The organism is Priestia megaterium (assembly GCF_041941685.1).
Taxonomy (GTDB): Bacteria; Bacillota; Bacilli; order Bacillales; family Bacillaceae_H; genus Priestia; species Priestia megaterium_C.
In genome coordinates this window covers 1272402-1503087 of the sequence record NZ_CP130958.1, presented here as the reverse complement: position 1 = coordinate 1503087, position 230686 = coordinate 1272402, and the positions used below count along the sequence as shown (strand labels likewise).

The following is a 230686-nucleotide window of genomic DNA, read 5'->3' as shown; positions in this document are numbered from 1 at the left end:
AATGAAGTAGCAAAACACTATAGCAAACATACCAATCATTTTTGTCTTCCATGCAGGAAACAAAAAACCCGCACTGACAAAAATCATTAAGGCCCATAACGAATCTCCCGCATATATATTTACGATGTGAGGAAGATACGCGGTAAGTTTTCTTGATAAAAGGCCTGCTCCCATGATAACAATAGCTAGAAGCAGATATCCCCATCTATTTCTTTTATTCATTTCAAACTCCTTTTTTCTTCTTAAATGCTCCGTAACAATAAGCCTTCACTGTATAATTTTATCAGAACCGCAGACTGTTAAATACCGCTTTTTTTCATTTTTTACAGCTTCCCCCTACGTATATATGACAACTGTCATAGTTTCTATATGACACGTATGTCTTAAATAGTCAGAAAAATCCCTTTATAATGAGGGTAATATACGGTGATGAAAGGAATTTCATATGACTATACAAAAACAAAAGAATTTACGAAAACAAGTTGCACCTTTTGAAAAAGCAGTAATGAAAGACAGTATAAGACAATTGATCAATACTTTTTTACCTTTTTTCACACTGTGGTTTCTCGCTTATGAGAGTCTTTCAATTTCTTATTTTTTAGCATTTCCGCTAACTGTTATCGCAGCAGGATTTTTAGTAAGAATATTCATTATTTTTCATGACTGTTGTCACTACTCTTTCTTTAAGAGTAGACAACACAATAAAATTCTCGGAACAATTACCGGTGTCTTAACGATGTTCCCTTACAGCCAATGGGGACATAGCCATGCAATTCACCATGCAACAAGCAGCAACTTAGATAAAAGAGGTACGGGTGACATTTGGGTATTAACCGTAACAGAATATAAAGAAGCTTCTATTTGGAAAAAAATCGCTTACCGTATCTATCGCAACCCGTTCATTATGTTCGGCGTGGGACCTATATATGTATTTTTGATTACAAACCGATTCAATCAAAAAAATGCGAAGAAAAAAGAAAGAATGAATACGTACCTTACAAACGTATTGATCGTTGCATTAGCAGCAGCGACCTGCTGGTTAGTAGGTTGGCAGGCGTTCCTATTAATTCAAGGACCGATTTTCTTCATTTCAGGTTCAATTGGAATTTGGCTGTTTTATGTACAGCATCAGTTTGAAGATTCTTATTTTGAAGAAGATGAGCACTGGGATTATGTAAAAGCAGCCGTTGAAGGAAGTTCATTTTACAAGCTTCCAAAACTATTGCAATGGCTAACAGGCAATATTGGGTTTCACCATGTACATCATTTAAGCCCAAGAGTGCCCAACTATAAGCTTGAAGCTGTTCATCAACACACACAGCCTCTTCAGAATGTACCAACCATTACACTCGCAACAAGTCTTCGCTCTCTTCGATTCCGTCTATGGGATGAAGAAAACAAAATGTTTGTGAGCTTTAAAGAAATAAAAACACGCTCAACTGCACCAAAAGCAAGCAGAATTTCATCTCAAACAAAAGCAGAACTTTAATAAAACAAAACAGTCAAGCTTTCAAAAGCTTGACTGTTTTATCTATCCGTCTAAACTTATTTCATTCTACTTTGTGGTAAACTAATAGTATATTTTAACAAGTAAACGAGGTTCTTTATGAAAAAATATACGTTTTTCCAAAAAATCACTGGGCTATCTCCTTACATATGGACGGTATTTGCCATTTTACCATTTTATTTTATCTTACAGTCTTCATCCATGAATCACATTATTGTTGGTTCGTTACTTACCATCTTATTTTTTATTTTCTATCGTTTTGCATTTGTTTCAACAGACAAGTCCGTTTACGTATGGACGGCTTTGTTAATCGTTATTTCCTTAGCCCTAACAACTATTTTTAATTATATTTACTTCGCCTTTTACTTTGCTTTCTTTATCGCTTATTTTATTGGAAATATCCAAAAACGGCTCGCTTTCTTTACTTTGTATGCTGTTCATTTAATTAGCACCGTTATTTCGGTAAACTTTAACGTTGTTATGCAAGAAGAGATCTTTTTAAAACAGCTGCCTTTCATTTTTGTAATTTCCATCAGTGTGATTGTACTGCCATTTAGCATTTATAATCGGAAGAAGCGAGACCGGCTGGAAGAACAGCTTGAAGATGCAAATAAACGTATTTCTGAGCTTGTAAAACAAGAAGAACGCCAGCGGATAGCTCGCGATCTGCACGATACGTTAGGACAAAAGCTGTCTCTTATCGGTCTAAAAAGTGATTTAGCAAGAAAACTTATTACAAAAGATCCTGAAAAAGCAAAATCAGAATTAAAAGATGTCCAGCAAACAGCGCGCACGGCTCTTAATGAAGTGAGAAACATGGTTTCTCAAATGCGTGGAATCCGCCTCAGTGAAGAACTAAAACGCGTTCAAGAGCTTTTAGAAGCTGCCGAAATTAAGTTTGTAGGAGAAGAGGCCATTTCATTAGAGAATGTGTCTTTGCTCATTGAAAATATTCTTAGCATGTGCTTAAAAGAAGCAGTAACCAATGTGGTCAAACATAGTCAAGCCACCGTTTGCACGATTACTTTACATCAGTCTGCAAAAGAAGTAGGCATAACGGTAGAAGACAATGGAGTTGGTATTAATACGAAAAAAACCTGCTGGAAAGGAAACGGTCTTTTAGGAATGAAAGAACGGCTGGAGTTTGTAAACGGTCATCTTGATATCTCCAGTCAAGGGGGGACGATTATTCATATTACAGTTCCAAACATCGTTAAACATATTAAGGAGGAACAATTATGATTCGAATTGTCATTGCCGAAGATCAGCAAATGATGTTAGGGGCTTTAGGCTCTTTGTTAAATTTAGAAGATGACATGGAAGTTGTCGGAAAAGCTTCAAATGGGGAACAAGCGGTATCACTTGCTAAGCAGCACCAGCCAGATATATGCGTAATGGATATCGAGATGCCTCTTAAAACTGGGCTTGAAGCTGCAGAGGAACTGAAAGATTTAAACTGCAAAGTCATCATTTTGACAACGTTCGCTCGCTCCGGCTATTTTCAAAGAGCTTTGAAAGCAGGCGTAAGCGGATATTTGCTAAAAGATAGTCCAAGTGAAGAACTCGCAAATTCCATTCGAAGCGTGATGGCAGGCAGACGCCTCTATGCTCCAGAATTAGTGGATGACTTATATAGTGAATCTACCAGTCCTCTTACAGCTAGAGAGAAAGAAGTATTAGCTCTAGTAGCTGATGGAAAAAACACAAAAGAAATTGCTGACGAACTATCTATTAAGACTGGAACGGTGCGCAATTATATTTCTACCATTCTGGACAAACTCGAAGTAAAGAACCGCATTGAAGCCATTACTCGCTTTAAGGAAAAAGGCTGGTTCAAATGAAAAAAGCATGCATCAAACCGAGATGCATGCTTTTTAATCATTTGGCAATTTATCGTACCCTAATTTGTCGATGATCACAACATGCTCGGGGAATTCATCAAGCAGCTGCTGTTTTGTGAATAATTCAAAGTCACGGAAATCAAAACCTGGTGCGACCATGCATCCAACGAGAGAAAACGTATTCTCATTTGTCACAGAGGAACCAAAAATCGTATCTCTTGGAACTAAAAATTGAGGAACTTCTCCATTTTCTAAGTTTGTACCTAGTTTTACTTCTTGATAGGTTCCGTCGCGGTAAATAATATGAATGGTTAAAGGGCTTCCCCCATGATAGTACCATAGTTCATCTGATTGCAGCCGGTGGAAATGCGATACATCTTGAGACCTTAATAAAAAGTAAATACTCGTGTATAAAAATCGTTTATCATCAAACTGCGATGACACTTCTTTATCAGAAATTTCATCATTGGAGCAATAGGTTTGTTTATAAAACCCTCCTTCTGGATGAGGCTGAAGCTCAAGCTTTGAAATCCAATATTCCCACTTATGTAGATCCATTACGTTCCTTCCCTTCCTTTTTCTTTTAGCATTAACTACATCATAGTAAACCATTCTTTCTAACACAACAAACGGCTTCATTATTCCATCAGGAAAAATGAAGCCGCTTACCACTGGTATCTTATCATTACATCCTACCCTTTCTATTAGCACGGCTATATTTATATCTGCTAGAATGGCAGCGATGAAATAAATATGTCATATACAAATCTAACTGAAATCGATCTCCCTCAATGAAACATTGAAACGGCTGTTCTCTGCCTTGATCATTTTTTGCAGATGAACGCTGCTTAAACGGGACAATATTCATCTCTTTTCCCCCTCAGACAGATGTACTTTTTAGTGTAAATGCTGATGACAAACGTAATATTTTTTGATAAAAGTGAGGGCTGCCTGTGCATCTTGAATGCCAAGCTTTTTACAAACACCAGCTAACATGAGCAGTTTGTACATAACCAGCTTTTGATTATTTGTTGCCAGTACGTAATAAACAATCGTATTAGCAACTGCCCGCGGTAATCTTATTTTTTTCAACTCATATAGCGCAGCAGACGAAGACATGCCTGCTTCAGTTAAAATCTGCTCAGTTGTGTACGTCTCCAAATAGCGAGCAAGCTTTCTTTCTTTATCGTTAAATATACCTTTAGAATCGTTCATTTTCTCTCCCTCTGTTATTTTAATAATCCATTAAATGCTGCATTAATTAGCCATAATGCGATAGCTCCCCCTGATAAATAAGTGCTGAGATAGAATAATAATTCCATATACCTCCCTCCCATTTCTATCTTACCCCTTCATTTCTCTAGCTGCAGTGATATTCATCACAGGTAAAAAGTGTATTGTTGAGCTACTGAATAGCTCCGCAAAAGAGCTCGTGAGAAAGATCTCACGAGCTGCTTAGTTAGCATTTTTATTTTCGGATAAAGCGTTTAAAAATCATAATAATTAATAATACAACTACAATAACAAGCAAAAATTTCAACATGAGTTGTCCATCCCTTCAAATCAGTAAATCATCTTTCATTAGTAAGTAGTTACCCTGTTTCGTTTTTTATAAACTGCTTGCCTACTTATTTCATGCCAAAAATTATATAATAGTAGAAAATCATCTAAAATAGCCCTACAAGTAAAACATAAATGGGAGTATAACCATGACTGACTATCTTCAAACATTTCTGCTTGAACATTTAGAAGCAGCTGGGTTTATCAGCATTCTCTTGAACATCCTTATTAGCATTACGGGCGTATTTCCAAGCGCACCCCTTACGTTCGTAAACGTAAAATTATTTGGTTTTTGGAACGGATTTTCACTTTCTTTTATTGGAGAAGTTTTAGGTGCAGCTCTCTCTTTTTGGCTGTATCGAAAAGGTTTCCATACGCTTGTTCATACAAAAACACCTTCTCACTCCAAGTGGCTAAAGCTGCTGCGCGTACAAGGGAAAGAGAGTTTTATATTGATTCTTTCTTTGCGTTTACTTCCCTTTATTCCATCAGGCCTCATTACATTCTTCAGCGCTGTAGGAAAAGGCTCCTTTGCGGTATTCATTTCTGCTAGCGCACTTGGGAAAATTCCAGCGCTTTTTATTGAAGTTTATTCGGTTTATCATATTTCACAAGGATCTATGCAAGGCAAAATCATTTTAATGATTTTATCCATCATTTTACTTTTTTGTATAAGTAAAAAATGGAAGAAAAAAAGCTTAACAGACTATAAAAAGGGAAGACTATCTAAAAATAAGCAAAAGCATTATCTTATGTAACTGTAATAAGATAACGTATTGGAGATGGTCCATTGATTTTTCTGTTGGTTTCTGGAAGTATTATTGTTCCTATTATCATGCTCTTTTTCTCACTCAAATGGAAAGGAGCAGAGCTAGTTTTTAATACGCTAGCCCTTCTTTCAGCGCTAGTATTTGGAAATATAGCTGCTGCTTCTATCTATCGTATCTTAAAAAACCATACTGTTTTTATGACGAGCATTCATGCAATCTTTTTAAATTCAGCTTTTTTATTAACCGGTGCATACCTTGGAATCTATATATTGTATAGACTGTTAGCTCTGACCTTAAATGTAAAACAGCGTACTATGTAAAAATAGTACACTGTTTTAAAATGCAGTTTATTTTATGATTCCAGTTGGTATGCATAATGGTGAACCATCAACCGGATTTTGAATAATAGTTGAAGATAAATTAAACACATCTCTTATCATTTCTTCTGTAAATACTTGAGCAGAAGAACCTTCTTTGTAAATCTGACCGTTTGAAATACTGATTAAATGGTCTGCATAGCGAGCTGCTTGGTTTAAATCGTGTAAGACCATCACAATTGTACACTTTCTCTTTTGGTTTAAGTAACGAAGAAGTTCAAGCACTTCAATCTGATGAGCTAAATCTAAATATGTAGTAGGCTCATCCAACAGCAGAAGCTCGGTACCCTGTGCCAATGCCATTGCAATCCAGGCTCTCTGACGCTGTCCTCCAGAGAGAGCATCCAGTGTACGATCACTTAAATTAGACAGTTTGGTTGCCTGTAAAGCCTCCTCTACAATTTGATGATCTTCAGCAGAATAGCGAGCAAATAAGCCCTTATGAGGGTGACGACCGTAATAGCACAGCTCTTTTACTGTTAAATCTTCCGGAGCTTCAGGAGCTTGAGGCAAAATAGCCAGTTTTTTTGCTACTTCTTTTGATGAATGACGATGAATATCTTTTCCATTTAAATATATACTTCCTTCTGTAGGCTTTAATAAGCGGGCCAATGAACGAAGGATTGTTGACTTTCCGCAGCCATTTGATCCAATGATTATGCTTACCTTTCCTTCTGGAATGTGAAGGTCAATATTACGAATAACTGAAGTTGAATCATATGATAGTGAAAGTTTTTTAGCAGTTAATTTTGTCATTACTGTTTCTCCTTTCCTCTATTTTTTCTGTTCACGGCGCAGTAAATATAGAAAATAAGGGGCTCCAATAATAGCTGTTACGATTCCAGCTGGAATCTCAACGGGCGGCATAACCCCTCTTCCTAAACTGTCAGCAATTAGCAAGAATAAAGCACCTGCTGCTGCTGAAACTGGTAACAAGAACTTCGAACGACTTCCTACTAACCTCCTACCAATATGAGGAGCAATTAAACCAATAAAACCAATTGACCCAACCACAGCTACAGATAACCCTGTCAATATCACAGCCATACTCAATAGTGTATAACGAACGTATTTCGTTCGCTCTCCTAAGCCAACTGCAATCTCATCTCCTAAGTTTAAAATGTCGAGCTTAGATGCAAATATAATAATAAAAGGCACGAGTACAACACAAGGAATTAACATCCAAAGCTCACTCCAGCCTCTTCCCCATAAACTTCCTGTGAGCCAAAGAAGAGTTGTATTCACGTCATCTGGAAACTTAATCATAAAATACTGAATTCCAGCCTGACAAATAGCTCCTAACGCTACGCCAACTAAAGCCAGCGTATGAGGTTTAGCTCCTTGAGAGTAGGAAAACACCATAAGTATAACGGCTATGGCTGCTGCTCCTAAAAAAGCTGAAAGTGGCAAAAGAAGCATAGAAGCAGTTGGAAATACAATTAAGGTAAAAACTGCGAATAGCCCTGCTCCTTTTGTTACACCGATAACATCGGGAGATGCCAGTGGGTTTTTTAATATTCCTTGCAAAATAGCTCCTGCTACCGCTAAAGCCGCACCTACAACAATAGCAATGAGGGTGCGTGGAATACGATAATTTGTTAAAATAAATGAACTTTCTTGAGAACTCCCGGTTATTTGTTGAAAGATTGCTGCTGGGGAAATATAAACGGCTCCTACCCCTAAGCTAATTACAACCGTGATTATTAAACATAATAATAAGATACTTAAGATTTGGTAAGGACGTTTTCTTTTCATTGCTTAATGTTCCTCCCTTTTCTAGCAAGGTATAAAAAGAAAGGCGCTCCAATAAGAGCTGTTACAATCCCTACTGGCGATTCAAAAGGATAGGCAATGAAACGAGACAGTACATCGGCATAAACAAGCAAGATGGCTCCTAATAGAGCTGAAAATGGCAGAATCCGCTGGTAGTCTCCCCCTACTAATTTTCTAGCTATGTGAGGTACAATGAGACCTACAAATCCAATTGGCCCCGCAACGGCAACAGATGCACCGGCAAGCATAATAACTAGTATACCTGCAAAAAAGCGAATCCATTTTACCTTTTCTCCTAACCCTGTTGCCATATTTTCTCCTAACACTAGGATCGATATAGAACGAGATGATCCAAAAGCTAGGAGAAGACCTAGAAACGACCAAGGTAAAAGAATTTTTACATGAGTCCAGTCTTTCCCGTTAATAGAACCTACAAGCCAATACAAAACGTCCGTAGCTTGTTCATTTAACACAATTACTCCTTGAGTAAGTGACGATAAAAATAAATGTACGGCCATTCCGGCAAGTGCTAGTTTCACATGAGTTGTCTTTCCGCCCGATGCGAACAAATAAACAGTTATTCCTCCTAAAGCTGCTCCTAAAAAAGCAATATACACAGTTAATTGAGAGGTAAGATCAGGAAATAAAATAAAAGCTATTACAATCGCTAATGAAGCTCCAGCATTTACCCCAAACACTTGGGGTGAAGCAAGTGAATTTCGTGTAATGGCTTGCATTAATGCTCCAGCAGCTGCCAAGCTGGCTCCAATAAGAGCTGCGAGCACAGCTCTTGGCAGTCTAAGCGTCTGTACGATTGTTGTCTGCTTAGAGTCATCAGGCGCAAAAATTGCCTTAATTACTTCTGTAAAGCTGACAGCAGAAGATCCCACAGCCACATGCAAAATCATTCCGATGATTAACAAACAAACGCTAGCTACCAACACAATGTATTTATTCATTTTTTGCTTTTGGACAAGATTTGTCATTTCCAACACACTTTCTACAGTTTTCTTTTCTAAACAAATAGAAGCAAGAATAGAATAACTATTCTCGCCTCTTTGTCAGACTCTGTTATGTTACTGCTGCTTATTGTTTAGTAACTTAACCGTATCTTTTCCAATTGCCTCAGCTGAAATCACTCCTCGGAATCTTGTCCATAAATCACGGTCCACTACAAAAACTTTATCATTTTTAACAGCTTTTAAATTTTTCCAAAGAGGATTTGTTCTCCATTCATCCGTTACAAGTTTACCTTCGTTATTTGCTAGGATTAAAATATCTGGATTAATGTCTGACAACTGTTCTAAATTCATCTCAGCATATGCTTCTTTGTTTTGCACAGCGTTCTTCAACCCTAGCTTTTCAAGGAACTCTCCATCATAAGAAGAAGACGTATGCGCTTGGAAAGAAGTATCTCTGACAACTGCTGGTAAGACTGTCTGACCACTTTCTTCTTTTAATTCATTTTTTAATTTTGAAATTGTTTCTTCATGCTCATTTAAGCGCTGTTGTGCTTTTTTTCTTTTCCTACTGCTTTCGCAATTGTTTTAAATGAGTCTATATTTTCTTCATATGTAGATTCACGGCTTTTCAATTCAATTGTAGGTGCAATTTTGTTTAATTCTTTATAGATTGCTTTATGACGCTGCACATCGGCAATAATTAAGTCCGGCTGCAGGGAACTAATTACTTCTAAATTTGGCTGTTGACGTGTTCCTACTGAAGTATAATTGATCTTCCCACCTACGAGTTTTTCAATCATATCTTTTTTGTTGTCGTCTGCAATTCCTACTGGCTTCATTCCTAAGCCTTGCAAAGCATCTACAAAGGATAGTTCAAGAACCACTACTTTTTTTGGATTTTTAGGAACTTTTGTTTTCCCAAGCTCATGCTGAACAGATACCTTTTGACTATTATCTGAATTTTCTTTTGATGAATTTTGAGTTGACCCGCATCCTGCTAGAACAAATAAAACAGAAACAATAGCAGCTATAGTGACAAGTCTAACCTTTTTAATTTGCTTCATTTTAACGCTTCCTCCTATGTATATACTCTTTTTGACGCTGATAATCATTATCACCAATGTTATCTGTTAATTAAAGGTGCGTCAATAGTTTTCTCTTAATATGGGACATTTTTTGAATAAATAACAGAAAAATCCTTTTAATCCCTTTCTTGAAAAAGCTTTATTCCCTTCCTTTTTTACGATACACTATCTTTAATTTGCCCACATTCTACTTTATTGCACTAATGCACCTTTAAATAATCTTAATATTGGAGTGAAGATAGTGAATTCGTCTCTATTACAAATGAATACTACATTTATTAGTATTCTCATCGAAGCCCTTCCTTTTGTATGACTGGGCAACTGTTACGGGTGAAGTCAGTACAATGTATTATCAGCCGTTCAAAAAAACCATTCCTGTTTTGAAAGTAACAAAAGTGAAGCGTGAACAGGCTCCAAATAACCCTTATGTATATCGAAATAACCAATAATAAAAAGCCGTTCTTTTAAATAAGAACGGCTTTTTACACTAATGAACAAATTCCATTTTTTCTTCGATTTTATGAAATTTCTTATAAAATTCCTCCGCTGAAATCGGTTTGGAGAAATAGTATCCCTGCACTTCATCACATTTTTCTTTATGAAGAAGCTCTACTTGTTCAACTTCTTCTACACCTTCTGCTACGACGGATAGCTGCAAACTTTTGGCTAGTGTAATAATGGCTCTGACAATCGATACTTCCGTTGTATTAGGATCTAAATCTTTAATAAAAGACCGGTCAATTTTCAGCGTATGAATAGGCAACTTTTGAATATAGCTGAACGAGGAATATCCTGAGCCAAAATCATCAATTGAAATAAATACTCCTGCATCTTTTAAGATTTGTAGCTTTTCGATTGTTTGCTCAACGTGCTTCATCGTTACACTTTCTGTAATTTCAAGTTCTAAATATCGTGATTCTAACTCTACTTCACACAAGACATCTAACACATAATCAACAAAATCAGTTGTACCAAAATCCACGCTTGAAATGTTCACACTCATTTTTAAGGGAGGAAGTCCTTGAAGCTGCCAATACTTATTTTGATGGCACGCTTTTTTTAATACCCATTTCGTCAATGTAACAATAACGCCTGTTTCTTCAGCAATCGGAATAAATTCTGTGGGAGAAATGACGCCCATCTCGGCATGAGTCCACCGGATTAAAGCCTCCACTCCAACAATATAGCCACTTTGAATATTGACTTTCGGCTGATAGTGAAGCTCCATTTCGCCCAGCTCAAAAGCCTTGCGTAAACCATCTTCAATTCTCATTCGTCGCGTAGTATGAACCTGCATTTCTTTTTGATAAAACAGATAATGATTACGCCCTTGTTTTTTGACTTCGTACATCGCTAAATCAGCATGGCGAACTAGCACTTCAAGCGACTTTCCATCTTTAGGAAATAAACTAACTCCGATGCTTACCCCTAAATAAACATCTCTCGATAGCACTACAAAAGGAGTGGATAAGCAGTCATTTAATGATTGACAGATTTTTTTCACTTCTTCATCCGTCCTATCATGCAGTAAAACTAAAAACTCATCTCCTCCAAAACGCGAAAGCACATCTTGGTTTCTTAGGCAGCTCTTCATTCGATCAACAACCTGAAGCATAAGCTGATCTCCAGCATGATGACCAAGCGTGTCATTTACCTGTTTGAAACGATCTAAGTCTAAAAATAAGAAATGAAGCTTTTTTCCTGAAGCTGCTGCTGAATCAATGGATTTCTCTGCAAAGTTTGAAAACATACTTCGATTGGGTAAATCTGTTAGCATATCGTGAAAAGCCATATATTGAAGCGATTCTTGAGCTTTTTTCTGCTCCGTTACATCTCTAGTTACTGTCTGAAAAAGCGTCTCTCCATTAATTTGAATGAGCGTAGATTTTACTTCTAAAAAGAGTTCCTTACCTAACGCATTAAACATTTTCAACTGAGCTAATGGAGGTCTTGGCTCATCTTTTCTATCCTTTACTGCCTTCAATCCTTTTTTAATATCAGGAACTTGTTCATATGAAAAGAAATCATATAACGATTTACCAACGAGCTGGTCTTCCGTTACTCCTAAAAGCTGAATCATAGCATCATTCACAGACACGACCTCTTCTTCTCGATGGACCATAATTGCCAATGGAGAGGAGTAAAACAAGTTTTCATAGCGATTTTTTGCTTCAATCAACGTTTTTTCCGCTTCGCGCTCTTGCGTCATATTGCGGATATACAGCATATACTCAACCGTCTCTTCAATTCCTACCGCCATCACCGTTATCTCAACCGTCACTTCTCTATTACTTATCAAAAGGGAGTGCTCAGTTCGTCCATCTTGTAGAGAAGAAAATTCATAGAAGGGCAGCAGCTTAACAACATTACTCCCGATTACATCTGATGCTTTAAGAGAGAAAAGCGTTTCCGCTGCATAATTGAGCGATAAAACATGTCTTTTTTCATCGATCACCAAAATAGCATCCAGGGCGGATTCAAAAAAAGCCCATTTTAAAACTTCTTGTTTTTGTACGCGTTGATCCATAAAAATGGTTAAAAACACAGCCGTAAATAGGCAGACAATAAAAAAAACAATAACGACGGATAAATATATTGGATTTAAGGCAAAACCGTTTGAGTGTTCAGACATTGACATTCCTGAAAAAGAAGCTGCCTCCATGCCCGTATAGTGCATACCTGCAATAGCAATGCCCATAATAGTAGAACAAATAACCTTAGTAAAAACGGTAAGCTTCCCTTCATTTAGCTTTGAGTAAAAACCAAGCCACAAAGCTGTATTACAAGCAGCAACAGCAATAAGAATAGAGAGAAAAACGATAAATGGATCATATGAAATCATAATTGGCTCCATAGCCATCATGCCCAAATAGTGCATAAAAACAATTCCAGCTCCCATAAAGCTCCCTGCAATGATAAGTGCTTTTATACTTTTCTTTTGTTTGTGAATGAGGTAGAGGCCTATATAACATCCCGTTATCGCTCCCAAGATTGAGAGAAGAACAAACCATAAATTATATGAAACATCTATGGGCAAGTGAAAAGCAAGCATGGCGATAAAATGCATTGACCAAATGCCTATTCCCAATGTAAATGCCCCGCTGATTAACCAAAACTGAATAAATTTTGCCCGGGAAATTTTCACACGATTAGCTAACCCAAAAGAAGCGTACGCCGCAGTAATAGCGATAAGGAAAGAGAGTGTAACGAGTAACTCATTGTACGTCCCTTCTAGTAAATGTGTATGATGATTCATTCATGACCTTCCTTCAATTCGTTCTTTTCTTTGTTATCGGTTAAGGCCTAAAAGTATTTACTATTTCAAAAGAACTTATGCTTGATTTACTTCTTACCTTTTGAACGTCCTGACAATATCGCGCTCACTTTTTCCTTGTTGACGGTGTATAAACAAGTACAATCATCTGACTCATACGCCTCTTCTAGTTGAAACGAGAATTTTTTTAAAAGAGTAATTGAATCTTTATTATTAGGATCGACTTTTGCTTCAATTTCTTGTATATGAAACTCTTCAAAAGCTTTTTCTAGCAAAAGGCAGAGCGCTTCTATCATGAGGCCTTTTTTCCAAAAAGGTCTGCCTAAATCATACCCTATCTCTGCTTGCTTTTTAACATAATCAATACGGTTTAGACCGCAGGTTCCAATGATCTCATCGGAAGTCTTTAATCGAATAGCATAGCGTGTTGCTTTCCCTTCTTTCGTCAAACTTTGGAGAAGTGCAATCATGCTTTCCGCCTGATAAAGCGTCGTAAAGGGCTCAATATTCATATATCTAGTAACCTCTTCATCCGACCAATATTCAAAAACTTTAGAAGCATCTTTTTTTTGAAGAGGAGATAAATATACCCTCATCCATGTTCTCCCTCCTTTTGATGAATGATGGAGCAAGACATTTTCATCTGCGCCTCTTTCACCTCTTAAAAAATCTCACATGGTGCACGGAACATGTGAGATTTGACATTTAACTATTTTTTGATTGTGCATCGCGCAGCTGCGTATATAAACGATTAATTGCTACAGTCATTGACTGTTCATAGGAATGATGATCATAATAAACCGCTATATTTTTTAACATTTCATACGTTTGATGATCGAGCTGCACCTCAAGCGTAATTTTTTCGTCAATTGTTGCTGTTTGCAAATGATGAGGCAAGTCCTCTTTTGTAGATACTTGCTCTGCAATATGAATTGCTTCTTCTACTGTTTCAATTCGGCCGTACTGATGCACCCATCTTCTGCCCATTTCAATCGTATCTTTTACAAACTGACGATTGGTAATGGTATCTTTAATATTAAATTGATGATCTGCCACATATACGGATTGATACAAGATTACACTGATCACTTCGTCTTTTAAATTTAATTTTCTCAGCTCATCAATTAAATCCGCTATATATTTAGGTAATGGACTAAATGTCCCTCGCACTTCCTTAATTAAATCCATGGCAATGGATTCAGTTGAATTGCGTTTAAATGCTTTTATAATATCTATCATTACATGTTCGTTTGCCATACATACACCACCATTTATGAATCGAATAATTTCATGCTCCTTGCTGCTTTGCATAGACATTCACTATTCGTTTAAAATATATACTATTATTCTATTATATAAAAAATATGAATAAGTTGGTATAGGATGAATGATTTATCATTATTTTTTCATAAAATTTTATGAAAAAGAACATGTTTATCTATTACTAGCACAAATCCAGCACAGCAAACAACGGTCTCGCCAAAATCTGAGAAGACAAGCATTTATTATTGGTAAATGTGAGTTTTTCTTTGATAGAAGACATTAAATAAAAGGGACCAAACCAATCCCGCTTATTGAAGTATATGGTCAAAAGATTTTTAGATGTTAGATGACAGAAGGTATCCAATATCAGCAATTAATCTCCTTCCCTGTTCATTGTCACTTAGTCCATCTATCAAAACAACGGCATAATACGTTTCGTTACCTCGCATGAGAATAGCACTATCATGTTCTGCTCCCTGTAGTTCTCCAGTCTTATTCGCAGCTTGAAACGCTGATCCTATACGTGCTGGAAGCTTATGCTGAAACTGCTGCATTTCTAACATTCTCATTATTTTTTCGCGACTAGATTTTCGCAAAAAGTTTCCTTCATGTATTTCCCTTAGACACTTTACTACGTCAGAGGCACACGTATAATTATCAATCCCTTTTCCAACAGCGATTTCGTCCATCATATAGCGGTTTAAAACGGTTTTCTTTAATCCTAGATCTTTAGCACATTCGTTAATTTTTTCAAATCCTACTAAAGAAATGAGCTCATTTGTAGCTGTGTTGTCAGAAACAATTATCATAAGGGTAAGCAGCTCTTCCACTTTAATATGTGTTAACCGCGGAAGAGCTCTAAGTACGCCTGCTCCGCCAACCGTGTTTTTTTCTGTTCTTTGAATGACAGATGTTAAAGCCAAGATACCCTCATCAATTTGACGAAACGCTTCTATTGCAAGCAGCAGCTTGATTGTACTTGCTGCTCGTTATTGGATAAAAGAATTAATCTGTATGGATTCTTTTCCTTCAATATGAATACGTATAAGTCCATTATTACTCCGCTTCCATGTAGTAACTGCATCTTCTATTTTCATCCTTGCTTTTTCCATTATTTTGTTGCAGCTGTTTCAATATAGTTGTTACTTATTATCTTTTGGTTGTATAAGTGACAGGCCACGAAATGATTTTCTTCAACTTCCTGCCACTCTGGCTTTTGAGTCTTACAGGCTGCTACTGTAAGAGGACAGCGCGCATTAAACACGCAGCCAGAGGGCGGGTTAATTGGACTCGGTAATTCTCCTTTAAGAACAATTCGCTTCCGATTATCCTCAACGTCAGGATCAGGGATAGGAATAGCTGACAGTAGAGCTTGAGTGTATGGGTGAAGCGGTTTTTGATACAGCTCCGAACTTGTTGTTAATTCTACTAGATGCCCTAAATACATAACTCCAATACGATTGCTTATATGCTTTACCATCGACAAGTCATGTGCAATAAATAAATAAGTTAACCCTTTTTCTTTTTGGAGTTTTTTTAATAAATTAACTACTTGAGCCTGTACAGACACATCTAAAGCAGAAATAGGTTCGTCTGCAATAATGCATTCTGGATTTAGTGCTAAAGCTCTCGCAATCCCTATACGCTGGCGCTGCCCGCCGCTGAATTCATGAGGATAGCGATTGGCATGATCACGATTTAGCCCGACATCTTCTAGCAACTCATACACGCGGTTCAGCATCTCTTTTTTATTCGAATAAAGTCCGTGAACCTCCATTGGTTCTGAGATAATCTCCTTCACGGTAGAACGAGGGTTTAGTGAAGCATATGGATCTTGAAAAATCATTTGCATATTACGATGAAAAGCAAATTTTTCTTTCTCTGATAGCTCATGCACGTTTTTCCCTTTATAAAGCACCTCTCCTGATGTACGGTTATACAACCCAATGATTGTTCGCCCGGCAGTTGATTTTCCGCAGCCGGATTCACCAACAAGTCCAAAGGTTTCTCCTTTTGAAATGTGAAAAGACATGCCGTCTACTGCTTTCAAAACCTGCTTATTCGTAATCGGAAAATATTTGCTCAGCTGCTTTACTTCCAACAAATGCTTCGTTGTCATAACTGCCACCTCCTAATAATAGCGCCGGGCTGCGCACAGCTCTTCTTCATAAAGCGTTCCTTTTAATTCAATCAGTTCAACGGTTTTACCTGTTTTAGGTGAATGAAGCATTTTTCCTTTACCATAATAAATACCAACATGGTGGATAGACCCTTCACCTTTTTCATGAGCGAAAAACAGCAAATCTCCAGGTTGAATAGAGGCTAACCCTACTTCTTTTCCTTGCCTTGCTTGATCGGTTGCATCTCTTGGAATAAGATATCCGTTTGCTTTATGAGTAGCATAGGCAAACCCGGAACAATCATATCCCCAGGCACTCATGCCACCCCATAAATATGGAAGATTCAAAAACTGTTCTCCTGCTGCAATAATCATATCCCCAGTTCCTTTTACTTTACGGTTTCTATCCTCTATTACAACAGTATCTTGACGTTTTATTCTCCCACTGCCAACCGGTGTTTGAACTTCTAGCCATTCTCTATCTTCTTTTAAAAGAGGCAGCTGCGTTTGATAACTAATTTGCAAGGCTTCTTCCGCTAGGTGCAGGGTCGCAATCGTTGCTGATACCACTGCCGTTGGTTTATTCAATGGAAAATATTCAGCTTGAGAAATCAGTTGGTGGAAAGGAACCCACCCGGGATATCCTCTTTCATCTTTAGAAGAAAACTGAGAAGGAATAACGATTTTTGCCCATTTACCTTTCATTTCCGTTACATATACTTCTTCTCCTAGTAACAGCTGCGTTTGAACTAAATTTTTCTCACAAAGCTCCAACCGGCGTGTATACGTTAATTGTTCTAGCCATTTATCCAGTTTTACTGGGAAACTTATTGCATTGTCATCTATTTCTCTGCTAGAGTCATAGGAAGTCCAAACAGTCGCCACAGCTACACAAACGTAATACGCTTTTTTATCCATCACTTATCTATCCTCCCCGCAGGTTTAACCTTCAGCGTTCGACTTTATCTTTTGGTAATGTAATACCGGATTCAAATTCCACCATTCGTTCATAAGTCGACATCGTGGCATAGCTTCCAATCGCCACAGCTGTTTGAGGAGAGCAATGCCCGATGCGAAACCCTCTCATAACAGGTTTTTTTAAAGAAGTCAGGTAACTTGTTAATGCCTCTTCTAATGAAAGCGACTCCGTACGTTTTTTAGGATAGCAGTTATGAAAATCTCCGATAATAATTCCCGCTGCATCCTGCAGTTTATTGGCCATATACAGCTGTGTCATCATGCGGTCAATTTCATAAGGCTCTTCATCAATATCTTCAATAAATAAAATTCGATTTTTTGTATCTAGTTCAAATGGTGTGCCAAGCGTGCTTACCAGCAAAGTAAGATTTCCTCCTATCAGCTGACCAGTTGCTTCTCCTTCACAAATAGTATCGAGCGGACTAATTTGATCCGTATAGCACAAAGAACGGTGAGAAAATAATTGATAAAAAGCTTGCTTCGTCTCTATATGAACATCTTCTTTTCCGAGATCCGACGAAAGCATTGGCCCGTGAAAGGTAACCAAACCTGTGCGCTGATGAATAGCCGTATGTAAAAACGTAATATCGCTATACCCCCAAAAAACCTTTGGGTTTCGCTTAATTAAATCGTAGTTTAATTGCGAGGCAAGCCTAGCAGTCCCGTACCCTCCGCATGCACAGATAATTGCCTTTACTTCCTTATTGGCAAACATCGCATGTATATCGGCTGCTCGCTGTTCATCAGTCCCTGCCAAGTACCCGTTTTTTTTATATAAATGCGCGCCTGTTACTACGTTTAATCCTATTTCCTTTAAATATTCTATTGCTTTTTTTAGATTGTGCTGATTAGGCGGACTAGCAGGTGCAATAACAGCTACTGTATCACCTTTTTGTAATGGTTTTGGTTTTATCATTTGTTACACTCCTTTTGTGTAAAGAAATGAAGAAAGTGAAACTTGGGTCAGAAGAGAATTGAAATCCCCTCTGACGAAAAGTTCCACTTTACTGTTTATCTGCCCACTTCAAATCTAAATAGCCAACAGGATGACGAACAATTCCAGATACGTTATCTTTGATTAAAAACACATAGTTGTAGAAATGGATAGGAATGATCGGCATTTCATCAAATAAAATACCTTCTGCTTTATACATAAGCTCAAAACGTTTTTTATTATCCGTTTCGTTCATAGCTTGTTTAATTAACTCATCATATTCTTTATTGCTCCAAGCTGTACGGTTCATTGAATGACCCGTCTGGAAGCTCTCTAAAAAGTTAATTGGATCTGCATAATCAGCTAAAAATGAACTTCGTGACAGCTGAAACTTTAACGCTTTTTGTTCTTCTTGGAAAACATTCCATTCCATATTGGTAAGCTTCACATCTACGCCTAGATTTTCTTTGAACATTTGCTGCAGTGCTTCTGCTATTTTTTTATGCGTATCGTCTGTACTGTATGTTAGCGTAATAGCTGGCAGCTTTTTATATCCTTCTTCTTTCATTCCTTTTTTCAGAAGTGCTTTTGCTTCTTTGCCATCTGTTTTTAATAAGTCGCCGCCCGTTTTACGGAAATCCTTTCCATCTGCAGCTTTAAATCCGTAAGATACGAAACCACGAGCTGGTTTTTCTTTATTCTTTGTAACAAAATTAACAATTTGATCTTGATCTACAGCCATTGCAAATGCTTTACGGATATTTTTGTTTTGAAAGGGCTCTTTATCTAAGTTAAAGCGATAGAAGTAAGTTCCTGCTTGGTCTTCGATATGAACATCTCCATCTTTCAGCAGCTTTTCACTTAAATCCGATGGAATTTCAGAAACATCTAGTTCTCCATTTTGATACATTTGATATTCTGTGTTTGTATTTTCAACAATTGCCCATTTTACCTTGTCGAGCTTTACATTTTCAGCATCCCAATACTGATCGTTTCTTTCCATGACTAGATTACTGTTATGCTTCCATTGAGTTAATTTGAAGGGACCATTAGCAACAAACGAATCTGCTTCTGCAAACCATTTCGGATTTTTTGTTGCTACTTTTTCATTAATTGGGAAGAACGCTGGATTGGAAACTACGCTTAAGAAATAGGCTTGAGGGCTTTTAAGCGTAACTTCAAAGGTTTTGTCATCTAGCGCTTTTACCCCTACTTGATCAGCACTACCTTTACCCGTATTAAATTCTTCTCCACCTTGGATGAAATAACCTAAAAATGCCGCTGGAGAACCCGTCTTAGGATCTAACAGCCTCTTCCAAGCAAATACGAAATCACTTGCTTTCACGTCATCTCCATTTGACCATTTAGCATCTATTCGTAAATGAAACGTATAGACCTTTTTGTCCTCAGAGATATCCCATTTCTCGGCCATCGCTCCTTCAGGCTCATCGCTTTTTCCTAAACGAGTCAGCCCTTCCATTAAGTTATTAAGCATATTCCATGAATATGAATCAAATCCAATAGGTGGATCAAAAGACGTAGGTTCTGCGCCATTATTCATATAAAGGACCTTACCGTCTTCTTTTGCTGTACTGCTTTTCTTTTCTGGCTCCGCGCCTGAATCTTTTGTGGCCGTACAGGCAGCAAGTGCAAATATAAGTACACACATCATTAGTAAAGACCCTATTTTTTTCATCATTTCCCCCTCTTTCATAAGTTCTCTATTCATCTATAAATCTAGCTTATAGTTGTTACAAATTTTTGGGCTCTCTCATCTTGAAGCCAGCAGTGCACTTGGTGACTTTCTTTCAGCTTTGTCGACGCAGGATACATGCGGTCACACACTTCCATTACGTAAGGACAGCGAGGTGCGAACGAACATCCGGATGGAGGTGCAAATAAATCGGGAGGTGATCCTGCAATAGGCACAAGTTCACTTTCGTATAAATCTAACCGAGGAACTGAACGCAGCAATCCTTTTGTATACGGATGCTGCGGCGTATAAAAGATGTCTCTTCTTGTTCCAATTTCTACAATCTTTCCTGCATACATTACGGCAACACGGTCAGCTACCTGAGCAACTACACCTAAATCATGGGTAATTAAAACAATAGAGACATCCGTTTTCTGCTGAATATCCTTAAACAATTCTAAAATCTGCGCTTGTATCGTGACGTCAAGAGCTGTGGTAGGTTCATCAGCAATTAGCACTTCGGGATTGCATACAAGAGCCATTGCAATGACAATACGCTGTCTCATTCCCCCGCTAAATTCATGAGGATATTGCTTTAGGCGTTCTTTAGGATTTGGAATTCCGACTAGCTCCAGCATTTCAAATGCTTTTTCTTTGGCTTTTTCTTTTGAAATGTTTTCATGTTGCATAATATTTTCTGCAATTTGCTCACCTACGCGAAGAGTTGGATTAAGCGCAGTCATAGGATCCTGAAAAATCATCGAAATATCAGCGCCTCGAATGTCTCGCATTTTCTTTTCTGATAGTTTCGTTAAATCCTGGCCTTTAAATAAAATAGATCCGCTTGTGATCCTGCCCGGAGGTGTCGGAATTAACCTCATAATACTTTGAGATGTTACGCTTTTTCCGCACCCTGACTCTCCCACAATCGCTAGTGTTTCTCCTTTATGTAAATCAAAACTAACGCCTCTTACAGCTTGAACTCGCCCTCCGTAAGTTGAAAACTGTACGTGTAAGTTTTTGATTTGGATCATTTTTTTCATTTGCTTACCTCCTTAATTTCGGATCAAGTGCATCTTGCAGTCCGTCTCCAAGGACATTAAAAGCAAACATGGTAAGAGAAATAAAAAAAGCGGGGAAAAACAAACGCCACCAATAGCCTGATAGAATCGTTGATAAACCATCGTTTGCCATTACTCCCCAGCTGGCATAAGGAGCCTGTACACCCAGCCCTAAAAAGCTTAAAAAAGCTTCAGCAAAAATGGCAGTTGGTACGGTTAGTGTCATTTGAACGATAATCGGTCCCATCGTATTTGGAAGGAGGTTTCGCTTAATGATACGACTAGTTTTTGTTCCAAACGTTTTGGATGCAAGCACGTATTCATAGTTTTTTATTTGCAATACTTGCCCCCGTACAATTCTCGCCATCCCGATCCAACCTGTAACGGAAAGTGCCACAATAATCGTAGAAAGCCCGGGGCCCATGACTACCATTAGTAAAATCACCACTAATAAATAAGGAAGACCGTATAAAATTTCAATTACGCGCATCATGACATTATCTGTTTTTCCGCCTTTGTAGCCTGAGAATCCCCCGTAAATGACACCGATGATAAAATCAATAAGCGCTGCCATCAGTCCTACAAATAAAGAGATTCTAGCTCCATACCATGTCCGAGTGTACATATCTCTGCCTAAGTCATCCGTTCCAAACCAATGACTAGCTGAAGGAGGAAGGTTTTGCTCTGTAAAAGAAGCTTTCGTTACACTGTAGGGTGAAAACATAGGACCGAATATAGCCATCACCACGAGAATGACTAAAAAAAGAGACCCAGCATGGCCAACTTGTTTTTTACAAGCCTGCGCCAAGCATCATGCCAATAAGAAAGACTCGGTCTTACAACTGCTTCAGCTTCAGATTTCTTTTTTTCTTTGGCACAAACCACTCATCAGGAATTTGCTTATACTCCTGTTTTTCCAGCACGTTATCCCTCCTTCTTATACAGTTTGATTCGTGGATCAAGTATTCCGTAAGCAATGTCTACTAAAAAAAGCATAATGATGAGAATCGAACTGTAAAAGACCGTCGTGCCCATAATTACCGGGTAGTCTCTCGTATTAATACTGTCCACAAAATATTTTCCCATGCCAGGAATAGCAAAGATTTGTTCAATAACAAATGTGCCGGTTAATACGCTGGCTGCAATCGTTCCAAGAACAGTTATAACGGGCATTAAAGCATTTCTAAGCGCATGCTTAAATACAATTTTTACTGGCGAAAGCCCTTTTGCACGCGCTGTTCGAATATAATCTTGAGTTAATACTTCTATCATGCTTGAGCGAGTCAAACGTGCAATAATAGCCATAGGACCTGTGGCAAGAGCTAGAGTCGGAAGAATCATATGTAAAGGGCTCGTCCACGTAGCGGCAGGTAAAATTTTCAAATTAACAGAAAGCTGTTGAATTAACAACGTGGCCATAACAAAATTTGGAACCGACAATCCGATAACTGCTATGCTCATCGCCATGTAATCAATTATTCCATTCCTTCTAAGAGCAGCGATAATGCCTAGTGTAAGACCGGAAATCACCGCAAGAATTAACGTCACCATTCCAAGTTCAAATGACACTGGAAACCCTCTTCCTAAAAGGTCGTTAACCGTTTGAGACGGCTGTTTAATGGAAGGACCAAAGTCAAAGGTAACAATGGATTTTAAATAAAGAATATATTGCACAGCTAGTGGCTCATCTAAGTGATAAAATGATTCCAGGTTTTTTTGAACTGCATCGCTTGTCGCTCGTTCTTCATTAAATGGAGATCCAGGAATCGAATGCATTAAAAAGAAGGTTAAGGTCACAATTACCCACAGTGTAACAAGTATGGATAAAAATCGTTTCAAAATATAACTTTTCACCTTTATCCCACCTTCTAACAGAATGTTGTGCGCGTAGCTAATTCAGTCATAACAAGCATGGCCTGATAAGCTTCTAAAATATCTTTTGCTTGAAACCGAACGGTCGTCGTTCCAGGCTCAATTTCTGTGCCCGGCATTAAATGCGCCCACTCTGCTTGACCGTAATTTGTAAATTCTATTCGTAAGGTTGGATGTTTAGGTGGAATTAAAGGTTTAACAAGGTGTTTGTGTTGAATAGCTGCGGCTGTTTTTTCTTGAAGTAATTGTTCTGCTTTCTTAGGGGTTAATGTTTTGGCTGCAGAACGTGAAATGGCCTGTTTGACGATAGCAGTCGTCACGTTTGGAATAAGCTGCTGTGCTTCCAGCGCCGTTTGGTCATCACCGGCTACCATTAAAACTGGAACGCCGTAATAGCCTGCGACGTATGCGTTGAATCCTAACTCTCCAATATTCGTATCGTCTATGTACATATTGCGCGCACCAAATATCATCGAATGAGACATGACACCAGGCATGGATGCTTTAGCATGATACCCTAGAAACATAGCACCATCAAAAGTCTGATCTAATCCCTGTACCATTGAATATGGTTTTACGCTTCCGGAAATAAGCTGAGTTTCTGGATGAAGCCGTTCAACAAGGAGATTATTCATACTCGAATGACTGTCATTTACCACAACTTCTGAGCACTGTTCTCTAAATCCTGCATAAATTACTGCATTTGCTTCATCCGTCATTATTTTGCGGCTTCTCTCATAATTTTCTTTCTGTCGCAGAACATTTGTGTGATCGACGAGTCCCGTAATTCCTTCCATATCAACCGACAGATATAGTTTCATTTGTCTTATTTCTCCTCCTTCCTTGACTGTTAGTCAGTTCATTATAAATTATTCTTATGTTTATAATTTATAATTGTAAGAAAATTATAAATTATCTTTCTTCTTTTTACAACAATATATTGAATTTTTTGACACTTTACCCCTCCTCCTTTTAACAAGATATCGCTTACAAATTGGAAATCCCATGGTAAAATAGTAGAGCAGCCTGTTGGTTCATTCAGCCGCTCGTCGGCATTAATTGAGGTGTTAAGAATGTTTCGAGTTTCCATTGCTTCACTACAATGGTTTTTATTTATGATTTCTAATAGTATGATTGTTCCTATTGTAATTGCTTCTCAGTTTCATTTAAACGCAGCGGATTCTATTCAATTTTTACAGCGAACGTTATTTATTTTGGCTTTATCCGGGCTCTTGCAGGTGTTTATAGGGCATAAATACCCCATCATGGAAGGGCCAGCTGGTGTTTGGTGGGGCGTCTTTTCTCTGTATGCTAGTCTTGGAACCGTTCTGTTTGGTTCTCACTCTGAAACGCTCCGCGTGCTGCAGTTCACCCTCCTTATAAGCGGGATAATTGCTATTTTGATGAGCCTGCTTGGTCTCATTGATAAACTAGCAAAATACTTTACCCCGACAGTTACCGGTACATATTTAATTTTATTAGTGACGCAGCTCAGCGGTTCCTTTTTAAAAGGAATGTTTGGCATTACAGAAACGAATTCAGCTATTAAACTTCCAATTGCGCTGGCTTCAGCTGCGATTTTGCTGCTGACTTTTTATTTATTATCGCACCGGACATTAAATAAGCTCAGCATTATTATTAGTATTGGTGTAGGCTGGGGAGTATTTGCAATGCTAGGGTTAGCTAAACCTATCGAATTTCAGGCGCAGTTATTTTACATACCTAAAGTGTTTGTATTTGGAGCTCCTCGCGTTGAATGGAATATGGTTGTTACTGCTTTTTTTGTGACGCTCATTTTAATTACGAACATGCTCGCTTCTATTCGTGTTGTTGAGTCTGTTTATAAACACAAAGGAGAAAAAATTGAAAAAGACAATATTAAGCGTTCGGGGATGGTTTCGGGTATAAGTCAGCTGCTTGGAGGATTGTTTTCAGGTGTCGGTGCCGTGCCTATTTCAGGTTCCGGTGGATTTATTTCAGCTACAAATCTTTATAGTCGAGTTCCTTTTATTGTAGCATCGTGTCTTTTGCTTTTTCTGAGTATCTTTACTCCTTTAACGTCCATTATGTCCGCTCTTCCTCCTGCCGTCGGATACGCGGCAATCTTTCCTGTTTTTACAGGTATGATGGCTCTTGGAATTGGAGAATTCAAGCATGCCAAACAGCCCGAAAAAGCGATGAAAAAAGCCGGTATTGCGTTGCTGTCGGGGATAGGGGTTATGTTTTTGCCTTCTCAAGCTTTTTCAACGCTGCCTCCTTTAGTTACTACGTTTTTAAGCAACGGATTAGTTCTTGGCACCATTATCATTCTTGTACTGGAAATTTCCGAATCCATTTCTTTGAAAAGACAAGGTGCAAAAGAGGGATAAAAAAAGAAGCTGAAACTCAGCTTCTTTTTTTACCTTCTTACCGTTAATCCTTTTAGTTCATCGTCTTCCATAGCCATTTCATAAAATCCTCCCGTTTCATCGTGCGCTAAAACATAATCCAACTCTTCCTGAGCAGAAGCAGTTTTTCCAAGAATAGCTAGATAGCATGCCAAGTTATAGCGAATAAAAAGATCTTCGTCTCCACTTTCTACTCTGGTTATCATAAGCGAAGCTGCTGCTTCCGTTTCACCTTCTAAATGATACGCAATACCTAAATCGGTATACATCCCTTCATACTCTTGACGCTGTTCAATCGCTTTTTGAAGAAGCTGAACAGTTTCATGATAACGTTCCGTTTTATTATACAGTTTTGCTAGTCCTGCATATATGTCAGGCTGATAAATTTCCTGTTGAAGTAATTCTTGAAAAGCTGCCTCCGATTTTTCTACCTCTTCAAGGTTACTCAAAATAAATGCTCGGTATATCTGCAAATCTATATGATATGGCTGCTGTTCAAGAAGTTTTTGAACTAAGTTTAATGCTTCATGTGCAACCTGCTCATTTTCATGGATATTCACAAGTATATTGGCTAAATGATAGGCAATATCAAAATCCCAACTGTGATGCAGCGATTTTTTCAGTACGGTGATGCTATCTTCAATCAATCCTTTCTCTTCGTAAAAAGCGGCAAATGCGTGCACAGCCTCTTTATTATCCCTATCCGTTTTTATAGCAAGTTCATACAGTTCAATCGTTAAGCCAAGCAGCGTAACCGTTTTTGCTTTTGCTTTGAACTTTGCTAAGCTTCGTTTGAAGATAGATCCTTGCTGCTCTTCTACGATCGAATCGGCATACTCATTTAAAGCCTCGGCTGCGTTTTTAAACAGCATGCTTTTGCTGTGTTTTTCCATTTTTATCTTTTTTAAATCTATCGTAAGCCCAGACAGTTTTTTTCCATTTGGAAAGCTGGATATGAACGTTTGAAATAAAGCGTAATCTTCCGGATCCTCACTAAGTAACTCTGTAAGAATTTTTCTAGCTTCTTCATACCTCTGCTCCATGATGAGCCATTTTGCCTGATGATGGCGAATAGCTGGATTCTGTGGATCTAGTTCAAGGGCCTTCTCTAGATACGTTTCAGCCTGTGAAATATCTCCTTTTAGGCGATACACATGAGCCTGGCTGTCAGCGAGCCATTGAGGCAGCACAATTTCCTCTATGCTCTTTAATACCTCTAACAGCTCTTCATACTCTTTCTCTGTTTCACAAAGTGAAGCAGCGTGCTCAACATTTACTTCCATAGGATTCAGCTGTATCCATTGAAGCAGGCAATTCCTTTCAGCCGTTCGATTTTGTTCTTCACAAGCCATTTCGGCAAGCTTCATACAAGCAGCTTCAAATGTTTTATCAAGAGTTAAACATTTTTGGAAGGCCTCTTTTGCTTCAGTGATGCGATTCATTGATTGATATATTTCACCTAACCGATAATATGGCAAAGCATCTTGCTTGATACGAAGCGCTTGATGATAAAGTTTCTCACTTTTTGTTAACTGCTTGGCTTGTTCGTATAATATGCCTAAATAGCACATATACAAAATCTCATTAGGGTGCTCTTGATGTTCTGCAGTTAAAAATTTAATTCCGCGAGTCAGTAAAGCCGTGTCTTCTAAATAACTCGTATATGCTTCTAACACTTCATCTAGCGCTGTTTGAGCAAAATGAATTCCTTCTTCATAAAGAGCAAATCCAAACTCTATCGTTTGGTTGTCTAGCTCTTTTTGTTTTGCTGCATCTAAAAGCATGCTGCCTGCATCCAACATGACGTCGCTGTTCGATGAAAACTTCTGCGCAATAAGCGTGAGCGTATCAACGGCCGTTAAATGTTCACCTGTTTCTAGATACGCATAAGATAAGCCCAAATACATAAGGGCATCTTCTTCTATTTTTAAGCCTTCTTTATACAGAGCAATAGCTTCTTCGTACCTTTGATTCGCGACGTATAAATCGCCGAGTCTTCCTCGAATTGTCATGTCGCTTGGGAGATGCTTCATGCCTGCTTTGAGATAGCTTTCAGCTTCGTCTGTTTTTTCTAGTTGGTATTGTAGCAAATCAGCTATCGAAAGATATGGATAAGGAACAGTCGGTAAAAGCTGGTTAGCTACTTGAAATCCCCGGTAAGCTTTACGAAACTTTTTTAAATGTTCATCACAACGGGCTCTTTCAAACCAGCTGTGCGCATCTTTTGGGTTTTCTTTTAATAGCGCGTCGAAAAGGTTTCTGGCTTCTGCGTATCTTTCTTTCTCCATTAAAATAAGTCCGTGATTGATTTGTGTATAAGATTCATCGCCATACATATTTAAGGAAATAGCCGAGCATTCAAAAGCCTTTTCGAGGTTTCCTTTGTACATATATGCAAGTGCTAAATAGCTCCAGTTCAAATGCTGCTCTACGTCTAATTGCAGCGAGCTGCGCAGTGCTTCAACAGCCTCATCATATTTCTCTTCATCCAGCGCAATTCTCCCTTTAAGATAGTGATAAAAAGAGCTATGTTTTTTGTTATCTATGTGGTGTAACAAGGAAGTTGCTCCCTTACTGTCGTCAAGTTTAAAAAAGGCATATGCGGCGTGAAGCTTAAGATAATCATGATTGCTATATTTCTCTAACACATGATTAATACACGTACGAATATAGGCTTCATGCTCTTTTCTGTACAAATGCTTCATACTGTAAATAGCGGCAAATGGAACATGCTCATTTGCTTTTAGTAAAGAAACGAGATCATTAATGTGTGACTCTTCATCCGCTTCAACTAGTTCGATTAAGTCATACAGCTGACGAATAAACACATCTTGCTCTTTAGAAAGTGAAGCGAGATCCGCTACCGCTTTAGAAGCAACAATTGATAAAAACCCCGAATTAGCGTAATGCTGATCAAAATTTTTATATTCTACATACGTTGGACTTAGAAAATTAGCATCCTGTACATGAAAAAGTTCAAGTTCATCATCATAGCCAAATACAACTTGAACGTGGGAAGCTTGTTCAAATTCCAGACTGACCAAAATAGGCAGCCCTTTGTCTAATAGTTCTTTAAACTGTTCAACTGTGCCTGTAAAAAACATCGCTGCAAAGCCAAGAGATTCAAAGTAGCTCACCGCAGTTGATAATTTGGATCCTAAGCCTCCGTAAATACGCGTTCCAATCTCATCCTGTGTTTTTTCGGTATGTAAAAGCCTTAACATCATACTCATACTGGCTGGCACGCAATAATTATCTTTTTGAACAATTGGTACAATAGGAAGCTTGATTGTACTCAATTTATCGTCTGTATGCTTTCCGATTAATTTTTGATAAGGTGAATCTTTTAAACATCGCTTAGTCGAGAGCAGATGCGTAAGCTGAGATTGCTGCTGCTGTTCAAAATAAATGTCCGCGCGCAGCAGCGTAAAAAAATCTTGATAATCGTGATAGGGTAACTTTGAGTCGATAAATTCAATCGTTTCAAGCAAGAGAGAATACTCTTTTAAATCTTTTAATCGCATCACTTTATCCATATATAAAGACGGAAGCTGTGGATAGCGGACAATAGCCTCGTTAATTGTTTCAAGCGATTGTTTATGCTTCCCTTCATACGCATATAAGTCTGCGAGCATTGCATAGCAAAAATCTCCATTCTCCTTGTATGCCGTTCCTTCTTTTAAGCAGGCTTCAGCTTTCATTCTGTCGTTGAGCTGCAAATAAAAATATCCCCATCTGTCAGCCATACCCTTTTGATTATGTGACGTTACTTGTTTCATCCACTTAGAAGCTTCATCCACTTGTTTCATTTCTAAAAGAATTCTTACCTTTAAAAAATAGATTTTCTCAAGCTGTTCCTCTTTAACTGATTCCGTATCCAGCTGAGAAATTAATAAAGAAAGTCTATCATCAGCGTCGAGTATCTTGCCTTCGCGCAGGAGATCATCGCAATAAAGAGTCACCATTCGAATCGAGCCAAATCGACGATAGCCATATGTCGTTAACATTCGGCTTAAACGATTTAATAAAGCTTCATCACAAAAGCGGATAAGCTCGTACAGCTCTTCTTCCGTTTGTAAGTTTGTTAACCATTCTTTCACAATCCCGGCAAGGCTCTTTGGTTGAAGGCTTTGTACTTCTTCTGTTATATATGCTACAAGATCAAATATTTGATAATGATCCACCATGCTTTTTAATTTCTGATAATTTATACTCAATTCAAAACCACCTTATTCAATAAAATAAGAACTATTGCATCTGCTGTCTATAAATTGAAGTATAAGAAATTTCAAGGATTTTTTCTAGACACAATATAAATTTAAGCATATTGACGGGTCTTTAAATAGCAAAGAGCTGTCTTTTATCATAAGACAGCTCCGTAAAATCATACTTCAGCTTTCTTCAGTTTTACGCCGCCTTCAGGTTTTGGTTTGATAGCTTTTAAAACTAAAATGGCACCTACCGCACTAACCCCTAGAGACGTTTGAAACACAGCCATGTCCGACCACTTCATAAGCAATGTATAAAGAGGAGGTCCAGCTGCTACTCCGACAAAGCGCATCGAACTGTAAAGAGACGTAACAGTTCCTCTCTCTTCCTTTTCAATTCCTTCTGTAATAAGCGCATCAAGACTGGGAAGAGCTGCTCCGATTCCAATTCCACCAAGCACTAAAGTGAGTAAAATACTAAAAAGAGACGTATTAAAAAATAAAATGATGAAAGAACATGTTAACAATAAAAAGCCAAAAAAAGCAGCCCATTTCATAACGATTTTATTGTTTCCTACTTTTTTCCCTGCCACAAAAGAAGAAATAGATAACGCTAGCAAAGGAATAGCCATAACTAAACCTTTTTTCGTATTCACAATATGATAACGCTCCTCTAATATGGTGGATAGGTAAAATAAAACACCGAATAATACAAGCATAATAATGGCGCCTAAAATAAAAATAGCCATGAGCCATCCCATATTTTCTTTGAGCGTCTTCTTCAAATCCTTCAAAAACTGCGTAATATTTTTCTTTTTTTGTTCAGATTCAGAAGAACTATCATTTTTAGGAACTTTTACTAAAAAGATAACCAAAAGAATTGAAATAAGGCAAAGAATAGGAATGAACCAAAAAGGAAGAAACCAAATCATAGCCGCTAAAAAAGCTCCTAGTATTGGGCTTAGTACTTTCCCAAACGTATTAGCTGTTTCAATTAAACCTAGCCCTTTTGTAATTTCTTGCTCGTCTTTGAACATATCTCCTACACAAGGCATCACAACAGGCATAGCTCCTGCTGAACCTATTCCTTGAATCGCGCGGCCAATTAAAATAACCCAGAAAGGATTAGCCATTTGCCATGAAGCCCAGCCTGTTAAAGCCCCTCCTACTGCAGCAAGCAGCAAACTGGGAATAATAATTTTCTTGCGGCCAAATCGATCTGATAAATAACCGGCAATCGGGATTAAAAAAATAGCGAAAATTGAGTAGACCGTGATAATCATGGATACTTGCAGCGAGCTTATCTGTAGACGTTTTTCAATTACCGGCAATACCGGAATTAACATTGAATTTCCGAGGGTCATGATAAGTGGCACAGAAGCAAGAGCAAGTAAATCCAATTTTTTTCTGCTTTCCATAGCGTCCTCCAAACCTTACTTCTAATTAACGTCACAATCACACGTTTTTCAATTTAAGCTTTATAAAACCTCTTGTGTTCATTGATTTTAAAGCTTAACTATTTCATTACATAAGATGATGTGTATCTATATTTTTTAGCTAAAAAGGTGATTGCTATTCATGGTTTCACTGTTCTTCTTTAATTTATTGAACTTTGTTATTTATCCCTGTTAATATTTGTAAAATAACATATTTTTAATTCTCTATATGAAGAAGCGTACGAGTATCTCCGTACGCTTCTTCATATAGAGGTGTCATCTTGTTACACTACTTCACCTCGATGACCATCTCCATCATACATAAACTGTTTATCAATGATATGTTCGATATATATGGTTGTCAAATCACTTTTTTTCACTTGAGCTACGATTAATCCTAACGGATCGCCAATGGTGAAGCTTGTTCCATTTTGAAACATTAGCAGCTGCTCATTTAAATGCAATACTCGCTTATAAATTTGCTCTTTCTCTAGGTTGCTGCGGCTCTTTGCTGCTTCGAGCGTTGAAAATAACAAAATGATTTCTTTTCCATTTACTTGTGTACGATACATACACGACCCACTCCTTATCACCGCTTTAAAATTATGCTGACTATACTTTTATTATAAACTAAATTTTCAGTTATTTTTCATCTCATAAGAAATTTTTTTAGTTATAATTGTACTACGTTCACGTTAAATAAAAATTTAATTTTCAGAAAAGTTAAATTTTAATGTTGAAATTTTATTTCTCCTTATTATATAATATAAACAATCATTTACCTCTATTGGAAATGATAATTCGAGTTTCAGCAGCATGAGGCTGCACAGTACTAGGGGGATTCAAGTTATGCAAAATGGTAAAGTAAAATGGTTCAACAATGAAAAAGGCTATGGCTTTATTGAAGTTGAAGGCGGCAGCGACGTATTTGTACATTTTTCTGCCATCCAAAGCGAAGGTTATAAATCCTTGGAAGAAGGACAAGAGGTATCTTTTGAAATTGTAGAAGGCAATAGAGGCCCGCAAGCCGCTAATGTCACTAAGCTATCATAAATAGATCTTTTTATTTTATAGTAAAAGAGACTCTTTTCCGAGTCTCTTTTTTGTTATACCTAGCGTTTGGCCTCAATAAGCTGCTGTTCACATGTTTGAATAGACTGCATGCACTGCTGAAGAAATTGCTCGTCTACTCCTGTGCCATGAGCTTTGGCAGATTGAAGCTGTGCTTTTGCATCATTAAGCGCATTCGTTGCCTCTTCAAGCTGCTGAGGACTCATACTCATCGTAGCTGTCCCAATCATCTTTTGAGCAGATTGAATAGACACTTCTACTTGCTTTAAATCATTATATCCTGTTGTTACTTCTTCGTTTGAAAACTTATCCATTGAAAGAACACCTCCATATGGATAGAATGAAGCTGCTGCCGGCAAATTATACACGCTTACTTTTTAGTCAGCAAATCTCCATACTGCTTAATTTTTTCTCCTACGGTACACTCTTTAATACAAAACGTCTGGGCGTATGTTTTGCCTTTTTCTTTATTAAACGTTTTTTTTACAAAACAATCACTACAGTAGTAATCCAATAACTCCGTTACTTCTTCTAATAATTGTTTACGTTCCACTCTCGTTCATCTCCATTTCGTTCTGTGTGTTACACTTGCTTCCTGCTAGCAATTGGTATCCCTTGAAGTGCTTGAGTAGCAAGTTGGTCAGCCTCTTCATTTTCCTTCCTTGAAATAGGCTCATATATCGGTCGGATACCAAGTTCCTGCATTTTATCTTCTATTCGATCTAAGTACCGATTAAACTCTTCTTCGAAACAGGGCCACTCCCCAGCCAGCTGATTTAATACAACCTGAGAGTCACCTCTAAACGTTACCGGTATATGATGAACACCAAGTTCCTCAAGCTCTTGTATTAAATAATAAAAAGCAGCATACTCTGCCTCATTATTTGATTCAATCTCCTGCAGCCTTGAATTGCGTCGTATTCGGTAAGAGTTGTTGTTCTGTTTAAAATAAATCACAACCCCAAGCCCCGCTAAGAGCGTATCATGCTCATAGCCTCCGTCAAAATATGCCACAATATCGTGAGGCTCTGTCTGTACTTCCTGTAAGAGCTTTTTCGCTTCTTTTACAGTCCATTTTTGCTGCTGCTCATCAAGTAGAAAAATTTCCTTCGTTCGACCTGTTTTTTCTAAATCACCCACAATCATTAGCGCCTCATTCGCATCTGTGAAATCGGATGTGAAAATTAACTGTTTATGTTTCGAGGATTTATAATGCCATTCAATTTGGAAATTCATAACGAGCATTCCTTTCATCAGCAATTTTGAATTCAACACTTTTTCTGCTTTTTTGTATTTTATCTTCTATTATGTCTTTTCATGACAGTTTTCTTACCTAATAAGCGGATTTTAGCGTTTATACGTGCTAATATAAAATAGCTGAAGTACTTATGATACAATACTATTGATGAAAAAACATGGTTTAAGCTTATATTGTTTTAACAAGGAGGCTGTATGATGATTGAAGTTTATATAGACGGAGCCACTGCTGGCAACCCTGGTCCTTCTGGAGCTGGTATTTTAATTAAAGGAAATGGTGAACATCATCGTTACGCTATTGCTCTTGGGACAATGACGAATCATGAAGCAGAGTACCATGCACTTCTTCATGCATTAAAAATTTGTTTAGAAAAAAAGTATATGAGCGTATCCTTTCGAACAGACTCTCAGCTAGTAGACCGCGCAATGAACCAAGAATACGTTAAAAATAAAGCGTTTGCTCCTTTACTGGAAGAAGCCCTCAAATTGTCCAGTCAATTTGAGTTATTTTTTATAAAGTGGATCCCTAGCTCTCAAAATGCAGGTGCTGATCAGCTGGCCAGACAAGCCATTAATCAAAAAGAAGCAGGAATGTAATCCTGCTTAAATCATACCTGATGACTTTAAATATTGAATGGCTTGTTTTTGATTGCTAATACGATTTGATGTCAAATTCTCGAGGAGCGATACAAAAAAACTGCCGTCAAATTCTTTTTGTACCTTTAGTGTCCATTCAATTGTAAATATGACCATCTCGTCAGCTGCACGCGTATACTGCTGACCAAATGAAATAAATCCACGTGCATCTTCTGCTAAATGAAAGCCTTTTTCTTCAAGATAAAGAAGATACTCTTCAACGGTTTGAGCTGTTTTTGTCACTTTTTCGTCCCATCCTTTTGCAAAGGTTCTTCTTTATCTTAGCTTACTTTTGGCTATTTGACTATGATTTCCCTTCTAAAAAATAGCCAATTGCTCCAAGTGCTACTCCTAAAATGGCTCCGCCAATCACTTCTTCGGGCTGATGCCCAAGCATTTCTTTCAAGCGCTGTTCCGTCAAATCGTGAAAGCCTCCGTCTGGAAGACCCGCAAGCTTTTCAATTTCTTCATCTAACGTATTCACTTTAATAGTAATTTCGCCAGTCTGCCTTCGAATTCCTTGTGCATCGTACATCACAATAATTCCAAAAACAGATGCTAACGCAAAGTCAATCGTAGAAACACCTCTTTTTAACGCTACATAGGTCGCTAAAGAAGATACGCCGGCTGAATGAGAGCTTGGCATTCCACCGGACCCAGCAATCATCCGCATATCCCATTTTCCTGTTTGATACTTTTTAATTGGGATTTTTAAGGCTTGGGCTAAAACGATTGATGAAAGAGCAATGACAATTCCTTTATTCATATTGCTTCACCTCATCTATAGTTTGCGATGGATTGACATCTCGTACCCAAGCAAATATTGCCCAACAAAAAACGCCGGGCTAATCTGCTGACAGAGCAGACTAATCCCGGCGCTTTTGGAAACAGTTCTGTTATTTTTTACGCTTTTTTTGTGCAGCATTATTCATTTTGGCAGATTCAACTTCAGCATAAGAGCCGAATTCTTGGCCATATTGATTATTTGCACTTTTATTAGCTTCTAACTTCTTGTTAACAGAATTGTTTTGGTTTTGTTGCACGTTGAACTCAGAAGCAAACTCCCCAGCATAAGTGTCATTTGCACTTTTTGCACGCTTTGCTTTTTGAGCCTGATTTGCTTTAAACTCAGAAGAGAACTCTTGGTTATAATTATGCTTTGCATTGTTATTCGCTTGCGCATTTTTATTACCTAATTTTTGACGACCCATCGCTATCTCCTCCTATTTGTACCTCGTTGGTACACTATTAGTATGGATCAAGCGGCACGTCATATCCTGTTCAAATTAAGGTAAAAACACCAGAGCTTGGCACGTTTATATTCTTGCTACGTACTCTTTAACCATTTCTTCTGTCACTACTTTACGGCCTGGAATGATGGTATATTTTTGAGACAGCTCATTAATTTCTGCTGTTACAGCGTTAATACCGTCTACAGAAAAGGGCTTCCCTTCTTTACACAAAAGCACAGCTGCTTCAATAGCTTGCTCGCGTCGAGCTTCTAAGCTGGCAAAAGTACGTACTAATTCGTGCTGTTTTTTAGAATGGGCTGAAATTTCTTTATGTACACTCATGTTCGTTCCTCCATTATATTATGCTGAGTTAGTAAAAATAAGTTAATGTCCTCATAACTGATGTGCTTTTCCGGTAATTCTTTTAAGCTTTTTTCTATCGCTGCAGCTTCTTTCTTAATGCTGTCCAAAAAGTTTTTCATCTTTTCATTAAAAGCAACTTTCCCGCTTATCTTGCACTGTACAAACTGCTCAATGGTGGATTGCTGCCTATTTTCAAGGTTTGCCTGCTTACATAAATCGGCAAATAAAATGACAGGGAAACTGCGCTGCTTTACTACTACTTTCAGTGATAAAAATGCACGAATCAGTTGGAGCATCACTTTTATATCCTCTATTGTAACAGAAGATGTCAGATTTCTTTTACTATTTATCGTTAAAATTTTAAAATAATGATACCCCAGTGCTTTTAAGGAATATGTTTGAGCCATCATTTGCCGAAGTGGCTCAGCAAACGATGGCTTCTGATAATAAACAAAAGGCGACCATAGCCACTCATAAAGCGAAGGGTTTGATTTTGTAAACAAATAAATGGTTTTGTACAAATCCCATCCTTGCATATCATAATTGCCTTCTGCTACATCAATGACCTCTGGAGGTCTATTGAGATGAAGATAGCGTGCTGCTTTATATTTGTATATAAAGCGGACGTCAAAATCACTTGCTGACGTGTCGAGTCCGTAAGCACGGCTGCCTGATTCACATGCAAACAAAATTTCCACATTATATTCTTTTTCAATTTCCTGTAAACGTTTATTTATGTGTGTAGACATAAAAATTAATGACCCTTTCTTTCCTCCAATACATGTTCTAGCACCGTCATTGTACTTACCAATTCTTGAATTGGAAATTCTTCAGACACGGCCGCTTGCAGCTGTTTGTAATAATCATACCATTCTTCAGATACAGACTGTTTATGCGCTAAAACGTACTGATTCACTAAATGGGTATAGTGTGAATGAAGAACGGCTTCTTCTTTCGCAATGTAGTGATTAACATCCGGCTTAATACGTTCTAGTAAAGCAGCGTGAAGCTTTGCTTTCTCATTTTTTTCAAAAAAGCTTTTATTGTTTTTATACAGTGAAAGCTCTTTTTGATACGATTCATTCTCATCAAATTGATGACTTGTCACAACTTCACTGCCATTTGGAGGCTCTAACGAGTTCAACGTTGGAGTAAACGTCGGTTCATAGCGCTGTAGCTTTGTAATGATCATTCGATGCCAGTCTTCGATTAATTTTACGATGTATTTTTCGATTCGCAAAGTGGTCGCACGCACTTCTTGCGTTGCGTCGAAGGAAATAGACGTTAACAACTCCTGCAAACACAGGCGCAGCTGCTTTTGCTTTTCACCTCGATCATCCCTTAAGTTTGCCGGACTGAAGGCTTCTTTAAAGAAGTCATCGTACCTCACAAACAGACGTTTTTTTACATAAAATAAAAGCTCTTCTAATTCTCGGTCAAACTGCTGTTGTTCATATTCAAAATGAATTTCATGCAGTTTTGCTGCTACCTGCTCATTTTTTATGTGAAGAGATTGAATGTATCGCTTTTTATCCACTTCTGATTTTGTTTGCACCTGTTTCATTTCATTGGCAACTGCTAAAATTTGTTCGAAATCTGCATAAACACTTTGGATAGCCAGCTCTGGTAATTCATAATTTATGAAGCGGTAAAACGCATTTTTGAATGGCAGAAACATTTTATCCTCGTCGTTTTGCAAAGCCTGTAAGCTTGATACCGGGTATAAGCGCGGAAAGCGTATACCATACTGTTCAAGCTGCTCTTTTACGTACGTCTGAACTAACTGCAGCTCTGTATCCGAACTGGCTAGGTCCGCTGCATTTACTAAGAAAAACATTTTATCAAGCGCAAATACATCTTTTACACGGCCAAGCTGAATAAGAAATTCGCGGTCAGCTTTTGAAAACGCATGATTATAATACGTTACAAATAAAATGGCATCTGCATTTTTGATATACTCAAACGCTACTCCCGTGTGTCTCGCATTGATTGAATCAGCTCCAGGTGTATCAACGAGCGTAATGCCTAAGCGAGTAAATTCACAGTCATAATACAGGTTAATAAATTGAACAAAACACGCTTTTTCTTCTTTGGCTACATAATCATGAAATCCTTCTGTATCCACTACTACTTCTGAACCGATATGCTGCTTGACTTCGCCGTAGCCTTTTTCTACTGCCTGTAAAAACGACAAATGCAGCTGCAGTTCTTCTGTTGCCTGCAGGGTTGGAATAATTGTTAGCGCTTCGTCAATTGATTCTACTTCATGATGAAACAGCTTAAGTGCACCATTTAAATCTTGGATCATCTGCTCGTTTGTTTTCATTTGCACAACAGCCGTTTTATGCGGCCGTTTTTCTGTTGGAGGCATAATTTTATTGATGGTTGCTGTTGTTGGGTTCGGAGATACTGGAAGTAATCTTTCTCCAATCAACGCATTAGCAAAAGATGACTTACCGGCACTGAATGCTCCGAATAAAGCTACGGTAAACGTTTGATTTGATAGCTTTTTACGCTTTTCTTGAAGCCTGTTAATAAAGCGGTCTAGCTTTCCAAATGAACGGAGCTGTTCGAGAACAGCTGATACATCTTGAAGAACCTTTTCTGTTCCTGTTTCATGCACAGCTTCCTCAGGCTGTGAAACTAACTGCTGCTCACTCACAGCTTCTTGCTTTTCTTCAGCTTTCATGATGCCCGTTTCATATTCTTCTTGTAACATATATGACAACTCGTTTGTATCTTCTGCCGTTAGGTCGTCATCAGTTTGCTGTAAAGATTGAAGCAAAGCTTTTGCACGTGCCAATTTTGCTTTCATTTCTTGAAGAGACGTATACGCTTCTTCAAATGCTTCACATTCCTGCAAGTGTTGATAAATTTTTTCACGCTTTACTTCATCTTGCTCGATTTTGCTCTGTTCGATTTGCGCATAAAGCTCGTATAATAATCGCGTCGCTTTTTTCTTAATATGATCGGCTACATCTTTTGCATACGTTAAAACATAATCACCATTAATCGTAGCTCCTGCCTTTACCGTTTCAATTAAATCATGCGGCTCTAACGGGATTTCAAACTGGTGAACCTGGCGTATAAGATCCGGGTCGGTAAGATTTTGATTTTTCACCAGCTCTTGCACATATTGCTGCAAGTGCCACTGCAGCTGAGAAGCTGCTCGTTCTTTCATATCATCAAAAAATAACGTCAGCCGCTCTTTTTTTACTTCCTCGGTCTTTTTCTTAGCAAATAAAAGTCCTACTTTAAAATCAGGCTTTGTCGTTTCTAAAAACAGCCTAGCTTTTTCTCTCATTTCATATGGTGTTAAATTGGCGTTGCTTAGTATCTTACCTGTTTCTTGTTGGTACGTTTCTGCTAGCTGCTTTTCAGCACGCCTTATTTCCGCTTCTTTTTCGAGAAGCTGCTCTTTTTGCTGCTTATTCATTTCATGGTTCTCAAGCGTCAGCTTATGGCGCAGCTCGTCATGAATCGTTAACTTTTCTTCTTCTTGGTCTTCAATAAAGGCAAGGTGATCGTCAATTAACATTTGCATCGCATGTTGAATATGCTGATGTCGGTTTTCTTTTTCCATCATCATAGCAAGTAATAGAGATTTTACGTACGAAAGGTCATTATGACGGTTGGTTGGCTCTTTTAACGACGTATAGAAGATTCCTTCTGGTCTCACATTCCACTTTAAAAATGACGTTTCTACAGATTCTTTAAATGCTTGAAATGTTAGCTGATCTTCTTGATGTTTATCGATTTGATTTACAATTAAATAAAGCGTTTTATTAGCTTCTTGCAGCTGTTTTGCAAATTGAAGATTTAATTCTGCCTGCACATGATTATAATCCATCACGTAGAAAATAACGTCCGCTAAGTGAAGAGCTGACTCGGTCGATACACGATGCGCATCATCTGTTGAATCAATTCCTGGTGTGTCCATCACCACAACATTTTTGGGAATAGCATCTGTATCTATCGATAAATGAATGGACTCTACTTCATCTCCATCCACAGCAAACTGCTTAATTTGCTCATACTCATAAGGTGCTTCATAACGCACCGGCGGCTGTTTACGGTAATAAACGGTTGCATGCTCATCCCCAGCTTTTACTGATACTAAGTTTGCGCTTGTTGGAATAGGACTTGCAGGCAAAATTGCTTGCCCCATTAATTCGTTAATCATGCTCGATTTTCCAGCCGAAAAATGTCCGCAAAATGCTACAACAAATTCGCCGTTCACCCACTTTTTTAACAGCTGTATTGCTTTTGCTGCCTGCTGTTCATCTCCAGCTGCTTGAAATTGCTTATGTAAATGAAAAAGAGATGCTTCCAATCGGAGATTTTCTTGATGTTTCACACTCACTTTACCCATTATTACTCTACCCCTTTTGCCTCATTCAAGACTGTATTTAAATGTTCTCTATCCAGCTTCATTTCTGCTTATTCTTTCTCTATTTTACTTGATTCGCATGCGTTTTCCCATAAAAAACTGAATTTTTAGTTACAAAAACAATAAAAAAAGCTGTCAATAATTTGACAGCTTTGCATCGTACTTTTTATTCATCGCATGTATGTTACGCCTTTTGGGCTTTTTCAATATTTTTCATTACATACGTTGTGACGCCAACATATGTAGCAAGTGCTCCGATCACAAAAAGACTAACCATTACGTCCACCACCGTTTCTACTTGATGAAATTGATAATCTTTATCATTTGTTTTATCTTATCATGAAAGATAATCATTTTCAATTAGTTTTAAGATTTTTTTACAGGAAAGAAACGTCCCCTGTTTTGCATCACTTCGCCGTAATTTGTTTCATTCGTTAACGCTTGCTCTTCTAAGGGAATTCTGACGGCTAATATACACAAATTGAAAACAGAAAAAATAGCTAACGTCCAGTATGCCTGAAACATAAGCGGAACTAACACCAATTCTGCCGCTACTACTGTATAGTTAGGGTGCTTCATAAAACGATAAGGACCTCTTAGCACAACCTTCGCATTAGGCAAAATGATAATTTTTGTATTCCAATACTTTCCTAACGAAGAAATAGCCCATATTCTTGCAAGTTGCACAAGCGCAAAAAAGCTAAACAACAAAAAAGAAAAGTGATACATTCCATCGTTTAATACATATACTTCCGTAAAAAGAGCAGCAAAAAAAGCGGCATGCATGCTTACCATCCATTTGTAGTGACTTTGACCAGCTTCGTGTGCTCCCTGCTTCTTCATCCAAGCTTCATTTCTTTTGGCAATAACCAATTCACACAGACGCTGTAAGATAATAAATACAAAAAAGCTATAAAAAAACAACCGCTTTACCTCCACTCTAATAGAAGCATTTCAGAACTAAATCCAGGGCCAAGAGCTGTTAATAAACCGTATTCTTTACTCGAAATTTCTTTCTTCATAAAGCGGTCTAGCACATACAAAACGGTTGCCGAAGACATGTTTCCATGGTTTTTAAGTACATCTAGGGAATCAGCAATCATATTTTCGTTTAGCGACAGCGTTGATACATATGCTTCAAGCACTTTTTTTCCTCCAGGGTGAGCAACAAAATGCTTCAAATCGCGACTGGTCAAATGCTGTGTTTGTAAAAATGACTCAACTTCCCCGCCTAACCACGAATCGATAATCGTGGGAATATCTTTTGAAAAGACAACAAATAGTCCATCATTTTTAATCTCCCACCCCATTACATCTTCTGAATTGGGCATGAGCGTCGATTGTGTATGTAAAATGTAAGGATAGCTTTTTGCAAGGGCAAAAGTGGTATCAGCTTCGTCACCTGCAACTAAAGCAGCCGCTACTCCATCTGCAAATAAAGATGTACCAATTAAGTTGCTTTTTGAACGATCATTTCGCTGAAAAGTTAAACTGCAAAGCTCAATGGATAAAACAAGGACTTTGGCACGCGGAAAGGCTTTGCAATACTCATAAGCTCTTGAAAGCCCAGACGCTCCTCCAGCACACCCTAATCCCCAAATAGGAATTCTTTTTGTATGGTCTGAGAACGCAAGCTTATTCATAATTCGCGCTTCAATGCTAGGCGTAGCTAAACCGCTTGTTGAAACATAAAAAATAGCCTCAATTTCTCCACACGGCAAAGGGGGACTTACATAGTTCTTATTTGTTAAGCAGTCTTCAATTGCTTTTGTACCTAATTCAACAGCAGATTCTATAAAAGCATCATTTTTTTCTTCAAATGTATGGTCTTCTTGAAACCAAGATAAGTCTTTGGCAAAATTACGTTTCTCAATTTGACCATTTTGAAAAACGGTTAGCAGACGATTAATATCTTTAAACGATTCAGAAAAAAGTTCTTTTGCAAATAGCAGCGTGTCTTGCTGAGTTAATTCATAAGGGGGAACTCCAAATCCAACTGAGATAATCTTTGGCATACACTTCACCTCTTTGATTGCGTTACATTTAACATTTGTAATAGCTGGGGATTTATTCAATTCTTTTTTAGTGGAATGGAGGCAAAACATAAAAAAACTTTCCTGTAACTCAGGAAAGTCTACGTTTTGAAGAAGTGTATGTTTGTTGTGCACTTTTATTATAGCGCAAATAATCTGAATGTACAGATACAATTTATGGATTGACGAAAATAAGTGCTTATTTTTTATGAAAAGAAAATGGACATATAGATTTCATCTACATATTCATTGTTGAAATAAGCTTGTTCTTTCATGACGCCTTCTTGCTCAAATCCTACCTTTTTATACAATTCGTATGCCACTTTATTCGAAGCAAACACAGTTAAAGAAAGTTTGTGAAGATTATTTTCTTTGCACCAGTTTAGCGTATAATTCATAAATTGTTTTCCTATTCCCATTCCCTGTGCTTTTGAAATAAGCCATGTACGGAAGAGCCCCGTGTGGCGCTTCATTTTAATTTCGCCTCTAAGAACACGTGCAATTCCAAGCACTTCACCTTCGACTTCAGCTACAACGTACATGTGATTGTTCTTTTCTACTGATGCAATAAAATCTTGCTCTTCTTGGACTGTGCGCGGCTCATCTTTTTGAATAAATTCCCCCGCCCCAATAATTTCTCTTACCGCTGTTGTAATATGCTCTGCATCGCTTGCCTGTGCAGGACGAATAGTGACTTCACGTCCGTCTTTTGCTTTAAATTTCACTATGTTTTTCTCTGCTGTAATCATCTATATCAACTCCTATATTTTTCACTATTCAGTACTACTATTTTGGTTCTAGCTTGCGTAATTTATCAGTGGTAAAGTTCTGCTTTTCATTTCATCTAACAAGCAATCATGTGCATTTGTTGTATTACCCACGCTTTAAACAAAGCTAAACCATTTTTGAAATATTTATTCTTGCACAGACATCCTAGAAATGCAATTAATTGCGTTAAAGAACTATTATTCCAAATTTTCTTTACAAAAGTGCATAAAAAAAGGCTGGAACACAACGAAACATATGAAAGCTACGTCCACCTTCACAACAAAAAAATACGAACTAGCAACCAATAATTTTGATTATTAGTTGCTAGTTCGTATTTCACTTCGAATAAAATATTGTTGTCCCAGCCTCTACTTTTTATTAAAGTCCCATTGAGATATATTTTACTTCTAAATAATCTTCAATGCCGTAATGACTTCCTTCACGTCCAAGACCACTTTCTTTAAAGCCACCGAATGGAGCTTGAGCTGCAGATGGAGAGCCGTCATTTACTCCCACGATGCCGTATTCTAACTCTTCAGATACAAATGTTGCTTCTTTAATGTTTTCTGTAAATACGTAAGCGGCTAAACCATAAGGGCTATTGTTTGCTCGTTCTACAGCTTCTTCTACTGTTTTGAATGTTGCTACAGGTGCCAATGGTCCAAACGTTTCTTCAAACATGCAATTCATGTCATCAGTTACATTTGTAATAATTGTCGGCTCCATAAAGAAACCGTTTTTAGTTGTTATAGCTTGTCCGCCAACCACAACTTTAGCTCCTTTACTTTTTGCATCCGCAATTTGTGCTTTTACTTTCTCAACCGCTTTGTCGTTAATTAACGGTCCAACTTGTGTACCTTCTTCTAATCCATTTCCTACTGTTAATTCCGCCGCTTTTGCTGCAAATTTTTCAACAAAAGCATCTGCAATGGATTCTTGTACATATACGCGGTTTGTGCAGATGCACGTTTGACCTGCGTTGACAAACTTAGAAGCAATTACGCCGTTTACAGCAGCGTCTAAATCTGCATTTTCTGTTACGATAAACGGTGCATGACCGCCTAATTCCAGCGATAATTTTTTCACAGTATCCGCAGCACCGCGCATTAAATGTTTACCAACCGCTGTTGAACCAGTAAATGTTAGTTTTCGGATGCGTCCGTCTTTTTGCCATGTGTCGCCAATAGCTGCTGCATCTCCAGTAACAACATTGATCACACCTTTTGGAACTCCCGCTTCTTCTGCGAGCTCTACTAAACGAAATGCTGTAAATGGTGTTTCTTCAGATGGTTTTAGAACAATTGTACATCCTGCTGCAAGAGCTGGGGCCACTTTGCGCGTAATCATTGCTGCAGGGAAGTTCCATGGTGTAATAGCTGCTACAACGCCGACAGGCTGTTTTTTAACCGTAATACGTTTATGGGTATGATGAGCTGGAATCGTTTCACCGTATACACGCTTTCCTTCTTCAGCAAACCAAGCAATATAATCATTGCCATACTGCACTTCACCTTTTGCTTCTGCAAATGGTTTGCCTTGTTCCGTTGTCATAATTTCTGCTAGTTCATCTTTATGATTTTCAATTAGTTGATGCCATCTCATTAAAATAGCACTGCGCTCTTGAGCGGTTCTTTTCGACCATGTTTTAAAAGCTGCAGCCGCTGCATCGGCTGCAGAAGCTGCTTCCTTTGCGCCTGCCTTTGGAATTTGTCCTATAACTTCTTTTGTTGCTGGATTAATCACATCAATTTTCTCTTCTGTCGTTGTCCATTCACCGTTAATATATAGTTTGTTTGGATACATCATTCATCCTCCTAGTTGTGTGAATTTCTTTGTGCTGTGTTAACTACACTATATACACTAGCATCTTCATTGATTTATGAGAACTTCCCTTCTATACTATGGGTATAACAAAAGGTTATAGGTGATAAATATGAAAACAGAATGGCTTGAGTCTTTTATTGAAACAGCCAAAACAAAAAGCTTAAGCAAAGCAAGCGAACAGCTGCATATGACGCAGCCCGCGCTCAGTAAGCAAATGAGAAAACTAGAAGAAGATTTAGGAGTAACATTATTTATTCGCTCCGCTACAGGAGTAGAATTAACCTCAGCAGGTGAAATTCTTTTACAAGAAGGTGAATCCATACTATCAAGCGTTCATGCTCTTCAAAAAAAATTAGTGTCTACGCAAGAAGCTTGTGATTTAACTATCGGAACGTGGCAGAGTATGGCTGCTTTTTACTTACCTTATCAACTGGCTTCTGCTAAAGACCACAATCGCCATATTGATATAAAAACCTCGCATCACTATTATGATTTGTTAGAGCAGTTAGAAAGCAATCAAATTGACGGGGCTTTATTTGATGATCGAGAGGTTCAACATACTTACTGGTCAAAACTATTGTTCAAAGAAGACTTTTATTTATTTGTGAATGATCAGCACCCGTTAGCCGAAAAAGAAAGCGTATCATTTGAAGATTTCAAAGAAGAACCCATTGTAGTTCTCCCCCAGGGTGCGATGTTCGGACACTAGTAGAAAAAGCATACAAGCGTCATAACTTAAAAATTTCCATTGCCAATGAAATTGAATTTGCACAAAGTATTCTCGGATTTATTTCAGCTAATTTAGGTATTTCAATTCTCCCTGAAATTTTCATGCGCCATTTACAAAGCTCCAATATTAAAGCGTTACCCATTACAGACTTCAAATTCAAAAGAAAAATTTCATTAGTGGCAAAAAACCCTGACGTGGGAAAAATGCTTTATACACTGTTTTTCAAAACACGGTCTTAATAGGAAAGACGAACAAATTGGATGAATGATCTACTATGGATCGCTTGTTGCACCATGACAATGAAAAGATCCGAACGATTAATCGTCCGGATCTTCTCAACTAAAATACTTTTGTTCTAGCCTCTTTTTATTTCGATACTACTTCATTTGTTAGCTTTGTTTCTGCAACTTGCGTACGTGGTGATTTCATCATATTAAAGACAATATTTAAAAAGATTGCTGTAAAACTCCCCATTACAATACCGCTTCCAGTAAGAACTTGAAGACTCTCTGGTAAGTTTTTGAAGAGTTCAGGTACAACCGTCACCCCTAGACCCATGCCAACCGAACATGCAATCACAAGAAGGTTTTCTTGTTTTGCTAAATCAACTTGACTAAGGATTTTAATACCTGAAGAGATTACCATTCCAAACATAGCTACCATTGCTCCACCAAGTACAGAGCTCGGGATAACTGTCGTCACGGCTGCGATTTTAGGTAGAAAACCCAAAACGATTAAAATTCCACTCGCTGCAAATACAACATTTCTTGTGCGAACACCTGACAACTGTAAAAGCCCTACATTTTGTGAATACGCTGTATAAGGAAATGCGTTAAAAAATCCGCCTAATAAAATCGCCAATCCTTCTGCACGATAGCCTTTAGATAAATCTTTTTCATCCACTTCTTTTTTACAAATATCACTAACGGCAAAATAAACGCCTGTTGACTCGACAATGCCAACAAGTAAAACAAGGAACATTGTCAGAATGGCCATAATATTAAAAGTTGGCATCCCAAAGTACAGCACATGTGGCATATGAACCCACGCTTCTTCTTTTACGCCGGAAAAATCGACTTTTCCCATAAAAGACGCTGCAATTGTTCCAACAACTAATCCTAATAACACAGAGACGGAGCGCATAAATCCTTTTGTAAATCGATACAGAACAATAATTAATAGCAAAACGCCAAAACCTAAACCTAAATTGCTCAAGCTGCCAAAATCTTTACTTCCTTCTCCTCCGGCTAAATCTTTAATCGCTACGGGAATTAACGTAATTCCAATAATCGTTACAACCGAACCTGTAACTAAAGGAGGGAAAAACTTAACCAATTTACCTAAAAAAGCAGAAAGAAGGACGATGAGTAAACCAGCCACGATAATAGAACCATATATGGAGGATACGCCGTAAGAACCTCCAATTGAAATCATAGGTCCTACGGCAGTAAACGTACACCCTAATACAACTGGAAGACCAATTCCAAAAAAACGATTTTTCCATACTTGCAGTAGCGTTGCCACACCGCACATAAATAAGTCAATCGCCACTAAATACGTAAGCTGCTGCTGAGTCAAGCCAATGGCTCCTCCAACAATAAGCGGAACAACAATCGCACCTCCGTACATAGCTAAAACATGCTGTAAACCAAGTGAAAAGACTTTTCCTTTATTCATATTAAACCTCCACTGTTGGTTTATCTTCAACAAATGTCACTTTACCATTTGATAAAGACTGAATGCGTGCTAATGATTCTACTTTAACGCCTGATTGACGAATTTGTTTTCCTCCATCTTGGAACGCTTTTTCAATAACAATACCAATGCCGCCTACTTTAGCACCTGCTTTTTGCACGATATCCATCAAGCCGAATGCAGCTTGGCCGTTTGCTAAAAAGTCATCAATAATTAAAATCACGTCATCTTCTTGAATAAATTTATCAGCAACTGAAATTTCATTTTCTTCTTTTTTTGTAAATGAATATACTTTTGATGTAATGAGTCCGTCTTGAAGTGTTAAAGATTTTCTTTTTCTAGCAAACACCATCTCAACGTTTAGCTTCAATGCGGTCATAATCGCTGGAGCAATTCCTGATGATTCAATCGTTAAAATCTTCGTAATTCCTGCATCTTCAAAACGCGAAGCGAATTCTTCTCCAATTTCTTTCATTAATACAGGATCCATTTGGTGGTTTAAAAATGTGTCTACTTTTAAAACCGTGTCCGATAATACGATACCATCTGTTAAAATTTTGTTTTGCAAAGCTTTCATAGTTCGTTCCTCCAACGTTTGTATTAAAAAAGCTCAAAAACATAGCTGCACTCGTATATGAGTAGAGCAATGTTTTTGAGCTTTTACGCACAAAAGTGAAAAACAAACTTCATCGCTCACCCATAGTCAAACTATTTACGGTAGTTTGGTAGATACTTACGAGCCTTATTCTCGTCATTATATGAGTGCGTTATTGAGTTAATTGTATTATATCAGCAAATCTTTTATTTGAAAATATCTAAAAACTATATTTTCGAACATTTACTTGTGATACAAAACATAATATTCGGTTATAGCGCTTTTTATACGTGATAAATTTCTCCATATTTCTTTTCTAGATACTGAATTAAATAATCTACATTTAAGCCTTCTCCCGTTACATCGTTTAAAATTTCAAGAGGCTTTTTCATTTTTCCGTACTGATGAATATGTTCTGTTAGCCAATTTGTAATTGGCGAAATTTCTCCTTTTTCGAGGAGTTCATCATAATTGGGCAAGTCTTTTAACATGGTATGCTTAAACTGCGCTGCGTACATATAGCCAAGAGCGTAGGAAGGGAAGTACCCAAAGCTTCCTCCGGCCCAGTGTACATCCTGAAGCACGCCTTCTCCATCGTGACTTGGACGAACTCCTAAATATTCTTCGTATTTCTCATTCCAAATTTCCGGTAAATCTGCAACTTTATATTCTCCGTTTATTAATCCTTTTTCAATCTCATAGCGAATCATAATATGAAGAGGATACGTTAACTCATCTGCTTCAATACGAATAAGCGACGGTTTCGCCTCATTTACTCCTCGGTAAAAATCTTCTAAATCTACATCGTCAAATTGTCCCAGCGCATGCTTTTTTAGGACGTCGTAATGATGCTGCCAAAATGCTTTATTTTTCCCGACAAACTGCTCAAAAAACAGCGACTGTGATTCATGAATTCCCATTGAAGTACCTTCACATAGAACCGTACCGACAAGATCCTTTGAAATATTCTGCTCATATAAAGCATGGCCGCATTCGTGAATCGTTCCAAAAATAGCCGTTCGGAAATCGTTTTCAGCATACTTAGTCGTGATGCGCACATCTCCCGGGTTTAAGCCAGTAGCAAAAGGATGGACTGTTTCATCAAGTCGCCCCGCTTCAAAATCATAGCCAAGCGTTTTTAACACGTCTAGACTAAATTGCTTTTGCGCTTCTTTTGGGAAAGTACGGAATAAAAATTCCGTATTTGGCTTTGTATTCGACCCCGCGATCCGCTGAACAAGAGGCACAATATTCTCCCGTAGCTTTCCAAATACCTCGTCTAAGATTTCAACCGTCATCCCCGGTTCAAAAAGGTCTAATAAACGGTTATATTTGTTTCCTTCATACCCCCAATACTCCACAAACTTCTGATTGAACGCTACAATTTTTTCGAGGTACGGTTGAAATAAAGCAAAATCTGCTTTTTCTTTTGCGTCTTCCCAAACCGACTCAGCTTTTGAAGTTAATGTAACGTATTCTTTATATTCATGCGGAGGAATCTTTTTATTTAAGTCATATTCTTTTTTACATTCTTCCACTGCTTTTTTCGTAATATCGTTTATGTAAGGCTGTAACTCAGGGTTTGTTAATTTCTCAATAAAACCTGCCATTTCATCAGAAACAGAAAGATTGAACGCTTCTGATGACATCATGCCAATAACTTCAGAACGCTGATCCGCCCCTTTTTTTGGAGCACCCGTCCTCAAATCCCAGTACATCACTCCGATTGCCTCGTGATAACTTTTGATTTTATTCATGTATTCATAAAACTGTTTCTCAATTTTCTGTATGTCTTCTCTCATTGTTTTTCCTCCTTACTTTCCTTATTTCACCATAAATTATTTTATCATAATAGTAACGGCGTGTATATAACTGAATATTCAATCTATTAAGTATATAAAAAAGCGCGGCTACAACCGCGCTTTTTTATACGTTTTCTATTTTCGTTGGGACATTTTGTTCAATGATTGAACGTACTTTTGAATCTGTGCTTTTTGGCATAAAGATCGTGATTAGACCCTTATCGTTATGAGAGCGAATCAGTCTTCCAACTCCTTGCTTTAAGCGAAGAAGCATATACGGCATATCTGCATCCCAAAATGGATCGACTACTTGATTGCGCTTTGCTTCAAAGACCGGATCATTTGGCGGATACGGCAGAGACCAAATAATTACATTAGATAGCGAAGGTCCAGGAATATCCAATCCTTCCCACAAATGAACAGCGCATAAAACCGTTTCTTCTTCCCTTTGGAACTGAGATACTAATTTACTGATCTCTTGATCGCCTTCAAATAAAAATGTGTACTGATTTAACTCTTTGGAAACTTCTTTGAACATCTCTAGTTCTTCTTTGCTGTTAAACAATAGAAGTGCTCGTCCGTTTGTTTTTTCGAGCTGAGCAACAGCAAAGGCGAATTTTTCAGCAAACGCTTCTTCTTGATCATCCGAAACATTTTTTACCGCAATTTTCATTTGCTCATCATAATCAAATGGCGATTCAACGGAAAAAGAAAGCGGCTTTGCAATCCCTAAGCTATATGCTAAATAATCGAACGATTGGTTATCTGAAAGAGTGGCAGAAGTGAAAATATATGGTATTCTCTTCGCAAATACTCGTTCTTTTAAGACGTCTTTTACTGCTTGCGGCATAATAACCAACGTCAGCTGCCAGTTGTTTTCTTCCACCCAGTAGATGGCATTTTCGTTGTCCATAAATAAACGCAGCGAATAATCAATTTGATCTAGGTACTCATCTACAATTCGCAGCGTATATTCGTCTACTGTATATGTCTCACTCTCAAACACAAGCTCGTTTCCGATATGCTCAAGCAGCGATAAAAGTTCTTTTCCTACACTTTGTAATCCGTTTGTGCGGGCTACTTCTTTACGGCTAGAACCAACGATTTCTGTGCTTGCTTCACTTAAACGGTCAAAGAACATTGCATACACATCGATAGCGTGCTCGATCTTCACAGCAAATTCTTCTCGCACGTCATTTTCTAATAGACGCGTCAACAAGTTTTCTAACGTATCTTCTTGAATGCGATATGTTAAAGCCTTTTGTGCAGCAAATTCCAGCAGGTGACCTTCATCAAATACAACACAGCTGCTTTCAGGAAGAAGCGGAAGCTGTCCTTCACGCTTGCGGGCTTCATATGTCCAAATGTGCTCCATGTAAAAATCGTGAGAGCAAATAATTATGTCATGTGCTTTTCTATAGTGCTCACGTGAAAGCGTTAAGCCGCATCTATGACGCTGCTCACAGGAAGAGCAGTCTTGAAACGTATCCCAGTTAATTTGATTCCATTCCTCATCCGTTAAATGAGGATATTCTTTACGGTCTCCGTAGTGATAGAACGACTGCATACCGCTATGATCATGAACAAAATCAGGAAGCGTATCGTAAATTTCTTCAATGTTTTCATTATCTGTTCGTGCTGTCACAGCATCTAATTTCTTTAAACACAGATACTGATCTTGAGATTTTGCTAGGCGAACATCCATGTTAATATCTAAAATACCAGAGAGCTTTGCAATGTCTCCTTCGGCTTTTACTAACTGTTCAATTAATGTTTCATCCGCACAGGCAATAATAGCTGGCTTGCCAATATACCTTGCATAACAAATAGCGTACAGTAAATACACAATGGTTTTCCCTGTTCCTACACCTGCTTCTGCAAAGATTACATTTTTTTCTTTAAAAGCTCGTTCGATTTGAAAAGCCATAAAAATTTGTTCATCCCGAAGTTCTAACCCAGCGTCTGGAAGATGATCATAAAAAACATCACCTATCCATTCATTTAATTTGTCAAAAAAGTTTTCATCCCGCTCAATTGTAAAAGGCAACCGCTCTCTCATCATCGATACTGACTCCTTTATTTATGTAAATATCTATCAATAAAAATTAGCTTCACTTCTTTTTATCTAGTAAATTTCTCATGTAAGCAAAACTTAATTATTGACTACTTTATCTAAAATGTCAATAAAAAGAGCTGAACATAAAAAAGTTCTGCCTGTAAGGACAGAACCTTTTTGTATAAAAGCTGAGTGTATAGAACGCAAACGGAATAAGTGCTATTAAAAATTAATTACAGCGGAATTTTGAGTCCGTGGACTGAGACAATAAAAAGGCCGCTTCATACTCGGCTTTTGCTTGTTCCAGCTGAGTAAGCGTCTCTCCGCTTACTTCTATTCCCTGCTGCATTAAATGATAGCTGTTTTCCAACGCTTGACGAATCATAGTGAACTGCGTGTTTCTATCCATTTATAAACATCCTCTCTCTGTAGTGCTTACTATAAAAGTGAATACTATCATTCTATACACCAGCTGTTTATTTTATTCTCAAAACCAGCATCTCTGGCTTAATAAATGGCTTCTTTCATTGATCTCTACTATCTGGAGAAGGTATCGATGTATTTGCTAGTTTTCCAGGAAGTCAATTTGAAACGATTCGCAAAGCAAACGGTTTTGCAAAGCTGGACGACCAAAACTTACTCAGCAAATTTGACGAAAAGCTAATCCAAGCGGGTAAAGCGGATAATACGCAATATGCTCTTCCTTATCAGCTAGTCTATAACATCCCTGTCTATAACAAAGGCATTTTTGAAAAACTAAATTTGGATGTTCCTAAAGATTGGAATAGCTTTTTAAAAACATCTGAAACATTAAAGAAAAATGGATACACGCCGATTTTATTTTCAGGAGACGTAAGTCCTTCTCAATTTATTAATCCAATGATTATGAATAACGAACCCACAAACAACGCCCTTCACGAAGTAGAAACGGGCAAGCGCAAGCTAACTGATGAATGGTTTATCAAAACCCTATCTCAAATTAAAGAATTAAATGACAAAGGTTACTTCCAAAAAGATGCTCTTGGTACGAAAAAAGAAAGTGCTGCAGCACTTTTTGCTCAGGAAAAAGGCGCAATGCTTGCTCAAGGTTCTTATATGATGGCTACAGTCAAACAGCAAAATCCGAAGATTGATCAAGGTTTGCTTGCACCGATTACAGTGGATCAAGATAAAGCAAAATACGAAGGTGTTCATACCACGACATTCTTATTAGGTGTTGCTGAAAAATCAAAACACAAAGAAGCTGCAAAGAAATTTTTAACTTTCCTTGCAGATCCAAAAATTTCTTCTGAGTATGCGAATGCTACGGGCCAGTTATTAACGGTCAAAGACGTGAAATATGATTCACCTGAACTCAAAGAAAGCGCAAAATGGAAAGACACAAAAACGGTCTTCCAACCTCGATTTACAATTTTAAATGAGCGCGTATCAAAAGCTGTTGAAACATCTGTACAGGACGTACTATCCGGTATGTCAGCGAAAAAAGCTGCTGAAAAAGCACAAGGAGAGGTAGAACGTGTCGCTAAAAACTAATACGTCTATTCAAGAAGAAGAAAAGAGAACCCCTTCGTTCTCTTTTCCTCTCTTTTCATTTAAAAGTATCTCTAAAAGCAGACATCTATGGTTGTTTTTACTTCCCGGTTTTATCATATATACTGTTTTCTTTGCATTGCCAACGCTTTCTGCTTTATTTTTAAGCACAACTGATTGGAATGGATTGTCTTCTCAGTTCTCATTTGTAGGGTTTCAAAACTTCAAAGAGATTTTAACAAACGATGCTATTTTTACACAGTCTCTTACAAACAACTTAAAGTTCACAATTGGCGTGCTGATCTTTCAAACGTTATTGAGCTTAGGCTTTGCACTTTTACTTTATAAAAATTCTGCATGGAATACATTTTATCGCTCACTCTTTTTTGTACCGACGATTATTTCGTCCGTGTCGATTGCCTTCACGTGGAACTTTATGTATGACCCCAACATTGGAGGAGTTAACCTATTTTTAAGTAAAATAGGCCTTGAGCATTGGACCCAGTCTTGGATTGGAAATGGGCATATCGCAATTTACAGCTTGGCTTTTGTACAATTTTGGGCACATACTGGTCAAATGCTTATTATTTTTGTAGCTGGAATTCAAGCTATTCCCAGTGAGTTATATGAAGCTGCTAGTATTGATGGAGCAACAAGATGGCAAAAATTCAAGCGCATTACGTGGCCTCTTTTAGCTCCAGCTACGACAATGGTTGTGGCTTATACGACCATACAAAGTTTTAAAGCATTTGATTTAATCATTGCAATGACAAATGGAGGTCCCTCCAACTCAACTGAAATTCTTTCGACACTGCTTTATCACGAAGCTTTTATTAATTTTCGTTTCGGCTATGCCTCTGCCATTTCAGTTGTATTTATGATTGTGATTGCTCTTTTAACGTTTCTTCAATTTCGCGTACTTCGCTTGACCAAAATGTAAAAGGAGATTCTTTTATGAAACAAAACCCATTCAGACAACTGATTTTAGGGATATACGGTTTAATCATTCTGTTTCCCTTAAGCTTGGTTTTATTAACAACCTTTAAAACAACGCCTGAACTTTACAGCAACCCAATCGGATTACCAGCAGGCTGGAATATTGAAAATTATAAACAGCTGCTCGTCAATGAACCCATATTTGGCTATATTAAAAACAGCGTGATTGTTACCGTCTTTAGCACGTTTTTTATTCTATGGTTTTCAAGCATGATTGCTTATGCTATTATTCAGCTACCTCAAAAGCTTGGATGGATTGTATACGGCTTTTTTGTTTGCGGAATGATTGTCCCTACTCAAGTCAATATGATTCCTGTCTTTTTGCTGATGAATAAGCTTGGGCTCGTCAATACGCTAACAGGCGTCATTATCGTCTCCATAAGTTTTTTGCTTCCCATCGGTGTGTTTATTATCACGGGGTTTATGAAAACTTTGCCAAGGGAACTATTCGAAGCTGCTCGCATGGACGGAGCGTCAGAGTGGAAAATATATTCAAAAATCGCTCTTCGACTCTCAATACCATCAATGGCTACAGTGGGAATTTTTTCGTTTGTGATTGTGTGGAATGATCTGTTATTCCCTTTGCTATTGTTAAAATCTAAAGAAGTAAAAACGCTGCCTATTGCACTATTGGACTTTCAAGGGGAATTTCTGACTAATTACCCTATGCTATTTTCAGCAGTCGTTCTTTCTTCTATCCCATTATTGATTGCGTACGTGTTTTTGCAAAAGCAGTTCATTTCAGGAATGACATCTGGGGCATTAAAATAGCAGGCAAGAAAATCACGCTTCCATACCTGCCCCTTTATTCTATAGCATTATTTTTTAAAGCACGCTGAGGTTTCGGTTTCTCTACTACTAGATGTTGGTAAACGTATATTAAAGCAGCTTCACCTGTTAGATATGGATGAGGAGGATTAGGGAATATCCACCACTTCTTTTTTTCAGCAATATAGCTTTCAACCATAATTAAAAAGGAAATAAACATAGTAGATGATAAATAGCGCTTAATATGCTGTCGTCCTATAAAAGGGATGGTTAACCATGAAAGAAGCATCATCCCCCCAAAAATCCGTGCTGATCGATTTTTTCTTATTTTATCACCTCTTAGGTTTTAGTATGAGATTTCCCTTTCGTAAATATGTTAGAAATAAGCTAATCATTTCTCGTTTTAAGCCTGCTATTGAAAAGAAATTAATACATATATTGCCCTGCTACTCGCCCATACTATAAAAAAACATAATGGGGTGAGTATATGCATGATTATTATGACGGACTATATAAATACCTGCTTAATGCTACATTTTGGTTTATTTTATTAATTGTCGTGCTCGGGATAGGCATGTTTGGAATGCTAGCTTATCGGGGTTTGAAAAAGAAATAACGTACAAAAGCCAAGCTGGTTTTTACACCGCTTGGCTTTTGTATTTATTGATCGTTGCGTGGAGGACGAGGTCCCCAGTATTGATAGTAGTCTGTTTTAATAAACCCGTTAAACAATTTGCGTTTTTTCGTTGCTTTTTTACCGTAGTATTGTTCAAATTGTTCATGAGATGTAAGCATATAAATGGACCACGTATCAAGCTTAGAAAACGCTTCGCCCATTTCAGCGTACATTTTTTCGACAGAAGGACGATCGCTTAAACGTTCGCCGTACGGAGGGTTACCAATAATGATTCCATATTCTTTCGGCGTCGTAAAGTCGCGCACTTGCATTTGCTTAAATTGAATTAAATCTCCAAGTCCAGCTTCAAATGCATTTTGCTCCGCTACTTTTACCATACGATGGTCAATATCATGACCAGCAATATCTAGCACTTGGTCGTAGTTCGCTAAGTCTTCTGCTTCTTCGCGAGCTTTGTCCCAAATACTTGCTGACATCCATGGCCACTCTTCTGATAAGAAGTCACGGTTAAATCCTGGTGCAATATTTTGACCGATAAGCGCTGCTTCGATAGCAATTGTACCAGAACCACAAAAAACATCGACAAACGGACGATCCGCATTCCACGGCGTTAGCATAATTAGAGCCGCTGCCAGCGTTTCTTTTAAAGGAGCTTCCCCTTGCCCAACGCGGTAACCGCGCTTATGAAGTCCTGCACCGCTTGCGTCAATTGTTAATGTAGCAACATCTTTTAATAGCGCTACTTCAATTTTAAACGTTGACCCTGTTTCTTCGAGCCAGCCTGTTGTTTTGTTATAATGTTTTTTCATGCTGTCAACAATTGCTTTTTTCACAATGCTTTGACAATCTGATACGCTGAACAATTTAGATTTAACTGATTTTCCCGATACAGGAAACTGTGCATCTACGGGCAAATAATCGCCCCAATTTAATGCTTTTGTTTGTTCAAAAAGCTCATCAAACGTACGAGCTTTGAACTGTCCAACCTGCACTTTAATTCGATCTGCTGTACGAAGCCATAAATTGCAGCGAGCAATTGCGAGCTCGTCTCCTTCAAAGATAACCTTGCCATTATCTACTTCACAGTCATATCCTAAAGCACGCACTTCTTTAGCGACCAGTGCTTCAATTCCCATTGCTGCTGTTGCAATAATTTTATATTTCGCCATTTTTCAACCTCATTTTGTTTCTAATTATCTACACTAAGTGTAAAAGTACCATATACATGCGCCGTAGTCAAAGCTTTCTCCGTCTTTTTATTAAAATGCAAAAACTGCTGGCTCTTGATAGAGCCAGCAGTTTCTTCACCTATGTCGCATATAAATGTGTTTTTGAAAGCTTTTCACTTTAAAATTGCGCAAACGGTTGCTCAACTTGTTTATGAAAGTAAGTATACACGTGTTTCATATGGGTACAGCGTACATTTTTCAAGCGTTTCGTTTTTATCCAACGGATAATTATGAATCAGCACTTCTCTGTTTGCAAATGAGCTCTCTGAAGGAAACTCGAAGGTTTGATTATTCGGTGACATATTACAAATAACAACAGCGGTTTTACCTTCTAATGTTCGCGTATACGCATAAATAGCGGAATCTTCTTTTGCCAACAGCTTATAAGTTCCATACACCAGCACATCATACTGTTTTCTAATTTTAATGAGCTGTTTGTAAAAATTCAGTACCGAATTCTTATCACTTTTCTGCTCTTCTACGTTAATATCTACGTAATTTGGATTCACCTTCATCCAAGGGTTCCCAGTAGAAAATCCTGCATTTCTTTCTGTATTCCACTGCATTGGCGTTCTTGAATTATCGCGCCCTGTTTCCCAAATCACTTTCATAATCTCGTCATGTGAATCGCCTTTTTCACGCTGAATACGATAGTAGTTAATCATACCAACATCATCATAATCGGCAATAGAATCGAACTTAACATTGGTCATTCCAAGTTCTTGTCCTTGATAAATAAACGGTGTTCCTTTCATTAAAAAGTATAGTGCAGCTAAGCACTTTGCACTTTCCACTCTGTAAGCTATGCTGCCGAATTTATTTACAGAACGAATTTGGTCATGATTTTCTAAATACAAAGCGTTCCAGCCGTTGATTTTTTCTAAACCATTTTGCCAATTAGTTAAAATCGTTTTTAACTCGATTAAATCAAGCGGTTTTTCTTCTCCTTTATCCCACAGTCCCATATGCTCGAACTGAAAAATCATATTGAAGTTTCCGCCATCTTCAGCTACCCAATCATCTGCGCTGTCCGATGTTACACCATTTGCCTCTCCAACCGTCATAATATCGTATTTGGCAAACGTATTTTCTTTTAGCTCTTTTAAATGTTCTTGAATTCCCGGTCGATTCATATGCCCTTCAAACGACGGCACATAATCTAGCTTTTCAGGGTTCGGTAGATCTGGGAAGCCGGCCACTTTCTTAATATGTGAAATAGCATCTACACGAAAGCCGTCAATTCCTTTATCTAACCACCAGTTAACCATTTCATAAAGCTCATGACGTACTTTTTCGTTTTCCCAGTTTAAATCGGGCTGTTTTTTAGAAAATACGTGCATGTAATATTCTTTTGTCTTTTCATCGAACTCCCAAGCTGATCCGCTAAAAATAGATTCCCAATTGTTGGGCTCTTTTCCATCTTTACCTTCGTGCCAAATATAATAATCACGATATGGATTCTCTTTAGAAGACCTAGATTCTACAAACCAAGGGTGTTCATCTGAAGTATGATTAATAACTAAATCCATAATCAGCTTCATTCCGCGATGGTGAATTTCATCTAGCAGCTCATCAAAGTCTTCCATTGTTCCGAAATCTTTCATAATATCTTTATAATCACTGATATCGTAGCCATTATCGTCGTTAGGAGACTGATAAATCGGACAAATCCAAATGACATCAATTCCAAGATCAGATAAATAGTCTAATTTTGAAATAACCCCTTGAATGTCACCAATTCCGTCGCCGTTTGAATCCATGAAGCTTCGCGGGTAGATTTGATACGCAACAGCTTCTTTCCACCATTTCTTTTCCATGTGCTCAACCCCTCAAAATAGTGCTTTTACGTAAGCGTTCGCATTTACGCATATCGCTATTTTATAATGAATACATGCAAAAAAATAGGTTTTTCATAAAAAAAATCGTTATTCTCTTTTGAATAACGATTTTCACTGCGCCAATTTGTGTTTAAAAGCATAGATGACTGCTTGAGTGCGGTCCTGTACATCCAGCTTACTTAATAAATTGCTCACATGTGTTTTTACCGTCTTTAGCGCAATAAATAATTCGTCTGCAATCTCTTGATTTGTTTTGCCTTGTGTCATTAGCAGTAAAATTTCCATTTCACGAGCTGTCAGTTCTTCATGAGGTAAAGACGGTTTTCTCATTTTAGACATCATTTTACCGGTTACTTCGGGCTCTAATACAGATTGCCCCTCATATGTACGGCGAATAGCAGCTGCAATTTCTCCTGCTTTAGACGTTTTTAATAAGTAGCTTGTTGCCCCTGCCTCTAGAGCGGGATATACTTTTTCATCATCTAGAAAGCTAGTGACAATGATCACTTTCGCTTCTGGCCACTGCTTAATCAGTTGTTTTGTTGCTTCGATCCCGTCCATTTCTTCCATGACTAAATCCATTAAAATAATATCCGGGCGCAGCTGAAGCCCTAATTCAACGGCCTGTTGGCCATTTGCTGCTTCAGCTATCACATGAATGTCTGCTTGAGCCGACAAATACGCTCCTACGCCAATACGAACCATTTCATGATCATCCACTAACAGTACATTAATCATTTTGCTTCTCCTCTCTTTCTACTAACGGTACTTTCACTTCTAGCTTTGTTCCTTTGTCGGGCAAACTAATAATTTTTAATAGGCCTCCAATTTCAACTGCGCGTTCGTACATATTTTGCAGGCCGTACGATCCGACTTTTTCCTTTTCTACATCAAAACCAACTCCGTTATCAACAATACGTAAAATAATGGAAAAGTCACGTTTAATCAGCAGCACATCTAAAGCTGTTGCATTGGCATGACGCAGCGTATTTGATACGGATTCTTGCAAAATTCTAAACAAGTGGTCTTCAATGCCTTTATCAAGTTCAAATCCTTCTATTTTCCAATTTAATTCAAGCGGTACTTTTTGAGCAAGCTCATTCATCAGTTCTTTCATTCCAGCCTGTAGCGATTTTCCTTTTAATGCTGCAGGACGAAGATGAAGAAGCAAAGCCCTCATTTCAAGCTGTGATTGATTAATCATTTTTTCAACCATCTTTAATTGCTTAGCTTCAGAGTCTTGTAGCGTAAGATTAGATTCCGTAATAGCAGACATAAGCATCGAAGCGGCAAATAGCTGCTGACTAACGGAGTCATGCAGTTCTCTAGCAAGCCGATTTCGTTCCTGAGAAACAATTTCTTGCACTTGTTTTTGCTGATTTTCCACTTTTTCCGTTGCCATCTTTTGAGATTGCTGTGCTTGAAGAATCATTTTATGATCTACTTTATTTAAACGGCTTATAATTCGAGACGTTTCTTGGATAAGCGGTTCATTTGCCGACATATGCCGGTGGCCATTTTCTATTTTATATAATCGGTTTTCAACATATGTCCACTGCTGTCTCCACATAAACCCCATGATTCCTCCAATCACGCTTCCAATCGTAAGGCTTAAACTAAAGGAAAACAGCACAAAAGGCATGCCAAATACGCTTGTTTTCCATAAGTCGCTAAGTTGAAAAACAGGATATGCAAAAAACACGGTAAGGAGCACCGATACAAATACAAAAAAACTTAAGAAAATCCCCCATAATAACTGCCGCTGAAGAATACTCATATCCTTTGCACCTCTAAATCTCCAATCACAACAGTTGTAACAATCTTCACTCTATGAGCAGATTGATCAAATTCCTCTGTTTTAATAGACAAATTTTCATTGAACGAAAAGCCGCGCTGATGTCCAAAAACCGTTACGTTTCCTGCTAGTTTAGAATGATTCACAGATACTTCCGTTTCGTAAGGAATGAGCACTTTAATATTTCCAAACACTTGACGAATAAAAATAACCGCATCGCCTTTTGGCAGAACAGTATTGCTTAAATCAACCACAATGTCTCCCCATACGCTTTGAATATTAATATCATCCCATTCGTATACGGAGTCTTCGGTTCTTTGACTACCAAGAAGTTTATTCGTCAAAACCGGCCAGACCTGCACCAAATTTTGATTTGGCTGCTGTGTAAATTCGTCAGTTGGTCTGAATTCAACCGGATGCTTTCTTGATTGAATAAATCTAAGTAAAAAATACAGAAAAAGAGCAATAACTAAAAACTTAAAGGCAACCGTATTAAATATATTCAACACAAGCCCAATAACGCCAATCCAAAATAAAATGCGCCCTAGTTTTCTTCTCATTTTTTTTCGCCCAATATACATGAACGCACCGGCAATTAATACAGAAAAGATCAAGCCGCTGTGAAAAAACATAATTTCAATAAACAGGACAAATAAGCTGCAAATAAAAATGAACATAAGAGATTCTGTTTTGTTTACGCTTTGCACAGCTCTCTCTCCTTTCTCCTCGTAGATGACATAGCGTGCTTTGGATGCTGCAGGTATCTATTCTCTCACCTTAAAAAGACGCAGAAACCTACGCCTTTTTTAGAATACCATGTTTTATGCAGAAACACTGATTTTTTACGATGATTTTACTCTTTTTTCTAATTCAGCAATCTTGCTGTCTACCGTTTGTCTATAGTAATTTGTATTAATTTGATTTTCAAGCTGGTCAATATAGGTTTCCATTTCGTCAAACTGGCTGTAGGACGTATAAGATGCTTCTGTTTTCATTACTGAATTCATACGATGATGCGCACGAGCAATATTTTCGCGCCCCATTAGTTCCATACGGCGGATATGCATATCTTTTACCTTATGCTTCATTTCTTCATACTTTTGTTCAAGCTCCTCTAACTGCTTGGATGCATCTTCATAAGATTCTTTTACGCGCTTTGCTCTCTCTTCATAGTGAGCATGTTCTTTTAAAATAAATTCATGTAATTCCGCTTCTTCAGCTGCTTGTGCTACTTGTGCTTGCTCATGGCGTTTTTTCATCATGTCAAGGGCCAGATGATATTCGCGATTAAACTGTTCTTTTAACGTGTGCTGTCGCTCAACAAGCTGCCTTACCTTTTCGGTCTCCTGCTCGCATTGACGCAAATAGTGGTTTAGTGCAGCAATTGGATTTTTTTGTTCTTTGTGATCAAGCAATTGATGAAGGTCTGCAGAAATCGTTTCTTTCATTCGAGTAAATAAGTTTCTCATTTTGTTCCTCTCCTTAGATAATAAAGTAAACTTTTATTATTTTTGATTTAAGTCAGCCCACTGACGTTCAAAATGCTTAAATGGATCTTCTTTTTCCATTTTTATAGGGCTGCTGCTGTTCCACTTTTTATATACAATGTAAAGTACGACTGCTGCAATGATACCAGCAAGGGCCGGGAGGTTTGAAACAGTTGTTAAGAGTACGACAACACCAATAAACCCCCAGAGCCATTTTTTAAAGGGGGTCTCTGCTTTAACAAACCCTTTAAATGCTACGTATAAAATAACCAAGCCAAGTGCAAGCCCTACCATCGGACCAGCATTTGCAAGAAGAACGATAGCAGCTACCGCTCCAATCAAAAACAAACCAACTTTTTTCATTTTGTCTCCTCCTTTCGCTTATCTATATACTTAGTTTAAGGATTATGACATTTTTTCAAAACGAGCTAGAGCTTTATTTTCTCCTAAGACCTGAGGCTGACAACAAGCTCAGTCTGATTGTACAAAAAAAATGACAGCTTATGATAAGCTGTCATTTTGACATAAAAAAAGCTCTTCCGTTATACGAAGAGCTGTGTTGGATTAAAATATAGTGTATAACAACAAGTGTCGATTGCTTTTCAATAACGTTCTGTAAGCCATGTTTTGTACCATTGTACTGCAAGCGGCTAGCTACCTCGTACTCCGGTGGCAATTATCTATCTACAAAATGTAACCATTTTGTCCTTCCTTCCGTTCAGTTCCTTCCAGAAAGTTCCCCTACCATTATTTGGGTTTCTCGCTCGAGGGGTTTACCTCGTTCCACTCTTACCATTTCTGATAAGACTTCGTCACTGTGGCACTTTCAGAGTAGTCAAGCCATATCTTAAAAAGACTTAGGCTTTTTCCCCGCCGTTAGCTTTTAACAGCTACCCTAGCTTATGACTTCGCTAGGCACGAACACTACAGACATCGCAGTCTGTGCGAGCATGGACTTTCCTCTACATCCTCATATGTGATGCAGCAATTACCCGAACGTTATTGATAACGACTTTCCTTAGTATAATAAAAATAGGAGTTGAATGCAACTCCTATTTTTAGGTTATTCGTATAATTTACTTCCAAACACATGTTTTTCTAAGTTCGACAAACGTTTTAAAATATCAAAGTTTGTCGTACCCGCTTGCTGCTGCTGTTGAGCCGGCGGCGGGGTAAACGAAGGTTGTTGCGGCTTTTTAGATAACTCTTCTACTTGCTTTTTTAAGCGTAAATTTTCAGTTTGTAATGCTTCAATTTCTTCATGAAATGCTTCATAATCTTTAATAACAGAATCTAGATACTTATCTACTTCTTCTTGATTATAGCCTCTCATGCCTGTTTTAAATTCTTTTTCTAAAATTTCTTTGGCCGTTAAACGGATTTTATCAGCTAACATCTCTATCACCTCGAATACGATAAACCTTATCTTTATTATAATTCATTTTTTCAAAAATAGCTTCAAATGTCAATTTATCTTTTAAAATGTTTCGCCAAGTGGCGTTAAAAAGACGAAAATTTTTCTTCATCCACGATATCCTGTAAGTCGTGAGACGTCACCATTATAATAGGGTATTCTTCTCGTTCAGCACGTTTTTTAGCCGTTTCTAACATATATTTAGGACTTCCTTCGTGCTCTTCGTCGTAAACTAAACAAATACCTTCACTTTTTTCTACTAAAAATTGATTTTTTAACCGAAACTGTGCTGGACTTTCATATTTCTTTTTTGTAATGCTATCTACATAATCTGCTTGACTTAAGACGAATTCATACAATTCTTTATTGACGTCATTCCATTTTTCTTCTTGCTCCAAAAACGGTGTTAAAACAGCTAACTGAAGCTCGGGATAATCGAGCTGAAGATCAAATACCACTTCTGCTGCCCAAATTTCTACTCCTAGCTGGCCACTAATCAATACCCATTCTAATCCATCTTCTACTAATTCCTGTAATTTTTTATAGAGCGCTTTTTTTATGTATGTAATGCCTTGATGTTTTTCATTAAAAATCCCAAGTTCGAATGGCTTATAACCAGTAACCGTTAGCACCTTCATTATATAACTCCTTTGTAACAAAATAGAATAGGAACTGATGTAATCAGCTCCTATTAACGTACATTATCTAAAATACCCTGAATTAGGTCCTTGATGCGCGCCTTTTGTATGACAGCTTCCTTGGCCGCAACCTTTGTGTCCCGGATAACTAGCACCTGCTACTTGACCTGGGTAGCCTCCTTGACCTGGATAACCAGCACCTGCTACCTGACCTGGGTAACCTCCTTGACCTGGGTAACCAGCACCTGCTACTTGACCTGGGTAGCCTCCCATTTGACCTGGATAGCCTGCTCCCCCTACTTGAGTTGGATATTGTTGCGCACCGCCAAAAAACTGTTGATTTGAAGTTTCATTTACAACAGATTGCGTTTGCGGGAAGTAATGCACGTGCTTCACATTTGTATGATTCACCAATGTATTATGACTTGGATGAATGTGAGGTACAACTACCTCCTGAGAAGTAAACTGCGTGCAGCATTTTGTTGGATGCACAATTGGTGGCATACATTTTGTTGGTCTTGGATACATATCCTTTTTCCCCTTTCACTGTTTAGTTATTACACTATTACAATATGTGAAGGGTAGTGTACATGTACTAAGACAAACACCTATTTTTGGCCTACATAAAGGAGTTATACGAATTTTTCAAACTGCTTAAGACAATTACTGTTAAACAAATTAATGCGAAAAATGATACTAAAATCACATTTTTCATGAGGCCTCTCTCCATCTCACCAAAGTTCTGTTTTTAAGCTGTAAGAATAAGTCTTACATTGACTAATTTTATCAATGACTGAAAAATAGAACAATATAAAACATCCACAAAAACAAAAGAATAATAATTCTGAATATTTTAAAACAAATCAGCTGAAGTCTATGCTTTAGCTGATTTATTTTTTAGTCTAAGAAGTCTTTTTTCAAGCGCTTCCTTTGACGTTTTTTTAGTCATTTCTCTGAGTTGATTCCACTTTTCCAAGGCCAGCTCAGTATATAGAAGTGCTTGATGAACATCTTTGAGACGATGCTCATAAATTTTAGCTAGCTCAACCAATGCTTCTATAGCGACGTCACCTTCACATGTTTGAACCAAGGGTTCAAACATATCCACTGCCTCTTTCCAACTCTTCTCTTTTTTATAATGATAACCCATCGCTAGCTGAGCTTTTTCATGCTCTTCTTTTTCTTTTTCCGCTACGCCCTGATAAAGAGAGAAAGCGTGCTTATTCTCCCCTAACTGCTCATACCACCTTGCTACTTCATATGTTTCTTTTTCTGTAAACTCCTCACTAGTAAGGAGATGTTTTGATAAATGAATGTATAAGGTGATAAGTGATAAAATATCATGTTCATTATGTTTCATAATGTCGAATAAGCCTCTTGGATTTTTCGTTTCAATAAAATCAAAATAAATCATGGGAGCTAAGAAACCTGGAATATCATCAACTCGTTCAATTCCAAGTATTTCTTTTTCGACATTTGCAAGCTTAACCGAATTCATTTTGTGTTTCCACAGCCTTCTTGATGCATGCAGTAAATCAAAGTGACCGAACTTAGGCAGCTTGGGCAAATGATCTCTTAATAGCGTATGACGAGTCTTCACATGAGGCCAATCGAAAGATTTCCCATTATAAGTCACAAGCGTCGTATAGTCTACTTCTTTTAAAAAACTTTCGTAAAATGCTACTTCTCCACTTGGCTCTGTTAATATATGCTGACGAAAAACGACGGAATCTTTTAGCACCCTTGCATATCCTAGCAAAAAGATAGTCGTTCCCGTACCTGTACTAAGCCCCGTCGTTTCCGTATCAAAGAAAAATAAATCTGAATATGTGCGGCCTTTTGATGAAAGCGGATGAGCAACTGTAGAGCCATTCCATACTTCCACTACTTTTTTCAGCTCATTAAATTCATAATGGCCATGCTTGTAGTGGAGCGGGTAAACCACTTCTCTGATCATACAGTAGCTGTCTTCCGCAAAGTAAGGCACAGCATAATTTCCCTTCCATTCCTGCTCATAGGGAATAGACGCGCTTTTAGGTCGCTGCGGGTTACTTTCAACCGGCGGCTTTGCTTCTGTATCTGTAACATGAAGATGCTTTTTCATACGGTTTAATTTATCTTTAAAAGACACGAGTTCACCTACTTTTCAGTTGTTGTAGCAGCACCAGCGCATCGCTTTTTGCGTGTTCTCCCTGTGCTTCCATACCAATACAAGAAGGACAGCCGCTTTCGCAAGAACAATTTACAATTAATTGATTGGTTTGACTTAGCACATCATTCATTTGTTCGTATACTTTGTCACTTAGCCCAATGCCTCCTGGGTATCGATCATATAAGAAGATAGTCGGCTGTTCGTTGTGCACCGCTTTTATCTGAGGCACTACATGTAAATCAGACGGATCGCACATCACCATAAGCGGCGCAATTGACTGAATAGCATTTGCCACGGAAATGAGCGCTTGTTCCAATCGTTCTTCAGATTCGTGAAACTGTTCTTTTTCAAAGCTTAGCCACACGGCATTTGTATGAAGCTCTTCTTCCGGAAGTGAAATGGGGCCTGACCCTATGTTTTCATGCGTCTCAAACTTTATTTTTTTAAATATTGTAGCCATGGCGCTGACCATTACATCACCATAACCGATTGAATACGTTCTCTCCATCCGTTCTTTATCAGCTTCTAGAACCTTTAAGTTAACCGCTAAGTTTGCATCGGTGAAATAGTCTACATCGACTTCACGAACATACGCTTTTTTCTCATCCCAGTCCAAGTATTCTACTTGATACTGAATGCCTTGATGCAAGTAAATCGCCTCATCATGAAGAAGCGTCATGGCACTAAAGCGATCCATTTCTCCAATTACTTTCACATTTGCAACGTCCGATTGATCAATGATGACAACATTTTCTTGGGATGCAGAGCGCAGACTAATGTTATGAGCTGGGAACGAATCACTCATCCAGTACCATTTGTCTCTGCTAAAATGAATAACTCGCTCTTCTTGCAAAAACTCCAGCACGTCTTCAATTTCTACCCCATCAAATGTTTCTCCCTGCTTAAACGGCAGCTCATAGGACGCACATTTTAAATGATCGACTAAAATAACAAGATTATCGGGATTAATTCGAGCTGTTTCTGGATTTCGGCTAAAAAAGTAATCCGGATGCTGAATCATATACTGATCAAGCGGACTTGAACTTGCGACCATCACAATGACGGCTTCTCCGTGACGTCTCCCTGCTCGTCCTGCTTGCTGCCAAGCGCTTGCAACCGTGCCTGGATAACCTGTCATCACACACACCTGCAGCTGCCCGATATCCACTCCCAGCTCTAAAGCATTCGTACTGACTACCCCGTAAATACTTCCCTCTCGAAGTCCTCTTTCTATTTCGCGGCGCTGCTTCGGCAAATATCCTCCGCGGTACCCTTGAATAGACTTATTTTGAAGCTGGTTTTTTACGAGCTCCTGCAGATACGTTAAAATAATTTCCACTCGTACTCGGCTTCGTGCAAATACAATCGTTTGAATTTTATTTTTCAAAAACTCTCCCGCAATATTTCGCACTTCAAGCGTAGCACTTCTTCTAATGTTTAAAGGTTTATTAACAATAGGCGGGTTATAAAAAATAAAATGCTTGCGGCCGCTAGGTGCTCCGTTGTTATCTACTAACATAACATGAGCTCCCGTTAAATGTTCAGCGAGTTCTTTTGGGTTAGCGATGGTCGCTGATGTACAAATAAAGATAGGATTGCTTCCATAGTAGCGGCAAATCCGTTTTAACCGGCGTATAACGTTGGCTACGTGGCTTCCAAAAACACCGCGGTACGTATGAAGTTCATCAATCACAATGTACTTCAGGTTTTCAAACAGTGATACCCATTTAGTATGATGAGGTAAAATAGCTGAATGAAGCATATCTGGATTCGTAATAACAATATGACCTGCTTTTCTCACCTTTTGACGGATATTTGCCGGAGTATCTCCATCATACGTATAGCTATTGATGGGTACTTCCATTTCTTCAATGATTTCATTTAATTCACTTTTTTGATCTTGGGCAAGCGCTTTTGTTGGAAACAAATAAAGGGCTCTAGCCTGATCATTCTCCATAATACTTTGTAGTACCGGCAAGTTGTAGCACAATGTTTTCCCAGATGCTGTCGGCGTCACAGCCACAACATTCTTCTTAGCTGTCGCCAAATCAAACGCTGTTTTTTGATGCGTATAAAGCGAACCAATTCCTCGGTTTTCAAGTGCTTGCCGCAGTTTCGTATGCAAAGAAGCTGGAAATGGCGCAGTTTTAGCTTCTTTCTCTTCGATTGTATGCCAATGAACAATATTTTGCTGATACGATGGATTCGTTTGCAAGATATCCATTACTTCTTGTAAGTTTTTTCGTATTCTCATTTTCATCACCTGCTTCTATTTTAACGAATGAACGTTCGATAGAAAACCATAAGTTTTTGTATGTTTTTAGTGGATTCGGACATGGTATTAATACAGTAAATTTTTCAAGGAGATGTTAAAAATGGGAAGCCCTTATCTTTGCCCTAGCTGCAAAACAAACCGAACGCGTTTTAATATCATTGAACAAAATGCAAAACCTGTAAAAATGGATCCAAGAAGCGGAGACGTAGTAGAAGAATACACAAACGATACGCTCGATGCCTTTCACGCTGCTTATAACGGACCGCAAAAACGCATTCAGTGCGGAGCTTGCGGATTAGTAGAAGATGAAACCATGTTTGTACGACATGCTGAATCGAATAAACTTCAATAAAAAAGGTGAGGCTCTTTGGCCTCACCTTTAATCATATAAATCTTTATGCTTTTTCTTAATCAAAAAGCAAACATTTTCATCTAAAAAATTCATGTCCTTTCTTATACAAACATGCTAAAATACCTAAAAAAGATATGGAGATGATGGTCATGTCATTTCTTCTTTCGCTTTTACCTTTCTCCTTTTTGAAGAAATTTCGTTTTCCTTCAGGAAGAGAAGTTAATGAAGATAAAATGTTCGATAAAACGAATGTAGAGATGCTTCAACAGAGAGTCAAGCTAGTTTCACTTGCTCTTGTAGTTTCCTATCCTATTTATATTTATATAGGGTTTTCTTTACTTCAACATGCGGGGACATCTCAGTTTAGACATACACTAATTGGTATTCATTTCACTAGTTTTGCTCTCTCCTCTCTTTATTTATTTTTCTATTATGTTAGTAAGAGAAAAGAACGGTTTGCTAACTACTTAAGCACCATGATATATGGCTATATATTTTATTACGTATTTGCTGCAGCACTTTCTACTATTAACAGTCAGCTTTTCACAGGTCGCGTAGACGTATATATGATGCTTTTGATTTCCACAGCTGTTTTATGTCCTATGAAATTAAAACATCTGTGCATCATTTTTATTCCTAACCACCTTTTTTTACTATACGGCTTATCACGATATGTACCGGATTCTTTTTCTCTTATTTCAAAGCAGATCAATACAACTGCAGCAGTTGCTATCGCTTTACTTATTTCATACATTCTTTATACATACCATCACAAAGAATATATGAATCGTTTACAGCTAAAAGAAAGCGAACGTAATTTTTTTACGCTGTTCAAAATTAATCCCTATCCTTTACTATTAACGAGATTATCTGACCACAAAGTGCTGCTCATTAACAATAAAGCTATTCATTTTTACAATCTTGCTTCTCAAGATCTTGATCAAATAGACGGATTTATAATCTATCCTACCGATGAAGATCGAGAGGAGATTTTAAAACGTCTTCAACAAGAGAAATATGTAAAAAACTACGTCCTAGAAGCACGTGAATATGGAGATTCTAAGTGGGTTATGATCAATTATGAATTACTAGAGTATCAAAGCGAAAGCTGCATACTCGCAGGTATTACCGATATAACCGATTTAAAAGCGGTTAAGCATGAATTGAGCTTGCACGCTTCAACTGATATGCTAACCGGAATTTTACATCGAAGAAGCGGAATGGAAAAACTGCAGCTGGAACTGCTGAGAGCTAAAACCAATCATACATCTTTTCTATTATGTTTTATCGATATTAATTCTTTAAAACTAGTAAATGATCAATACGGTCATAGAGAAGGCGACTGGCTTATTAAAATAATAGCAGAATCAATTAACGGTTATATTAGCAAAGATGATACGCTCTTTCGCTACGGAGGCGATGAGTTTTTATTAATTGCTCCTGAACAAACGGAAGAATACGTACAAGAGCTGTGGCAAAATATTAATGAACAGCTAGAAGATAAAAAGAAAGAATTTAATAAGCCATATGCACTGTCTGCGAGTTACGGATTTATTATATGTGCGCCTTCACACGACACCAATCTAGATACATTAATTCAAAAAGCAGATGCTGTCATGTATAAGCAAAAACATACGCGCGTTTCTTCCGCCTTTAAGTAAATCATCGAAGTCCTTGCGCCATCGATTCGCTAAATAGAATGATCAAGGAATAAATCCGTGCATGAATTACGCATGCACTTTCTTTCTTTGCAAAGAAAAACTATAATAGATGATGCAAGTATTTTACTGATATATGGAAAGGACGTACATATGTTTACAATTAAAGAATATACGGCTGAACAGCTGCAGGATCCATTTGGTCTCCTTCTAGGTGAACGCTATGAATTTCATTTATACATTGAGGTAGAAGAAGGTGATGAATTATATACGGGCAACGACCTAGCACTACGCGTAGTATATATTAAAGGCGAAGATAACACTTCTATTGCCCAAACTCATTTCTACGAAGTTTCAACAAATAAAGTATTAGACTTCGATCTTGAAGAAGAGGAAGAAGAAGCTGTAAAAGAGTTTTGCGGGAAGCATTTGCCTTCAGAGGAAGGTACAAATAACGAGGAATAATTAAAAGAGGCTGGGACAAACGTATTTTAGTTGAAGGAAAATTCGAACGATGAATCGAGATTCTTGGTGGAGAATCAAACTCGTTCGGATTTTTTCATTGGTAGAGTGAACATAGGTTTTATATAGGTAGCTTGCTTCTAGCTGTTGATTGGAGGGCAAGGCGAAGACTCCTGCGGGCTCACCGGCCCCCCACGGAAAGCGAAGCCTTGCACGGAAATCAACAGCTGTTGTGTAACAAGCGATCCCTACTAGCTCATTTGTCCGTCTGTAGATTGAATTGATTCAGTTATGTCCCAGCCTCATTTTTGATTTCGTTTTTCCATTAGCTTTTTAACTACTTCTTTTGGTTCCCAGCATGTAAACTGATAAGAAGGACGGGTTTCATAGCCTAGTCTTTTGCATCGATACTTCATTCCCTTATCCAATTTAATGCTTTGAAAATGTTGACATGTAGCACAGCAATGAAATGAACTCATGCCTTCCCTTCCCTTCCCCCTACTTTAATCTATTTTCTTAATCATACAAATAAAACAAATTTCCACAAAAAAAGCTGCCTATCGGCAGCTTTCATATGTAGCGTTGAATTATAATTTTACAACATTCTCCGCTTGAGGTCCACGTTGGCCTTCAACGATTTCAAATTCAACTTTTTGGCCTTCTTCTAATGTTTTGAAGCCTTCAGATTGGATAGCTGAAAAATGGACAAATACGTCATTTTCGCCTGGTACTTCGATAAAACCGAAGCCCTTTTCACTGTTAAACCATTTTACTGTACCTGTAGTAGCCATGTAAAAAACCTCCAAAAAATGTAAAAATTTTAATATGTTACTCTATATTTACATTTATACCGTAAATAAAAAATTCACATATTATAAAAGAGACCTACGCGAAGTAGATCTCCTTTATAACAAGTGAATTTTCACTAAATCTAATTCGAGTGTATGGTCAAACGTAGTATTCATTACATTTATTAAATTTGGTTGCGTTTACATTATACTATACCTATATGTAGAATGCAAATATTGGGCCATTCTTAACATATGGCTCATCCGTTTTGCAAAATATTTATCTTCTTACGTCAACATGTTATCAATATGGGCGTCGATAATTTCTTTTCGTTTATTTTGCAGGGTCTCAAATAATAGTTTAGCTTCTTCTGAAGTTAATGCAAACGTTGTTGTTTCTTCATGGTTTTCTTCTTTTGTATGAAGCACAAATATGCTTTGTTGGATTCCACTCATACATATTCCTCCTTTTTCGATAGTATAGGCTTTTTTGTATTTTTCATGTATGCTTCACACGTTTTTAACAAATTATAAGAAAGGTTAAAATTTATAAGGAGTGATACTATTATGAAGAAATCGTTTTTGTTTGTTATAGGCTGCATGACGACCCTTACTTTATTCGGCTGTAGCACAGCAGATCAAGGTAAAGATGGCGTCATTGATGATGATACAGTCCGCAACGTCACATATGAAAATGGGAACAATAAAACGAAAATGAATGACGTAAACGATACGCAAGACGTACAGCGTAACGAAAAAGAACAGTATAATCAGTCCGGCGGAATGAGAGTAGCCGATGTAGCGGCTGATCGTATCGTAGCGTTAAAAAACGTAAAAGATGCTAATGTAATCGTAACTGATCATACAGCTTATGTAGCAGCTGTATTAGACGATAACAAAGAAGGTAATCTCACAAAAGATATGGAGCGTAAAATCGCGCATGAAGTGAGAAAAGCCGACGGCAGTGTTCATCGAGTATTTGTATCAACAAACCCTGACTTTGTAAACCGTATGAACGGATATGTAGACAAGCTTCAAACGGGTAAACCAGTTTCTGGACTGTTTGACGAGTTTTCAGAAGTTGTTCGACGCGTGTTCCCGAATTCACGCTAATCTAATATACATGAATGTCAAAAGAGCATTTTATAAAATGCTCTTTTCATTTTACTTATTGCATAAAATATTGCATAAAAAATGCGTTTATAAGTTTCTGAATATTTTTATTTTACTTTATTTTGAAATCGTTTTCATTTCTTTAATATAAAGGTTTAGAGGATTTTAGACTTAGGTAATTTACGGTTTTGTGGGTTGATAGTAAGGGGAAAGTTTGTTAATTTTAGAAACCATAAGATGTTTGCATGGCGAGCAGTGCTTGTTTCATGCATAAAAAATGCATAAAGGGGAGATTTGGTGGATATTGGCGTTTATATTTCACTGGGCATTTATTTTGTAGGAATGCTTGGAATAGGATGGTATGCTTACACAAAAACAACTCAAGACGTATCGGGTTACATGCTAGGCGGACGCGGACTAGGTCCGGCTGTTACTGCGCTCTCAGCAGGTGCTTCAGATATGAGTGGATGGATGTTAATGGGTCTTCCAGGATCCATGTATGTGACAGGTCTTTCAAGTTTATGGCTTGCAGTAGGTTTATCTATTGGTGCTTATTTAAATTATTTAATCCTCGCTCCGCGTCTTCGCACTTATACGGAAGTAGCGAATGACTCCATTACAATTCCGGACTTTTTTGAAAATCGCTTTGGCGACCATGCCAAGGTTCTTCGAACAGTATCAGCGATTGTTATCTTTATTTTCTTCACTCTTTACACTTCAGCTGGTATGGTATCAGGCGGACGATTGTTCGAATCGGCATTTGGTGTAAATTATCAAATTGGCTTATTTGTAACAGCATCTGTTGTTATTGCCTACACTCTTTTGGGTGGATTTTTAGCCGTTAGTTTAACAGATTTTGTTCAAGGTGTTATTATGTTTCTTGCCTTAGTTTTAGTACCCATTGTAGCTTTCACCGATGTTGGAGGCGTTAACACAACAATAGATATTGTACAGGACATTAATCCAGCATACCTTGACATTTTTAAAGGTACGACCGTTTTAGGTATTATATCTTTCTTAGCCTGGGGACTTGGCTATTTCGGACAGCCTCATATTATCGTTCGCTTTATGGCTATCTCTTCTGTTAAGGAGTTAAAACCCGCACGTCGTATTGGAATGAGCTGGATGATTATTTCTATTATTGGTGCTATGCTGACAGGACTTGTTGGGATTGCATATGTAGAAAAAACAGGTATGAAACTAGCAGATCCTGAAACTATTTTTATTAAATTTGCGGATATACTCTTCAATCCGTTAATTACTGGATTTTTATATGCAGCTTTACTAGCCGCAATTATGAGTACCATTTCTTCTCAGCTGCTTGTAACGGCAAGCTCTGTTACAGAAGACTTTTATAAAACATTTTTCCGACGCAAGGCCTCTGACAAAGAGCTTGTGACGGTTGGAAGAGCTGCGGTTTTAGGTGTTGCAATTATTGGCATTTTGCTTTCTTTAAAACCTAGTGATACGATTTTAGGGCTGGTTGGATATGCTTGGGCTGGATTTGGTTCAGCTTTTGGTCCTGCTATTTTACTAAGTCTTTACTGGAAGCGTATGACTCGATGGGGAGCACTTGCAGGGATGATTGTAGGTGCTGCTACAGTATTAATTTGGGTAAATACTCCATTGAAGGATGCCCTTTACGAAATGATTCCTGGGTTCTTTTTAAGCTTATTAGCTGTTATTATTGTAAGTTTACTAACAAAGAAACCGTCAAACGATGTTCAAAATCAATTCATTGAAATGAAAGAAATCTTAATAAAAGAATCGAAATAAACAAAAAGAAGCTGAAGAAAAGTATGTTAGTTGAAGGAAGATCCGAACGATGAATCGAGATTCTTGATGAAGAATCAAATTCGTTCGGATTTTTTTATTGGTATGGTGAATGTAGGTTTCATGTATGTAGGTGCTTCTAGCGGTTGATTTAGTTATGTCTCAATCTCTTTTTGTTTTTAATCTCCTTTTCTTATCATATATATACTAAAGATCAATAAAGGAGGTTTTTGGTATGCAACATTCTTATTTCCCTTATGAACCTACACAGCAACTGCGCGTAGATACACAAAATAGAGAAATTAAAGTAATTGGTGAAGGAAGTGTTTCAGCAGTTCCAAATGAAATTTCCATGACGATTGGAACGCGCACGGAAAACCGAGACGTTCAAGAAGCCTTAAAAGAAAATTCAGCTGTTTCAAATACTCTGCTGCAAGAGATAAAAAAACTTGGAATCAATGACCAGCAAATTGAAACAGCTTCGTTCACCATAAATCCTAAATATGATTACAGTGATGGAAAATCGACTCTTACAGGATACGAAGTACAGCACTTATTTAGAGTAAGAGTACAAGATGTAAAACAAGCTGGCGATGTCTATAACGCTACTTTTTCAAGCGGAGCCAACATAGCGCAAGATCTTCAATTCCACGTTACAAATGATGATAAATATGAACAAGAAGCGATAAGTAAAGCTTTGCTTAACGCTAAAGAAAAGGCTTTTACCATTGCCAACACGCTGCAGCTTCCTATTAACCAAATCCCCATTTTAATTGAAGAAGGCCCCGTCTATCAGTCATCTGGCTCCTCGCCTAAGTTATTAGCAGCCTCTCCCCCTATTCAAGCTCAGTCCTTGACTGTATCTGCTTCTGTAAAAGTTACGTACACGTATTAATACTTATGGTAAACTATAGATTATTATAATGAAGAAACTAATCTAAAGGAGCTCTTTGCACAATGACTTCTGAACATTTACTAGCAGCTTATCAAACCCTATGGTTGAACCGTTCGTTCGCTTCTAAACAAGCCATGACAAGTGAAGATCAGCTTCACGAAGCCATTCTGAAAGATTTAAAAGATGAAATGACTCATCCACGCGTCCGGCAAACACCGTATGTAAAATATCATCTTGGCATAAAAAGAATTCTAAACAGCAGTCTTTCCTCTGATGAAAAAGTTGCGCTTACGTCCCTATACACAAACCTTTTAGATAGCTGTATATAACGGATATCAATCCAGTGTAAAGACGAACAAATGGGATAAAGGAGCTGAACCGCTTGTGACACCGCGGTTGATTTCCGTGCAAGGCTTCGCCTTGCCCTCCAATCAACCGCTAGAAGCAACGAAATAGATGAAACCTACGTTCACCGTGACAACAAAAAACAAGAACTATTAATCAGTAATTTTGATTAATAGTTCTTGTTTAACTTTAACTAGAATACTTTTGTCCCAGTCTCTTTTCTTTATTTAATTAACGCTTTTTCTTCTAAGCTTTGAAAAACAGCGTTAAAGTCTTGCTTCAAATCATCGAATTCCTCTAACCCTACTGAAAGGCGAAGAAGTGAATCAGTAATTCCTTTTTCTTCACGCACTTCTTTTGGGATACTTGCATGAGACATTGTTGCAGGATGCGTTAGAATGGATTCAACTGCACCTAGACTAACGCCAATTGAAGCCAATTTGACTCCTTGTAAAATATGTCGTGCTACTTTTTCATCCTGTACTTGGAAAGAAATCATAGCTCCATATCCATTTGCTTGTTCTGAAATCAGTTTGTGGTCTGGGTGACTTTTTAAGCCTGGGTAGTATACACGGCTCACTAGAGATTGTTCTTCAAGCCACTTTGCAAACTGCAGCGCTGTTTTTAACTGCTGATCTAAACGAACTTTTAATGTCTTAATTCCTCGAAGCAGTAAAAAACAATCCTGCGGTCCTAAGATAGCACCAAAAGCATTTTGTACAAACTTTACTTCTTCTGCTAGCTTTTCATCGCTTACCACAACTAGACCGCCAATGACGTCACTGTGACCGCTGATATATTTTGTAGCACTATGAATCACAATATTTACACCAAGGTCAATCGGCTGCTGTAGATAAGGTGTTAAAAACGTGTTATCCACAATTGTAAGGAGATTGCGCTCCTTCGCCAAACTTGCTACTGCTTTAATATCCGTTACCTGTAAAAATGGATTTGAAGGGCTTTCGATATAAATAGCCTTCGTATCTTTTGTGATAGCTACTTCTACTTTCTCAACCTTCGTTGTATCAACAAAAGTTGTTTTGATACCAAACTTTGAAAATAATCGTGTTAATACGCGATATGTCCCGCCGTACGTATCATGTGAAACTAAAATTTCATCCCCTGATTCAAAAATAGATAACACCGATGAGATAGCAGCCATGCCTGATGAAAAAGCAAAACCAGCGTATCCATTTTCTAGCTGAGCAATGGTGTTTTCTAAAGCCTCACGAGTTGGATTTCCTGAACGAGAATAGTCATAGCGGCCGTTGTTCGTCTCATCTTCTTGGTTAAATGTAGATACCTGATAAATAGGTACGTTAACTGCTCCAAAATGACCGTCAATTCCTGTATTTGCATGAATTAAGTTCGTACCAAATCTATGTTTATTATTGTTGGTATGCATCAAATGCCTCCTTCAAATCTTTAATTAAATCATCTGCGTGCTCAATTCCAACTGATAATCGCAGTAAACAGTTTGTTACTCCGACACGATTTCGAATTTCCTCCGGAATATCAGCGTGTGTTTGACGAGCTGGGAATGTCATTAAACTTTCCACGCCTCCTAAGCTTTCTGCAAATGTAATAACTTTGACATTTTCTAAAAGTACTGACACGATGTCAGGGTGTGAGACAGCAAAAGAAATCATGCCTCCAAATCCAGTCGCTTGTTTCTTCATGATTTCATAGCCTGGATGTGTTTCAAGGCCAGGGTAATATACTTTTTCCACAAGATCATGAGCAGTAAGCCAATTTGCAATTTTCAGTGCGTTTTCGTTATGCTTTTCCATACGAAGCGCTAGCGTCTTAACACCGCGTAATAACAACCAGCTATCTTGTGGACCTAAGATTGCCCCAGCTGCATTTTGATAAAAACGAATTTTCTCTCCTAAGCTACTACATCGAGCCACTACAAGACCAGCAACTACATCATTATGACCCCCAATGTATTTGCTCGCACTATGTATCACAATATCTGCGCCAAGCTCTAAAGGACGCTGATAGTAAGGGGACATGAATGTATTGTCAACGATAGTAAGCAAATCATGCTGTTTAGCTAATGCAATTGCTTCTGGCAAATCAGTCACGTGCATCATTGGATTTGTAGGTGTTTCAATAAATAATGCTTTCGTATTAGGACGAAGCACATCTTTTACTTGATCAAGATGAGCTGTGTTGACATATGAAACAGTAATTCCTTGCTCTGAAAAGATTTCATTTAGTACTCGGTACGTTCCTCCATATAAATCCTCAGATACAATTAAATGATCTCCGTTTTTAAATAGTGCTAAAACTGCCATTACACCCGCCATTCCTGAAGCGAATGCTACTCCCACTTCTCCTTTTTCTAAAGCAGCAATTGCTTCTTCCAATGCTGTACGAGTAGGGTTTGCCGTACGTGCATAGTCAAATCCTGTACTTTGCCCTAAAGCAGGATGAGCAAATGTTGATGCTTGGTAAATGGGTGTTGTAATGGAACCTGTTGAAGGGTCACGGCCTACTCCTGAACGAACTAATAAAGTTTCAATTTTCATCTATTTCTCCCCTTAACTCAAAATAAAAAACACTCTTCACAGATGGAAGAGTGTTCGTTTATACACGATTTCTCTCATCTGTTAGAACAATACTGATGTTCCACAGGAATTAGCACCGTTCAAATGAATATTTCATTTGATGGTTGCCGGGCATCGCAGGGCCAGTCCCTCCGCCACTCTTGATAAGAGTTCTATATAATTGTTGTTGGTTAACGTTTGTTGTTAATAACTTTAATAAAGATTTTCTTTATTGTCAACATAATTTTCTAAAAAATTTAAATCATCTCATTTGTTTATTCAATATACTTGTCCTGATACACACATAAAAAAAAGAGACGACAGTGAGGTCTCTTTTTCTAAGGCAAGTGCACGGATTTTACGTGAGCTAACTTCCAATACATACTTTCTCCATTTGCCGTAATTAGTTCAACAATATTATTAGAAACTTCTTTAAGTACGCCAATTTTTTCTGATTGATCCCCTAAATCTAATACGACCAGTTGATTTTCATATTTTTTAAGCTGCTCTTCAAAGTTTCTGACAAAAGGTGCAGAAGCAGGCCTTACTGGGAGCTCTTTGTCACTTAAAGAATAAGGGGTTAACTCATTACTGTAAGGGGTAAGCCATTTCAAATGATGCAGAGAAACAAAGACATTTTTATACACGGGAGAATAAAACACAAGATAGTCATTGAGCACGCTTGTAATATACCCATGCAATGATTTTCCTCCTGTTACATAAATTTCAATAAATTTCCCTTTTGCCTGCTGTAAAATATTACGATAGGAAATCCGCTGACTTTCTTCTATTAAGTTCTCTTCTATTTCACGTAAAACCGTATAGTCTTCTTCTGATACTTCTCGCAAACGATGCATGTGTAAAAGAGGAATATACAAATAATCATGTCCATTATACAAAATCATGACATCTAACCCTAGGTCAACAAGTCTGCCAATAAACTTAGTTTTTCCCGAAATATCTACTTCTACAATCTTATTAATATAATGATTTATACTCATTCTCCTCCCTCTTTCCTATATGACAGAAAAGGTGCTTTATAAGCACCTTTTTTGTTCTTATTCATTATGCTTTCCAACGATAATTCTTTGTTTGGATGACTTGCTCTCTTGACGCTGACGATTGTGAATCTGTGCGGCGGCTTTTTCCTGACGAGTACGAACCAGTGCTGCGGTTTCTTCCTGTACGACCTTCTGGCACCCCTTCTGTTGACCCTCCGTCTTCAGTATTTGTATTTTCCTCTTTCTGTTCATCATCTTGATTATTATTTTGTTTAAAAGATCCTTTTGCTCCTACACAAATGGTTTTAACATGTCTTGGTTGTAAGCGTAATACTTGATTGTCCTGAACAAGGGTAAAAGTGCCATTCCGACTTTGCACCAATACACCTTCTACAGCTTCTGGACCGCCGCCATTGATCGATACCCATTTGTGTGATAGATGAGTAAATAAATTATTAAAGTTTTTTGATTTCATATAAGTCGGTTCCTGATTTGCAGCAAATTGATTATTCATTTGATTATTCATTTGATTTTTATTATTGTTATTATTGTCATTATCATTTTGATATTCACTTATACTTTTTACATGTTCAACATTGATATAGACAACACCATCATCTTCCGATAGTAATACGAGGTAAGCAGACTCTGAAGAACCTAATACGTCAAGTAGCTGGCCTGCTTTTTTCTCAGGACCGCCTTGATTTATTTGAACATATTTACTTTTCAGTAATGATAAAGTACTAGCAAATGTCTTACCTCTATACAACTCTAAAGTACCCTCATTATCAAACCCGGTAAACGTCTGTGCTGAATTTGACATAGCATCTTCCGTAATACTCTTAACATGGGATAAATGATAATATACAACAGTATATTCTTGTTGATTATTTTGGTTATTTTGGTTGTTTTGATTATTTTGGTTGTTTTGATTATTTTGGTTGCTATTTCCCTCATTATTATTTTCATCATTGTTATTATTGTTATCGTTTTCTACTGCTAATATTAAATAATCAGACTGAACATCAAGTAAATAACCTGTTTTTGATTCAGGACCTCCTCGATAAACAGTCACCATTCTTCCTTTTAAAGGTTTAAACTGCGAAGAATAGCCTTTATCAGGTCGATTTGCATTTTTGCTTTGGCTGCGTTTTCGGTTTGGATTTGAATTTTGACCTTGATTTTGCCCATAATAATAATAATAGTTTTCCATTCTTTTTCCTCCTTGTTAGTCATCCATATTGGTCATTCATACTGTATATATACGTATCATGTACAGCTATTGATTTCGTACATTTGCCTATTATTAACAAATTCCACTTCTGCCTACATCCTATGGTATCTAAAAAGCAAGAAGATTATTTTTAATATATGCTGTGCGGTCTTTTATAAAGGATAAAATAAATGCCGGCTCCTCATAAAATTGTGCTATATTGTTTTTTACATAAGGATCTTTCAAAATATAAGGCTTAAGCTCTTCGTGCATTTGATAGACGATGGGCTGCATATATTCCACTGTAAATTGATTATTTAGAACATTGTTCATCTTTTTAATATAACGCTTTTTAATTCCATCTACTGCCAACAAACGAGCTGTAAGCGTGTTGAATCCTTGTGCACGGACGTAATCTCCTTCCATTACTTTTCCATTTACATCCCTTCCCCAAGTCGCATCATAATCCCATGGAATCAGTTCAAAGCGTCCACTGTCATGGTTTCGATAGAGAGCATAGTTATGGACAAAACCGTCATAATTTTGCATACAAATAATACCCACTAACCAAGACAAGTAGCGGTCGACGTTTAGGTACTTCTCAATATTCTGTTCGAATTCTGTATTTGTCCATGTATTAAGATTAAATATAAACTGTTCTAATTTTTCCTCATCCCCTTGCTTCACTACTTTATCTTCATAACCTGATAACAAGGAAGTTTTCGGCTTTTTATCCAAATCACTCATTAAAGAAAAATTAGCATCCCCATCCACTGCATAAAAGATGGAGCCATCTGACAAATTTCTTTTTTTCAAGAATAGTTCGTCGACAGATTCAAGCTGAAGATATACCCCTTCGTTTTTCCCATTAATCGTAAGGGTAACAAACTGAGATTGAGGAGACAAAACATCCAAGTTAGAGAAAAAATCAAGGGACAATTTGTTGCGCATAAGGGATGGATCTCTGTATTCAGCGTTCAAATGTATTTCTTTAGAATGCTGAAAGATTTTTGGGGAATAAAATTCAATATAATATGACTTTTTCTTCATCTTCCGAATATGTGAGCCTCTTAGCAACAAATCAATATCGTAGCGCTTTTTGTTAAATTTCATCGTTGCCTGAACGACTTCTTCTGACCAAATGTCTCTGTGCATTTCTTTTAAATCTTTTACATTTACAAACAAAGCGTATTGAGGAATTTCTTTTTGCTTCATTACTTGACCACCTTTCTTCAATTAATAAATTATATGAACCTCAAATTCGCCATGACACCTCATCCTATCAACTATTTATGTAAATTCCACTTTTGCCTTATATCAAAATTCAGTACTGCAGCGTATCCTATTAAGACAATACCTAGTCCAATATATAGGAGGTTTTTTAATTGCATATTACAGCTCAAAAAATTAAAGAGGCTGCAGAAGCCCTAGAGTGTACAGAATTAAAATCTTTCATGTTTCAAGAGCCGACTGCCGGCCCTTTGACAAGACGTCGGCGTTCTTCTCGCAGTACCCGCCGTTCTTCTCGTGAAACTCGCCGCTCTTCCCGCAGTACCCGCCGTTCTTCTCGCCGTTCTTCCCGCAGTACTCACCGTTCTTCTCGCCGTTCTTCTCGCCGTTCTTCCCGCAGTACTCACCGTTCTTCTCGCCGTTCTTCCCGCAGTACTCGCCGCTCTTCTCACCGTTCTTCCCGCAGTACTCGCCGTTCTTCTCGTCGCTCTCGCCGTTCTTCCCGCAGTACTCGCCGTTCTTCTCGTCGCTCTCGCCGTTCTTCCCGCAGTACCCGCCGTTCTTCTCGTCGCTCTCGCCGTTCTTCCCGCAGTACCCGCCGCTCTTCTCGTCGCTCTCGCCGTTCTTCCCGCAGTACTCGCCGTTCTTCTCGTCGCTCTCGCCGTTCTTCCCGCAGTACCCGCCGTTCTTCTCGTCGCTCTCGCCGTTCTTCCCGCAGTACCCGCCGTTCTTCTCGTCGCTCTCGCCGTTCTTAATTTCTCTAACCACTCATCTTTATTGCAAAAAAAAGCCGAAGAACCATGAGTGTCTTCGGCGTTTTTTTCCACTTATAGAAGGGGCACATTTGGAAATATACTAAGATGGGATGTTATTCATTTTACATAGGGAAGGAGAGGTTTTATGAAAAAAAGCAAGCATCAAATTTCAACTTCATCAACAACAGATGTCGAAGAAGTCAAACGTTTAAATGCTCAGTCTGGATTAACTTACAATGAAGTATTTACACTTCTTGGAGAAACCTATTTGAAAAATCAAAAGAAAAAATAATAAGCAGGGACTAGAAAACACCTTCTAGTCCTTATACTTTGAAAATCCCGGAAAACCCTTTTACTAGGGATGTTAATTGGTTCATGGCTCCCATCATCTGCCCTGCAGTATTCATCATCTTGTTCATATCGTAATTGCCATCACTCGATTTAAACTGAGACATTAATGACTGAAATTGAGAAGGCTGAGGCTTTTGTTGCTGAGCTTTTGGGTATGGATTAAAAGGCGCACCTGCATTATTGTACAGGGGCTGCTGGTACATTCCGTTCATATAGGGAATTTGCTGAGGACCAAAAGGCATTTGTTGCTGAGCGTACGGATGTTGCGGCATATAAGCTTCCGTCCATGGCTGCTGATGATACTGCGGAAATGGATGTACCTGACTTAAATCAAAACGTTCTGGTTGATGTTGCTCATAATACGGATAATGCTTACTTGTATACATGCAAAATCAATACCTCCTTTTTAATATTACATAATATATAGTATGTATGCAGAAATAAGAGGTGACGTTCGTCTACTTGTACTTTTGGAAAACACATTCAAAAATATGTAGGTTTCTGTCGAAAGTTTAAATTTTTCAAAAAAACGAGATTATTTAAATATATGGTACGATAAGAACAAGTGATACTACGATACGTAGTGGCACAAATGGGGATTAGGAGGGAATTTACATGTATGTGAACGAACTTCAAGAAGCTTTTATTGCGGTGAAACAGTATGAGCCGCAGTCAAGTAATGAATTACTCGATTTTGCTCAGCAGCAGTATTTAAAAGGTTTTTTAACTCCTATGAATTACAAAGCCGCTGTACGTGAACTCGAACAAATTGGAGCTACTAAGCCCGATTTTAGTGCACAAGATGATTAATTTTTTTACTACCACCGAGAAATCGGTGGTTTCTTTGTTTCCTGTAAAGTGGACACATACTTCTTTTTTGACTTGTTTATACTATAAAAGCTTTAACGTAGTATTCAATAAAGGAGGTCTATCTCATGAGTCGCGGAAAACATTTTGATCATAAAAAGCAAGGACAAAGCGCAGTAACTAAAACAAATAACGCCGTTGCTTCTAAACATACTGAAAAAGTTGATTATCATATCGATACAGTAGCTTCACAAGATCACCCAGCTGTTTCTATCCAATCTCAAAAAGATTTTGATTAACTTTTTATTGATAATGATAAAATGCCTAAAGAGTTTTCTCTTTAGGCATACATAGAAAATCCCCACCTTGTAGATCTTAACGGAAGGCCGGGATTAATTATTCAATATCGACTCGAGCACATACTTATTTGAGTGATACATCTTTTTAAATCGCTTTTCTCGCGTCTCGGGATAAAATGACTGTAGTACAACGTTTTGTAAATTTTCTTTTAACGTCTCTACCTGATTCACATGAATATATTTTGGTCGCTCTTTCTTCAGCCATTCCGTTACGAGACTAGCCCATTCATCAAGTTTTTTGAAGAAAATATCTCCATAAGGTTTTACTTCTTCAAAGAATTTCACTTCATAATTTTCTTCCTGTTGAATAGACGCTAATCGTTCTACCGCTACTTCATTATATTGAAACATGATCTCCGTACTTTTTTTCACATCTTCATTCATCGTTATTCGTCACCTCTACGATGACTATTGTAACATAAACAATCTTTATACTGTATGAAGAACCATTTCTCTTCGGGTTCTACTCCATTCTGTTTCGGAAGGCATGCTTTCGTACACAGCTACTTCAATTTCTTGCAGTGATTGGTCAATGCGATGAACTTGTTCCATATATGTTTCTTCACAATGTGTAAATGCTTCATTTATAGATGTAGACATCGTTTTATCCACTAAATCTACTTGCTCTAGTAAGCTATCTAATAAAGTCATCATTTCGCTTGTTTTAACCATACTTTGTTTCATCGCCATCCCTCCAAATTTTCCTTTGCATAACGTATTCTCTCTTTTCTTCATTGTCCCTTCACACATGACAAAACTAGTTTCTATTCGTCAAAGAAAGATGTTTTCGACATTTTCATTTATGGTGAATCGAAAGTGAGCATATTGAAAACACTAGTATAGACATTTCAGCTAAGCAGATACATTCCGCTGCTGAACGTTTATTACAACATGATAGGAGGTGCCTAGATATGGCCAACAAACAGCAAAAATCACAGCCTAAAAATAAGCCTGAAACAAAAACCTACGGTGATCCTAAAAAGTTAAACGGTCCTAACCAGCCTTCTACTTAAGAACAAAACGGTCACTTGTGACCGTTTTTATTTACATTAAATACTTGCGCTACTTTCATTAACATATACAGCTGCTTTTGCTTTTGAAGATACCACTTTGTAAAATGAACTTTTTTTGGAAAAGGCGGCTTTTTCATAAGCTTTCGTTCCTCTTTTTTCGTTAAAAACCACTTTTCTCTCTTCTTTTCATGATGTCTAATAGCCGGATACACCATTCGCAGAGCAGGTGTACGGCAACTGGTTTCATTCACAAAATACTGCTCATAATCGTATCTCGAACCCGTATGCTTTGTTTTTAAAGAAAATTCATAAAACAAGGGATAATACTTTTCATGAAATAATAAAGCCGCTAATTTCTTCCCCAAATCAATCCGATTATTTACTTTTGTAAAATCATGAACGGAACAACCGTATAGCTCCCCTTTTGTAGTAGGAAAAAGGACGGAACTAAAGTGGAATATATCTTGAAAAAAAAAACAGCGTACTTTTAAACACTCTATCTTGATAAAAAGGCTGTTCAATAACGGGCTGTTGAATAACATGCTGCTCATTCACAATTAACGCATGAATAAGCTGCAGTTCACAAGGTTTCCGCATAAATTGCCTCCACTTCTCTTCGATAAAAGACGAAACATTTAAATAGGGAAGTAAATGAATATAAGAGACATGTTTTTTACGCGAAACAGCATACAATAGTAATTGCGGGAAGGCATCTTTAAAAATAAGCCAATTTGCTCTTTCATACGTCAAAAATAATAAATCGCGTGTTTGCTTTGATAACGCTTTTTTCATGTTTTCCCCTTGCAAATCACACATATTCCACCCTGCGTTTCGTGATACCATACTTGCGAGAAATGCCCACCTTACTTCAGGATATCTATGATAAAAAGTTGCATAAGCCTGGGTTCTTGATATATTATCAATATTCAGCTTGTCTGTTGTTTTTTTAATCGCTGTCAACAGCGCTTGTTCCGAACAATTGAGTGACATCTCTTCATCTTCTTTCATCTATTTTTATTTGTAGGATTTGGTATAATAGAATTTGTTTGTTTAATAGATTTACACTAAAGGAGTGATGGTTATGATTCGCTATCCTAACGGAAAGGCCTATAAGCCATTGAATACCAGCAGTCCTTCCCCTAAAAAGCTAGAAGCTAGCTATAGCAATCGTGGTATGACGCTGGAGGACGATTTAAACGAAACAAACGAATACTATGTTTCAAAAGGAATAGCCATTGTTCACAAAAAACCAACCCCTGTTCAAATTGTAAAAGTAGACTATCCGAAGAGAAGTGCCGCTGTTATCAAAGAAGCTTATTTTAAACAGGCTTCTACTACAGACTATAATGGAGTCTATAAAGGAAAACACCTTGACTTTGAAGCAAAAGAAACAAGAAATAAAACCTCATTTCCGCTGCGTAATTTTCATGAACATCAAATTGAACATATGAAGCAAATTGTGAAACAAAACGGGGTTTGTTTCGTTATATTAATGTTCTCTACTTTACAAGAAATATACTTGTTCGAAGCACAGTTCCTTTTTCCTTATTGGGATGCCATGAAAAAAAATGGACGAAAATCAATCCCTAAGGCAGATATTGAAAAAAAAGGACATTTCATCGAACTTGATTACCATCCGAGAATCGATTACATAAAAACTATAGATAAATTATACTTTTAAGAGTATGATATATATGTTTACGGAAATCATTCTCTTACAATGCGTTGAAAGGTAGGAGTTTTTATGTCAGATAATTATCGCTCTCGTGAAGAACGACGAAGAGCTATGAATGACAACAAACCAGAAGGTAAATCTCAAGGAAAACCGAAAAAGAAGAAAAAAGGAGGCCTATTTCGTAAAATTGTTGCCGCAGTTTTACTGATAGGAATCATCGGGCTCATTGCCGGAGTGGGAACTTTTTTTGCTATGATAAGCGATGCTCCAAAAGTTGATGACTCGGTATTAAAAAACTCTTTTTCATCTAAAGTATATGCAAACGATGGAAAGACAGTTGTAAAAGAAATTGGAGCTCAAAAACGTACATATGTGCAATACGATGAAATCCCTCAAGTCGTCAAAAACGCATTTATCGCTACGGAAGACGTTCGTTTTTATAAACATCACGGCGTCGACTTTTACCGAATTGGCGGAGCATTAATGGCGAACTTTAAAAACGGCTTCGGCGCTGAGGGCGGTAGTACGATTACTCAGCAAGTGGTAAAGAATTCGTTCTTATCACCAAAGAAGACGGTTAAACGTAAAGTACAAGAAATGTGGTTAGCTTACCAGCTTGAGCGTAAATATTCCAAGCAACAAATTCTTGAAATGTATTTAAACAAAATATATTTCGCATCAGGTGAAGTATACGGTATTGAACGAGCAGCTGAGAAATTTTACGGAGTTAAAAGCGTAAAAGATTTAACTCTTGATGAAGCTGCTATGTTGGCAGGCTTACCAAAAGCGCCAACTACTTATAACCCAGTTACAAACCCAGAGAATGCTACTAAACGCCGTAACACAGTATTAAACTTAATGGCTAAAAACGGCTTCATTACACAAGCCGAGGCCGACAAAGCAAAACAAGTAGATGTACAGGCTCACTTAGCTAAACAAACTGAATCAACATCTAAGTACGATGTATTTATTGACCAAGTAATCGAAGAAGTAAAAAAGAAAACAGACGCAGATCCATTTTCTGCGGGCTTAGAAATTTATACAACGCTTGACACTAATGCTCAGGACTATGTGGATGATGTGATGAATAACAAAGTAGTCAACTTCCCGAACGATAAATTCCAAGCAGGTCTTGTCGTTGTAGATAATGAAACAGGCGGTATTCAAGCAATTGGAGGCGGACGTAATCGTGTGTCAGGCGGCTTAAACTTTGCAACAAATATGAGACGCCAGCCCGGCTCAACAATTAAGCCGATCTTAGATTACGGCCCAGCGATTGAGAACTTAAAGTGGTCCACTGGACAACCGATAAAAGATGAAGAATATCATTATTCAAACGGCACGCCAATCCGAAATTTTGGACGCAATTATAAAGGGTGGGTTTCAGCGCGTGAAGCTTTAGGACGCTCACTGAACATCCCTGCTTTAAAAGCGTTTCAAGCAACCGGGGCAGACAAAGCAAAAGAGTTTGCTACGGGCCTTGGGCTAAAATTAGACGAAGAAGACGGCGAAGCTTATTCTGAATCTTATTCTATCGGAGGCTTCCGTACAGGTGTTACACCGCTACAAATGGCTGGAGCCTATAGTGCGTTTGCAAATGAAGGTATGTACAACGCACCGCATACAGTGACAAAGGTAAAATTCCCTGATGGAACAGAAATTGATTTAACCCCAAAACCAAAACGCGCAATGCAAGATTACACGGCATTTATGATGACGGACATGATGAAATCTGTTGTAAACGAATCATATGGTACAGCTCGTGCTGTTCGTACACCAGGATTAGAAATTGCGGGTAAAACAGGAACTTCGAACTTTAGTGCTGCAGAAAAGCAACGATACAATATTCCAGACGCTGGTGAAAAAGACGTTTGGTTTAATGGGTTTACGCCAAACTATACGATTTCCGTATGGACAGGCTATGAAACTGCTAAAGACGGCTATATTTTAAGTGCTAATGAAACAGGCATGGCAAAAAATATCTTTAAGCATGTTATTACTCATATTTCTGAAGGCAAACCTAAAGGAAGTTTCAAGCAGCCGGACAGCGTAGTTGAACGTTCCGTGGAAAAACCAACGGGCAAAGACTTAAAACGCCCAAGCGGCTCTACTCCTTCGAGCTTAATTACTAAAGAATACTTTGTGCGCGGTACTGCACCGACAAAAGTATCTCAAACGTTTGTGAAGAAAGAAAAAGAAGAAAAGAAAGAAGATAAAAAAGAGGACAAAAAAGAGGACAAAAAAGAGAAAAAAGACAATAAAGATGTGAAGCCAAAAATTACTGCTTCGTATAGCGGAGGAGCAATTTCAGTTAACTGGTCAGCGTCAAACGCAGCCAGTGATACGACCTTTACAGTCACAATGTCATCTCCTAATGGTTCTGAACAACTCGCATCTGGCGCAGGAGCCGGTGGAAAAACAATTTCCAGCCCAGCACCAGGCGCAACGTATAGTTTTACCGTAACAACAAATACGGGCGAAAGCGCTAGTTCTTCTGTAAAGGTCCCTGATTCATCAGATCAAGCTACCGAAGATGATTCTACTAAGCCTGAAGATGACGGAACAACGAACGATAATCAAAATGAAGACAATAGCAACACTGATCAAAACAACGGCTCTGATCAAGGTGACGATTCATCTACTCAGCCGGATGATAACCAAAACAGCAATAATGGCAGCAATAACGGTGGTAACAATAGCGGCAATACCGATAATAACAATAATGATAGCGGCAATGCTAACGATGGTAATAGCGGCAACAATAGTAATAACGGAGGCACAACAACTCCTCCAGCAGACAACGGTGGAAGTGACTCAGGAAGTCAAACACCACAAACCCCTGCTACACCATCGACGCCGGCAACACCTGCTACACCGCAGCAAGAGCCAACAACTGAAAATTAACGTAGCAGAAAAAAGCCCCTACACTTGTAGGGGCTTTATTTCTTGTGAAGAATAAGCATTTTTGCATACTGCTTACGCAGCTCATTAAATAATTCTGTCAGCTGAATATACGCTTGATAAGAAGAAACTCGCTGCAGTAAAAACATAAGTCTCTCAGCACAGTTAATAGGCTTATAGGTTAGGTCCGCTATGTCTTCTTGCAGCCGATTTAAACGCCGAACGGGCTGTCCATTAATCCAAAACAGTAAACTAATATACATAGCAGCAGCTTGTTTCATACAAGGGGCTGCTTCTTTTGCTTTTCGCTGAGAAAAAAGCATGTACAGTTCTTCCCTTTGTGTTTCCCACTTTTCAAAAAATGGCCGTATGTTCTTTTGAACATCCCTCCAAGGTGTTTTCGTTTCTTTATGTACATCGTATAAAATATCATAAGCAAAATAATTTCTCCCATTTTTTTCATCTACTTCAAGAACCCGATTTTCTTTTGAATAGAATGGTTCGCATATGAAATGTGACGGCACTTCAATCGGTAACATCTGTCTTATTCTCTTTTCCTTTCATTCGTTTCTTTCCTTCTCGGCAAAGATCCAGAAGCGGGCAGACATGACATTGAGGAGACTGTGCTTTACAGTGATAGCGTCCAAAAAAGATAAGTCGATGATGCGTAACTGACCATTCATCTTTTGGAACTTTTCTCATTAGCGTTTTTTCTACTTCCAAAACGGAATCTTTCCACCTGCAAATCCCAAGGCGTTTACTTACACGTTCTACATGCGTATCTACTGCTATTGACGGTACTCCAAAAGCTACGGATACAACAACATTAGCCGTCTTACGCCCTACTCCTGGAAGATTGGTCAGCTCATCACGATCTGTTGGAACTTCTCCTCCGTATTCATCAATGAGCATACGGCAGAGCTTTTGAATATTTTTAGCTTTGTTTCTATATAAGCCGATTGATCTAATATCTTGCTGCAGCTCTTCTAACGAAACGGCTAAATAGTCTTCAGGTGTTTGATATTTCTTGAATAAATCCGCTGTTACGCGGTTGACTAGAGCATCTGTGCACTGAGCAGATAGCGCCACAGCAATGACTAAATCAAAGGGATTCCGATGATTTAACTCACAGTGGGCGTCAGGAAACATTTCCGCCATAGCATCTAGGCACTGTCTGATTTGTTTTAACGTTAACATACTAGTTCTCCTTCTTCTTACAGGTAGTTCCCTCCTATTTTACAATAGGGTTCCTGTCAAATGCTACTTTTGTCCATATTCTTTTAAAAAAGCTGCTTCAAGATTCAATTACATGGATCTTGAAGCAGCTTTTTATCCTGTCATTGCTCTAGCCAGTTAAAAAAAGGAATGGCTGATGTAGACTGAGAAGGGTTAACAGAAGATAGTTTTTTGGGCTGTTGATTTTGACGAAATTTTTGGCTATGCTTGCGGGCTTGATCAATGGTCTGAATACCATTTTTCTTCCATTCAAATAAAATACGATCAATATACCGGAAGTTTAATTTTCCAGACATCACCGACTCTCTTAGTGCCGCTTTAATAATAATGGGATCATGATGATCTTGATCAATCCACATCGCTAGCGTTTCGCATTCAAACGGAGACAATGCTCTGCCGAACTCTTTTTCAAACATTGTATATAAATTAAGCTCTTCTTGTTCTTCTTCACTTTTTTCTACTTCTTTTGTTTCTTGCATCATATGATGAATAAGCTTTTCCCAAAGCGGTTTTAATGAATAACGTTCACAAATAAGGGCGTTTTGCTGTTGATCTTGCTCAATAGATAAAAAGCCGCGCTGAATTAATGCTCGCAGCGTATCCATACAGACAGCACTTGAAATACTCATTTTTGCCGCCAATTCGTTAGGTGTCGGGAAACCTTCACCGCCTTCAATGGAAACATAAATATGCATTAACGTCATGAATTCCGTTTCGTTCATTCCCAAATCGCTATAGTGATTAAACAGCAGCTTCGGAATTGAAACTGTGCCTTGTTCAAACCATTCAATTAACGTTTCTTTTTTCATATCCGAACACCTCAGTAGTTAGTATATCATGAAGTTTATAGTCAAAGTAATAATTATTCGAAGCTAAAAAAGCTTCTATGTAAAACTTTCCGCTGAAACCGTACCATTGCTCTGCACATATAAAATATATACGAACGATGACTTCCTTCCAAGAATATTACACTAACTTATTTTTTCGAGAATTGCAACTCCCTTTTAAGTTAGACTCTTTTCTATGTTTGCCTTTGTTTCCTTATGATATAAGTAAAAGCCTCGTTTTTCTTTTCTTTTTATGATTCATAAAAAAAGCTAAAAAAAGTATCCTGACTACAAGAGTCAGAATACTTTTTTCACTTCCTTACGGGTATAGACGGTTTAATAAGCGTGGGAATGGAATCGTTTCACGAACGTGTTCTACGCCGCTAATCCATGCTACCGTACGCTCAAGGCCTAAACCAAATCCTGAATGTGGAACTGAGCCATACTTACGAAGCTCTAAATACCACTTATACGTTTCAGTATCTAATTTGTGCTCTTCTACACGCTGAGCTAAAAGCTCTTGATCATGAATACGTTCAGAGCCTCCAATGATTTCTCCGTAGCCTTCTGGTGCGATTAAGTCTGCGCATAATACTACGTCTTCATTTGTTGGATCTGGCTGCATATAAAATGGTTTTAATGACGTTGGATAGTGTGTAATGAATACCGGCTTGTCATAGCTTTCTGCGATAGCCGTTTCATGCGGTGCTCCAAAGTCATCTCCCCACTGAATGTCTGTAAATCCTTTTTCATGTAAGAATTTAAGAGCCTCATCGTACGAAATACGAGGGAATGGCGCTTTAATTTGTTCTAACTTAGATGTATCACGGCCTAGTACATTTAACTCTAACTTACAGTTTGTTAAAACAGACTGTACGACATGAGACACATACTCTTCCTGTACTTTCAAGTTATCTTCGAATTGGTAGAAAGCCATCTCTGGTTCAATCATCCAAAACTCAATTAAATGACGGCGTGTTTTAGATTTTTCAGCGCGGAACGTTGGACCAAATGAAAATACTTTTCCAAGCGCCATTGCCGCTGCTTCCATATAAAGCTGTCCACTTTGAGAAAGGTATGCATCTTCGTCAAAATATTTCGTGTGGAATAATTCTGTTGTTCCTTCAGGAGCACTTCCTGTTAGGATTGGAGGATCTACTTTTGTAAACCCGTTTTCGTTAAAGAATTCGTACGTTGCACGAATAATTTCGTTACGAACCTTCATAACAGCATGTTGACGTTTAGAACGGAGCCATAAATGACGGTTATCCATTAAGAACTCTGTTCCATGTTCTTTTGGCGTAATTGGATAATCAACAGCTTCATGAATAACTTCAAGGCTTGTAACTGTTAACTCATAGCCAAACGGTGAGCGCTCATCTTCACGTACCACACCTGTTACATATAGTGATGATTCTTGCGTCATAGATTTAGCTAATTTAAAAGTTTCTTCTTCTACTTCAGCTTTTACAACTACCCCTTGCATGAATCCTGATCCATCGCGCAGCTGTAAAAAGGCAATTTTACCACTTGAACGTTTATTCGCTAACCAAGCACCAATTGTTACTTCTTTTCCTACATGCTTGCTTGCTTCTGAAATCGTAATTTTCACGATTAATATCCCTCCAAAAAACTTACATTTCGTAATTATGTATGCCATCCTATTATACATTTCGACAAACATAATAACAAGTAACAAACAAAAAGAGCCTTCTAACACGTGTGATTTGTGCTAAAAGGCTCCTTTGTTTTTAAATATAATCTTTTTTATTTCATATGACGAGTCATAAATGAATGGATGCGTTCCACTGCTTTTTCTAGCAGATCTAGTGATGTAGCATAAGAAAGACGTACATTTTCAGGTGAACCGAATCCTGAACCAGGCACTAGCGCTACCTTCTCTTCTTCTAAAATAGCTTCTACCCATGCATCAACTGTATCAAAACCAGTTAACTTTGCAGCTTCAATTGCATTAGGGAATAAGTAGAAAGCACCCTGTGGTTTTAAGCATGAGAACCCTGGAATGTTAATCAGCTTTTCATGAATTACGTTTAGACGCTCTTCAAAAGCTTGTCGCATCATTTCCACTGGCTCCTGAGTGCCGTTATAAGCAGCGATTGTTGCATATTGAGCAATAGATGTTGGATTTGACGTGCTGTGACTCGCTAGGTTTGTCATCGCTTTAATAACTGTAGCATCACCAGCTGCATATCCAATGCGCCAGCCCGTCATGGAATGTGACTTAGAAACACCGTTAATGATAATTGTTTTTTCTTTTAACGCTGGTGAAAGCTGCGCAATCGATACATGTTCATTTTGACCATACACAAGCTTTTCATAAATTTCATCTGATACGATAAAAATATCGTGCTTCAAGCAAACTTCTCCTAAAGCTTGTAGCTCTTCTCTTGTGTAAATCATACCTGTTGGGTTGCTTGGTGAATTGATAATAACAGCTTTGGTTTTAGCAGTAATAGCCGCTTCTAATTGTTCAGGTGTGATTTTAAATTCGTTATTTTCAGAACCTTCAACGAATACTGGTGTACCTTCTGCTAACTTTACTTGCTCAGGATAACTTACCCAGTAAGGAGTTGGGATAATCACTTCGTCACCTTCGTCTAACAGAACTTGAAATAACGTATACAGTGCGTGCTTAGCACCTGTACAAACAATAATTTCAGAAGGTGAATACGTCAGGCCTTGGTCGCGTTTGAATTTTTCAATTACCGCTTCTTTTAATGGTGCAAGGCCGCCTGCAGGCGTATATTTTGTCTGACCATCATTCATTGCTGTGACAGCCGCTTCTAAAATATGCTGCGGCGTATTAAAATCAGGTTCCCCTGCTCCAAGTCCAATCACATCATGACCAGCCGCTTTCAATTCTTTCGCTTTTGCTGTAATCGCTAATGTTGATGATGGCGTTAATGCTGATACACGTTTTGCTAACTTCACTAAAATCTCCCCCTATGAACTAAAGCTATAATCAGCCCGCGGGCTGATTATAGATAAAAAATTGGCTTCATTTTCATAAAGCGCTGAAATCTTATATTATGACACATATGGTATTTCATATGGTATAAACGATTTATGATTGAGATAAGCTGTATCGTTTTATAAATTCACCGCTAGAGAAATCAAGATAATAGTATGTTAAATGTTTCTTATCTTTATCCACATATGTTACTTCCCACAGCGGCTTTTTATTTTCAATGCCTAGGCGCACCGACTTAATTTCCTGCGGGTTTTTATCATTTTTCACAATGGAAATGGCTTTCTCTTTTGTGATCCCGCTGCTTGCTTTCTTTAAAACAGCTGTTTGTTTTTTGCTTTTAGGCATCCAAGCAATTACCTTTTGATTGCTTCGGTTTGTACCTTCTACTACATAAAATGCATGATTGCCGAAATATGGCTGGGTGCTTGTGACAGATTTCAAATTAAATTCTTTTTTTGCTTGGGATGCTGCTTTTTCCTCAGCAGACTGCACATCCTTCACGGACGAGTGATAAATGCTAAAAGAAATGCCCCCGATAATTAAAAGCACAGCAGCTACCGCTACAATAATTAACTTTTTCATAAAATCCCTACTTATGTACGATAAATTGTAAATACAGCTTTGCTTCGATCTTCTTCATCTAACGCTAATCCGAACATCAAATCTTGCTTTTTCAACGTGCGATTCAAACTATCAACAATTTTATATAAATCCGAGGAATTTTCCACGCGGACAGTTGATAATACTTCAATCCTACTTTCCATTGTAAACCTCCTAGCTCGTCTATCACGACGCAAAAATGACGATATTCGTATTATAACAGGTATCAAAAACCATCGTCATCTTTTTCACTCATCAATCCAATCTGTACGTTTTGCGTAAAAACCGAATAAATAAGTAAACATATATAATATTATAAGGAATTTACCTCTTTTTGCAAAAGGAAATTTGTTTATTTTGCAGAAAATTTCATCACATCATAGGATTTTAGCGACATTTTAATAGAGTAAGCGCTCCCCTCCCTTACGTCATATAATTCAATCCATTCAGCTGTTAAATTTGAAAGCAGTCGAGGGGAATAGGAACGGCCTGGTTTCGTAAACGCAACCGCAAGCTGTGTATCTAATTGCTTCAAAAATGCATTCGAAAAAAACGTTCCCTCTCCAAAATTAGGAATTTTCAATACATCTACATGGGTAAGAGGAATGCGTAAAAACTTTTCTTCTACTTCATCTGAGCTGCTCATTGCATATAGAATCCGATGTTCTCCGATCGTAAACAATAGATCCATAGCCGCTGTTTTTTGCTTCGATGCATGCAAGACATCAACGTGTATATTATTTGTTAACTGAAATAAATCACTTTCTTTCCACTTCTCTGTTTGAAATTCCGCCTGGTACTGAGCAGGGACAATAATACGCTCTATATGATAATCATTCATAGCTCGCTGAACATTTGAATCATAGTACTTTTGCTGTTTCGTAATCACTAATTGGTTGATTTTTTTTACTTTATATCGCTTCAACCACTTCTTTAGCTCGGGATAGGAAGATGCATTCCCGGTATTTATCAAAATAATCTCACCGCTTCCGTCTTGAATCAGACTCGCTTCTCCAGCTGAAAGAGGTAGAAAGGTGATCACTACTTCATCAGCTTGTAAACCAAAATCTACGTTTTTAATGACGGCTGCTGAAACCGAACAGTTCATAAAACTAAAAAACAGTACAGCACTTATTAATATTTTAATCATACACTGTCCTCATTTGCTTATCATAGTATATTACTATCGTCTCTCAACTGAAGAAACAGTATGCATAAAAAAAGACTTAAGCGTATGCTCAAGTCTTTTCATTCCACCATTCTTTGTAGTCCAGTAAGATATTCGAAAACGTTTTTTGAACAACCTGGACTTTTGGAAGTGAATGAAGGAAATGGTACCCATATGCTGTTCGCGTAATACGATTATCAAAAATAAATATAGCTCCTCGGTCACTTTTTGAACGAATCAACCGTCCAAATCCTTGTTTAAAACGGATAACGGCCTGAGGAAGTGAATAATTCATAAAAGGACTTTTCCCTTCTTTTTTCATCTGCTCAAATTTAGCTGTCAGCAGAGGTTGATTTGGAGATGAAAAAGGAAGTCTGACAATTACGAGACATGATAATAAATTTCCTGGCAGATCAATTCCTTCCCACAGGCTGTTTGTACCTAATAGAATGGAATGCTCAAACTGGCTGAAGTCTTTTAATAGTCTATTACGATTTCTAGTTGTGACTCCTTGACCGAGCAGTACAAATTCTTCAAGGTCGTTTAACTCTTTTAAATAACCATACGTAGCTTTCAACATGTCATATGAAGTAAAAAGCACCAGCATACGACCATTTGTTACTTTAGCTACGTCAAGAATACTTTCTGCCATCATAGCGCTATACTCATATAATGATACTTCGTTAACAGCAGGCATATCTTGAGGAATATAGACTCTAGCTTGCTTCTCATAATCAAACTCGGAAGGGAGAATGAGTTGAGCAGGCTGAAAGTCATATAACCCTAGCTCTTGAATTAAATAATCAAATGTTCCATTCACCGTCAATGTAGCCGATGTTAAAATAACGCTTTGTTTCTTAGCGAAAAATTCATCAGCCAGCGTATCGGCAATGGAGGTAGGCTGACTATAGATATACGTAGCATTCGCTGCTCCTTTTGGTTCAATCTCAAACCACGTTACGTGATGACTCTGCTGTTTGAACAAAAGCTTTTCTATTTGCTGAGATATGTGTTCAAATCCTTTAACAGCCGTTTGAAATTCATGAAGAGACGACTGTTCATTTTTTGTGACTTTGTCATATAGTTCGTCAAAGGAATGTCTTGCCCCATCATTCCATGTAAAAAGATCGTGAATTAAAAAACGAATGCGCGACGCTGCTTCTTGAATAGCCGTCCAGTAATGTCCATGCTCTTTTTCCACTTTATATCGATAGCTGCTTCTTCCAATCTCGCCCTGCTGATTGCCAATTCTTTTTTGGACAAAAGAATGAATCAAACGAAATAAGTCATCGCACTCAGAATGAAGCTGCACAAACAGGTTTTGAAGAAGTTCAGTGTTAAGCTCGATGCTATATTTCACAAACGTATGATGAACTTTTTTTAACAGCCCTTTGTCTTGAATGGTTCCGATTCGGTTTAATAGCGCATGAACCGCAAAATAATCTAAGCGCTCCCCCAGCTCTTCTCCAGCAATGTCTTCTAAGTGATGAGCCTCGTCAATAATAATCTGTTCATACTCAGGCAGCAGCTCATGATTACTCATCACATCCATCAACAGCAAGCGATGATTTGTCACTACTATATGGGCATTTTGCGCTCTGTTCTGCGCTCGTTCATAAAAAGAATAAAGTTTCCAAGGATGCTTAAAGTCACTTGGAGACGGATTGCTTTCATTTAGCTGTTCCCAAAAAAGTTTGCCGCCAGAAGGCAGGTTTATTTCATCGCTATCGCCCGTTTCCGTTTCCGTCAGCCAAATAAGCAGCTTCGCTTTTGTGAGGATCGCATCGTAATTATTATTGCGCTCTTTTAAGAGCTGAATAAATTTTCTTATACTAATGTAGTGTTCTCTTCCTTTTAAAACAGCTGCCGTCACAGGAAACGGAACAATCTTTTCTAGAATGGGCACATCTTTTTCGATGATTTGCTGCTGAAGCGTTACCGTATTAGTTGAGATAATGACTGGGTGATGATGAACAGAAGCATAAAACACGGCAGGAACTAAATAAGCGTAGGTTTTACCAATACCGGTCCCGGCTTCAATTAAAGCATGCTCATTACCTGCAAAGCACTCTTGTACAAAGTTCATCATCTCCCACTGCCCTTTTCGTTCTTCAAACAATGGCAGAGCCTGATGGAACAGCTTTTGCTTTTCAGTTTCAAATATCTCGTAAGTATGAGAGTGCTGCTTTTCATTAGCTGAATGCGGCTGATATTTGTTTAGCGCAATCCCATGTATAAATTCATAAGAATCATCCTCGGCATAACTTTTATCATCTATAACTTGTTGAATCAGTTCTCCAATTTCACTTTTAAAGTGCAAGCTTAGCGCATACAGCTGCTTTAAGGTTGTTAGAGGTAGCTTCTTTAATTTCTCAATTAGTAACAGTAAAATACGTGCCGTTACTTCTGCATCACTATCTGCTTGATGAGGGTTTTCATGTTCAATATGTAAATACTCAGCTAATTGGCTAAGTTTGTACCCATCAACTGTAGGCAGCAGAATCCGGGCCAGTTCGACGGTGTCTACGGTTGAATTATAAAGCGTCTCCCTTCCGCACTGATAGAGTTCTTCTTGTAAAAAAGTTAAATCAAAAGCCACATTATGTGCAACAAAATAAGCATCATCTAGCAATTCTATAATTTTAGGTGAAATTTCTTCAAATAAAGGCGCATCTTTCACCATATCATTTTGAATGTTAGTTAGTTGTGTAATAAAAGGCGGAATATCCATACCAGGATTTAAAAAACTAGAAAAACGTTCAACAATTTTGCCGTCTTCTACTATGACAGCAGCAAATTGAATCATTTTATCTCCTTGTTTTGGAGAATGTCCCGTCGTTTCAAGATCTACCACAACAAAGCGTTTATTCACGGTCAACACCTCGCAAGTCTGTCTTTTTATAGTATAAAGTGAAAGCCTGCTCTATATGCTTTAAAAGCGCAACTCCTTCTCGTGAAAAACAGAGAGGCTTTCATACATCGAAGTTTTACTTTAGTGTGTATAGAGGTTTATACCGTTCACTTACTAGCGTATGTATTCAAATAAAAATCCCCCTCATAAAGGGGGACTGTTCTTATAGAATTGTACCAGCTGGTTCTTGTTTAAGCAATTGTTGGATTTTATTCTGCTCATTCATAATCGCTACGGTTGGACGATGGTGAGCTACTTCTTCATTGGCTACGAGCGCATAAGAGATAATGATGATAATATCTCCAGGCTGCACGAGTCTTGCAGCAGCTCCATTTAAACAAACTACGCCGCTCCCGCGTTCGCCGGGAATCACGTACGTTTCCAAGCGAGCTCCGTTATTATTGTTTACAATTTGAACTTTTTCGTTTGCAGTGATTCCTACTGCGTCGATGATATCTTCATCAATAGTGATGCTCCCAACATAATTTAAGTTGGCTTCAGTTACATGAGCTCTGTGTATTTTAGCGTTCATCATCGTGCGAAACATTTAGTTATCCCCCTGTACGTCTACAATTACATTATCAATCAAACGGGCTTTAGAGAATTGAACAGCTAAAGCAATAATAATTTTTCCAGCGGCTTGCTCAATCGTTTTTAGCTCTGGATACGTATAAACATCGATATAATCCACTTTACCGCTCGTATGTTGCTCAATTTCTTTTCGAATGATCTGTTTAAGGATTTCTACTTGCTTCTCTCCGCTTTCAAGAAGCTGCAGAGCGCTTTGTAAACTCTTAAATAAAACAGGTGCCTCTTCTCTTTCTTTATCCGTTAAATATACGTTACGAGAACTTTTAGCTAATCCATCTGCTTCTCTCACCGTGTCTACTGCTCTAAGCTCCACTGGGAAATTAAAGTCTTCAATTAAGCCATCTACCACAGCAACTTGCTGTGCATCTTTTTTACCAAAGTATGCACGATCTGGTGTTACAATATGAAAAAGCTTTGTTAGTACCGTGGCTACTCCGTCAAAATGGCCGGGGCGCTTCTGTCCACACAATACGTCTACACGATCTGTCACGGTTATAGCAACTGAACGGCTTGACTTATACATTTCCTCTACTGAAGGATAAAATAAATAGTCGACGTTAGCTTCTTTTGCCACGCGCTCATCGCGTTCAAAATCTCTTGGATACGTATCAAAATCTTCATTTGGTCCAAATTGAGTCGGGTTCACAAAAATACTTAGCACCACTACTTCATTTTCTGTGCGAGCCGCTCCAAGCAAAGTAGCGTGGCCTTCATGCAAATAGCCCATCGTCGGGACAAATCCAATTGAACGTCCAAGCTGCTTTTCTTTTTTCATCTCCTGCTGCATGTCTTTAATTGTTGTAATGACTTTCATCTTATTTCCCTCCGTACAGTGCCGTTAACTGCTCTTCTTTCATTGAAAAAGTATGTGCTTCTTTCGGAAACTCTCTTTTTTTCACTTCACTTACATACTGTGAAAGCCCCTGTAAAATAGGCTCATTTATTTTCGCAAATGACTGAACAAATTTTGGCACACGCTCTACGCCGTACGTTAATACATCGTGGTATACAAGTACTTGACCATCCGTGTCAGCTCCTGCTCCAATTCCGATTGTGGGAATGCTTAAGCGTTCACCTACTTGTTTTGCTACTTGTTTAGGAACACATTCTAATACAACAGCAATAGCTCCCGCCTGCTCACACTTGATCGCATCTTGGATTAGCTGTTTGGCTTCTTTCGCTTCTTTTCCCTGCACTTTATAACCGCCCAGGACACCGACAGACTGAGGAGTTAACCCGAGATGTGCAACAACCGGAATACCAGCTTGCGTCAATTCTGAAATTGTATAAAGAACATCCTTTGCACCTTCTACTTTTAAAGCATGAGCTCCGCTTTCCTGCATAATACGAGCAGCATTTTTCATCGTGTCTTCTTTCGACACGTGATAGGACATAAATGGCATGTCGGTGACGATAAATGTATCAGCAGCTCCTCTTTTAACCGCTTTTGTATGATGAATCATATCATCTACCGTTACAGGAATGGTAGAGTCATATCCTAAAACGACCATTCCTAGAGAATCGCCTACTAAAATCATGTCTACACCTGCTTCCTCAGCGTACTTAGCTGACGGATAATCGTACGCAGTCAGCATCACAATTGGTTCATTGTTTTGTTTCATACGTAAAAAATCTAATTTTGTTTTCACTAACTTTCTCCTCCTTCTCAGAGGAGATGAGCGCACGTCTGCACACAAAAAGTCCTTCTACCTATAAAAGGAAGAAGGACTTTGACAGACTTTATCTATAAAAAGCACACTTTACCTAATGTGCTTACCTACGCGTCATCCCTCTGTCCTAGTCCTTAATGGATCAAGGCAGATTTATTGTCGTATTAAAAATAAACAAACGAGTATCAAGTGAAGTTCTTGCGATACTACCTTGATACTCGTATTATAATAAAAATTTCTTTATTTTTCTACTATTTTTTAGCAGAGAGCTCAATATCTGCAGAATGAATTCGGTGTATAACTCCTTCATCATCTTCAATCAATAAAACGCCTTCATCCGTTATACCTTTTGCAAAGCCTTCAATGTTGGCTGTCATCGTGCGTGCTATAATTCGCTTGCCAATACTGATCGCATACGTTTCCCAAAGAACTTTAATTAAACCAAAGCCATTTTTTAAGTATTCTTCGTAAAGGGTTTCTAACTTTAAGAAAAACGCTTGCATCAAAGCCGCACGATTAATTTCTTCACCTTTTTCAATACGTAAAGATGTGGCAATGTGTTTGATTTGTTCATTAAAATCCGTTTCCTGCTGATTCACATTGATGCCAATTCCAATGATGACCGAATGAATCCGGTCAAAATCAGCCTGCATTTCTGTTAAAATCCCAACTAGCTTCTTCCCATTTAATAAAACATCATTAGGCCATTTAATGTCTGGAGAAAGGTTCGTCACTTCTTGAATGGCCTGTACAACAGCCACTGCTGATAGTAGAGTCAGCTGCGGAGCCTGCTGCGGAGGGATAGAAGGACGCAATATAATACTCATCCAGGCACCAGTATATTTTGGGGAATACCACGCTCTATCAAGTCTTCCTCTCCCTGCTGTTTGCTCTTCAGCAACTACAACCGTTCCTTCTTTTGCTCCTTCTTGAGCAATTCGATGAGCAATTTTCTGAGTAGAATGCACGCTTTCCTCATAATGAATATACTGACCGATTTTTGTTGTTTGGAGCCCTAATAAAAGCTCGTTGCTGCTTACTTTGTTCGGCTTCCCAACAATGCGATAGCCTTTTTTACGAACAGCTTCAAGTTCATAGCCGTCTTTTCGCAGCTCTTCGATATGCTTCCATACAGCTGTTCTTGAACAGCCTAATAAATCGCTGATCTTTTGGCCGGACACATAGTCCCCATCTGCGTTCGTAAACATTTCAAGCAGCGTTCTTCTTATATCTGACTGCAAGACTGCACCCACTTTCTTATTGAAGATTTCGTGTTCATTAACTCATTGTATAGAACTTTCTCCTCAATTTCTTTTAACAGTTGAGACACCCATGGACCACCCTTTTTACCTGTCCACACTAAAAGATCTTGACCATTTATATCTAAATCTTTTAAAGAATGAATAGGCAGCTCGCTATAGATGTAAAGAAGCTCATGTTCATTCATATACTCATTGCTTCGAAGAAGTTGTAAAATACGATTCACGCTTACGCTGGCCTGCTCTCCAATTGTATACATGATGCGTTTTGACCATCCATTTTCCAAAACGTCTCGAAGACCAATAGACTGAAGCTGAATATCTTTAATTTGCTTATTAGATAATTTCCAGCTTTTAAAAAATGCCTGCTTGTCTTGAATGTCGAGTAGATGTACCAGAAGTGTCCATGACTCCGATACTCGCTGAAGCATCATCCAATCGTGTGCACAAACAGATCGGAATTTTTGCGGATCTACATTCAATTGGGGCAAGTAGCGATACAGCTCCGTATCTGCTACAAGTGCTAATGCTAAAGACGGACGCTTTCCGCTCAGCATTTTTTCGAATTCAACTGTAATCCGTTCAATAGAAACATGCCTCAGCAGTTCACCGTATTGCTGAATGGCTCTTTTAGTTTGATCAGACAGCGAAAACGCCAGCTGACTGACAAAGCGAACGGCTCTCATCATACGAAGAGCATCTTCATGAAAGCGTTCTTTAGCATTTCCGACAGTGCGAATTAACTGGTTTCGCAAATCTTCTCTTCCATTAAATGGATCAATGATTTCTCCTTTTGCATTCATAGCCATTGCATTGATTGTAAAATCGCGACGCTGCAAATCTTCTATCAGAGACGAAATAAACGTAACGGACGAGGGACGACGAAAATCATCATATTCTCCCTCAGAGCGAAAAGTGGTTACCTCATAGGTCTCGTTCTCATGGACAACGACAACTGTACCATGCTCGATTCCTACATGAATCGTCTTAGGAAAGAGTTCCATCACTTGTTCTGGCCTAGCTGACGTAGCGATATCAATATCTCCAATCGTCCGATTTAAAATGAGATCCCGGACCGCTCCTCCAACAAAATACGCTTCGTAACCGGCTGTCTCCAGTTTTTCAATAATATAAAGCGGATGAATGAACGGTTCTTTCATAACTTCCTCCATTCTTCAACCCTGTACCAATTTATAATAAAGTTTTTCATATTGACTCACAATCTCTGTTGAATGAAATTTATGATTAACTGCGCTTAGAGACGCTTCCCTCATTTGGTGATGCAGCTGTTCATTTTCAAGTAGCTGAATTGCTTTGCTCGCTGCTTCTTCGACGTCTCCCACTTCGCAAATATATCCTGTTTTTTCGTGTTCAATTACTTCGGGTATTCCGCCTATATTTGTTCCGATGCATGGAACACCACAAGCCATAGCTTCTAAAAGTACAAGCCCAAAGCTTTCTTTTTCAGATAATAACAGTTTTAAATCGCTAATCGAATATAGTTCTGCTACATTTTCTTGTTTCCCAAGAAATAACACAGAATCTTGAAGATTTAGCTCTCTTACTAATTGAGACACAACCGTCATTTCAGGGCCGTCTCCTACAAGCAGCAGCTTAGACTGAAGCTTTTTATTAATAATAGCAAATGTTTTGACTATATCTGTAACTCGTTTGACTTGGCGAAAGTTTGAAATATGAATAACGACTTTTTCATTTTCTAATATGCCATATTCCGCTTTTAAATACTGAACTTCTTTTTTATGATAAACTCGTTCATCAATAAAATTATACATCGTTTCAATTTCTTTATCTGGACTAATTAAATGATGAGTTTGATCAACAAGTGACTGAGATACAGCCGTCACTGCATCTGATTTCTCAATTCCAAATTTAATTAAATCTTTTAAAGATGGATCCTCTCCTAGAACCGTAATATCTGTCCCATGAAGAGTCGTCACAATTTTCACTTCATGCTCAACCATTTGTTTAGCTAAAATCCCGCAAACGGCATGGGGGATTGCATAGTGCGTATGAATAATGTCAAGCTTTTCTCTTTTAGCCACTTCAGCCATTTTACTGGATAAAGCAAGATCATACGGAGGGTATTTAAAGACGGAGTACTGATTTACATCTACTTCGTGAAAATAAATATTTGGATATACTTTCGTCAATCTAAAAGGCATGCTAGAGGAAATAAAATGAATTTCGTGCCCTTTTTCAGCCAGCAGCTTCCCTAGCTCCGTTGCTACCACTCCTGAACCTCCAACGGAAGCATAACATGTAATACCAATTTTTAACTTCATTTATTTTCCACCTACTAAATCGTCGTACATCAAAATCGGTTTTTTAGATAAAAAACCTTCACCGTATGCTACCCCGACTTCTTTGCCAAATAATCGCTCTCTGCTCTCTACCGTTTCAATATATCCGTTTACCAGCGGCGTATCAAACGTATCTGCTGTTTTTGTAAATTGACTTTCATAAGCCTCTAGACTAGCTACTTTCTTTTGAAACGTGCTTGATACATCTACGACAAAATCTGGCTTATGAAATCCATTTATCATATAGAAATAAAGAGACTCCGCACGATGAGCTTTTTGCTTCTTATAATCGATATAATTTTTAACGCCAGCCGAAAACATGGCCTCTTCTACAAGCTTTGCACAATTTCCATGATCAGGATGACGATCTTCAAAGTAAGGAGCAAATATAATCCTTGGTTGATACGTGCGAATGACTGATGCAATTTCAGCTATATACTCTGCCTTTAAAACCAAACCTCTGTCTGGCAAATCCAGATGAATTCGCTCATGAACACCTAAGACATTAGCAGCTTTGGACGCTTCTTGTTTTCGAATTTTAACCGTTCCATTTGAAGAAAGTTCAGCTTGCGTCAAATCGCAAATAACTACCTTCAAACCTTGTTCACTCATTCTTGCAATGGTTCCACCCATGCCGATTTCTACATCATCGGCATGAGCACCAAAGGCAAGGATATCTATTGTTTCTTTCATTATCTTCACCCTATTTTTTTATAATTGAACGCCAATGCAAATCGCCTCGTTCAAGTCCATGAATTAAAATCTCTGCTGTTCCCATATTCGTTGCAAGAGGAACCGCATAGACGTCACATAGGCGCATCAGAGCTGAAATATCAGGTTCATGAGGCTGAGCTGTTAACGGATCGCGGAAAAAAATAACCATATCCATTTCATTTTGAGCAATTAAAGCTCCTATCTCCTGATCTCCTCCAAGCGGTCCTGATTGAAAGCGGTGAACCTTCAAACCTGTTGCTTCTGAAATACGCGTTCCTGTTGTTCCTGTTGCGAACAGCGAATGTTCCTGTAAAATCGCTTGATAGGCTGTTGTGAATTGTACCATATCATTTTTCTTTTTATCATGTGCAATTAAGGCGATTTTCATTTTTCTCGCTCCTTAGTCAATAATATTTTCTAATCCATATACAAGTGTGTCTACGTTCATAACTGTATCAACAGCTAGCTTCACACCTGACATAAAAGAAGCACGGTTGTATGAGTCATGACGGATTTTTAATGTTTGTCCAAATCCTCCGAACATCACTTCTTGGTGAGCAATCAGTCCTGGCAGGCGTACGCTATGTAGGCGGATTCCTTCATAATCTGCACCGCGCGCCCCTTCTAGCAATTCTTTTTCCTCAGGATGACCCTGTTTTTTTGCTTTACGAACTTCACTGATAAGCTCCGCTGTTTTTAAGCCTGTTCCTGATGGTGCATCTAACTTTTGATCGTGGTGCATTTCAATAATTTCAACATCATCAAAGTATTTAGCTGCCATTTGTGAAAACTTCATCATTAAAATAGCGCCAATTGCAAAATTAGGTGCAATGATACAGCCAAGTTCCTTCTCTTCAGCAAGCTGCTTTAATTCTTTTAAATCTTCTTCTGAAAAGCCAGTTGTTCCTACAACAGGTCTTACTCCATATGTTAGGGCTGTTTTAGTATGAACGCGCCCAATTTCAGGTGTTGTCAAGTCAACTAAAACATCTGCCTTAACGTCTTGAAAACATTTTTCAATATCCGTGTAGATTGGCGCTTGTACATTTGGCATTCCTTCAATATCACTTATGTATTTTCCTTCATTGATACGATCTACCGCTGCTACTAATTCAAAATGCTCTGTTTCTTCTATTAATAATACAGCTTCTTTTCCCATACGACCTCTTGGTCCTGCAAGTACAATTCGAATTTTGTCCATTCTTTTTCTCTCCTTAGTCTTCTTTTTTCGTCCAGCGATCTTTGTCACGCGTATTAAATTTATTCATAACGCGATCATGCGCTTCTTGTAAATCAATATTTAATGAATTTGCAAAGCAAATTAATACAAATAAAATGTCGCCCATTTCTTCTTCGACCGTACGTTCTGCTTCAGTCGTTTTCTTCGGCTTTTCACCATAGTAGTGGTTAATTTCGCGCGATAATTCGCCCACTTCTTCCGACATTCGCGCAAGCATAGCAAGAGGACTAAAATATCCTTCTTTAAATTGGCTAATATATGCATCAACTTCTTGCTGCATTTGCTCCATCGTTTTTTTTGACATCTTTTTATTTCACCTCTTTTAGAAGTACACTCAGCTTACTATTATAACATCTTTACTTCAAATTATTTAGTGTAATTACTTCTTCTTACCAAGCCTTTGTCAGATGCTCTTTCACAATATTCCTCACGTTTCCCTTAATTCTCAAAAATCTGTCTATATTTTACGAATTGAGGATACTACTAATACATAGCACTAGAAGAAACATCATCACTTTTTACTATTTTCAAAAATCTTTTCGATAGTTATTTACGAAATGAAATATATTCCTTTATGATAAGGTAGTGCAAAAACGGTCATAGGAGGTTTGTAAGTATGAAAGGTCTCAGATTTAAAAATATTATTTTTATACTGCTTGGTGCTGCCATATTTGCGTTTGGACTTGTTAATTTTAACATGCAAAACAATTTAGCTGAAGGTGGATTCACAGGCATTACCCTGCTTTTATTTTTCTTATTTAACATTGATCCCTCTTATTCTAACTTAGTGTTAAATATTCCTTTGTTTTTTGTAGGGTGGAAACTATTAGGGAGAACAGCATTTATTTATACCATGCTCGGAGTCGTTAGCTTATCGCTATTTTTATGGATATTCCAGCGCTTCCCGGTGAATATGCCCCTGCGTCATGATATGACTCTAGCAGCTCTTTTTGCCGGTGTTTTTATTGGAGTGGGCCTTGGCATTATTTTCAGGTTTGGAGGAACAACAGGAGGAGTGGATATCATCGCACGTGTTGTTCAAAAATATATCGGGTGGAATATGGGGAAAACGATGTTTCTTTTTGACTTTATTGTGATTAGTGCGTCTCTCATTTATTTATCCTACCGAGAAGCTATGTACACACTTGTTGCAGTCTTTGTCGCTGCACGGGTTATTGACTTTATGCAAGACGGCGCGTATGCCGCCAAAGGGGCAACGATCATTTCAAATCATAACGAAGCCATATCGGATAAAATTATGAAAGAAATGGATCGAGGCGTGACGATTTTAAAAGGACAAGGTTCTTTTTCTAAGCAAGATACCAATGTGTTATACTGTGTGGTTAGTAAAAATGAAATTTTCCGTTTAAAGCAAGTTATTACTTCTGTAGATCCACACGCATTCGTTGCAGTTACGGATGTTCATGATGTCTTAGGCGAAGGATTTACCCTTGATGAAAATAAAAAACCGCTTGAAAGATAAAAAAAATACCGCATTAGCGGTATTTTTTTATTAGTCGTCGTTATTCATTCCTGTATAAATCATGATTAAGCGAACCAACTCAAGAACTGCTACTGCTGCGGCTGCTACGTATGTTAAAGCCGCTGCGTTAAGCACTTTGCGCGTTTCGCGCTCTTCGTCATTTCGAATCGCTCCGACTGAGACGATTTGCGTCATCGCTCGGCTTGAAGCGTTAAATTCAACAGGCAGTGTTACAACTTGGAATACGACCGCTGCTGCCATGAAGATAATACCTAACAATAGCAACGGCTTAATCGACGCGATAATTCCAATCATAATTAAAATCCAAGAAGCGTTTGATCCAAGGCTTGCCACCGGCACAAGCGAGTGGCGAAGACGTAAAAACGAATAGTTTTCTTTGTCTTGAATCGCGTGTCCCACTTCGTGAGCCGCAACGGCAGCGCCTGCGACAGACGTTCCGTAATAGTTGTCTTCTGACAAACGAATGACTTTTGAACGAGGATCGTAGTGATCCGATAAAAATCCGCCTACAGGCTCTACGTGAACGTTGTACAACCCGTTTTCATCTAAAATTTTTCTTGCTACTTCTGCGCCTGTCATTCCTGATGAGTTGCTTACTTGTGAATATTTTTTGTAAGCACTTCTCACCTTAAACTGTGCCCAAATTGGCACAAGAATAATAATGAGAAAATAAATCAAAAAGCTCATTTACCCACACCTTTCATTATGTGTTTGACTACTCTTTTATTTTAGACAATTCTGCGCTTTTACGTCAATCATTACGCCCTCTGGCTGACTTTCTTTTCTGGTCAGCGAAATATTTTCGCGCTCCTACATAAAAAAGTGTAGCAATAATAATACTTCCGGTGGTAATTGTAACCCAAATAAAAGACGGGTCTGTACGATTTTCTTTTACTTGTTCAAAAAAATCTTTCAAGTTTTGTTCCATTTGGTTAAACTGCTCATCGTTAATCTCACTTAGCGTTCCTTCAGTCTGTAAAAAGTGAACGTCCGCGCTCACACGCTGTACGTAGGGAGACGACACGTCTACCTGCGCGCTCGGTAAGATCATATCATACTCCTTCAAAAATTGCTTAAGCTGCGCTTCATAAGCTGCTTGTTCTCCTTTTACCGCTTCATTTCGCATCTCTTTAAATGTTGCGAGCATACTGCCTTCGAGCTCAGTCCACATAGGCTGATGCTTGCTGTGCAGCGCATCGACTAATAATCGAAATTGAGTAGCTTTTTGAAGACGTTCTTCATCACTGGAATCAGAAGATAAAAGAGACCTTTCTACCTGTTCATAACAAAGAGTTAAAATACGTATATCTTCGGCCGATACGCCCAAAGAAGCTGTATTGAGACTGGTAAATTCATTCGAAAAGTTTCTGAATAAATGTTGGGCTGCTTTATACTCCTTTTGCTCTACAAGCGATAGCGTTTGATCAGATAAGTTATCAAGCTTCTCCCACTGCCCTTCAGCTGCATGTACAGTAGTCGTATATGCAAAGAAAAGTACGAGCAATATTCCTACTATTCTTCCTTTCATTCTCGTCCCTCCTCTAACCTCTACTAAAACTTATGAGAAAGAGGACAAGAGTAGACCTATTTTCAAAAGGAAGTTTTAATCTTACTATTCATTCATCGGAGTGATAAAGTTTTGCGTATAATATTTCTCATATACACCTACACCAAGACGCGTAAACTCTTTATTGAGTAAAGCCTTACGATGTCCCTCACTATTAAGCCACCCTTCAACCGCAGCGATTCCATCCTGATAATTCGAGGCAATATTTTCGCCCGCGATACGGTATACTACATCACCTTTTTGCAGACGGTTGCCTAAATCACCTTGTGCTGGTGAAACGTGAGAGAAATAGTTTAAGTCGCTCATTTCTTTGCTGTGTAAATAAGCTACTCCGGCAGTGGCTTCATCCCAAGCTAAAGGTGACAGCTGAAACCGGTCTCGAATTACATTTGTAATATCGATAATTTGCTGCTCTTCTCCTTCTTGGACACTTTTCCACTCCTCCGATGTCAATGACGGAGCTGTTGGAAGCTCGCCGCGATAAACAATTTCGTACGGACGCTGTTTTAATAGCGTGTCCATGTCCATAATTCGAATACTTGAGATTGTATTAAGGAACTGATCAAAATATAGTTGGACGTATACATCTCCATATTTAATAATTGGACGCATTTTCATATCCTCTTCACTCAGACGAAATCGGTATTCATTTCCGTCTTTTTGAAGCGTGAGTTCGGATGAAAGTGAAACTCTTTTTTCTACTTCCTCTCGCTTCTCACCAATCTCAAAAGGATCTGTATTTGTTTTTGAGCCAATGACGTATACAGATACGACTTGATTATTTTCTACTCCTACCTGCGCATACGTTTGACGATTCTTTTTGTAAATCCACCAGTCATAGCCATATGCAGAAGAATCAATACGATCCGGCTCTCCAAGCATTCCAATTAACTGTTCTGAATGATCTCCAATGAGCCTCATCATATTTTCACTTTGTTTTTCATAAGAAGCCACTTCTTGTGTGGGCTGACTTTTGGAATCCGTTTGGTTTTGCTCAATATTTTGACCCGTTAGATATTTTTCTAGCTGAGGTAAATAATCCTCCGCGTATACAAATGCCACTATTAATACGAGAATAAAAATAACTTTTTTCAGCTTTTCTTCCTCTCCTTACACCTGTTTTCTTTACCTGTTTAACTTATTTTTATCTCTATTATACATGCATTCAAAAAAAAATAGCTATCGGTATGAAGGAAACAAAAGAAAAAGCCAACTATTTACGAATATACTGCAAACAGTTGGCTTTCGCTTTTTAATGCGTTTGTTGTGAAATGTCTGAGAGAGCTTCTCCTGCACGTTCATTTGCATAGCGAAACGTTGATAAATCACCTAGCGATACAATCCCTACTAGCTTTTGATTTTCCACAACAGGAAGACGACGGATTTGATGTTGAGCCATAAGCTTAGAAGCTTCTTCTACAGAGGCTTCCGCTGTAATAGTTATAAGCTCTTCACTCATAACATCCGTTACTTTACTTGAATTTGGCTTCTTTTCTGCAATGCCTTTTATAACTAAGTCTCGATCTGTAATCATTCCTACTAGCTGATCTCTATCGACAATTGGAATTGCTCCTACATTCCATTCCTTCATTTTCACTGCCACTTCATATACGTTATCAAGCGTGGTGCATGTTTCCGTATCAGCTGTCATTACCTCTTGTACAGTTTTCATTGTTTTATCCTCCTTTACATCGTGTGTTCGTTTTATAGTGTGACCAACTTTTTAGTAAACTTTCGTATTTAAAACGTTTAAATAAAAATAGATAACGTTTACATTTTTCCTTATTAGATATTGCAAGTTTTATCCATTCGGCTTATGATTTAATTGGGGTATATCTGTTTTGGGAGGGAGTTCATATGAAATTTGAATATGCAAAATTTGATTCATTAAAGGTTGATTTAGATTTATTAGATGAGATTATGCATCAATTTGGTCTGGTCCGCGCCGGACAATGGGATTATGAACGCGTCACGTACGATCGAAAATTCGAGTTTCAGCGAGATACCTTCTATTTGCGAGTCCAAGGACATGCTATTTCAGGCGATGTAGGGGGCAGGCATGCTGTTATTCATCTTATGACACCTCTACTAGGCAAACATTATTATCCTCATGGTGTAGAATATGGAGACGGCGAATACTTTCCGCCATCCCTTGTAGAACAGTGTGAAAAGATATTAACACAAATCAAATCACAGCTTGAAACCGTTCAGCTATAGAAATAAAAGAGGCTGAGACAAAAGTATGTTAGTTGAAGTTAAATGCGAACTACTAATCAAAATTATTGATTGGTAGTTCGTTTTTTGTTGCCATATTGAACCTAGTTTTCGTGTAGCTGCTTCTAGCTGTTGATCGGAGAGCAAGGCAAAGACTCCTGCGGGAAAAGCGGCACATATGAGAACCGGCGGGAGCAAAAGCGACGAGGAGGCTCAGCGCCCGCCCGCGGAAAGGGAAGCCTTGCATGAAAATCAACTGCGGTGTTACAAGCGGTTCAGCTCCTTTATCCCATTTGTTTGTCTTTAGATTGAATTAATGTAGTTATGTCGCAATCTGTTTTTAATTCAAAGGAGGAGTAGATGGAATCTCCTTTGCTTTTATATCTTGACGTTCACTAAAATCAGGCATGTACGTATCTTTCTCTCGCTCTTTTCGAGCCCACTGAAAAAAAATAAAGCCTAAAACCGTTCCATACACAATTTCTTGAATGATTTTCATAATAACGCCGCCTAGCTGCTGATCTTCCACGGGCGGCAGCGTATTAAACATCTCGGGAGCAAGCTGCCCTAAACTGGCAATCATAGAAGGCGGTACACAAAGGGAAAGAGCTTGTACCCAAGCGCTTGAGTCTGTATACGTCGCATATAAAGAATGATTTGCAAAAATAATCAGCGCGCACGCTGGAGTAAGGAGTACGCCATCTGCAAAAATGTATCCAAGCTTTTTTAAAGAACTTAGCGTTTGTTCTTCTTCTAGCTGATTAACGAGTGGCCACCACATGCAAAATGCAGCGATAAATAATACAACACTCACGATTCCGTGGAGCATCATATCCGTTTTAATAAAATCAAAAAGCAGCGGAATATGATACAAAGAAAATAACCCATTGAATAATAGTAGCGCAATTAAGGGCTTTGTAAAGAATTTAAAAACAGGTTTAACCCCTCTTATATAAATAACAGAACGAGCTAACCACGGCGGAATTCCTAAAATAAAAAGCGGAGGAATCACCAAGTAAACGATTGCCATTTGCGTCATATGAGCACTAAACATAAAGTGCCCTAGTAAATCTACAGGTCCTCCTTTACATATATATAAAAGAACCATGCTAATAACAAAATACGCTTTTGTTTTTCTGCTTACGGCCTCCGCTCCTATAAAATTCCCTCTCCATCTACCAACGATGAAAAAATATAAGACGGTCACCAGACAAATGGTTAAAAAATAGTAAGGACTCCAAAGTGCTTCAAACCCAAACATCTGCAAATTGTTAATCAACTTCTATTCCTCCTTCTACAGATGATGAAAAGGACTGGCGCATGCCAGCCCTTCTCTTTACCACCAAATAATGGTTACAAAAGCTAAAATGGTTAAAAGAGCTACCAATACGCCTGAATACAAGAAAAATGCTGGTATGGTATGTCCTTTGTGGTTCATATGCATGAAATAATAAAGTTGAAAGATGACTTGAACAACGGCCAAGAGCACAATCACCGGCATAATGTACCATCCGCTAAACTCTTGATAAACCGCAAAAAAAGCAATTAGTGTTAGAAACAACATCATCGCAAAAGAGATAACTTGCATCTTCATATCTTCTGCGTTTCTTTTTTTACGATAATCTAAATTGAGCCTTGGGTTATCTGAGTTTGATTGATTTGTCGTCATCAGCTTATCCCACCATTCCCATTAAATATACAACCGTGAAAATAAAGACCCACACAACATCGATAAAGTGCCAGTATAAACTTGCGACATAATATTTAGGAGCGTTATATAAGTTTAACCCCCGCTTCGCATTTCGAATCATCAAAGAACCAATCCAAAGCAATCCGAACGTTACGTGAGCTCCATGGGTCCCAACCAGCGCGTAGAAAGAAGAACCGAATGCGCTGCTTGTAAACGTATGCCCTTCATGAACATAATGCCTGAACTCATAAATTTCTAGCCCTAAAAACGCTAAACCTAAAAGCCACGTAACGCCTAACCATAGCTGCATCTTTTTAAATTCAAAATTTTTCATATGATACATAGCATATACGCTTGTTAATGAACTTGTTAATAAAATCATGGTGGCTGCAAAAACAAGTTTAATATCAAACAATTCTTCTGGCTTAGGTCCTGACATCGTTGAATTACGTAAAGCTAAATAAGTAGCAAAAAGTGAAGCAAACAAAACCGTCTCTCCGCCTAAAAAGAGCCAGAAGCCAGTAAATTTATTTTTCCCTTCAAGCGTTGCTTTTTCAGGCGAAGCAGGGAAAGTTTCAGCAGTTAGCTTTTGTTCAGTCTCCATTACATCTTCGCCTCCTTGTCATCATCAACTAAGTCTTCTTTGTGAATATGAAAGCCGTGATCATCAATCCATGAACGGAAGAACATCGATAAAAACATGACGACCATTCCGATAATCCCTACAATATCGCCCCACGCATGATCATTTCGATACAAAAAGCCAATCCCTGCAATAAACATTCCAAGCGATATCATAAATGGAATAAACGACGAGTTTGGCATATGAATATCACCAAGAGGTTCGGCTGGCGTCATTTCTTTATTTCCTGCCATTTTTTCAATCCAATATGCATCTAACCCGCGTACAAGCGGCGTTTGTTTAAAGTTATACTCTGGAGGCGGAGATGAAATAGCCCATTCTAATGTACGTCCGTCTCCCCAAGGGTCTCCTCCTACCTTTTGTCCTTTGGCAGTTGTTTTTATAATATTAACAAGTAAAATGAGCGTAGCAACTGCCATGAAAGCAGCTCCTGATGAACTGATTGCATTCCCAAGGTCGAGACCTTGATTAGGCAAGAACGTCCATACACGGCGAGGCATCCCCATTAGGCCTAAGAAATGCTGAATAAAGAACGTTAAGTGGAAACCAATCAAAAAGAGCCAAAACGTTGCTTTGCTTAACTTTTCATCTAACATCTTCCCAAACATTTTTGGCCACCAGTATGTGACACCTGCTAATATAGCGTATACGACACCGCCTACGATAACGTAATGGAAGTGAGCAACGATAAAATAAGAATCTTGAAATTGATAATCTGCAGGTGCTACAGCTGCCATAACTCCTGTTACTCCCCCGATAACAAATGATGGAATAAAGGCGACAGCATACAGCATTGGAGACGTAAACTCAATACTTCCTCCCCAAAGCGTAAACAGCCAGTTGAAAATTTTAATTCCAGTTGGAACGGCGATAGCCATCGTAGCGACAGCAAAAATGGCATTTGCAATCGGACCAAGTCCGGTTGTAAACATGTGGTGAGCCCACACCATGAACCCTAAAAATCCGATTAATACGGTAGCAAAAACCATCGACGAGTACCCGAATAATCTCTTTCTTGAAAAAGTAGGTAAAATTTCAGAGAAAACACCAAACGCTGGAAGAATTAAAATATATACTTCCGGATGACCGAATATCCAGAAAAGATGTTCCCAGATAATGGTGTTTCCACCCATTGTGGCGTCAAAAAAGTTTCCACCGAATAAGCGGTCAAAAATCATTAAAAACAATCCAACCGTTAGTGCTGGAAACGCAAACAAAATAAGAGCTGATGCAACAAACGTCGTCCACGTAAACAGCGGCATACGCATATAAGTCATACCTGGCGCCCTCATGTTAATGATTGTCACGAGAAAGTTGATACCTGAAATCAATGTCCCGGCTCCGGAAATCTGCAAACCTATCGCATAAAAATCAATTCCGTGACCAGGTGATGCAATAGACAGCGAAGCATATGATGTCCACCCTGCATCAGGTGCTCCTCCTAAAAACCAGCTTAGATTTAAAAAGAGTCCCCCAAAGGCAAACAACCAAAAACCTAACAAATTTAAAAATGGAAATGCTACATCTCGAGCTCCAATTTGCAGCGGAACAACTGCATTCATCATCGCAAAAAGAAGCGGCATTGCGGCTAAGAAAATCATCGTTGTTCCATGCATTGTTAAAATTTCATTATACGTTCCTGCACTAACAAAGTCATTGCTTGGTATAGCCAGCTGAATACGTATAAATAGCGCTTCCACTCCTCCGACTAGAAAAAAGATACCGCCGGCAATTAAATAAAGAATGGCGATTTTCTTATGGTCAACGGTTGTCATAAAGTCCCAAATTGTTCCACCTACACCCTTCTTTTGACTGAGTGTACTCATCGCTAAACCTCCCCTTTTAAAAACGACTGGACGTTTATTTTTCTTTTAAACTCATTAAATAGTCTGCTAGCTCATTCACTTGTTCATCTGTTAAGTCAGGATATGTACCACTCATCTTATTACCCGGCTTAACTTTTTCAGGGTCTTTTAACCATTTTTTGATATTTTCCTTGTTGTGAGGAAGCACTCCAGCTACACGCTCACGTTCAGAAAAACCGGCTAAGTTTGGTGCTTGACGAGCTTGCTCTGGACGATTGTCTTTGACGTCAACAGCATGACATCCGATACAGCTTTCATTAAAGACCTCTTGACCAGCTTTTGCGGATGCTGTTTCTACATCAGGCTTTGCCTTTTTCAAATCTTTTGCCCACGTATCAAATTCATCGCTTGATACAGCCCGTACTTTAAAGTCCATAAGAGAATGAGATGGGCCGCAAAGCTCAGCACATTTTCCGTAGAAAACCCCGTTAGCTTCCTTCGATTTTTTAGAATCAAACACTAGCCAGAATTTATTATCATTTTCTGTGTTAGCATCGAGCTTTCCTCCAACTGAAGGAATCCAGAATGAGTGCTTGACGTCAGAAGCTTTAATGTTAAAGTAGACTTTTTTATCCGTTGGCACAACTAGATCTTGCGATGTAATAATTTTTTGATTAGGATACTCAAATTCCCACCAGTACAAGTTAGCGCGCACATTTACTACGACAGCATCTTTGTCCTTCATTCCTTTTACATCCGCTAACTTAAATGTTGAGATGACCGTTGGAACAGTCAAAATAATCAGCAGCAAGATAGGGATCACTGTCCATATAATTTCTAACTTTCTGCTTCCCTCTACTTGCTTTGGAATCACATTTTCTTCGCCTTTGCGACGACGAAAGCGCAGAATAACAAATATAAAGATAATGGTGACAACAATAATAACTAAAACCATGATGGCTGTACTAAGCAGCATAAGCGAATATTGTTCTTCAGCTACCTCACCTGCAGGCTTAAGTGTTGACAAAAACGGTTTTCCACAGGCCGATAACACGAATGCAAGCAGCGTAAATAACGACAAAACACGAAAGTTCAATCGCCATTTTTTCATACCATTCCCCAACCTCTCTTTCATTGACGTGATTTCATCTATGCCCTCTTGAGCATAAAACTTATTCCTTCTATAATGAATTCTACATGTAGAAGAAATCCCCCTTGTGCAGTGTCGCATTCAGTGAAAGATTTTATCTAGGCAAAAAGCGTTGCGACAATCATTGAGACAAATAAAATAGTTAAATAGTTTAGTGAGTAGACAAACATCATGCTAGCCCACTTTGTGTCTTCTTGTTTATTGTATTGAGCAAATCCTAAAAATAGCCATCCTATGTTTAAAACAGTGGCCAAAATTAGAAATGGAGTGCCTAATTCGTATAAATAAAGAGGTAATGGCAACAAACAAGCAATCCAAATGAGAATCTGTCGTTTTGTAAGCTCAAAACCGTGTACAACAGGCAACATAGGGATTCCCGCTGCCCGGTATTCTTCACATCTTCGCATAGCAAGAGCTAGAAAATGAGGCGGCTGCCAAATAAACATGATTAGAAATAACACCCAAGCCACTACATGTAAATTGGGATCGATAGCGGCCCATCCAATTAAAGGCGGGACAGCGCCTGATATACTTCCGATTACTGTATTAATTGTGTATAGTCTTTTGGACCACATGGTGTAAAGAACTACATATGTAAGTATTCCTGCTAATCCGATAAGAGCAGCTACGGAAGAAACAACTAGTAGCATAAGCAAGCCGGTTAACGTAAAAACGATTCCAATCCCAAGGACCGTCAAAGGTGTAAAACTTCCTGTCACTGTAGGTCGTCCCTTTGTTCGTTCCATTAGAGGGTCAATGTCACGATCTATGTAATTGTTCAAACTGCATGAACCGGCGATGATAAGTGAAGAACCTATTAAAGTAAAAAATGCTTTATCCAGGTTTTCTAAGAAGTGTTGTTCGTTGAAGAAAAGAGCTAGCCAAAAACCAGTAAAGGTGGTGATGAAATTTGAGTTGACTATTCCAATTTTAATCGTAGCTAAAAAGTCTGACCAAACGGAACTATTTTCGCTTACATGAGCTGTGTTAGGCGATGCAGAAAGCGTTGAATCTTCCACCATTTTTGAATCTTCCATGGCGCTTCCTCCTTTACTCATCCACAGACTTTTATCTAGTAAATAAAGAGTCTATAAATGAAGGCGTTTTCAACATATTTTTACAAAAATCTCCTCTTTGTTCACAAAGAAGTCATATTCCTCTCACCAAAGCTACTTAAAAGCTTCACATGTAAACGATAAAATAGTAGAGAAATATCTATTTCTCATGTTTATTAAACCATATTTTGCTGTTACTTTGTGAAGAATTCATGAAAAAAATATGGATTTTTTTTGTCATGAGCTAAATGCATGTCCCTGTCACTTGTTAAAAGATATTTGTGCAAGTAAAATAGTTTTCTGTACGATACCTTTTACATATCTGCAGAGTCAAACTCATGAACAAACCTTACACTTTCTACCATTATAACAAATTCAATCAAGTTTATGGAGAATAAATGAAATTTATGTTTAATATACAAAAAGATTAGGATAAATTGTTTAGCTCGTTATATTACTTACTTTGCTTTTAGGATGGTGATTATTGTGCGACTTGGATTAAAGTTTTTATCCGTTGTGACGAGCATGGCCATGTTACTTATTCTACTTGGCGGTGCCCTTGTCACGAAAACTGGTTCAGCAGACGGGTGCGGAGATTCTTGGCCTCTGTGTAATGGACAGCTCATTCCTGACCCTTTAACATTTGAAACCGTTGTTGAACTAAGCCACCGTTTAGTTTCTGGCGTGTCGGGCTTTCTTGTGCTCGCTTTATGCGTATGGGCATGGATTTCACTAGGACATATAAAAGAAGTTAGACCTTTAGCGTTTATCTCTTTTTTCTTCCTAGTACTGCAAGCATTAATTGGGGCTGCTGCCGTTATGTGGGGGCAATCAGATGCAGTGCTTGCTCTTCATTTTGGTATTTCCCTTATTTCGTTTGCTTCGGTGCTGCTGCTAACACTTATTATCTTTGAAGTGGATCAAAAGCTCGACGCAACTAATATACAGCTAGGCTCTAAAATGAAAAAACACATTTACGGGGTTATCTTGTACACATATGCTGTTGTGTACACGGGCGCGCTTGTTCGCCATAAAGAAGCTAGCTTGGCTTGTCCAGACGTTCCATTTTGTTCAAACGGAAACGGTTGGCTACCTGTTGATTTGAATCAGTGGATTCAAATGGGACATCGATTCGCTGCTGTTTTAACGTTTGTATGGATTTTAGCTGCCTTTATCCATGCAGTTAAATATTATCGCCATCAAAAAAATATTTTTTACGGATGGTTAGCTGCTCTCATTCTAGTTATTTTTCAGGCGGTTTCCGGTATGCTTGTTGTTGTCACACGTCTGCAGCTAGAGCTCGCGCTTGCTCATTCTTTAATTATCTCTTTCCTATTCGTTGTATTAAGCTACTTAACCTTACTTGCAACGCGTCATACACATAATTGATCAAAAAAGGTACGAGCTCAGAGCTCGTACCTTTTTTAATTAGCTTTCTAATTCAATTAATAGATCTCCCGGCTGGATGCCATCTCCATTCGACACGTGTACTTGTTTAATCACGCCGTCAAATGGTGCTTGCACGGTTGTTTCCATTTTCATTGCTTCTGTGATCATTAAGTGATCACCTTTTGAGACTTTATCGCCTTTTTCTACTACTACTCGAATAACGGTTCCAGGCATTGAAGCGCCGATGTGGGCCGGATTTCCTTGGTCGGCTTTTTGTTTTGCCGTAACGGTTGTTTTGACACTTTCGTCTTTAATCACGACTTCACGAGGCTGACCGTTCAATTCAAAGTATACTGTTCGCGTACCGTCTGCCTGCGGTTCTCCAATGGATACAAGGCGGACAATTAAGGTTTTTCCTTTTTCAATCTCAATTTCAACCTCTTCTCCTAAACGCATGCCGTATAGGAAAGTCGGTGTATCAAGAACAGAAATGTCCCCGTATTGTTCGACTGCTTTGTGATAATCCATAAATACTTTTGGATACAGCGCATAAGCAATGGCATCAAAACTCGTTACTTGACGATTTAAGTCTTTAAACAGCTTTTCTTTCACTGCATCGAAGTCCACATCTTCTAACAGTTCTCCAGGACGAACTGTAATAGGTTTTCTGCCTTTTAGAATGATGCGCTGAAGCTCTTTAGGGAATCCCCCGTGAGGCTGCCCTAAATACCCTTCAAACAATTCAATAACTGAATCCGGGAAGTCAAGCGTTTCACCGCGCTCAAACAGCGTTTCTTCTGTCAAGTTGTTTTGAACCATAAACAATGCCATATCTCCAACTACTTTTGATGATGGCGTAACTTTTACAATATCACCAAATAACAAATTCACGCGTGAATACATATCTTTTACTTCATCCCAGCGGTTTCCTAAACCAACTGCTTTTGCTTGTTGCTGTAAGTTGCTATATTGACCGCCTGGCATTTCATGCTCGTACACTTCCGTATGAGGAGCGTTCATGCCGCTTTCGAAGTCTTGGTAATATTTTCGCACGTCTTCCCAATAGTAAGAAAGCTCTTCTAGATTTTTAATATCCAGATTTGGTCTGCGGTCCGCACCTTCTAATGCGTAATAAAGAGAGTTAGCACTTGGCTGAGACGTTAAGCCTGCCATTGAGCTTACGGCTACGTCTACAATGTCTACACCTGCTTCAATTGCTTTTGCATACGTGTATACACCGTTTCCGCTTGTATCATGCGTATGAAGGTGGATTGGAATATCAACCGTTTCTTTTAGAGCCGATACTAAATCATAAGCTGCCTGTGGTTTTAAAAGACCCGCCATATCTTTAATGCCCAGGATATGTGCTCCAGACTGCTCAAGCTCTTTTGCTAAGTTCTTGTAGTAATCCAAATCATACTTACGGCGCGTCGGATCTAAAATATCACCTGTATAACACATCGCTGCTTCTGCAATCTTTCCTGTTTGACGAACAGAGTCAATTGCAAGAGTCATTCCTTGCACCCAGTTTAAGCTGTCAAAGATTCGGAAAACATCAATACCTGCATAAGCTGATTTTTCAACAAATTCCTTAATTACATTATCAGGATAGTTTTTATATCCAACCGCATTTGACGCGCGAAGAAGCATTTGGAAAAGAACGTTTGGCGCTTGTTGACGTAAAGTAAGCAAGCGATCCCACGGATCTTCTTTTAAGAATCGATAAGCGACATCAAACGTTGCTCCCCCCACATTTCCATAGAAAATAAATCTGGAAGCAAGCGTGCAGTTGGGTTAGCTACTTGTTTTAAGTCGTTTGTACGAATACGCGTTGCTAAAAGAGACTGATGGCCATCACGGAAGGTTGTATCAGTTAATAGCACTTCCTTGCGTTCTTTCACCCAATTTACTAAACCTTCAGCGCCTTTTTCATCTAAAATCTGCTTTGTTCCGTTTTGAATTGGTTTGCTTATATCCACACCAGGAACGCGCGGTTTCGTAAAGATCGGCTTTTTCTTTTCCGATACACCTGGGAATCCGTTTACCGTAACATTCCCAATGTATGTAAGCATTTTAGTTCCGCGGTCTTTTCGCTTCGGAAAAACAAAAAGTTCAGGCGTTGTATCAATAAATGATGTATCATAAGCACCTGTTAAGAACTTATCATGCTTCACTACATTTTCAAGAAACGGAATATTGGTTTTAATTCCACGAATACGAAATTCTTTTAAGTTCCGCACCATTTTTGATGCGGCTTGATCGAAGGTTAATGCCCATGTTGTTACTTTTACTAATAGTGAATCATAATAAGGCGTAATTACAGCACCTTGGAAGCTGTTTCCCGTATCTAAGCGTACGCCAAAACCGCCACCAGAACGATAAGCCATAATCTTACCCGTATCCGGCATAAAATTGTTTAACGGATCTTCTGTCGTTACACGAGATTGAATCGCATATCCATGTACGTGAATTTGATCTTGTGCAGGAATGGACACTTCCTTGCTGTGAAGCGCGTAGCCGTCTGCAATTAAAATTTGCGATTGAACGATATCAATACCTGTAATCATTTCAGTAATTGTGTGTTCTACTTGAACACGTGGATTTACTTCAATAAAATAAAAATCGTTTCCTGATACTAAAAATTCTACTGTACCAGCATTTATGTACTGCACTTTTTCCATCAGTTGCACAGCTGCTTCACAAATGCGGAGACGTAAGTCTTCATCTATAGAAACACTTGGTGCTACTTCTACTACTTTTTGGTGTCGACGCTGCACCGAACAGTCGCGTTCATAAAGATGCACAACATTTCCTTGTTCATCACCTAAAATTTGCACTTCAATATGTTTTGGATTTTCAACTAATTTCTCGACATACACTTCATCATTACCAAAAGCCGCTTTTGCTTCTGATTTGGCACGGTCATAAGATTCATTCAGGCTGTCTGCATCGCGAACGATACGCATGCCTCGACCGCCTCCGCCTAAAGCCGCTTTGATCATTAGAGGATATCCATGCTGATTAGCAAATTCTTTTGCTTCGTCAATTGAATCAATAGGACCATCCGTACCAGGAATAACGGGAATATCTGCTTGAATAGCCTGATGACGTGCTTTTACTTTATCGCCAAACATATCAAGATGCTTGGATTTTGGGCCAATAAAAATAATGCCTTCTTCTTCACAACGTTTCGCAAATTGGATATTTTCTGACAAAAAACCATAGCCAGGGTGAATAGCATCTACATCATGAGACTTAGCAATATCGATGATGCCTTCTATATCCAAATAAGCATCAATCGGTTTTTTCTCCGCTCCTACTAAATAGGCTTCATCCGCTTTGTAACGGTGATAAGAGCCTGCGTCTTCCTTAGAATAAATTGCAACAGTCCGAATATTCAGTTCAGTACATGCTCGAAATACACGAATTGCAATTTCTCCTCGGTTTGCTACTAATACTTTTTTGATTTTTTTAGTTACAAAACTCATGTTGCTAATCTCCTCTCAATTTCGTATAAACTTCAATATATAGCAAAATTAGATAAAAGAAAAGCAAAAATCAATGGAAAATGATAAAATTCCAATAAATTTTTGCTTTTTTTACACAATTTTTTCACGAAAATCAATCGCTTGTTGTTGATGTATTGTTCGGATGCAGCACAATATTTTCCGTATTTTTCTGTTTTTTATTTTGATAATTTACGAAAAACGAAATATTTACAATAATTCCCATAGATACCATCAGCGTTAGCAGCGAAGACCCTCCGTAACTGATAAACGGAAGCGTGACGCCGGTAATCGGAATGAGTCCCGTAAGCCCTCCAAGGTTAATGCCTGTCTGAATACCTATCATACTGGCTACTCCAATACAAATCATGCTAGCAAACGGATCCTGAGATTTTTTAGCCAGCATTAAAATCCTGAAAATTAAGAAGCCTAAAAGGCCCAGCACGAGCATAACTCCAAAGAACCCTAATTCTTCTGCAATAATAGCCATAATGAAATCGGTATGGGGCTCCGGAAGATAACCATACTTTTGTACACTTTCTCCTAAACCAAGGCCTTTTAAGCCTCCTGTACCTATTGCTAAATATGAATTAACCAGCTGATAACCGGTTCCTTGAGCATTGGCAAACGGATCTGATGCACCGGTAAAACGGCCAATTCGATTGGCCGTAAACTGACCTGTAAAAAAACCAATCGTAATAATTACCGTAAGCAAAATGATACCTAGTGCTAGCATGCGGAAAAAGGTTTTTTTAGAGATTCCCGAACATAGCATAATGGTAACGGCAATAGCAAAAATAATTGATCCCGTTCCAAGGTCAGGCTGAATAGCTACAAAACCTAATATTAGAAATACAAGACCCATAGGTCCAAAAAAAGCTTTTTTGATGTTGTCAATATACTCTTGCCTTTTAGACAAAACATACGATAAATATAAAATGACAACAAGCTTGGCATACTCAGCCGGCTGCATGTTTGCCCCGCCAAGCTGCAGCCAACTTTGCGCATTGTTACTCGTATGACCCATTACAAACACAAGCAAAAGCAGTACAAAAATGCCCAGAATCGCATAAGGCAGTATTTTAGGATACAGCTTGTAAGGAGTTAGCATTGTTAAAATGAACAATACAAGCGTAAAAGCAAGCCACATTTTTTGTCTGTTGTAAAAGAAATCACTTGACGTATGATATCTTGTAATACTTACAATCATACTTGAACTGTAAACCATAACTAGTCCAACCGCACAAAGAAGCAGCACTGGAATTACAATTGAATAGTCAAAATGCCTAAATATTTTTTTTACCATAACCCTCTTCCTTTAAAAATGACGTGTTTCTGTTTCGTTTCATCTTTTATGTACAAATTTGAGTAAATTAGGAAATTTCAACCACCTGTAATAAAAAACTCAAACTACGTTTGTATATAGTTTGAGTTTCGATCGCGCGATTTTTATTTTTTTGTAAACGCTTCATGCAGTGCAGAAAGTTCACGCTCGAGGCGGTCTAGCAATGTTTTTCCAACACGTTCATCAATTAAACCAAGACGAACTGCAAAATCAATTTCTCTTGATAAACCAAACATTTGTGTATCTAAAACCTCTTCATAAAGAGGACATTGTGGCATTGTTAAGTTATCCATTTGAACTTGAATTAATTGCAAAATCTTATCTGCATCAGCTTTTAACAACGCATACGCTTTTTCACGATGATCTATCATTGTCTCAGGCGTCAAACTCAATCCCTCCGTTCGCGAGCGATTACCTAATCTATCTCTCAATTTTAAAGGCTATGCTCCAAAAAAGCAAGGATAAACATGTCCGTGAGGCTGGCCGTCTTTTTTATACTGTTACTTTCTCAAAACAGTTACCATAGATGTAGGAAATTTCGCACTTTCGTTGACCTTTACATTATATCATACGAGAATCACTCTCAACTAAATTTTTTCATCAAAGTGACAAATAAGTAGAAAGCGCTTATACTTTTAGCAAGGGGGCATTTATGATGAATTCAATTATTATGTTAAAAGGAAAAGTAAAATATACGCTGACACTCGACCCAAGCGTGTGGATTTTCGATGACCGCAAGCTCGATATGGACGTTTTCTTTGAACATCCACCGGAGCAAAAAGACGAGACAGAAGCGTACACAAAGGCTGTTTCGAAGCATTGGGACCGTGAAATTCAAGAGGGAGCCGTCTTTCCTCCTACGTTAAAAACCGAAAAGAAATTTAAAAAACAGGAGCTAGTAAATGGAACATTTGGCATTTTATTTGCACCTTTTCTAGCAAACGCTTCACCTACTGAAGAAGCTACCAACGTTTCATTTAAAACAAAAGACGCGCTGATTTCTTTTTCATTAGAAGAAGCGCAAAAACTAATCTTTGGTTTCAGCCAAGATGGAAAGCCTCTTAGAGAAGATGGGCCTATCTATGTCTATTTACCTGACGGATCTAACCGAAATAACCCTATTAAATATGTGGAAGAAATCATCGTTACATAATAAAAGAAGTGGGGTTCCTTTTGGAACCCCACTTCTTTTAAAGAATATCAGCTGCTAATTGTGCTAGTCCGGAGCGCTCTCCTTTGATTAACCGAACGTGGCCCGATACTTTTTGCTCTTTAAACTTTTCAACTACGTACGTTAATCCGTTGTTATATTCATCTAAATAAGGATGATCAATTTGAGCCGGATCTCCCATAAGGACAATTTTACTCTTTTCTCCTACCCTTGTTAAAATTGTTTTAATTTCATGCTTCGTTAAATTTTGCGCTTCATCAATAATAATGAACTGCTCTGGAATGCTTCGGCCTCTTATATACGTCAAGGCCTCCACTTCTATTGAACTGAGCCCCGCTAGAATCGCATCCAGTTCTCCAGGCTTTTTAGTGTTGAATAAGTACTCTAGGTTATCATAAATTGGTTGCATCCATGGACGAAGCTTCTCCTGCTTTTCTCCTGGCAAGAATCCAATATCTTTCCCTAAAGGAACAATTGGACGAGCTACAAGTAGCTTTTTAAAGCACCCTAGATCTTCCGTCTGCATAAGTCCTGAAGCTAAAGCAAGCAACGTTTTACCCGTACCTGCCTTTCCAATTAACGTGACCAGTTGAACGTCGTCTCTAAGAAGAAGTTCTAAAGCCATAATTTGCTGAACATTTCGAGGTTTGATTCCCCAGATATGATCATATTCAAATAAAAGCTTTTTTACTTTCGTTGTTGTTTGATCGACAATGCCGATGGCTGATCCGGATCCCCCAAATGCATCTTTCATCACTAAGAATTGATTAGCAAAAAAGGAGTGCTTCGCAATTTGAGACGTTAGCAACTCTCCTTTTTCGTAAAATTGACTCAGCAGTTCTTTTGCAATATAGACTTCAGAAAAGCCTGTATAAATACTATTGAATTCTACTACTCGATCACTTAAAAAATCTTCTGCTCTTAAGCCGATTGCGTCAGCCTTCACACGTACCAACACATCTTTACTCACTAGTATCACTTCACGTCCATCTTCTTTTGTTTCCTCTTCAAGAGATAGATTTTTAGCAACAGCTAAAATTCGATTATCATTTGTTTTTTCCACAAAGATTTCTTGAAGCTGTTGAAAAGAGCGATGATTGAGTTCAATTCGCAAATGGCCCCCATTTTCTAAAGGGATTTTCTCATATAACTTTCCATGTTGTCTCAAGTTATCAATGAGTTTGGATACCTGCCTTGCATTTCGTCCGACTTCATCCATATTTCTTTTTTTCGAATCAACTTCTTCTAGTACAACGGCCGGAATCACTACTTCGTTATCATCAAATGAAAAAATTGAATGCGGATCTTGTAATAAAACATTCGTATCTAATACATAAATTTTTCCCAATAATTCAGCCTCCTACTCCGATTGTTTTTCCTGTAAGGAGTGAAACAAGGCACCCATCCATTTATATACTATGTAACGCACATGTGTGAAGTGACCTTAAATGGACGGACCATTTTCTTTAAATATATGAACACGTGTATAAAGATAGAAGAACTATTAGAAACTAAATACAAATTACTACAAAAAATGAGTCATTCATAAGGAGGAGTCTCCCACATGAACAAATTTTTTCTATCCATTAGCTTATGTTTTATTACACTAACCGGCTGCAACAATAACCAAGCAGACGTTGAAGAAGGGCAAAAAACAGATCGAATTGTACAGGTCAAAAATTCATCTCCTGAACGTTCTCACAAGCGTACTGCTAATGAAATATCAGCTCATTTAGTTGAACTGGCTTCAAGCGTTCCGAATGTAAACGATGCTACTGCCATTGTGCTTGGCAAGTACGCAATCGTAGGCATTGACGTCGGCAAAAATATTGATCGTTCAGAAGTAAGTTCAATCAAATATACTGTTGCTGAAGGTTTGAAAGCTGATCCTTATGGTGCTAATTCCGTTGTTATTGCAGATCCTGATACGGTCGCTCGGCTAAAACAAATTGGAAATGAAATTCGCAAAGGTCGGCCGGTTACAGGGTTTTTAGATGAATTAGCAGCCATTGTAAACCGAGTGATGCCTGAATTTGCAGAAGAAATCCGCCGAAATCCTAGTTCAACAGATACAAACAATCAAAAATTAAATAATAAACAAGAGCAAAATTTAAAGAATGAGCAGGAAAAACAATCTAATAATCATCTTCAAAAAAATGAATAAGAAAGTCGCTTAGCGGCAGGCTGCTGCTAAGCTTTTTTTATCGCTTCAATTACTTGCTTATCGAGTTTAGCGGCTGCTACTGGATCATAGGTCTTTTCATATGAAGGGTTTACTGAAATCTTAGAACCATAGAACATGACATCTCTTACTTCATTAATATCTAGTTCAATTAGCGTCAGCTTTAAAGCTACTCCTTCTAACTTTTCTTGCACTACCTCAGCTATTCCGCTGATTGAGTAGCATGATTCATTAGCAAGAATATTTACTACTGCTTTATTCGTATGTTTAATGTTTTCTACAATCCTCGATTTAACATCTACGGCAAATCGAATTTTTTGTTTAGTCGGAGCTACTAACCACGAAATGGCACTAACATTTGGAGCGTTTGTTTCAAAATCAATAGTTGAAATGGTTGCAAATCTCTCTGTCTGTAGCTCATCGTATAATGCATCTACTAATTGAGTCTCGACTTCGTTGGCCATTTTCATCCCTCCTACTGTTTATGTACTTACTAGTTACTATCTTCGAGCTAACAAGCAAAATTACCTGCTTCTTTAGGAATGTTTTCCTATCGTTCCTTTTCTACTGAGAGATAGCACCGCAAAAAAACTTTATAAAACAAGCATTTTCGGCTAGAATGATGTATAGAGAAGTTGAGGTGATAGAAATGAGAGTACAATGTGTCATGTGCGATAAAATTGAAACAATTGAGGATGAAACGCTCGTGGCAAAACGACTGCGCAACCGTCCTATCCATACATATATGTGCAATGAATGTTCTGAACGGATTGAAAAACGAACAAAAGAACGCATAGCTACTGGTAATTTTAAACTATATGAGTCGAAAAAGACAGAGGAGGATTGGTAAGGTGCTCCGATTAGGAATAAGTATTGGCATGTTAAGCGGGGTTATCCTTGGGTTATGTTTAAAATGGATAGAATGGCTAACCGGCAAACAAGTTTATACCCTTTTATTAAATGTTGATTTTATTCCTATCATTGGCCCTATTCAATGGCCTGAATGGGTAGAGTTTGTTTTTCATTTACTCATTGCCGCTGCAATTGGGATCGTTTTTGTTTACATAGTAGATAAATTAAATAATATGTCTATTCGAAAAATCGTATTGTGTTCCTTTTTGTTAACACTTCCAACCATTCCTTTGTATTTTCCGTTGACGCTGCTTGCGCTCAAGCCTACGCCTGCGGTGGATGATGCACTAGCGATTTTTTATTGAACAGCGGGCCATTTAATTTTCGCAGCCGCTCTTGTCTTGGGCTATATCATACTAAAAAAGACGCTTGTAGCTACAAGCGTCTTTTTATGTAGTCTTTTATGAACCCAACGTGGAGTTTTGCTTTTTAGCCTGATACAGCCGTATTTTATAAATGATTAATACAAGCGCTGCAACCACAAGCCCTTCAGCTACAGGTAAAAAAATGCCTAAAAACGTTAAGATCGTACATCCAAAAGCTAAAAACAGATAAATAACCACAGATTTTAAAAGCGGCAGCTTCTTTGCAAACCCGAGTTTGTACACGAGAACAGATAGCCCTAAAATGGTAAAGTATAACAGCCACATTCCTATTTTTGCATGTTCATCAACTTGATACAAAGCAGCAAAAAATGAAAGGTGTTCTTTTACATCCATAATTCTTCCCCCTATTCCTTACTTTACATTATTCGATATAAGCCACCTTTTTCCTCTCCAAATCCCTTCTTTATAAAACGCTTTCAAAAAATAGAAAATTCTGATATAATAGATAAAAAACAAGCCGCTAGCAGATAGAGCTAACGACTTACTTTTTTTATTATTTCGTGTCAGCGTATTTTTTCTTTTTTGCTGCTTTTTCACGTTCATTTTTATCAAGAATTTTTTTACGTAGACGAATAGATTCTGGTGTGATTTCACAATATTCATCTTCGTTTAAATATTCAAGTGATTGCTCTAAAGACATAATACGAGGTTTTTTCATACCTGTTGTTTGATCTTTATTAGCAGAACGCATATTCGTCATTTGCTTCATTTTACAGATGTTAACAACGATATCATTTTCACGAGTGTGTTCTCCTACGATCATACCTTCGTATACTTCTGTACCTGGCTCAACGAAAATTGTACCGCGGTCTTCTACGCCTTGGATTCCATAAGTAGATGATTTACCGCTTTCCATAGAAACAAGCACACCTTGACGGCGACCTCCAACTTGACCTTGCTGCATTGGCTGGTAGCTATCAAATGAATGGTTAATGATACCGAATCCGCGAGTTAACGATAAGAACTCAGTTGTATAACCGATTAAACCACGTGCAGGAACCATAAAGATCAAACGAACTTGACCGCTGCCGTTATTAATCATATCAACCATTTCACCTTTACGAGCACCCATCGATTCCATAATAGAACCCGTATGTTCTTCAGGTACGTCGATTTGCACACGTTCAACTGGCTCACAGCGAACGCCATCAATTTCACGAACGATTACTTCAGGTTTTGATACTTGAATCTCATATCCTTCACGACGCATGTTTTCAATTAAAATAGATAAATGAAGTTCTCCACGTCCTGAAACAACCCATACATCCGGTGAATCAGTATTTTCCACGCGTAAACTTACATCCGTCTCAAGTTCAGACATTAAGCGCTCTTCAATTTTACGAGATGTAACAAATTTACCTTCACGACCAGCAAACGGTGAATTGTTTACTAAGAACGTCATTTGTAAAGTAGGTTCATCAATACGTAAAATTGGCAGTGCATCTTGGTGGTCAAATGGACATACAGTTTCACCTACGTTGATGTCTTCCATTCCTGATACAGCGATCAGGTCTCCTGCTTTTGCTTCTTCGATTTCAACACGCTTTAAGCCTAGGAAACCGAATAATTTTGTTACACGGAATTGTTTTACCGTACCGTCAAGCTTCATTAATGCAACTTGCTGGCCTACTTTCATTGTTCCGCGGAATACGCGACCTACACCGATACGACCAAGATAGTCATTGTAGTCAAGCATTGCCACTTGGAATTGAAGTGGTTCGTCGCTGTTGTCTACTGGTGCTGGAATGTGCTCGATGATTGAGTCAAATAGAGATGACATGTTCTCATCTTGCTTTTCAGGGTTCGTGCTAGCCGTTCCGTTGATTGCTGAAGCATAAACAACAGGGAACTCAATTTGTTCCTCGCTTGCACCTAATTCAATAAATAAGTCAATTACTTCATCAACTACTTCAGTTGGACGAGCAAAGTCACGGTCAATTTTGTTAACAACAACAATCGGCGTTAAGTTTTGCTCTAATGCTTTTTTCAATACAAAGCGAGTTTGAGGCATACATCCTTCATATGCGTCTACTACAAGTAGAACACCGTCTACCATTTTCATAATACGCTCAACTTCTCCACCGAAGTCAGCATGTCCTGGCGTATCCATAATGTTGATACGCGTATCTTTATAATTAATAGCTGTGTTTTTCGCTAAAATTGTAATTCCACGCTCACGCTCAAGGTCATTTGAATCCATCGCACGTTCTTCAACATGCTCATTAGTACGGAATGTTCCGGACTGATGTAATAATTTATCTACTAACGTTGTTTTCCCATGGTCTACATGGGCAATAATGGCAATATTACGTAAATCTTTACGAATGTTCACGCATTTCACTCCTATGCTTGTAATAACTAAGCTATTATATCACACTAACTCTAGAATTGCAGAATGATTTTGTTGTACACTATAAATATCCGTTATAAATGGGAGGAATCAACATGAGAAACATTAAGTGGGTATTTGTTTTATATGCATTTATCGCAACTGCGGCAATTATGTCAATCGGCATATTTATCGGAGAAGGAAGCGCTCTCGGGGTCATTTTAGCTATCGCAGCTTTAATTGTTGTAATGGGCCTTGGCTTTACGACTAAGAAAAAAATGCGAGAAAAAGGGCAGCTGTAATTTTTTTTGCGATGATTGAAAGCGTCATGGCCATTTGCAACATCAAAATGGTTCATGACGTTTTTTCATCACAAAATCCTTTGACTACACGTAAGTCTTCACTTCTATTTTATTTATTCCACTTTCCTTCAAGGTACGTACGAAAGATTTCGTCATGTAATGTTGGTTTGCTTACAAATACACTGCTTTTTTCAAGAATTTCTAACGGCTTTCCTTCTAAATCTGTCATAACTCCTCCAACTTCTTCAATCAATACTTTACCAGCAGCAAAGTCCCATGGAGCCAAACGTAAAGTAATGTATCCATCCAAGCGTCCAGCCGCTACGTAAGCAAGCTCAATAGCTGCGGATCCATATGAACGGGTCCCTCTTACTTTACGCACAAGCGGACTTAATACGGAAGGATCAATACGGCGGTTCTCCGTCACCCATGTTGCATTTAGGCTAATAATAGCTTGTTCAACTGGTACAGGTTCAAGTTTCGGCAATTGGATGTCATTCATAAACGCGCCCTGTCCTTTTAAAGCATGATATAGCTCATTATGAATAACATCATAAATATAACCTGCTTGTCCTACACCATTTTCAAATATACCGATGGAAATAGCAAAATTTCGCTGCTGATGAACAAAATTCATCGTACCGTCGATTGGATCGATAATCCAAATCGTTCCTTCTTCTGATTCAAGCTCTTCTCCATATCCTTCTTCTCCGAGAATATGATGTTGCGGAAAGGTTTCATTGATTTTTGAGATAAAAAACTGTTCAATTTCTTTATCCATATTTGTTACTAAATCATTTGGATTCGATTTCGTTTGAATGAGAAGTTCTTTACTAAACGACTGTTGAATTTTTTGTCCAGCTTCTTTTAGCCACTCTTTAACGTATGTATCAATTTCTTTCCAGCGTTTTGTCATCTCAATTCCCCCTCAAAAATACGTCTCTTATTTAAGCTTAAAAAAACCTCTGCAAGATGTCAATTAACAGAGCACGTGGGAGAAGAACTGCCGCTTCTTCTCCCACGTGCTCTGTTACCACTTATGAATCTGCTCATTCAGTTTAATCCTTTTTTACAGTTTACCCTTATTTGTTCTATTTTATTCCCGTATCTGCTACTGAAGAGATATCATTTCTTCACGAAGTTTCTCAAGCTTTCGCTTACATTTTTGTTTTTGTTCCTCATTATTCTCCATCATGGCTTCATATAACGTCGCTAACTCGTAATCTAACTCCAAACGAATTACACCTAATCTTTTTTGTCCATCATTCTTCTTATACATATTCACCACTTGTTTCATGCTTCAAACACCCCTCTCAAATTATTGAACCCGCTTATAGAAAACTAAATTTTCAGATATTTTGATTGATATAGTCTATGTCGAAACCTAATCTCATGTAACTAAATTGTGTGATTACCTATAAAAAAATGATAGACACGTTTTGACAAGCATATGCGAATTAATTGGTGTTTATGCTTTTCATGTGGTAGAATCTTCGCATAAATCATACTTACTTGCATAGATGCACAGCAGCTATACATATTCACTAAAAAACGGAGGTTTCACATGGCATTCTCAGGATTTTCACAAGATGACTTTAACGTATTCCGTATCGAGGGACTTGATGCACGTATGGAAGCCCTCAAGACAACGATACGCCCAAAATTCGAACAATTGAGCAATCATTTTGCTCCTACTCTTTCTTCACTTTGTGGAGATGAAATGTTCGTACACATTGCCAAACATGCACGAAGAACAGTTAACCCGCCAGCAGATACGTGGGTAGCCTTTGCTAACAGTAAACGCGGGTATAAAAAGCTCCCTCATTTTCAAATTGGCCTTTGGGAAACACATGTCTTTGTGTGGTTCGCCGTCATTTACGAATCACCTATTAAAGAACAATTTGGAAAGCTGCTAAAACAAAACATTGAGGAGATTCGTCAAAATATCCCAGCCTCGTTTGTTTGGTCGAAAGATCATACAAAACCTGATAGTGACAAAATGGGCGACTTATCTTCTGAAGACTTAGAGAGTTTGTTTGAACGTCTAGAGACGGTTAAAAAAGCTGAGATCCTATGCGGCATTACAATTCCAAAAGAAGAAGCAATTGCAATGAACGGCGAAGAATGGATAGCTCGTATTGAACAAACATTTCATACGGTAACTCCATTATATGAACTAACTAAAAAAGCATATGCATAATTTTAACGAATTGATATAAAAAAAATGGAGCCAAGCTTGGCTCCATTTTTTACATTTTTATAATGTCTCCAGAAGAAGCAGCCTTTGCTTTTTGAATCGTTCGATAAGAAGAGTATTTGCTTTGGTCTTCAAAATCGTTACAGATTGTTTTTTCTTCTGCCTTACTTGGCACAATTTCTTTAAATCGGCGATAGACTGCCATTAGGTTATCACGCTCAATACCTTTTTCATAAGCTCGTTCAATGCTTTCAAAAAACTTCACTACATCAATAATTTCTTCTGTACTCCAATCAAGGGAGATAGGGTATTGATATTCCACTTCTCATCACTCCATTTATTTCTTCAATCTATGTATATCTATATTCTTAACTCTATCACAATCTATAATGTACACAAAATTTATTCTCTTTTCACACAAAAGAATTTCTCCTTTTTTTTCTTTTTATTTTCTCTTTAAAATATCTTTGCAAATGGGTTAATAAGTGCTATAATTCTTTTGTTTTATGGGGATTTTCAAAACATAAAGAACTATAAAATAATAAGTAATAAGCAGTTTACAATTACTTGTATTTTTTTAACTAAAAATTGTATTTATATTATCAAACAGTAGTAAACATACACGTTTCATTCATTTATATAATGGTTAAAATCAAGAAAACTGCCGAGTAGAATTTCTGTTGAATTTCTTTTATAGAAAAAAGATCTGATATTTTAATATGTAGAATTCAACAGCCACTAGTTTTTGGTATATAAAATTGAATGCTGTAATTTGATAAAAAACAATCAAAGTCCCTCTAAGCTTTGCTTAGAGGGACTGACAATTTATGATAAAAGAGGTGTATAGCAAAGTTGTCTTCTCAATTTTCAACTCCATTATTTACTGGATTGGTTAATCACGCTAAGAAAAACCCAACACAATTCCATATCCCTGGACATAAAAAAGGAAATGGAATGGATCCTGAATTCCGCTCATTTATTGGCGATGATGCTTTATCCATTGATTTAATTAATATCGGTCCTCTTGATGACCTTCACCAGCCAAAAGGCATTATCAAACAAGCGCAGGATTTAGCTGCAGAAGCATTTGGTGCTGACCATACTTTTTTCTCTGTTCAAGGAACGAGCGGAGCAATTATGGCAATGGTCATGGCGACATGTGGGCCTGGAGATAAAATTATCGTTCCTAGAAACGTGCATAAATCTGTTATGAGTGCGATTGTTTTTTCAGGAGCTACGCCTATTTTTATTCACCCTGAAATTGACGAAAATCTTGGCATTTCTCACGGTATTACATCGGACTCTGTAGAAAAAGCCTTAAAGCAGCACCCTGAAGCAAAAGCAGTGCTTGTTATCAATCCAACTTATTTTGGAATTTCCGGAGACCTTCGTAAAATCGTAGAAATTGCCCACTCGTATCAAGTGCCTGTACTTGTTGATGAAGCTCATGGCGTTCATATTCACTTCCATGATGATTTGCCTCTGTCTGCTATGCAGGCCGGTGCAGATATGGCAGCAACAAGCGTGCATAAATTAGGCGGTTCTATGACGCAAAGTTCAATTCTAAACATACGCGAAGGCTTAATTTCTCCAAAACGTGTACAGTCTATTTTAAGCATGCTGACAACAACATCAACATCTTATCTGCTGCTGGCTTCTTTAGATGTTGCACGAAAACGTTTAGCTACAGAAGGGAAAGAGCTGGCTGAACGTGCAATTTCTCTTGCTGAAAAAGCACGAAAAGAAATTAATACAATTGAGCATATCCGATGTATAGGCAGAGAAATTTTAGGCACAAAAGCTACGTATGATTTAGACCCTACTAAATTAATTATTTCTGTTTCAGATTTAGGAATTACGGGCTATGACGTAGAAAAATGGATGCGTGAAGCTCATAATATCGAAGTTGAAATGTCTGACCTTTATAATATTCTATGTATTATCACGCCTGGAGATACAGAAGAAGATCTTTCACGTCTGATCACGGCTCTGCGTGAGTTATCCGCAAAATTCCATAATCTTTCTGAGACAACGGCAAAACCGGCTATTTTATTGCCTGATATTCCTGTATTGGCTTTAACACCTCGCGATGCTTTTTACGCTGAAACAGAAGTCGTACCTTTTCATGAGTCGGCAGGTCGTATTATTGCAGAATTTGTGATGGTCTATCCTCCTGGTATTCCTATTTTTATTCCTGGGGAAATCATCACTGAGGAAAATTTAACCTACATTGAAACAAACTTAGAGGCAGGTTTACCAGTGCAGGGTCCGGAAGATTTTGAATTAAAAACATTTCGTGTCATTAAAGAACATAAAGCAATTCAATAAAAAAAAGGTGCGAATTTCCGCACCTTTTTTTATTGAATTAATCTAAATCTTCATCTGCTTTTTGACATTCTCCGCTTTTACATGTTGAGTATAATCGCGTCACTTTCTCATCTTCGAAATGATCAATTGTGCAGTTACATGTTTGACATACGATTGTTCCCATTTTGTAAACTCCCCTTTAACCGTCTTTTTTTGTAAGCGTTTTACAACTCTTGATATTATATTATTATGTCACATTAAATATGTCAACAACTAATTAGTATGTCACATTAAAAATATTTTTCTCATAAATGTTATATTTGTTTTCAAAAAGCTGAACGCTTAGCATCATCTCTATTTATATGAAAAAACAATGTCTAATTTCACATCTATTTCAGCACTTTAAAACAATTACGAAAAATAAGAATTTGGGCTCTTGTCGTTTTTTCTTACTAATAGGGTAGACATTTCATACAAACTTTACTAGAATGTATAACCATATGGTTTCATGTATAGCTAAAAAGGTTATATGAGAAACTATGTTATGTAAAATAGAATAGGAAAGGAGTGATAATCGATGAAAAAACTGACTCCTGTTTTTATCATTTCGGTTATTATTGCTGCAGTATTTATCGTATGGGGTGTTATTCCGGAATCTGTGCTAGGAAGCGCAGCGCTTACACCTGTCACATCGGCAATACATAGTTTTATCATCGAGAAATTTGGCTGGTATTACTTATTAGCAGCTACATTATTCTTAGTTTTTACGCTGTACTTAATTTTTTCAAAGTACGGAAATATTAAACTAGGTAAACCTGACGAAAAACCTCAGTATGGTTATGTCTCGTGGTTTGCCATGTTATTTAGTGCTGGTATGGGGATTGGACTTGTATTCTGGGGTGTTTCAGAACCAATCAATCATTTTCATACTCCACCTTCTGGTGAAGGCGGTACAGCAGAATCAGCTCGCGCAGCTCTACGTTATTCGTTTTTCCACTGGGGTTTACATCCTTGGGCTATTTATTCCGTTCTTGCACTGGCCCTTGCATATTTTCAATTTAGAAAAGGTTACCCGTTCATCATCAGTAATATTTTACGTCCACTATTAGGAAAACGTGTTGATGGACCTCTTGGAACGATCATAAACGTCATCGCCGTATTTGCAACTGTTTTTGGGGTGGCAACATCTCTAGGACTGGGCGCTATTCAAATTACCGGCGGAGCCTCTTACTTGTCGCCAAGTATTGATAATAATTTCACGACTCAATTAATTGTTATTATTATCGTGACGTTCTTGTTCATGCTGTCAGCACAGACGGGTCTGAACAAAGGTATTAAGTATTTGAGTAACATTAATATTGTTTTAGCTATTCTGTTAATGCTATTCTTGTTATTTGCAGGTCCAACCAACTTTATTATGGACTTATTCGTTACAACCATTGGCAGCTACATTCAAAACTTGCCATCAATGAGTTTTCGATTGAGCCCGTTTGATAACAGCACCTGGGTTCAAGATTGGACAATTTTCTACTGGGCATGGTGGATCGCTTGGGCACCGTTCGTTGGTACGTTCATTGCTCGCATTTCACGAGGCAGAACCATTCGAGAATTTTTAATTGGTGTACTAGCTGTTCCGACCGTATTTGGGGGATTATGGTTTGCTGTATTCGGAGGTTCCGGGGTCTACTTAGACTTTTTTAAGGATCTTCCTGTTATGGATGTTATCAACAATAAAGGAACAGAAGTTGCTTTATTCTATGTACTTGAACAGTTTCCATTTGGTACGTTCATGTCCATTGTCGCTATTTGCTTAATCGCTACATTCTTCATTACATCAGCTGACTCAGCTACATTTGTTTTAGGAATGCAGACAACAAATGGTAATCTAAATCCTTCAGGCTCTATTAAACTTACGTGGGGCTTAATTCAATCGTTAACAGCAATCATTCTGCTTTGGACGGGTGGTTTGGACGCGCTCCAAACAGCTGCGATTATAGCAGCACTTCCATTCTCAATTGTGCTAGTGCTAACGGTCTTCTCATTAATGAAAGCATTTAAAGAAGAAGGCGCATTGAAAAGAGAAAAGAAATCTGTGTAAGACAAAAAAAGCGTTAGCTTATATAAGCTAACGCTTTTTTTATGCAATCTTACGCCGTGCAAAATAAAATTAGTTGATAACATGTCAAGCAGACAGCTGAAGTTGTACCCGTCATCATAAGCGCCAGTCTTTTAGATTTAACGTTCATTTCTGCTATGCCGTAAGCTAAATAAGCAAATACTAAAAATAAAATAATTTTAGATGTCAACTGATCACGTTTTGATAGCAATTCAACCAGTGAATAACCCATCCAAATAACAATGTGTAAGCTCCAAACGAAATACGTCTTCATAGCTCCTTCTCCGCCTTTTCATTCGTTATCCAAAAGAGCAATTTTTTATCTACCTATAAGGAAAGCACGTCCCACTTCATATGTATGCATCTAGAGCTCATTTAAGACTGCCTCAGCGCTTTTTACACGTTTCTTCTAAAAGAGTACTCATCAGCAACAAAAACTGTCTGACAAGCATCTGATGCTTTATGAAAACCGTTTTCTTCAAAAAAAAAAACTGATGCGTATGCATCAGCTTTTTTAAAACATTATTTTACAATGTGAATTGGGCTTCCAATAGCTACTTCAGCAGCTTCCATTGTGATTTCACCTAATGTTGGGTGAGCGTGAATTGTTAATGCGATATCTTCAGCTGTTACGCCAGCTTCGATAGCAAGACCAAGCTCAGCGATCATGTCAGATGCGCTAGGTCCAGCGATTTGAGCACCAACAACTACTCCGTCTTCTTTACGAGTGATAAGCTTCAAGAAGCCTTCTGCAGCGTTAAGTGCAAGCGCACGTCCGTTAGCAGCAAATGGGAATTTAGAAGCTTTAACAGCTAATCCTTCTTCTTTCGCTTGTGCTTCAGTATAACCTACAGATGCAAGCTCAGGCTCAGAGAATACAACTGCTGGAATTCCTAAGTAGTCAATTTCAGCAGGTTCGCCAGCGATTACTTCAGCTGCGATTTTACCTTCGTAAGAAGCTTTGTGTGCAAGTGGTGGTCCAGTTACGATATCACCAATTGCAAAGATGTTGCTTACAGATGTACGAGTTTGGTTATCGATTTCGATAAGACCACGGTCAGTCATTTTAACGCCAACTTGCTCAAGACCAAGCTCGTCAGTGTTAGGACGACGACCTACAGTAACTAATACGTAGTCAGCATCGATTACTTTTGACTCTCCGCCTACTTCAAACGTAACTTGTACGCCGTCAGCAGTTTCTTCAACACCTTTAGCCATTGCTTTTGTATAGATTTCAACGTTTCCTTTTTTCTTAAGGTTACGTTTAACAAGTGAACTCATTTGTTTTTCAAAACCAGCTAAGATTTCATCAGCAGCTTCTACAAATGTAACTTCTGTACCGAAGTTTGCAAAAGCAGTACCAAGCTCAGTACCGATGTAACCTCCACCGATTACAACTAATTTTTTAGGAACTTCTTTAAGCGCTAATGCACCTGTAGAGTTGATTACGCGCTCAGAGAATTTAAATCCAGGGATCTCGATTGGACGAGAACCAGTTGCAAGGATAGCATTTTTGAATTTATACGTTTGTGCAGAATTTTCATCCATTACACGTACAGTTTCGCTGTCAACGAAGTAAGCTTCACCTTTTACGATGTCAACTTTGTTACCTTTAAGAAGGCCTTCAACACCGCCAGTAAGTTTGTTTACAACGCCGTTTTTGAATTCTTGAACTTTAGAGAAATCAACTGTTACATTCTCAGCGATAATCCCCATGTCTTCAGAATGTTTAGCGTGTTCAAAACGGTGACCTGCAGCGATTAATGCTTTTGAAGGAATACAACCAACGTTTAAGCATACGCCTCCAAGGTTACCTTTTTCTACGATTGTAACTTTTTGACCTAATTGAGCTGCACGAATTGCTGCAACGTAGCCACCAGGGCCAGCACCAATGACAAGAGTATCAGTTTCGATTGGGAAATCTCCTACTACCATTTATTACGCCTCCATTAATAATAATTCTGGATCATTTAATAAACGCTTGATTTGGTTAAGAGCGTTTTGAGCTGTTGCGCCATCGATAATACGGTGGTCAAAGCTTAGTGATAATGCTAATACTGGAGCAATTACAATTTCACCGTCGCGTACAACTGGTTTTTCAGCGATACGTCCGATACCTAGAATTGCAACTTCTGGGTGGTTGATAACAGGAGTAAACCATTGTCCACCAGCAGAACCGATATTTGTGATTGTACAAGAAGCGCCTTTCATTTCAGCAGGAGCTAATTTACCATCGCGTGCTTTTCCAGCAAGATCGTTAATTTGATCAGAAATTTCGAACACAGATTTACGATCAGCATTTTTCACAACTGGTACTAAAAGACCTTTTTCAGTGTCAGCAGCGATACCGATGTTGTAGTAATGTTTTTGAATTACTTCATCTGTAGAGTCATCGATTGAAGTGTTAAGAGCTGGGAACTTCTTAAGTGCTGAAGTTAACGCTTTTACCACGTAAGGTAAGAATGTTAATTTAATACCTTGATCTGCTGCAACTGTTTTGAATTTTTTACGATGAGCAACAAGAGCTGTTACATCGATTTCATCCATTAATGTTACGTGTGGAGCAGTGTGTTTAGAGTTAACCATAGCTTTTGCGATTGCACGACGGATACCGCTCATTTTCTCGCGAGTTTCTGGTAGGTCGCCTTCAGGAATAGCTTGTGCTGCTGCTGCTTTTGGTTCAGCTGAAGCAGTTTCCTCTTTAGCTGGAGCTTCAGCAGTTGCTGTAGCTGTAGAACCACCAGATAAGAAGCTATCGATGTCATCTTTAACAATACGTCCGTTTTTACCTGAACCAGGAACAGCTTTAATGTCTACACCTTTTTCACGAGCATATTTGCGCACTGAAGGCATAGCAATTACTTTACGGTTAGGATCAACATCAGCTTGTGCTGCAGGAGCTGTTGCTTCTTCAGTCACTTCTTCAGTTGAAGCTTCTTCTTTAGCTTCTTCTGCTGGTGCATCATCATGATCGTCACCTTTGAATTTTAAGTCTTCGTATCCAGGAGCATCAAAAGTAACGATAACTTGTCCTACAGTAGCTACTGTACCTTCGTCAACTTTTACTTCTAATACTTTACCTTTTACAGGAGATGGGATTTCAACAACAGCTTTGTCATTTTGTACTTCTGCTAGTACATCATCCTCATCAATTTCATCTCCAGCTTTTACGAACCATTTTACAATTTCACCTTCGTGGATACCTTCACCGATATCCGGCAGTTTAAATTCAAATGCCACGTGTCTTCACCCTCCTAGTTAGTTGCGTTCAATTTGTTAGTGTTTATTTTATCTAAGACAGAAATCAGCACAAAGCTGATTTCTATCACAGTAAAATGCTAATTAAAATTCAAGTACTTTCTTAGCTGTTTCAACGATATCTTTGTGGTCTGGTAACCATACGCCCTCAGCTTGAGAGAATGGGAACACAGTATCCGGTGCTGTTACACGTAATACTGGTGCTTCTAAGCTTAAGATTGCACGATCGTTAATTTCAGCTACAACGTTAGCTGCGATACCAGCTTGTTTTTGAGCTTCTTGAACTACTACTACGCGACCAGTTTTTTCAACTGATGCAAGAATTGTATCGATATCTAAAGGTTGAACTGTACGTAAATCCACTACTTCAGCAGAGATACCTTCTTTTTCTAGTTCTTCAGCTGCTTTTAATGATGAGTGTACCATTGCACCGTAAGCGATAAGCGTTACGTCTGTACCTTCACGTTTCACATCAGCTGTACCTAAATCAATTGTGTATGATTCTTCAGGTACTTCTTGACGGAATGAACGGTAAAGCTTCATGTGCTCTAAGTATACAACCGGATCGTTATCACGAATTGATGAAATTAAAAGACCTTTTGCATCGTATGGAGTTGAAGGAATTACAACTTTTAAACCAGGTTGAGATGCTACGATACCTTCTAAGCTATCAGCGTGAAGTTCTGGTGTATGAACGCCTCCACCAAATGGTGAACGGAATGTGATTGGTGCATTCCAGCGACCGCCAGAACGGTAGCGCATACGTGCAGCTTGACCTGATACAGAATCAAGTACTTCGTATACGAAACCAAAGAATTGAATTTCAGGAACCGGACGGAAACCTTGAGTCGATAGACCCACAGCAAGACCACCGATACCAGATTCAGCTAATGGCGTATCGAATACGCGATCTTCGCCGAATTCTTGTTGAAGACCTTCAGTCGCACGGAATACTCCACCGTTTACGCCAACGTCTTCACCAAAAACTAATACGTTTTCGTCGTTTTTCATTTCTGTGCGTAACGCATCAGTAATCGCTTGAATCATTGTCATTTGCGCCATGGCTTACTTCGACTCCTTCTCTTTGTAGATTTCATATTGCTCTTGTAAGTTTGAAGGCATAGTTTCGTACATGATTTCCATTAAATCTGTAACTTTTTGTTTTGGATAATCGTCAGCCTTCTTAATAGCTTGTTTGATATCTTCTTTAGCTTGCTCGATTACTTTGTTTTCTTCTTCTTCATTCCAGATGCCTTTAGCTTCTAAGAATTTACGGAAGCGAACAAGTGGATCTTTCTTTTCCCACTCAGTGTCAAGCTCAGCTGTACGATAACGAGTTGGATCGTCACCAGCCATTGTATGTGGACCATAACGGTAAGTTAATGTTTCAATTAAAGTTGGACCTTCACCGTTTACTGCACGCTCACGAGCTTCGCTTACTGCAACGTATACTGCTAGTGCATCCATACCGTCTACTTGAACGCCTGGGATACCAACAGCCGCAGCTTTTTGAGCGATTGTACGTGCTGCAGATTGCTTTTCAACTGGTGTTGAAATTGCAAAGCGGTTGTTTTGTACAACAAAGATTGCTGGAGCTTTGAATGCACCTGCGAAGTTCATACCTTCGTAGAAGTCACCTTGTGAAGCTCCGCCGTCACCTGTATAAGTGATTGCTACTGCTTTTTTACCGCGCTTTTTAAGACCTAGTGCCACACCAGCAGTTTGCACGATTTGTGCACCGATGATGATTTGTGGAGAAAGTACATCTACACCTTCTGGCGCTTGGTTACCGTGGAAATGACCACGAGAGAATAAGAACGCTTGATATAGTGGAAGACCATGCCAAATTAACTGAGGCACATCACGGTACCCAGGTAAAATGAAGTCTTCTTTTTCTAATGCGAAATGTGAAGCGATTTGAGAAGCTTCTTGCCCAGCAGTTGGTGCATAGAAACCTAAACGACCTTGACGGTTCAATGAAATTGAACGTTGATCAAGAATACGAGTGTATACCATGCGAGTCATTAACTCTTTTAATTTTTCGTCAGATAAATCTGGCAACGCTGATTTATTTACTACTTCGCCCTCTTCATTAAGAATTTGGAACGTTTGGTACTGCTCAGCGATTTTATCAAGTTGCTTTGATACATCAATAATAGCCTTTTTAGTTTTAGCAGCCATCTAAGTCACCTCTTCCTTTCATTTAAGCCGTATAAATTCATTTTACTAATCAAACAAACATACACGCTTTTAGAATGTCCCAAATGGACAAGTAAAAGTCATATTTTGTCGAGTAGCTTTTTGAATTCGCTAATCCTTAACATCTCTATGTATTCCCCAGCGAATTCTGTGCAAACATTTACGTAAAAGGAAAGTTTAAGCGAAACGAGCGTTTCGTTAAACTGTATTAATTATTTTGCAAAAATGATTAATACAACACTTACTACGCTACCTAGTTTACAATACACTAAAACAGTTCGTCAATGCATTTACATCAAGAAATTACGCTTTTTTAGTTTGTGAAATAAAACACATAAAAAAGACATGCTGTACTATTACACAGATACAAACTGTATTATATGTTTTATAATAACCTTCTCTTTTTTTACGTCTACACATCTCCTATCTTGCCACAAATAAACGATTTTTTAAAACAATAACCTTTTGTAATTTTTACTTGAATCATGTCGAAACTCTCTCTTTATTTCAGAAAACCTTCCTTTTCAGCCAAAAAAAAGACCTGTAAACTTCACAGGCCTTCTTATTTATCCTCGCTATTTTTCACCTTTAACTTCGTTTTGTTATAAAAATCCTCTTTGGCTTTGTTATAGTCAGCTGTTAATGTGTTAAACGTTTCTTTTTTCTTTTCAACTTCTTTATAAGTAGCATTGATCGAAGCGATTTGTGTTTCAAGATTCTCTAATTTCACATTGTCTTTTTCAAAGAGCGTATATAGCTGACGATCTAATTCAATGGAATGAAGATAGGCATCATGTAAGGACTGGTAGGCCTTATAACGCTTCTTCATTAACGAAGATAGTTCAAGCGCCTCTTCTTTTGCTTTGCCATCCTCTAGCTTTTGGATCTTTGGCTCTGTCGCTTCAAACTGTTTTTGCGAAGCGCTGATGCTTTTTTCTTCTTTTTGTAATTTACTTTCACGCTCATCTAATAGCTGCTGCGCTTTTTGTGCTTTATTTTTTATTTTCTTTTTATCTTTGATCCCTAGCTCAATAATTTGGTCGTATATCGCATTTTCTTGCTGTTCTAAATCAGCTAACGGTTTTTGCTGATCAGCAAATTGCTTTTCTTGTGCTACCACTTTTTCTAATCCATTATATACTTCAAGCTCAGGCGATGAGCCTTCTGCACATCCTGCTAGTGACATAGCAGCAATGCCGATAACTATATATCTTCCGACGCATTTCATATCTGGTAAATCCTCCCTTATCCATGGGTCATTATACAATTTTTGTAGGAAATTAGCAATTTATCTACACCCTTTTTCCACCTTTTAATATATTATACTAACCCAATCGTGAAAAAAAGGGAGTTTATTACTTTTTACCTTGGGATTGATAACTACGGGAGGTTACATTATGTTGGGTTATGGTGGATATGGCCGCGGCAGTTCTAATAAAGGTTTTGTGTTATTAATCGTACTGTTCATTTTATTAGTTATTATCGGCTGCAGCTGTGGCGGCTGGTAATTATACAATAAAAGCGGCTAACGGTCGCTTTTATTTTTTCTTATGCATGTTTTTCCATATGCTTGATACATATAATTAGTAGAAACATTTATGTGGTCAAGGTCGAGGTAATGACTTTTTTATACGGATTTGGTACACTTTATACCTATAAAATAGCCTAGGGAGATGTGAAAGTTGATTACAATGAACGATATTATTCAAGACGGACACCCAACGCTGCGAGAAGTAGCAAAAGAAGTACCGTTACCTGCTTCTGAAGAAGACAAAAAGATTTTACATAGCTTATTAGAATATGTAAAAAACAGCCAAGATCCTGAAATTGCTGCTAAATATGGACTGCGATCTGGTATCGGGCTTGCCGCTCCTCAAATTAATGTATCAAAACGAATGATTGGGGTACACGTTACGGATGAAAAAGGCAAGCTATACAGCTATGCATTATTTAACCCTAAGATCATTAGCCACTCAGTTGAAAAGACATACCTTACAGGCGGTGAAGGCTGCTTGTCTGTCGATCAAGATATCCCAGGATTTGTTCCTCGATATGCACGTATCACAGTAAAAGGCACAACGCTTGAAGGCGAAGAAGTGAAAATCCGTTTGAAAGGCCTTCCTGCTGTTGTATTTCAGCACGAAATTGATCATTTAGACGGAATTATGTTTTATGATTACATTAATAAAGAAAATCCATTTCAAGAACCTGAAAATGCTTTTCCATATGAACGCTAAAAAACGCGAGCTAGAGCTCGCGTTTTTCTTACTTTAATAATCCTACTAGCTCTAATCCGTGGAGAATACCATCTTCTGCTACATCTTTTGTAACAAGATTAGCAACTTCTTTCACGACTTCTTCCGCATTTCCCATCGCTACGCCATTTCCGACAAATTCCAGCATTTCGATATCGTTTAAGCCGTCTCCGAATGCATATACATCTTTTTTGTCAAAGCCAAGCTTTTCAATCATGGTCTTAATTCCTCGCGCTTTTGATCCACCTTTTGGCAGAACATCAGTTGAAAATTCATGCCAGCGAATAAAGTCAAATTTCTTAAATTTTTCTTCATAAGGAGCTTCTTCTCCCGCTGTACAGAATAAGAGGGATTGATAAATTTCACGCCCTTCGAAATAAGTAGGATCGTGGTGAGGGTGGGTAAATCCAATTTTCAGCGTGCTGATGCTGGATTCGATATAGTCATGAAACTCAATGTTTGATTTCATATCTTCATGATCCATGTATACGACAGGGTGGTCATGCTCAACAGCAAAAGCCGTTAAATCTTGAAGCTCTTCTTTATTTAACGGGTTTTTGTAAAGAACTTCTCCATTTAAAACAATGTACTGACCATTAAAGCTAATATATGTTTGAATATCCAACTCTTCACGCAGATCTTTGAACATAAAAGGAGCCCTTCCAGTTGCAATTGCCACTTCATGCCCCTGCTCTTTTAACAGCTGGACAGCTTTTTTTGTAGAAGCAGGCAGTTTTTTATCATGATCCAATAACGTTCCATCAATATCAAAAAAAATAATCTTTCGTTCCACGTTTATCACCTTATTTTTTATAATTTTTTATCTCTTTGTTAAGCCTTTCCAATTATATCAAACAAGCGCTGGTTTCTCTATAAATGGACGGTCCTATTTACATTTTCTCCATATTTAACCACGAGAAACCTCTCCCTTTTCATCATATAATAAAAGTACAGAGAGAGACAGGCAGGTATCGCAAAAAAACAAAGGAGCTGAAAAATCATGTTAAAAGATTTTCGAAAAAGGCTGCTAAAACGCTGGAATGAATTATTGCGTAAAAAAACGATGGCATAATCGATTTTTTCAGGGCTTTCTGTTGTAAAATTTGCAGAGTGTGTGTCTGCATCGTACAATGGAATAGCCCTTATTTTTTATACGCCCGGAAAATATAGTCTTGTATCCGTTTCCTATTAATATTATTCTATAATTAATTGACTTGTTATATTTAGATGACTAAAATGTAGTGAAAGCAAGTTTCTTTAGAAAATACATGAAATACATACACATTTTATAATATAATAAAATAAGTTATTTGAATTTCGGAATTAAGGAGAGATTTTTGTTATGATTTTTAAAGTTTATTTTCAAGAAAAAATGAGTGAAGTAGCTGTACGTGAAAATACAAAAACAGTGTATGTGAACGCAGATTCTGAGCGTGACGTTCGTAAAAAGTTAAAAGCGCGTTCAATTAATATTGAGTTTGTTCAAGCAGTGACTGGAGACTATCTAGAATATGAACAACAGCATGAAGATTTTAAAGTATTGGAGATATGATGAAAATGAAATTTGTAAAAAATAATCAAACGGCAGTTTTCGCCCTGGGTGGACTAGGCGAAATCGGTAAAAATACGTATGCCGTACAGTTTCAAGATGAAATTATTCTTATTGATGCAGGAATTAAATTCCCTGAAGATGAGCTTTTAGGAATTGACTACGTTATTCCTGACTACAGTTATTTAGTAAAAAATGCAGATAAAATCCGTGGCCTTTTCGTTACACATGGTCATGAAGATCACATCGGCGGAATTCCTTACTTATTAAGAGAATTAAACATTCCTATTTATGCAGGGAAATTAGCCCTTGGGCTTCTTCGCAACAAATTAGACGAGCATGGGTTGCTTCGTACAGCTCAGCTTCATGAAATTACTGAAGATGACGTAATTAAATTCCGTAAAACATCGGTAACGTTCTTCCGCACAACTCACAGTATTCCTGATTCTTACGGAATTGTGGTAAAAACACCAAACGGACAAATCGTACATACAGGAGATTTCAAGTTTGATTTTACACCAGTGGGCGAACCGGCTAACTTAACAAAAATGGCTGAAATCGGTAAAGAAGGCGTTCTATGCTTGCTTTCAGACAGTACAAACAGTGAAATTCCTAACTTTACGATGTCTGAGCGCCGCGTAGGTGACAGCATTCATGACATTTTCCGTAAAGTAGACGGCCGTATTATTTTTGCAACGTTTGCTTCAAATATTCACCGCTTACAGCAAGTAGTGGAAGCAGCCGTATTGCATAACCGTAAAGTTGCTGTATTCGGACGCAGTATGGAAGCAGCTATTGAGATTGGCCAACAGCTTGGATATATTTCATGTCCAAAAGATACGTTCATTGAGCCTTCTCAAATTAACCGAATTCCAGCTAACCGCGTGACTATTTTATGTACAGGCAGCCAAGGTGAACCGATGGCAGCGCTATCTAGAATTGCAAACGGTACTCATCGCCAAATTCAAATTATCCCTGGAGATACGGTTGTATTCTCATCTTCACCTATTCCAGGAAATACAGTAAGTGTTAGTAAAACAATTGATATGCTATTCCGTGCAGGAGCAGAGGTTATTCACGGTGCGCTAAACGATATCCATACTTCTGGACACGGCGGACAGGAAGAGCAAAAATTAATGCTTCGTTTGATGAAACCAAAATACTTTATGCCAATTCACGGTGAGTATCGCATGCAGAAAATGCACATCAAACTTGCAACAGACTGTGGAGTTCCTGAAGAAAACTGCTTCATTATGGATAATGGAGAGGTGCTAGCCTTAAGTGACAGCGAAGCTTCAGTAGCCGGCAAAATCCCTTCAGGCTCTGTATATATTGACGGAAGCGGAATTGGTGACATTGGAAATATCGTACTTCGTGACCGCCGCATTTTATCTGAAGAAGGTCTTGTTATTGTGGTTGTAAGCATCAATATGAAAGACTTCAAGATCGCTGCTGGTCCAGACATTATCTCTCGTGGTTTTGTTTATATGCGCGAATCTGGCGACTTAATTAATGATGCACAGTCCCTCATTACAAAACACTTGAACAAAGTGATGGAACGTCGTACGTCACAATGGTCTGAGATTAAAAATGAAATCACAGACACATTGGCTCCATTCCTTTACGAAAAAACAAAGCGCCGTCCAATGATTTTACCAATCATTATGGAAGTTTAATAAAAGAAAAAGAGCGGATGCAATTGCATCTGCTCTTTTTTTATTAAGCACTGGCAAATTTATTTTCGAAGCGGTTGATATCTGCATCTGCTCCAATAACAATCAACACGTCCCCTTCTTGAATCGTTTCGGACGCCTGAGGAGAAACGATGATATCTCGATCACGCTTAATGGCTACAATGTTAATGCCATATTTCGCACGAATGTCTAACTCAATCAGCGTATTGCCAGCCATTCTTTTGCTCGCTACTAATTCGACAATGCTGTGCTCTTCAGATAGCTCTAAATAATCTAGCACGCTGTTTGAAATCATGTTATTGGCAATCCTTCGTCCCATATCTCGTTCGGGATGCACGATAAAATTGGCGCCAATTTTTGATAATACTTTGGCATGATAATCATTTTGCGCTTTTACCGTTATTTTTTCAACGCCCAGCTCTTTTAAAATAAGGGTCGTCAAAATACTTGCCTGAATATTGTCACCAATAGCTACGATAACATGATCAAAATTACGAATTCCTAAACTTTTTAGAACCCCTTCATCCATTGAATCGCCTACTACTGCATGCGAAGCAACGTTAGCATACTCATTTACCTTTTCTTCATCAATATCAATCGCCAGAACTTCCATTCCTTGATCGCTTAATGTTTTACAAATACTTCCTCCAAATCTACCTAATCCGATGACTGCAAATTCTTTTTTCATTTGAATTCCTCCATTATGTACAGGAAAAAATCTGAACTAAGGTTATTTTACCACAATTCTTTTGCATCAACCTCATTTTCCCGTTAACACTTATATCTCTTTACTATTTCTCACTCTCATAGAAAAACAGAAGGATTAGCTCCCTCTGTTTTTTAAGCTGTAGCATGGGTTTGAACAAGGTAATAATATACGCCTTTTTGCTGCATTAGTTCCCCGTGATTCCCTGTTTCAATAATGCTTCCGTGATCTAATACAATGATGTTATCTGCCTCTCGTATAGTAGATAACCGATGAGCAATCATGATGGCAGTTCTGTTTTTTAACAGCGTTTTAAGCGCCTGTTGAATCTTCACTTCTGTTTCTGTATCGATGCTTGCTGTCGCTTCATCTAAAATGATAATACGAGGATCAGCCAACAGCGTTCGAGCAAATGAAATCAGTTGACGCTCTCCCACGGATAAGACGTTTCCTCGTTCTTCTACTTCCGTATCATAACCTTTTTTCAGACGCTTTATAAAATCTGCAGCCCCTACCGCTTCTGCGGCCTTAATCACTTCATCATCGGTAGCATCCGGTTTTCCAAACCGAATGTTTTCCATAATGGTTCCTGAAAAGATAAAGGTTTCTTGCAGCACAATACTAATTTGCGCTCTTAAACTCGCTAACGTAATATCTTGAATAGGCATATTATCAATTAAAATCTGCCCTTCGTTCACATCATAAAAACGGGTGATTAAATTAGCAATGGACGTTTTTCCAGATCCAGTATGCCCCACTAAAGCAACCGTCTGGCCTTCTTTTATTTCAATTGATACGTTGTTGAGAGCTTTCCGCTTCCCATCATAAGAAAATGAGACGTGCTTGAACTCGACTTTTCCCTTCATATCCTCTAAAGACGTAGCGGTTTCCAAATCTGCGACGAGAGGTTTTTCATCTAGAAATTCAAAAATACGCTCGGATGAAGCCATTCCCATTAATAATTGATTATACACTTGCCCTAAACGAGAAATCGGTTCCCAAAACATTCCAAGATAAAAAGCAAATGATACAAAAATACCAATTGTTAGCCGTTCATCTTGAATAAGTACGGCCCCGAACCAAATTAAAATAGCCGTTCCGACAGCATTTGTGAGTTCTACAAACGGTCGAAACATGGCATTTTTTCGAGTAGCTTGCCTCCAGCTCTCGTAATTTTCACTGTTTATGCGCTCAAAAAACAGCATATTTTCTTGTTCTTGAGCAAATGATTGAGTGACGCGGATGCCTTGAATACTCTCATTTAAATGTGAATTTAATACTGACTGCTTCATACGAACAACTTGCCACGACCGACGAATTCTTCTTCTCAGCTTTGTGGAAATCAAGAACATAATCGGTAAAATGACTAAAACAGCACATGTCAAAGCAGGACTGAGAGAAAATAATATAACTACAATCCCAACTAACAATAAGAGGTCCATAAACAGGTTAACTACCCCGTTGGTAAATAGATCTTGAAGAGAGTTAATATCATTCATAATCCTTACAAGAATAGAGCCTCCTGAACGCGTATCAAAAAACCGGTGCGACAGCCCTTGAACATGCGTAAATAAATGTTTTCTTAAATCATATATAACATGCTGTCCGAGTTGGTTCATCCATTTAATTCGAAAGACATTCGAAATATAAGATAGGACATACAAGCTAAAGATTATGAAAACTAACTGCATGAGCAGCGTGCTATTCTTATCTTTTACAGCGTGATCAAGCGTGTAGACACCTATCAAAATAGGAATAGCGAGTCTAATGACCGTCGTGATAATGACCATAAGAAACGAGAAAGGAAGCAAGTTTTTTCGATATGGATGAAGATAATGAAACAAGCGGGCCATTTGCTTCCAGTTAAACATCTTATCAATGATTTGATCTGTTTGATAATAAAAGCGCTCTCGCACAACTTTATTTTTTTCGGCTTCCATTCTATTCCTCCCTTGTTATACGTTCATCACCGACGTATTGCTTTCATATTGAATGTCATAAATATTTTTATAAATCCCTTGCTTTTGAATGAGCGTTTTATGGCTTCCTCGCTCTTTTATTTGACCTTCATGTAAGACCAAAATTTCATCGGCGTGTCGCAAAGAAGAAAGACGGTGTGCGATAATAAACGTAGTACGATTTTTCATCACTTCTTTTAAAGCCAATTGAATTTCTCTTTCTGTTTTCATATCAACGGCACTCGTCGCATCATCTAATACTAAGATGCTAGGGTTTAAGATAAGCGCTCGTGCAATCGCAATGCGCTGCTTTTGTCCGCCTGATAACCCCAGTCCTCTCTCTCCCAGCATCGTGTCATATCCATCTGGAAGCTCCATAATAAAGTCATGTGCCTGCGCTCGTTTTGCAGCATCAACAATATCTTCTCTAGAAATCCCCGGTACGCCATAGGAGATATTGGTCCCTATGCTGCTTGAGAACAAAAATGTTTCTTGAAGTACAAAGCCAATCTCTTTCCGAAGAACAGAGATTGGATACTCTTTAATCGGACGATGGTTAACTAAGATTTGTCCTGAAGTGGGTTCGTAAAACCTCGTAAGCAGCTGTGTTAAGCTTGTTTTGCCTGCTCCAGTTGCTCCGATTAAACCTACTACTTTTCCTTTAGAAGCAGAAAATGATATGTTCTCAAGCGACTTTTTTCTTCGTTTGGATAGGATAAGCTAACATGTTGAAACTCGACCGTTCCATTAATAGAGAAACTTCCGGCATGCTCATGGACTTTTTCTTCTTCTTCTAAAATTTCTAGCAGCCTTTCACCTGAAGCTTTAGACTGTGAAAACATATTGATAACAAACCCTAGATTCATGATAGGCCACATTAAATAAGAGGTTAAGCTAAAGAAAGCAACAAGCTCACCCGGACGTACGCTTCCGTTCATAACAAGCGCTCCTCCGTACGCAAGGAGACCAACAATAGATAAGTTTCCTATAAACTCCATTAAAGGGAAATAAGTTGCCCAAACATTCGCGGTTTCAATGTTTCGATTTTTATAAACTCCATTGGAGTCGTTAAATTTAGAGGTTTGAAATTTCTCTCTTGATAATGACTTGACCGTTTGTATGCCGCTTATATTTTCTTGAACATTTGTATTAAGTTCCCCAAACGATTGGCGAATTAAGCGAAACGCTGGATGAACGCGTTTATCAAAACGATAAACAGCTACCCCCAAAAAAGGCAGCAGGCAGATTGTGACAAGAGTGAGTGAAATAGAGTAATAGAACATAACGGAAAAGCTGGCAGTAAGTAAAATAACGAAGCGAATTAATTCTGAGAAGCCAAAAGATAGAAAAAAACGAAATCCTTCTACATCAGCTGTCAGCCTGGACATCAAGTCCCCTGTTTTAGCATTGTCATAGTAAGAAAACGGTAAATACTGAAGTTTGCGGTAAAGTTTATTGCGAAGAGTATACACGGACTTAATTCCAAATAAGTCGCCGTAATATTGCTGAATATATGTAAAGATTCCTTTGACAATCATCAGCCCAATAAAAATAAATGCTACATTATCGACAAGCTGATATTGTTTTCCTAACACAATATGGTCAATCGTATATTGCAACACAATAGGGTAAATCACAGTGATGGAGGTTACAAACAACAAGCAAATAGCAGAATAAAAAAAGTACATTCGGTACGGCAGATAAAAATCTTTTAGTTTTTTAAACGTTTCCATATACCCCGTCCTTCCTTTAGCTAAAATGCGGCACACATATTTAAATATATCGGTTCCCGAAATAAATTACCATAATTTTTAGATATTTTTTCAAAAAAAGGTAAATAGTCATAAACAAGAGGCTGGGATATAACTAAATGAATCCCATCTAAAGACGAACAAATGGAATACATTAGTTGAACTGCTAGAAAGATCTACACAGACGAAACTATTCACCATAACAAAAAAAAGAACCACTAATCAAACATGGGACTGACCCTATAGAGTGAGACAAATAAAAAACACCTTTAAGTTAAAAAACGGGTATATACTACCTAACAATCACTTGGAGGTGTTTTTTCTATGGGGACAAGAGTTAGTTATCCAGCAGAGGTAAAGATAAAAGCTATTGAGATGAGATTAGCTGGTGTACCTGTCAAAGAAGTGCTTTCCCAATTAAATATTCGCAGTTACACCCAATTAAAAAGGTGGATGAGATGGTATAAAAATGGAGAAATGCATCGATTTGAACAGCCTGTAGGCAAGCAATACTCATATGGAAAGGGACCTGGCTTTAAAGACGAAATATCCAAATTGAAAGCAGAAAACCGGTATTTAACACAACAGATTGAGGTCTTAAAAAAGTACAAGGAATTGGAGAGGAAGTGGTCCCAGAAATCGTAGTGAACGTAGTGGAAGAGTTAAAAGATAAGATACCAGTCTATCAAATCTGTCAGTACCTTGATATCCCTCGATCGACTTATTATCGCTGGAGGCAACAGGAACAATCAGAACGGACAAAGAAAAAGAAATGGATGGAACAACAGATTGGTAAGCAGTGTCGTAAACACAAGTTCCGATATGGCTATCGAAAAATTACAGCATTACTCAATCGAACGATGAAGATTAACCATAAATTTGTACAACGTGTCATGCAGAAATACGGTTGGCAATGTCGCGTAAAACGAAAAAAACGAAAGCAAACAGGGCAACCTTATCAGGTTGCAGAGAATGTATTAAATCGTGAGTTTCAAGCTGATCGTCCTCTTCAGAAATTAGTAACTGATATAACCTACTTGCCTTTTGGACCTAAACAGTTGTATCTTTCAAGTATTCAAGATTTATTTAATGGGGAAATCATTGCGTATTCGATTGGTGATTATCAAAACGTAGAATTTGTCTTAGATACGTTAAGCCAACTTCCTTCTTTACCTAAAGGATGTACGTTGCATAGTGACCAAGGCTCTGTGTACACATCGCATCTCTATCAACAAAAAATCAAAGAAAGAGGCATTACTATGAGTATGTCCCGTAAAGGGACACCCGCAGATAATGCCTCCATTGAATCGTTTCATTCCTCGCTAAAGTCTGAAACGTTCTACCTCGACGAGTTAACATATACGACGACCACCATCGTCGAACAAATCGTCGAAAACTATATTACCTATTACAACAATGCCCGTATTCAAACGAAACTAAACAACCAGTCACCAGTACAATACCGGCAAATGGTTGTTTAAAAGGTGCTTTGATTCCTGTCTCACAAACAGGGTGCAGTCCCCATGTTGATCAATGGTTCTTTTTTCAATTCGTCTAAAATACGTTTGTTCCAGCCTCTTTTTTTATTGTTTTTCTACTGCATGTCCGCCGAACTCATTGCGAAGAGCGGCAACTACTTTACCTGTAAACGTATCGTCTTCAAGTGAGCGGTAGCGCATCATTAACGATAGAGCAATAACTGGCGTTGGCACTTGTAAATCTAAAGCTGATTCAACCGTCCATTTTCCTTCACCGGAAGAATGCATAACTCCTTTAATACTGTCAAGTTTTGCATCTTTTGAAAATGCACGTTCCATTAATTCGATTAACCATGAGCGAATAACAGAGCCATTATTCCATACGCGGGCTACAGCTTCATAGTCATAGTCAAATTCACTTTTCTCTAACACATCAAAACCTTCAGCAATTGCTTGCATCATACCGTACTCAATTCCGTTATGAACCATTTTCAAGAAGTGGCCGCTTCCTGCTACACCTGAATAGAGATAGCCGTTTTCTACGTTAATGTCGCGGAAAATAGGTTCGATTGTAGCAAATGCTTCTTTATCTCCCCCGATCATCATACAAGCGCCGTTTCGGGCACCTTCCATTCCGCCGCTTGTTCCGACATCAAAGTAGTGAATTCCTTTTTCAGCAGAAGCTGCAGCACGTCGTACAGAATCTTTATACTTGGAATTACCGCCTTCAATAATCATATCTCCTTCTTCAAGTAGTTCTTGGAGCTCAGAAATTACTTTTTCTGTGAGCTCCCCAGCCGGAACCATTACCCAAGCAATGCGTGGTTTTTCTAATTTGCTCACTAATTCTTTAATGGAAGAAGCTCCTTCTGCTCCCTTTTCTGATACTTTCTGTACGGCTTCGTTGTTCACATCGAATGCTACCACAGAATGATTATGATCTAGTAAATTCAATACTAAGTTTGCTCCCATTTTCCCTAAGCCAATCATGCCTAATTTCATATGTAAATTACCTCCTATAGTAAGTTTCGTATCATGTTGTTAGTGTTAGTATGGTGTAAACTCACAAGAAAAAATCCACATTTTTATATTTCCTTTATCAGTTACTTCCTACACACAAAAAAGAAAAACATTCGATGCAAGTTCTACTAAGCATCGAATGCTTTTCACCTGTTACAACTGCCTGTATTTAGTCGTTCTCGCCTAATACACGATTCACGCGCTTTTCAAGCATTTTCATACCGCTTCCACCAGCTTGGAAGTGGCGTAGCTGACCTGTTTTGTCAAATACATAATATGCCGGTACATATTGATTTTCAAATGCATCCGTTAATTTATGCTCACTGTCTACAAAAATTGGCTGCGTAATATCATGTTCTGCTGCTACTTCTTTAATTTTTGATAAGTCTAAATCATCTTCAGAGCGTGGCATGTGAACTGCTACTACGTTTAATTGATCTTTGTACTGGTCGCGAAATTCATTTACTTGAGGCATTGCTTCTTTACATAAATGACAGCTCACTGACCAAAAATGAATAAGCGTTGGCTTTTCGCCGATTAGCTGCTCTTTTGTAACCTCTCCGTTTAACCATTCTGTAGCGCCCGTTAACTCAGGCATTGGCTGACGTAATTTCATGAATAAAAGCCTCCCTTATTTTCACTATTATTGACTATATGTTCTTTATTATCCGATGAAAAAAAGGCCTAACGTGGACGTTAGACCTTTTAAACGTTGTGCTTACGCGTTTAAAGTAGCTTGACCTGGTTTCCAGTTAGCTGGGCAAAGTCCGCCAGTTTGTAACGCTTGAAGAACACGTAAAGTTTCATCAACGTCACGGCCAATATTGTTGTGGTTTACAACTGAATATTGTAATTCGCCTTCTGGGCTGATGATGAATAAACCGCGAAGTGCTACACCTTCTTCTTCAATTAAAACGCCGTACTCACGAGAAACAACGTGATTTGTATCAGCTGCTAATGGATATTTAAGATCACCTAAACCATTATCTTTACGATCAGTGTTGATCCAAGCTAAGTGTGTATGGATTGTGTCTGTAGAAACACCGATTACTTCTGCGTCAAGATCTTCAAACTCATCATAACGGTCAGAAAGTGCAGTGATTTCTGTTGGACATACAAATGTAAAGTCCATTGGATAGAAGAATAATACTGTCCATTTGTCATTTTTAATATTTTCTTCTAAGCTAACTTTACCGAATTCTTTGTTTGATAATACAGCTTCCATTTCAAAGCGTGGAGCTTGTTTACCTACCATACGTTCTGGCATACATGATCCCTCCAAATAATTATTAAATGAGAAAATGTATAAAACATTCTCACTTATGTACTGTTATAACGGTTTTCATTATAATGGATATTGTTTTTTTAGTCAATATTAATTAAGAATGAATTTAAACAACATCTTATAATGGTAACATAGTTGTTATGCCCGCCTTTAGGGCAAATTAAACTCTGACTTCAGCAAAAAAATGCTATAAAAGGGTTGCATTTATTTACCTTCTCAGTTTAGCATGTCTAATATCGGGAATAAACAAATGTGCTCATACTCTTACAAAATCTTTTCCGCAGAATAAATTCCCACTTATTAATATTGAAACAGAACATAGGAAGGATGAACAACTAATGTTTAAGATGCAAGACATCAACTGGGAACAGCTTCTTACCAATGCTGGAGTTATTGTGTTAAAACTCATTGCCATTACCATTGTATTTTTACTTGTACGAGCAATTGGTAAAAAAGTTATTGAACGTTCCTTTGAAAAAATGAGTGAGCGCGAAAATGCTACGCGCGGACGTATGCTCACACTCAAAAGTTTAACCGTTAATGTGTTTTCATATGTACTTATTTTTATTTTTGTCGTTATGCTGCTTGAAGCAGTAAATATCCATGCCACAGCTCTATTAGCTGGTGCCGGAGTTGTGGGTCTAGCAATCGGGTTCGGTGCTCAAGGACTGGTTAGCGACGTTGTAACAGGTTTCTTTTTACTTCTTGAAAAACAGCTTGATGTTGACGACTATGTAACAACCGGAAGTTTTTCAGGAATTGTCGAATCAGTAGGTCTTCGTACTACTCAAATTCGCGGATTTGATGGAACTCTGCACTATGTGCCTAACCGTGAAATTACAAGCTTAAGCAATCATTCCCGAGGCAATATGCGCGCGTTAATTGATATTGGCATTTCGTATGATGATGATATTGACAAAGCTATTTCCGTACTAGAAAAAGTATGCGAGCGCGTTGCTGCAACAAATGAAAACATTGTAGAAGGACCAAACGTGATAGGAGTTCAAGGTCTAGGCGCATCAGACGTTGTGCTTCGTGTAGTTGGCAAAGCTAAAAACGGTGAACAGTGGGGGATTGAACGTCAGCTTCGCAAAGAGTTTAAAGAAGCGTTTGACGCAAACGGTATTGATATTCCGTTCCCTCATCAAGTAAATATTGATAAAAAGCAGCCTGAAGATGCCAAGCAGCCTCAGCATGCATAAAAAATAGCCGAAGGATTTATTCCTTCGGCTTTCTTTTATCCCTGTACCTTGTTGCCTACTTGCTGACAAATTTCTTCTGCCGTTAATCCGCTAGCTGTAATAACTGAGCCTTGCGTTACTGCATCAGAAATCCCCATTACGTTTGAATCCTGTCCTGTTACAACACAGCAATCGCACCCTTGTGCATCACTTTCGTTGCGTAATTGTACCACTTCATGTCCGAGCTGCTGAAGTGCAGCCTGTACATCTGTTAAACCGTATTCTACACCAATTCGTGCCATCGTTGCCCACCTCCTCATGGTATTAATTTAGCCATAAGGAAAAATGATTATACGATTTATTGATTGCCTTTATGTTCAAAATATTTTGTAATAAGTGAAATCGCAATATCTATTGCGCCTTCGTTAGGCTGCAGCTTGGCATGATGAAGCCCATATTCAGACTGAACGCCAAGCCAAAACATAAATCCAGGAATATCTTTTAGCATATAGCCAAAATCTTCTCCTGTCATTGCTTCTTTGCACTCAATGACATCCACGTCCGTTTGCGCTTTGGCAAATTCCATGAACTCTCGCGTGACTTTATGGTGATTATATACTTGATGATACATACAACCATAATCAATGGCTGTTTCACACTGATATCCTACTTCTACTCCTTTAACAATCGCTTCAATTCGTTCTTTAACACGCGTCATTGATTCAGGAGATAGCGTGCGAATGGTTCCTTCTATGCGAGCTCGCTCCGCAATAATATTTTGAACCGTCCCGCCTTGAATTTTCCCTACTGTAATTACAGCGCTGTCTAGCGGATCAACGTTGCGAGCAACAATAGTTTGAAGCTGTGAAACGAGCTGACATGCAGCAACTACCATATCATTTGTTGTATGTGGATAAGCAGCATGCCCGCCTTTTCCTTTTAAATCGATAAATAGCTCAGACGTGTTAGCAAATAGTAACCCTTCCTTCAGCGCAATCGACCCAACCGGATATTCAGGCGCTACGTGAAGGGCGAAGATGAAATCTGGAAGCCATTCTTTCATGATGTCGCTTTGGAGCATTGGCTGTGCTCCTCCTGGACCTTCTTCTGCAGGTTGAAAGATGAACAGTACATTATCTTTGATTTCATGCTGAGCAAAGTAAGTCAGTACGCCTAACCCAATGGCCATATGCATATCATGTCCACAGGCATGCATGAGTCCTTCATGCTGTGATTGAAAAGAATAATTCGTTTCTTCCGTGATAGGAAGACCGTCAATATCTGCTCGGTAGCCTATTGTTTTAGTTGGATTTGTACCATGTACTTTGACAAAGATTCCTGTTTTCCACGTCTTTACTTCTAAGCGCTCTTGCGGAAGAGTGTTAATATAATCAAGCAAAAAACGCTGTGTTTTCACCTCTTGAAACCCTAATTCAGGAATTTTATGTAGCTCTCTTCTTATTTTCACAAATTCATTTTCAGCCATGTGTATGTCCTCCTCACGAAATAAAGAAGAAAGCGTGGTTGCCCACGCTTCCAACTTGTCCATATGATACGTTTAAGGATTCAGTATCCCAATCGCTAAAACCTATTAATTCAGCAAAGAAAAAGCGCAAACTGATCGTTTTTCTTATTCTTCGTTTAATTGACGCAATTCTTGCTTGATTTCTGTTTTAGACTTTGTTTTTTCGTCAATTTCTTTAATAACGCGAGCCGGCGTACCTGCTACTACTGTGTAAGGAGCTACATCTTCTACCACAATTGCACCTGCAGCAACTACGGCACCTTTACCTACTGTTACACCTTCAAGAACAACAGCATTAGCACCGATTACTACATCATCTTCTACTACAACTGGTTTTGCAGAAGGTGGCTCAATAACACCAGCTAATACAGAACCTGCGCCGATGTGACAGTTTTTACCTACTGTTGCACGACCACCAAGTACTACGTTCATGTCGATCATTGTTCCTTCACCGATCACAGAGCCGATGTTAATAGATGCACCCATCATAATAACAGCGTTGTCGCCGATTTCAACTTGATCGCGAATAATAGCGCCTGGCTCAATACGAGCTTTAATTCCTTTCATATCTAATAAAGGAATCGCAGAGTTGCGGCGATCGTTTTCAATTACGTAGTCTTCAATTTTTCCTTCGTTTGCTTCAATAGCAGCTTTGATTTCTTTCCATTCACCAAATACTACACCTGTGTTGCCCGTTACGAATGTTTTAGAAGATGAACCAAAGTCAATTCCTTCTACTTCACCTTTTACGTAAACTTTTACCGGTGTTGATTTTGTGCTGTTTTGAATAAATGAGATAATCTCATTAGCATCCATCATTTTCATTATGTATTCCTCCTAAGTAAGCAATGTCTCATTTAATGTAACAAAATGCTTTCACAATGACAAGCATCATTATCGTTTTAATAAAAAGATAACGATTGCAAATAAAAAAAGCGAGCATCTGAGCTCGCTTTAGACCGTTTCTCTTACATATTCACGTACAATATCAACGAATGCTCGAACTTGCTTCAGTTTAAACGCTGATTCATATCCAACTAAAGAAGTGTCTCGCGTAATTGGCTCTCCATTTGCTTTCAGAAGCGGCGTCCGGTGAATATGGCTTCCAGCTTCTTTAATAGCAATCGATGGTAAAATAGCGAAGCCAAGACCATTTAAAGCCATTTGCTTACACGTCTCAATCTGATCCACTACAATCGTACGCTTCGGTGTAGTATGAAACTCTCGATGCCACCATTCTAAAATTTCTTGATAATACGTTGAGTCACTTTTAAATTGAATAAATGGTCGATGAGTATTTACTACTTCCGCTGCCCTTTCAATTTCTGAATCAACTAGGTAAAGAGGATCTGTAAACAAATGTTCTTTGACACCTTTCCAATCCGGATTTCCGCGTATGATTCCAATATGTACCTCATCTTCGTACAGATAGCGAAGCATTTCACTGCTCCAGCCGGTTACAAGAGAGATTTTAGCATGTGGGTAACGATCCATATAGCGTTTTAACACCGCCGGCAGCCAGTGCTGTCCAATAATCGAAGCCACCGCTAATTTGAGTGTACCATATACTTCATTATCTAAATGATGCAAGTCCTCACGAACCCGATCTTCTTTTTCTACCACTTCTTTTGCAAATTGAACAATCTTTTCTCCAGCAGGCGTTAATGACAGTCCTTTTTGCGAACGAATGAAGATTTGTGTATCCCATGCTTTTTCAATGGTTTGCAGCCTCTGTGATAAAGCTGGTTGCGATACAAATAATCTCTCTGCAGCTTTTCTCATATTTAATTCTTGAGCTAATACAACGAGCATTCGACATTCTATTAATTGCATTCAGTTATTCCTTTCAAGCCTCTTTTTACTTTCATTTTACCTTTATCATATAAGAAAAAAACGGAGAAAGATAGGCTGAAACACGATTTCTTAAAAAAATTATTGAAATGACTCCTTCGGGAGAATGATGGACTGCCTTCTTAATGACTTTAACAAATTTCTTCGTGTTAAAATCCCTTCAAAAATGCCATCTTCATTCTCTACGCACAAAAAAGGATGGTTAATCATGGCATTTATGACTTTTAATACGGATTTTTTCATGGAGACACGAGGAACATTTTGATTCATAACTTCTTCTACTTTCATGGTTTCTAATCGTTCGAATTCAATGCGTTTTAATCCTAAAATCGAATCTAAAATAAGCGTCATGCTCACGAACCCCTGTAGCTGAAACCTTGGATTTAATACGGGAATGGACGTATAGCCAGTCTTTGTTAACACAAGCAAAGCATGTTCTAAATTATTTCCCACTTGAACATGAGCAACTTTATCAGAAGTGACAAGCAAATCTCGAAGTTCAATTTGATTTAACTGATTGTGATCAATATCAATCATTTATACATTCTCCTTCCATTTCTCATAACTTCCACGTGTGTAAAGAGAAAAAGAACAAGCTACAAAATGAAAATAGCTTGCTTACGTAAATGCGAACCTTTAAGAGGGAATAGAAGCAGACACACTCGATGTTCTCCCTTATATGTTAAGTCTAGATTTTTTTAAAACAAGTGTCAACGAAAGTTCATAATTATCTGAATTTTTTATTTTATTTTTTTTACAGCATTCGACCCGTTCCTTCTATTTATCAGAAAATCCTCTATCACTTTGTCGATATTTCTCGAGAAAATAGGGCAGAAGCCACCGCAAAAACTCCATACGCAGTAACAAAAAAATGCCGCAAAGTATAAAATCCTTTGCGGCATTCGTTTTGCTTTATCCCTTAATGAATAAGTTCAAAAATTTCAATTGCAATCATATCAACGTTATCAAATTGATAAACGGCTGGCTTTTCACCATCTTGATATACTTCAAGTTCGTATGTTTCAGTTTTTGCATGATATTTCACGCTGCAAATTCTTTTTCCCTCTACTTCGAAGAAGCGTTGTGGCGCTTCACTTCCACTTGCTTGCTCACGGAGATTCACAAGACGAGTTAAAATACCTTGTAATTGTGACATATAATCTCTCCTTTCACCTATTACATCATTACGCATTCGACTTTTCTACAATATCAATTCAAATAAATACTTTATCTAAACTAATACTTAAAAGACACCATTTCACTATATGCCACATACTAAAAAAACACAAGTACTTTACGTGATTTTTCATAAGAAAATGCCTTATTATAGCGATATATGTCGTTTTTTATTATAATAACATAGCGATATACTATGTATCATACAAAACTTCATTCTACTTTAACACCATTCATTTTAATATAGGGAGGTGCTTTCATTGAGATCTATAGAGTTGTACACACAACCAGCTTGCCCACCTTGCGAAATTGTTAAACAGTTTTTACAGCACCATCACGTTTCCTATAAAGAATTTGACGTATCTAAAGATGCTTCTGCTCGAAAGCGAATGACTACTGAGTTAGAGTCTTATTCCACGCCGACCATTCGTGTTGACCAGGAAATTATCAGAGGATTTGACCTTCAAGCGCTTGAGAAGCTTCTTAACATCGGGTAACAGAAACACTCAAAATAAGCTTTCCTCGGCTATTTTGAGTGTTACTTACTATATATAAACTTTTGCACTTTCCATTTCCCCTGTTTTTTTACTAACGTGATTATTTCGTAATGATCTTGGTATCTTACCCGTTCATTATGCACAGCCGGAAAAAATTGATAGACATAAGCTTTGTTTTGGTCGGAATGAAGAGCTACCTTCGTGTGTTCATCGAAAGAAAAGAAAGGGATGTAATGTGTTAAATATTCAGGTCCCTCTCCGACATACCCTTGAGCTTTTTGTAAGAGAGCCTCATTAAAAAACACAGATGCATACTCATCATCTAAAAACAATTTCAGCTCACGAACAGCGTCTTGATTAGTATGGGCAGACGCAGCTCTTAGCTGAGCCTGATAAGCGTCCTGCAAATTTATAAAGATTTCATGCCTAATCTCTCCTGATACTTCTGCATGAACAGATTTTCCTGAGTACAAGACAATCAGCAAAAAGACAAGTAAGCATATTTTCTTCAAATTAAATCAGCTCCTTAACTTCTTTTTTATTAGAATTCCGAAATTTTCTCTGCCTATGCATATCTCTATAACCGACTGTCGTTCTCCTCTAAAAAAACATAAAAAACCGGCAACCGCTTTTGCTGGTTGCCGGTTTAACTTCAACTTATTTATTCTCTACAAAACGTCTCTTTCGTATAAAAAAGAATATGAAATATCAAGGAATATATAGTGCATATTATCAATCGGATATGAAAAAGTTCGGATATTCTCACCTGTTTCAATATCATTATACAAATCTGATAATATGCCTTTTTTTTCATAGCTCATTCGAATAATATTCTCAAGAAAATATGGGCGCCAGCTCCAATTTTTCTTTACATATTCAGGTTCAAGAATCCAATCCTCGTTTTTCTTTACATAGTTAGAAGACTTTTGAAATCCATTTTCATCGCAGATGTAAAGGCGAAAACACACGTTGGATAGTTCTTCTGCAATAACAGGCAGCATATCGTCATACGTTTCTAGCTTTCTGCACTTTGTCATTACCTGCTGCATTTTATCTTGAAAGCGTTCTGTCAGCTGGTAAACAGCAAGCAGCTTTTTCTTTTCGTGAGCGATATACATTTCAAAACGTTCCTTTAGTTTATCCTTTAAGATGTTCGGATCGACAAGTTCAGCAGCCGGCTTATGTAAATAATAACCTTGAAAATACCTGCCTCCGTTTCTCCATGCATATTGCAGCTGATAGGAGGCTTCTATATCTTCGTATAGAAGCGTAGCACCCATTTTTCTTGCTAACAGAGATAAAGAATACAATACGTCTTGATACGACTGCGCCATGTCCGTTTGTCTTAGAATATGTAAATCTACTTTTAAGATATCTGGTGAAAGCAACCCAATCCTGTCTAGATTACTACTTTCTTTTCCTATATTATCAATTGCAATCTTAATACCATATGTTTGATAATACTTTAGTAAGTGTTGAAGTGATTCCAAATCTCCACTAAAATTGTGTTCGGTAATTTCGAGAACAATTCGATCAAGAGATAATCCTTTATTTTCGAAAAGTTGCAATAATTCTAGCAAAGATTCTCCATGATCGTTCATTAATAAATTAGGGTTCTGATTAATAAAAATTAAAAATTGTTCTTCCTGGGTCAACATATGCTCGAGCGCTTGTGTTAAAACAGCATAATCAACTTCTATGCGATATTCATCCGGAATCGCATCATCATGAAAGAATGGGCCGAGACTTTCAATTTCCCCTTCATTTTGAAACCTCGCCAACACTTCATAGCCAATTACTCTATGTCCATCTGCACTAAAAATTGCTTGATAATACGGAAGAGTTTTCTCTATGTTTGTTAATACATCTAACGGGTCCACTCAACTCTCCCCTCTCCTTGTTCACTTTACGTTAGTATAATACGAATAGCATAATTTTGCTAGCCCTTCTCGGTTTGCTTTGTACTTTTTAGTGCGTATCCAAACTTAAAAAGGATGCTGATTTAGCCACTGTCCCCCGTCCATTGTGATGCATTCCCCATTGATATAAGACGCTTCATCGGAGAATAAGAAACTGGCTAATCCTGCTATTTCCTCAGGAGTTCCAAGGCGTCCTAATGGTACAGAATTCAATGTACACGCTTTCATTTTTTCTGACTCAAATAATTTATCGGCTCCTCCTGTTCGCTCGATTGGCCCCGGTGCAATCGCATTTACCCGTATACCATATTTCTTCCCCCACTCTACTGCGAGCGTGCGCGTCATGGTTAAAACTCCTGACTTGGCACAAGCTGAATGAATAACACCTGCTCCTGCGTTCCAGGCATATGTAGCCACAATGTTTGTAATGGCCCCTTTTGTACCTTTATCGATCCAATATTTCCCTACTGCAGAACTGCAATAAAATGTACCATTTAATACGATATTAATTACGCTGTTCCATCCGTTAATGGATAAGTCTTCAGCTGCACATATAAAATTGCCTGCAGCGTTATTAACTAAAAAATCAATTTGTCCAAATGCCTTGTCCGTTTCTTGAACCATTCGTTCCACATCTTCTGGGTTGCGTACATCCATTACCACTGAAAGTACCTGTCCATCAAACGTTTTAATTTCATTTTCTGTCTCTTGTAATCGATCGGCTGATCTACCTGTGATTACCACATGAGCACCTTGTTCTGCAAATCGCTTCGCCATATATTTTCCCATTCCACTTGAACCGCCAGTAACAATTACGACCTTGTTCTTCAATTTATCTTCCTCCCCAAAACATAAGTGTTTTACACCTATCATTTTACTATTTTTTCTGAATAAAGTGAAACTTTTATCTATTTAACTTAAAAGCAGACTTCTCGTTGTGATGATAAAAAAAACAATGCTATAATGAAAACTTGAAAACTATAAGGAATAGGTTGATTTTGCATGAAAAAGACGTATACAAGACGATCTTTTTTGAAAGGACTAGCGTCTATTTCGTTAGGGTCTTTGCTCACCACGTCTTTTGGGTATACATATGCCAAATATATTGAGCCTAGACGTCTGCAAATTGTTCGTCATACAATTACTTCTAAAAATATTCCGAAAAGCTTTAACGGAATAAAAATTTTACAATTTAGTGATATTCACCTTGGACTCTCTTACGATTTATTACAACTAGAACAGCTTATGGTGACCATAAATAACTTGAAGCCCAATATCATATTATTTACCGGAGATTTAATGGATGTACCTAATGAATACCCGCATCCAGAAAGAATTCCTCCAATTTTACAGAGGCTTCAGGCTCCTCTTGGAAAATATGCCATATATGGTAATCATGATCATGGAGGATATGGAACAAATATCTATAAACAAGCCATTGAAGACGCAGGATTTAGACTTCTAGTAAATGAAGTTGACACAGTGTCCATGCCTGATAAAAGCTACATTCATATTTGTGGACTCGATGATATTATGCTTGGGAATCCACAATATGAAGGAACGCTAGGACAATTACAGCCGGATATTTTTTCTATTGCTATGATTCATGAACCTGACGTTGCTGTCAAAGCAGCTCCTTTTCCAGTGGATCTTCAGCTCTCCGGCCATAGTCATGGAGGCCAAATTCAAATTCCTTTTTACGGTCCTTTGATTACACCGCCCTTTGGGACGGTATATCCAGAAGGAATGTACGAAGTTGGAGATTCTAAAATGAAGCTTTATGTGAATAGAGGCTTAGGAACCACTCGCATTCCTTTTCGTTTTTTAGCTACGCCTGAAATTACGCTTTTCACCTTGCAATCAACATAAAAACGCCCTTACAGGGCGTTTTTATGTTGATTGTCTTTTTTTAGCTGATCATGACCGCCTAATTCTAGTCTTAAAGAAATAAACCAGGCTCAAAAGCTTCCGTTCAGCCATACACTACAAAGACAACTGACAAGGAGGTTAAATTATGTACTATCAATATCCCTATACAGGATATCGTAATATTCCAAATGGTGACGAGCGCTTTTTTGGATTTCCTTTTGTTGCTGGCTTAGCTGGTGGGCTGCTTGGCGGACTAGCTGTTGGCGGTTTTGGAGGCAGACCTGGGTGCTGTCCACCACCTTATCCTTATTCAGTTCCGTTTTACGGCGGTGGATTTCCTGGAGGAGGCTACCCTGGTGCCGGCTATGGAGGCGGTGCTCCTGTTTATAACACATACTACGGACCTGGATACGGTCCTGTTGGTCCCATTCCTAGATAATAACATGACTAAAAAGCCGAGCACTCGGCTTTTTTTATGTTATTCTTGATCGTCGCAAAGAGCATATTGACAAAAGATCTCTTGACTATTAATAGAGAGCTCATGTTCTTTTTTTATGACGTAATGATAATTCCCTTCTTGATCTTGTTCTCGTGCTTTTACATTATCAGCAAGCATAACTTCAAGCCACTTCCACACTTTTTTTTTCAAATGTGTATCCAAGATAGGAAATAAAATTTCTACTCGTTTCACCATATTTCTTGTCATCATATCTGCAGATGAAAAGAAAAACTTTTCCTGTTTATTATGATGAAAATAATAGATTCGGCTATGCTCTAAAAATCGTCCGACAATGCTTCTTACTCTTATATTCTCGCTAACGCCTTGAATTTGAGGGCGCAAGCAGCACGCTCCTCTAACAATGAGTTCGATTGTCACACCAGCTATAGAAGCTTCATATAGCTTCATAATTAAAATTTTATCCGTCAATGAGTTCATTTTCCCAATGATTCTTCCATTGCCATACCGTCTGTGATAATGGATTTCCTGATCAATGAGATGCAAAAAATCATTTCTTATATCAAATGGTGCAACGGATAAATGATGATATACTGGTTTTTGCGTATAGCCACTTAAGTAATTAAAAAAATTGGCCGCATCTATCCCGATGTTTCGGTTGACAGTAAAAAGACTTATATCCGTATAGATCTTTGCCGTCGCATCGTTGTAATTCCCAGTACCAAGATGAACAAACCGTTTAATATGCTCTCCTTCTCTTCTCACCACGAGCGTAATTTTACCATGCGTTTTTAAATGAGTCATTCCATATATCACGTGGCACCCTGCCCGCTCTAGCTCTTTAGCCCATTGCACATTATTCTCTTCATCAAACCTCGCTTTTAGTTCAACTAGTACCGTCACTTGTTTACCTTTTGCAGCCGCTCGCTTTAATGCTTTAATAACGGGAGAATCTCCGCTTACCCTGTATACCGTTTGCTTAATAGCAAGCACATTTTCATCGTCTGCTGCACCGTTAACAAAATCAAGTACCGGCTTAAACGATTCATAAGGATGGTGAAGCAAAATATCTCTTTGAATCATTTGGTCGAAAACATTTTGATCCGGGTGTAACTCTGTTGTAAGCTTAGGAATAAAGGCTTTTTCAGCCAACTCTTCATGCGTAGATTTAAGTAATTTATAAAACGAAAATAAACTGGTTAAATCCAGCTGTCCTTCGATCTCATACACATCTTCATCGTCAATTTCAAGTACTGACTTTAAATGCGCTAGTACACCCTGATCATATGGACTCTTAATCTCAAGCCGAACAGCCGCTCCCCATTTTCGCTTCTGTAACTCTTCTTCAATTTCTTTTAGTAAATCTTGAGCGTCTTCTTCGTGAATAGTCATATCTGCGTTGCGGGTAATTCGAAATTGAGAAACGGAAGAAACGCGGTATCCCTTAAACAACTTTTTAATAAAATAGGCAATTACATCCTCTAGCAATACAAATAGACGGGTAGAATCTGACGTGGCTATTTCAATGTAGCGCGTTAGCATCGAAGGTACTTGAACGATAGCTAGCCTTTCTTTTATCTCGGCAATTTGCTGCTCGTCATTTAAATTTTCTGAAAGGACGACTGCTAAGTTCAAGCTTTTATTCATCAACATAGGAAACGGCCGGTAGGTATCAATAGCCATAGGAGTTAATACGGGAAAGATTTGCTCGTCAAAATACTGTTCAAGCTTATCTAGATTTGATTTCTCCAGCTTTTCAACCGTAATGATTTCCACGCCGTATTTCTGTAATTCGGGAAGAAGTGTATGAATATACGTATCATACTGCTGCTTGACTAGATCGTGGTTTTGTTTGGAGATAGAAAATAGCTGCTGTTTAGGAGTTAAGCCTGCTTTGTTTTCAGGTTTGCTAAATCCAGCTTTCACTTGATCTTTTAATCCGGCTACCCGAATCATAAAAAACTCATCCAGATTTGAACTGAAAATTCCTAGAAATTCAAACCGCTCAAGCAAAGGGTTTTTCGTATCTACTGCTTCTTCCAGCACCCGCTTGTTAAAAGCCAGCCAGCTCAATTCACGATTATTGTAATAAGCTGAATCAGCCACTTGTATGGTTTGCTTATAAGTGCGATTACTTTCTAACATTAGCCTCACCTTCCAGGATAATGGATTTAATCTAGTTAGCTATACTGAATATTCTAACCGATCCAGCGTTATTCTAAAGCTTAGTAAATTCAAGAACAATATTTTTTTTCACTACTTTTTCTAGATGCTTTTTCTGTTTTTCAGCCTGATATTGTTCAGGACGAAAGGTTTTTGTACATAATAGTTTAATCGTAACTGTGTTTTCATCGCTTTTCATGTCAATATGTTGAACAACATTTCGCTTTGTTGCATGTAAACCGTCAGCTATTTTTAAAACTGCACCGAGCAGCTGGACTTTTTTTGTTCTTCTTTTGTTAACCACTTTTTAAAAGGAGCAACATATTGCCTAAAAGAAGACTTCCCTTTATATGAAGAAACAAGTGCCAGCTTTAAACGTTCTCTATGTGAAATTCCATCGATTGTACGATTAGCAAGCACATAAAACGTATGCTGGCTGCTTGATTCCGCATTAATATACTTTCCTATATCATACACTTGCGCAGCTTTTATAAGAAGCGCTAAGTCATCCTCTTTTAAATCAACCGGTCCCTGCTCCCTAAGGTGCTGAAACATCATAATAGCTGTGCGCGTAAGCTGTTTGACATAATCTTTACTTACTTCAAACTCTTCCATTATTTCTTGAAAACTTTGCTGTATGACATCGGGGTACATTGGCTGGATATTAGCATCAGAAGCCTCCTTAAATAACACCCCTTCTCTTAAGCCTTTGCGACTTAAGATGAAACGAGTCGCGTTGACTGTTTCATATAATGATTGAAATACTTCAATCGCTGGCAAAATTGTATCCACACGATCCTTTGACAAGCGGTCTAGCTTTTGAAGATTGTGATAAGACAATGAGCCTATAGCAGATTTCACATGCAATATATCAGCTAAATTCATTTCATATTGATGCAGCCCGGCGAGAGGATAGTGGATAAAACCTTGATGCACTTGCACCATACTTCTTGCACTTCCTCCAATTGCTACAATCGGAACTTGGCGATTTAAAAGCCACGGGACAGTATGGAAATGCCGGATCACGAAATCGCGGATTTTTACTTTTTCTTCTGCAGTGGGAATATTGCCTTTGACGAACTTCAGACGCAGAGATAAGGCACCGAACGGAAAGCTGTGGTACTGCACTAACTCTCGATTGCGAAAATACGTAACTTCCGTACTTCCCCCACCAATGTCAATTGTAATGGCTTCTTCGATCGAAGTGGAATGAATAACGGCAACAAAGCCGTAATACGCTTCTTCATATTCAGACAATAGTTGAATAGAAAAGCCCGTTTCTTTTTTTACAAGCGCTAGAACTTCTTTTGCATTAGCCGCTTGACGGATGGTAGCTGTGGCCACACAGGTAACGTGCGGCAGCTGCTGATGCTTGGTAATAACTCCAAACGTTTTAAGCGTATCAAGCAAGGTATATATTCCTTTAGCCGTTAACACTCCTTCTTTACTTAAATAATTTCGAAGCCGTGCAGCTACTTTCACGTTTTCAATTTGCTTAAACCCTCTGCCTTTTTTGTATTCATAAATAACAAGGCGTATCGTATTTGAACCTATATCAATCAGTCCATGCTTATAAGTCAATGTAATTTCAACACCTTTTTCAAAATAACTTTATGCTCACAAAAGTCACTTTTACTTTTTTCAATCGTATACTGTTACAACATAGTCATATATCAAAGGAGCGAAGTTAATGAGATATATAGTAAAGCACGGTGAAACCTGGCAAAGCGTTTCAGGTGACTACCGGGTTCCGGTTGAAGACCTGTGGATGGCTAATCCTTTTGTAAGCCATAGTACGCTGAAGCCTGGGCAAGTAATCATCATTCCAAACCTCCCTGATAAAGAGCTCATTCCTTACACGATCCACGTGTTTATTGCTGAAAAGCAGCTTGAATTACGAAGAAATAATATCATACAAAAAGTCTATCCCATTGCAGCAGGAAAAATGCTGAGCGCAACCCCTACTGGAGACTTTGTTATCGTTAACCGGGAGCCAAACCCCGGGGGGCCTTTTGGTACAATGTGGCTAAGCTTGTCTAAAAAGTCATACGGCATTCACGGAACAAATGATCCAAGTTCTATTGGAAAAGCCGTATCCAAAGGATGCATTCGCATGTATAATGCCCAAGTAAATGAGCTAGCTCAAATTGTGCCAAATGGGACTGGTGTTTATATTCGACCTTCTCGACGAATGGCTCAATAGTTCGGGATTTACTAATCAATGATTGTTTAACTGTGCGAGCAGCATTTTTTTTAAAATAGAAAGTATGGCGTGCTGTTCCACTTTACTTGTATAAGGAAGCGTAACAAAACAAACCCTATACATAGGAAATTTCATTAATTACCAAAATACTTCTTCGTGTAATTATTTTCAAATGGGACAAGACACGCTATAATGAACGTATCAGCTTTCACCTTATGGGTTGAACAGCTGATATGATAGAAAGGGAGTGAACGTATGTCTCAAGCAAATGGACAAGGCTCTTTGACCCCGTCTGTATCTGAGATTGCACAAGCTATTTTCACTGTAAATCGTCACGCAAAAGCTGCTCCTGATCCTAAGCAGTTATATACGTTAAAGAAAATTGCATTAGATCAACTAATTTTAGAAGGAAAAGCCAAAAAAGAAGGACTTCACTTTTCGCCAAACCCTGGTAAAAGTCAACAAAAATCAGATGTACTTGTATCAGTTGGAGACTACTTTTTCCATATGCCTCCAAAGAAAGAAGACTTCAAAGAGTTATCACACCTCGGCCATTTAAACCATCAGTATCGAAATCCCAAAACGACTATGTCATTATCTTATGCGAAGCGCTTATTATCTAAATATACGGGTCATCTCGTACAGCCGGCTAAAAGCCCTGTTTCGACTCCAAGAAAACGGCAAGCACCTGTGTTTAAACCGCTGGGTAAAAGTTATTTTTAAAAAAGTGCCTGAAGTGGAGCAATCTGCTTTCAGGCACTTTTTTGTGATCCTACAAAATATAGAGATCGATTAACTCAACAAGCTCTCCGATTTCCGGCTTACTTACTTGTCCTTCCGCTCCTACCATCTTTCCCTTGTGACGTAAATCTTCTGTGATAAGAGAAGAGAAGATAATGACTGGAAGTATAGAAAGCTGAGGATTTTCTTTCACTTTTTTAGTTAAATGATGCCCATCCATTTGCGGCATTTCTATATCTGTAATAAGCAGCTGGACTTGATCACTGATTTCCACACCTTCATCGATCACCGAGCTTAGATAGTTCCACGCTTCCTCACCGTTCTCAAAAAATTCCGTGTTCTCATAACCTGCTTGTGCAAGAGTATCTTCAATCATTCGGCGCAGCAGCGGCGAGTCTTCAGCCACGACAATCTTTTTATTAGAGCGTTCCCTAGCCCCTAGCTTTTTTATTTTTGACTGATTAATACCCGCATCAGGGTTCACGTCAGAAATCAACTTTTCAAAGTCTAACAGCAGAATCATTTGACCGTTTAATTTTACCACTCCAGTAATCTGCGTTTCCAAACCTTGATACAAATCTGAAGGCTTCTCAATTTCTTTCCAAGAAATACGGTGAATTTGCGTCACTGCATGGGTATGAAAGACAATTTTTTGCTGATTGAACTCTGTAACAATTAACTTATCTTTTTCCGGCGTATTTGAAGGTTCCATTTTTAACGCTTTTGCTATGTCAACAACAGGAAGTACTTCCCCTCTTAGCTCTATAATACCTTCTATGTAAGAATGCGCATTTGGAACAGGTGTAATAGATACGGGATTAATAATCTCTCTAACTTTTACTACATTGATGCCAAACCAAACATTTCCTATCTCAAATTCGACAATTTCCAGTTCGTTTGTACCACTTTCCAACAAAATTCCTTTATCTCGATTCATATACTTACTCCTCTCATCTCACCTGCTTATCTAATAGTCCATATTTCCCATTATAGTGGCCGCCTCTTATATCCGTAAAGAAAAATTTTCTTATTTTGTTATCCTTTTTCCCTAAAATATATACATAAAATATTGTTTTACGAATTGACAGAATATTATATACTATATAAAAACATGAGCGTCGATCCCTTTCGTCTCATCCTCTGCTCAGTTTTTTACTTGCTCTACTCTACTTCTCTATACTAGCTTATGAACTTGAGTCAAACGACTACTCCTATTAAAACGAGGTGTAATTTATGAACAGAGGATTACAAAAAGAAGAAACAAAAAAACGCATCCAAAAAGCCGCTATCTCTTTATTCCAACAGCAGGGATATCAAAAAACGACTGTGTCTCAAATTACCCATGAAGCGGGTGTAGCAAAGGGTACATTTTTTAATTACTTCAAAACAAAAGAAGAAGTTCTTCACTACCTTGGAATTAATTTTACAAACCGTATCTCCTATAAATTAGAACAGCTCCTTCAAACAGAAGAATCAACTGCTTCTATTGTTAAACAACTGTTTTTATTACTAGCACAATCAAACGAAGAAGCGAACCCTCACCTAATCCGTTCTTGGTTTCATATTGCTATTACCAACAGTTCCTTTCAACAATCTGAAATTCTTCAAATTGAAAAAATGCGTGCTCATTTTACAAAAGTTTTTCAAACAGGACAAGACAGTGGTGAACTTATAGTCGATATCCCTGCCGAAGAAATGGCTTCTATTGCTATACTTAATTTTTTTGGCACACTTCTCTACTGGTGTACCAACCAACCCGACTCTGCTACCCTTCAAGAAAGAATAGACAAGTCGGTTACTCTTTTATTTAGAGGGTTTCTTATTCATTCCTAAAAGCCTGTTCACAAATTTTTTACAAGAAATCGAAGATAGCTGTGGACTCTACAGCCAAAACGGTTTATACTACACAAAGTGAATGAATAATCTTAAAAGAAGGTGTTCGTAATATGAAAGGCTCCGTCATTCTTTTTAATGACGATAATGAAATGACCATTATTGAAAACGTAGAAGAAGCTGTATATCAAGATATTAAAGAACAAGAAGGCTCTGATCACTGCGTTGTAACATTGGACGATCATGAAGTTGATTTTGGCTACGTTTCCCCCGTTTATTGGCGTGAAGGCCAAATACACACTGACTAATATACAAGACCTGCATATATATGCAGGTCTTTTTATGCGCTTATTATTTTGAATCTAGAATTGAACGTGAAGCGAGGAACCTCTGATTTCCTAACACATACCTTAGCACATTCGCAGCTAAAAAACAGGGTTAACAACTATATAGAAAGGGTACATTTCAAGTAATAGAAGCTGCGTTTTATTTTTAAAAAGGAGGTTTATGTTATGAGTTCTTATCGAAAAAATATGAATCACTATCCTCACTCATCTCAGTACACACCTTACCAACACTATTACGCGAAAGAAGCTGATCGTATTTTAACGACGATGAGTACAAACTTTAATAAACAGCATTTGAAATCTCTTATCGACGATGTGTTAGATAACAGAGATGAAGAACAATTTTATGAACTAACAACTGCTTATAATAAGCTGTATAATACCTAACTTAAAACCACTATTTGCAAAATGCGCAAATAGTGGTTTTTTACCTATTTTCATTGTGATAAAATGAGTTGAAAATACGCGGAAGGATTTGAAACTATGGAGCACTTAATCAATAAACGTGTCAAAGAAATTGAATTATCAGGAATACGTACATTTTATAATATGGTCTCACAATATCAAGATGTTTTATCCCTCACAATTGGACAACCTGACTTCTTAACACCACAGCATGTAAAAGAAGCGGCAAAATCTGCAATTGATGATAACCAAACTTCTTATACCCACAATGCTGGAACGATAGAACTGCGCGAGGCAGCAGCTCAATTTGTCAAAGAAAAATATGACTTGCACTATAACCCAGCTGATGAAGTGATTGTGACCATTGGAGCTAGTCAAGCAATTGATATTGCTCTTCGCACCATTTTAGAAGAAGACTCCGAAGTTATTTTACCTGGACCTGTTTACCCAGGATACGAACCGCTTATCCGATTAAACGGCGCTAAACCTGTACATATTGATACAACCGAAACAGGATTTCGACTAACAGCGGATTTAATCCAACAACATTTGACGTCTAAAACAAGATGCGTCATCTTACCTTATCCGTCTAATCCTACAGGCGTGACGTTGTCACAGCAAGAATTAGAAGAAATTGCTGCTCTTTTAAGCGATAAAAATATTTTTGTACTATCTGATGAAATATACAGCGAGCTCGTTTTTGATAAAAAACATCAGTCCATTGCCTCCATTTCATCTATGAGAGAGAAAACAATTGTTATTAACGGAGTATCAAAGTCTCATTCCATGACAGGCTGGCGAATTGGCCTTTTATTTGCTCCTTCTTATTTAGCCAAACATATTTTAAAAGTTCATCAATACAACGTGAGCTGTGCTTCTTCTGTCTCTCAAGCAGCTGCACTCGAGGCACTGACAGCAGGCAAAAATGATGCGGTAGATATGAAAAAAGAATACGAACAAAGACTGAATTATGTTTATGACCGACTAGTAAACATGGGATTTGACGTAGAAAAGCCGACGGGTGCTTTTTATATTTTCCCTTCTATTCAGAACTTCCACAGTAATTCATTTGATTTTGCCCTGGAGTTAGTAAAAGAAGCGGGTGTTGCACTAGTACCCGGCAGCGCTTTTTCTTCCCACGGTGAAGGATATGTACGCCTGTCGTATGCGTATTCCATGAACACGCTGCGTGAAGCCTGTGATCGAATTGAAGCTTATCTTACCTCTCGTCAATCACGTTAAGCCGATGAGAAGAAGTGTATGCATTTTTTTGTGAGTGACAGCACATAAGAGCGGGTATACTAGAAGCATATAAATTGACTTCAATAGTGTATCATTATAAAATGTGCATCGATTCACTAAAGAAATACATACTTTTAACGGAGGTTTTTATTATGACAAAAGATTTTTTTGACGTGGTAAATGAACGTACATCGATTCGAGAATATGACTCTTCAGCTAAATTAACCAAAGAAGAATTAACGGAACTTTTAGAAGCAACAGTGAAGTCACCATCAGCTTGGAACTTACAGCACTGGCATTTCGTTGTTATTACAGACCAAGATGCGAAAGAACGTCTACTTCCAATTGCTTATAACCAAAAACAAATTACAGAAGCAGGCGCTGTAGTAGCTGTCTTAGGTGATTTAGAAGCCAATAAAAATGTAGATGACGTGTACAATCCACTAGTCGAAGCAGGTCACATGACAGAAGACGTAAAAAATATTTTGTCAGGACAAATTAACGGCGCTTATAAAAACGGTGCTTTTGCCCGCGATGCAGCGTTTACGAATGCTTCTCTTGCGTCTATGACATTCATGCTTGCAGCAAAAGCAAAAGGATTAGACACTTGCTCAATGGGCGGATTTAACGCTCAAAAATTTGTAGAAGAATTTAAAATTGAGGATCGATACATTCCAGTTATGCTTATCTCAGTTGGAAAATCGGCTAAAGAAGCACACGCTAGCGATCGTTTACCATTGGATCAAGTTACAACTTGGATTTAACAAAAAACCCTGCGGCTGCAGGGTTTTTCTATGTAACTAAATGGATTTCACCATGCCTCCGTCGATTAGAAATGACTGGCCTGTCATATATGAATTCGCTCCCGAGACAAAGAAAGCAACGGCTTTAGCAAACTCTTCAGGCTGACCGTAGCGTTTAAGAGGAATTTGGTTTCTCATCTCTTCTTCAATTTCTGAAACGTCTACTCCCAGTTTTTCAGCACGAATGGTATCTAGCTCTTTCACTCGGTCTGTTGCAATTCTTCCTGGCGCAACCGTGTTAATTAAGATACCGTCCTCTGCTAGTTCTGAAGCAAGTGTTTTGGTAAGCCCCACGATTCCTGCACGGAAGGTGTTTGACAGAATAAGTCCAGCAATTGGCTCTTTAATGGAAGAAGAAGCAATATTCACAATACGTCCTCCGCTCTTTTTCATAACGGGCACTACCTCACGAATGATACGAATATAGCTGAGGAGATTTAACTCAAATGCATGCTTCCAATCATCATCTGTTAACGAAAGGAAGTTCCCTGCTTTAGGACCTCCTGTATTATTAATTAAAATATCAATGGTTCCAAACGTATCTACTGTATATTGAATAACATCTTGAATGTCTTGAGTTTTCGTGACATCTGCCGTTTTATGTAACACTTGTCCGCTTCCAAGATATGAAATCTCTTCCGCTACTTGGATTAGTTTCTCTTCTGAACGACTTGCAATCATAACGTTTGCGCCTTCTTCTGCGAGCCTGGCAGCAATCGCTTTGCCAAGCCCTTGGCTGGCAGCAAATACAAGCGCTGTTTTTCCTTTTAATTCAACATCCATTTCTTTCACCTCGTCTAATAGTTCGAATCTTTTTAACTTTATCACGTTCTCGTCAAATTCTTCAATAAATATGAAATAATTTCTTTTTTCCATATGGTATACTTAATTATCTGAAAATTTTTTCTTAAAGGAGGCAAAAAAGCAGTGTATAAAAAGCAATGCTTTGTCTTTCATCAAAATAAGCCTGTCACATGTACGGTACGATCATATACATCAAATGACTTCGATGAGTTGATTCGGATTCAAGAAGAAAGTTTTCCCCCTCCTTTCCCTTCTGAATTATTATGGAGCAAAGATCAGTTAAATAACCATGTTTCCCTTTTTACGGATGGAGCGCTATGCGTGGAGATAGACGGGACAATATGCGGGTCTATCACAAGCTCGATTGTTTCAGTGGAAGGAAATGAGGCTCATACATGGGATGAAGTAACAGGAAGCGGATATATTCATACGCACGACCCTTCTGGTAATACGCTTTATGTAGTGGACGTATGCGTTACTCCTTCGCATCGATCGATGGGGCTTGGGAAGCTGCTTTTGCAGTCTTTATATGAAGTTGTGATTCATTACAAGTTAGAAAGGCTGCTCGGCGGGTGCCGCATCCCTGGATACGCATCAGTGTCTTCCTTGTACACGCCCGTTGAATACATGAACCTTGTATCTGCCGGAACTCTCTACGACCCGGTTATGACCTTTTTAATGCGCTGTGGCAGAACGCCTATTGGTCTCGCAGCAAACTATATTGAAGATGAAGATTCACACAACTACGCCGTACTAATGGAATGGAAAAATCCATTTTATACGGCTATTCAAAAAGAGGCTGGGACAAAAATATTTTAGCCCAAGTGAAAAACGAACCATTAATCAACATGTCTGATTAGTGGTTCGTTTTTTTGTGATGGTGAATATAGTTTTATCTGTTTCGTTCCTTCTAGCAGTTGATTGGAGGGCAAGGCGAAGACTCCTGCGGGAAAAGCGGAAGGGATGAGACCCCGCAGGCGCGAAAGCGACGAGGCTCAGCGGCCGCCCGCGGAAAGCGAAGCCTTGCACGGAAATCAACTGCGGTGTAATAAGCAGTCCAGCTCATGTATCTCATGTGTTCGTCTTTAGGTTGGGTTCATTTAGTTATGTCTCAACCTCTTTTTAGACTATTGAACTTCTTCAATGCTCCACTCTAGCTCTTTATGAGTGAGAACAAGATGCGCCTGCAATTTACTCATCTCTTTGTGCTCAAACCGATCATTATACATTTCATTCATGTCGTCAAAGTCACCGATTGTATACAAAGGAATTTTAATATCTCTACGGGATTGCACCATGTGTTCAAAATCAATAAACAAACCGTCATTCGTTAAAGTAAGAAGCGTATTTGCTAACACGAGCGGCAATATTGGATATTCTAACTTCTTCCTTCTAAATACAAATCTTTTTTGCTTAATTTCTGACATTTTCAACGGAATGATTCGGCTTAAAATATGCTTCATATCATACACGTCTCGAAAATAGATTTTGTTGTAAAATCCATCATCATGAGCTAAATAAACAAATTGATTACCGAGTTTATTATTAAATGGCGAATTGAGCGGTTTTTTTAAATGACCTAAATACAGCAGCGCTGCAATATCTTGAGGTTCTAACAAATCTAACGAAGATACATCCTCAAAATCAATCCAACAAAAATCACCATAATTATAAACATCATCCTCTGCTAAAAGATGAATTTGTTCTTCTTCTACGTAGTCCATATGGGTTTGGTAATGGTAATCACTGTCTTCAAAACCGTGCTTTAACAATAATATATTTGCAAGCGGCGTAGGAAGGGAATGATAAAACTCTTTAAATTCAATTCCATATGTAATAAAGCATTTTTTATTTACATGGCCATTAATATAAACGATATCTCTTATTTCATCTGCTTTACTCAACCGTTCTAACCACCTTATTGATTGATTCTGTGATCGATATGTAACCGTTCTACTGATTTATATATTATACTTCTAAAATAAACAATGTGTAAATATATATTGTTGGCAATTTCTTTCGTATTCACTACCTCTTCTACTGATCATTTTATTTGATAGGAAAGAAAGGTATAGAGCTGATTGTGAATGTGGTAGAATGTGTGTATCTTATTAATTAGCATGTATGAACACGGAGGTATACAAAATGGATGTTCGCCATTTGCATTACTTAACAGAAGTGGCTAAACATAAAAATTTCACAAGAGCTTCTGAAGCGCTGCATATTTCTCAACCTTCTCTCAGTAAAATGGTTAAATCATTAGAAGAAGAGCTCGGCACACCTTTGTTTGATCGCGCTGGCAAACAAGTTCAGCTTACCGATGCAGGAATAATTGTGTACGAGCAAGCAGAAAGCATTTTATCTTCTCTCCGAGATTTATCGGATTCCCTCTATGATTTAATGCATTTAAAAAGAGGAACCATCAAAATAGGCATTCCCCCTATTATTGGTACATTGTTTTTTCCTACTATTATTAAAGCATTTCGAGAGCAATACCCTGAGATTCATATTCAATTAGTGGAATATGGCGCTAAAAGAATGCAAAAATTTGTGGAACAAGGCGAAGTGGATGTGGGCGTAGTTTTACTTCCAGTTGATGAAAACATGTTTTTTACGACTCCTTTAGCCCGAGAAACACTGCAGCTTGTTGTTCATAAATCTCATCCGTTGGCTCAGCATTCTACGATTTCATTAAAAGAGTTAAAAGACGAAACGCTTATTTCCTTTCATGAAGACTTCACCATGCATGAAATGGTCTATAACGAATGTTTAAAAAATGGATTTACCCCTAATATTGCTTTTAAAAGCTCTCAGTGGGACTTCATTGGAGAGTTGGTAGCTGCTAATCTCGGCATTGCTCTTTTCCCTTATTCATTATGTGAAAAACTTGATTTGGAGCATGTGAAAGTAATTAATCTCGAGAATGCTATTCCATGGGAAATTGCTTTAATCGTTAAAAAAGATCGCTATATCTCTTACGCTACACAGGCTTTTATTGATTATATTAAAAGTACAGTTTAACAAAGCTGAGACAAAAGTAGTTTAATTAAAAATCCAAATGAGTTTGATTCTTAATAGAAAATCAAACTCGTTCGGATTTTTTTATGGTGGTGAACGTAGGTTTCATATATGTAGCGGCTTTTAGCTGTTGATGGGAGAGCAAGGCGAAGACTCCTGCGGGAAAAGCGGAAGCGACGAGGAGGCTCAGGGCTGCCCGCGGAAAACGAAGTCTTGCACGGAAATCAACAACGGTGTAACAAGTCATTCATACTAAATCATTTATCCCCTTGGTTCGTCTTTAGATTGAATTGATTTAAGCATGTCTCCATCTCTTTTTTTAATTGCCTTTTATTAAATAATTAGATCTTGTATTTCACAAACTCTTTTTTGAAAAGGTTACCAACGCATTTGTAAAGAGATTTCTTTCAACTATAACTAAAAAGAATAGTTATCATAGTTATTATATATTTCATATTATAGTCGTTTTTTTGTAAGATAAGTGTGTAGCATTCATTTACTCAAGTTGTATCCCCATTTGCAAAATCCAAATAGTTTCTCTTTTCCCATGATGGAGTCGTCTTTTCAGCATAGACGACTCCATTATTGTCTCAACAAACTAGGAATGAATGAATAAGAACATAAATAAAGGAGGCTAATCATGAAACTGATTATGGTGATTTTACAGATTTTATTACTAACGGCTCTGTTTTTAATAGGAGAAAGTATTTCACAGTGGTTTGACCTCCCAGTGCCAGGTAGTATCATCGGATTTTTCTTACTGTTTTTCTTACTGTACTTTAAAGTAATTAAATTAAGCTGGGTTGAACAAGGTGGAACACTGTTAGTGGGAGAACTATTACTATTTTTCATACCAGCCGTCGTTGGACTCATCAATTATGGAGATGTATTGATGCATTTTGGAATCCAGATTGTGATTATTATCACAATCAGTACGATTATTGTGATGTCTATAACGGGAATCATTGCAGAACATATTTCAAGAAGAAAGGAAGGTACGCTAAAATGACATTACTCACATGGATTGCTCTTCCGCTTACACTGCTCGTTTATGTCGGCACAAAAGTGCTCTATAAAAAATATAAGTCTATGCTAGTTTCCCCTATTTTACTAGCCCCCATTCTTTTAATTGGTATCTTATTAGTAACGAATGGCTCTTATGATCATTATAAGCAAGGTGCCAGTGCTATTAGCTTTATGCTTGGACCAGCAACCGTTGCTTTTGCTGTTCCTATGTTTAAGTATTTTGATTTACTCAAAAAACATCGTGTTGAAATCAGCTTAAGCGTAGGGCTCGGCACGTTTGCTGCCATGATATCTTCCATGCTGTTAGCATTAGTGTTTCATTTACAATCAACGCTGGTTCATAGCTTGATTCCAAGATCGGTTACGATTCCTATTGCAGTTAATGTATCTCAGACGCTAGGAGGAGATCCAAATATCACCATTATGTTTGTGATTATAACAGGTGTAGTAGGATGTATGGTCGCTCCAAAACTGATTAAGCTCCTCGCACTGCACTCTTCTCTAGCAAGAGGTCTTCTTTTAGGAGTAGCTTCTCATGGGACAGGTACAGCAAGAGCTTTTGAATTTGGAAAAATTGAAGGTACTTTTTCTAGCCTTGGCATGATCGTAGCAGCACTTCTTACAATGCTGTTTGCGAATATGCTTCTGCCTACTATTTTCGCTTAAAAGATAAAAAAGGTGTGATCATATATGATCACACCTTTTTTATTATCCAATATGAAAAGTTGATTTTACGAACTCAATAACTTCTTCCGTAGAAGACATTGATAGAATTGTATCTAAATGCGGTTCGATATCAGCTTTTGATAATTGACGGATTTGAGAACGAGCTTTCAGAATAGATGTTGCACTCATTGAGAATTCATCTAAGCCTAAACCTAAAAGAATTGGAATTGCAATCTCATCTCCTGCCATCTCTCCGCACATGCCTACCCACTTACCTTCTTTGTGAGCCGCTTTGATTACCATATTCACCAAGCGAAGAATCGCTGGGTTATACGGTTGATATAAATAAGAAACGCGCTCATTCATGCGGTCAGCAGCAAGCGTGTATTGAATTAAATCGTTTGTTCCGATAGAGAAGAAATCTACTTCTTTAGCAAATAAATCTGCGATTACCGCTGAGGAAGGAATCTCTACCATCATCCCTACTTCGATGTCTTCCGAAACTTGTACGCCTTCTTGTTGAAGTTTAGCTTTTTCTTCTAAAAGAATAGCTTTTGCTTGACGGAACTCATCAACAGTAGCAATCATAGGAAACATAATTTTCAGATTACCGTATACGCTTGCACGTAGAAGCGCACGAAGCTGGGTACGGAACATGTCTTGCATCTCTAGACATAAGCGAATGGCACGGAATCCTAAGAATGGGTTCATTTCTTTTGGTAGATTTAAATAAGGAAGCTCTTTGTCTCCACCAATGTCAAGAGTACGAACAACCACTGGTTTGCCTTCCATACGTTCAAGAACTGTTTTATAAGAAGTAAACTGCTCCTCTTCCGTCGGAAGCTCTTCGCGGCCCATATATAAGAATTCTGTACGATAAAGGCCAACGCCTTCGCCGCCGTTTTCTAATACGCCTTTTACATCTTCTGGTGTACCAATATTAGCTGCAAGTTCAACGTGATAATCATCAGCTGAAACCGTTTTTTCATTTACAAGCTTAGCCCACTCAGCTTTTTGTTCTGCATATTCAGCGGCTTTTTTCTCGTAAGCTTTTACTGTTTCTTCGCTTGGATCAACGATAACTTCGCCATCTAAACCATCAACAATTACTAATACGCCGTTTTGAATGTCTTCCATAACTGTTTTTGTACCTACAACAGCTGGGATCTCCATTGAACGCGCCATAATTGCTGAGTGAGAAGTACGTCCGCCAATATCTGTTGTAAATCCTTTTACGAACTTACGATTTAACTGTGCTGTGTCAGAAGGCGTTAAATCTTCTGCGATAATGACAACTTCTTCTGAGATTAAGCTTGGATTTGAAACGTTTACACCTAAAAGATGAGCTAATACACGTTTTGTTACGTCACGGATATCAGCAGCACGTTCTTTCATATATTCATTGTCCATTGACTCAAACATATTAATAAACATTGCCGCTACTTCATCGAGTGCATGTTCAGCGTTTACATTTTCATTTGTAATTTTATCTTTAATTGGATTAATAAGTTCAGGATCGCTTAGAACTAATAAGTGAGCTTCAAAGATTTCTGCTTTGTCATCTCCAAGTTCTTTACGAGCGTGCTCTCTAATAATTTCAAGTTCTGATTTTGACTTTTCTAGCGCAGCTTCTAGACGTGCTACTTCTGCTTCAACTTCAGTTACTGATTTTTTTTCAACGGTTAATTCTGGATTTTCTAGACGAAATGCTTTGGCAATAGCAATGCCGCTAGAAGCGGCAATGCCTTGAATTTCCTTTGTCATTATTCGCCTAATCCTTCTTTGCTCATTGTATCTTCAAGAGCAGCAAGTGCATCTGCTTCGTCAGAACCTTCTGCAGAGATAGTGATTGTAGCGCCCTTTTGAATACCTAAAGACATAACGCCCATGATTGATTTCAAGTTTACAGTTTTACCGTTGAATTCTAAGTTGATATCAGAATCAAATTTGCTTGCTGCTTGTACTAAAGTTGTTGCTGGACGTGCGTGAATTCCTGAGTCTGCTGTTACTGTAAATGTTTTTTGTGCCATGTTAAATCAATCTCCTTTTTACTTTGAAATGTTAATAATATTTGCTTCTTGTTGAGAAACTTGGCCCTGCTTTAAGATATCAATTTTTTCATCAGCTTGTAAATTCGTGAAAATGATCGGCGTAATCGTCGATGGCGCATTTTCTTTTACAAAGTCTAAATCAATTTTCAATAGAGGCTGTCCTTTTTTCACTTCATCGCCTTGGGCAACTAAAGCTTCAAAACCTTCGCCTTTTAAATTAACTGTATCAATACCAACGTGAATTAAAATTTCACGTCCAGTCGTTGATTCAATACCTAAAGCATGTTTCGTCGGGAATAAGTTTACTATTTTTCCGTCCACTGGTGCAACTACTGTGCCTGTTTTCGGAATAATTGCAAAACCGTCACCCATTAATTTTTGTGAAAATACCTGATCTGGTACTTCCGATAAAGGTACCAATTCTCCCTCAATCGGTGAAACAATATCATTACCATTATCGCTTCCTACTTCAGATGTTGCAACAGGTTTTTCAATTGTTTTTGTCTCTTCTTTTGTGACAACCGGTGTTTTGCCATTCATAATGTCTTGAATTTGACCTTTTAACGTGTCAGATTTCGGACCGAAAATAGCTTGAATATTGTTACCAACTTCCAGAACACCAGCTGCTCCAAGTTTTTTCAAGCGGTTTTTATCAACATTACCTACATCATCTACTGATACACGCAAACGCGTAATACAAGCATCTAAATGTGTAATGTTTTCTTTACCGCCAAGTGCAGCTAAAACATTTGTTGGAAGCTCTGTTGCTTCTACTTTTACATCTTCTTCTCCTTCTTCTTTATCTTCACGACCCGGTGTTTTTAAGTTAAATTTACGGATTGCAAAGCGGAAACCGAAGTAGTAAATAACTGCTAGAACTAAACCTACTGGAATAACTAGCCACCATGCTGTACGGTTTTGCATAACTCCAAATAGAACGTAATCGATAACCCCACCTGAGAATGTCATACCGATTTTAACATTTAATAATTGCATAACCATAAATGATAAACCAGCAAATACTGCATGAATTGCAAATAGTACGGGTGCTACGAATAAGAATGAGAACTCAAGCGGCTCTGTAATACCCGTTAAGAAAGATGTTAAAGCAGCTGAACCCATGATACCAGCTACATATTTTTTGTTTTCAGGACGAGCTTCGTGATAAATCGCAAGAGCTGCTGCTGGCAATCCGAACATCATGAACGGGAATTTACCAACTTGGAATGTTCCTGCTGTTAAAGGCACGCCATCTGCTAATTGAGCAAAGAAAATCTTTTGGTCACCGTGAATATGTTGACCTGCTTTATTAACGTAATCACCAAACTCAAACCAGAACGGAGAGTAGAATATGTGATGAAGTCCAAATGGAATTAATGAACGTTCAATCAATCCAAATACAAAAGCTGATAAAGTTGGGTTTGCATCGATCATGTTAGTAGAGAAAGCATTTAATCCGCTTTGAATTGGCGGCCAAATGAAAATCATAATAACACCTAAAACAATTGAAAATACCCCCGTAATGATTGGTACAAATCGTTTTCCTGCAAAGAACCCTAAATAAGATGGTAATTCAATATTGAAATAACGATTATACATGGATGAAGCTAAAATACCTACTATGATACCCCCGAATACACCTGTAGCTAACGTAGGAATTCCTAAGATGCTAGTGTAAGCTGGATTGGCACCCATTTTGTCAGGATCTAGTTGTCCTGTAGCAACTAAGATTGTGCTCATCGTTTTGTTCATAATTAAGTAGCCTACGATTGCAGCAATACCTGCTACACCGTCACCACCAGCTAAACCAACGGCAACACCAACGGCAAACAATAGCGATAAGTTGTCAAATACAATTTGACCCGCTTGCGACAAAACATTTGAAACCAATTGAACCCAGTCTGCACCAAGGGCCGGTACTGCATCCAACAATGTAGGGTTTTGAAGCGCTGTCCCTACTCCAAGTAAAATCCCTGCTGCCGGTAAAATCGCAACCGGTAACATAAGCGCTTTTCCGACTTTTTGTAATACTCCAAAAAGTTTTTTAAACATGGCGCTTACCTCCTTTTATATATTTAGTGTGCAACAAGCTATTTATTTGATACGTAAATCATTAACACGCTTTCATAAAACGCTTTCTTTAACTAGAAAACTCATTACATCTCCTGGTGTCCTGAAGCCTAGACTTTAAATGATTGCGCTTTCTTGTAACAAAAAAGGCATGAGGAAAAAGAAACGATAAATGGATACACTCATCCAATTACACATCGCTTCATTTCTCACTCATGCCTGATCGTATCAGTAACACGTATTGAAATGATTTTATAAATCCGTTTTTGTTATAAGTCGCTGCAGATGCATCGTTAAGTAAACTGCTTCTGCTTCATACACAGGTAAATGTAACGCTTGCTGCATTACTTTTATCACTTTCCAAGACACATTGTAACACAGGGGATATTCTTCTTTCAATAGCAAAGCAATTTTTTTTGGCTCTTCTATTTTTTCTCCTGTTTTTACTCGATCAATAGCAAAATGCAAATGACGAATTAATCTCATATAGTGCACAGATTCTTTGTCTACCTGCAGATGAAGCGATTCTTCAATTACATTAATAATCGTTTGAATAAGCTGCGAGTCTTGATTCACTTCCAGCAGGTTTTTTTCAGTCAACGCACTGTGGATATGAAGCGCAATAAAACCAATCTCTCCTACTGGAAGGTGCACGCCTATTTTGCGACTAATAATTTCTACCACTTCAGATGCGATCGTATATTCCTCTGGATATAAAGCTTTTGTTTCAAGTAAAAATGGATTTTTAAGCCCCATTCCCTGCTGAAAACGTTTTATCGCAAACGCGATATGATCCGTCAATGAAATGTGTATATGCTCATTCAAAGGAATGTCAACACGCTTTTGAATGTGCGTTACAATATCATTCATCATTTCAATCACGTCTTCATCCACCTGCGCTAAAAGCTGCTTGTACTGTTCTTGCTCTTCTTCACTCTTTAACAAAAACATTTTCTCCACGGCTTTTGCATCGATTTCATCGCCTTTTTTCTTATTGAACCCTATTCCTTTCCCAATTAGCACAACTTCATCATAGGTAAGGTGTTTAGCAATTAATACATTATTATTAAGTACCTTTTCTACAAAAAAGGACTCTTTCACGAATCCTTCACTCCCCTGTTTCGGCTTTCTATTATTTGCTTTCCTATCTTACAAATAATACGCATAACCGTCAATTCATTTTTCTTTGTTTCAAATATTATTGAACTAAACTATTTGAGTTACGTATTATCTTAGTAGTTCTTCGCTGGAAACGCAACGTCTTTTTTGCTCGTCCCATAACAATTTTTCATAATAAAGTTTTGAAGCATAACGCTCAGAATGAATGCACCCGCTTGTAGAAGCGTAAAAAGAACAAGTGAAGTGGTAATAGATACCAGCAAAACCCCATAGTGAATCAGTAAAATATCTACTATACGCAGCCCCGCTATAATCATTCCAGCTCCAACAAAAAATTCTTTGGCTACACTCCAAACGAGGAGAATCGTAACAATACAAACGTAAATCATCGTGGCATTTACGGAATCATGAGTAGCCGACGCAAACCATCCCGTATAAAACCAATTATTATGAAAATATGCTAACAGCATAAACATAATAGTAGAAGTAATGGCGAGCATCCCGAGAACAAATGTAGTGTAATGCACAAATGTCATATACCGTTCTGTTAGCCATACATACCAAATCTTTGAAATGCTAAAGCCTATAGTCATTAAAACGCCTGTATAAACTGTTTTCCACCAGTGATGTGTATAAATATCCCAGTGTAAAAATAATTCTTCAATCCCCATAAACATAGTTGAAATGAATAAAATATAGTGGAATTTTAATTGATAAGCAGCTACCACCATAGCCATGATTGGAAAAGCAAACGCTTGAGAAGTTAAGGAACCAAACAAATTATCAAAATATTCATTGGTCATAAAATCAGGATCGTAATCGTAACTTTCAAACAACACAAATACAACATACTCTAGTACATAAGCCATTCCAATGATAAAAAAAGCAAAACGACTAGCTTTTTATCTTTTTTACGTATGAATACTGTAAGCAAAACGGCTGTGCTGATAATAATCAATGCAAAAAAAGCAGTATAATGAGGCATAGACGTCTCCCTTTTCCGACCTAATTATTACTTAGAGTAAGACGTTTTAGCCAAATTATACATAGCTAGCTTCTATTCAAAAGAGCTTGAGACATAGCTACATCAATCCAATCTAAAGGCGAACAAACGGGATACATGAGATAGTATAGATCGCTTTCTACACCGCTGTTGATTTCCGTGCAAGACTTCGCTTTCCGCGGGCGGCCGCTGAGCCTCCTCGTCGCCTACGCTTCTGCGGAGTCACAGTTCTTCCGCTTTTCTCGCAGAAGCCTTTGCCTTACCCTTTAATCTACAGCTAGAAGCCACTACATACCTGAAACCTACATTCACCATGCCAATGAAAAAATCCGAACGATTCATCGTTCGGACCTTCCTTCAACTAACATACTTTTGTTTCAGCCTCTTTCGACTCTTCAACTTACAAAAACTGGAATGGCGTCTATTATCCTTCAATCATTTTTGAAAGGTTAGCCATTTCGATAGCTGATGCTGCAGCTTCCCATCCTTTATTTCCTGCTTTTGTTCCTGCACGTTCAATTGCTTGCTCAATTGTTTCAGTTGTTAATACACCAAAGATAATTGGCACGCCTGTTTGTAAGCTTTGAGATGCAACGCCTTTTGCTACTTCATTACATACAAAATCAAAGTGTGGAGTAGCTCCTCGAATAACGGTTCCTAGCGTAATCACTGCATCATATTTTTTAGATTCAGCTAATTTTTTGGCGATTAATGGGATTTCATAAGCGCCCGGCACCCAAGCCACGTCTACGTCTTCATCAGCTACGCCGTGACGTTTGAGCGCATCTTCTGCTCCACTAAGTAAACGGCCTGTAATAAATTCATTAAAACGCCCTACCACGATTCCGATTTTTAATCCTGTGCCTACTAAATTTCCTTCATATAAATGATTCATCTTTTGTTCCTCCTGCTAGTATTAATATATAGTTATTTACATTTCTTTTCATGAATTAGCTTCATTTGTTATAACGAAAAAAAGTGTAAAATTATAAATGTAATAAATGACCTAATTTTTTAGCTTTTGTATCTAAGTATTTTTTATTGGCATCCACTGCCGGCATTTGAAGAGGCACTCGCTCGATCACTTCAAGGTCGTAGCCTTTTAGCCCAGTAATTTTACGAGGGTTATTCGTTAAAAGCTTCATTTGTTTGACTCCAAGGTCTTTTAAGATTTGAGCACCAATTCCATACTCTCGTAAATCTGCAGCAAACCCGAGTTTTTCATTCGCTTCTACGGTATCGTATCCTTCTTCCTGCAGCTTATATGCTCTTAGCTTATTTAGTAAGCCAATACCTCTGCCCTCTTGACGCATATACAGCAGAATGCCGCGTCCTTCTTGTTCAATTTGCGTAAGAGCTGCGTGAAGCTGAGGACCGCAGTCGCAGCGTTCAGAACCAAACACATCTCCAGTCAAACACTCAGAGTGAACGCGAACGAGAACGGGGCTATTGTGATCAATATCACCTTTGATAAGAGCCACATGTTCTTTATTATCAAGTTTATTTGTATATCCTACAGCTTTAAACTCACCAAATGCCGTAGGTAAGCTTACTTCTACTTCACGGCTAATAAGCTGGTCATGTTTGCGGCGGTAGGCAATCAAATCTTTTATTGTAATCATTTTTAAATCAAATTGCTCTGCAATTTTTGTTAAATCCGGTACGCGTGCCATTGTTCCATCTTCATTCATAATTTCACAAATAACACCCGCAGGCTTTCCCCCTGCTAATACTGCTAAATCAACAGCAGCCTCTGTATGACCTGCACGCTGCAGAACGCCCCCATCTTTTGCAATCAATGGGAAAATATGTCCTGGGCGTTGAAAATCACTTGCTACCGTCGCTTCATTTACAAGAGCCATAACGGTAGCAGAGCGTTCGTATGCACTGATACCTGTTGTACTTGAAATATGATCAATACTTACTGTAAATGCTGTTCCATGTACATCCGTATTGTTCGCTACCATCGGGTGAAGATTCAATTTATGCGCAATTTCTTCATTAACAGGTGTACAAATTAATCCTCTTCCATGAGTAGCCATAAAGTTAATAACCTCAGGCGTCGTTTTTTCGGCTAATGCAATAAAATCTCCTTCGTTTTCTCGATCTTCGTCATCGCATACAATAACCACTTTTCCCTTTTTTAACTCTTCAATGGCTTCTTCTACTTTATGAAACATCTCTTTCACCTCACTGTTAATTTGTAAAACCATGCTGCTGTAATAAATCCTTCATGTTACCTGAACGATTCGAGGCGCCAGGAGTTGACTTATTTGTCATCATCTGATGCATATATTTAGCTAACATATCGCATTCAATATTCACCTTGTCTCCTCGCTGTTTGTCTCCAACGACTGTGTGAAGCACCGTATGAGGAATAAGAGAAATAGTAAATGATTGGTTGCTGACATCAAAAATAGTAAGACTTGTTCCGTCTACGGAAACAGATCCTTTTAACATCATAAATTCACGAAGTTCAGGATCGACTTGAATTTCATAATAAAAGGCATTTCCTTTACGTGTTTTGCTTACAATGGTTCCAATTCCATCAACGTGTCCGCTAACGAAATGCCCTCCAAACCGGCCATTTGCAGCCATCGCCCGCTCTAAGTTAACACGTGATCCAACGGTTAGAAGCTGAAGGGTACTTGCTTTAATCGTCTCCGGCATGACATCGACCGTAAATTCATTTTGAGAGTAAGCCGTTACGGTTAAACAAACGCCATTAACTGAAATACTGTCCCCTAAGTTCACATCTTCTAACACGGTCTTCGCATCAATCGTAAGAACAATTGCTTCTGTGGCCTTTTGAATACGTTTTATTTTTCCAATTTCTTCAATGATACCTGTGAACATTTTCTTCACCTGCTTTGGCGCTATTCCAACTTCTTATACCGTTTTGAAATAGCAGCTGCTTTTTTTTCATATTTATCTTTCCCCCAACCACTGAAAATAAAAAAGCCCCTTGAACAAATGTCCAAGGGGTCGGCTGAGCTGAATCAGTTTTATCTATGCAAAATTCCGCTAATTGTATACGAAATAAACAGTTATATTTTGTGTACAAAAACAAGGGTAGCTTTAAAAAAGGCAAGCGTGTCCCTTATTAATTCAACACAAAAAAACAACTGTGCTTCCTGATCCTTCTCCCATCCAGACTTTTACTGTCGGCTCTAGATTTTAACTAGATCCACCGCTAACATACATCGTATGAAAACGGGTCACGGGCTTAAAAGCATACGCTTTATCACCGCCGGTTGGGACTTACACCCGACCCCGAAGGATAATATATTCGACTGCTATAGTCTTATTTGTTTTACATTATAGCAAAGTAAAATCGACTTGTCACATCATTTAACTTCGTTTTTTCACATCTATTCTTTAAAATCCAGCTTTTAGCTTATTTTTTCTTTTTTAATACATAGCATCCATACAAAAGCTAGTCCAATATAGCCAAATATCGGATACAAAAACTCAAGAAGCTGGGCATATCCGAATTGCCCAATAATAAAGCAAGCCAAGATAATAAACGCAAAAGCTTGTTTGTCATTCAGGGGAAGAAATGACTGAAGCTGCTTAGCGATTCCAAATACATTTCCAATCAATGTAGTAAAAATCTCGCCTAACACAACTACCGTAAATAAAACATTCACCCACGCTGAGATATTTTTAACAACGGCACTCATCGGAATATCAAGTTGAAATGAATAAGGCAAATTGGAAAGGGCAAGATGAGTAGAAACAAGCATAAACGTAAGTACACATCCTCCTATTACGGCCCCTTTTTTAATCACGCTCCTATCTTTCACGGAGCTTCCTAATGGAACCAAAACGGCCTGAGCCAAAGCTAGATTTAGGGAAATATATAAAAAGGGACTAACCGCCCACTTCCACTGCGTGACGAGCGTTAAATCCGGCTTCGTTTGAATCAGTGAGAAATAGCTGATATTTGGCACAAAGATGATAAAAGCAAATGAAAGCATCATCGGCACAACAAGAGAATTAACCATTAAAATACCGTTAATTCCTTTTGCGATAAATATATAAGTTAAAACAATTGTAAAAATCATCCCAACAGGAGGCCACAGCCCGAACTGTTCTTTTCCTATTGCCCCCGTACTCGCTAGCATGACTGAAGTTACTCCAAATAAAATGACAATCATTACACCGTTTACCGCTTTTCCAAGCACATCACCAAATAAATATGTATTAAGCTGCTGATAAGAAGAAGCCCCAATTGCGTGCGAAAGCAGCATCATTTTCGAACCTAGCCAAATAAAAAACAAGCCGCTGACCAAAATTCCGACCATTCCAAGTTCCCCGTACTGTGTAAAAAATTGAACGATTTCCTTGCCTGTTGCAAAACCGGCTCCTACAACGGTGCCTACATACGTAGCAGCAACCTGCAGCGTGAGTTTCCACCTTTTCATGCCCATCACCCTTCTACCCTTCATAGTTCACTATATGTAGAAACGATTAAAAAAAGACGAGCCTTTTTACGTGTACATCTACGCATCTCCCAGCGCTTGTGCCTTTCGTTTATTTTTTATTTTTCATTTTCTTTTTGTATTTCTCACAAAAAACTCCTTAACCCCTAACATAACAGTCATTTCCAAACAAAATATACGGATATTTTCCCTTTAGCTTTTAAATTTCCCTCAATATTTGCTGGAAATTCACAATTTACTGTTGTATAATTTCTAAAAATCAGATAAATTATTAAATAAGTATTCTTTCTATTTAAAAAAATATGTTTCAATTATATAAAATTGATTCTTATCATGAGAGGTGGAGGGACTGGCCCTTTGAAACCTCAGCAACCAGTCGTTAGAGACATGGTGCTAAATCCAGCAAGCAATTTATTGCTTGGAAGATAAGAAGGCGAAAAAAGTCTTCTTCTTAAGAAGACTTTTTCTATTTTATCGGCATATTGCATAAAACGAATCACTCGTGAAATAGAAGCGGAACAATTTAAGGAGGTTTTGACATGGGGTTACTTGAAGATTTAAAGTCTAAAATTTTAATTGGGGATGGTGCCACTGGTACCCTCCTTTACTCACACGGTATTGACAGCTGTTTTGAAGAACTAAACATCACCAAACCAGAAGAGGTTTCTCGTATTCACAGAGCCTATGTAGAAGCTGGTGCAAACGTTATTCAAACAAATACGTACGCTGCTAATTATCAAAAACTTGCCCGTTATGGATTAGAAGATTCAGTCAAAGACATCAATGTTGCTGGTGTAAAATTAGCAAAACAAGCTGCAAAAGATCAGGCTTACGTGGTTGGTACACTCGGCGGAATTCGTTCCTTCCAAAAAAACGCTATTAGTTTAGAAGAGGTTAAGCGAAGCATTCGTGAACAAATGTTTTGGCTTTTAAATGAAGGCGTAGATGGCCTTTTGTTTGAAACATACTATGATTTCGAAGAATTAAAAACCGTTCTTACACTGGCAAGAAAAGAAACAGATAAGCCTATTATTACCCACGTTTCCCTGCATGATATTGGCGTACTGCAAGATGGCCGTCCTTTAGCAGATGCATTAAAAGAATTAGAAGCGTTGGGAGCAGATGTTGTCGGGCTAAACTGCCGTTTAGGTCCTTATCATATGATTCAGTCTCTTGAAGAAGTACCGCTTCCTGATCGTGCTTTCTTATCTGCTTACCCTAATGCCAGCCTTCCAGCGTATGTGGAAGGAAAACTGGAATATGAAACGAATGAAGACTACTTTGTAGAAAGCGCGCGTTTATTCCGCGAACAAGGGGTTCGCTTAATTGGAGGATGCTGCGGTACAACACCAGCTCACGTACGCGCAATGTCATCTGCCTTAAAAGACCTGCCTCCGATTACAAGCAAAGTCGTTAAAATGAGACCAGCCGTTACGGTTCAAGAGCGTGAGCAGCAGGATAAACCTCATATGCATGAAATTGTGAAGAAGCGCCGCTCGGTTATCGTCGAGCTAGATCCGCCTAAACAGCTTGGTCCGACGAAATTTTTAGAAGGCGCAAAAGCACTTGATAAAGTCGGCGTAGATGCTATTACATTAGCTGATAATTCTCTTGCCTCACCTCGCATCAGCAACTTGGCAATGGCAACACTGATGCAGCAAGAAACAAAAGCACGACCGCTTATTCATATTACCTGTCGCGACCGAAATTTAATTGGACTTCAATCTCATTTAATGGGACTTCATACGCTAGGAATGAATCAAGTACTTGCAATTACCGGTGATCCGTCAAAAGTTGGCGATTTCCCTGGCGCCACTTCGGTCTACGATTTATCTTCATTTGACTTGATTAGTTTAATCGCTCAGTTTAATGAAGGACTATCTTATTCCGGCAAACCGCTTGGTCAAAAAACCAATTTTTCCATCGCAGCTGCCTTTAACCCAAACGTGCGTCACTTAGACCGAGCCGTTCAGCGTTTGGAAAAGAAAATCGACTGCGGGGCTCATTATTTCATTACTCAGCCTCTCTATTCAACTAAGCAAATTGAAGAGGTATACGAAGCAACCAAACATTTAACAACACCGGTATACATCGGTATCATGCCGTTAACAAGCGCAAGAAATGCTCGATTTATTCACCATGAAGTACCTGGAATTAAATTATCCGAAGATATTCTAGAACGCATGGATGCAACGGGAAATGACCGAATTCGCAGTGAAGTCGAAGGTCTTGCGATTGCAAAAAACTTAATTGATACAGCATATGAGTTATTTGACGGTATTTACTTAATTACGCCGTTTATGCGCTATGAAATGACCGAAATTCTAACACGCTATATTCATGACAAGCAACTTGTTACATCAGAAAGGAAGATATAAATGAGCTCACTTATCGAACAACAACTAAAGAAGCGAATACTCGTCATCGATGGAGCAATGGGAACGATGATTCAAGATGCTGATTTAACCGCTGAAGATTTCGGCGGCGAAGAATATGAAGGCTGCAACGAATATTTGACTCGAACAGCGCCTCATGTGATTCAGCGCATTCATGAAGAGTACTTTGCAGCAGGTGCAGACATCATTGAAACCAATACGTTTGGCTCAACATCTACCGTACTTGATGAATACGATTTAGGTCACTTGGCGTATGAATTGAATATCGAAGCTGTGAAGCTTGCTTGTGCAGCCCGCGATAAATATTCAACTCCCGAATGGCCTAGGTTCGTAGCTGGAGCTATCGGTCCTACCACTAAAACTCTCTCTGTTACCGGAGGCATTACATTCCCTGAGTTAGTAGAATCGTACGAAGAGCAAGCTCGGGGCTTGTTAGACGGCGGCGTTGACTTACTTTTAGTCGAAACCTGTCAAGACATGCTAAACGTAAAAGCCGCGTTTCTAGGCATTACAGCGGCGTTTGAAAAACTAAAAACCGAAGTTCCTATTATGATTTCAGGAACAATTGAGCCTATGGGAACAACTCTCGCTGGTCAAGATATCGAATCTTTTTACTTATCACTGGAACACATGAAGCCTCTTTCAGTCGGACTTAACTGCGCGACAGGCCCTGAATTTATGACGGATCATATTCGCTCACTTTCAGACCTAGCCACTTCAGCAGTTAGCTGTTATCCAAATGCTGGACTTCCGGATGAAGAAGGCAATTACCATGAATCCCCTGAGCTGCTTGCTCAAAAAATTAAAGGGTTTGCTGATAAAGGCTGGCTGAACTTTGTAGGCGGATGCTGTGGTACAACGCCTGCTCATATTAAAGCACTGGCTGAAGCGGTAAAAGAGGTTGCGCCTCGTTCGCTTGATCGCTCCGAGCATAACCATGCTGTAACCGGTATTGAACCACTTGTATATGACGATTCTATGCGCCCTCTTTTTGTCGGAGAACGTACGAATGTAATCGGTTCTCGCAAGTTCAAGCGTCTGATTGCGGAAGGAAAAATTGAAGAAGCATCTGAAATTGCGCGTGCTCAAGTTAAAAACGGTGCTCACGTTATTGATATTTGCTTAGCAGATCCAGACCGTGAAGAAATGGAAGACATGGAGGAATTTATTCAAGAAGTTGTAAAAAAAGTGAAGGTTCCTCTTGTAATCGATTCAACGGACGAGAAAGTTATTGAAAAAGCTTTAACGTACTCACAAGGTAAGGTCATTATTAACTCCATTAACTTAGAAGATGGTGAAGAGCGTTTTGATGCAATCTTACCGCTAGTAAAAAAATTCGGTGCAGCTCTGGTTGTCGGTACAATCGATGAAACAGGCATGGCCGTTACTGCAGAACGAAAAGTAGAGATTGCTAAACGCTCACATGATTTGCTTGTTGAAAAACATGGCTTTAATCCAAAAGATATTATTTTTGACCCTCTTGTGTTTCCTGTAGGGACTGGTGATGAACAATATATTGGTTCTGCTGAAGAAACAGTTAAGGGAATTAAAATGATTAAAGAAGCCCTGCCTGATTGCCTGACCATTCTTGGCGTAAGTAACGTGTCATTCGGTCTTCCTCCAGTCGGACGTGAAGTACTAAATGCCGTTTACCTTTATCACTGTACGCAGGCTGGACTCGATTATGCCATTGTTAATACCGAAAAATTAGAGCGCTATGCTTCTATTCCAGAAGCTGAAATTGAGCTTGCTAATGCGTTATTATTTAACACAACTGATGAAACGTTAAGCACGTTTACCGACTTTTATCGTGATAAAAAGAAAGAAGCAAAAGTAGAAATTTCTACGTTAACACTCGAAGAACGATTGGCAATGTATATTGTCGAAGGTACAAAAGAAGGATTACTTCCTGATTTAGAACAGGCTTTAGCTCAATATGATGATCCGTTAGATATTATTAACGGACCGCTTATGAAGGGGATGGCGGAAGTTGGACGTTTGTTTAATGACAACCAGCTGATTGTAGCAGAAGTGCTTCAAAGTGCGGAAGTTATGAAAGCATCCGTTGCCTTTTTAGAACCTCATATGGAAGCAACTGAAAATGATTCTGGAAAAGGCAAAGTAATTCTTGCAACGGTTAAAGGCGACGTACACGATATCGGTAAAAACTTAGTAGACATCATTTTGAGCAACAATGGTTTTAAAGTAATTGATTTAGGAATTAAAGTAACGCCGCAGCAGCTGATTGAAGCAGTAAAAGACGAAAAGCCAGACATCATTGGCCTGTCAGGTCTTCTAGTAAAATCAGCTCAGCAAATGGTTTTAACTGCACAAGATTTAACACAATCAAGCATTGATGTTCCAATTATGGTAGGAGGCGCTGCCCTTTCCCGTAAATTTACTGACTTTAAAATTGCCCCGGAATATGAAGGTGCGGTCCTCTACGCCAAAGATGCGATGGACGGATTAGCGTTAGCAAATAAGCTGCAGAACAAAGAAGAAGTTATTCAGCTTTTAGCAGATTTAAAAACGCGGCAAGAAAAGAAAGTAACGGTTCGAGAACGCCAGCCTCAAACCGCTCAAGCAGCTACGGCTGTTTTAGAAAGATCCTCTATTTCAACGGACGCTCCTGTTTTTGTACCGGCTGATTTAAAGCGGCACGTTGTCAAACACTACGATTTGGCACAGGTTCTTCCGTATATTAACTGGCAGATGCTTTTAGGCCATCACTTAGGACTAAAAGGAAAAGTGAATAAGCTGCTTGCTGAAAAAGACGAGCGTGCTGTTCAATTAAAGGAAACCGTTGATGACCTGCTCGAACTGGCACTAAAAGAAAACTTAATTAAGCCAGCGGTTATTTATCAGTTCTTCCCTGCTCAAGCAGACGGAAATGATTTAATTATTTATGATCCTGCTGATGAAAAAACAGAAATTGAACGCTTTACCTTCCCTCGACAAGTAAAAGGACAGTTTCTGTGCTTATCTGATTTTGCAAAGCCTAAAGAAAAAGAGATGGACTATGTATGTTTCTTCTCTGTAACAGCAGGAACAGGCATTCGCGAACGCGCGGCGAAATTTAAAGAAAACGGCGAATTTTTAAAGAGTCACGTGTTCCAAGCTCTTGCGCTTGAACTAGCTGAAGGTTTAGCAGAACGTGTTCATCAGCAAATTCGTGACCGCTGGGGATTCCCCGATTCGCCTGACTTTACAATGGCGGAGCGTTTTTCAGCCAAATACCAAGGTCAGCGTTTTTCATTCGGATATCCTGCATGTCCAGACCTTGAGGACCAAGCAAAACTGTTTAAATTACTTAAACCTGAAGACATCGGCATTCAGTTAACAGACGGTTTCATGATGGAACCAGAAGCTTCTGTTACAGCCCTTGTTTTTGCACATCCTGAAGCGAAATATTTTAACGTATTATAAAATATGGCCGCGGTCTTTTAGACCGCGGCTGTTTTTTCACAGTGAACAAACCTGAAAAAAAGGCTGCGACAAATGTATTTTAGTTGAAGAAAGATCCGAACGGTGAATCCAGATTCTTGACTGAGAATCAACTCCATTCGGATTTTTTCATTGTGATGGTGAACTAGGTTTCATGTAGCTGTTTCTAGCTGTTGATTGAAGGGCAAGGCGAAGACTCCTGCGGGAAAAATTGATGTAGTTATGGCTCAATCTCTTTGAATCCACCGCCGGTTTGAGCTTTTTTTATGAGTTTCTTGGGAAACACTGATAGAATAAGGAATGTAATAAATTTGTAACGTTCTTATCTCGGAAAATTTTTCAAGGATAGGAATTTTCAAGAAATGATTAAATTATTTGTAAGCGACTTAGATGGCACTCTTTTACACGAAGAAAAATACGTAGAACAGCATAATGCAGACGCACTTAGTGAACTTCAGCGCCAAGGGGTAGAGGTTTGTCTTGCTTCTGGACGAATGGATACGGAAATTTTAAAAATTTCTACTGATATTAATAATACATTTCATCGCATAAGCCAAAACGGAGGATTTGTGTGGACCAAAGAAAATCAAGAACTTCATAGAAAAGTGTTTGAAAATGATTTAGCGGTTCAACTTTATAAAAAAACGATAGATCCTAACCGTATTACGCTTGTCTGTTCAAACGACACCAATTATGTAGAGCAGCGAAATGAAATTATTGAAGCAATTGAAACTCACATGTTTTTCCCTATCGAAGAACAAATTGAAATGACAGATTCATTTGGTCACACTCTTTCTCCATCTAAAATCACGGTTCTTGGAGATCATGATGAAATGGTAGCTCTGCAAAAAGAAGTGAACGAAGAGTTTGGTGATTATATTGATACATATATTTCTGCCAAGCAGTGTTTGGATATTATGCCTAAACATATCAGCAAAGGAAATGCCATTGAAATTTTATTAAATCATCTTCAGCAAAAACCAGAGGAAATTGCATGTATGGGGGATTCATTTAATGATATTCCTATGTTTCAATTAACGCCGAACAGTTTCGCTATGGCTACAGCTCCTGAAGCTGTTCAGCGCCACGCCTCTGCTGTTGTGTCATCAGTTAGTGAAGCAGCGCGTATTGTTTTAGAAAAAAATAAGCAAACAACCTAAAAAAAGCGGTCAACGTTTAAATTGACCGCTTTTATCTATTTAATAAGAAAACGGTAGTTATTTTTTTCGTAAAGAACGAAAAAATTCACCTAAGCTTTTTTGCTTCCCATCTGCATGCTCTCCGTGATTAACCAAGCTGCTGATTCTTTCTCGTCGAACAACAACCATAATAAGAGTGGCAAAAAAGATAATGGAAACGGCAATGACAACCAGTGCAAGAACGGATGCTACAATAGCTTCAGAAGTCGTTAGTGACGATAGCATCTGCCTCGTACACCTCCATTTCGTTTGTGGCGAAAAGGAGCCTAGCAATTAGAAATGCAAATAATCTTTTTTCTCAGCTTGATGCATGTTATTATACACCATTTTCATTTTAGAAGCTGTAGCTTTTAAAGACGTAGACGAATCCACATCTTCGGCTAACATAATGTTTACTAAGTCAACCACAGAACGAGACAACAACTCTACATTATTTTGCAACTCTAATTCGTCATAAGTCGTACGGTCTTGAAGACGAAGTCGAATAATTTCATTTGCTAGCTCCCTAACACGCACTAATTGTTGATGTTCTCCCATAGTATCTCCGCCGCAAGAAACTTATAATCAGCCCTTTTATTGGCTTTTATAAGAGCTAGAAATCCGTGCAGCTTACCCCTCCTTATAAAGATGCCTAGCACACCTTTATGTAAATCACACTTTCACCTTGTTTACATGTATATTCGCTATAGCTGGTTCTTTTTCCTTTTGAAATTAGCAGCCATCGTCAACGACCTTCTTCGTTTATCGTTCAGATTTCAAATTTTTAAGGATGTGATATACAAAAATTAAAACGCCAATAGCTGTAAGTGTTGCTCCTGCTGCCACTACGGGTGTAAAAGCTTGGTTTTCTAGTACGATCATGAAAAATAAACCAATCATCATGACCGGTAATCCTATATTATGCAACCATACGTGCAGTTTGGCTAATTTACTTTCGCTAAACGCAGGAAACAAATAATAAATAAGTCCCGCTAACGTAAGCTACGTCCATCCTAATAAATTGATGTGCACGTGAACAGGTGTCAAAGCGTAGCTGTGAACAATTGACATATAATACCCCAACATGATGCCAATTCCAAAATAAACGGCTGATATTTTAATTAATTTAATTCCCATCGTTTTCTCCCCCTTATATCCCCCTCCGACTTCTGTACTACTTTACGCAGGAAACGTCATTTTAGAAGCGGCAGATTAGCCAAAGGACACGAAATACGGAGTATGATATCTAAAAAGAGGATTCTTTACCGCAAACACAAAAAACAGCTGAGCAAAAGTACTCAGCTGTCTATTTTAAGCAATATAATGCAGCACAAAATTCAAGAAAAACAACAGCGCGCTTACATACATAAACACCGATACTTCACGCATTTTACCAAGGAATAATTTAAGCAGTGGATAAGCAATGAACCCAAATGCAATTCCATCAGCAATGCTGTACGTAAGAGGAATAAGCGCAATAATTAAAAATGCAGGGAAACCTTCTGTTAAGTCCTGTAAATTGATGTTTTTGATATTTTGAATCATCAATGCTCCAATAACAATGAGAATAGGTGCAATAGCACTATCTGGAACCAGCTTGATAAATGGAATAAACAGAAGTGAACTTAAAAATAAAACTCCTGTAATCAGCGATGTTAAACCCGTTCGCCCTCCAGCTGCAATACCAGATGCTCCTTCTACAGAAGACACCGTTGGACTTGTTCCAAACACGCCGCTTAGCAAAGCTGAGGCGGCTGTTGCTTGAAAGGCTCGCGGAAATTTGCTATCTTGATTCATCATACCTAGCTGACCATGCAGCAAACCGATATTTTCAAAAATTAATACCATTGTTAATGAAAAGACAGCTGCCCAAAACGCAACGTCTCCAATAGCTCCAAAAGACAATGTGCCAAAGCTGCTAAAGAAGTCGTTCACGCTCCCAGCGGACTGTCCTTTTTCTGCACCGCTTCTTACACCAAGTAAGAAGGCAAGGACTGATCCAGCAATCATGCTTAACAAAAAGTTACCTTTCACATTTCGGATAAACAGTACGATTGTGATAATTAACGTCAACAGCGTACTGATCACAAACGGATCTGACAAGTCTCCAAGTGCTACAAAAGTGTTTTCGCTTGGAACTACAAGCTTCCCTTTTTGCAAACCGATAAATGTTAAAAATAAGCCAACACCGACTGTTATCGCTTCTTTTAGCGAATGCGGAATCGAAGAGACAATTTTGGCAGACAGTCGTGAAAAAGCTAATGCTATAAAAAGAAAGCCGGATATCACTACTGCTAATAGCCCTTCTTGCCAAGATAACCCCATTGATTGAACCATCGTATACGTAAACAATGCATTAATCCCCATACCTGGCACCAGAATAAGAGGCGCATTTGCCCAAAAAGCCATAATAACACAGCCTACAAAAGCCGAAGCTACTGTTGCGAATATTCCTGCTTCAAGCGGAATACCGGCATCAGACAAAATGGTTGAATTAACAGCAATAATATACACGATGGAAAGAAATGAAATGACCCCAGCTAAGCTTTCTTTTCCAACAGTTGTTTGGTGGTCGTTTAAACGAAACAACTTTTCAAATAATGCGTTCAATCTAATTTCCTTCTTTTCATCTATCCCTCGCCCACCCAGTGACCAAAAATGCCACCGAAGTTATTATAGCAAAATCAACAATTGTTGCAAGGAAAACTTGTCTCCTTTAGCTTAAGCGTTCATTCCTTATTTAAAACTGTTATCATTTTCTAAACGTAACGTCTTGCATTCATTCTATATATACCTTGGATTGGACATAATAAAAGAGCGCTTTATCAGCGCTCATTGTTTTAATAATAATAAGGATAATATGGTGGGTACGGCGGATAATATGGTGCTGGATAACCGTAATAACCTGGACCTCCTAGTGCACTTCCAAGAACTAACCCTCCAAGAAATGGCGCTCCAAAGCCCCAACCCCAAGGGCGACCAAAGCCAAAGCCGAACCCCGGACGGCCGAAGCCAAAACCAGGACGACCGAAACCAAAACCTGGGCGACCGAAACCGAATCCTGGACGACCAAAGCCTCCAAAACCACCGAATGGTCTTCTTATGTCATTAATATCAAATTCTTGCATGATACATACCTCCTCAAATTATATTTCATTCTCTTTATTACATATGTTATTCACCTACTTCTTGCATAGGCGATCGCCTCTTTTTTTGTGATTTCTTAAAAAATATTCCTTTTCTACCACCTCGTTAGGATTAAACAAGCGTATAGACATATATTTTTTAAGGCTTTGAAACATACTGCATGTAACTTATGTAAAATAAGAGAGATGAAACGAGGAATGCACCTTTACAATTTTCATCAGTTGCTGCAATGAGGAATAAACATAATATGAACGCATAAAAAGAACGCTCAACAAAAATGTTGACCGTTCTTCTTATGAAAATACATAGCGATTTTTTATTAATTTATCTGACCCTTTGCTTGACCGTATATGCCCTAAAGCTATATAATCCCCTTTTTATACAATGCGCTTTGAACATAAAATCATAGGAGCGTCTCCCCAAACGCTGCTATGTATGTATATCTGTAATCGCTTACAAACCTTTAATAAAAAACCGATATGATTTTCTATCTATTTACATTAAACAATATTTTAGGCTAAATTTCAACACATTTTTTGTTTTTCTTTGTACTCAGCAAAAAAACAGGTGATATAGCACAGTGATTTTCCTTTTTTCCTGTCCCTTTTACTTATAGCCATAATCGTTTATAGTTTATAATGAAAGGAAGTGACGCAATGTCTGATCAACTAGAAGAATACTTAGAACGAGGAATGTACGGAGCAAAGGAAACAAAAAGAGACGAAAGAAGATATTTCTTAACTGCGCTACGTGAGAATATTGAAATTGCGCTAAAAAAAGGGCAAGTCATGAAAAAGGATACAGCAAAAATAAAGCCTCTTTTAAAAAAAGTGAAAGACGGTCATTTGTTTTTAAATGGCTCCTTGTCTTATTCATACCTCTCCCCCTACATTCAAGCGGCTAACCAACATAAAGTGCCTTTTACCATCGTTCAGAACTTAGAAGCTGATACCGATATTGGTCTGGTTTTAACGGGTTCTGAAGGCAGTTTGGAACGAAATATCTTTTTAGACTAAAAAAAGAGCCCGAACGGCTCTTTTTTATTTAGCAAATACATGATGATCAATTGTTTTAATGACAGCACGTGAACGGATCCAGTTATCGGTAGCTGTTTTTGGATTATAAAAGTAAATGGAATCGTCTAAACGATCTTTTCTAGTCAATGCTTGCTCTACTGCTTTTTTCGAATCTTCTGAAGCAGGTTTGTTAATTGATCCGTTTTGGACCGGTGAAAAAGCGTATGCTTTTCCGACAACTTGTTTAATAACTCCTGTTACCGTATCTGGAAACTTCGGAGAATCTACACGGTTTAACACCACCGTTGCTACCCCTACTTTTCCTTCATACGATTCGCCTTTTGCTTCAGCTTCTACTAAGCGAGCTAATAAATCTTTTTCACTTGCGGAAATCGAAACTGCAGGTGTTTCCTGCTCTGCGGGTTTGGCTTCTGGTTTTGGTTCCGGCTTAGCCGTATTAGCCGGTGCTGCCGTTGAAGGTTCCGTTGTTTCAGCAGCCAGCACTTTTGTCTTACTCGGAATAGCTAATGTTTCACCAATATAAATCATATCTCCTTGACGATTGTTTAATTTTTTAATATCGTCAATTGTTACACTATATCTTTCACCTAACTTCCAAAGACTATCGCCTTTGACTACTTTATAATTAGTTGCAGCCGTAGCTGTTGCATTAAAACCTATAAATGAAAGAGTAGCTAAACAAGCTACTACCATTGATTTCATATAACTATGTTTCATAGGTAATACCTCCTGAAATTTCGTATGGTATTACTCTATCATAGCTATATAGGGGTTTCACCGAACGATTCAATTACATTTCTTTAAGTTTGATGAACAAAATTACGTTCGGAACACAATTATGACATTGTACCTTGTTTTTTTGTCATAATCACGGTAATTTTTCTAAAATGCAGGTATATTTTCCCGCTTTATTTCAGTTTAATCAGAAATTTCTTCATTCGTTTTTCCCCTATAATTCTTATGATAAACATTTAAATTCATCTACTTTTACACAAAAAAGCTGAATGTTGTAATCAACATTCAGCTCTTTTTAATCTTCAATCTCAATTTCTACAACGTCATAGAAATCAATCACTAGTTTAGCACCCATATCATCCATAAACGTAAAGACGTCTTGATCATCTGCTAAATGTATCACGTATCCGGTCAACTGCTGTTCACTGTTATCGTAAACAGTAGTAATTAGAATTTTTTTATGATCTACATATGCTTCTTCTAATAACGAATGGAGGTCATAGTCCCCGTCATCTTCGGGCCGGTTCGTTAACAGCATCCCATAAGTCGTCATTCCATTTTTATCTTTCCATATATGATCTGCAAAATAAAAAGGTGCTGTACTTTTTCGAAACTCATCCATAATATCCCTCCTATAGCTGCACACATTTATTCGCTCTTACCGTACGTTATTAAATAAACGCACAAGCACTTGTAACAGTATATTCTCTACTGTACAGGCTCATACATCCATTATATAAGGCATAATCAAATAATGCCATCATTTCGTTTAACTCCTAGGAATTTCTAGATACGTATAGGTAAAATCGCCTCCGCGTCCGGCTATTCCTCGGAAATGTTTGAAATCAGGCCGGTTTACTAAAAAAGGTCGAAAAACAAGAAAGTCCTCTTTTTTGACTTTAATTTCGGTTACTTTTCCTTCACTTAACTCATTCAACATGTTTATTACTGTTTGTTCATCCATTCAGTTTCACCTCGCTTTTAACTGTTCAGCCAATTTTGCAGAGATGCAAATTGAGCTTCAGCTTCTTTATACCCTTGGTTGTAAAGAGCGTCGAGACGCTCACGATTCTTCTCAATTCGCCCTACTACAAGAGGGGTTTGCGGACGAATCACAAAGATATTCCCCTGTCTTTCCTGCTCTTCAATATATGACAATGTTTCATTATACAATTTATAGCGGTTCTCAAGCGCACGAGTCAGCCCATCATAATGACGATATTTGCGTTTCAATAACCAAAGCATATTTGATTTCTTTTTTCGATATCCTTCGTTTCGCGTTAGCACAACAATATTTTTTCTATATCCATCCTGCACTGCTTTTTTGATTGGAATCGGATCACTGATTCCTCCGTCTAACAGCTCTTTTCCTTTATATGTAACGACAGGTGCTAAAAATGGAAGGGAACTAGAAGCGCGAACCGCTGTCAAAATGTCCCGGTCATACTCATCAAAATAAACGGGTTCTCCCGTCACGCAGTCCGTTGCTCCTACTACAAGCTTCTCTGTACGCTCAGCAAATGCCTCAAAGTCAAATGGAAGAAGCTGATTAGGAATTTCATCAAAAACGAAATCCATTCCAAATATCTCTTTTGTTTTAAAATAATTTTTCCACGACAAGTAGCGAGGATTCTCTAAAAAATCTAAATTAGCTTTGCGACTTCTTCCTATTTGTCTAGATAAATAAGAAGTGGCATGACAAGCGCCGGCTGAAACGCCAATTACATACGGAAGGTACAGATTTCTTTCCATAAAGTAATCTAAAACTCCAGTTGTATAAAGGCCTCTCATACCGCCTCCTTCGAGCACGAGTCCAGTATCTTTCAATTTCTACACCTTCTAATTCTTATAATTTATGACAAGATTATACCTCGTTTATTATAACGAAAGATGAACAAAGATGGAACTGTCCTGCTTCTCTCTTTCGTTAAAGCTACCAATTCCTTTTATTTCTCAGCACATTTTACTTATTTTTCAATTTTATTTTATATTTTTTCAAAAAACCCTTTACTAATTCCCAGTTTTAAGGCAAAATTGTAAAAAAGAAAACGCTAACTAGTTTTACTATTTTTAAAATTAAAATTATTGAAAAAATTTATAATGAACTAATTTAAAACAAAGGAGCGATGAATCATGAAAATAGCAGAGGTAGGAAACTTGATAGAATTTAAAAATGGCCTACAGGGTATTGTCGAAAAAGTAAATGAAAATTCCGTGATTGTGGATTTGACTTACATGACAAACTACCGCGATTTAGACTTAGAACAGCGAACTGTTGTGAACCACAAAAATTACACCATCATTAATCCAGCTATGTAAAGGAAAAAAGCAGCCGGAAAGCAAAAGCGGTTGCTTTTTTATTGATTTTGAAAGAATTGATTCTTTTGTTCTTCTGTAATAATCCCCAGCTTATACATGAGGTAAATATACTGTTGCACCTTAACATCCTTCGAACTTTTTTTCACTGTACTCCCTCTTTTCTAAAATGTTTCTTTATACAATAATATATGGCTGAGACAAAAAAAGTTTCCTTAAAGAAACAAAAACAGGCCCCATTTTTTCTTGAAAGGGGCTTATTTTCGTGTGACAATAAGAACAAGCTACTACTATCTTCTTACCGAAAGGAATTACTAGCATGTTTGATACTGTATTGTTTATCGTTGCTCTTATTGTCATTCTTTTTTTCATCGTGCAGTTCGTTTTTAAACGCAAACAAACTTCAAATAAAAAAACATCCGTTGAACCCATGAATTATGCCGAAGAAGATTCTAACTCCTACACAAGCTGGAGTGAATCTGCTTCTAACCACGATCATGATGGCGATGGAGATAGTGGTGGAGATGGAGATGCGGATGGTGACGGAAGATAGAAAAAAAGCCCCTTCTTATGAAGAGGCTTTTCTTTATTTTGATAATACTCGCTTGCCGTTGGTAAACGAATAATAGCATTCACCTGTATAAATGTCTTGGCTTTCATGTACATGAACCCCACATTTATCTTCAAGAGCAGCTTTCATCATCGATTTGGCTACGTTATACGCTTTAATTGGACGATACTTTCTCCACTTTCCTACAAGGCAAAATGAACACGACTTTAACGTGTATCCCCCAATCTTTTCAAATAGGCGAAACTCTTGGCGCTTGCCTAATAATAACGATGGGCGGAAAAAGTGAGTAGAACGGATATACAAGCTTGCGATATCTTCTTCTACTTGCCCCTTTACTTTACTGTAAAAGAATGGCGAACGAAGATCAGCACCAATTGCTGTAATCGTTAAAAAGTTTTTGCAGCGATATTTTTCTGCACATTTAGCTGCTTTTAAAGGAAATTCGTAGTCCACTTTAATGAATTTCGCTTTTGTTTTTGCTTTTTTCATTGTCGTGCCTAAACAGCAATATACATCATCAACTGCAAAGCATTCTTCGTGCTTATCAAGCTCTGAAAAATCAATTTCAAGCTGACGTAGCTTTGTGTGTTCGATTGGTAGCTTTTTTCGAACAAACACTGTCACATGGCTATATAAGCTGTTGCTTAATAACATTTTTAAAAGTTCTTGACCAACAAGTCCGCTTGCACCTAATACTAATGCTGATCTCTGTGACATTCTTTCACCTTCTCACCTGTTGTTTTTGCAATGGAAAACAGGTTGCATACACAACCTGTTTGTTCAAATTAACGATTATCAATTGTTTCTGGGTATAAATCATGATTCATCAGGCGATAATTAGCCATTTCTTCATACTTCGTACCGGGACGGCCATAGTTTGTATATGGATCAATTGAAATTCCGCCGCGTGGTGTGAATTTTCCCCATACTTCAATATATCTTGGATTCATCAGTTTAATTAAGTCATTCATAATAATGTTCATACAGTCTTCATGGAAATCTCCATGGTTACGGAAGCTGAACAAATAAAGCTTTAACGACTTGCTTTCCACCATTTTTTCATCTGGAATGTAGCTAATATAAATGGTTGCGAAATCCGGCTGACCTGTTTTTGGGCATAAGCTCGTAAATTCCGGACAGTTGAATTTCACAAAATAATCACGATTTGGATGTTTGTTATCAAATGCTTCTAGAATCTCTGGTGAATATTCAAACAAATAGTTTGTACCTTGATTTCCAAGGAGAGATACACCTTCTAATTCTTCATCTTTTCGACCGCTCATTTGCATTTCCTCTCTTTCTACGATTGTCATTCTAACAGCGTTTTTTTATTTTGTATACATCTGTTTTTATTTTTCTTTGTAAATTTTTTGCTATGCGCTTACACGCCTCGTTTATTTCCCCAAACAAGGGCGTGAACCTGCGGCAGAACTCTTACATCGTTCATGTTTTTAGCTGCCACTGCCTTATCGATTAACCACTCATACTTTTTAAGCAATTCTTGTGTTAACGACGCATTATCGATTGTCGTTAAGTCCTCGTTGCCTACTTGAACAAAAAATGGAACCTCAGGATAACGTTCATGAACAGCCCCTGCATACTCAAAGTCCTCATCATTAAATACAACGACTTTTATGCTTATATGCGCCATGCGTTTTTCCTTTATTAATGTCTCTATAATATCGTCTAATACGGAGAAATTTGTTTTCATTAATGAACTTGGAGGCTTAGGAGAAATCGTTAAATCATCGATCTTTAGGAACCAATCCTGATAACGGCTTCCCTGTGTTTCGAGAGCTGCTTTTACCCCATGACTGTGCAAAAGCTCTACAAGTGAACCAATTGCCTTGATAAGCGCAGGGTTTCCTCCAGAAATGGTGACGTGATCAAAGCACTCTCCTCCAATTTCTTTTAGCTCCGTCCAAATTTGTTCTGCTGTTAGCTGACGAATATCGTTTTTAGCTGATCCATCCCATGTAAAAGCTGAATCACACCAGCTGCAGGAATAATCACAGCCTGCGGTACGAACAAACATCGTCTTACGTCCTACAACCATTCCTTCCCCTTGAATCGTTGGTCCGAATATTTCAAGTACTGGAATTGTATTAGCCACGTTTTTTCACCTTCTTTGGGCGGTAAACTACGTAACTTGTCGGCGTTTCCCGCACGAATACTTGTACGCAAGAAGGCTTATTTGGTAGTGTGTCTAGATATTCTTGAACCAACTCATAAATTTTACGGGCAACAACTTCAGTTGTAGGAAAATCATTTGGATTTTCTTCGTTAAAGATAGAATGATCGTTCAATAATGTATGATCAAATTGACCAGAAACAATTTTTTTCAATAGCGCAAAGTTTACTAAAAAGCCCGCTTCGTCTAATTTATCTCCGGCAACAGTTAGATTTACAAAATACGTATGTCCATGGACTTGACGGCATTTTCCTGCTTCTGTGTGAGGAACAAAATGTGCCGCAGCAAACTGCATATCTTTGTTCAGTTCATATTCATAGTCATGAAATACTTGAGGATACATTTGTTGCAGCATTATTTCTCTCCTCCTTCTTTTGTTTGCATGTATTGATCTAACCCGCGTTTTCGCAATTGACATGCGGGACATTCGCCGCACCCGTCAGCAACAATACCGTTGTAGCACGTTAATGTTTTTTCACGCACATATTCAAGCGCTCCTAGCTCATCCGCTAACGCCCACGTTTCTGCTTTATCAATCCACATAAGCGGCGTATGAATCACAAACTCGAAGTCCATTGATAAATTAAGCGTGACGTTTAACGATTTCACAAATACGTCTCGACAGTCTGGATATCCTGAAAAATCAGTTTCACAAACGCCTGTTACGATATGACGGCCTCCGCTGTTTTTAGCCAATACGGCTGCAAATGATAAAAATAACAGATTGCGGCCATCTACAAACGTTGTAGGCAACTCTCCTTCTTTTTGCTCGATCTCAATATCATCTCGCGTTAAGGCATTTGGTGCTAATTGATTTAAAAGTGACATATCTAGTACGGTATGCTTCACACCTAAATCAGCTGCGATAGCTTTTGCCACCTCTATCTCTTGACTATGACGCTGACCGTATTGAAAAGTAACCGTTTCTACTTCTTTAAAGTTTTTCAAAGCCCAAAATAGACATGTTGTACTATCTTGACCTCCGCTAAATACAACAATAGCTTTTTCATTTTTCATCATTATTGTTCGTCTCCTTTTTGATTGAAATCAAAAGAAGAAGAAACTTTATTGAACCGTTCGTTCCCTTTGTGACTAATTTTATAACACAAAAAAGAGACTGCTCTTTTCCAGCAATCTCCCTAAAAAGCAACTAAGATACACGTCCTCGCCAGCATACACGTCAAAAAGACGCGTTGATAGAAAAGCACGTGAAAGAAGACACGCTAAAACCGTGTCTTTTGTCATCAACGATGATCTTAGTTTTTTATAGAGGGAGTTTTCGAACCTCTCCCGTACATATACAAACGTGCACGGCGTTTCTTCTTGAATTGTCATCGTATTATACCACATGCGTATAAATAATGCTATGTTTGTTGGCTTCTATCGCCTTTAGCTGCCTTATTTTTCTTTATATAAGAAAGAGCAATAAATAACAACGGAAAACAGACGCTTAGTACAAATAAATAAAACGGCCAGTAATATTTTTCAAAATAATTGAAGTACGCTGTATTGGGAATAATGTAATACGCCACGCCTGTAATAATTAGACCTAAAGGAAAGCTTAAAAAATTGCGCACCCGTAAATTACACAATTGGACGGTACTTAACTGAATAGCATAGAACACAATGACAACTTTAAAAAAGATAGATAACATCCAAATAATAGCTACTAATACTTCAACATGCTGAATCGTTGCACCTAACGAAATCATTTTCCCTAATAAATAAACTGGGTAGCTGTGCATCGATGCAATATTCGCGCCAAGAGCTAATATACAAGCCGCAACTGCAATTGTAATCGTCAAGCCCGATGCGACAGTGCCGATAACAAACATTCTTTTTACCTTTTTTCCATCTTTTATATGAGGCGTAATCATTAGAATAAAAACCAATTCCATAAACGGGTTTCCTAAAAAATAAGTGGTCCCTAATACTAAATCACCCATGCTAAATTCAAAAAAAGGATAAAGACGATCAATTTTCATCTGAGGAATATTTAAAACAATTAACAATAAAAAGGGGACCACAATCCACGGCAAAAAGATTTCCGCGGTTCTCGCTACCACTTCAATACCTAGATACCCTCCGTATATAACAGCTAAAAGAACAAGAGCATGAATCCACGTAGGGAGCGTTTCAGGGACAATTTGAGTCGTCATAAATGTACTGATGTCTCGAAGCGAAAACGTAGACTGAATGAACATAAAGAAAATGTAAATAAGAGAAATACACGTTCCGGCATAAGGACCTAGCGCCTTTTTAGCTATTTGAATGAATGTTTGATGAGGGTAACGCTGAATCAGCCATAAAAGCACCGCAACGATTAAAAGTGCAAAGTCAATAGCAAGCACACCGCAAAACCACGCATTTTGTCTATTCGTCTCTAATAATGTAGCCGGAACTGCCAAGATGGCGCTTCCGATACAAAAAACATAAATTAGAAAAAGAAATTGTTTCGGACTAATAAATTCTTTTATTTGCATCATACACACCTCCTCTCCTACATGCTTGCTCACGTGAATAACAAATGATGAACGGTTCTAGTAAGAGGCCTAATTAGTGCTTCTAAAAAGTACAGAGGCGTAGGAACTTCTTTACGGAGTGTAATCGCTCCCCAAAAGAATAGACCCAAACCTATAAGACAAAGGTAGACGACTATCTCACGATAATACTTTTCCTTTCGGAAGTTGATCATTATTTTTTTAGTCAAATAAGCAAGCAGTACAAGTAAGGCGATAAATCCCTCCATTTTCTTTCTCCTTAATGCTTCATTTGCTTCATATATGAGTTATTTAACGTGCCTAAGCGACGGATTTGAACTTTTGCATCTAAATCGACGGTTAAATCCTCTGCGTAAATTCTGTTCCAGTCTCTTTTCATTTTGTACCATCTCTTTACATCTTGTCTGTAAAACGCTTCGCCAAAACCAAAGATATCGCTTTTATAGGTTTTTTGAGCTTTTTCTACTGCATCATTCATTTTTTCTTTTACGTCGGCTGCTGTTTTTCGTTCGAGCATATTGATTACAGCTGGGTCCTGTAAATTCACTTGACACTCTACATCAGCCACGTTCGCTTCTCCTTTTAAATCAACGTGAATATGAGGTTTATGATTTTTCATAGTAGCTGTCACCTTAACATTCGTTCGAAGCATTTCTACTCCGATGATATCATGCTTTTTTTCTTTTTTTCGCATGGAATAACAATTAACGTACTTTTTACATTTCCTGTAATATAGTTATATCCTTTACTTTCGTCTTCATTGAACCAGCCGATAAGCTTATCATTTTGAAAGACACCTAATCCTTTGAAATTGAGCAGTGTGGAAAGATTAGTGCGAGAAATGCTTGACATATCTCCTGCATTTTTCACATTGCCTTTCACCAATACCCCTGATAATACCGCCTGCTTTCCCTCGCTGGTTAAGTTACTGATCAGTTCATTTAACTTTACTCCTCTAGTAGGTGCCCAAATACGCTGTGACACGTCTAATGAAGCAAACATATGGTTAGCTGGTATTTTTTCGATTGTTGTTAATACGTTCAGAACGCTCGATGCTTTCGTGTTTTTAGCAACAACAACAAAATAATCGGTACGCACTTCATGATCCCGAGCAAAGAAATCAAGCACTTCAGCAATACCGTCTTCCGCCATGCTTTCGCTAATGACTAGCATTCGTAAATGAGAAAGATAAATTTTCCGCGGGGATTTTGTCGTTATTTTTCTTAACCCTTCCATTACAGACGAAGCCTTAATAGAAAATGTGGTAACAGAAGGCCCGTTTGTAGGGGTTTTGGCCTGAATATCACCAGGGTTAATCAGCTGAACTGTAACAATGATGCCATCTTCTGCTTTATCAATTCCGACAGCAACCGTAATGGCTAGCTCATTCAACTCTCGACTGCTCCAGCAGCCGCTTAATAGCAATGAACAGATACATAACATTAGAAATGCTTTCATAGTAAACGGCTACCTTTACACAGTTTAGTTTTTTTGCGTCTTTTGACGTGAAATATTCTTCTCGTTAATAAGCTTTGGCCTTGTTTTCATTTTTTTGATCGAACGTCTAATCAGAACATCCTTTTGATCACGCTTCACAAATGGAGCCATAGGTGTCATATAAGGGACTCCAAATGACCTTAAGCTGCATAAATGTAGAATCATTAAAATTAGCCCCAGGATAATACCGAACAAGCCAAAAGTAGCTGCTAAAACCATTAAAATAAAGCGCAGCATCCTTACTGCAATAGCCATATCATACACAGGTGACACAAAGTTACTAATAGCAGTGATAGATACAACGATAACCATTGCAGGTGAAACTAATCCCGCTTGTACGGCGGCTTCTCCTAAAACGAGTGCTCCCACAATCGAAATAGCTGAACCTACTGCTCGAGGCAATCGGACTCCCGCTTCTCGCAAAATTTCAAACGTGATTTCCATAATAAACGCTTCAATAATAGCAGGAAAAGGAACACCTTCCCTTTGAGCTGCAATACTAATTAACAAAGCAAAAGGAAGCATCTCTTGATGAAAAGTAGTTAAAGCAATATAAGCAGAAGGTGTTAAAAGGGCTAAGAAAAATGCCATGTAGCGCATTAAGCGAATCAATGTACTAATATCTGCGCGCTGGTAATAATCTTCGGCCGCTTGAAAAAATTGAATAAATAGGGCAGGAACCATTAATACAAAAGGTGTACCGTCTACTAAAATGGCTATTCGCCCCTCTAAAAGACCTGCTGCCACGGAGTCTGGACGCTCCGTATTATGCATAGTAGGAAAAGGTGTATAATCTTCATCTTGAATCAACTCTTCGATATATCCGCTCTCCAAAATACCGTCTATATCAATTTTAGAAAGACGCTCCTTTACCTCTTGAATGACCTGTTCATCCGCAATGCCGTCTATATAAACGAGCGCAATATCCGTTTTTGTAAACTCTCCTATTTGCTGAGATTCAATCCAAAGTTTTGGAGATTTTATTCGGCGCCGAATCAATGCGGTATTCGTTCGCAGTGTTTCTGTGAAACTGTCTCGAGGCCCTCTTACAACGGTCTGAGATTGTGGTTCAGAAACAGCCCTGTCTCTCCATCCTCTTGTACTTGCCACAATACACGTTTGATACCCTTCTAAAAACAGTACGGTATCTCCTGATAAAACATGAAGAAGAGCATCATCCAATGTCTTTGCTTCCATGATTTCACCCGCTGCCAAACTATAGCTTTTAATCAATTCGTACATATTAACGATGCCATCATCATGTGTTAAATGTTCATCGTGATAGTGCATAATGGAGTCCAGCGCATAGTGTTCAACTTCGTCTTTATTTACTAATCCGTCGATGTAAGCAACACCTAAAGTGAATTTTTCTTCAATCGAAATTCGAAACTCTCGCACAACTAAGTCCGTGCTCTGTCCCAGTGCTTTTTTCATGCGGGATAAATTATCTCCCACCCTCTCCTATAATTTCTGCTCTTCCTGTGTAGAAGAAGCACTAGTTTTCTTAGAGTCCTTCGATTCATCAGCTTTTTCTTTCCGCTGTTTGGATTTATTCGTTAACTCAGATAGTTTTTTTATACGCATTGTTCATCCTCCACTACATTGAACGAAAAGAAACGGAATTTCTTCTTTTTAGTCTCTATAGTTTTTGTATGAAAAGGAAATTTATACTTGAAGCCATTTTAATAATCTTTATTTTTGACATCATTTGTGCATTTCTATAGGATAGTAATGGATAATTCTTTGTTATTATGAAGAATGTTTATGCGGAACATTGAAAGGAGTCTATACATGGCACAATCACTTAAAGGCAAAGTAGCTCTTATTACAGGAGCAGGAAAAGGCATCGGTCGTTCAACTGCGATTGAATTAGCAAAAGAAGGCGTAAATATCGGTTTAATTGCTCGTACAGAGACAGATTTAAAGGCTGTTGCTTCTGAACTAGAAGCATTTGATGTACAAGTTGCTTATGCAACAGCAGATGTTTCTTCTATGGAAGAAGTAAACGCAGCAGTTGAGCATCTACATACAAAATTAGGGGCAACGGATATCTTAATCAACAATGCGGGAATCGGTAAATTCGGAAGCTTTTTAGAGCTAGACCCAGCTGAGTGGAAACAAATCATTGATGTGAATTTAATGGGCGTTTACTACGTAACGCGCGCCGTTCTACCTCAATTAATCGAAAAAAATGGTGGAGACATCATCAATATTTCATCCACTGCTGGTCAAAAAGGCGCTCCCGTTACAAGTGCTTACAGCGCTTCAAAATTTGGCGTGCTCGGCTTAACTGAATCTCTAGCGTTAGAAGTGCGCAAACACAATATTCGTGTAACAGCTCTAACACCAAGTACAGTAGCAACGGAATTAGCGTATAAAGAAAACTTAACGGATGGCAATCCTGATAAAGTGATGCAGCCTGAAGACCTAGCAGAAATTATGGTAGCACAATTAAAACTGCATCCGCGTATTTTTATCAAATCTGCGGGCATGTGGTCCACAAATCCATAAAAACATAGAAAAAGGAGAGCTTCAGCTCTCCTTTTTTGTGTCTTCCTTTATATGACGGTTACCTTATTTACGTTTAGGCGTGATTTCTTCTGATAGTTCTTCAAAAGATTTTACTTTTCCATGCGATGGGTTTTGTGATTGTTTTCGCACATTCCACTGACGCTCTTTTTGACTTTTAGACTGAGTCATTTTGCTTCATCCCCTTTTTATATGCTTACATGTAGTAGGATAAAACAAGCTGCTCTTTTCCATTCATCAAAACTGCTTCCAATTTCTTTACTGCTTAGCTAAATGTATTTTAAACCATTTATCAATTTCCGCGTTATATTGATCATAATAAGCAGTTAGCGGATGGTCTCCGTTTTTGTACAGTACATATTTGTATTCTTTTCCCTGCTCATCTAGTTGTTTCACAAGCTTTTCAGCCTGCGTGTGGTGAACTTTACGATCATGATCACCCTGTAAAATCAAAAGAGGTGAATTTACTTTGTCGCTCCAATAGACAACAGAACGACTTTTATACCTCTCTGGATACTTGGCAGGATCTCCTACAATTGTCCGCAGCACTTGTTTCATTTCAGGCCCTCTTTGATCATAGAATTGAAACATGTCTGTAATACCTGATTGTACGACAACTGCATCAAATTTAACGCCGTTTTTCATCGTTAAATACGTCATCATGCCGCCGCGTGAATATCCTAGCGCTACCTTTTGCTGGTGATTTACATAAGGAAGCTGTTCTCCCCACTTAATAAGATTTAACACATCGTCAATATCTTTACCGCCGTATGTCTCTGTCCCTTCACTTCCGCCATTTCCCCTGTATTGAGTCGCAACCACGACGTAGCCTTTACTTGCCCAATATGATAAATACTGAAGTGTTTTTGCGCGAATCATTCCATGTTCGCGATTTCCTCCGCGATTATATACTAAAAGCGGATAATGTTTGTCTGCAATGTCTTTAGGCTGTACTAAAAACCCTTTTATTTTTAAATTATCACTAGGATACGTAATGCTATATACATCTACTTTATTTGAATAAGGCGATAATAAATTCAATTTTTCTTTATTTACATCATCACTTTCAGCTCGGTTGAAAACCGCTGTCACACCGAGCACAGCTACAGTGATTAATGCAATGATGCCCCATTTTTTCAACAGAAACCCTCTCCTCAATAAATATCTTTTCTCTTTTATAATGAGTGTTTTCATTTGGCTTTACCCTTCTTAAATGTTTGCTAAAAAGGGCATTCATCCCATCGCCAATACAGCTTATTTATCATACCGCAAAACCCAAATTTCTTCATCTGTAAAGAAATAAGAATTCATACAAATACATTAACAAGAAAGACGCATAGTAAATTGTATTATTAAATTATAGATTTGAAAAGTGGAATGATACTTTTTTTGTCGTTTTTTACCTGTCCTTTTTCAAAAAGAAAAAAGCCCAGTTAAGACTGAGCTTTTTTCTTGGCAATGCCAATGCCTGTATATGCTAAAATAACTGAAAAGATCGGACATAAAATGCTAAAGAATGTAAATGGAATATAGTCAGCCGCGGGAATATTTAATGCAGTTGAAATAAAAGCGCCGCTGACACCCCACGGAATAATAGCATTAATAACCGTTCCGCCGTCTTCAAGCGTTCGTGATAAGTTCTTTGGGTCTAAGTTCCACTTTTCATACAGCGGCTTAAACGTCTGCCCAGGCAGAAGAATCGATAAATACTGTTCGCCTGTAATAACGTTCACTCCAATTGAAGATAGAAGCGTAGCAAAAATAACGTCGCCGCTGCGGCGGATTTGTTTTGCTAATCCTTCTAATAAAGCATCAATAATTCCAACCGCTCTCATCAAGCCACCTAGCGACAAGGCAATCATGATAAGGGAAATAGAAAACATCATGGACTGCAGTCCGCCTTTGTTTACAATCGCATCGACTACTTTATTTCCTGACTCTACTGCCGGGCCGCTTTGAAGAACGCCTAGCAATTGACTCAGCGTAAATTCATGCTGTGTGATCATTCCTGTAATAATGGCCGTTACAATCCCTAAAACTAACGTTGGCAATACATCGACTCTTCTCATCGAAAAAATAAGAACTAAAAGTGGAGAAAGCAACGTTAATACGTGTAAATTAAACGTATGCTTTAATGCTTCTTGAATTCCTTGAATTTCTCCGTAATTGACGCTTTCATGATTTCCGTTCATCCCAATGACCAATGCAATGATTGCTGTAATAACAATACTTGGAACCGTCGTCCACGTAATGTGCTGAATATGTTTAGGAAGCGGCACTTCAACGATACCAGAAGCAAAATTTGTTGTATCAGACAATGGAGACATCTTATCTCCAAACACAGCTCCTGAAACAATCATCCCCGCTGCTAGCCCTGGATGTACACCAATAGCAGTTCCTACGCCAAATAAAGCGACCCCTACCGTACTGACGGTTGTTAATGAACTTCCCGTGAATGTTGAAACTAATACGGTAATAACCAGAGCACTAATTAAAAAGTACTGCGGTGAAATCCAGTGAAAGCCGTAGGATAAAATCGTCGGTATCGTTCCTCCTACCATCCAAATCGCAATAAGCATCCCGATCAGCATTAAAATAAGGATAGGCTTAATGCCCAGTCTGACACCGTCTAAAATCCCTTTCTCCATTTCTGTCCACTTATATTTCAACAAAAAGCCAATTACACTAATAAATGCTACACCAAATATCAGCGGAATATGAGGCTGCAGCTTTAACGTAAATAATGAAACAAAAATAATAGCTAATAGCACCAAAACCACCGCTATTGATTGTATAAATGAAATTTCTTTTTTCATGAGGTATTCCCTTTCTATCTTTCTTTTTCACTTAAACGCTTTTATGCTTTTACGCAGTTAAGTGCAAACCTTCTTGAGTATAATTTTTATCCTTCTTGCTGTCAATAACTTATTTTATCCAACGGTAAGCTCTGCACTCATTTTTCCACTTTTCTTCTTATTAATATTAATTCCCTCTCCAAGCAGATCATTGTACAAAATGCCTCTTATGTTTTTACATGTATAGAACGGGTACACATAAAACACATCTTTTTTTAATGTACTACCTTTTTTACATAAGCGAGGAACTTCCCTCAAAAATTTTTTAAGCAAAAGACTTGAAAGTCAAAAAAGGTCAAAGTATAATAAAATTACGAAAGGTCAATAAAGGTCAAACACCTGCTGATCTTCGATTAAAATCATTTAGGGAGGCTAATTAAATGATTTGTCAAAACTGTAATAAACGTGAAGCATCTATTCAATTAAATGTACAAACAAATAACCAAAAATCTCAATATCGTTTATGTCATACATGTTATCAAGCACTTATGAAAGAACATAAAATCCCATCAGGTTTTGGAGGTGGCGGCTTTATGAACATCGATGATTTATTCAAGCAAATGTCACAAGAACAAGCTGCACCGGAACAGCCACAGCAAGGAAATGGCGGCGGCTTTTTAGACCAGTTCGGGCGAAACTTAACTCAAATTGCGAAAACAGGATTAATTGACCCTGTTATTGGCCGCGAAGAAGAAGTAGAGCGCGTCATTGAAATTTTAAATAGACGAAACAAAAACAACCCTGTACTAATCGGAGAACCCGGTGTTGGTAAAACAGCTGTTGTTGAAGGGTTAGCTTTAAAAATCGCGGAAGGAAAAGTTCCTGCCAAGCTGTTAAATAAAGATGTATATCTGTTAGATGTAGCATCTCTCGTAGCTAATACCGGCGTGCGTGGTCAATTTGAAGAGCGCATGAAGCAGTTAATTTCTGAGCTTCAACAGCGAAAAAACGTGATTTTATTTATCGATGAAATTCACCTTCTTGTAGGAGCTGGTTCAGCGGAAGGTTCAATGGACGCAAGCAATATTTTAAAACCTGCTCTTGCACGAGGCGAACTTCAAGTAGTCGGAGCTACAACTTTAAAAGAGTACCGTTCCATTGAAAAAGATGCGGCTCTTGAACGACGCTTCCAGCCCGTTATGGTTCACGAACCGTCTGTAGAAGAAGCCATTGAAATTCTAAAAGGAATTCAAAGTAAATATGAAGATTATCACGGCGTTAGCTATACAGATGAAGCGATCCGCGCTTGTGTAAATTTATCACACCGCTACATTCAAGATCGCTTCTTGCCTGATAAAGCAATTGACTTGCTAGACGAAGCAGGCTCAAAAATGAATTTACAGGCAGGCATTACAAATAAAGATGACGCGGCCGCTCGCTTAAAAGAAATTACAAAAGAAAAAGAGCAGGCGTTAAAGAATGAAAAGTATGAAGTAGCGGCAAAACTGCGCGATGAAGAAGCTGCTCTTGAAAAACAATTGAATGAAGAACAGCAAAAAATGAATGTGGATATTGCTGACATTCAAGCAATTATTGAAAAGAAAACGGGTATCCCTGTTGGTAAACTTCAAGAAAATGAATCAGCAAAAATGAAGCATTTAGCGGAGCACTTAGCTCAAAAAGTAATCGGACAGCAGGAAGCTGTAGAAAAAGTAGTAAAAGCGATTCGACGTTCTCGCGCTGGATTAAAAGCGAAGCATCGCCCAATTGGTTCATTCTTATTTGTCGGTCCAACAGGTGTCGGTAAAACAGAGTTAACCAAAACATTAGCTGAAGAACTATTCGGCTCAAAAGATGCAATGGTTCGTCTAGATATGAGTGAATACATGGAAAAACACGCGGTGTCTAAATTGATTGGTTCACCTCCTGGCTACGTAGGTCACGAAGAGGCAGGACAATTAACAGAGAAAGTACGCCGTAATCCTTATTCCATCATCTTACTAGATGAAATTGAAAAAGCTCATCCAGACGTTCAGCATATGTTTTTGCAAATTCTAGAAGACGGACGTCTAACAGACAGTCAAGGTCGCACAGTAAGCTTTAAAGACACGGTTATCATTATGACAAGTAACGCTGGTGTAGGTGAAAAGAAAATTACGGTTGGGTTTGATGCAGAAAACGACGCACTTAAGCAGGCATCCGTTTTAGATTCACTTTCATCTTATTTCAAACCAGAGTTTTTAAACCGATTTGATACAATCATTGAATTTAATCACCTTGAAAAAGATAACTTGATTAAAATCGTTGACCTTATGCTTGCTGAATTGAAAGAAACATTACAAGAACAAAACATCACGCTGAGCGTAGCAGATGAAGTAAAAGAAAAACTGGCTGAACTTGGCTATCACCCTGCATTCGGTGCTAGACCGCTCCGCCGAGCAATTCAAGAACAGCTTGAAGATCGAATTACAGATTTACTTTTAGATGACGCAGACGTATCTACAGTGAACGTAACGTTAAATGAAGCAAGCGAAATCACCGTGCAAAACTAATAGAAAAAGCGACTCTACTTGAGTCGCTTTTTCTATAGAAATACTTACGTTTATTTGCTTTCGTCGCCTGTTTTTTCATCAGCACTGTCTGCTGGTTCTTCTTGATCATCCGCCGCTTCATCCCCGGATGACTCTTCTGCTTGGTCTTGCTTCATTGTTTCCCGTGAATCATCTGTAGTTGTATCCTCCGCTTGAGTATCATCCGACTGTTCTGTTTGCTGTTCTGTGGCATCTTTTTCATCCGTTTGTGAGTTGCATGCTGTGATTAACATAATTGCTAGAAGTGATCCAAATAACTTGACTAATAAACTTTTGTTCATTTTACCGTCTCCTTTCGAATCATCTGAGCCTCTATGTAGTCACCATTCATATGGCTCTACTGGCAGTATAGCCTATCCAATTAGAAAAAAGTTCACTTTTACAAGGTTATCACAAAAGCTTTACATCCCCTTCATTTCGTTCATATTCCGGTCATATTTCCTTAATAGTTTATTGACCGGCTGCATTCTAGATCTATCTTCCTTGGTCTAAGTGCTCAATTCGGCTATTCACAAAGTTGTAACTATGCTAATATGAGTGATATATCACTATATCGTGCGACTAGATGACTATAAAGTTATTCTCCTATAAAATTATTCACCATTTAAGAAAGGGATTTTTTATGGAATCACACAACCTCATAAAAAAACGGAATTTTATTCTTTTACTTATTTTTTGGCTGCTATATTTTGTCCACATTGTGTTATACCACTTCATTGCAGCTGATCCTCATATAATTGTTTTTATAAGCGGAGGGATTTTATTACTGTTAGTGACGGCTATGTATTACTTTCGTTTTCACCCTGCCATCATTATGTATTCTTTTTTCATATGCTATTATGCCTATATTGCGTACATGACATCTATTGAACCTGCTGTTATTAATTATTTGTTTTTGTTTCTTGGAATAATTGTTAGCTTTATTTATTATAGCTATATCGCTATTGTAATTTCTACATTAATGTCCATAATAATTGTTTTGTACTTTTATGTAAGCAACACTCTTTTTACATCTGTGACTTTCGTGAAATTAGATATCGTTTATTTCATTCTATTTACGCTGATCACAATGATTATTTTGTTGTACTGTGCTCATTTCTCTAAAAAGTTGATTGCCATCACGACGGTCAAAATGAACAAAACCGAAGATGAACTGTACTCAGCTCAAGAGTATTTACAATCTTTTTTTACATACAACCGCGACGCCATTGCCGTGTTCAGTTTAGACGGTAAAGTGATTAAAGTAAACGATGCTTTTGAGCAAATATACGGATGGAAAGCGGAAGAAATTGTCGGAAAAGCCATTCCATCTATTCCTGTTGGCTTAAAAGGCGACGCTGAAAGCCGATTAGAAAGGGGTAAAAAAGGAGAAACACTGGTTGCCTTTGAAACCCAAGACAAGCGAAAAGACGGCAAAGTAATTGATGTAGAAATCACTGTTTCACCTATTTTTAATCGTGATAAACAGGTCGTTGCGCTTTTTGGTATTTCACGCGACCTTACCGAAGAAAAGGAAACAGAAAAATTTCTGCGCCAAACCGATAAGTTATCTTTAGCCGGCGAAATGGCAGCGGGAATTGCTCATGAAATTCGAAATCCGCTTACTTCTCTGAATGGGTTTATTCAGCTTATTCATGAAGACAGCAGCCGCTATCATTCTTATACAACCATCATGCTGAGCGAACTTAATCGTATTAACTCAATCGTTGGAGAATTTTTATTGCTCGCTAAACCTCATGATACGGTTATGAAAAAGCATGCATTCTCTACTATTTTAAATGACGTTATTCTTCTGTATGAATCAGAATGTATATTAAAAAATATCGTAGTTAAAACGCAGGTGGAAGCCCCGCATACATACATCTGCTGTGATGCAAATCAAATTAAGCAAGTACTCATTAATTTATTAAAAAATGCGCTCGAAGCTATGCCTAGCGGAGGAGAAATTCATTTAAACGTTACTCAGCATACTAAAGATCTTACTATTTTCATTAAAGATACAGGAGTCGGCATTCCTTCAAATTTGCTTACGCACATTCAAAAGCCTTTTTTTACCACGAAGCCCTCAGGTACCGGTCTTGGACTTGTTGTGATTAAAAACATTTTGTATCAGCATAAAGGAATATTTGAGATTAAAAGCACTGTTGGAGAAGGAACCAGCGTTACCCTTACGATTCCTCTATGGAAAGAAGGAACATGTCAATAAAAAAAGCCGCAAACGCGGCTTTTTTTATAGCTTTTTATCATCAATACTATTTAAATAGTTTTCAATTTCATCTACTACAGACTGCACGCAGCCCTCTTCGAATGGAGAGATCAAATTCGCTTCCTCTACTAATTCTAAAAACGGCTTACTTCCGCCAAGCTTACACAAATGAACGTAATCTTGCCATGCTTGTTCATCATTTTCTCGATCTTTTTTCCAAAATTGAAATGCACAAATTTGAGCGAGCGTGTAATCAATATAATAAAACGGAGACGTGTAAATATGAAGCTGGCGCTGCCAGAAGCCCCCGCTTTCTAGATAGTGATGGCCGTCATAGTTTTTAGAAGGCATATATTTCTTTTCGATTTCTCGCCACGTTTGTTTTCGTTCCGAAGGCGTCATCTCAGGGCGTTCGTATACAGCATGCTGAAATTCATCTACCGCTACCCCGTAGGGCAAGAAAGTTAAGCCTGAGCTTAAATGAGAAAACTGGTATTTATCTTTGTCTTCTTTAAAGAACAATTCCATCCAAGGCCATGTAAAATACTCCATGCTCATCGAATGAATTTCAGCTCCTTCATGCGTAGGCCAGTGATACTCATTGGTTTCCATATCTCGGCTGGAATACACTTGAAAAGCATGCCCTGCTTCATGCGTTAACACATCAATATCGCCTGATGTTCCATTAAAATTTGAAAAAATAAACGGCGCTTTGTATTCTTCAATAAACGTACAGTAGCCTCCGCCTGCTTTGCCCTTTTTAGCGACTAAATCCATCAAATTATTTTCAAGCATAAATGAAAAAAATTCGTCCGTCTCTTTAGAAAGCTCCTTATACATAACCCGTCCATTTTCAATAATCCACTTTTCATCACCTTTTGGCACTGCGTTTCCTGTTTCAAACTGAAATGGTTCATCATAATAAGTTAAGCTCTCTACTTGAATTCTTTCCTGCTGACGCTTTTTTAGTTTTTCAGTAAGGGGAACAATATACTCTTTTACTTGTTTGCGAAAAGCGGCAACCATTTCAGCATCGTAGCCTATTCTAGACATACGAGCATAGCCCACTTCTACGAAATTTTTATAGCCTAATTTTTCAGCAAGCTTGGTCCGCACTTTTACAAGCTTGTCATAAATATCATCAAATTCCTCTTCATGATCGCTAAAAAATTGAAATTTCGCTTCTGCTGCTTTTTTCTCATTTCTCGATCAGGTGACTCCATAAACGGATCGAGCTGAGCTAACGTTCTTTCTTCTCCTTCAAATACAATTTTAGCTGACGCCACTAGTTTCGTATATTGAGACGATAGCTTGTTTTCTTCCTGGAGCTCTTTTACTATTTCCGGAGAGAACGTTTTTAACTGCATTTCAGCAAGAGAGAACAGCTGCTTGCCCCACTTTTCTTCTAGTTGCTGTTTAAAAGGCGAAGAGATTAATGCTTTGTAAAATTTCTCTACATATCCTTCTAAAAGCGGCTGTGTTTCATCAAAATAATCTTGTTCTTCTTTATAAAATTCATTCGCTGTGTCGATAGAATGACGAATATAGCAGATGTTCCCCATTGTGCTGTACTGGGAATACGCATCATTTGCTAGACGAATTGCCTCGTTTTGCTGACTGACTGACGCTGCTTCCGTAAAATGTGTAATGGCCTTTTCAAACTGCTTTTCAATTTCATTCATATCAGGTCGCGTATATGTATAATCTTCAAATTTCATCATTTGTTCCCCTTCCTCTATTGTCTGTATGTAACCTAATTCGTTTTTATCCAGTTGTATTCCTGTTAATTTCAATTTTTTGTCACTTTTTATTTTTATGTCGATTGGTCATGAAAGAAGTCATAGAAAAAAACTCGTTTGTTCAACAGAAACAAACGAGCTTTCCTTAATTAATTAGTCGATTCCGGCAAAAATTCATCTGCATAGTGCCCTAGTTTCTTAAGCATCGAAATGGCAACTTCCTTTTCTTCGCTAGACAGAACGGATAAAATATCATGAATTCTTTTTTCATGACTCGGAAACATGCTTTCAATCATTTCCTTGCCCTGCTTGGTGATAGCTGCATAGGTTACACGGCGATCGTTCGGACAAGCAACGCGCTCTAAGAAACCTTTTTTCTCAAGCTTGTCTACTACATACGTAATACTGCCGCTTGCGAGTAGAATTTTTCCGCCAATTTGCTGAAGAGGCTGCTGGCCTTTGTGGTACAATAACTCTAGGACAGCAAATTCGGTTGGATTCATTCCATGCTGTTGAATAAATTTATGCACATGATCATTAATTGAACGATTGGCACGAGATAGTACAATAAATAATTTAAGAGATTGGTCTAACTCTTCTCTAGTTACATCATTCGTCATTTTAATCAGTTCCTTTAATATTATCTTGATATCAAGATAATACTAAAATTTCCCTTCAAAGTCAATCAAAGCAGGCTTATTTCATCGGTTATTCTCTCCGCTTGTACAATTTTTTTGATAAAAAATGTATATAAGTGGATTTATACATATGCTTTTAATACAATAAACATATGACCATTACATAAAAAGGTGAATGATTATGAAACCAACCCATTTATTATTTAATTCCGCAATTGGTTCACAAAAGCCTGAAACAATCGTTAACCGGCAAAACCCCTGTCCCTTTTGCGACGTAGAATCTCTTACAGGCATCATTGAAAAACAAGGACCTATCATTTGGCTGAAAAATAAGTTTCCCGTTCTGCAAGATGCTTATCAGACGGTTATTATTGAGACCGATGAATGTACTTCAGAACTATCTATTTATCCAAAGGAACATCTATACAACTTGCTGAGCTTCGCTACTGAACGATGGATATCTATGATGAACAGCGGAGAATATGCTTCTGTTCTTTTCTTTAAAAACCATGGTCCCATGTCCGGAGGATCATTACGACATCCTCATATGCAAATTATTGGTTTAAATGAGATGGATGTAAATGAAAATGTGAAACTAGAGCAGTTTGAAGGAGTCACAATTGCCCAAAATGAACACGTCACATTTAATTTATCTGTAAAACCTAGAATGGGCTTTTTTGAATTTAACGTGATAACGGATCAGCTTGCCAAAGAACTGCACGCGTTTGCAGATTATCTTCAAACGGCTGCTCACTATTTATTAAACCATTTTCATCGTAGCTGCACGAGCTACAACTTATTTTTTTATAATCTTAAAAACGGCAAAATTGCGGCGAAAATCATTCCTCGCTTTGCCACATCTCCTTTGTATGTAGGATATGGCATTCCTCAAGTTTCCAATAAGCTTGAGCACATTGCTAACCAAGTTCAGGAGTTGTACTTTACCTAAAAAGTTGAACCTTCACTGGTTCAACTTTTTTTGTAAGGTTATTGCATAAAGCTATTCACTTTTAAAATAGTCATGCTCATAGAAACCAAAAAAACATAAACTAAAAGAACGATGTGAATTGAGGATAAAAAGAAGAATATGTAAAAGGAGACGGTTTATGACTGAAGTACTAATTGGAAGCATTCTTTCTTCGCTATCGACTGGAGTAGGCGCTTTGCCTATTCTGTTTTTGAATCAAGAACTCACTCATCGCTGGAAAGATATACTTCTTGCGCTCACTGCAGGTATTATGACAGCAGCTTCTACTATGAGCTTGATTCCAGAATCTCTTCAAAGCGGCGGTTTTTTTCCCTTAGCCATTGGCTTACTGCTTGGAGTTGTAACATTAACACTCTTGGAGCAGAATATTCCTCACATTGATCTTGAGCATTCTAAAACCGGCATTCAGTTTGATGAAAAAGCACTTTTAATTGTTTCCGCTATTACTTTGCATAACCTTCCTGAAGGACTGTCTGTTGGTGTTAGCTACGCTTCAAATGTTGAAAATACAGGGAACTTAATCGCCCTTGCAATCGGCCTTCAAAATGCACCTGAAGGACTGTTGGTCGCGCTATTTTTAGCTCAGCAACATATCAGTAAAATAAAAGCATTTTTAATTGCTACCCTTACAGGCTCCGTTGAGATTGCAACGTCTTTACTCGGGTTTTATTTAACTAATTTTGTTGACTCTCTCGTTTCATATGGATTAGCTTTTGCTGCTGGAGCCATGCTTTTTATTATTTATAAAGAGTTGATTCCGGAAAGTCACGGCGATGGAAATGAAAGATTTGCTACCTATTCGTTTATTTTTGGTATTTTGTTTATGATCTTTTTAATTAACATTTTTTAAAGGTGAAGAGAGGCCACGGGCAGCATAATTGTTTTACTGCCCGATCCCGAATGCTTGTCCTGCATTACAGCTTTGAAAAAGATAAAAAGCGGCTAATCAGTGTGGCAAACGATGTCTTTTCTTCCTCTTCTTTTAAAAGCTGCTTTTGATAAACGAGTAAGAGCTGATCAAGCTCTTGACTACAGGTAACGGTTTCTTCATTAGTCAAACCTTTTTCTTCTCCGATCTGCACCATCTTTTGTCTTTTTTGGACGATTTCTACTAATAATCTCTCTGATTTCGTTCTATTTCTCACTCCAAACACAAAATCCTCTCCTATGACAAAGAAATTAGCTTATAACGCATTATTACAAATTCTACTAAATATGTAAATAGAGTCGCAATAATAGACATTTTTTTTGCAAAAAAAATTATTTTGTCGGAATTTACAAACGCTTACATTACTATAGGAATACCATTTATCTTTTTTTTACAACTTGTTTTTCGACAAAAGATGCTGCTTGTCGAATAGAAAAAGAGGTTGAGACATAACGAAATCAATACAATCTAAAAACGAACAAATGGGATACATGAGCTGAACCGCTTGTCCCGCAGGAGTTTTCGCCTTGCCCTCCAATCAACAGCTAGAAGCAGCTAAATATATGAAGCCTGCGTTCACCCTCACCATAAAAAAATCCGAACGAAGTTGATTCTTAATCAAGAATCACTTCGTTCGGATCTTCCTTCAGCTAACATACTTTTGTCCCTGTATCTTTTTCTATTGAGCTTTCTGAGCAGCAATTTGTACAGCATCCCATACCGTAGCAAAAGGAGGGGCATACGAAAGATCTAACATTGTTATTTCATCTGTTGTGAGGCGGCAAGTAATAGCTGTGGCAAATACATCGATTCGTTTTGCTACTCCTTCTTTACCAATC

At 38.2% G+C, this 230686-nt stretch carries 233 protein-coding genes, 1 other RNA gene, 10 pseudogenes and 5 riboswitches (2 of these 249 only partly in view); of the genes and pseudogenes, 72 read left to right on the top strand and 172 right to left on the bottom strand.

Annotated features, from left to right (window positions below; translation table 11 throughout):
- A protein-coding gene (locus Q5794_RS07865) for a DUF2809 domain-containing protein (RefSeq protein ID WP_214985705.1) crosses the window boundary here: on the bottom strand, positions 1-222 show its 5' portion. 174 nt of this gene lie to the left of the window's left edge; the window shows 222 of its 396 coding nt (coding positions 1-222); it begins with the start codon at positions 220-222; its stop codon lies beyond the left edge, outside the window.
- A gap of 223 nt (positions 223-445) precedes the next feature.
- Between Q5794_RS07865 and Q5794_RS07860 the strand changes: the two genes are divergently transcribed.
- The 3 genes from Q5794_RS07860 to Q5794_RS07850 all read left to right on the top strand — a co-directional run bounded on the left by Q5794_RS07860 (position 446) and on the right by Q5794_RS07850 (position 3348).
- Positions 446-1489: a fatty acid desaturase gene (locus tag Q5794_RS07860; RefSeq protein WP_057238485.1), complete on the top strand. Its 1044-nt coding sequence runs from the start codon at positions 446-448 to the stop codon at positions 1487-1489.
- 117 nt (positions 1490-1606) lie between these two features.
- A complete protein-coding gene (locus tag Q5794_RS07855) occupies positions 1607-2749 on the top strand; it encodes a sensor histidine kinase (RefSeq protein WP_013056198.1) in 1143 nt (380 codons plus the stop codon).
- Positions 2746-3348, top strand: a complete 603-nt coding sequence (locus tag Q5794_RS07850) for a response regulator transcription factor (protein ID WP_013056197.1) — start codon at positions 2746-2748, stop codon at positions 3346-3348. Before Q5794_RS07855 ends, Q5794_RS07850 begins: the two co-directional genes overlap by 4 nt.
- A 33-nt stretch (positions 3349-3381) precedes the next feature.
- Here Q5794_RS07850 and Q5794_RS07845 read toward each other — a convergent pair whose 3' ends face one another.
- From Q5794_RS07845 to Q5794_RS07835, 3 genes are all read right to left on the bottom strand, one after another.
- Positions 3382-3906: a cupin domain-containing protein gene (locus tag Q5794_RS07845; protein ID WP_057239609.1), complete on the bottom strand. Its 525-nt coding sequence runs from the start codon at positions 3904-3906 to the stop codon at positions 3382-3384.
- A gap of 127 nt (positions 3907-4033) precedes the next feature.
- Positions 4034-4216, bottom strand: coding sequence for a hypothetical protein (locus tag Q5794_RS07840; RefSeq protein WP_057238487.1), 183 nt, complete (start codon positions 4214-4216; stop codon positions 4034-4036).
- Between the two features lie 29 nt (positions 4217-4245).
- Positions 4246-4563: a hypothetical protein gene (locus Q5794_RS07835; RefSeq protein ID WP_013056195.1), complete on the bottom strand. Its 318-nt coding sequence runs from the start codon at positions 4561-4563 to the stop codon at positions 4246-4248.
- Between the two features lie 494 nt (positions 4564-5057).
- Here Q5794_RS07835 and Q5794_RS07830 point away from each other — a divergent pair, with 494 nt between their 5' ends.
- Positions 5058-5666 carry a TVP38/TMEM64 family protein gene (locus Q5794_RS07830; RefSeq protein WP_374988946.1) on the top strand — a complete coding sequence of 203 codons (609 nt, stop codon included), beginning with the start codon at positions 5058-5060 and terminating at the stop codon, positions 5664-5666.
- Positions 5667-5698: 32 nt separating this feature from the next.
- On the top strand, positions 5699-5998 hold the full coding sequence (locus Q5794_RS07825; RefSeq protein WP_192997602.1) for a transposase: 300 nt from the start codon (positions 5699-5701) through the stop codon (positions 5996-5998).
- A 27-nt stretch (positions 5999-6025) separates the two neighbouring features.
- Here Q5794_RS07825 and Q5794_RS07820 read toward each other — a convergent pair whose 3' ends face one another.
- The 4 genes and pseudogenes from Q5794_RS07820 to Q5794_RS07805 all read right to left on the bottom strand — a co-directional run bounded on the left by Q5794_RS07820 (position 6026) and on the right by Q5794_RS07805 (position 9854).
- Positions 6026-6811 carry an ABC transporter ATP-binding protein gene (locus Q5794_RS07820; RefSeq protein WP_374988945.1) on the bottom strand — a complete coding sequence of 262 codons (786 nt, stop codon included), beginning with the start codon at positions 6809-6811 and terminating at the stop codon, positions 6026-6028.
- An 18-nt stretch (positions 6812-6829) separates the two neighbouring features.
- Positions 6830-7810, bottom strand: a complete 981-nt coding sequence (locus tag Q5794_RS07815; protein ID WP_214985699.1) for an iron ABC transporter permease — start codon at positions 7808-7810, stop codon at positions 6830-6832.
- The gene (locus Q5794_RS07810; RefSeq protein WP_214985697.1) at positions 7807-8814 is read right to left on the bottom strand and encodes an iron ABC transporter permease; all 1008 of its coding nucleotides are present in this window, start codon (positions 8812-8814) and stop codon (positions 7807-7809) included. The genes Q5794_RS07815 and Q5794_RS07810 overlap by 4 nt, the downstream gene beginning before the upstream one ends.
- Before the next feature lie 90 nt (positions 8815-8904).
- Positions 8905-9854: pseudogene (locus tag Q5794_RS07805) on the bottom strand (Fe(3+) dicitrate ABC transporter substrate-binding protein).
- 326 nt (positions 9855-10180) lie between these two features.
- Here Q5794_RS07805 and Q5794_RS07800 point away from each other — a divergent pair.
- Positions 10181-10324, top strand: coding sequence for a hypothetical protein (locus Q5794_RS07800; RefSeq protein WP_374988944.1), 144 nt, complete (start codon positions 10181-10183; stop codon positions 10322-10324).
- A gap of 38 nt (positions 10325-10362) precedes the next feature.
- On the opposite strand, the gene Q5794_RS07795 is transcribed toward Q5794_RS07800, so the two are convergent.
- From Q5794_RS07795 to Q5794_RS07740, 12 genes and pseudogenes are all read right to left on the bottom strand, one after another.
- Positions 10363-13131: an EAL domain-containing protein gene (locus Q5794_RS07795; protein ID WP_214985693.1), complete on the bottom strand. Its 2769-nt coding sequence runs from the start codon at positions 13129-13131 to the stop codon at positions 10363-10365.
- 86 nt (positions 13132-13217) lie between these two features.
- Positions 13218-13745, bottom strand: a complete 528-nt coding sequence (locus Q5794_RS07790) for a GNAT family N-acetyltransferase (RefSeq protein ID WP_214985691.1) — start codon at positions 13743-13745, stop codon at positions 13218-13220.
- Between the two features lie 109 nt (positions 13746-13854).
- Positions 13855-14406: a hypothetical protein gene (locus Q5794_RS07785; protein ID WP_013056190.1), complete on the bottom strand. Its 552-nt coding sequence runs from the start codon at positions 14404-14406 to the stop codon at positions 13855-13857.
- A 341-nt stretch (positions 14407-14747) separates the two neighbouring features.
- Positions 14748-15386 (bottom strand): serine hydrolase, encoded by a 639-nt coding sequence (locus Q5794_RS07780; protein WP_374989204.1) that lies wholly within the window; start codon positions 15384-15386, stop codon positions 14748-14750.
- Between the two features lie 137 nt (positions 15387-15523).
- The gene (locus Q5794_RS07775) at positions 15524-16531 is read right to left on the bottom strand and encodes an ABC transporter ATP-binding protein (protein WP_214985689.1); all 1008 of its coding nucleotides are present in this window, start codon (positions 16529-16531) and stop codon (positions 15524-15526) included.
- 12 nt (positions 16532-16543) lie between these two features.
- Positions 16544-17449, bottom strand: coding sequence for a C40 family peptidase (locus Q5794_RS07770; RefSeq protein WP_214985922.1), 906 nt, complete (start codon positions 17447-17449; stop codon positions 16544-16546).
- A gap of 31 nt (positions 17450-17480) precedes the next feature.
- Positions 17481-18425 (bottom strand): LD-carboxypeptidase, encoded by a 945-nt coding sequence (locus Q5794_RS07765; protein ID WP_374988943.1) that lies wholly within the window; start codon positions 18423-18425, stop codon positions 17481-17483.
- An 88-nt stretch (positions 18426-18513) separates the two neighbouring features.
- Positions 18514-20157: a peptide ABC transporter substrate-binding protein gene (locus Q5794_RS07760; protein WP_374989203.1), complete on the bottom strand. Its 1644-nt coding sequence runs from the start codon at positions 20155-20157 to the stop codon at positions 18514-18516.
- A 23-nt stretch (positions 20158-20180) separates the two neighbouring features.
- Entirely contained in the window at positions 20181-21179 is a 999-nt protein-coding gene (locus Q5794_RS07755; RefSeq protein ID WP_214985685.1) for an ABC transporter ATP-binding protein, read from the bottom strand.
- 4 nt (positions 21180-21183) lie between these two features.
- Positions 21184-22138 (bottom strand): annotated as a pseudogene (locus Q5794_RS07750) (ABC transporter permease).
- Positions 22122-23051 (bottom strand): ABC transporter permease, encoded by a 930-nt coding sequence (locus Q5794_RS07745; protein WP_374988942.1) that lies wholly within the window; start codon positions 23049-23051, stop codon positions 22122-22124. Before Q5794_RS07745 ends, Q5794_RS07750 begins: the two are co-directional and overlap by 17 nt.
- Positions 23052-23065: 14 nt before the next feature.
- Positions 23066-23890: a M55 family metallopeptidase gene (locus Q5794_RS07740; RefSeq protein WP_374988941.1), complete on the bottom strand. Its 825-nt coding sequence runs from the start codon at positions 23888-23890 to the stop codon at positions 23066-23068.
- A 252-nt stretch (positions 23891-24142) separates the two neighbouring features.
- Here Q5794_RS07740 and Q5794_RS07735 point away from each other — a divergent pair, with 252 nt between their 5' ends.
- Positions 24143-25438: a purine/pyrimidine permease gene (locus tag Q5794_RS07735; RefSeq protein WP_057241843.1), complete on the top strand. Its 1296-nt coding sequence runs from the start codon at positions 24143-24145 to the stop codon at positions 25436-25438.
- Positions 25439-25467: 29 nt separating this feature from the next.
- Here the strand turns inward: Q5794_RS07735 and Q5794_RS07730 are convergent, their stop codons facing one another.
- From Q5794_RS07730 to Q5794_RS07720, 3 genes are all read right to left on the bottom strand, one after another.
- Entirely contained in the window at positions 25468-29673 is a 4206-nt protein-coding gene (locus tag Q5794_RS07730; RefSeq protein WP_374988940.1) for a tetratricopeptide repeat protein, read from the bottom strand.
- Between the two features lie 167 nt (positions 29674-29840).
- Complete coding sequence (locus Q5794_RS07725) at positions 29841-31082, bottom strand: MFS transporter (RefSeq protein ID WP_057241841.1); 1242 nt, start codon at positions 31080-31082, stop codon at positions 29841-29843.
- 302 nt (positions 31083-31384) lie between these two features.
- Positions 31385-31672 carry a hypothetical protein gene (locus Q5794_RS07720; protein WP_013056176.1) on the bottom strand — a complete coding sequence of 96 codons (288 nt, stop codon included), beginning with the start codon at positions 31670-31672 and terminating at the stop codon, positions 31385-31387.
- A 277-nt stretch (positions 31673-31949) separates the two neighbouring features.
- On the opposite strand from Q5794_RS07720, the gene cspD reads away from it, so the two are divergent.
- A complete protein-coding gene (gene cspD / locus Q5794_RS07715; protein WP_013056175.1) occupies positions 31950-32153 on the top strand; it encodes a cold-shock protein CspD in 204 nt (67 codons plus the stop codon).
- A 59-nt stretch (positions 32154-32212) separates the two neighbouring features.
- Here the strand turns inward: cspD and Q5794_RS07710 are convergent, their stop codons facing one another.
- From Q5794_RS07710 to Q5794_RS07700, 3 genes are read right to left on the bottom strand one after another with little or no spacing between them, the layout of a single operon-like run.
- On the bottom strand, positions 32213-32485 hold the full coding sequence (locus Q5794_RS07710; RefSeq protein WP_192997614.1) for a DUF2564 family protein: 273 nt from the start codon (positions 32483-32485) through the stop codon (positions 32213-32215).
- A gap of 56 nt (positions 32486-32541) precedes the next feature.
- Positions 32542-32724 (bottom strand): zinc-finger domain-containing protein, encoded by a 183-nt coding sequence (locus Q5794_RS07705; RefSeq protein WP_013056173.1) that lies wholly within the window; start codon positions 32722-32724, stop codon positions 32542-32544.
- A gap of 29 nt (positions 32725-32753) precedes the next feature.
- Positions 32754-33407 (bottom strand): ribonuclease H family protein, encoded by a 654-nt coding sequence (locus Q5794_RS07700; RefSeq protein WP_057241839.1) that lies wholly within the window; start codon positions 33405-33407, stop codon positions 32754-32756.
- A gap of 219 nt (positions 33408-33626) precedes the next feature.
- Between Q5794_RS07700 and Q5794_RS07695 the strand changes: the two genes are divergently transcribed.
- Positions 33627-34025 carry a reverse transcriptase-like protein gene (locus tag Q5794_RS07695; RefSeq protein ID WP_214985918.1) on the top strand — a complete coding sequence of 133 codons (399 nt, stop codon included), beginning with the start codon at positions 33627-33629 and terminating at the stop codon, positions 34023-34025.
- Positions 34026-34031: 6 nt separating this feature from the next.
- Here Q5794_RS07695 and Q5794_RS07690 read toward each other — a convergent pair whose 3' ends face one another.
- From Q5794_RS07690 to Q5794_RS07645, 10 genes are all read right to left on the bottom strand, one after another.
- Positions 34032-34307 carry a DUF6123 family protein gene (locus tag Q5794_RS07690; RefSeq protein ID WP_013082383.1) on the bottom strand — a complete coding sequence of 92 codons (276 nt, stop codon included), beginning with the start codon at positions 34305-34307 and terminating at the stop codon, positions 34032-34034.
- Positions 34308-34368: 61 nt separating this feature from the next.
- Entirely contained in the window at positions 34369-34830 is a 462-nt protein-coding gene (locus tag Q5794_RS07685) for a divergent PAP2 family protein (RefSeq protein WP_374988939.1), read from the bottom strand.
- Between the two features lie 130 nt (positions 34831-34960).
- Positions 34961-35275 carry a hypothetical protein gene (locus Q5794_RS07680; RefSeq protein ID WP_013056168.1) on the bottom strand — a complete coding sequence of 105 codons (315 nt, stop codon included), beginning with the start codon at positions 35273-35275 and terminating at the stop codon, positions 34961-34963.
- Between the two features lie 105 nt (positions 35276-35380).
- Entirely contained in the window at positions 35381-35638 is a 258-nt protein-coding gene (locus tag Q5794_RS07675) for a DUF2533 family protein (RefSeq protein WP_013056167.1), read from the bottom strand.
- Positions 35635-36408, bottom strand: coding sequence for a DNA polymerase beta superfamily protein (locus Q5794_RS07670; RefSeq protein WP_192997616.1), 774 nt, complete (start codon positions 36406-36408; stop codon positions 35635-35637). Before Q5794_RS07670 ends, Q5794_RS07675 begins: the two co-directional genes overlap by 4 nt.
- A 5-nt stretch (positions 36409-36413) precedes the next feature.
- Entirely contained in the window at positions 36414-40031 is a 3618-nt protein-coding gene (locus Q5794_RS07665) for a dynamin family protein (RefSeq protein WP_374988938.1), read from the bottom strand.
- 384 nt (positions 40032-40415) lie between these two features.
- Positions 40416-40973 (bottom strand): isoprenylcysteine carboxyl methyltransferase family protein, encoded by a 558-nt coding sequence (locus tag Q5794_RS07660; RefSeq protein ID WP_214985679.1) that lies wholly within the window; start codon positions 40971-40973, stop codon positions 40416-40418.
- Between the two features lie 5 nt (positions 40974-40978).
- A complete protein-coding gene (locus Q5794_RS07655) occupies positions 40979-42064 on the bottom strand; it encodes a type III polyketide synthase (RefSeq protein WP_214985677.1) in 1086 nt (361 codons plus the stop codon).
- A 224-nt stretch (positions 42065-42288) separates the two neighbouring features.
- Positions 42289-42831: a GNAT family N-acetyltransferase gene (locus Q5794_RS07650; protein WP_214985675.1), complete on the bottom strand. Its 543-nt coding sequence runs from the start codon at positions 42829-42831 to the stop codon at positions 42289-42291.
- Positions 42832-43228: 397 nt separating this feature from the next.
- Positions 43229-44653: an NAD-dependent succinate-semialdehyde dehydrogenase gene (locus Q5794_RS07645; RefSeq protein ID WP_214985916.1), complete on the bottom strand. Its 1425-nt coding sequence runs from the start codon at positions 44651-44653 to the stop codon at positions 43229-43231.
- 130 nt (positions 44654-44783) lie between these two features.
- On the opposite strand from Q5794_RS07645, the pseudogene Q5794_RS07640 reads away from it, so the two are divergent.
- Positions 44784-45643: pseudogene (locus tag Q5794_RS07640) on the top strand (LysR family transcriptional regulator).
- Between the two features lie 127 nt (positions 45644-45770).
- Here the strand turns inward: Q5794_RS07640 and Q5794_RS07635 are convergent.
- The 5 genes from Q5794_RS07635 to Q5794_RS07615 form a co-directional block, all read right to left on the bottom strand.
- Entirely contained in the window at positions 45771-47081 is a 1311-nt protein-coding gene (locus Q5794_RS07635; RefSeq protein ID WP_013082372.1) for a nucleobase:cation symporter-2 family protein, read from the bottom strand.
- Position 47082: 1 nt separating this feature from the next.
- Positions 47083-47676 carry a xanthine phosphoribosyltransferase gene (locus tag Q5794_RS07630; protein WP_013056157.1) on the bottom strand — a complete coding sequence of 198 codons (594 nt, stop codon included), beginning with the start codon at positions 47674-47676 and terminating at the stop codon, positions 47083-47085.
- A gap of 103 nt (positions 47677-47779) precedes the next feature.
- Positions 47780-47881, bottom strand: a riboswitch (purine riboswitch).
- Between the two features lie 97 nt (positions 47882-47978).
- The gene (locus tag Q5794_RS07625; protein ID WP_214985671.1) at positions 47979-49496 is read right to left on the bottom strand and encodes a carboxypeptidase M32; all 1518 of its coding nucleotides are present in this window, start codon (positions 49494-49496) and stop codon (positions 47979-47981) included.
- A gap of 124 nt (positions 49497-49620) precedes the next feature.
- Positions 49621-51558, bottom strand: a complete 1938-nt coding sequence (locus tag Q5794_RS07620; protein WP_214985669.1) for an ATP-dependent DNA helicase — start codon at positions 51556-51558, stop codon at positions 49621-49623.
- A gap of 223 nt (positions 51559-51781) precedes the next feature.
- Positions 51782-51961, bottom strand: a complete 180-nt coding sequence (locus Q5794_RS07615; RefSeq protein WP_013056154.1) for a hypothetical protein — start codon at positions 51959-51961, stop codon at positions 51782-51784.
- 143 nt (positions 51962-52104) lie between these two features.
- On the opposite strand from Q5794_RS07615, the gene Q5794_RS07610 reads away from it, so the two are divergent.
- From Q5794_RS07610 to Q5794_RS07600, 3 genes are read left to right on the top strand one after another with little or no spacing between them, the layout of a single operon-like run.
- Positions 52105-53085: an ABC transporter substrate-binding protein gene (locus Q5794_RS07610; protein WP_374989202.1), complete on the top strand. Its 981-nt coding sequence runs from the start codon at positions 52105-52107 to the stop codon at positions 53083-53085.
- Positions 53069-54022, top strand: a complete 954-nt coding sequence (locus tag Q5794_RS07605) for a carbohydrate ABC transporter permease (protein ID WP_013082365.1) — start codon at positions 53069-53071, stop codon at positions 54020-54022. The genes Q5794_RS07610 and Q5794_RS07605 overlap by 17 nt, the downstream gene beginning before the upstream one ends.
- A 14-nt stretch (positions 54023-54036) precedes the next feature.
- Positions 54037-54849, top strand: a complete 813-nt coding sequence (locus Q5794_RS07600) for a carbohydrate ABC transporter permease (RefSeq protein WP_328244631.1) — start codon at positions 54037-54039, stop codon at positions 54847-54849.
- Positions 54850-54883: 34 nt separating this feature from the next.
- Here Q5794_RS07600 and Q5794_RS07595 read toward each other — a convergent pair whose 3' ends face one another.
- Positions 54884-55138: a hypothetical protein gene (locus tag Q5794_RS07595; RefSeq protein WP_251033972.1), complete on the bottom strand. Its 255-nt coding sequence runs from the start codon at positions 55136-55138 to the stop codon at positions 54884-54886.
- Positions 55139-55333: 195 nt separating this feature from the next.
- Between Q5794_RS07595 and Q5794_RS07590 the strand changes: the two genes are divergently transcribed.
- Complete coding sequence (locus Q5794_RS07590) at positions 55334-55462, top strand: hypothetical protein (RefSeq protein ID WP_013056148.1); 129 nt, start codon at positions 55334-55336, stop codon at positions 55460-55462.
- Positions 55463-55506: 44 nt separating this feature from the next.
- On the opposite strand, the gene Q5794_RS07585 is transcribed toward Q5794_RS07590, so the two are convergent.
- The 13 genes from Q5794_RS07585 to Q5794_RS07525 all read right to left on the bottom strand — a co-directional run bounded on the left by Q5794_RS07585 (position 55507) and on the right by Q5794_RS07525 (position 68290).
- Positions 55507-56652, bottom strand: coding sequence for a class I SAM-dependent RNA methyltransferase (locus tag Q5794_RS07585; protein ID WP_025749346.1), 1146 nt, complete (start codon positions 56650-56652; stop codon positions 55507-55509).
- Positions 56653-56861: 209 nt separating this feature from the next.
- Positions 56862-58529, bottom strand: a complete 1668-nt coding sequence (locus Q5794_RS07580; protein WP_374988937.1) for an alpha-glucosidase — start codon at positions 58527-58529, stop codon at positions 56862-56864.
- Between the two features lie 132 nt (positions 58530-58661).
- The gene (locus tag Q5794_RS07575) at positions 58662-59288 is read right to left on the bottom strand and encodes a response regulator transcription factor (protein WP_013082360.1); all 627 of its coding nucleotides are present in this window, start codon (positions 59286-59288) and stop codon (positions 58662-58664) included.
- The gene (locus Q5794_RS07570) at positions 59281-60327 is read right to left on the bottom strand and encodes a sensor histidine kinase (RefSeq protein WP_192997630.1); all 1047 of its coding nucleotides are present in this window, start codon (positions 60325-60327) and stop codon (positions 59281-59283) included. The genes Q5794_RS07575 and Q5794_RS07570 overlap by 8 nt, the downstream gene beginning before the upstream one ends.
- Positions 60324-61052 (bottom strand): cell wall-active antibiotics response protein LiaF, encoded by a 729-nt coding sequence (liaF, locus tag Q5794_RS07565; RefSeq protein ID WP_214985661.1) that lies wholly within the window; start codon positions 61050-61052, stop codon positions 60324-60326. Before liaF ends, Q5794_RS07570 begins: the two co-directional genes overlap by 4 nt.
- A gap of 135 nt (positions 61053-61187) precedes the next feature.
- A complete protein-coding gene (locus Q5794_RS07560) occupies positions 61188-61814 on the bottom strand; it encodes a PspA/IM30 family protein (protein WP_013056142.1) in 627 nt (208 codons plus the stop codon).
- Between the two features lie 36 nt (positions 61815-61850).
- Positions 61851-62195: a flagellar basal body rod protein gene (locus Q5794_RS07555; protein WP_192997632.1), complete on the bottom strand. Its 345-nt coding sequence runs from the start codon at positions 62193-62195 to the stop codon at positions 61851-61853.
- A 248-nt stretch (positions 62196-62443) separates the two neighbouring features.
- An RNA gene (gene rnpB / locus Q5794_RS07550) (RNase P RNA component class B) lies at positions 62444-62832 on the bottom strand.
- 63 nt (positions 62833-62895) lie between these two features.
- The gene (gpsB, locus tag Q5794_RS07545) at positions 62896-63228 is read right to left on the bottom strand and encodes a cell division regulator GpsB (RefSeq protein ID WP_013056140.1); all 333 of its coding nucleotides are present in this window, start codon (positions 63226-63228) and stop codon (positions 62896-62898) included.
- 104 nt (positions 63229-63332) lie between these two features.
- Positions 63333-63884 carry a DUF1273 domain-containing protein gene (locus tag Q5794_RS07540; protein ID WP_028414057.1) on the bottom strand — a complete coding sequence of 184 codons (552 nt, stop codon included), beginning with the start codon at positions 63882-63884 and terminating at the stop codon, positions 63333-63335.
- A 63-nt stretch (positions 63885-63947) separates the two neighbouring features.
- A complete protein-coding gene (locus Q5794_RS07535; protein ID WP_061859656.1) occupies positions 63948-64412 on the bottom strand; it encodes a spore coat protein in 465 nt (154 codons plus the stop codon).
- A gap of 346 nt (positions 64413-64758) precedes the next feature.
- Positions 64759-66015 (bottom strand): ribonuclease H-like domain-containing protein, encoded by a 1257-nt coding sequence (locus tag Q5794_RS07530; RefSeq protein ID WP_214985659.1) that lies wholly within the window; start codon positions 66013-66015, stop codon positions 64759-64761.
- Positions 66016-66019: 4 nt separating this feature from the next.
- Positions 66020-68290, bottom strand: a complete 2271-nt coding sequence (locus tag Q5794_RS07525) for a DEAD/DEAH box helicase (RefSeq protein ID WP_285229674.1) — start codon at positions 68288-68290, stop codon at positions 66020-66022.
- Between the two features lie 121 nt (positions 68291-68411).
- Between Q5794_RS07525 and Q5794_RS07520 the strand changes: the two genes are divergently transcribed.
- The 3 genes from Q5794_RS07520 (at position 68412) to Q5794_RS07510 (ending at position 70786) form a co-directional block, all read left to right on the top strand.
- Positions 68412-68663: a hypothetical protein gene (locus Q5794_RS07520; protein WP_013056134.1), complete on the top strand. Its 252-nt coding sequence runs from the start codon at positions 68412-68414 to the stop codon at positions 68661-68663.
- A gap of 149 nt (positions 68664-68812) precedes the next feature.
- Complete coding sequence (locus Q5794_RS07515) at positions 68813-70324, top strand: diguanylate cyclase domain-containing protein (protein WP_374988936.1); 1512 nt, start codon at positions 68813-68815, stop codon at positions 70322-70324.
- 150 nt (positions 70325-70474) lie between these two features.
- Positions 70475-70786: a DUF6509 family protein gene (locus tag Q5794_RS07510; RefSeq protein ID WP_374988935.1), complete on the top strand. Its 312-nt coding sequence runs from the start codon at positions 70475-70477 to the stop codon at positions 70784-70786.
- A 299-nt stretch (positions 70787-71085) separates the two neighbouring features.
- Here the strand turns inward: Q5794_RS07510 and Q5794_RS07505 are convergent, their stop codons facing one another.
- The 3 genes from Q5794_RS07505 to Q5794_RS07495 form a co-directional block, all read right to left on the bottom strand.
- Positions 71086-71262 carry a hypothetical protein gene (locus Q5794_RS07505; RefSeq protein WP_165575379.1) on the bottom strand — a complete coding sequence of 59 codons (177 nt, stop codon included), beginning with the start codon at positions 71260-71262 and terminating at the stop codon, positions 71086-71088.
- 108 nt (positions 71263-71370) lie between these two features.
- Positions 71371-71574: a cold-shock protein gene (locus Q5794_RS07500; protein ID WP_013056130.1), complete on the bottom strand. Its 204-nt coding sequence runs from the start codon at positions 71572-71574 to the stop codon at positions 71371-71373.
- A gap of 285 nt (positions 71575-71859) precedes the next feature.
- Positions 71860-72027, bottom strand: a complete 168-nt coding sequence (locus tag Q5794_RS07495; protein WP_013056129.1) for a hypothetical protein — start codon at positions 72025-72027, stop codon at positions 71860-71862.
- Positions 72028-72138: 111 nt separating this feature from the next.
- Between Q5794_RS07495 and Q5794_RS07490 the strand changes: the two genes are divergently transcribed.
- The 4 genes from Q5794_RS07490 to Q5794_RS07475 all read left to right on the top strand — a co-directional run bounded on the left by Q5794_RS07490 (position 72139) and on the right by Q5794_RS07475 (position 75681).
- The gene (locus Q5794_RS07490) at positions 72139-72684 is read left to right on the top strand and encodes a YhcN/YlaJ family sporulation lipoprotein (RefSeq protein ID WP_214985653.1); all 546 of its coding nucleotides are present in this window, start codon (positions 72139-72141) and stop codon (positions 72682-72684) included.
- 297 nt (positions 72685-72981) lie between these two features.
- On the top strand, positions 72982-74460 hold the full coding sequence (putP, locus tag Q5794_RS07485; protein ID WP_374988934.1) for a sodium/proline symporter PutP: 1479 nt from the start codon (positions 72982-72984) through the stop codon (positions 74458-74460).
- A gap of 232 nt (positions 74461-74692) precedes the next feature.
- A complete protein-coding gene (locus tag Q5794_RS07480) occupies positions 74693-75352 on the top strand; it encodes an SIMPL domain-containing protein (protein ID WP_098562960.1) in 660 nt (219 codons plus the stop codon).
- A gap of 62 nt (positions 75353-75414) precedes the next feature.
- Positions 75415-75681 (top strand): hypothetical protein, encoded by a 267-nt coding sequence (locus Q5794_RS07475; protein ID WP_057238558.1) that lies wholly within the window; start codon positions 75415-75417, stop codon positions 75679-75681.
- Positions 75682-75920: 239 nt separating this feature from the next.
- Here the strand turns inward: Q5794_RS07475 and Q5794_RS07470 are convergent, their stop codons facing one another.
- From Q5794_RS07470 to Q5794_RS07450, 5 genes are all read right to left on the bottom strand, one after another.
- Positions 75921-77102 (bottom strand): PLP-dependent aspartate aminotransferase family protein, encoded by a 1182-nt coding sequence (locus Q5794_RS07470; RefSeq protein ID WP_214985649.1) that lies wholly within the window; start codon positions 77100-77102, stop codon positions 75921-75923.
- Positions 77086-78231 (bottom strand): PLP-dependent aspartate aminotransferase family protein, encoded by a 1146-nt coding sequence (locus tag Q5794_RS07465; protein ID WP_214985647.1) that lies wholly within the window; start codon positions 78229-78231, stop codon positions 77086-77088. Before Q5794_RS07465 ends, Q5794_RS07470 begins: the two co-directional genes overlap by 17 nt.
- A 71-nt stretch (positions 78232-78302) precedes the next feature.
- Positions 78303-78420, bottom strand: a riboswitch (SAM riboswitch).
- A gap of 167 nt (positions 78421-78587) precedes the next feature.
- Positions 78588-79250 carry a DUF2642 domain-containing protein gene (locus tag Q5794_RS07460; protein WP_192997638.1) on the bottom strand — a complete coding sequence of 221 codons (663 nt, stop codon included), beginning with the start codon at positions 79248-79250 and terminating at the stop codon, positions 78588-78590.
- A 64-nt stretch (positions 79251-79314) separates the two neighbouring features.
- Positions 79315-80463, bottom strand: coding sequence for a spore coat protein (locus Q5794_RS07455; RefSeq protein ID WP_374988933.1), 1149 nt, complete (start codon positions 80461-80463; stop codon positions 79315-79317).
- 129 nt (positions 80464-80592) lie between these two features.
- Complete coding sequence (locus Q5794_RS07450; protein WP_214985643.1) at positions 80593-81678, bottom strand: CotH kinase family protein; 1086 nt, start codon at positions 81676-81678, stop codon at positions 80593-80595.
- A 170-nt stretch (positions 81679-81848) separates the two neighbouring features.
- Here Q5794_RS07450 and Q5794_RS07445 point away from each other — a divergent pair.
- Positions 81849-81896, top strand: a pseudogene (locus Q5794_RS07445) (hypothetical protein); the annotation flags it as partial.
- Positions 81897-81915: 19 nt separating this feature from the next.
- Here Q5794_RS07445 and Q5794_RS07440 read toward each other — a convergent pair.
- Positions 81916-82461, bottom strand: coding sequence for a hypothetical protein (locus tag Q5794_RS07440; RefSeq protein WP_374989254.1), 546 nt, complete (start codon positions 82459-82461; stop codon positions 81916-81918).
- Between the two features lie 132 nt (positions 82462-82593).
- Between Q5794_RS07440 and Q5794_RS07435 the strand changes: the two genes are divergently transcribed.
- Entirely contained in the window at positions 82594-82740 is a 147-nt protein-coding gene (locus Q5794_RS07435; RefSeq protein WP_016763466.1) for a hypothetical protein, read from the top strand.
- A 31-nt stretch (positions 82741-82771) separates the two neighbouring features.
- On the opposite strand, the gene Q5794_RS07430 is transcribed toward Q5794_RS07435, so the two are convergent.
- Positions 82772-83185, bottom strand: a complete 414-nt coding sequence (locus tag Q5794_RS07430; RefSeq protein ID WP_053487029.1) for a YppG family protein — start codon at positions 83183-83185, stop codon at positions 82772-82774.
- A gap of 229 nt (positions 83186-83414) precedes the next feature.
- On the opposite strand from Q5794_RS07430, the gene Q5794_RS07425 reads away from it, so the two are divergent.
- Together Q5794_RS07425 and Q5794_RS07420 are read left to right on the top strand one after the other, a co-directional pair.
- Positions 83415-83609, top strand: a complete 195-nt coding sequence (locus Q5794_RS07425; protein ID WP_013056115.1) for a YppF family protein — start codon at positions 83415-83417, stop codon at positions 83607-83609.
- 125 nt (positions 83610-83734) lie between these two features.
- Positions 83735-83905, top strand: a complete 171-nt coding sequence (locus Q5794_RS07420; protein ID WP_013056114.1) for a hypothetical protein — start codon at positions 83735-83737, stop codon at positions 83903-83905.
- Between the two features lie 93 nt (positions 83906-83998).
- On the opposite strand, the gene Q5794_RS07415 is transcribed toward Q5794_RS07420, so the two are convergent.
- Complete coding sequence (locus Q5794_RS07415) at positions 83999-84349, bottom strand: YppE family protein (protein ID WP_374988932.1); 351 nt, start codon at positions 84347-84349, stop codon at positions 83999-84001.
- 45 nt (positions 84350-84394) lie between these two features.
- Positions 84395-84649 (bottom strand): hypothetical protein, encoded by a 255-nt coding sequence (locus tag Q5794_RS07410; RefSeq protein WP_014460961.1) that lies wholly within the window; start codon positions 84647-84649, stop codon positions 84395-84397.
- Positions 84650-84876: 227 nt separating this feature from the next.
- Here Q5794_RS07410 and Q5794_RS07405 point away from each other — a divergent pair, with 227 nt between their 5' ends.
- Positions 84877-84978, top strand: a complete 102-nt coding sequence (locus tag Q5794_RS07405; protein ID WP_016763465.1) for a hypothetical protein — start codon at positions 84877-84879, stop codon at positions 84976-84978.
- Positions 84979-84989: 11 nt separating this feature from the next.
- Here the strand turns inward: Q5794_RS07405 and Q5794_RS07400 are convergent.
- A pseudogene (locus Q5794_RS07400) lies at positions 84990-85986 on the bottom strand (DUF2515 family protein).
- A gap of 73 nt (positions 85987-86059) precedes the next feature.
- Between Q5794_RS07400 and recU the strand changes: the two are divergent.
- The gene (gene recU, locus Q5794_RS07395) at positions 86060-86659 is read left to right on the top strand and encodes a Holliday junction resolvase RecU (RefSeq protein WP_214986219.1); all 600 of its coding nucleotides are present in this window, start codon (positions 86060-86062) and stop codon (positions 86657-86659) included.
- A gap of 63 nt (positions 86660-86722) precedes the next feature.
- On the top strand, positions 86723-89557 hold the full coding sequence (locus Q5794_RS07390; protein ID WP_374988931.1) for a transglycosylase domain-containing protein: 2835 nt from the start codon (positions 86723-86725) through the stop codon (positions 89555-89557).
- A gap of 35 nt (positions 89558-89592) precedes the next feature.
- Here the strand turns inward: Q5794_RS07390 and Q5794_RS07385 are convergent, their stop codons facing one another.
- The 19 genes from Q5794_RS07385 to Q5794_RS07295 all read right to left on the bottom strand — a co-directional run bounded on the left by Q5794_RS07385 (position 89593) and on the right by Q5794_RS07295 (position 107387).
- Complete coding sequence (locus tag Q5794_RS07385; protein ID WP_214986215.1) at positions 89593-90093, bottom strand: YpoC family protein; 501 nt, start codon at positions 90091-90093, stop codon at positions 89593-89595.
- Positions 90080-90751 (bottom strand): endonuclease III, encoded by a 672-nt coding sequence (gene nth, locus Q5794_RS07380; RefSeq protein ID WP_374988930.1) that lies wholly within the window; start codon positions 90749-90751, stop codon positions 90080-90082. Before nth ends, Q5794_RS07385 begins: the two co-directional genes overlap by 14 nt.
- Positions 90752-90891: 140 nt before the next feature.
- Positions 90892-91599 carry a DnaD domain-containing protein gene (locus tag Q5794_RS07375; protein ID WP_214986213.1) on the bottom strand — a complete coding sequence of 236 codons (708 nt, stop codon included), beginning with the start codon at positions 91597-91599 and terminating at the stop codon, positions 90892-90894.
- Between the two features lie 337 nt (positions 91600-91936).
- Complete coding sequence (asnS, locus tag Q5794_RS07370; RefSeq protein WP_045293839.1) at positions 91937-93229, bottom strand: asparagine--tRNA ligase; 1293 nt, start codon at positions 93227-93229, stop codon at positions 91937-91939.
- A gap of 155 nt (positions 93230-93384) precedes the next feature.
- Positions 93385-94569, bottom strand: coding sequence for a pyridoxal phosphate-dependent aminotransferase (locus tag Q5794_RS07365; protein WP_013056104.1), 1185 nt, complete (start codon positions 94567-94569; stop codon positions 93385-93387).
- Between the two features lie 133 nt (positions 94570-94702).
- Positions 94703-95191 carry a DUF5590 domain-containing protein gene (locus Q5794_RS07360; RefSeq protein WP_013056103.1) on the bottom strand — a complete coding sequence of 163 codons (489 nt, stop codon included), beginning with the start codon at positions 95189-95191 and terminating at the stop codon, positions 94703-94705.
- An 11-nt stretch (positions 95192-95202) separates the two neighbouring features.
- Positions 95203-95373 (bottom strand): YpmA family protein, encoded by a 171-nt coding sequence (locus tag Q5794_RS07355; RefSeq protein ID WP_374988929.1) that lies wholly within the window; start codon positions 95371-95373, stop codon positions 95203-95205.
- Positions 95374-95561: 188 nt separating this feature from the next.
- The gene (locus tag Q5794_RS07350; RefSeq protein ID WP_268576527.1) at positions 95562-96359 is read right to left on the bottom strand and encodes a hydrolase; all 798 of its coding nucleotides are present in this window, start codon (positions 96357-96359) and stop codon (positions 95562-95564) included.
- Positions 96360-96447: 88 nt separating this feature from the next.
- Positions 96448-99249, bottom strand: a complete 2802-nt coding sequence (dinG, locus tag Q5794_RS07345; protein WP_328244613.1) for an ATP-dependent DNA helicase DinG — start codon at positions 99247-99249, stop codon at positions 96448-96450.
- A 202-nt stretch (positions 99250-99451) separates the two neighbouring features.
- Positions 99452-99835 (bottom strand): aspartate 1-decarboxylase, encoded by a 384-nt coding sequence (gene panD, locus Q5794_RS07340; protein WP_214986206.1) that lies wholly within the window; start codon positions 99833-99835, stop codon positions 99452-99454.
- Positions 99836-100693, bottom strand: coding sequence for a pantoate--beta-alanine ligase (gene panC / locus Q5794_RS07335; RefSeq protein ID WP_374988928.1), 858 nt, complete (start codon positions 100691-100693; stop codon positions 99836-99838). It lies immediately after the preceding gene.
- Between the two features lies 1 nt (position 100694).
- Complete coding sequence (panB, locus tag Q5794_RS07330; protein WP_374988927.1) at positions 100695-101528, bottom strand: 3-methyl-2-oxobutanoate hydroxymethyltransferase; 834 nt, start codon at positions 101526-101528, stop codon at positions 100695-100697.
- 272 nt (positions 101529-101800) lie between these two features.
- On the bottom strand, positions 101801-102790 hold the full coding sequence (locus Q5794_RS07325; protein WP_013056096.1) for a bifunctional biotin--[acetyl-CoA-carboxylase] synthetase/biotin operon repressor: 990 nt from the start codon (positions 102788-102790) through the stop codon (positions 101801-101803).
- Positions 102775-103968: a CCA tRNA nucleotidyltransferase gene (locus tag Q5794_RS07320; RefSeq protein ID WP_013056095.1), complete on the bottom strand. Its 1194-nt coding sequence runs from the start codon at positions 103966-103968 to the stop codon at positions 102775-102777. Before Q5794_RS07320 ends, Q5794_RS07325 begins: the two co-directional genes overlap by 16 nt.
- 15 nt (positions 103969-103983) lie before the next feature.
- Entirely contained in the window at positions 103984-105111 is a 1128-nt protein-coding gene (gene bshA / locus Q5794_RS07315; protein ID WP_013056094.1) for an N-acetyl-alpha-D-glucosaminyl L-malate synthase BshA, read from the bottom strand.
- Entirely contained in the window at positions 105112-105822 is a 711-nt protein-coding gene (bshB1, locus tag Q5794_RS07310) for a bacillithiol biosynthesis deacetylase BshB1 (RefSeq protein WP_192996981.1), read from the bottom strand.
- A gap of 10 nt (positions 105823-105832) precedes the next feature.
- On the bottom strand, positions 105833-106231 hold the full coding sequence (gene mgsA, locus Q5794_RS07305; protein WP_013056092.1) for a methylglyoxal synthase: 399 nt from the start codon (positions 106229-106231) through the stop codon (positions 105833-105835).
- A 12-nt stretch (positions 106232-106243) separates the two neighbouring features.
- Positions 106244-107044 carry a 4-hydroxy-tetrahydrodipicolinate reductase gene (dapB, locus tag Q5794_RS07300; RefSeq protein ID WP_192996979.1) on the bottom strand — a complete coding sequence of 267 codons (801 nt, stop codon included), beginning with the start codon at positions 107042-107044 and terminating at the stop codon, positions 106244-106246.
- 13 nt (positions 107045-107057) lie between these two features.
- Positions 107058-107387, bottom strand: a complete 330-nt coding sequence (locus Q5794_RS07295; protein ID WP_013056090.1) for a nucleotide pyrophosphohydrolase — start codon at positions 107385-107387, stop codon at positions 107058-107060.
- A gap of 312 nt (positions 107388-107699) precedes the next feature.
- Here Q5794_RS07295 and Q5794_RS07290 point away from each other — a divergent pair, with 312 nt between their 5' ends.
- Entirely contained in the window at positions 107700-108566 is an 867-nt protein-coding gene (locus tag Q5794_RS07290; protein WP_013056089.1) for a YitT family protein, read from the top strand.
- A 30-nt stretch (positions 108567-108596) separates the two neighbouring features.
- Here Q5794_RS07290 and Q5794_RS07285 read toward each other — a convergent pair whose 3' ends face one another.
- The 4 genes from Q5794_RS07285 to Q5794_RS07270 form a co-directional block, all read right to left on the bottom strand.
- Positions 108597-109274: a zinc metallopeptidase gene (locus Q5794_RS07285; RefSeq protein WP_013056088.1), complete on the bottom strand. Its 678-nt coding sequence runs from the start codon at positions 109272-109274 to the stop codon at positions 108597-108599.
- Between the two features lie 64 nt (positions 109275-109338).
- Positions 109339-110115 carry a sporulation protein YpjB gene (locus tag Q5794_RS07280; protein ID WP_014460979.1) on the bottom strand — a complete coding sequence of 259 codons (777 nt, stop codon included), beginning with the start codon at positions 110113-110115 and terminating at the stop codon, positions 109339-109341.
- Positions 110116-110199: 84 nt separating this feature from the next.
- The gene (locus Q5794_RS07275) at positions 110200-111216 is read right to left on the bottom strand and encodes a CAP domain-containing protein (RefSeq protein WP_029325123.1); all 1017 of its coding nucleotides are present in this window, start codon (positions 111214-111216) and stop codon (positions 110200-110202) included.
- Positions 111217-111406: 190 nt separating this feature from the next.
- Positions 111407-111826: a CBS domain-containing protein gene (locus Q5794_RS07270; RefSeq protein WP_013056085.1), complete on the bottom strand. Its 420-nt coding sequence runs from the start codon at positions 111824-111826 to the stop codon at positions 111407-111409.
- Between the two features lie 185 nt (positions 111827-112011).
- Here Q5794_RS07270 and Q5794_RS07265 point away from each other — a divergent pair, with 185 nt between their 5' ends.
- Positions 112012-112371 carry a YugN family protein gene (locus tag Q5794_RS07265; protein ID WP_013056084.1) on the top strand — a complete coding sequence of 120 codons (360 nt, stop codon included), beginning with the start codon at positions 112012-112014 and terminating at the stop codon, positions 112369-112371.
- A gap of 337 nt (positions 112372-112708) precedes the next feature.
- Here Q5794_RS07265 and ctaG read toward each other — a convergent pair whose 3' ends face one another.
- The 6 genes from ctaG to cyoE all read right to left on the bottom strand — a co-directional run bounded on the left by ctaG (position 112709) and on the right by cyoE (position 118693).
- On the bottom strand, positions 112709-113647 hold the full coding sequence (gene ctaG / locus Q5794_RS07260) for a cytochrome c oxidase assembly factor CtaG (RefSeq protein ID WP_214986201.1): 939 nt from the start codon (positions 113645-113647) through the stop codon (positions 112709-112711).
- A 57-nt stretch (positions 113648-113704) separates the two neighbouring features.
- Positions 113705-114037 (bottom strand): cytochrome c oxidase subunit IVB, encoded by a 333-nt coding sequence (ctaF, locus tag Q5794_RS07255; protein ID WP_028407956.1) that lies wholly within the window; start codon positions 114035-114037, stop codon positions 113705-113707.
- A 4-nt stretch (positions 114038-114041) separates the two neighbouring features.
- Complete coding sequence (gene ctaE, locus Q5794_RS07250) at positions 114042-114662, bottom strand: cytochrome c oxidase subunit III (RefSeq protein ID WP_013056081.1); 621 nt, start codon at positions 114660-114662, stop codon at positions 114042-114044.
- Positions 114662-116527, bottom strand: a complete 1866-nt coding sequence (gene ctaD, locus Q5794_RS07245) for a cytochrome c oxidase subunit I (protein WP_098332292.1) — start codon at positions 116525-116527, stop codon at positions 114662-114664. The genes ctaE and ctaD overlap by 1 nt, the downstream gene beginning before the upstream one ends.
- Before the next feature lie 34 nt (positions 116528-116561).
- Positions 116562-117617, bottom strand: a complete 1056-nt coding sequence (gene coxB, locus Q5794_RS07240; RefSeq protein WP_016763448.1) for a cytochrome c oxidase subunit II — start codon at positions 117615-117617, stop codon at positions 116562-116564.
- Positions 117618-117754: 137 nt separating this feature from the next.
- On the bottom strand, positions 117755-118693 hold the full coding sequence (gene cyoE / locus Q5794_RS07235) for a heme o synthase (RefSeq protein WP_214986197.1): 939 nt from the start codon (positions 118691-118693) through the stop codon (positions 117755-117757).
- A gap of 504 nt (positions 118694-119197) precedes the next feature.
- On the opposite strand from cyoE, the gene Q5794_RS07230 reads away from it, so the two are divergent.
- Positions 119198-120100: a heme A synthase gene (locus Q5794_RS07230; RefSeq protein WP_214986195.1), complete on the top strand. Its 903-nt coding sequence runs from the start codon at positions 119198-119200 to the stop codon at positions 120098-120100.
- Between the two features lie 39 nt (positions 120101-120139).
- Here Q5794_RS07230 and pyc read toward each other — a convergent pair.
- The 3 genes and pseudogenes from pyc to Q5794_RS07215 form a co-directional block, all read right to left on the bottom strand.
- Positions 120140-123588: pseudogene (pyc, locus tag Q5794_RS07225) on the bottom strand (pyruvate carboxylase).
- A gap of 133 nt (positions 123589-123721) precedes the next feature.
- Complete coding sequence (locus Q5794_RS07220) at positions 123722-124912, bottom strand: FtsW/RodA/SpoVE family cell cycle protein (protein WP_014460986.1); 1191 nt, start codon at positions 124910-124912, stop codon at positions 123722-123724.
- A 143-nt stretch (positions 124913-125055) separates the two neighbouring features.
- A complete protein-coding gene (locus tag Q5794_RS07215) occupies positions 125056-125322 on the bottom strand; it encodes a YlaN family protein (protein WP_370506486.1) in 267 nt (88 codons plus the stop codon).
- A gap of 281 nt (positions 125323-125603) precedes the next feature.
- On the opposite strand from Q5794_RS07215, the gene Q5794_RS07210 reads away from it, so the two are divergent.
- The gene (locus Q5794_RS07210) at positions 125604-126104 is read left to right on the top strand and encodes a hypothetical protein (protein ID WP_013056073.1); all 501 of its coding nucleotides are present in this window, start codon (positions 125604-125606) and stop codon (positions 126102-126104) included.
- Positions 126105-126141: 37 nt separating this feature from the next.
- On the opposite strand, the gene Q5794_RS07205 is transcribed toward Q5794_RS07210, so the two are convergent.
- Complete coding sequence (locus Q5794_RS07205) at positions 126142-127470, bottom strand: PhoH family protein (RefSeq protein ID WP_192996968.1); 1329 nt, start codon at positions 127468-127470, stop codon at positions 126142-126144.
- A gap of 216 nt (positions 127471-127686) precedes the next feature.
- On the opposite strand from Q5794_RS07205, the gene Q5794_RS07200 reads away from it, so the two are divergent.
- Positions 127687-128286 carry a YhcN/YlaJ family sporulation lipoprotein gene (locus Q5794_RS07200; protein ID WP_074678412.1) on the top strand — a complete coding sequence of 200 codons (600 nt, stop codon included), beginning with the start codon at positions 127687-127689 and terminating at the stop codon, positions 128284-128286.
- A 26-nt stretch (positions 128287-128312) separates the two neighbouring features.
- Here Q5794_RS07200 and Q5794_RS07195 read toward each other — a convergent pair whose 3' ends face one another.
- Positions 128313-128768, bottom strand: coding sequence for a pyridoxamine 5'-phosphate oxidase family protein (locus Q5794_RS07195; RefSeq protein ID WP_028414102.1), 456 nt, complete (start codon positions 128766-128768; stop codon positions 128313-128315).
- 185 nt (positions 128769-128953) lie between these two features.
- Between Q5794_RS07195 and Q5794_RS07190 the strand changes: the two genes are divergently transcribed.
- Together Q5794_RS07190 and Q5794_RS07185 are read left to right on the top strand one after the other, a co-directional pair.
- On the top strand, positions 128954-129154 hold the full coding sequence (locus tag Q5794_RS07190) for a YlaI family protein (RefSeq protein ID WP_013056069.1): 201 nt from the start codon (positions 128954-128956) through the stop codon (positions 129152-129154).
- A gap of 1 nt (position 129155) precedes the next feature.
- Positions 129156-129521: a hypothetical protein gene (locus Q5794_RS07185; RefSeq protein ID WP_251034015.1), complete on the top strand. Its 366-nt coding sequence runs from the start codon at positions 129156-129158 to the stop codon at positions 129519-129521.
- A 96-nt stretch (positions 129522-129617) separates the two neighbouring features.
- Here the strand turns inward: Q5794_RS07185 and Q5794_RS07180 are convergent, their stop codons facing one another.
- Together Q5794_RS07180 and typA are read right to left on the bottom strand one after the other, a co-directional pair.
- Positions 129618-129935 (bottom strand): YlaH-like family protein, encoded by a 318-nt coding sequence (locus Q5794_RS07180; RefSeq protein ID WP_013056067.1) that lies wholly within the window; start codon positions 129933-129935, stop codon positions 129618-129620.
- A gap of 160 nt (positions 129936-130095) precedes the next feature.
- Entirely contained in the window at positions 130096-131934 is a 1839-nt protein-coding gene (gene typA, locus Q5794_RS07175) for a translational GTPase TypA (protein ID WP_013056066.1), read from the bottom strand.
- 113 nt (positions 131935-132047) lie between these two features.
- On the opposite strand from typA, the gene Q5794_RS07170 reads away from it, so the two are divergent.
- Complete coding sequence (locus Q5794_RS07170) at positions 132048-132233, top strand: YlaF family protein (protein WP_016763441.1); 186 nt, start codon at positions 132048-132050, stop codon at positions 132231-132233.
- Between the two features lie 109 nt (positions 132234-132342).
- Here the strand turns inward: Q5794_RS07170 and Q5794_RS07165 are convergent, their stop codons facing one another.
- Entirely contained in the window at positions 132343-133149 is an 807-nt protein-coding gene (locus Q5794_RS07165) for an inositol monophosphatase family protein (RefSeq protein WP_214986189.1), read from the bottom strand.
- Positions 133150-133344: 195 nt separating this feature from the next.
- The gene (locus Q5794_RS07160) at positions 133345-133530 is read right to left on the bottom strand and encodes a hypothetical protein (protein WP_013056063.1); all 186 of its coding nucleotides are present in this window, start codon (positions 133528-133530) and stop codon (positions 133345-133347) included.
- Between the two features lie 267 nt (positions 133531-133797).
- On the opposite strand from Q5794_RS07160, the gene Q5794_RS07155 reads away from it, so the two are divergent.
- On the top strand, positions 133798-134433 hold the full coding sequence (locus Q5794_RS07155; RefSeq protein ID WP_192996964.1) for a YktB family protein: 636 nt from the start codon (positions 133798-133800) through the stop codon (positions 134431-134433).
- A 49-nt stretch (positions 134434-134482) separates the two neighbouring features.
- Here the strand turns inward: Q5794_RS07155 and Q5794_RS07150 are convergent, their stop codons facing one another.
- Positions 134483-134752, bottom strand: a complete 270-nt coding sequence (locus Q5794_RS07150; RefSeq protein WP_014460994.1) for a UPF0223 family protein — start codon at positions 134750-134752, stop codon at positions 134483-134485.
- A gap of 530 nt (positions 134753-135282) precedes the next feature.
- Between Q5794_RS07150 and Q5794_RS07145 the strand changes: the two genes are divergently transcribed.
- Positions 135283-136758: an aminotransferase class I/II-fold pyridoxal phosphate-dependent enzyme gene (locus Q5794_RS07145; RefSeq protein WP_071276168.1), complete on the top strand. Its 1476-nt coding sequence runs from the start codon at positions 135283-135285 to the stop codon at positions 136756-136758.
- 37 nt (positions 136759-136795) lie between these two features.
- Here the strand turns inward: Q5794_RS07145 and Q5794_RS07140 are convergent, their stop codons facing one another.
- On the bottom strand, positions 136796-136921 hold the full coding sequence (locus Q5794_RS07140) for a GapA-binding peptide SR1P (RefSeq protein WP_013056059.1): 126 nt from the start codon (positions 136919-136921) through the stop codon (positions 136796-136798).
- Between the two features lie 393 nt (positions 136922-137314).
- Here Q5794_RS07140 and Q5794_RS07135 point away from each other — a divergent pair, with 393 nt between their 5' ends.
- Positions 137315-138835: a BCCT family transporter gene (locus tag Q5794_RS07135; protein ID WP_214986187.1), complete on the top strand. Its 1521-nt coding sequence runs from the start codon at positions 137315-137317 to the stop codon at positions 138833-138835.
- A 49-nt stretch (positions 138836-138884) separates the two neighbouring features.
- Here Q5794_RS07135 and Q5794_RS07130 read toward each other — a convergent pair whose 3' ends face one another.
- The 6 genes from Q5794_RS07130 to Q5794_RS07105 all read right to left on the bottom strand — a co-directional run bounded on the left by Q5794_RS07130 (position 138885) and on the right by Q5794_RS07105 (position 145538).
- A complete protein-coding gene (locus Q5794_RS07130) occupies positions 138885-139127 on the bottom strand; it encodes a hypothetical protein (protein WP_016763437.1) in 243 nt (80 codons plus the stop codon).
- Between the two features lie 248 nt (positions 139128-139375).
- On the bottom strand, positions 139376-140788 hold the full coding sequence (gene lpdA, locus Q5794_RS07125) for a dihydrolipoyl dehydrogenase (RefSeq protein WP_013082295.1): 1413 nt from the start codon (positions 140786-140788) through the stop codon (positions 139376-139378).
- A 3-nt stretch (positions 140789-140791) separates the two neighbouring features.
- Positions 140792-142093 (bottom strand): dihydrolipoamide acetyltransferase family protein, encoded by a 1302-nt coding sequence (locus tag Q5794_RS07120; RefSeq protein ID WP_028407941.1) that lies wholly within the window; start codon positions 142091-142093, stop codon positions 140792-140794.
- Positions 142094-142195: 102 nt separating this feature from the next.
- Positions 142196-143173, bottom strand: a complete 978-nt coding sequence (locus tag Q5794_RS07115) for an alpha-ketoacid dehydrogenase subunit beta (protein WP_013056055.1) — start codon at positions 143171-143173, stop codon at positions 142196-142198.
- 3 nt (positions 143174-143176) lie between these two features.
- A complete protein-coding gene (gene pdhA / locus Q5794_RS07110) occupies positions 143177-144292 on the bottom strand; it encodes a pyruvate dehydrogenase (acetyl-transferring) E1 component subunit alpha (protein WP_013056054.1) in 1116 nt (371 codons plus the stop codon).
- A 580-nt stretch (positions 144293-144872) separates the two neighbouring features.
- Positions 144873-145538 (bottom strand): YkyA family protein, encoded by a 666-nt coding sequence (locus Q5794_RS07105; RefSeq protein ID WP_164797425.1) that lies wholly within the window; start codon positions 145536-145538, stop codon positions 144873-144875.
- A gap of 169 nt (positions 145539-145707) precedes the next feature.
- On the opposite strand from Q5794_RS07105, the gene Q5794_RS07100 reads away from it, so the two are divergent.
- Positions 145708-145818 carry a YjcZ family sporulation protein gene (locus tag Q5794_RS07100; RefSeq protein ID WP_214986185.1) on the top strand — a complete coding sequence of 37 codons (111 nt, stop codon included), beginning with the start codon at positions 145708-145710 and terminating at the stop codon, positions 145816-145818.
- Between the two features lie 174 nt (positions 145819-145992).
- Positions 145993-146547 carry a peptide deformylase gene (gene def, locus Q5794_RS07095; RefSeq protein WP_013056051.1) on the top strand — a complete coding sequence of 185 codons (555 nt, stop codon included), beginning with the start codon at positions 145993-145995 and terminating at the stop codon, positions 146545-146547.
- Positions 146548-146575: 28 nt separating this feature from the next.
- Here the strand turns inward: def and Q5794_RS07090 are convergent, their stop codons facing one another.
- Positions 146576-147358, bottom strand: a complete 783-nt coding sequence (locus Q5794_RS07090; RefSeq protein ID WP_374988926.1) for a Cof-type HAD-IIB family hydrolase — start codon at positions 147356-147358, stop codon at positions 146576-146578.
- 549 nt (positions 147359-147907) lie between these two features.
- Here Q5794_RS07090 and Q5794_RS07085 point away from each other — a divergent pair.
- A complete protein-coding gene (locus Q5794_RS07085; RefSeq protein ID WP_013056049.1) occupies positions 147908-148117 on the top strand; it encodes a DNA-dependent RNA polymerase subunit epsilon in 210 nt (69 codons plus the stop codon).
- A gap of 5 nt (positions 148118-148122) precedes the next feature.
- Positions 148123-149790 (top strand): ribonuclease J1, encoded by a 1668-nt coding sequence (gene rnjA, locus Q5794_RS07080; RefSeq protein WP_013056048.1) that lies wholly within the window; start codon positions 148123-148125, stop codon positions 149788-149790.
- Positions 149791-149833: 43 nt separating this feature from the next.
- Here rnjA and Q5794_RS07075 read toward each other — a convergent pair whose 3' ends face one another.
- The 3 genes and pseudogenes from Q5794_RS07075 to Q5794_RS07065 form a co-directional block, all read right to left on the bottom strand.
- Positions 149834-150496: a TrkA family potassium uptake protein gene (locus tag Q5794_RS07075; RefSeq protein ID WP_013056047.1), complete on the bottom strand. Its 663-nt coding sequence runs from the start codon at positions 150494-150496 to the stop codon at positions 149834-149836.
- A gap of 152 nt (positions 150497-150648) precedes the next feature.
- Positions 150649-152454, bottom strand: a complete 1806-nt coding sequence (locus Q5794_RS07070) for an ABC transporter ATP-binding protein (RefSeq protein ID WP_192996960.1) — start codon at positions 152452-152454, stop codon at positions 150649-150651.
- Positions 152455-152469: 15 nt separating this feature from the next.
- A pseudogene (locus tag Q5794_RS07065) lies at positions 152470-154205 on the bottom strand (ABC transporter ATP-binding protein).
- Between the two features lie 342 nt (positions 154206-154547).
- Between Q5794_RS07065 and Q5794_RS07060 the strand changes: the two are divergent.
- A protein-coding gene (locus Q5794_RS07060) for an IS3 family transposase (RefSeq protein WP_374988241.1) occupies positions 154548-155704 on the top strand; the annotation gives its coding sequence in 2 pieces (ribosomal slippage) (positions 154548-154818 and positions 154818-155704; 1158 coding nt in all).
- 102 nt (positions 155705-155806) lie between these two features.
- Here the strand turns inward: Q5794_RS07060 and gnd are convergent.
- The 3 genes from gnd to Q5794_RS07045 form a co-directional block, all read right to left on the bottom strand.
- Positions 155807-156703: a phosphogluconate dehydrogenase (NAD(+)-dependent, decarboxylating) gene (gene gnd / locus Q5794_RS07055; protein WP_043979562.1), complete on the bottom strand. Its 897-nt coding sequence runs from the start codon at positions 156701-156703 to the stop codon at positions 155807-155809.
- Positions 156704-156890: 187 nt separating this feature from the next.
- Positions 156891-157337: a redoxin domain-containing protein gene (locus tag Q5794_RS07050; protein WP_214985606.1), complete on the bottom strand. Its 447-nt coding sequence runs from the start codon at positions 157335-157337 to the stop codon at positions 156891-156893.
- Between the two features lie 102 nt (positions 157338-157439).
- Positions 157440-157988 carry a peroxiredoxin gene (locus Q5794_RS07045; protein WP_014461006.1) on the bottom strand — a complete coding sequence of 183 codons (549 nt, stop codon included), beginning with the start codon at positions 157986-157988 and terminating at the stop codon, positions 157440-157442.
- 356 nt (positions 157989-158344) lie between these two features.
- On the opposite strand from Q5794_RS07045, the gene Q5794_RS07040 reads away from it, so the two are divergent.
- Positions 158345-159208 carry a mechanosensitive ion channel family protein gene (locus Q5794_RS07040; RefSeq protein WP_013082282.1) on the top strand — a complete coding sequence of 288 codons (864 nt, stop codon included), beginning with the start codon at positions 158345-158347 and terminating at the stop codon, positions 159206-159208.
- A gap of 35 nt (positions 159209-159243) precedes the next feature.
- Here Q5794_RS07040 and Q5794_RS07035 read toward each other — a convergent pair whose 3' ends face one another.
- From Q5794_RS07035 to Q5794_RS07010, 6 genes are all read right to left on the bottom strand, one after another.
- Entirely contained in the window at positions 159244-159489 is a 246-nt protein-coding gene (locus Q5794_RS07035; protein ID WP_013056040.1) for a YkuS family protein, read from the bottom strand.
- Between the two features lie 56 nt (positions 159490-159545).
- Positions 159546-160673, bottom strand: coding sequence for an N-acetyldiaminopimelate deacetylase (locus tag Q5794_RS07030; RefSeq protein WP_214985600.1), 1128 nt, complete (start codon positions 160671-160673; stop codon positions 159546-159548).
- Positions 160674-160817: 144 nt separating this feature from the next.
- Positions 160818-161537 carry a 2,3,4,5-tetrahydropyridine-2,6-dicarboxylate N-acetyltransferase gene (dapD, locus tag Q5794_RS07025; protein ID WP_013082280.1) on the bottom strand — a complete coding sequence of 240 codons (720 nt, stop codon included), beginning with the start codon at positions 161535-161537 and terminating at the stop codon, positions 160818-160820.
- Positions 161538-161666: 129 nt separating this feature from the next.
- Complete coding sequence (locus Q5794_RS07020) at positions 161667-162545, bottom strand: LysR family transcriptional regulator (RefSeq protein ID WP_013056037.1); 879 nt, start codon at positions 162543-162545, stop codon at positions 161667-161669.
- Between the two features lie 99 nt (positions 162546-162644).
- Entirely contained in the window at positions 162645-163100 is a 456-nt protein-coding gene (cbpB, locus tag Q5794_RS07015; protein WP_013056036.1) for a cyclic-di-AMP-binding protein CbpB, read from the bottom strand.
- A 382-nt stretch (positions 163101-163482) separates the two neighbouring features.
- Entirely contained in the window at positions 163483-163719 is a 237-nt protein-coding gene (locus Q5794_RS07010; RefSeq protein WP_013056035.1) for a YkuJ family protein, read from the bottom strand.
- Positions 163720-163999: 280 nt separating this feature from the next.
- Here Q5794_RS07010 and Q5794_RS07005 point away from each other — a divergent pair, with 280 nt between their 5' ends.
- Positions 164000-164236 (top strand): glutaredoxin domain-containing protein, encoded by a 237-nt coding sequence (locus tag Q5794_RS07005; RefSeq protein ID WP_013056034.1) that lies wholly within the window; start codon positions 164000-164002, stop codon positions 164234-164236.
- A gap of 41 nt (positions 164237-164277) precedes the next feature.
- Here Q5794_RS07005 and Q5794_RS07000 read toward each other — a convergent pair whose 3' ends face one another.
- The 3 genes from Q5794_RS07000 to fadH all read right to left on the bottom strand — a co-directional run bounded on the left by Q5794_RS07000 (position 164278) and on the right by fadH (position 166986).
- Entirely contained in the window at positions 164278-164748 is a 471-nt protein-coding gene (locus tag Q5794_RS07000) for a DUF3993 domain-containing protein (RefSeq protein ID WP_374988925.1), read from the bottom strand.
- A 156-nt stretch (positions 164749-164904) separates the two neighbouring features.
- A complete protein-coding gene (locus tag Q5794_RS06995) occupies positions 164905-166116 on the bottom strand; it encodes an EAL domain-containing protein (RefSeq protein ID WP_013056032.1) in 1212 nt (403 codons plus the stop codon).
- A gap of 105 nt (positions 166117-166221) precedes the next feature.
- Positions 166222-166986, bottom strand: coding sequence for a 2,4-dienoyl-CoA reductase (fadH, locus tag Q5794_RS06990; RefSeq protein WP_374988924.1), 765 nt, complete (start codon positions 166984-166986; stop codon positions 166222-166224).
- A 171-nt stretch (positions 166987-167157) separates the two neighbouring features.
- Between fadH and Q5794_RS06985 the strand changes: the two genes are divergently transcribed.
- On the top strand, positions 167158-168024 hold the full coding sequence (locus Q5794_RS06985) for a metallophosphoesterase (protein WP_192996953.1): 867 nt from the start codon (positions 167158-167160) through the stop codon (positions 168022-168024).
- A gap of 145 nt (positions 168025-168169) precedes the next feature.
- Positions 168170-168463: a hypothetical protein gene (locus Q5794_RS06980; RefSeq protein ID WP_374988923.1), complete on the top strand. Its 294-nt coding sequence runs from the start codon at positions 168170-168172 to the stop codon at positions 168461-168463.
- 39 nt (positions 168464-168502) lie between these two features.
- Here the strand turns inward: Q5794_RS06980 and Q5794_RS06975 are convergent, their stop codons facing one another.
- Both Q5794_RS06975 and Q5794_RS06970 read right to left on the bottom strand, forming a co-directional pair.
- Positions 168503-170626 (bottom strand): RNA degradosome polyphosphate kinase, encoded by a 2124-nt coding sequence (locus Q5794_RS06975; RefSeq protein ID WP_374988922.1) that lies wholly within the window; start codon positions 170624-170626, stop codon positions 168503-168505.
- A 73-nt stretch (positions 170627-170699) separates the two neighbouring features.
- Positions 170700-172225: pseudogene (locus tag Q5794_RS06970) on the bottom strand (exopolyphosphatase).
- A gap of 109 nt (positions 172226-172334) precedes the next feature.
- Here Q5794_RS06970 and Q5794_RS06965 point away from each other — a divergent pair.
- Positions 172335-172847 (top strand): L,D-transpeptidase family protein, encoded by a 513-nt coding sequence (locus Q5794_RS06965; RefSeq protein ID WP_057238677.1) that lies wholly within the window; start codon positions 172335-172337, stop codon positions 172845-172847.
- Between the two features lie 255 nt (positions 172848-173102).
- Positions 173103-173570, top strand: coding sequence for a YkyB family protein (locus tag Q5794_RS06960; RefSeq protein WP_013056025.1), 468 nt, complete (start codon positions 173103-173105; stop codon positions 173568-173570).
- 49 nt (positions 173571-173619) lie between these two features.
- On the opposite strand, the gene Q5794_RS06955 is transcribed toward Q5794_RS06960, so the two are convergent.
- The gene (locus Q5794_RS06955; protein ID WP_057238679.1) at positions 173620-174525 is read right to left on the bottom strand and encodes a chemotaxis protein; all 906 of its coding nucleotides are present in this window, start codon (positions 174523-174525) and stop codon (positions 173620-173622) included.
- Between the two features lie 296 nt (positions 174526-174821).
- Here Q5794_RS06955 and Q5794_RS06950 point away from each other — a divergent pair, with 296 nt between their 5' ends.
- The 5 genes from Q5794_RS06950 (at position 174822) to Q5794_RS06930 (ending at position 178179) form a co-directional block, all read left to right on the top strand.
- Complete coding sequence (locus tag Q5794_RS06950; protein ID WP_214985589.1) at positions 174822-175421, top strand: TetR/AcrR family transcriptional regulator; 600 nt, start codon at positions 174822-174824, stop codon at positions 175419-175421.
- Between the two features lie 113 nt (positions 175422-175534).
- Positions 175535-175729, top strand: a complete 195-nt coding sequence (locus Q5794_RS06945; protein WP_013056022.1) for a hypothetical protein — start codon at positions 175535-175537, stop codon at positions 175727-175729.
- Positions 175730-175933: 204 nt separating this feature from the next.
- Positions 175934-176155 (top strand): IDEAL domain-containing protein, encoded by a 222-nt coding sequence (locus Q5794_RS06940; protein ID WP_214985587.1) that lies wholly within the window; start codon positions 175934-175936, stop codon positions 176153-176155.
- A 96-nt stretch (positions 176156-176251) separates the two neighbouring features.
- Entirely contained in the window at positions 176252-177415 is a 1164-nt protein-coding gene (locus Q5794_RS06935; protein ID WP_116074125.1) for an aminotransferase A, read from the top strand.
- Between the two features lie 152 nt (positions 177416-177567).
- Positions 177568-178179, top strand: a complete 612-nt coding sequence (locus tag Q5794_RS06930) for a nitroreductase family protein (protein WP_214985585.1) — start codon at positions 177568-177570, stop codon at positions 178177-178179.
- 36 nt (positions 178180-178215) lie between these two features.
- On the opposite strand, the gene Q5794_RS06925 is transcribed toward Q5794_RS06930, so the two are convergent.
- A complete protein-coding gene (locus tag Q5794_RS06925; RefSeq protein ID WP_374988921.1) occupies positions 178216-179001 on the bottom strand; it encodes an SDR family oxidoreductase in 786 nt (261 codons plus the stop codon).
- A gap of 144 nt (positions 179002-179145) precedes the next feature.
- On the opposite strand from Q5794_RS06925, the gene Q5794_RS06920 reads away from it, so the two are divergent.
- Positions 179146-179841 (top strand): GNAT family N-acetyltransferase, encoded by a 696-nt coding sequence (locus tag Q5794_RS06920; protein ID WP_214985581.1) that lies wholly within the window; start codon positions 179146-179148, stop codon positions 179839-179841.
- Between the two features lie 98 nt (positions 179842-179939).
- Positions 179940-180071 carry a hypothetical protein gene (locus tag Q5794_RS06915; RefSeq protein WP_264295260.1) on the top strand — a complete coding sequence of 44 codons (132 nt, stop codon included), beginning with the start codon at positions 179940-179942 and terminating at the stop codon, positions 180069-180071.
- A gap of 78 nt (positions 180072-180149) precedes the next feature.
- Here Q5794_RS06915 and Q5794_RS06910 read toward each other — a convergent pair whose 3' ends face one another.
- Positions 180150-180926, bottom strand: coding sequence for a hypothetical protein (locus tag Q5794_RS06910; RefSeq protein WP_013056016.1), 777 nt, complete (start codon positions 180924-180926; stop codon positions 180150-180152).
- A 241-nt stretch (positions 180927-181167) separates the two neighbouring features.
- Here Q5794_RS06910 and Q5794_RS06905 point away from each other — a divergent pair, with 241 nt between their 5' ends.
- The 4 genes from Q5794_RS06905 to Q5794_RS06890 all read left to right on the top strand — a co-directional run bounded on the left by Q5794_RS06905 (position 181168) and on the right by Q5794_RS06890 (position 183732).
- Positions 181168-182043 carry a LysR family transcriptional regulator gene (locus Q5794_RS06905; protein WP_013056015.1) on the top strand — a complete coding sequence of 292 codons (876 nt, stop codon included), beginning with the start codon at positions 181168-181170 and terminating at the stop codon, positions 182041-182043.
- Between the two features lie 127 nt (positions 182044-182170).
- Positions 182171-182296 (top strand): hypothetical protein, encoded by a 126-nt coding sequence (locus Q5794_RS06900; protein WP_285229664.1) that lies wholly within the window; start codon positions 182171-182173, stop codon positions 182294-182296.
- Between the two features lie 384 nt (positions 182297-182680).
- The gene (locus tag Q5794_RS06895; protein ID WP_192996945.1) at positions 182681-183049 is read left to right on the top strand and encodes a CidA/LrgA family holin-like protein; all 369 of its coding nucleotides are present in this window, start codon (positions 182681-182683) and stop codon (positions 183047-183049) included.
- On the top strand, positions 183046-183732 hold the full coding sequence (locus Q5794_RS06890) for an LrgB family protein (RefSeq protein WP_013056013.1): 687 nt from the start codon (positions 183046-183048) through the stop codon (positions 183730-183732). Before Q5794_RS06895 ends, Q5794_RS06890 begins: the two co-directional genes overlap by 4 nt.
- 42 nt (positions 183733-183774) lie before the next feature.
- On the opposite strand, the gene ptsP is transcribed toward Q5794_RS06890, so the two are convergent.
- From ptsP to Q5794_RS06845, 9 genes are all read right to left on the bottom strand, one after another.
- Complete coding sequence (gene ptsP / locus Q5794_RS06885; RefSeq protein WP_214985579.1) at positions 183775-185496, bottom strand: phosphoenolpyruvate--protein phosphotransferase; 1722 nt, start codon at positions 185494-185496, stop codon at positions 183775-183777.
- Positions 185496-185762: a phosphocarrier protein HPr gene (locus tag Q5794_RS06880; protein ID WP_013056011.1), complete on the bottom strand. Its 267-nt coding sequence runs from the start codon at positions 185760-185762 to the stop codon at positions 185496-185498. Before Q5794_RS06880 ends, ptsP begins: the two co-directional genes overlap by 1 nt.
- 18 nt (positions 185763-185780) lie before the next feature.
- Entirely contained in the window at positions 185781-187835 is a 2055-nt protein-coding gene (gene ptsG, locus Q5794_RS06875; protein ID WP_214985577.1) for a glucose-specific PTS transporter subunit IIBC, read from the bottom strand.
- A gap of 270 nt (positions 187836-188105) precedes the next feature.
- Positions 188106-188954: a glucose PTS transporter transcription antiterminator GlcT gene (glcT, locus tag Q5794_RS06870; protein ID WP_192996943.1), complete on the bottom strand. Its 849-nt coding sequence runs from the start codon at positions 188952-188954 to the stop codon at positions 188106-188108.
- A gap of 131 nt (positions 188955-189085) precedes the next feature.
- Positions 189086-189811 (bottom strand): hypothetical protein, encoded by a 726-nt coding sequence (locus Q5794_RS06865; RefSeq protein WP_374988920.1) that lies wholly within the window; start codon positions 189809-189811, stop codon positions 189086-189088.
- A 588-nt stretch (positions 189812-190399) separates the two neighbouring features.
- A complete protein-coding gene (gene ribE, locus Q5794_RS06860) occupies positions 190400-190870 on the bottom strand; it encodes a 6,7-dimethyl-8-ribityllumazine synthase (protein WP_013056007.1) in 471 nt (156 codons plus the stop codon).
- A 91-nt stretch (positions 190871-190961) separates the two neighbouring features.
- A complete protein-coding gene (locus tag Q5794_RS06855) occupies positions 190962-192155 on the bottom strand; it encodes a bifunctional 3,4-dihydroxy-2-butanone-4-phosphate synthase/GTP cyclohydrolase II (protein ID WP_374988919.1) in 1194 nt (397 codons plus the stop codon).
- Between the two features lie 16 nt (positions 192156-192171).
- Positions 192172-192831: a riboflavin synthase gene (gene ribE / locus Q5794_RS06850; protein ID WP_013056005.1), complete on the bottom strand. Its 660-nt coding sequence runs from the start codon at positions 192829-192831 to the stop codon at positions 192172-192174.
- A gap of 278 nt (positions 192832-193109) precedes the next feature.
- Positions 193110-193260, bottom strand: a riboswitch (FMN riboswitch).
- A 107-nt stretch (positions 193261-193367) separates the two neighbouring features.
- The gene (locus Q5794_RS06845) at positions 193368-194402 is read right to left on the bottom strand and encodes a hypothetical protein (RefSeq protein WP_013056003.1); all 1035 of its coding nucleotides are present in this window, start codon (positions 194400-194402) and stop codon (positions 193368-193370) included.
- A 343-nt stretch (positions 194403-194745) separates the two neighbouring features.
- Positions 194746-194852: riboswitch (SAM riboswitch) on the top strand.
- A 107-nt stretch (positions 194853-194959) separates the two neighbouring features.
- On the opposite strand from Q5794_RS06845, the gene Q5794_RS06840 reads away from it, so the two are divergent.
- From Q5794_RS06840 to Q5794_RS06830, 3 genes are all read left to right on the top strand, one after another.
- Positions 194960-196798: a bifunctional homocysteine S-methyltransferase/methylenetetrahydrofolate reductase gene (locus Q5794_RS06840; protein WP_214985573.1), complete on the top strand. Its 1839-nt coding sequence runs from the start codon at positions 194960-194962 to the stop codon at positions 196796-196798.
- The gene (gene metH, locus Q5794_RS06835) at positions 196799-200242 is read left to right on the top strand and encodes a methionine synthase (protein WP_214985571.1); all 3444 of its coding nucleotides are present in this window, start codon (positions 196799-196801) and stop codon (positions 200240-200242) included.
- Between the two features lie 380 nt (positions 200243-200622).
- Complete coding sequence (locus Q5794_RS06830; RefSeq protein WP_374988918.1) at positions 200623-201420, top strand: HAD family hydrolase; 798 nt, start codon at positions 200623-200625, stop codon at positions 201418-201420.
- 57 nt (positions 201421-201477) lie between these two features.
- Here Q5794_RS06830 and Q5794_RS06825 read toward each other — a convergent pair whose 3' ends face one another.
- From Q5794_RS06825 to Q5794_RS06805, 5 genes and pseudogenes are all read right to left on the bottom strand, one after another.
- Positions 201478-201684 carry a hypothetical protein gene (locus Q5794_RS06825; RefSeq protein ID WP_013055999.1) on the bottom strand — a complete coding sequence of 69 codons (207 nt, stop codon included), beginning with the start codon at positions 201682-201684 and terminating at the stop codon, positions 201478-201480.
- 48 nt (positions 201685-201732) lie between these two features.
- Entirely contained in the window at positions 201733-201996 is a 264-nt protein-coding gene (locus Q5794_RS06820) for a hypothetical protein (RefSeq protein WP_013055998.1), read from the bottom strand.
- Positions 201997-202200: 204 nt separating this feature from the next.
- Positions 202201-202575: pseudogene (locus Q5794_RS06815) on the bottom strand (cytochrome-c oxidase).
- Between the two features lie 174 nt (positions 202576-202749).
- Complete coding sequence (locus tag Q5794_RS06810; RefSeq protein WP_214985567.1) at positions 202750-204048, bottom strand: NCS2 family permease; 1299 nt, start codon at positions 204046-204048, stop codon at positions 202750-202752.
- 230 nt (positions 204049-204278) lie between these two features.
- Complete coding sequence (locus Q5794_RS06805) at positions 204279-204566, bottom strand: hypothetical protein (protein ID WP_013055995.1); 288 nt, start codon at positions 204564-204566, stop codon at positions 204279-204281.
- A 675-nt stretch (positions 204567-205241) separates the two neighbouring features.
- On the opposite strand from Q5794_RS06805, the gene Q5794_RS06800 reads away from it, so the two are divergent.
- Complete coding sequence (locus Q5794_RS06800; protein WP_192996937.1) at positions 205242-205601, top strand: YueI family protein; 360 nt, start codon at positions 205242-205244, stop codon at positions 205599-205601.
- A 24-nt stretch (positions 205602-205625) separates the two neighbouring features.
- Here the strand turns inward: Q5794_RS06800 and Q5794_RS06795 are convergent, their stop codons facing one another.
- The 4 genes from Q5794_RS06795 to Q5794_RS06780 form a co-directional block, all read right to left on the bottom strand.
- Entirely contained in the window at positions 205626-206339 is a 714-nt protein-coding gene (locus tag Q5794_RS06795) for a cell wall hydrolase (RefSeq protein WP_374988917.1), read from the bottom strand.
- Between the two features lie 313 nt (positions 206340-206652).
- A complete protein-coding gene (locus tag Q5794_RS06790; protein ID WP_214985564.1) occupies positions 206653-206979 on the bottom strand; it encodes a hypothetical protein in 327 nt (108 codons plus the stop codon).
- A gap of 147 nt (positions 206980-207126) precedes the next feature.
- Positions 207127-207321, bottom strand: a complete 195-nt coding sequence (locus tag Q5794_RS06785) for a hypothetical protein (RefSeq protein ID WP_214985562.1) — start codon at positions 207319-207321, stop codon at positions 207127-207129.
- A 17-nt stretch (positions 207322-207338) separates the two neighbouring features.
- The gene (locus Q5794_RS06780; protein WP_374988916.1) at positions 207339-208184 is read right to left on the bottom strand and encodes a patatin family protein; all 846 of its coding nucleotides are present in this window, start codon (positions 208182-208184) and stop codon (positions 207339-207341) included.
- 306 nt (positions 208185-208490) lie between these two features.
- Here Q5794_RS06780 and Q5794_RS06775 point away from each other — a divergent pair, with 306 nt between their 5' ends.
- Positions 208491-208676: a DUF2187 family protein gene (locus tag Q5794_RS06775; RefSeq protein WP_013055988.1), complete on the top strand. Its 186-nt coding sequence runs from the start codon at positions 208491-208493 to the stop codon at positions 208674-208676.
- A gap of 316 nt (positions 208677-208992) precedes the next feature.
- Positions 208993-209226 (top strand): hypothetical protein, encoded by a 234-nt coding sequence (locus Q5794_RS06770; RefSeq protein WP_028407907.1) that lies wholly within the window; start codon positions 208993-208995, stop codon positions 209224-209226.
- Between the two features lie 33 nt (positions 209227-209259).
- On the opposite strand, the gene Q5794_RS06765 is transcribed toward Q5794_RS06770, so the two are convergent.
- From Q5794_RS06765 to Q5794_RS06715, 11 genes are all read right to left on the bottom strand, one after another.
- Complete coding sequence (locus Q5794_RS06765) at positions 209260-209961, bottom strand: NAD(P)H-binding protein (protein WP_192996934.1); 702 nt, start codon at positions 209959-209961, stop codon at positions 209260-209262.
- Positions 209962-210029: 68 nt separating this feature from the next.
- Positions 210030-210527 carry a preQ(1) synthase gene (gene queF, locus Q5794_RS06760; RefSeq protein WP_013055985.1) on the bottom strand — a complete coding sequence of 166 codons (498 nt, stop codon included), beginning with the start codon at positions 210525-210527 and terminating at the stop codon, positions 210030-210032.
- A gap of 98 nt (positions 210528-210625) precedes the next feature.
- Positions 210626-211357, bottom strand: coding sequence for a 7-carboxy-7-deazaguanine synthase QueE (gene queE, locus Q5794_RS06755; RefSeq protein WP_082603757.1), 732 nt, complete (start codon positions 211355-211357; stop codon positions 210626-210628).
- Complete coding sequence (gene queD, locus Q5794_RS06750) at positions 211350-211790, bottom strand: 6-carboxytetrahydropterin synthase QueD (protein ID WP_164797401.1); 441 nt, start codon at positions 211788-211790, stop codon at positions 211350-211352. Before queD ends, queE begins: the two co-directional genes overlap by 8 nt.
- Entirely contained in the window at positions 211790-212455 is a 666-nt protein-coding gene (queC, locus tag Q5794_RS06745; RefSeq protein WP_043979622.1) for a 7-cyano-7-deazaguanine synthase QueC, read from the bottom strand. The genes queD and queC overlap by 1 nt, the downstream gene beginning before the upstream one ends.
- 230 nt (positions 212456-212685) lie before the next feature.
- Positions 212686-212729, bottom strand: a riboswitch (PreQ1 riboswitch).
- Positions 212730-212799: 70 nt separating this feature from the next.
- On the bottom strand, positions 212800-213921 hold the full coding sequence (locus tag Q5794_RS06740; RefSeq protein WP_374988915.1) for an endospore germination permease: 1122 nt from the start codon (positions 213919-213921) through the stop codon (positions 212800-212802).
- A 26-nt stretch (positions 213922-213947) separates the two neighbouring features.
- Positions 213948-214184, bottom strand: a complete 237-nt coding sequence (locus Q5794_RS06735; protein WP_214985558.1) for a hypothetical protein — start codon at positions 214182-214184, stop codon at positions 213948-213950.
- 11 nt (positions 214185-214195) lie between these two features.
- The gene (locus Q5794_RS06730) at positions 214196-214588 is read right to left on the bottom strand and encodes a Ger(x)C family spore germination C-terminal domain-containing protein (protein ID WP_372584111.1); all 393 of its coding nucleotides are present in this window, start codon (positions 214586-214588) and stop codon (positions 214196-214198) included.
- A gap of 2 nt (positions 214589-214590) precedes the next feature.
- A complete protein-coding gene (locus tag Q5794_RS06725; protein ID WP_374988914.1) occupies positions 214591-215394 on the bottom strand; it encodes a Ger(x)C family spore germination protein in 804 nt (267 codons plus the stop codon).
- A gap of 24 nt (positions 215395-215418) precedes the next feature.
- Positions 215419-216888: a spore germination protein gene (locus tag Q5794_RS06720; RefSeq protein ID WP_311591735.1), complete on the bottom strand. Its 1470-nt coding sequence runs from the start codon at positions 216886-216888 to the stop codon at positions 215419-215421.
- A 6-nt stretch (positions 216889-216894) separates the two neighbouring features.
- On the bottom strand, positions 216895-217017 hold the full coding sequence (locus tag Q5794_RS06715; RefSeq protein WP_311591737.1) for a hypothetical protein: 123 nt from the start codon (positions 217015-217017) through the stop codon (positions 216895-216897).
- A gap of 207 nt (positions 217018-217224) precedes the next feature.
- Here Q5794_RS06715 and Q5794_RS06710 point away from each other — a divergent pair, with 207 nt between their 5' ends.
- Positions 217225-217944 (top strand): 3-ketoacyl-ACP reductase, encoded by a 720-nt coding sequence (locus tag Q5794_RS06710; protein ID WP_025749429.1) that lies wholly within the window; start codon positions 217225-217227, stop codon positions 217942-217944.
- A gap of 63 nt (positions 217945-218007) precedes the next feature.
- Here the strand turns inward: Q5794_RS06710 and Q5794_RS06705 are convergent, their stop codons facing one another.
- The 3 genes from Q5794_RS06705 to nhaC form a co-directional block, all read right to left on the bottom strand.
- The gene (locus Q5794_RS06705) at positions 218008-218133 is read right to left on the bottom strand and encodes a DUF6254 family protein (RefSeq protein WP_013082238.1); all 126 of its coding nucleotides are present in this window, start codon (positions 218131-218133) and stop codon (positions 218008-218010) included.
- An 87-nt stretch (positions 218134-218220) separates the two neighbouring features.
- Complete coding sequence (locus Q5794_RS06700; protein WP_057241748.1) at positions 218221-219102, bottom strand: S9 family peptidase; 882 nt, start codon at positions 219100-219102, stop codon at positions 218221-218223.
- 293 nt (positions 219103-219395) lie between these two features.
- The gene (nhaC, locus tag Q5794_RS06695) at positions 219396-220778 is read right to left on the bottom strand and encodes a Na+/H+ antiporter NhaC (protein ID WP_214985554.1); all 1383 of its coding nucleotides are present in this window, start codon (positions 220776-220778) and stop codon (positions 219396-219398) included.
- A 419-nt stretch (positions 220779-221197) separates the two neighbouring features.
- On the opposite strand from nhaC, the gene Q5794_RS06690 reads away from it, so the two are divergent.
- Positions 221198-223309, top strand: coding sequence for an AAA family ATPase (locus Q5794_RS06690; protein WP_374988913.1), 2112 nt, complete (start codon positions 221198-221200; stop codon positions 223307-223309).
- A gap of 50 nt (positions 223310-223359) precedes the next feature.
- Here Q5794_RS06690 and Q5794_RS06685 read toward each other — a convergent pair whose 3' ends face one another.
- Positions 223360-223629, bottom strand: coding sequence for a hypothetical protein (locus Q5794_RS06685; protein ID WP_214985553.1), 270 nt, complete (start codon positions 223627-223629; stop codon positions 223360-223362).
- Positions 223630-223970: 341 nt separating this feature from the next.
- Between Q5794_RS06685 and Q5794_RS06680 the strand changes: the two genes are divergently transcribed.
- The gene (locus tag Q5794_RS06680; protein ID WP_214985551.1) at positions 223971-225554 is read left to right on the top strand and encodes a PAS domain S-box protein; all 1584 of its coding nucleotides are present in this window, start codon (positions 223971-223973) and stop codon (positions 225552-225554) included.
- Positions 225555-225578: 24 nt separating this feature from the next.
- On the opposite strand, the pseudogene Q5794_RS06675 reads toward Q5794_RS06680, so the two are convergent.
- Together Q5794_RS06675 and Q5794_RS06670 are read right to left on the bottom strand one after the other, a co-directional pair.
- Positions 225579-227272: pseudogene (locus Q5794_RS06675) on the bottom strand (M3 family oligoendopeptidase).
- Between the two features lie 170 nt (positions 227273-227442).
- Positions 227443-227913 (bottom strand): MarR family winged helix-turn-helix transcriptional regulator, encoded by a 471-nt coding sequence (locus tag Q5794_RS06670; RefSeq protein WP_013082231.1) that lies wholly within the window; start codon positions 227911-227913, stop codon positions 227443-227445.
- Between the two features lie 199 nt (positions 227914-228112).
- Between Q5794_RS06670 and Q5794_RS06665 the strand changes: the two genes are divergently transcribed.
- Both Q5794_RS06665 and Q5794_RS06660 read left to right on the top strand, forming a co-directional pair.
- Positions 228113-228880 (top strand): DUF4931 domain-containing protein, encoded by a 768-nt coding sequence (locus Q5794_RS06665; RefSeq protein WP_374988912.1) that lies wholly within the window; start codon positions 228113-228115, stop codon positions 228878-228880.
- Positions 228881-229037: 157 nt separating this feature from the next.
- Positions 229038-229769, top strand: coding sequence for a ZIP family metal transporter (locus tag Q5794_RS06660; RefSeq protein ID WP_057238727.1), 732 nt, complete (start codon positions 229038-229040; stop codon positions 229767-229769).
- A gap of 64 nt (positions 229770-229833) precedes the next feature.
- On the opposite strand, the gene Q5794_RS06655 is transcribed toward Q5794_RS06660, so the two are convergent.
- Together Q5794_RS06655 and Q5794_RS06650 are read right to left on the bottom strand one after the other, a co-directional pair.
- The gene (locus tag Q5794_RS06655; protein WP_057238729.1) at positions 229834-230073 is read right to left on the bottom strand and encodes an aspartyl-phosphate phosphatase Spo0E family protein; all 240 of its coding nucleotides are present in this window, start codon (positions 230071-230073) and stop codon (positions 229834-229836) included.
- A gap of 453 nt (positions 230074-230526) precedes the next feature.
- Positions 230527-230686: the 3' portion of a CoA-disulfide reductase gene (locus tag Q5794_RS06650; RefSeq protein ID WP_374988911.1), read on the bottom strand. It continues 1181 nt past the right edge of the window; 160 of the gene's 1341 nt are visible here — the last part of the coding sequence; its start codon lies beyond the right edge, outside the window; the stop codon is at positions 230527-230529.

Bases quoted from the DNA above. Each gene is read 5' to 3' on its own strand.
- Q5794_RS07860 (WP_057238485.1), top strand. From the start codon at position 446: ATGACTATACAAAAACAAAAGAATTTACGAAAACAAGTTGCACCTTTT.
- Q5794_RS07855 (WP_013056198.1), top strand. From the start codon at position 1,607: ATGAAAAAATATACGTTTTTCCAAAAAATCACTGGGCTATCTCCTTAC.
- Q5794_RS07850 (WP_013056197.1), top strand. From the start codon at position 2,746: ATGATTCGAATTGTCATTGCCGAAGATCAGCAAATGATGTTAGGGGCT.
- Q5794_RS07845 (WP_057239609.1), bottom strand. From the start codon at position 3,906: ATGGATCTACATAAGTGGGAATATTGGATTTCAAAGCTTGAGCTTCAG.
- Q5794_RS07840 (WP_057238487.1), bottom strand. From the start codon at position 4,216: ATGAATATTGTCCCGTTTAAGCAGCGTTCATCTGCAAAAAATGATCAA.
- Q5794_RS07835 (WP_013056195.1), bottom strand. From the start codon at position 4,563: ATGAACGATTCTAAAGGTATATTTAACGATAAAGAAAGAAAGCTTGCT.
- Q5794_RS07830 (WP_374988946.1), top strand. From the start codon at position 5,058: ATGACTGACTATCTTCAAACATTTCTGCTTGAACATTTAGAAGCAGCT.
- Q5794_RS07820 (WP_374988945.1), bottom strand. From the start codon at position 6,811: ATGACAAAATTAACTGCTAAAAAACTTTCACTATCATATGATTCAACT.
- Q5794_RS07815 (WP_214985699.1), bottom strand. From the start codon at position 7,810: ATGAAAAGAAAACGTCCTTACCAAATCTTAAGTATCTTATTATTATGT.
- Q5794_RS07810 (WP_214985697.1), bottom strand. From the start codon at position 8,814: ATGACAAATCTTGTCCAAAAGCAAAAAATGAATAAATACATTGTGTTG.
- Q5794_RS07795 (WP_214985693.1), bottom strand. From the start codon at position 13,131: ATGAATCATCATACACATTTACTAGAAGGGACGTACAATGAGTTACTC.
- Q5794_RS07790 (WP_214985691.1), bottom strand. From the start codon at position 13,745: ATGAGGGTATATTTATCTCCTCTTCAAAAAAAAGATGCTTCTAAAGTT.
- Q5794_RS07785 (WP_013056190.1), bottom strand. From the start codon at position 14,406: ATGGCAAACGAACATGTAATGATAGATATTATAAAAGCATTTAAACGC.
- Q5794_RS07775 (WP_214985689.1), bottom strand. From the start codon at position 16,531: ATGACAACGAAGCATTTGTTGGAAGTAAAGCAGCTGAGCAAATATTTT.
- Q5794_RS07770 (WP_214985922.1), bottom strand. From the start codon at position 17,449: ATGGATAAAAAAGCGTATTACGTTTGTGTAGCTGTGGCGACTGTTTGG.
- Q5794_RS07765 (WP_374988943.1), bottom strand. From the start codon at position 18,425: ATGATAAAACCAAAACCATTACAAAAAGGTGATACAGTAGCTGTTATT.
- Q5794_RS07760 (WP_374989203.1), bottom strand. From the start codon at position 20,157: ATGAAAGAGGGGGAAATGATGAAAAAAATAGGGTCTTTACTAATGATG.
- Q5794_RS07755 (WP_214985685.1), bottom strand. From the start codon at position 21,179: ATGAAAAAAATGATCCAAATCAAAAACTTACACGTACAGTTTTCAACT.
- Q5794_RS07740 (WP_374988941.1), bottom strand. From the start codon at position 23,890: ATGAAACTATATCTGTCGGTTGATATGGAAGGAATTACGGGACTCGTC.
- Q5794_RS07735 (WP_057241843.1), top strand. From the start codon at position 24,143: ATGTTTCGAGTTTCCATTGCTTCACTACAATGGTTTTTATTTATGATT.
- Q5794_RS07725 (WP_057241841.1), bottom strand. From the start codon at position 31,082: ATGGAAAGCAGAAAAAAATTGGATTTACTTGCTCTTGCTTCTGTGCCA.
- Q5794_RS07720 (WP_013056176.1), bottom strand. From the start codon at position 31,672: ATGTATCGTACACAAGTAAATGGAAAAGAAATCATTTTGTTATTTTCA.
- cspD (WP_013056175.1), top strand. From the start codon at position 31,950: ATGCAAAATGGTAAAGTAAAATGGTTCAACAATGAAAAAGGCTATGGC.
- Q5794_RS07710 (WP_192997614.1), bottom strand. From the start codon at position 32,485: ATGGATAAGTTTTCAAACGAAGAAGTAACAACAGGATATAATGATTTA.
- Q5794_RS07700 (WP_057241839.1), bottom strand. From the start codon at position 33,407: ATGAATTTCCAAATTGAATGGCATTATAAATCCTCGAAACATAAACAG.
- Q5794_RS07695 (WP_214985918.1), top strand. From the start codon at position 33,627: ATGATTGAAGTTTATATAGACGGAGCCACTGCTGGCAACCCTGGTCCT.
- Q5794_RS07685 (WP_374988939.1), bottom strand. From the start codon at position 34,830: ATGAATAAAGGAATTGTCATTGCTCTTTCATCAATCGTTTTAGCCCAA.
- Q5794_RS07680 (WP_013056168.1), bottom strand. From the start codon at position 35,275: ATGGGTCGTCAAAAATTAGGTAATAAAAATGCGCAAGCGAATAACAAT.
- Q5794_RS07675 (WP_013056167.1), bottom strand. From the start codon at position 35,638: ATGAGTGTACATAAAGAAATTTCAGCCCATTCTAAAAAACAGCACGAA.
- Q5794_RS07670 (WP_192997616.1), bottom strand. From the start codon at position 36,408: ATGTCTACACACATAAATAAACGTTTACAGGAAATTGAAAAAGAATAT.
- Q5794_RS07665 (WP_374988938.1), bottom strand. From the start codon at position 40,031: ATGGGTAAAGTGAGTGTGAAACATCAAGAAAATCTCCGATTGGAAGCA.
- Q5794_RS07655 (WP_214985677.1), bottom strand. From the start codon at position 42,064: ATGCCAAAGATTATCTCAGTTGGATTTGGAGTTCCCCCTTATGAATTA.
- Q5794_RS07650 (WP_214985675.1), bottom strand. From the start codon at position 42,831: ATGATTACAGCAGAGAAAAACATAGTGAAATTTAAAGCAAAAGACGGA.
- Q5794_RS07645 (WP_214985916.1), bottom strand. From the start codon at position 44,653: ATGTATCCAAACAAACTATATATTAACGGTGAATGGACAACGACAGAA.
- Q5794_RS07635 (WP_013082372.1), bottom strand. From the start codon at position 47,081: ATGAATAAAGGAAAAGTCTTTTCACTTGGTTTACAGCATGTTTTAGCT.
- Q5794_RS07630 (WP_013056157.1), bottom strand. From the start codon at position 47,676: ATGAAAGCTTTGCAAAACAAAATTTTAACAGATGGTATCGTATTATCG.
- Q5794_RS07625 (WP_214985671.1), bottom strand. From the start codon at position 49,496: ATGAGAGAAGACATACAGAAAATTGAGAAACAGTTTTATGAATACATG.
- Q5794_RS07620 (WP_214985669.1), bottom strand. From the start codon at position 51,558: ATGATGAGAGAGCGGTTGCCTTTTACAATTGAGCGGGATGAAAACTTT.
- Q5794_RS07615 (WP_013056154.1), bottom strand. From the start codon at position 51,961: ATGGATAGAAACACGCAGTTCACTATGATTCGTCAAGCGTTGGAAAAC.
- Q5794_RS07600 (WP_328244631.1), top strand. From the start codon at position 54,037: ATGAAACAAAACCCATTCAGACAACTGATTTTAGGGATATACGGTTTA.
- Q5794_RS07595 (WP_251033972.1), bottom strand. From the start codon at position 55,138: ATGATGCTTCTTTCATGGTTAACCATCCCTTTTATAGGACGACAGCAT.
- Q5794_RS07590 (WP_013056148.1), top strand. From the start codon at position 55,334: ATGCATGATTATTATGACGGACTATATAAATACCTGCTTAATGCTACA.
- Q5794_RS07585 (WP_025749346.1), bottom strand. From the start codon at position 56,652: ATGGCGAAATATAAAATTATTGCAACAGCAGCAATGGGAATTGAAGCA.
- Q5794_RS07580 (WP_374988937.1), bottom strand. From the start codon at position 58,529: ATGGAAAAGAAATGGTGGAAAGAAGCTGTTGCGTATCAAATCTACCCG.
- Q5794_RS07575 (WP_013082360.1), bottom strand. From the start codon at position 59,288: ATGATTAATGTACTGTTAGTGGATGATCATGAAATGGTTCGTATTGGC.
- Q5794_RS07570 (WP_192997630.1), bottom strand. From the start codon at position 60,327: ATGAGTATTCTTCAGCGGCAGTTATTATGGGGGATTTTCTTAAGTTTT.
- Q5794_RS07560 (WP_013056142.1), bottom strand. From the start codon at position 61,814: ATGAGAAACTTATTTACTCGAATGAAAGAAACGATTTCTGCAGACCTT.
- Q5794_RS07555 (WP_192997632.1), bottom strand. From the start codon at position 62,195: ATGAAAAAAGTTGGTTTGTTTTTGATTGGAGCGGTAGCTGCTATCGTT.
- gpsB (WP_013056140.1), bottom strand. From the start codon at position 63,228: ATGTTAGCTGATAAAATCCGTTTAACGGCCAAAGAAATTTTAGAAAAA.
- Q5794_RS07540 (WP_028414057.1), bottom strand. From the start codon at position 63,884: ATGAAGGTGCTAACGGTTACTGGTTATAAGCCATTCGAACTTGGGATT.
- Q5794_RS07535 (WP_061859656.1), bottom strand. From the start codon at position 64,412: ATGTATCCAAGACCAACAAAATGTATGCCACCAATTGTGCATCCAACA.
- Q5794_RS07525 (WP_285229674.1), bottom strand. From the start codon at position 68,290: ATGAGAATACGAAAAAACTTACAAGAAGTAATGGATATCTTGCAAACG.
- Q5794_RS07520 (WP_013056134.1), top strand. From the start codon at position 68,412: ATGGGAAGCCCTTATCTTTGCCCTAGCTGCAAAACAAACCGAACGCGT.
- Q5794_RS07515 (WP_374988936.1), top strand. From the start codon at position 68,813: ATGTCATTTCTTCTTTCGCTTTTACCTTTCTCCTTTTTGAAGAAATTT.
- Q5794_RS07510 (WP_374988935.1), top strand. From the start codon at position 70,475: ATGTTTACAATTAAAGAATATACGGCTGAACAGCTGCAGGATCCATTT.
- Q5794_RS07505 (WP_165575379.1), bottom strand. From the start codon at position 71,262: ATGAGTTCATTTCATTGCTGTGCTACATGTCAACATTTTCAAAGCATT.
- Q5794_RS07500 (WP_013056130.1), bottom strand. From the start codon at position 71,574: ATGGCTACTACAGGTACAGTAAAATGGTTTAACAGTGAAAAGGGCTTC.
- Q5794_RS07495 (WP_013056129.1), bottom strand. From the start codon at position 72,027: ATGAGTGGAATCCAACAAAGCATATTTGTGCTTCATACAAAAGAAGAA.
- Q5794_RS07490 (WP_214985653.1), top strand. From the start codon at position 72,139: ATGAAGAAATCGTTTTTGTTTGTTATAGGCTGCATGACGACCCTTACT.
- Q5794_RS07480 (WP_098562960.1), top strand. From the start codon at position 74,693: ATGCAACATTCTTATTTCCCTTATGAACCTACACAGCAACTGCGCGTA.
- Q5794_RS07475 (WP_057238558.1), top strand. From the start codon at position 75,415: ATGACTTCTGAACATTTACTAGCAGCTTATCAAACCCTATGGTTGAAC.
- Q5794_RS07470 (WP_214985649.1), bottom strand. From the start codon at position 77,102: ATGCATACCAACAATAATAAACATAGATTTGGTACGAACTTAATTCAT.
- Q5794_RS07465 (WP_214985647.1), bottom strand. From the start codon at position 78,231: ATGAAAATTGAAACTTTATTAGTTCGTTCAGGAGTAGGCCGTGACCCT.
- Q5794_RS07460 (WP_192997638.1), bottom strand. From the start codon at position 79,250: ATGAGTATAAATCATTATATTAATAAGATTGTAGAAGTAGATATTTCG.
- Q5794_RS07455 (WP_374988933.1), bottom strand. From the start codon at position 80,463: ATGGAAAACTATTATTATTATTATGGGCAAAATCAAGGTCAAAATTCA.
- Q5794_RS07450 (WP_214985643.1), bottom strand. From the start codon at position 81,678: ATGAAGCAAAAAGAAATTCCTCAATACGCTTTGTTTGTAAATGTAAAA.
- Q5794_RS07435 (WP_016763466.1), top strand. From the start codon at position 82,594: ATGAAAAAAAGCAAGCATCAAATTTCAACTTCATCAACAACAGATGTC.
- Q5794_RS07430 (WP_053487029.1), bottom strand. From the start codon at position 83,185: ATGTATACAAGTAAGCATTATCCGTATTATGAGCAACATCAACCAGAA.
- Q5794_RS07425 (WP_013056115.1), top strand. From the start codon at position 83,415: ATGTATGTGAACGAACTTCAAGAAGCTTTTATTGCGGTGAAACAGTAT.
- Q5794_RS07420 (WP_013056114.1), top strand. From the start codon at position 83,735: ATGAGTCGCGGAAAACATTTTGATCATAAAAAGCAAGGACAAAGCGCA.
- Q5794_RS07415 (WP_374988932.1), bottom strand. From the start codon at position 84,349: ATGAATGAAGATGTGAAAAAAAGTACGGAGATCATGTTTCAATATAAT.
- Q5794_RS07410 (WP_014460961.1), bottom strand. From the start codon at position 84,649: ATGAAACAAAGTATGGTTAAAACAAGCGAAATGATGACTTTATTAGAT.
- Q5794_RS07405 (WP_016763465.1), top strand. From the start codon at position 84,877: ATGGCCAACAAACAGCAAAAATCACAGCCTAAAAATAAGCCTGAAACA.
- recU (WP_214986219.1), top strand. From the start codon at position 86,060: ATGATTCGCTATCCTAACGGAAAGGCCTATAAGCCATTGAATACCAGC.
- Q5794_RS07390 (WP_374988931.1), top strand. From the start codon at position 86,723: ATGTCAGATAATTATCGCTCTCGTGAAGAACGACGAAGAGCTATGAAT.
- Q5794_RS07385 (WP_214986215.1), bottom strand. From the start codon at position 90,093: ATGTTACCGATTGAAGTGCCGTCACATTTCATATGCGAACCATTCTAT.
- nth (WP_374988930.1), bottom strand. From the start codon at position 90,751: ATGTTAACGTTAAAACAAATCAGACAGTGCCTAGATGCTATGGCGGAA.
- Q5794_RS07375 (WP_214986213.1), bottom strand. From the start codon at position 91,599: ATGAAAAAAGAAACGTTAATTGAATGGTTTGAACAAGGCACAGTTTCA.
- Q5794_RS07360 (WP_013056103.1), bottom strand. From the start codon at position 95,191: ATGAAAAAGTTAATTATTGTAGCGGTAGCTGCTGTGCTTTTAATTATC.
- Q5794_RS07355 (WP_374988929.1), bottom strand. From the start codon at position 95,373: ATGGAAAGTAGGATTGAAGTATTATCAACTGTCCGCGTGGAAAATTCC.
- Q5794_RS07350 (WP_268576527.1), bottom strand. From the start codon at position 96,359: ATGATTAAAATATTAATAAGTGCTGTACTGTTTTTTAGTTTTATGAAC.
- panD (WP_214986206.1), bottom strand. From the start codon at position 99,835: ATGTTTCGCACGATGATGAACGCTAAAATACACAGAGCTCATGTAACT.
- panC (WP_374988928.1), bottom strand. From the start codon at position 100,693: ATGAAAGTCATTACAACAATTAAAGACATGCAGCAGGAGATGAAAAAA.
- Q5794_RS07320 (WP_013056095.1), bottom strand. From the start codon at position 103,968: ATGAAAGAACCGTTCATTCATCCGCTTTATATTATTGAAAAACTGGAG.
- bshA (WP_013056094.1), bottom strand. From the start codon at position 105,111: ATGAAGTTAAAAATTGGTATTACATGTTATGCTTCCGTTGGAGGTTCA.
- bshB1 (WP_192996981.1), bottom strand. From the start codon at position 105,822: ATGAAAGAAACAATAGATATCCTTGCCTTTGGTGCTCATGCCGATGAT.
- mgsA (WP_013056092.1), bottom strand. From the start codon at position 106,231: ATGAAAATCGCCTTAATTGCACATGATAAAAAGAAAAATGATATGGTA.
- dapB (WP_192996979.1), bottom strand. From the start codon at position 107,044: ATGGACAAAATTCGAATTGTACTTGCAGGACCAAGAGGTCGTATGGGA.
- Q5794_RS07295 (WP_013056090.1), bottom strand. From the start codon at position 107,387: ATGTCAAAAAAAACGATGGAGCAAATGCAGCAAGAAGTTGATGCATAT.
- Q5794_RS07290 (WP_013056089.1), top strand. From the start codon at position 107,700: ATGAAAGGTCTCAGATTTAAAAATATTATTTTTATACTGCTTGGTGCT.
- Q5794_RS07285 (WP_013056088.1), bottom strand. From the start codon at position 109,274: ATGAGCTTTTTGATTTATTTTCTCATTATTATTCTTGTGCCAATTTGG.
- Q5794_RS07280 (WP_014460979.1), bottom strand. From the start codon at position 110,115: ATGAAAGGAAGAATAGTAGGAATATTGCTCGTACTTTTCTTTGCATAT.
- Q5794_RS07270 (WP_013056085.1), bottom strand. From the start codon at position 111,826: ATGAAAACTGTACAAGAGGTAATGACAGCTGATACGGAAACATGCACC.
- Q5794_RS07265 (WP_013056084.1), top strand. From the start codon at position 112,012: ATGAAATTTGAATATGCAAAATTTGATTCATTAAAGGTTGATTTAGAT.
- ctaF (WP_028407956.1), bottom strand. From the start codon at position 114,037: ATGACGACAAATCAATCAAACTCAGATAACCCAAGGCTCAATTTAGAT.
- ctaE (WP_013056081.1), bottom strand. From the start codon at position 114,662: ATGGAGACTGAACAAAAGCTAACTGCTGAAACTTTCCCTGCTTCGCCT.
- ctaD (WP_098332292.1), bottom strand. From the start codon at position 116,527: ATGAGTACACTCAGTCAAAAGAAGGGTGTAGGTGGAACAATTTGGGAC.
- coxB (WP_016763448.1), bottom strand. From the start codon at position 117,617: ATGAAAAAATGGCGATTGAACTTTCGTGTTTTGTCGTTATTTACGCTG.
- cyoE (WP_214986197.1), bottom strand. From the start codon at position 118,693: ATGGAAGATTCAAAAATGGTGGAAGATTCAACGCTTTCTGCATCGCCT.
- Q5794_RS07220 (WP_014460986.1), bottom strand. From the start codon at position 124,912: ATGGTAAAAAAAATATTTAGGCATTTTGACTATTCAATTGTAATTCCA.
- Q5794_RS07215 (WP_370506486.1), bottom strand. From the start codon at position 125,322: ATGATAGATCATCGTGAAAAAGCGTATGCGTTGTTAAAAGCTGATGCA.
- Q5794_RS07210 (WP_013056073.1), top strand. From the start codon at position 125,604: ATGATGAATTCAATTATTATGTTAAAAGGAAAAGTAAAATATACGCTG.
- Q5794_RS07200 (WP_074678412.1), top strand. From the start codon at position 127,687: ATGAACAAATTTTTTCTATCCATTAGCTTATGTTTTATTACACTAACC.
- Q5794_RS07195 (WP_028414102.1), bottom strand. From the start codon at position 128,768: ATGGCCAACGAAGTCGAGACTCAATTAGTAGATGCATTATACGATGAG.
- Q5794_RS07190 (WP_013056069.1), top strand. From the start codon at position 128,954: ATGAGAGTACAATGTGTCATGTGCGATAAAATTGAAACAATTGAGGAT.
- Q5794_RS07180 (WP_013056067.1), bottom strand. From the start codon at position 129,935: ATGGATGTAAAAGAACACCTTTCATTTTTTGCTGCTTTGTATCAAGTT.
- Q5794_RS07170 (WP_016763441.1), top strand. From the start codon at position 132,048: ATGAGAAACATTAAGTGGGTATTTGTTTTATATGCATTTATCGCAACT.
- Q5794_RS07165 (WP_214986189.1), bottom strand. From the start codon at position 133,149: ATGACAAAACGCTGGAAAGAAATTGATACATACGTTAAAGAGTGGCTA.
- Q5794_RS07160 (WP_013056063.1), bottom strand. From the start codon at position 133,530: ATGAAACAAGTGGTGAATATGTATAAGAAGAATGATGGACAAAAAAGA.
- Q5794_RS07155 (WP_192996964.1), top strand. From the start codon at position 133,798: ATGGCATTCTCAGGATTTTCACAAGATGACTTTAACGTATTCCGTATC.
- Q5794_RS07140 (WP_013056059.1), bottom strand. From the start codon at position 136,921: ATGGGAACAATCGTATGTCAAACATGTAACTGCACAATTGATCATTTC.
- Q5794_RS07135 (WP_214986187.1), top strand. From the start codon at position 137,315: ATGAAAAAACTGACTCCTGTTTTTATCATTTCGGTTATTATTGCTGCA.
- Q5794_RS07130 (WP_016763437.1), bottom strand. From the start codon at position 139,127: ATGAAGACGTATTTCGTTTGGAGCTTACACATTGTTATTTGGATGGGT.
- lpdA (WP_013082295.1), bottom strand. From the start codon at position 140,788: ATGGTAGTAGGAGATTTCCCAATCGAAACTGATACTCTTGTCATTGGT.
- Q5794_RS07115 (WP_013056055.1), bottom strand. From the start codon at position 143,173: ATGGCGCAAATGACAATGATTCAAGCGATTACTGATGCGTTACGCACA.
- pdhA (WP_013056054.1), bottom strand. From the start codon at position 144,292: ATGGCTGCTAAAACTAAAAAGGCTATTATTGATGTATCAAAGCAACTT.
- Q5794_RS07105 (WP_164797425.1), bottom strand. From the start codon at position 145,538: ATGAAATGCGTCGGAAGATATATAGTTATCGGCATTGCTGCTATGTCA.
- Q5794_RS07100 (WP_214986185.1), top strand. From the start codon at position 145,708: ATGTTGGGTTATGGTGGATATGGCCGCGGCAGTTCTAATAAAGGTTTT.
- Q5794_RS07085 (WP_013056049.1), top strand. From the start codon at position 147,908: ATGATTTTTAAAGTTTATTTTCAAGAAAAAATGAGTGAAGTAGCTGTA.
- rnjA (WP_013056048.1), top strand. From the start codon at position 148,123: ATGAAATTTGTAAAAAATAATCAAACGGCAGTTTTCGCCCTGGGTGGA.
- Q5794_RS07075 (WP_013056047.1), bottom strand. From the start codon at position 150,496: ATGAAAAAAGAATTTGCAGTCATCGGATTAGGTAGATTTGGAGGAAGT.
- Q5794_RS07070 (WP_192996960.1), bottom strand. From the start codon at position 152,454: ATGGAAGCCGAAAAAAATAAAGTTGTGCGAGAGCGCTTTTATTATCAA.
- gnd (WP_043979562.1), bottom strand. From the start codon at position 156,703: ATGAAATTAGGCATGATTGGCTTAGGGAAAATGGGAGCAAACTTAGTA.
- Q5794_RS07050 (WP_214985606.1), bottom strand. From the start codon at position 157,337: ATGAAATTACGTCAGCCAATGCCTGAGTTAACGGGCGCTACAGAATGG.
- Q5794_RS07045 (WP_014461006.1), bottom strand. From the start codon at position 157,988: ATGCCAGAACGTATGGTAGGTAAACAAGCTCCACGCTTTGAAATGGAA.
- Q5794_RS07040 (WP_013082282.1), top strand. From the start codon at position 158,345: ATGTTTAAGATGCAAGACATCAACTGGGAACAGCTTCTTACCAATGCT.
- Q5794_RS07035 (WP_013056040.1), bottom strand. From the start codon at position 159,489: ATGGCACGAATTGGTGTAGAATACGGTTTAACAGATGTACAGGCTGCA.
- Q5794_RS07030 (WP_214985600.1), bottom strand. From the start codon at position 160,673: ATGGCTGAAAATGAATTTGTGAAAATAAGAAGAGAGCTACATAAAATT.
- dapD (WP_013082280.1), bottom strand. From the start codon at position 161,537: ATGAAAATGATGGATGCTAATGAGATTATCTCATTTATTCAAAACAGC.
- Q5794_RS07020 (WP_013056037.1), bottom strand. From the start codon at position 162,545: ATGCAATTAATAGAATGTCGAATGCTCGTTGTATTAGCTCAAGAATTA.
- cbpB (WP_013056036.1), bottom strand. From the start codon at position 163,100: ATGATTGATATTGATCACAATCAGTTAAATCAAATTGAACTTCGAGAT.
- Q5794_RS07010 (WP_013056035.1), bottom strand. From the start codon at position 163,719: ATGTCACAATTACAAGGTATTTTAACTCGTCTTGTGAATCTCCGTGAG.
- Q5794_RS06985 (WP_192996953.1), top strand. From the start codon at position 167,158: ATGAAAAAGACGTATACAAGACGATCTTTTTTGAAAGGACTAGCGTCT.
- Q5794_RS06980 (WP_374988923.1), top strand. From the start codon at position 168,170: ATGTACTATCAATATCCCTATACAGGATATCGTAATATTCCAAATGGT.
- Q5794_RS06975 (WP_374988922.1), bottom strand. From the start codon at position 170,626: ATGTTAGAAAGTAATCGCACTTATAAGCAAACCATACAAGTGGCTGAT.
- Q5794_RS06965 (WP_057238677.1), top strand. From the start codon at position 172,335: ATGAGATATATAGTAAAGCACGGTGAAACCTGGCAAAGCGTTTCAGGT.
- Q5794_RS06960 (WP_013056025.1), top strand. From the start codon at position 173,103: ATGTCTCAAGCAAATGGACAAGGCTCTTTGACCCCGTCTGTATCTGAG.
- Q5794_RS06955 (WP_057238679.1), bottom strand. From the start codon at position 174,525: ATGAATCGAGATAAAGGAATTTTGTTGGAAAGTGGTACAAACGAACTG.
- Q5794_RS06950 (WP_214985589.1), top strand. From the start codon at position 174,822: ATGAACAGAGGATTACAAAAAGAAGAAACAAAAAAACGCATCCAAAAA.
- Q5794_RS06945 (WP_013056022.1), top strand. From the start codon at position 175,535: ATGAAAGGCTCCGTCATTCTTTTTAATGACGATAATGAAATGACCATT.
- Q5794_RS06940 (WP_214985587.1), top strand. From the start codon at position 175,934: ATGAGTTCTTATCGAAAAAATATGAATCACTATCCTCACTCATCTCAG.
- Q5794_RS06935 (WP_116074125.1), top strand. From the start codon at position 176,252: ATGGAGCACTTAATCAATAAACGTGTCAAAGAAATTGAATTATCAGGA.
- Q5794_RS06930 (WP_214985585.1), top strand. From the start codon at position 177,568: ATGACAAAAGATTTTTTTGACGTGGTAAATGAACGTACATCGATTCGA.
- Q5794_RS06925 (WP_374988921.1), bottom strand. From the start codon at position 179,001: ATGGATGTTGAATTAAAAGGAAAAACAGCGCTTGTATTTGCTGCCAGC.
- Q5794_RS06905 (WP_013056015.1), top strand. From the start codon at position 181,168: ATGGATGTTCGCCATTTGCATTACTTAACAGAAGTGGCTAAACATAAA.
- Q5794_RS06895 (WP_192996945.1), top strand. From the start codon at position 182,681: ATGAAACTGATTATGGTGATTTTACAGATTTTATTACTAACGGCTCTG.
- Q5794_RS06890 (WP_013056013.1), top strand. From the start codon at position 183,046: ATGACATTACTCACATGGATTGCTCTTCCGCTTACACTGCTCGTTTAT.
- ptsP (WP_214985579.1), bottom strand. From the start codon at position 185,496: ATGACAAAGGAAATTCAAGGCATTGCCGCTTCTAGCGGCATTGCTATT.
- Q5794_RS06880 (WP_013056011.1), bottom strand. From the start codon at position 185,762: ATGGCACAAAAAACATTTACAGTAACAGCAGACTCAGGAATTCACGCA.
- ptsG (WP_214985577.1), bottom strand. From the start codon at position 187,835: ATGTTTAAAAAACTTTTTGGAGTATTACAAAAAGTCGGAAAAGCGCTT.
- ribE (WP_013056007.1), bottom strand. From the start codon at position 190,870: ATGAATCATTTATATGAAGGAAATTTAGTAGGCACAGGATTAAAAATC.
- Q5794_RS06855 (WP_374988919.1), bottom strand. From the start codon at position 192,155: ATGTTTCATAAAGTAGAAGAAGCCATTGAAGAGTTAAAAAAGGGAAAA.
- ribE (WP_013056005.1), bottom strand. From the start codon at position 192,831: ATGTTCACAGGTATCATTGAAGAAATTGGAAAAATAAAACGTATTCAA.
- Q5794_RS06845 (WP_013056003.1), bottom strand. From the start codon at position 194,402: ATGAAAAGGTGGAAACTCACGCTGCAGGTTGCTGCTACGTATGTAGGC.
- Q5794_RS06840 (WP_214985573.1), top strand. From the start codon at position 194,960: ATGGGGTTACTTGAAGATTTAAAGTCTAAAATTTTAATTGGGGATGGT.
- metH (WP_214985571.1), top strand. From the start codon at position 196,799: ATGAGCTCACTTATCGAACAACAACTAAAGAAGCGAATACTCGTCATC.
- Q5794_RS06830 (WP_374988918.1), top strand. From the start codon at position 200,623: ATGATTAAATTATTTGTAAGCGACTTAGATGGCACTCTTTTACACGAA.
- Q5794_RS06825 (WP_013055999.1), bottom strand. From the start codon at position 201,684: ATGCTATCGTCACTAACGACTTCTGAAGCTATTGTAGCATCCGTTCTT.
- Q5794_RS06820 (WP_013055998.1), bottom strand. From the start codon at position 201,996: ATGGGAGAACATCAACAATTAGTGCGTGTTAGGGAGCTAGCAAATGAA.
- Q5794_RS06805 (WP_013055995.1), bottom strand. From the start codon at position 204,566: ATGCAAGAATTTGATATTAATGACATAAGAAGACCATTCGGTGGTTTT.
- Q5794_RS06800 (WP_192996937.1), top strand. From the start codon at position 205,242: ATGTCTGATCAACTAGAAGAATACTTAGAACGAGGAATGTACGGAGCA.
- Q5794_RS06795 (WP_374988917.1), bottom strand. From the start codon at position 206,339: ATGAAACATAGTTATATGAAATCAATGGTAGTAGCTTGTTTAGCTACT.
- Q5794_RS06790 (WP_214985564.1), bottom strand. From the start codon at position 206,979: ATGGATGAGTTTCGAAAAAGTACAGCACCTTTTTATTTTGCAGATCAT.
- Q5794_RS06785 (WP_214985562.1), bottom strand. From the start codon at position 207,321: ATGGATGAACAAACAGTAATAAACATGTTGAATGAGTTAAGTGAAGGA.
- Q5794_RS06775 (WP_013055988.1), top strand. From the start codon at position 208,491: ATGAAAATAGCAGAGGTAGGAAACTTGATAGAATTTAAAAATGGCCTA.
- Q5794_RS06770 (WP_028407907.1), top strand. From the start codon at position 208,993: ATGTTTGATACTGTATTGTTTATCGTTGCTCTTATTGTCATTCTTTTT.
- Q5794_RS06765 (WP_192996934.1), bottom strand. From the start codon at position 209,961: ATGTCACAGAGATCAGCATTAGTATTAGGTGCAAGCGGACTTGTTGGT.
- queF (WP_013055985.1), bottom strand. From the start codon at position 210,527: ATGAGCGGTCGAAAAGATGAAGAATTAGAAGGTGTATCTCTCCTTGGA.
- queD (WP_164797401.1), bottom strand. From the start codon at position 211,790: ATGCTGCAACAAATGTATCCTCAAGTATTTCATGACTATGAATATGAA.
- queC (WP_043979622.1), bottom strand. From the start codon at position 212,455: ATGATGAAAAATGAAAAAGCTATTGTTGTATTTAGCGGAGGTCAAGAT.
- Q5794_RS06740 (WP_374988915.1), bottom strand. From the start codon at position 213,921: ATGATGCAAATAAAAGAATTTATTAGTCCGAAACAATTTCTTTTTCTA.
- Q5794_RS06735 (WP_214985558.1), bottom strand. From the start codon at position 214,184: ATGGAGGGATTTATCGCCTTACTTGTACTGCTTGCTTATTTGACTAAA.
- Q5794_RS06730 (WP_372584111.1), bottom strand. From the start codon at position 214,588: ATGCTTCGAACGAATGTTAAGGTGACAGCTACTATGAAAAATCATAAA.
- Q5794_RS06725 (WP_374988914.1), bottom strand. From the start codon at position 215,394: ATGAAAGCATTTCTAATGTTATGTATCTGTTCATTGCTATTAAGCGGC.
- Q5794_RS06715 (WP_311591737.1), bottom strand. From the start codon at position 217,017: ATGCGTATAAAAAAACTATCTGAGTTAACGAATAAATCCAAACAGCGG.
- Q5794_RS06710 (WP_025749429.1), top strand. From the start codon at position 217,225: ATGGCACAATCACTTAAAGGCAAAGTAGCTCTTATTACAGGAGCAGGA.
- Q5794_RS06705 (WP_013082238.1), bottom strand. From the start codon at position 218,133: ATGACTCAGTCTAAAAGTCAAAAAGAGCGTCAGTGGAATGTGCGAAAA.
- nhaC (WP_214985554.1), bottom strand. From the start codon at position 220,778: ATGAAAAAAGAAATTTCATTTATACAATCAATAGCGGTGGTTTTGGTG.
- Q5794_RS06690 (WP_374988913.1), top strand. From the start codon at position 221,198: ATGATTTGTCAAAACTGTAATAAACGTGAAGCATCTATTCAATTAAAT.
- Q5794_RS06685 (WP_214985553.1), bottom strand. From the start codon at position 223,629: ATGAACAAAAGTTTATTAGTCAAGTTATTTGGATCACTTCTAGCAATT.
- Q5794_RS06680 (WP_214985551.1), top strand. From the start codon at position 223,971: ATGGAATCACACAACCTCATAAAAAAACGGAATTTTATTCTTTTACTT.
- Q5794_RS06670 (WP_013082231.1), bottom strand. From the start codon at position 227,913: ATGACGAATGATGTAACTAGAGAAGAGTTAGACCAATCTCTTAAATTA.
- Q5794_RS06665 (WP_374988912.1), top strand. From the start codon at position 228,113: ATGAAACCAACCCATTTATTATTTAATTCCGCAATTGGTTCACAAAAG.
- Q5794_RS06660 (WP_057238727.1), top strand. From the start codon at position 229,038: ATGACTGAAGTACTAATTGGAAGCATTCTTTCTTCGCTATCGACTGGA.